We start from the raw sequence: 176,893 nt of genomic DNA on the forward strand, positions 1-176,893 counted from the left end.
AGCATACCGCCAGCGTTCAATCTGAGCCAGGATCAAACTCTTCAGTTTAAATCCATATATTTTAAATCTCTTTAAGATTCGAAACTCACTCAATTACTGTATATATAAAATATACGCTGGAATTGATTTGGTTCGAAACTTGTATTTCTGTAATCACTTCAATACAAGCTCCCACACAAACCACTTAAGATTAATCTGTTAAAGAACTCGAGGGAGTCAAGTGACTCAACCTCGTGAAGAGCAGGCTATTTTACATGATCTAAATCACTTGTCAATACCTAATTTGAAAAAGTTTTTTTCAGCGAGGGAAACTAAACCACCATCTCAACCTATCAAAACTCTTCAAACTCACCGCTTTTCAGCAGCGCCTCGTTCAGAAGAGGTGCTCATTATAGATAAATTCAGAGAGGTGTCAACACCCTTTTTCAATTAATTTTAAAGTATTTCACAAATAACATATTTAACAACAAGATAGAGCATAAAAATAATTGAAATTAATTGTATCAAAGCCCTCAGATTCAGCAGCACACCTAATATTTCATGCAATTTTCATCATCAACCACACTATATCATCCGCTGTCTGGCCATCATTTATAATGATTCTTAACACTTTTTATCCATTAATGACAATCATACTTACTTTATTAAACAAATAACCTGATATGATTCTTCGCCATTGATTATAAGAATCAATGATCTACACATGTAGTCAATCGATTACAACTGTAGACAGATGGTTACACTTGTAGTCACACACAGCATTCATCATTATTTTTTTGGATATGGTTCAATATGAAACAAACACTATTATATACAGCGGTGGCCACACTTCTTTTACAAGGCGCCTACGCACAAGAGACACAACAAACAGAGGCCGTGCAAACACTCGATGACATTCAAGTGATCGCAAAAATCTCTGATCAGCCAAATGTGCAAGTGATCAACCCAAAAGAAGCGATTCAGCCAGTGCCTGCACAAGATGGTGCTGAATTATTAAAACTCATTCCAAACATGAGCATCGCCCGCAAAGGTGGCGGTGGTGGTGAGCCTGTATTTCGTGGCTTAGGTGGCTCACGTCTTCGCATTTTAAGCAATGACCACATGATCCTTGGCGGCTGCGGTGGTCGTATGGATCCGCCCACAGCTTATATTTATCCAGAATCCTATGATGAAGTGATCTTCATTAAAGGCCCACAAACGGTTTTATATGGCCCAGGCAACATTGCCGGCGTGGCACGCTTTGTGCGCAATGATCGTAAATTTGATGAATTCACCACACAATTTAGTGGCTCACTCTTAGGTGGATCATTTGACCGCCTTGAGTCTTATGCCGATGCCATCATTGGCACCACTTGGGGCTGGGCACATGCAAACGCCACTTATAATAAATCAAACAACTATAAAGATGGCGCAGGCAATAAAGTTCACTCTAAATATAAAAGAGAGAGCCAAACGCTAGAATTGGGCTTAACACCCACGGAAAATACATTGATTGAATTGGGCTATGATCGCAGTCGCGGTCACACTTATTATGCAGATCGCATGATGGATGGTGTCAAATTTGACCGTGACAGCTGGCGCGTTAAGGTTAAACAAGAGAATCTCACCGAATGGCTCACAAAAGTGCAGTTTGAATACAGCCACAATAAGATTGACCATGTGATGGACAACTATTCCTTCCGTGAAGTGATTGGCAAAGGCAAAAAAAACATGAAAATGTATGCCGTCAGCAATCCTGCTCGCACCACACAAACGGCTAAACTCTTTGCAGAATTGGCATTCGGTGATACGCACACCGTTGTGGGCATGGATTGGTTTGCAGATCGCCATAAATTACGCATGACAGGCATGAAACCTTCCTTGGGTATGGCGCAAAATTACGTGAACATGCCCTATCAATTGAATCAAAAGTTCAAAAATATTGGCGTATTTGCTGAAACCACTTGGTACATCAATGATGACAATAAATTGGTGGCCGGTTACCGCCATGATCGCAATGATGCGAAATACAATCCTAATTTTGATATGAATGCAAAACTCCCTGCAAATCTACACAATCAGCGTTACAACTTAGATTCGGCATTCATTCGCTATGAACACGCCATCAATGATTGGACATTGCACGCAGGTTACGGCATGGCACAGCGCGCCCCTGATTTCTGGGAACGCAGCCGCGGCAATGGTGCACTGTTATCTAAAGAAACAAACCATGAATTGGATTTTGGCGTGTTGTATCAAACCGATGAATTAGCGTTCACAACCACCGCATTCATCAGCCACATCAGCGATTATATTTTGATTGATCAAGGCAATGCACGCAACATCAGCGCCGATCGCTACGGCGCAGAAGCCCAAGTTCAATGGAACTTTGCACCAAATTGGACATTAAGCAGCAGCCTTGCCTATACTCACGGTAAAAACAAAACCGATGGTAAAGCCCTCGCACAAATTGCCCCATTAGAATGGACCACCGGTTTAAACTGGAGCAATGAGCAATTCAGCGCAGGTGCTGTATGGCGCGTAGTGGACTCACAAAATCGCTTCGCAACAGGTCAAGGCAATATCTTTGGTACAGACTCAGGGCCAAGCGCTGGCTTTGGCGTGGTCTCTTTAAACGCAGGTTGGAAAATCCGCAAAGAAGTGACTTTATTGGCAGGCGTTGATAACGTCTTTAATAAAAACTACTCAGAGTTTGTGAGCCGCAGCGCACAAGATACATTAACGTATCAAACACAAAACTTCCGCGTCAATGAACCGGGTCGTCGCGCTTGGTTGCGTTTGAATGTGAATTTCTAATTTGCAATGAAACTTGCAGAGGTTGCAGTGCTTGCCATCGTGGCGGGGGGACATTATTTTGTGATCCAGCATTGGTTCAATGCGAAGGATCATATCTCCTCATCTTCGCCACTTGCGGGCACTGCACTTGAAGTTGCTTGGTTTACGCTGCCAGAAGCCTCCGCGCCTGATTTATCTGTTGTAAATACAGCCCTCCCCCAGGTCAACAGTCAGGCTCCGGAACTTCTGGCAGTGCAAAGCTCGTTAGATGATACCTTTACTGTCGAACAAAAGCCACAAAAGTTAAAAGAAATTCAACAAATTGACTCACCCGAACCCGTGATGCCGACCGCAAAATCACAAGAGGTGCCCACAGAAAATGCGCGTTCCACAAAAAATAAAACCGCGAAACAACCACAGGCAAAACCCACAGGTCGAACATCCGGCACTGGCACACGCGCCACAAAAACCGTCAATGGCGGTGGCAATAGTGCACAGTTTTCCCCGCCCTCTCATCAAGGCGCTGCCCTTGGCAATCGCCGCCCGAAATATCCTGAGCAATCTCTGCGTAAAAAAGAGCAAGGCCGCGTGACTTTGATTGCCCATGTGCTGCCTTCTGGCAAAGCGAGCCATGTTTCCATCAAACAAAGTAGCGGATTTACGCGCTTAGACAATGCAGCACAAAAAGCCGCTGAAAAATATCATTATCGCCCGGCAATGCAACATGGCAAACCGATTGCCTATGATTACATCTTTACCATCACATTTTCCATTCAACAAAAATGATTCGGTAAAAATGCAGGGCATAAAAAAACCTCATCACTGATGAGGTTTTACATTTATTTCTCGTCTTTTTGTGCCCGCTGGGCTTTTTGCTCTTCCACCGTCAGCGCAATGTTGTTGCGCAGATAACTTGGCGAGATTTGATCTGCATGTAATCCCATGCCATTTTCCAAATCTTCAATGGCAAGCAATGCCACTTCACCAGCGCGTGGATAAACATTTTTCTCAATCAACTCAGGGGATAACGCTTCCACCCAATTTGGTGCCACATCCCAGCCATTCCCTGCGCCAATGATGTTGCATAAGCCCACAATGCCACTGAAATTTGGAATGTCTGCAATTGGCGTCACCGCCTCTGGCAATACCGTCACCACTTGTTTATTCTCCAAGCGATAAACGCCCCAATAGACTTCTTTCATTTTGGCATCGAGCATCACAAGCACGGTGCGATCTGGATGGGTATCGAGCACTTGCTGCGCCATCGCCATCAATGATGACACCGGCACAATCGGTAAATCCATCGCCGCGCCAATGCCTTGCATAAAGGCACACGCAACGCGCAATCCCGCAAAACTGCCCGGGCCTGCCCCAAAGGCAAGACCGGTCAATTCGTTGATGTCAACTTCTGCTTCTTTCATCACCTCGTCCACCATGGGTTTTAACAACTCAATGTGTTTACGCGGTGCCACTAAGTAGCGCTCAATCAATTCACCTTCAACGTAGAGCGCGGCAGAACAAGCTTCTGTGGAGGTATCAATGGCTAAAACTTTCACTGTTCATCATCCATCGTATAGACGTCGCCACAATATGGGCAACTGACAGAACCATCCGCATTCAGCGCTAAATACACGCGTGGATGTAAATTCCACACATCTACATTCTCTGGCGGACAACAGACAATCACTTCTCTATTCTCTACATGATGAGTCTCAGGATGAGCTTTCATTCGATATCTCCCTTAGATTAGCTGGATTAATTAACGAGAAATTGGTTTATATTTCAAACGATGAGGTTGATCCGCATCCATGCCTAAGCGACGTTTACGATCCACTTCATAATCTGCATAGTTCCCTTGGAACCATTCAACGTGTGAGTTACCTTCAAACGCTAAGATGTGTGATGCCACGCGATCTAAGAACCAACGGTCATGCGAGATCACCACAACACAGCCTGCAAAGGCTAAGATGGCATCTTCAAGCGCACGTAAGGTTTCAACGTCTAAGTCATTCGTCGGTTCATCGAGGAGGATGACGTTACCGCCAGAGCGCAATACTTTGGCTAAATGCACACGGTTGCGTTCACCACCGGATAAATCTTTGATGAATTTTTGTTGATCTGAACCTTTGAAGTTAAAGCGACCACAATACGCACGTGATGGGATTTCATACGTACCCACACGAATGATGTCTTGCCCTTCTGAGATCTCTTCCCAAACGGTCTTGCTACCATCTAACGTATCACGGCTTTGATCCACGTACGCCAATTTAACAGTGTCACCCACACGGAATGTCCCTTCATCTGGCTGCAATTGACCCGTCATCAATTTAAAGAGTGTGGATTTACCCGCACCATTTGGACCAATCACGCCCACGATGCCACCGCGTGGCAAGTTAAAGCTTAAGTTTTCATACAACAATTTGTCGCCAAATGCTTTGGCCACATCCGTTGCTTCAATCACCAATTCACCTAAACGAGGACCGGCTGGAATATAGATTTCCATGGTTTCATTACGTTTTTGGAATTCTTGGCTTTCAAGCTCTTCAAAGCGCTGAATACGTGCTTTAGATTTCGCTTGACGACCTTTGGCATTTTGACGAACCCATTCAAGCTCTTGCTTCAATGTTTTTGCAAAGGCTTCTTCTTGTTTTTGTTCAGTTTCTAAACGCTTGTTCTTTTGCTCTAACCAGTTAGAGTAGTTGCCTTCCCATGGAATGCCATGTCCGCGGTCGAGCTCTAAAATCCAGCCTGCAACATTGTCTAAGAAATAACGGTCATGCGTCACCGCAACAACAGTGCCTGGATAATCATGCAAGAAGCGCTCTAACCATGCCACAGATTCAGCATCTAAGTGGTTCGTTGGTTCATCGAGCAACAACATGTCAGGTTTAGACAATAATAATTTACACAAAGCCACACGGCGTTTTTCACCACCGGATAATACCGTCACATCTGCATCCATTGGTGGTAAGCGAAGGGCATCGGCAGCGATTTCTAATTGGCGGTCTAAAGCATGGCCATCAACTGTGCTTAAGAAAGATTCCAACTCAGCTTGTTTAGAGGCTAACGCATCAAAGTCCGCATCCGGTTCAGCATATGCTGCATACACTTGATCTAACGCTGCTAACGCTTCTTTAATTGGGCCAAGGGCTTGTTCTAAGTTGCCACGAACGTCTGTGGTTTCATCTAATTGTGGTTCTTGGGCTAAATAACCAATTTTAATGCCTGTTTGTGGACGCGCCTCACCTTGGAACTCTTTATCCACACCTGCCATGATCTTCAATAATGTGGATTTACCCGCACCATTGAGACCTAAAATACCGATTTTTGCACCCGGGAAGAAAGATAAAGAAATATTTTTTAAAATTTCTTTCTTCGGCGGGACAATCTTGCTTACACGATTCATCGTATAGATAAACTGCGCCATATGATTTGCTTTCCTTACTTAAAATAAAACAGTCCACATTTTACCCTATTCATTCTAAAAACGCTTGTTTTCCATCCGATCGTGTCAATTGCAGCGCTCACACATAGATTTTAATGGTCAATCATGGCTATTTTGCGCAAAAAATGATACGTTTATAGTGTTAAAGATTCAAAAATTATCATATAAAAATCAATACACACGGAGGCGTTTTATGCGTTCATCTTTTAGTCCTAAAGCCATCTTTGGCATCATTGTTGCAATCGTGATTCTCGCGGCAACCTATTGGTATTTTTCTCGCGATGATCTCGAAGGCATTGTGGTCAGCAATGGTCGCATTGAAGTGACGCCGCTCGACATCTCCACAAAATTACCGGGGCGCATCGACACCATTTTAGCCGATGAAGGCGATTATGTAGAAAAGGGCGAAGTGGTTGCCATCATGCAGCTTGACTCATTAGAAGCCCAGCTCAATGAAGCAAAAGCCCATCATCAACAAGCGATTCATCAATCAAATAGTGCAAAAGCCATCATTGCGGCAAGAGAGAGCGATAAAGCAGCGGCACAAGCGGCCGTTTCTGCCAAGCAAAGCCAATTGTATGCAGCAGAGCGCAAGTTAAAGCGCATCAAAACATTGACGGCAAAAGGCGCAACCACTGAGCAAGATTTAGATGATCAAGAGGCTTATACCAAAGTTTTGCAGTCAGAAATTGATACAGCCGATGCCAAAGTACAAGCGGCACAATCTGCCATTGAAGCGGCTAAAGCGCAATATGTGGCCACTGAATCCCAAATCAAAGCCGCGCAAGCCACCATTGATCGCATTGAGGCAGACATTAAAGATGCCAAATTAACAGCCCCAGTCTTTGGGCGCATTCAATATCGCATTGCAGAACCGGGCGAAGTCTTACCTGCGGGCGGTAAAGTCTTAAACTTGTTAGATCTCTCTAAAGTGAACATGACGTTCTTCTTACCAACCAAAGCCATCATGCCACTTGTGGCGGGTGAAAAAGATGGCACAGAGGTGCGCATTGTTCTAGATTCCGTGCCTGAATATGTCTTACCTGCACACATCACATTCATTTCTGCTGAAGCACAATTCACCCCGAAAACTGTCCAAACCGATGATGAGCGCGAAAAACTCATGTACCGCGTTAAAGCCACTTTTGATCCTGAGTTATTGCAAAAGTATCAAAAATACATCAAAACCGGTGTGACGGGTAAAGCGTACATCAAGTTAAATGATGATCAACCTTGGCCTGAAGCCTTGAACATCCATTTATTCTAAACTTGATAAGGAGATAACATGGCTCATCCATCTGTGGTTTCGGTGAGTGATCTCACACTCAAATATGGAAAAATTGTCGCCCTTGACCATTTATCCATAGAGATTCCAAGCAACATCATCATTGGGCTCATTGGCCCAGATGGCGTCGGCAAATCGAGCTTGTTGTCTCTGATTTCTGGTGCGCGTGCCATTCAAACGGGTGAAGTGATGGTCTTAGGCGGCAACATGCGCGATAAAAAAGTGCGCGATGACATCGGCCCACGCATTGCTTACATGCCCCAAGGCTTAGGGAAGAATCTATATCCCACGCTCTCTGTTGAAGAGAATCTGCAATTCTTCGGCCGCCTCTTTGGGCACGATGCGAAAGAGCGCCGCGAACGGATTGATGATTTAACCAAAAGCACGGGCTTATATCCATTTTTAGCGCGCCCTGCCGGTAAACTCTCCGGCGGTATGAAACAAAAGCTTGGTTTATGCTGCGCGTTGATTCATGATCCTGATCTACTCATTTTAGATGAACCCACCACGGGCGTGGATCCTTTAGCCCGTGCGCAATTTTGGGATTTGATTGATCGCATTCGTTTAGAGCGCCCACAAATGAGCGTCATTGTCGCCACCGCTTACATGGATGAAGCCCAGCGCTTTGACTGGCTGATTGCCATGGACGATGGCAAAATTTTGGATACGGGCTCACCGACCGAGTTGCTCACAAAAACGAACAGTGATGATCTTGAAAGCGCCTTCATTAAACTGTTGCCTGAAGCAAAACGCGAAAACTATGAAGCGGTTGTGGTGCCGCCATTAAACATTGATGAAAGCGCGCCGATTGCCATCAAAGCCAAAGACCTCACCATGCGCTTTGGGGATTTTACGGCGGTGGATCATGTGAATTTCGAGATCCACAAAGGGGAAATCTTCGGCTTTTTGGGCTCAAATGGTTGCGGTAAATCCACAACAATGAAGATGCTGACAGGTTTATTGCCCGCAACCGAAGGCAAAGCGTGGCTCTTTGGGAAAGAAGTGGATCCTGAAGATTTAGACACACGCCGACGCGTCGGCTATATGTCCCAAGCCTTCTCTTTGTACAGTGAATTAACCGTGCTGCAAAACTTAGAATTGCATGCGCGCCTCTTTCATGTGCCAGAGGCAGAAATTCCAGCACGCGTGGATGAAATGGTCAAGCGCTTTGATCTTGAATCCGTGCTCCATGCGCTCCCCGATGACATTCCCCTTGGCATGCGTCAGCGTTTATCGCTAGCCGTTGCAATGGTGCATAAACCTGAACTCCTCATTTTAGATGAACCGACCTCCGGTGTTGATCCTGTGGCGCGCGATAATTTCTGGCGTTTACTCATTGATTTATCACGCAATGATGGCGTCACCATTTTTATCTCCACACACTTCATGAATGAAGCATTGCGCTGTGATCGCATGTCCATGATGCATGCAGGTAAAGTGCTCGACAGCGATACGCCAAAAAATCTCATCAAAAAACAAGGCACGCACACACTTGAGGAAGCCTTCATTAAATATCTGATTGATGCAGGCGCGGGGACAGAGACCAATGAAGAAAGTAAACCCCTTGTGCAAGAAGAGAGCTTGCCCACAGAGCCCCAAAAGCGCTTTAGCATTCAGCGCATGCTCAGTTACACATGGCGCGAAGCCTTAGAACTCAAGCGCGACCCCATCCGTGCGACACTTGCCCTACTTGGTTCAATGATTTTAATGATCGCCATTGGCTTTGGCATCACGCTCGATGTGGAAAATCTGCCATATGCCGTATTTGATCGTGATCAAACCACATTGAGCAATCATTACATCAGCAATATTGAGGGCTCGCGATACTTTACGGAGAAAGCGCCCATTCATAGCTATGAAGAGCTCGACGCACGGATGCAAAGCGGCGACATTGCCTTAGCCATCGAAATTCCCGGTAACTTTGCCCGCGATGTGGCCAAAGGCTTACCCGTATCCATTGGTGTTTGGGTGGATGGCGCAATGCCAAAGCGTGCGGAAACCATCCGCGGTTATGTGCAAGGCTTGCATCAAGGCTGGCTCATCAATACTGCGAAATATGAATATGGTGTGGACATTAACCCTGATTTTAATGTGGAAATGCGTTATCGCTATAATCCAGACATCAAGAGCATTCAAGCGATTGTCCCTGCGGTGATTCCCATTTTGCTCCTGCTCATTCCCTCAATGCTCACTGCCCTTTCTGTGGTGCGTGAAAAAGAGATGGGTTCAATCATCAATCTATATGTGACGCCTGTTACGAAGCTCGAATTTTTATTGGGCAAACAGCTGCCGTATATGGCCATTTCCATGCTCAATTATTTTCTGATGGTGATTTTAGCCATTTACTTCTTTGGCGTGCCGCTTAAAGGCAGTTTGCTTGCCCTCACGTTTGTGACGTTTTTATTCTGCATTTTCTCCACAGGTTTTGGGCTGTTTGCCTCAACCCTCACGAAAAGTCAGATTGGCGCCATTTTCTTTACGGTGATTGGTACATTGATTCCAGCCATTCAATTTTCAGGGCTCATTAATCCTGTGTCATCGTTGAGCACCTTTGGCAACATCATGGGCAACATCTATCCGACGGCACACATGCTCACGGCAACGCGCGGCGTCTTCAGTAAAGCACTGCACATCAACTCCCTTGGCCATGAGTTTATGGTGCTCATCATTGCTGCCCCCGTCATCATTCTCGCGAGCGTGTTGCTGCTCAAAAAACAGGAGCGTTGATATGATTGCACGAAAAATTTCCAACATTTATCGTTTAGGTGTTAAAGAGCTCTGGAGCCTCATTCGTGATCCCATCTTATTGATATTGATTGCGTTTACCTTTACTGTCTCCGTTTATACTGCGGCAACTGCAATGCCAGATGGCCTTAAAAATGCCACCATTGTGTTTGTGGATGAAGATCGCTCCACTTTATCAAACCGCATCAAAACGGCATTTTATCCACCGCAGTTCATCACGCCCTATAACATCTCTTTAAGCGAGATGGATCGCGGGCTAGATAAAGGCGATTACACCTTTGTGGTGAATATTCCGCCCTATTTTCAGCGCGATGTGCTCGCAGGCAAGCAGCCTTCTATTCAACTCAATATTGATGCCACACGCATGTCCCAAGCCTTTACGGGCAATATGATAGTCAATCAAATCATCAATGGTGAAGTGACAGAGTATTTAGACCGCGTGCGTCAGCCCGCAGAATATCCTGTGATGATTGAAGAGCGCATGCGCTTTAACCCAAATTTGACTGCATCATGGTTTGGGGCGCTGATTGAGATCATTAACCTTATTACCCTCCTTGCCATCATTTTAACGGGTGCTGCCCTCATTCGTGAGCGCGAAAAAGGCACGGTTGAACATCTCTTAGTCATGCCACTCACGCCTTTTGAAATCATGCTCTCGAAAATCTGGTCAATGGGCATGGTGGTGCTTGTTTCTGCCACATTGTCCCTCATTTTCATTGTGCAAGGGGTGCTTGATGTGCCCATCATTGGCTCGATTCCACTCTTTTTATTGGGTTCAGTGCTGCATCTATTTGCCATGAGTTCCATTGGCATTTATTTAGCCACTGTGGCGCGCAACATGCCACAATTTGGTATGCTCATGCTCCTTGTGCTCGTGCCCCTGCAAATGCTTTCTGGTGGTATGACACCGCGCGAAAGTATGCCAGAGGCCATTCAGGACATTATGGTGATTGCACCGACCACACATTTTATTGAATTGGGCAAAGCCATCTTGTTTAAAGATGCTTCAATGGCAATTGTCTGGCCACAATTTTTAATGCTATTGCTGATTGGCAGTGTGTTCTTTTATTTCGCCCACCAACGATTCAGAGCCACCATCAGTCGCATGGCCTAACCATAACATCAAGGAAAAAACCATGATTCAGATCGATAACCTACCTTATATTATTGGTTCGCCTTTAGATTTAGTGCGCATCATTCAGCAAATTGTCAAAGATGAGGATCACGCCCTCTATTATTTGGGGTTAAGCAGCCCGAGTGATGTGGAAAATTGTATCGATCAAGCGGCCCTTGACATTGCGCGCAATCCACTCATTGCGCTCTACTTTGCGTGCATTGATTATGGTCCCAATGATGGTGAAATTTTGGTGTACCATGTGCCCAATCATGCAGTTGTCAAAGGCAACATCACTCAAGATGCCGCGTTACAATTGACTGAGCGTGGCACGTTTGTCTTTGTCAATGATCAACAAAACAATGCAGCGCGCCTAGCGCATGACAGTTTAACGAATGAACCGATTGAAATCATCGTCGATCAAGCAGCAAAACCGCACATCATCCGCGAATTAGATAAGCTTGGCATCTCAACACACACGCTATTTCCTGAGATGATCTAAATGAAAAAGAATAAAAAAGGGCATCAAAGCCCTTTTTTATTGTGCTGCTGTTTGAGTGCCCAATCAATGTGTTCGCGCACAAATGCTTCATCTGACTCAAGGGCTTCAAGCGCCGCCACAATCCTTGGATCATAGTTGGCATTGCCTAAAGCCACCGTGATGTTACGAATGAACCGTGCATGCCCAATGCGGCGAATCGGCATCCCTTCTGTTTTCTTCAAAAATGTGGTTTCACTCCAGCGCAATAGATCTAAAAGCGCAATGTCATTGAGAGAATGGCGCGGCTTAAAATCATCGACAATCTCATGATTGGCAAAGCGATTCCACGGACAAAAGAGCTGACAATCATCACAACCAAAGATGCGATTGCCCATCATTGGGCGAAGTTCCTCATCAATCGCTCCAAAGTGCTCAATGGTTAAATAAGAAATACAGCGGCGCGCATCCACTTCATATGGGGAAACAATGGCGCCCGTTGGGCACTTTTGAATGCATTTAGTGCAGCGCCCACAATGCTTATCCACAACGGTGCTTGGAATCACGATCGGCAACGAGATAAACAGTTCCCCCAAGAAAAAGTATGAACCTTTCTCGCGATCAATGATCAATGTATTTTTGCCACTAAAACCGAGCCCAGATCGCTCTGCCAATTCGCGCTCTAAAATTGGGGCGCTGTCCGTAAAGGCACGAAAGGTGACCGCTTCATCGGGAAATTGCTCTGCGATCCATTGCCCAAGTTGCGTTAAACGCTTACGGATCACATTGTGATAGTCGCGCCCTAATGCATAGCGAGCAATATAAGCGCGCTGATCCTCTTTGAGCGTTGCCATCGCTTCATCATTGTTATGATAATACGGCAAACGTATCGTTAAAATGCTTTTCGTGTGTTCCATTAGCGCCATCGGGTTAAAGCGCAAATCCCCATGTTTCGATAAATAATCCATGCCGCCGTGATAACCTTTGGCCAGCCATGCTTCATAATACGCTTTGACTTCCGTTAAGGGCTTAGGCGTTTGACTGCTGATGTGGGTAAACCCAAGGGCTTCTGCTTTCTCTTTGAGGGCTTGAATGAAAGCGGGATCATCACACGTCATTCGGACCCACGCAATTTACGATGCAATTCTGCTTCCACCAATGGATGGATAAAGTCACTCACTTCACCTTTTAAGCGATAAGCCTCTTTAATCATCGTTGAAGAGATGAAAGAGTATTTCTCGGATGGTGTTAAAAATAGGGTTTCCACTTCAGGGCGCAAGCAGCGATTTAAACTCGCCATTTGAAATTCATATTCAAAATCTGAAACCGCGCGTAAACCACGAATGATCACATCCGCTTTTACTGCCTGCATATAATGGACAAGCAATGAATGAAAGCCTTGCACCTCAATGTTTGGGCAATCTTCAAAGATTTGGCGCGCCATCTCAATGCGCTCGTCCACTGAAAAAAGTGGGCGTTTAGAAGGTGAAACCTCGCTGGCAACCGCCACAATCACTTTGTCAAAAATGCGCGCCGCACGTTTAGCAATGTCAATGTGCCCATTGGTGATGGGATCAAAGGTTCCCGGATAAACCGCGATTGTTTGTGTCATAATAAGCCTTTTATTTCCACAGATATAGGGTGTTATTATATCGTATGTCCGTTTCAATTCCTCGTGCATTATTGCACAAAAATCCTGACTGCTTAGCTGAGCACCTCTTTTTGCACCATGAAATTGCAGAGCGCATGCTCTCGTATTTGGCAGAAAATCCAAATTTTAAGCCCACGCAAATTCTCGAAATGGGGCGCATCGATGATGCCCTTAAAGCTTGCTGTCAGGCAACGTATCCCGATGCGGCGTTTGATGTGCTCAATTATGAGGCGCAATTGCCACTGCGCGCGGATCTTGTCATCAGCAATCTATTTTTACAAGATGCCCCAAACATTGAAACCGCCATTGCCACGATGAAGGATCATTTAAATCCGAATGGTAAAATCTTCATGAGCACCGCAGGGCTTGAGAGCTTTGCAAACTGCATCATGCCCGATGGCCCTGAGTTTAATGATTATCCTGACATCAAGCGCCTTGGGGATTATCTGCATTCACAAGGATTCATTGATGTGATTGTGCATGTGGAAAAAATCACACTGCAATACAATCAATTAGATGCGATGCTCAAAGATCTTCGCGTTGCTGGCGGCCGCGTTGCTCGTCCTCTGATGAAAGGTTTACGCACCCGCGCATGGTACGAAGCTTGGGCAAAGCATATGGACAAAGCAAAAACCGATGGCATTTATGACATTGAGATCGAAATTCTCTATGCGCATGCACAAATGCCGCCGTTACGTGCCGCAAGCTTAAACCAAGACAATGAAGCCCACTTTGACATAAAGCATTTAAAACATCGTAAGCGCTTTGAGTAACATCTCATTTGCACTCCCCTTTAAAAGTACTAAAATGATACGGATTAGCGAGTGCTATACTTCAATCAGTCATTATCAGGAGTTCTCTATGTTTTCGGTCACAGATTCAGCATTTAAACAATTAGACGCGCAATTAGCTGCCACAGCGGAAAAGTACATCAACATTGCCATCCGTAAATCTGGCTGTTCGGGCTATCGCTATTTCATTGAATTGTGTGATGATATTGAAGGTAAACTCATCATTACAGAAACCCCGGTCACCATCGTGACGGATCAAGCGAATGAACCCTACATTCAAAATGTCACGCTTGATTATGTGCAAGAAGGGCTCAATCGCAGCTTTAAATTCAGCAACCCCGATGCGAAAAGCGAATGTGGTTGTGGCGAAAGCTTCATGTTTTAAGGAGAATACTCTATGTGCGGAATTGCAGGCATTTTAAGCTTCACCCATCAGCGACCTGAAGCGGCGCTTCTTGAAAAAATGAGCGAGCCGTTGCGCCGCCGTGGCCCCGATGGCGGACACATTGTATGTGAAGGTCCATTAGGCTTTGCCCATCGTCGCCTTGGCATCATCGATGTGAAAGCTCGCGCGGATCAACCTTTAAAAGATGCAGCAACCGGCTGCATCATCGTCTTTAACGGCACCATTTATAACTATCGTGAATTGCGCAGTGTTTTAAAAGACAAAGGCCACACATTCACAACAGAAAGCGACACCGAAGTTTTATTAAAAGCCTACATTGAATGGGGCGACAAATGTTTGACTCATTTAATCGGCATGTTTGCCTTTGCGGTGTGGGATCCACGCATTCAAAAACTCTTTGTGGCACGCGATCGCATCGGCATTAAGCCTTTGTACTTTTCCCATGATCAACAAAATTTCCTCTTTGCATCCAATACTCAGAGCTTATTGGCCTCTCAATTAGTGGATACAAACATCAACCCGATTGCTTTGCAATACATGTACACATTGCATGCAGTGGTGCCAGCGCCTTACACCATTTTCAAAGGCATTCATAAATTAAAACCTGCCCACTATTTATGGGTGGATTTAACGGGCAAAATTGAAGAGTTTCAATATTGGTCACTCAATGCAGAAAATCAGCACAAAGATTGGGATGATCGTGATTGGAAAGATGCCATTGAAGAAAAACTTCGCACCGCCGTGCGCCGCCGTTTATTGGCCGCGGATGTGGATGTGGGCGTTTTATTGTCAGGCGGTTTAGATTCCTCGTTAATCGTAGCCCTTGCCCATGAAGAAGGCGTAAAAAATTTACCCACCTTCTCCATCGGTTTTGAGGATCAGCCAGAAGAGAAAGGTTCTGAATTTGAATTCTCTGATCAAGTGGTGGAACGCTATCAAACAGATCACTACAAATATTTGATCGAAAATGGTCAAGCCTTAACACGCTTACCGGAAGCTGTGGCACAGATGTCCGAACCACTCTTTGGGCAAGATGCCATCGGCTTTTATTTGTTGTCTGAAAAAGTCTCGCAACATGTGCGCGTGGTGCAAAGTGGTCAAGGCGCGGATGAAGTCTTTGGCGGTTATTTCTGGTATCCACAAATGGCACACAGCGAAGAGCGTGATCCATTATTGCGTTTTAGCCAATTCTATTTTGACCGCGATTATCCTGAGCTTTGCAACACTTTTGCCCCGAAATTCCAAATGGATGACATCGTTGGCGAATATGTGCGTGATCAATTAACCAAGCCTTTTGCCTCAAGTTATTTAGATCAAGTGTTTCGCTTTGACACCACCACGCTCATTGTGGATGATCCTGTCAAACGTGTGGATAACATGACAATGGCGCATGGTTTAGAAGCGCGCGTGCCATTTTTAGATCATGAGTTGGTGGAATTGGCGGCAAGCATGCCAGATCACTATAAATTGATGCAAGGCGGCAAAGGCATTTTAAAAGAGATTGCCCGCGGTAAAGTGCCAGACAGCATCATTGATCGCCCGAAAGCCTATTTCCCGATGCCTGCCCTTAAATATGTACGCGGCGAATTTTATGACATGATGCGCGATGCATTGACCAGTTCAGCGGCGATTGAGCGTGGCATTTTCAATCCTGAATATGTTACACGCTTGTTAGATCATCCAGAAGCAAAAGAGAACTTTACGCGCATTCAAGGCTCTAAATTGTGGCATTGTGCTTTGCTTGAAATTTGGTTACAAAAAGTTTTACCGTAAATCATGTTTGATTCGGCGGCGTTTTTAAAAACTGTTCCCACAAAACCTGGCATCTACATCATGCGAGATGCCAGCGATGTGATCATCTATGTGGGCAAGGCCAAAAACTTAAAAAACCGCTTATCGAGTTACTTTCGAGCGTCTGGATTGTCCACAAAAACTATGGCGCTCGTCAGTCACATTGCCAGCATTGAAGTCACCATCACCAACAGTGAAAATGATGCACTGCGTTTAGAAAGTAACTTCATCAAAAAGCATCGCCCACGGTATAACGTGAGCCTCATTGATGATAAAAGTTACCCTTATATTTATCTCTCCCTTGGGCAATATCCGCGCTTAGCCTATTACCGTGGCAGCAAAAAACATAAAGGGCGCTATTTTGGTCCTTATCCTTCCTCTTCTGTGGTGCGCGACACATTAGATTTAATGAAAAAACTCTTTTTAATTCGCCAATGTGAAGATTCTGTCTTTAAACACAGAACGCGCCCGTGCCTGCAATATCAAATCAAACGATGCAGCGCGCCATGCGTCAATAAAATCACACCCGAGCAATATCAAAAAGATGTGCACAATGCCGTGCTTTTTTTAGAGGGCAACTCCCAAACATTAATCAGCGAATTGGTCAGCCGCATGCAGCAATGCGTGGCGGATTTAAAGTTTGAAGCCGCTGCCGTCATTCGTGATCAAATCAAAGCACTGCAAGCGGTGCAATCCACCAATGACATTGAGCAAGGCAGCGCATCCCTCGATTTGATTGCCCATGCAGAAAAAGGCGGGCTTCATGCGGTGGAAGTGCTCACCATTCGTGATGGGCGCGTGTTGGGCGCACGGGCTTATTTCCCCAAAGTACCAAGCAATACAGATGCACCAGAGATTCTACAAAGCTTTATTGAACAATATTATGATGCAGCACGCTTGCCGCCCAGCCACATCATTCTCAATCATGCATTGAGTATTGAAAACGGCGCGTGGCTTGAAAGCCATTTAAGTGAATTGAGCCACCGAAAAATTTCGATCGCCCATCATGTCAAAGGGCAACGCGCTCGTTGGCTAGATTTGGCGCACAAAAATGCTGAGCAAGCCATCGAGATTAAATTAGCAGGTGCAAGTAACATCCAGCATCGTTTACAAGAATTGGCGGATTTACTCCATTTACCTGAGATCGAGCGCATTGAGTGCTTTGACATTTCCCACAGTTTTGGTGAAAAAACGGTGGCTTCCGATGTGGTGTACACCAAAGAGGGATTGACGAAAAAATTCTATCGACGCTTTAACATTGAAGGCATCACAGGGGGCGATGATTACGCTGCGATGCGCCAAGCCATCACACGCCGCTTTAGTCACACTGAGGACAATCCATTGCCAGACATTTTACTCATCGATGGCGGTAAAAACCAACTGCAAGTGGGCATTGATGTGATGCGTGAGCTTGGCATTGATTCGGTTGTCTTAATTGGCGTTGCCAAAGGCGAAGGCAGAAAGGTTGGCTTAGAAACACTGTGGAAAGCTGGTGATGACACGCCCATTGACATTGAAAGCACCAGTGCTGCCTTTCATCTTATTACTCAAATTCGTGATGAAGCGCACCGTTTTGCCATTGAAGGGCATAGATCGCAGCGTGATAAATTGCGCCGTCGATCAGTATTAGAAGACATTAAAGGCATTGGCCCACAGCGAAGAGCCACATTACTCAGCCATTTTGGCGGGCTCTCTGCCCTAAAAAATGCCACCATTGAGGACATTGCCAAAGTGCCAGGCATCAGTGACAGCTTAGCGAAAGTGATTCATAAGGCATTGCATGAGGAGTGATTCACGCTTATCATCTAGCACATAAACGCCGGCGCAAAAAGTTCGCCAACATCAAGTGACCATAATCCGTCAAAATCGATTCAGGGTGAAATTGCACGCCCTCAACATCATAACGTTTGTGGCGAATGCCCATGATTTCACGTTTGCCTTGTGCCATTGTGTAAGATGCACTCACCTCTAAACAATCGGGCAATGTGGCATCATCCACAATCAACGAATGATAACGCGCCACTTTAATGGGGTTTGGTACGCCACTGAAAACACCCATCCCATCATGATCAATCAATGATGTTTTACCATGCATCACGCGCTCAGCATGCACAATGTTTGCGCCATACACCTCTGCAATGCACTCATGCCCAAGACAAATGCCCAAAATCGGAATGCGCCCAGCAAACTGGCGAATCAATTCAAGCGTAATGCCTGAATCCTGCGGCGTGCCGGGTCCTGGCGATAAAATAAACGCATCAATCGGCAATTGCTCTAATGCCTCGATGGTGATCTGATCATTCTTATAAACAACGGGCGGATGCCCCAATTGATGCAAATACGCCACAATGTTGTAAGTGAAAGAATCATAATTATCGATTAAACAGATCATGCTCACACCTTTAATCTCGCATCCACACAGCCGCGCACAGAGTTTGTCAGCACAATGCGATCTGCCGTTTGAATGTCTTGGGGATACAGCGGTTTTTCCGTACATGCATTGCCCAATGCCTGAAGCCAGGCTTGACGCATCACGCCATTGACGATGCCACTTGTCAGAGGCGGCGTATACCAATGTCCATTTTTTTCAATGAAGACATTATGAAACGAGCCTTCGGTGATTTCCCCGCGCTCATTGATCAACAGCGCATCATAGCAATCATGCTGCTTCGCGGCTTCATATGCTTTGCAATATAAAGTACGTTCTGTGGTTTTATGTGGGAAAAGTGGGTGTTTTGAATCCACTGTGACATCACTGATGATGATTTCTAGCGGCGCTTGATGTTCAATGATCGGTGAATGTGTCAGCTCAAACTTACCTTTTTGATCCACCACTAAACGAATTTTCTGATCTTCTGTCAATGGCTGCGCCATCACATCTACCAATGCTGCTTGAATCTCAGAAAGCTGCGCCGTAAAGCCTAAATCTGCCATAGAATTTGCTAAACGCGTTAAATGCATCTCTAAACGGGCAATGCTCGCAGTTTGATGCATCAAGCGCATGGACTCAATGAGCTGAACATTAGGCGTCATGCCCGTTAAAAAGCGCGCCTTTAATAAACACTCTTGATACTCTTCCCTGCACACTGAATCAGCAATGATACCACCGCCGACACCTAAGCGGGCTTGCCCAGCTTCATCAATCACGCACGTGCGAATCGGCACATTAAAACACATGTCATTGTCTGGCGTGATGTAGCCAATTGCACCCGTGTATATGCCGCGCGGTGCATCTTCGATCTGTTCGATGATTTCCATCGTGCGGATTTTAGGGGCGCCTGTAATGGAGCCACAGGGAAATAAATTGGTGAAAATGTCTGTGATGCTAATATCCGTAGCCACTTGCCCTGTTACGGTGGAAATCATTTGATGCACGGTTTCATAACTTTGAATCTCAAACAAACGATTGACTGAAACGGTGCCCGGCACTGTAATGCGGCTCATGTCATTGCGAATCAAATCCACAATCATCACATTTTCTGACAAGGTTTTTTCATCCGCTCGCATGTGCTGCAAAATGGCTTGATCTTCCGCTGCACTTTTCCCACGGGCAAAAGTACCTTTCATGGGTTTAGACTCAATCCATTGCCCTTTTTTACGGAAAAAAAGCTCAGGAGAAATCGATAAAATTGTGGCTTCAGGCAACTTCAGCAGTGCGCCATACTCAACCTTTTGGCGCTGACGCAATTGTTTATACAAGGCAAAAGGATGCCCTTTGACCGTAAAATCATAATGCGTTGTGAAATTGATTTGATAGGTATTGCCATCAGTGATGTTTTGCTGAATCACATCAAATTTTTTGGCATATTCATCTTCACTCAATGCAAAGGTGAGCCCTTCAATGCGTGCTCGATCACAGTCTAGCGCGTCAAAATAGCGCTGTACTTGATCTTGTGGGATGCGCTCTGCCGTTTTAAAAGCATACATGTGCAGCAAAATGTCATCTTGCGTGCGCGTGCTATGATCAAACCATTGACGATCCACCGTGTAATAACCTGCTTCATAACTCACATAGCCCGCCACATAATGACCACTTTTGCGAAGGTTATCGAGGGTTTTGAATGCCTCAGACAGTTCTCGTCCATCACGGCAAATGACTTCTGCCACCGGTGAATGGAACAACCAAGCCGCTTCATCGGCAGTTTTGGTGTTTTCTAATAAAATAAAGCAATCGTGATCAAGCAAATTCATGGCAGCTAAAATGTTTCGGTAATATCAAAATCCGTGATTTCATAAATGAGTTCGTAGAGCATCTCTTCGCCCACATCTTCATACGATTCATCCACAAATGGAAAACCTAGACGCTGCTCTTCAGGTAAATAATTGCCCATATTGCCAGCGACTTGTTGCTCCGCCTCGATCCATTGGCGCGTGAGTTCACCATTGTCATAATGCTCAAACCACAAGCCTTCGGCGTCATCATTCACCGCAAAAAAGTAAAGATTGTGCCCTGTGGATAATTTTTTTAATGTGCGGGCAAAATTCTCTTCAAAGCAATGATCGACCGGCATACAGACAAACGTCCACTCACCATGGCTGACGCTCACCGCTTGATTTTGCAACACAGTATCGTATAGATCATGCTGCTGCTCCACCGCAGAGAAATGGTTGGCTAACTCCGAAAACTTCGGCGCGAAAACGATGGCGATGTCCATATACAATCCTATCCACAGAAAATGAAGCAAGGGCGATATTGTAGTACAACCTGCCATGAATTGCTCAGAGGAAACGCGAATTTATTTCGCCCATAAAAAATGCTTCCCGAAGGAAGCATTCATTGGTGCGATGAATCGCCTATTTTTTCTTTGGTCGAAATGCCTGACAATGCGCAGGATCCGTCTCCATGAAAGGCGCGCCAATCAAATCTAAACAGTAAGGAATCGCTGAGAAAATCCCATGAACGATCACTTCATTGTTTTCACCACGCACGCCGCCTAATGTTTCAGCAATCGCTTTAGGGCGACCAGGCAGATTCACAATCAAGCTTTGTCCACGAATCACTGCCACTTGGCGCGATAAAATCGCCGTTGGCACATAATAAAGACTGATTTGACGCATCTGTTCGCCAAAGCCTGGCATCTCTTTATCGGCAACCGCTAAAGTTGCCTCTGGCGTCACATCACGAATGGCAGGACCGGTGCCGCCTGTGGTCAACACAAGCGAGCACCCTTCATCATCCACTAAACGCTTTAATGTGGCTTCGATCTCTGCTTGTGTATCGGCGATCAATGCCTCCACAAACGTCATTGGCGTCGTCACAGCTTGCTCTAACCACGCTTTTAAGGCTGGCAATCCTTCATCTTGATAGATGCCGGCACTTGCGCGATCACTGATAGAAACTAAACCAATTTTCATCATACTTTTTCCTTAAATCAATAATGTTGGAACAAATCCTAACAATACTAACAAGAAAACGTTGGCAGAGAAAATCACTTGTGAGCCATAACATGGCGTAATGGTGATGTTTGCATTGTCATCAGCTTGATCAAAGAACATCACTTTAATGACGCGTAAGTAGTAGAACAAGCCCACTACAGATGCCAATAAACCAATGATCACTAAGAAACCATAACCGGATTGATAGGCATTTTCTAACACAAAGAATTTCGCCACAAAGCCCACAAATGGCGGAATGCCACCCATTGACAACATGATCAATGCCATGAGTACGCCTAAGTAACCATGCTGACGACCAAAGCCTTTTAAATCAGAGATTTCAGAGATGGATTGACCATTTTTATTGACCAACAAAATGAAACCAAACGCTGCAATCGTGGTGAATGCATAAGTGATCGCGTAGAAATAACCTGTCGCAGGAATGTTCAAATCATTGCCCGCATACAAGCCTAACAACATAAAGCCTGCGTGTGATACGGCTGAATAACCCAACATGCGGCGAAGGTTCGTTTGACGAAGTGCCACAAAGTTACCGATCACAAAGGATAGGATGATCACAATCGCAAGCATCTGTTGCCATTGTTCCGTCACTTGATAACCTGCCACCATTAACATGGAGTAACCCATTGCCATCGCAGCAATTTTAGGCGCAGCACCGATGAACATTGCAACAGGCGCAGGTGCACCTTCGTACACATCGGGCACCCATGCATGAAATGGTGCCACACCAAGTTTAAAGGCAATGCCCACAACGATGAAGACCAACGAGAAAGTCAATAACATGATGCTTTGATCAAAGTTTTGGCTCGCAATGGAAGAGATCGCTTGACCAATCACTTGAAGATTCAAGGATTGACCGACGCCATACAACAATGCCATACCAAAGAGTAAAATGGCAGAAGCCATCGCACCCATCACAAAGTATTTCATCGCAGCTTCAGTCGCTTTACCATCTTTACGGTTAAATGCCACCAATGCGTACATTGGTAAAGACATCAACTCTAATCCTAAATACACCATCAATAAAGTATTGGCAGACACCAACACCAACATGCCAATGGTGGATAAAAGAATCAAGACATAATATTCAGCATGATCTAAATTGGTTTCAGACAATTTAGGGAAGCTGTAAATTAAGCCAAGCAACACCACAAGCAACATCGCGCTTTTGAGCTGACCATTGATGCCTGTGAGGACAATTTCACTGTTCCAAAAATACAAAGGCTCTGTACCCGCTGGCACCACTGTCAACAACACAACGAATGCCGCTAAAATCGCAACCATACTCACAAGATGGATCGTCATGATGCGACTTTGCTTGCTGATGCACTCAAGTAAGAGAATGCCCACCACTGCAACTGTCAGAATGATCTCTGGCAAGATTGCAATAAAGTCCATTGAAGTTAATACGCTCATAATGATTTAATCCTTTCTATGGCTGTCCATTGATCATTGGAAGACTGGTTAACAGGTGATCGATGGATGCCTGCATCACATTTGCAAGTGGCGCTGGCCACACACCTAAGACAATAATGAAGATTGCCAACATCGCGAGTAAGAAGTATTCACGACCATTGAGATCCTTCAACTCTTTAACATGTTGATGCACCGCTTCCCCTAAAATCACACGTTTAGTGAGCCATAAGTTATAGCCCGCACTTAAGATCAATGAGGTTGCCACAGCAATCGTGATGTAAATGCCATAATGGAAGCTTGCCAATAACACCCAGAACTCACCAATGAAGCCCGATGTACCTGGTAAACCTGAGTTGGCCATGGCAAAGAAGATGAAGAATGCACCAAAGATTGGCATAGAGTTGATCACGCCGCCGTAATCAGCAATTTCACGTGAATGAACGCGGTCATACAACACGCCGATGGATAAGAACATCGCCGCGGATACAAAACCGTGAGAGATCATCTGCATCATACCGCCTTGGATCGCCATTTGATTGGCCGCCATTGGCGCATCTAAGAAAGCAACCGGCAATACAAATCCTAAAGTCACAAAGCCCATGTGCGCAATCGATGAATAAGCGATCAATTTTTTCATGTCTTTTTGGGCAAGTGCCACAAATGAGATGTAAATGATCGCGATGATGCTCATGGCAATGATCATCGGTGCAAAGAAGGCAATCCCTTCAGGCACGATTGGCAACATGAAACGTAAGAAACCATAACCACCGATTTTAAGTGTAATGGCTGCTAAGATCACAGAACCACCGGTAGGCGCTTCAACGTGCGCAGAGGGCAACCATGTGTGCACAGGCCACATGGGTACTTTAACTGCAAAGCCCGCTAAGAATGCCAATAACAACCATTTTTGTTGGCTCAACGAGAGATCTAAATCTGCAAAGTTGGCAATGGAAAAGGTCGTATTATTCGACTGCATGTATAAGTAGATGATGCCCACTAACAAGAAGATCGAACCTAAGAAGGTGTATAAGAAGAATTTCAATGCCGCTTGAACACGATTAGGTCCGCCCCAAATCCCGATGATTAAGAACATCGGAATCAACATCGCTTCAAAGAAGACATAGAACAAGATGGAATCCATCGCCGCGAACACACCATTCATTAAGCCTGCCATGATGAGGAAGGCACCTAAATATTGGTGACGCTTATAGGTGATCACATCCCAACCGGCAATCACAACCACAACGGTCATGAAGCTCGTTAACAGGATAAATGGCATGGATAAACCATCCACCCCTAAATGGTAATTGATCCCCAATGTTGGAATCCATTGTTTTAATTCTACAAACTGCATGGCTGCGGTCTCTGAATTAAAGAGACCGTAAAGCGGCAATGAAAGCACTAATGTGACAAGACTCGCGAGGAGTGCGAACATTCGCACTCGACACGCATTTTTATCACCGATTAATAGTGTCACGATGCCCGTGATAATGGGCACCCAAATCACTAAACTTAACCAAGGCATATTTTCGATACTCATCATTATGTCCTTATTTAAAAATGATTACCCAAGTCATCAATACCACCAAACCAAATGCCATTAAGTAGGCGGAATGGAAGAGATAACCGGTTTGAAGTTTTCTAAATACGCCACCTAATTTAGACATTAACGTAGCAGAACCATATACAGCTGTTTGATCGATCAAGCGATCGTCCACATTCTTCCAGAAGAAGCGGCCTAAGCCCACTGCCCCATCGGCAATGTATTTCTGGTTGAAATCATCAAAGTAGTATTTATTGGTGAACACTTTGAGGATGCCAGTGCGATCTAACGCTGATAAGTATGCTGTTTCCACCGTTGGTTTTTTCAAGTAAGCATACCAAGCAAAGAAACCGCCGATGATGGCTAACCATACAGGGACAGAAACAAAGCCATGTAAACCCATGTGCCAAACGCTGCCAAACTCTTCAGCCACTTTTGCCATTGCAGGATGTGCACTGCTGACTGTGATCGCATCTTGTAAGAATGTGCCCATGATGAAGTCTTTGGCCACAAAGACACCCACCAACAATGATGGAATGGCCAATAGAATCAATGGGACCGTCACAACGGCTGGTGACTCATGCGGTTCATGTGCCACAAAACCTTCTTTATGATCATGCTCACCCATCGTTGGGTCGACTTGATAACGAGGTTTACCGTGGAACACTAAGAAGTATAAACGCAATGAATACACCGCTGTGATGAACACACTCGCCACCACGGAGAAGTAAGCAAAGCCGCTGCCAAAGATCGTGCTGTTTTCAACCGCAAGGATGATGGCATCTTTTGAGAAGTAACCAGAGAAGAATGGTGTACCGATCAATGCCAATGTCCCGATCAAGCAAGTGAACCATGTGATTGGCATCTTCTTACGAAGGCCGCCCATAAAGCGCATGTCTTGTTGATGGTGCATGCCAATGATGACAGAACCTGCCGCTAAGAAGAGCAATGCTTTAAAGAATGCATGTGTCATTAAATGGAACACCGCCGCTGAGTAAGCGGATGCACCTAAAGCAACGGTCATATAGCCTAATTGCGATAACGTTGAATAAGCCACCACGCGTTTGATGTCATTTTGGAAGATGCCCAAAATACCCATGAACAATGCAGTGATCGCACCGATGATCATGATGAAGGATAAAGCTGCGTCGGACAATTCAAAGATTGGAGATAAACGAGACACCATGAAGATACCCGCTGTAACCATCGTTGCCGCATGGATCAATGCTGAAATTGGCGTCGGGCCTTCCATTGAATCAGGCAACCAAACATGTAATGGCACCTGTGCGGATTTACCCATTGCACCGATGAATAAGAAGATCGCTGCAAAGGTGATCACGCTCCATTCTGTGCCTAAGAACGCAAATTTTTGTGTGAGGAAACTGCCTTCTTTCACGCTCTCAAAGATGTCTGCATAATGCAAGTGACCGGTTAAATAAACCATACAAGCAATCCCGACGATGAAGCCAAAGTCACCGACACGGTTGACGATGAAGGCTTTCATATTTGCATAGGTTGCCGTTGGGCGCTTGAACCAGAAACCAATCAATAAGTAAGACACTAAACCCACTGCTTCCCAACCAAAGAAGAGTTGCATGAGGTTGTTTGACATCACAAGCATCAACATTGAGAAGGTAAAGAGCGAAATATAACTGAAGAAACGGTTATAACCCGGATCACCTTTCATGTAGCCGATGGAATAGATGTGCACCATTAATGAGACAAACGTCACCACAACGAGCATCATCGCCGTTAAGTTATCCACAAGGAAACCCACCGCGACGGCTAAATTACCCACGCTCATCCATTCGTAAACGTTGCCATTAAAGGTTGGCACTTCGCCCGTGCCATGCAAATACAATACATAACCAGACAATGCCGCAGAGACCGCCACTAAAGCGATGGTCACAGTGTGCGCCATTCTGTTTGAGATCACACGGCATAAAAGCCCTGCGAACGCCGCGCCAATGAGCGGTAAAAATGCGATTAATAGATAGATCGTTTTCATTGCATTATCCTTTTAACTCATCCATTTCATCGACATTGATGGTTTGACGTTTTCTATACACCAAAACAAGGATGGCTAAACCAATGGCAATTTCTGCCGCGGCCACCGCAAGGGTGAATAGAACGAACACCTGACCTGCAGGATCTTCCGTCGTTGGCATCATAAAGTTGCCAGAGAATTTAGAAAACGCGACGAATAAAATATTCGAGGCCAATAACATCAACTCAATGGACATCAATAACACAACGATATTTTTACGATTGATGAATATACCTGCCATCCCAAGACAGAACACTGTACTGGCAAGCATAATATAATCGGTTACCAACAATTGCATGTTTAGCCCTCCCCTTTTTCAGTCGCGGGTGCTTCTACAGGAAGTGCTTCCCACTTGGAAGGTTCCATTTTCACCACTTGTAATCGATCTTCTGGATGCGCTTTGAGTTGCTCACTCACTGGCGTAAATCTTGTGTACGCACGACGTGGACGAAGCGTTAAGCTAATGGCAGCAATCATACCCACCAATAAAATGAGGGCAACGATTTCAAAGGCATAAATATAATGGGTGTATAAGAATAAGCCCAATTGCTTTGTATTGCTGTAGCTTGCAGCCATCGCGCCATCAATCACTTGTGCAGCATATGGATGCGTTTCTTGGAACAAAGATTGTTTACCCACCAATACCATCGCCATTTCAACGATCATAATGAGCGTCAGCACAATGCCAAGGGGTAAATACTTCACAAAACCTTGTTTGACAAGCTCTGTGGAAATATCAATCATCATCACCACAAAGAGGAAGAGCACCATCACAGCGCCCACATAAATCACAATTAAGGCGAGCCCTAAAAACTCAGCTTGAATGAGCATCCATGTGGCACTTGTGGTCACAAAGCACAAAATCAAATGCATCACCGCAGTGACGGGATTGCGTGCTGTGATCACTCTCACCGCTGAATAGATCAAGATGAGTGCAAAAACATAAAATAGAATCTTTAATAACATCTGCAGCCTCCCTTAGCGAAATTTCGCGTCTGCTGCGCGATCCTTAGCGATTTGAGGTTCTAAACGATCCCCTAATGCTAAGAGTTTTTCTTTACACATAATGTTGTCGCCCTTCTCTTCCATGTGATAGTCAAAGGTGCGTGTCAATACGATGGAATCGACTGGACACGCTTCTTCACACAAACCACAGAAGATGCATTTAAAGAGATCAATGTCATAACGCGTGGTGCGGCGAGTGCCATCTTCACGCTCAGTAGACTCAATGTTGATCGCTTGTGCTGGGCACGCAGATTCACACAATTTACAGGCGATGCAGCGCTCTTCCCCGTTCGGGTAACGGCGCAATGCATGCAATCCTCTAAAACGTGGTGATTGTGGTGTCTTCTCTTCGGGATAACTGATGGTGATTTTCGGGCGAAACATATAACGAAATGTAATCGCCAACCCTTTTCTCAACTCTAATAAAGAGAAGGTTGCATAGATTGATTTTAATTTCTTAAACATTGCTAATTCCTACTCTATTGAAACCAATAGTGAATACCGAGCGCATACAACACGATCACGAAGAAAATCCAACCAATGGTCAATGGGATGAACACCTTCCAACCTAGACGCATGATTTGGTCATAACGGTATCTTGGGAATGTCGCTCTTAACCAGATGTAAGTGAAGAGGAAAAACGACATTTTAATCACCATCCAGAACAGACCATTTTCACCGATCACCGGAATGCTTTCGATGCCAGGAATGCCTGCAAATGGCGACAACCAACCGCCAAAGAATAAGAGTGAGGCCAATGCTGCCACTAAAATCATGTTCGCGTATTCTGCTAAGAAGAAGCAGGCAAAGCCTGTGCCTGAATATTCCACGTGGAAACCGGCCACGATTTCAGATTCACCTTCCACTAAGTCAAACGGTGCACGGTTTGTTTCGGCAACGCCTGCGATGAAGTATAAAACTGCCATGGGCAATAATGGAATGAAATACCATCTTAAAATGCTCATGCCTGCTTGGCCTTCAACGATCTTCGTAAAGTTCATTGAGCCTGCCAACATGATCACGCTGATTAAGGCAAAGCCCATCGCCAATTCATAAGAGATCACCTGTGCACCACTTCGGATGGCACTGATCATGGCGTATTTAGAGTTCGATGCCCAACCGGCTAAAATGATGGCATACACACCTAAAGAGGTCATTGCCAAGACATAAAGTACGCCCGCATCAATGTTTGATGCCACCAATCCATCTGAAAATGGAATCACTGCCCACGCAGCAAATGCCGTGGTCACAATGATGATGGGCGAGAGCACGAAAAAGACTTTATTGGCAGATGAGGGAATGATCCACTCTTTAAAGACCATTTTAATCAAGTCTGCAAACGGCTGAAGTAAACCAAAAGGTCCCACACGGTTTGGCCCTAAACGCACATGCATGAAACCAAGCACGCGGCGCTCTGCATATGTCATATATGCCACCGCGATCACCACTGGCAAAATCACTGCCAAGGTTTTCAAAAAGGCCCAAACGAGCGGGTAATCAATAATCGCTTTAATCATATCCATGGCTTACCCCTCGATCGCTTCGTAATAATCAATCATCAAACCATACTCCCTTGGGATGCGTAGGCAATTGGCGGCCATTTTTGCCGTCGAGCGCACGCCAAACTCTTGCCCTTCAATCACCCATTGTGTTTGCGTGATGAACAAATCACCCGTCACACGTTTACGTGGGGCAAGTGGCGTGGCTTGTAAGGCTTCACTGCGTCGTGCATAAGCATCCATTGAATAGATGGATTCCATTGGCACAGCCACTAACGCATCATTACGCCAATCTTTCACACGTAAATTATTGGCATAAGGCATTTGATTGCCCTGCCCTGCTGTGGACAATGCCGCTTGATGATCGGCCAATACATCAGCACACGTCACATAATCAAAGCCTGATAATTCAAACTCATTGCCAAGCACGCGTAAAATTTTCCAAAGCGGTTTTGCATCAAACAACGGCTCAGCAGCCGCTTTGACCGTTTGCAATGTGCCTTGAACGTTCATTAAACTGCCATCGGTTTCACCCCATGCAGCTGCAGGTAAAATGATGGTGGCCAGATCTAACAATGCTTCAGAGGCAAACGGCGTCAATGCCACCACAAGCTCCGCTTGCTTAAGGGCAGTGAGTGCTGCTTTGCGCTCAATGAAATCATGTTCAGGATCAATCGCGCCCACTAAAATATAAGCTTTTAAGCCATCTGTGAGCATTTGATGCGTATTGCCTTTTGCAACGCCTGCTAAATAAGCGCCGGTTAAGTTTGCGCCTTCTGATAAATAACCGAATGCACCGTGTGATGCTGTGGCAATGTTTTGTGCCAACGCTCTGATCACAGAGAAATCAGGATGTGAAACGGCATCTTTACCGAGCACAATCCAGTGTTTACCTTCTTGCATAAAGAGCTGAGCGGCATGTGCAACATCCACATCTGTGGTGGCGTTGTTCACAATTGCACTCAATTCTGGTGCAATCGCAGTGCCCGTATGACCGGCAACTGTTTTTAAAATCACAGACAACACATTCACCCAATCTTTCGGTGCAGTGATGAGTGCTTCAGTGGGGTGCAATTGATCCGTATCATATGCATTGAGCATGGCAACTTTTGCGCCATTTTTCACAGCTGTACGAATGTCAATCGCTAAAACTGGCATCTCTAAACGTGGATCTGCACCCACTAAGAAGATGGCATCTAACGCTTTAACCTCTGCGATCGGTAAACCTAAACTTCTAAAGGCAGGTTCAACCGCATCACTCGTGAAATCCATTTGACGTAAACGCGAATCGATTTTGTTGATGCCCAACCCTTTGGCCAATTTTGCAGTCAATAACTGCTCTTCCACTGTTGCACTTGGGGAGACAAAAATGCCCACTTGATCAGCGCCAAAGTTTTTCACCGCACCTTCAATGGCCATACGCGTGGCTTTTAAACCACTGAGCCAATCGGTTTTGACCAATTGTTGTTTTTCATTTTGAATCATTGGTGCTTGTGTGCGATCAACACTGAAGTTTGCTTCATAGCTAAAGCGATCACGGTCGGCAATCCACACTTGGTTAATGGCTTCATTTTCACGTGACACCACACGCGCAATTTTGCCGCGCAATGTATGAATGGCAGTGTTTGTGCCTAAGCCATCGTGAATGCTGACGGAATGATGGTCTTTATATTCCCAAGGTCTGCCTTGGAATTTAGAAGGCTTCGCCGTCAATGCGCCCACCGGACACAAATCAATGATATTGCCAGAGACTTCTGAAGTCATCGAATGCTTCACATAAGTGGTGATCTCTAAGCGATCCCCACGATCGACACCGCCTAATTCACGAAGTCCTGCGATCTCTTCCCCAAAACGCACACAACGCGTACATTGAATGCAGCGGTTCATGTAGGTTTCAACGAGTGGACCGATGTTAATTTTCTCGTAATGGCGCTTCTCTTCGATGTATGTGGAGTGCTTTTGACCAAATTCCACAGAATTGTCTTGTAACTCACACTCACCACCTTGATCACACACCGGGCAATCTAACGGGTGATTGATGAGCAAAAACTCCATCACAGATTTTTGTGCCGCGCGCGCTTTTTCATTACGTGTACGAATGATCATGCCATCGGCAATTTGTGTGGCACACGCTGGCATGGGTTTTGGCATTCTTTCGATGTCCACTAAACACATGCGGCAGCTTGCGGCGATGGATAATTTATCATGATAACAAAAGCGCGGAATCGGAATACCAACTTCATCTGCCACATCAATGACAGAACGCCCCGCCTCTGCTTCAAACTTTTTGCCATCTATTTCGATGGAGAGCATTTTTTTCTCAGTCATTATTCCGCTCCTTCAACCATAGATCGGCCATGCTCAATGTAATATGCAAATTCATGGCCAAAATGTTTGATGAAACTCAATACAGGCATTGCTGCTGCATCCCCTAATGCACAAATGGTGCGTCCGCCAATGTTGTTGGCAATGTGCTCTAAGCGCTCTAAATCTTCCGGCACACCTTTGCCTTGCAAAATGCGATCAACAACGCGATACAACCAACCGGTGCCTTCACGGCACGGCGTACATTGTCCGCAAGATTCACTAAAGTAAAAGCGTGACAAACAGCGAAGCGCTTTAACCATATCTGTGGTTTCATCCATCACGATCACAGCGCCTGAACCGAGCATTGAACCCGTAACTTTTGCAATCGAATCATAATCCATGTTCGCTTGCATCATTAAATCACCCGGCACAACTGGCACAGAAGATCCACCCGGAATCACCGCTTTTAATTGACGACCTTTCCAAACGCCGCCACATAAATCCAATAATTCAGAAAATGGCGTGCCCAATGCAATTTCATAGTTGCCAGGTTTTTCAATGTGACCAGAGACGGCAAATAATTTTTGTCCGCCTGCGCCCGGAATCCCAAGGTTGGCAAACCATTCAGGACCGTTACGAATAATGCGCCCCACCGATGATAATGATTCAGTATTATTAATGGTGGTGGGTTTACCGTATAAGCCCACAGCCGCAGGAAATGGCGGCTTAAAGCGTGGCTGACCTTTTTTCCCTTCTAAAGATTCTAAAAGCGCAGTCTCTTCACCACAGATATAAGCACCTGCGCCTATTGCTGGGTGAATGTCCACAGAGATGCCTGTGCCTTTGATGTTTTCACCAAGTAAACCTGCCGCATACGCTTCATCTAATGCACCTTGGAAACGAATCGCTGGCTCATCTAAAAACTCACCACGCATGTAGTTATATGCGTGGCGTGCGCCCATGGCGTAACTTGCGATCGCCATGCCTTCCACCAATGCATGTGGATTGAAGCGCAAAATATCGCGATCCTTACAAGTACCGGGCTCTGACTCATCCGAGTTACACACCACATAACGCGTGATGCCTTCACCTTTTGGCATGAAGCTCCACTTCACACCTGTTGGGAAGCCTGCACCCCCACGACCACGCAGCCCGGAGGCTTTGACCATCTCAATCACTTCTTCACGCGTCAATTCACCGTTTAAAATACGGCGCCAGGCATCATAACCCCCTAAGCTTTCATAGGTTTTGATGGACCATGGGTTCTCGTGACCAAGTGTAAAATAACAAACTTGATTCATCATCAGTGTTCACCCTTTTCTGCACTTGCTGCAATTGCATCTAATATTTCATCGATCTTATCAATCGTGATGTTTTCATAATAAACATGATTGATCTGCATCGCCGGTGCGTAGCTACAAGCGGCTAAGCACTCTTCTTCTTTCTTCAAGTAGAAAACGCCATCAGCCGTTGATTCGCCGGCCTTAATGCCAAGCTTGTTTTCAACGTGGGCTAAGATTTTCTCACCGCCGCGCAACATACAAGAGATGTTTGTGCACACTGAAATGGAGTTTTTACCACATGGTTTTGTTTCATACATGGAGTAAAAAGTTGCCACTTCATACACAGCGATCGGTGGCAAACCTAAATAATCGGCCACGGCATCCATCAATTCAGTGGTTAAATAACCATTGTTATCATGCTGAACTTCTCTTAAAGCAGCTAACAGCGCAGACTGTTTACGATCTTCTGGGAAATGCTTCAACCATTTGTCGATCTCTTGTCGTGAACGCTCCGTTAAAATTTCTTTTGCACTCATAATCTATGCCTTAATTCAGTTATCAATATTTAACGATCGATGTCGCCGAACACTAAGTCTAATGTCCCGATGACGGCGATCAAATCCCCAAGCATATGACCTTTCGTCAAAGTCTCTAACGCTGCTAAATGTGGGAAGCCCGCAGGTCGCACCTTCATTCGATACGGTTTATTCGCGCCATCTGAAATCAAATAAACGCCCATTTCACCTTTCGGATGTTCAATGGCGGCGTACACTTCACCTTCTGGCACACAATAACCTTCTGAATACAATTTAAACTGCTGGATCAAGTCTTCCATGGACTCTTTCATCTCAGCGCGTTTTGGTGGCGAGACCACACTCTCTTCGAGCATGACCGGCCCTGGGTTTTCTGCAAGCCACTGTGCACACTGTCTGATGATGCGGTTTGATTGATACATCTCTTCTACACGCACTAAGAAGCGGTCATAACAGTCGCCGTTTTTACCCACAGGAATGTCAAAATCTAAATATTCATACGCAGCATAAGGCTGAGTTTTACGTAAGTCCCAAGCTACGCCAGAACCACGGAGCATTGGGCCAGTTAAACCTAAGTTCATCGCCTCTTCAGCCGTCACTGTGCCAATGCCCACCACACGTTGTTTCCAAATGCGGTTTTCAAATAGGAGGGTTTTATACTCTTCGATGTGTTTTTCAAAGCGGTGGGTAAAATCGATCACAAAGTCTGTAAACGATTCACGTGGCTTATTTAAGCGATCCACTTTTTTCTGATTTCTAAATTTATTGACTTCATATTTTGGCATCACATCCGGAATGTCTTTTGCCACACCGCCCGGACGATAGAAGAACTGATGCAAACGCGCGCCAGTTGTGGCTTCACACATATCCATCAAGTCTTCACGATCACGGAAGCAGTACAACAACATACCCATCGCGCCTAAGTCAATCCCGTGCGCACCTAACCACATCAAATGGTTTTGCAAACGGTAAATCTCATCAAAGAGCGAACGAATGTATTTTGCGCGAATCGGTGGCTCAATGCCGAGCGCCTTTTCAATCGCCAATACATACGTGTGTTCATTACACATGCACGATGAATAGTCCATGCGATCCATATAACCAATCGATTGATTATAAGGTTTGGCTTCTGCCAATTTTTCTGTCCCACGATGCAACAAGCCGATGTGAGGATCGGCGCGCATAATGGTTTCACCATTGAGTTCTAGAATCAGGCGCAATACACCATGCGCCGCCGGATGCTGAGGACCAAAGTTTAAAGTATAGTTTTCAATGTTTGCCATTAGTTCAGCTCCTCTTTGCGAATCACACGCGGAATGACAACGCGCGACTCAATGGTCACCGGTTGATACACCACACGCTCTAACTCTGGGTCATACCAAATCTCAACGCGCCCTGTTAATGGGAAGTCTTTACGAAGTGGGTGACCGATGAAACCATAGTCTGTCAAGATACGGCGCAAATCAGGATGGCCGTTAAAAATAATGCCAAACAAGTCAAACGCTTCACGCTCAAACCAGTTGGCACTTTTAAAGATGTCCACAACAGAATCCACCAATGGGAAGTTGTCATCTTTTGCATACGTTTTCACACGCACGCGCGCATTACTGTGCATGGATAATAGGTGATAAACCACGGCAAAACGGTTGGGCATCTCGCGGTTAGCACGCACTTGCTCTAATGCCGCTTCATTTCTGCCCACAGCGCCTTCTTCAACTGCGCGGCTAAAGCCGTGATTGCTGGCCTCCACATCCCATTCAGCGATGCCGTAAGCGGCGTAATCGACACCACAAACATCCATCAACTGCCAAAATGGCATTTGGTCATTCTCTTTGAGTAGCGACAATGTTTCGTGCAATTGGTCACTGTCCACCACGATGGTCAGTTCATCCCTGGCAATTTTGCTCGAGACAATGCGATCGCCTAATACTGACGATAATGTCGTTAAAATAGTTTCTGGTCTTAAAATAACCGACATCGTTTCCCCCTAGCTCAAACGCGCAATGGTGCTGGTGCGTTTAATTTTTTTGTGCAATTGTAAAATGCCGTAGATGAGTGCTTCAGGTGTTGGTGGACAACCTGGCACATACACATCAACGGGCACCACGCGATCAACGCCGCGCACAACTGCATAAGAATAGTGATAGTAACCGCCGCCATTGGCACACGATCCCATGGATAATACCCATTTTGGCTCAGGCATTTGATCGTAAACCTTACGAAGTGCCACGGCCATTTTATTGGTGAGGGTTCCGGCCACAATCATTAAGTCTGATTGACGCGGTGAGGGTCTAAATACGGAGTTACCAAATCGATCTAAGTCATAACGCGCGGCTGCTGTATGCATCATCTCAACGGCACAACATGCCAGCCCAAACGTCATTGGCCATAAGGATCCTGTTCTTGCCCAGTTCATCGCGCTGTCTAGCGTCGTGGTCATGAATCCTTTATCTAAAGCACCTTCTATTCCCATTCTAATGCCCCTCTCTTCCACTCATATGCAAATCCCACAACGAGCAAAAATAGGAAAACTGAAACGGCGCTGATGCCCACCATTCCAACTTCTCGCCATACCACTGCCCATGGGATTAAAAATGCTAACTCTAAATCGAAAACAATAAATAAAATCGCCACTAGATAAAATCTAATGTCGAATTTCATGCGTGCATCTTCAAATGCTTCAAAGCCACATTCATAGGGAGATAATTTTTCAACAGTGTCTTTCTTGGGCGATAAGAAGTAACCCAAAGCAACTAAGATTATTCCAAAGATGAGGCTAAACCCAATAAAAACGAGTATCGGCAAATAATCCATCATAGCGATTATCCTCTTCTGATCAATTACAATTTGTTGGTGGCAAGCGTTACCTTGACTAGCGCCCTGCTGCAAATATGCTAGTAATGGCGTATTGCTTATTTTATTCTCACCGAAAAACCCTTCAACGATTTCCGGTTTTGACGGTACCATATAGTAACAGAAAATAACTCTTTTGGGAGATCACCAGATATGACCTTAAACTTTCTAGACGAAAATCAAGAAACAATCCAATGGTTCAAAAATCATACAAACGAATTTGTTGAACTGCGCCGCCATTTTCATGCACACCCTGAATTATCAAAAAAAGAGTTCTCAACTACCGAAAAAATCAACGAGTTACTTGAATCTTGGGGGATCTCAACGGATCGTTCATTTTTAGAGACTGGCGTTGTTGCCCTTTTGAAAAAAGGCACAAGCACCAAAAGGGTTGCACTGCGCGCGGATATAGATGCACTTCCAATTGACGAAAGCACCAATCTTAATTATAAGTCAAAAAGTGATGGAATCATGCACGCGTGCGGTCACGATGGGCATTTGACCATGTTATTGTTCGCCGCAAAGTACTTACAAGAAGAAGCTAATTTTGACGGGGAAATTTTGCTCATTTTTCAACCGAATGAAGAAGACAGCGCCGGCGCCCGCGATATGATCAATGCAGGGCTCTTTAAAAAATACCCTGTTGATGCGGTTTATGCAATGCATAATTTTCCGGGCGCACCTGTTGGGCAATTGCTCATCAAAGATGGCCCACAAATGGCAGGCACAGTTGCCATTGACATTGACCTTCATGGCGTCGGTTGTCATGCGGCGCATCCTTATAAAGGCGTCGATACCATTGTGATGGCAGCGCACCTGATTGTGGCTCTGCAAACCATTCCTGCCCGTAACTTATCGGCGATTGACAGCGCGATCATCACCATTGGCACCATTCATGGCGGCACGGCGCACAATGTGATTCCTGAAACTGTTAAACTCACCGGTACATTGCGTTACTTTGATCCTGTGGTGCGTGATACGGTCAAGCGCCGCATTCAGGAAGTCACCGATGGCATCTGCCAAACCTTTGGCGGACGCGCGGATGTGCGTTTAACTGAGGGTTACATTGCCACCATCAACCATACAAAAGAGACGGACATTGCCCTAAAAGCAGCACAAACGCTGTTTGATGCAAAAGACATCGTGACCGATAAAGTGCCCTCAATGGGTGCCGAAGATTTTGGTTTTATGCTCGCGGATCAAAAAGGTGCGTATGTGTATATTGGCAATGGTCATGATTCTTGTACGAATAAACTGCACAACGCAGGATTTGATTTTCATGATGATAACTTATTGTATGGTGGGGTTTATTGGGTGACCCTTGCCCAATACTTTTTGGATAACGCACAGTAAGAATTATATGCTAATATGATCACTATTGAATCAATACACTAAAAGACAGCGAACAACTATGAAAAAATCGTTTTATATTTGTCTATTCATCCTCTGCTCCATGAGTGCACACGCACAGCAAATGTATCGTTGGACAGACAGTGAAGGCGTGGTGCATTACACAGAATATGCCCCTGAAGAGACCCGTGAACAGATTCTCAACTTCAAAGATAATGAAGAAAAATCTGCCCCTGCTTCTGTGAAAAAAGTGGACATCATGCGCACCAGTGCTGCCGTCTTAGTAGAAATGCCAAATGGCCGCAAAGCCGTCAGCAATGACAATGATGCGCCGGTTGCCACCAACTTAAGCGCCGCTCAAAAAATGAGTGAAATGACCTTCTGCCAAACGGTACAAGCGAACATTGCCACTTTTGAAGCATTGAAAAAAGGTGAGGTGGCATCCCTAATGTGGGTGTCGCGCCAAGGTGAAACCATCCCCATGAATGACACGCAAATCGATGCGCACTACAAAGCAAACATAGATAATTTAGAGCAATATTGTTTACAATAGACGCCATCGAGTTCTATAGTGATTCAGCATTTTACAAATGGAGCTTTGCGGCTCCATTTTTTCGTTAATATTTTCTGTTGAGAAAGCAACTTATGAAAACCTCACATTTTCCATTGAGCACCACTAAAGAGTTTCCGAAAGATGCGGAAATTGTCTCCCATCAATTGATGATCAAATCCGGCATGATCCGCCGTTTGACTTCAGGTTTATACACTTGGGCACCGCTTGGTTTACGCGTATTGTCTAAAGTGGAAAACGTGGTGCGTGAAGAGATGAATAAAGCCGGCGCACTTGAATTGCTGATGCCATTTGTTCAACCTGCTGAATTGTGGCAAGAATCTGGCCGCTGGGACAAATTTGGTAAGCAATTGTTGACCTTCAAAGATCGCCATGACAAAGATTATTGCTTAGGCCCAACTCATGAAGAAGTGGTGACAGACTATGCGCGCCAAGAGCTCAAAAGCTATCGTCAATTGCCAGTGAACTTCTATCAAATTCAATGGAAATTCCGTGATGAAATCCGCCCGCGTTTTGGCGTGATGCGCTCCCGTGAATTCTTAATGAAAGATGCGTACTCATTCCACATTGACAGCGCCTCTTTAGAAAAAGAGTATCAAAACATGTACAACGCCTACTGTGCGATTTTTGATCGCTTGCAATTAGAGTACCGCGCGGTATTGGCAGACTCAGGCGCCATCGGTGGTGATCGCTCACAAGAATTCCATGTCTTGGCCGATTCCGGTGAAGATGCGATTGTGATTTCTAACGGCTCAACCTATGCGGCGAACATTGAGCGCGCAGAAACGCATCGCGGTGAGAAATATGCAGCGCCCACACAAGCCCTTGAAAAAGTGGCAACGCCGAATGCACGCTCCGTGGAAGATGTGGCAAAACAGTTAAATGTCCCCACAAGTCAAATCACTAAGACATTGATTGTACATGGTGTGGATGGCAATCTTTTGGCAATTTGTTTGCGCGGCGACCATTCTTTGAATGAAGTCAAAGCAGAAAACTTTAAAGACATCGCAAGCCCACTTCGCTTTGCAACCGATGCGGAAATTATTGAAAAATTAGGCGTGTCCCCAGGTTCAATTGGCCCTGTGAATTTACCGATTCCTGTATTGTTTGATCATGCCCTTTATTCATCTAGCGACTTCATTTGTGGCGCAAATGACAATGGTTTCCATTATGTGGGCGTGAACTTTGAACGCGATCTACCTTTGGCAGAAACTTTTGACTTACGCAACATTGAAGAAGGCGATGCATCGCCAGATGGTCAAGGCACTGTCCGCTTCATCCGCGGAATTGAAGTGGGTCACATTTTCCAGTTGGGCAATAAATACAGCAAAGCGATGAATGCTTCTGTTGTGAATGAAAATGGCGAGCAAACCTTTATGGAAATGGGTTGTTATGGCATTGGCGTTTCACGCATTGTGGCATCTGCGATTGAGCAATCACATGATGACAAAGGCATCATTTGGCCGGATGCCATGGCACCGTTCCAATTGTCATTGATTCCAATGAACTATCATAAATCTGACATGGTTAAAGAGCTCACTGACAAATTGTATGCTGAGTTTATGGCGCGCGGCGTTGAAGTGTTATTGGAAGATCGCGACATTCGCCCAGGCAATGCTTTTAATGATCATGAACTCGTGGGCATTCCACATCGTTTGGTGATTGGTGAACGTGGTCTTAAAAACAATGAGCTTGAATACAAAGGCCGCAAAGATGCTGAAAGCACCTTTATCTCTGTCGATTCTGCGGTTGAATTTGTGATGGATCAATTGAAATAATTCATGCCATCCATCAAAAGCCGTGCAATTGATATTGTGCGGCTTTTTTAAATCGCACCCATAAAAAAACGCCTGATGATTCAGGCGTTTTTTTGCATCAAGGATGTTTAAATTATTTATTTAAACCTGCTTGAGCCATGACTTCTGTTGCAAAATCGATTGTTTCGATTTCAACGCCTTCGCCTAATTCAAAGCGAACGAATGCAGTCACTTTCGCAGATTTAGATTTCAACAATTTGCCAACGCTCATGTCTGGATCTTTGATGAATGCTTGACCTTCTAAAGTCACTTCTTCTAAGTACTTACGAATGCGGCCTTCAACCATTTTTTCTACGATGTCAGCTGGCTTACCAGATTCAGCCGCTTGTGCTGAATAGATTTCGCGTTCTTTTTCTAACAATTCAGCAGGCACTTCTGATGCATCGATGCATACAGGGTTTGCAGCTGCGATGTGCATGGCAACATCTTTTGCTAAATCTTCATCGCCGCCTTGTACTTCAACGATTGCCGCGATGCGACCACCGTGAACGTAGCCACCGATTGTACCGGTTGCATTCAATACAGTTAAACGACGTACGTTCATGTTTTCGCCGATTTTAGCGATCAAACCTTTACGCACTTCATCAACTGTTGAACCATTTAATGGTTGTGCTGCCAATTCTTCGACTGTGTTGACATCATTGTTCAATGCAATGTCAGCTGCGTCGTTTGCAAATTTCAAGAAGTCTTCGTTTTTAGTCACGAAGTCTGTTTCACAGTTCACTTCTAAAATTAATGCTTTCGTACCGTTTTGACGAACCAACAATAAGCCTTCAGCTGCAGCACGATCAGATTTTTTATCTGCTTTTGCTAAACCGTTTTTACGCATCAAATCGATCGCCGCCTCCATGTCGCCGTTCGTTTCAGTCAATGCTTTTTTACAATCCATCATTGCTGAACCAGTACGTTCACGGAGTTCTTTAACCATTGCAGCAGTAATATTTGCCATTTTAAAACCTCATTAAATTAATGAATATCACTAAAACAAAAGCGCCCAATCAACCATCTGTTTGCTCGGGCGACTTTCATTTAACGCTTTGAAACAATCTATGTTTGATTATGCTTCTGTCGCAACTTCAGTCGCTTCTACATAACCGTCTTTTTCAACGATTTCAGAAACTAATTTTGCGTTAGAACCACGACCTTCGATCACTGCATCAGCTGCTGCTTGTGCATACAATTGAATGGCACGGATCGCATCATCGTTACCTGGGATTACATAGTCAACACCTTCAGGTGAGTTGTTTGTATCCACAACAGCGATTACAGGAATACCCATTTTACGAGCTTCTGCAACGGCATTTTTTTCGTAGCCAACATCGATTACGAACAATGCATCAGGAATAGATGGCATGTCTTTGATACCGCCAAGGCTGCGCTCTAATTTTTCTAATTCGCGAGTCAATAAGATGCCTTCTTTCTTCGTTAAACGCTCGATTGAACCGTCTGCTTTCATCGCTTCAATTTCACGTAAACGCTTGATAGAGTTCTTAACAGTTTTGAAGTTTGTCAACATACCGCCTAACCAACGGTGATCAACGTATGGTTGACCTGCGCGAGTTGCTTCAGCTGCAACGATTTCTTGCGCTGCACGCTTAGTACCAACAAATAAAACGCGACCATTTTTTGCAGCAATGCTAGAAATGACATTCATCGCATCTTCAAATAAAGGCATTGTTTTTTCTAAGTTGATGATATGAATTTTTTGACGTTCACCAAAGATGTAAGTTTTCATCTGTGGATTCCAGTAACGAGTTTGGTGACCGAAGTGAACGCCAGCTTCAAGCATATCGCGCATTGTAACGTTTGACATATTGATTTCCTTTGAAATTTAGGGTTGAGCCTCCAAGCATATTTAAGCGGACTTTACAGCACCCAGCACTTAAACAGTTCAGCTTGTGAGTCGTTGAATAAAAAATACTTCTAGTTTTTGCCAAAATGAGCAAAAGATAGAAGCACGGCTTTATACCATGTGAGGCAAAAAAAATCAATTTCTTTCAAACAATAAGGGGTAATTAAACACCTTTTGTCTGACTACAAGATTGACACTTTTCATGCTAGACTACACGCATCAATATTTAAGGAATGTGAGTATGAATTATAAAAATGATTGCTTCATTAAAGCACTTTTGCGTGAGCCAACCCATCGTACACCTTGCTGGATGATGCGCCAAGCGGGTCGTTATCTACCTGAATATCGCGCAACACGTGCGAAAGCTGGCAACTTTATGAATTTGTGCATGTCGCCTGAATTGGCCACAGAAGTCACATTGCAGCCCATTGACCGTTTTGGTTTTGATGCGGCCATTTTATTTTCTGACATTTTAACCATTCCTGATGCGATGGGCATGGACTTAACCTTTGTGGAAGGCAAAGGCCCGATCTTCCAAAAACCCTTAACCACAGAGGCACAAATCAAACAGTTGCCAAAAGTGGGCATGGAAGAAGAGTTAGGTTACGTGATGGATGCGGTGCGCATGATCACGAAAGAACTTGACGGGCGCGTGCCTTTAATTGGCTTCTCAGGCAGCCCGTGGACACTTGCCACCTACATGCTTGAAGGCTCAAGCAGCAAAGAGTACACCAAAATCCGTGGCTTAATGTATTCAAACCCTGCCCTTTTGCACACATTGCTTGATCAATTGAGCGATGTGATCATCGATTATTTAAATGCACAAATCGTCAATGGTTGTGCTGCTGTACAGATCTTTGACACTTGGGGCGGCTTACTCAGCAAAGAGTGCTACAACGAATTCTCTCTGCGTTACATGAAGAAAATTTTAGCAGGCCTCATCAAAAACTATAAAGAGCAAGAAATTCCATCGATCATCTTTACTAAAAATGGTGGCGCGTGGATCTCTGAACAAGCGAACAGCGGCGCAAATGCCATCGGTTTAGACTGGATGACAGATTTATCCCACGCACGCGCATTGGTGGGCGATAAAGTGGTGCTTCAAGGCAATATGGATCCTGCGGTATTGCTCAGCAATCCTGACGTTGTGCGCGCTGAAGTGAAAAAAGTTCTCGATAAATTTGGTGTGGGCGGCGGTCACATCTTTAACTTAGGTCACGGTATTTTCCCTGGCATTGACCCTGAAAACGTCAAAGCAATGGTGGATGCAGTGCGCGAATTCAGTCCTGCCTATCACTAAAGAGAGTCACGATGCAACATGACAAACATTGGAGCGATGATGTAGAAATCTTCTCTTCAGGTGCCATCGTGGTTCGCATAGAACATAAAAGCTTTCGGTATTTACTGCTGAAAGCTTATAACTTTTGGGATTTCCCAAAAGGTCAGGTGGAATCTGGTGAAAGTGCCATAGAAGCAACCATTCGTGAAGTGGAAGAAGAGACCACCATTACGGACCTCAACTTTCGCTGGGGACAAGAGTTTTATCAAACCCCCGCTTATTTTAAAGGTAAAAAAATTGCGCGCTATTATTTAGCCGAAACCCATCGTCATGAGATCTCGCTCCCCGTTAATCCGGAGCTCGGTCATCCTGAGCACAATGATTGGATCTGGGCAACCCGATCACAAGCCCTAAAATTGGTCACCCCGCGTGTGCGTGAAGCCATTTATTGGTCTGATCTTTTTTTAGCCCATGATCCTAGAATTGTATAAATGCGATAATTATCATGCTGTACACAAATTTATTTTACATTTATCCTAGTGTATAGTATGAAAACAGTAGCTCTATTACGAATGAACGGAGAATTACGAGATGGCAGCACCACTCACAAAAATCGTATGTATAGATGATGATCAGGACATCCTGAGCATCATCGAATTTTCTTTGTCTGAGGTTGGTGGTTTTGAGGTCTTAGCTTGCAATTCTGGCGCTGAAGCATTGGCTAAAGTGGATGCATTTAGGCCCCAACTCTTCTTAATTGATGTGATGATGCCCAATATGAGCGGCCCTGAATTGTTAGTGGAATTGCATAAGCAACCACAATACGCTTCAACCCCCGCCATATTTCTCACCGCAAATGCCAACTTTGCCGCCTATTCAGAGGCTAAACCGCCAAAACTTTTAGGCGTGTTAACCAAGCCTTTTGATCCGATGCAGTTGCCTGAGCGCATCCAAAAACTTTGGGATGAATTCATGTAATGAGGAATCAGACAATACTCTCAGTATTGCGTGATGCAGGACAATATTTCCACACCTATTCAGGCAGCACATTTGTTGTCTTGCTAGATCGCGTCGAGCATTCCGATGCCGCCTCCATCGCAGAAGACTTAGCGTTTTTATGCGCCCTTAACATCAAAATCATTCTCCTTGTCCCACCGATGCCCATTGGCAAAGCGGTGGTGATTGAGTCTGAAGAAGCCCTTGAAAAGTTAGTGATCGAAAGCCAAATTGCCCAGCGCAAAATGGAAACATTACTCACACAAGCGTTTCATCAATACCGCATCACCACCAGCATTGTCTCTTGCAATGCGGTGACAGCGCGCCCATATGGCATTCATAACGGCGTGGATTTTGGCTATTTTGGTAAACCTCGCAGCATCAAAGGTGATGCCCTGAACAATCTCCTTGGCCATGCTCAATGCATGATGGTGCCGACTTTTGGTTATGCATCCACTGGGGATACCTTCATCATGGATGGCTTAGAGATGGCAGAACGCATCGCAAGCCATTTGCAATGTGAAAAATTGCTGGTATTGACAGAAAAAGCGCCGATTCTCCCACGAGAAATGAATGCAAATCTTGCCAAAGTCTTGATGCATGATGAGGCCTTATCCGACAAGCACAAAGCCATTTTGCGGTTAAGCATTCCTGCCATTGAAAGTGGCGTGGAGCGCGTGCACATTTTAAATGCCGCCACAGAAGGCGTGCTCATCTATGAGTTATTGACCCGTGATGGCGTCGGCGCAATGATCACCAATGAACCGTATGATGAGATCAAACCTGCGGAAATGGGGGACATTCAAGCCCTCAAGCATTTAATGCAACCGTGGGAAGACAATGGTACATTGAAAAAGCGCAGCATCAGTGAACTTGAAAAAGACATTGAACACTTTTTCCTGATGTTCCGCGATCATTCATTGATAGGTGCGGTGGCTTATTATCCCCATGCGGAATCAAAAACGGCTGAACTTGCCTCGCTTTTAGTGCATCCTGATTATCGCAAAGCAAAAAAAGCCAATGCCCTGCTCCATTTTATTGAGCAAAAAGCCTTGGCCGATGGTTTAGATTCACTCTTTTTATTGACCACACAAACTGCGTTGTGGTTCATGGAAAATGGCTTTCAGGTGGCAAACATTGATCATTTGCCCCCGAAAAAGCTTGCCGAGTATGACTATACTCGCAATTCAAAAGTGCTGATCAAGCCGTTACGCTCGCACCCATAACGATACATTCGACTCTTTGGTGTTCATTTCACGATGAACACTGAAGCCTTCGATTGCCTCGATTTTCATGGCAAGGCTGCGTTCAATCACCAAATATCGCACTGATGCAAAGTGTGGGGAGGCTTGCAATGCCGCCAAGGCATTGGTTAACAGCTCTGGCAGGCCAAAGGGCGGATCTAAAAAGATCACACCATATGCTTGCGTCAAAGCTGCCACTTGCACCGCATCTTTATTGAGGAGCTGATAACGCTCACGCTCTTTACAAATGCTCATCACATTTTGTTTGAGTGCGGCAAAAACTTCGCGATCTTTTTCCACAAACGTGACAAACTTTGCACCGCGTGAGAGTGCTTCCATGCCAAGGGCGCCGCTGCCTGCAAAAAGATCTAAACACGTTTGCCCAATGATGATCGGTTGTAACCAATTAAAGAGCGTTTCACGCATACGATTGCCCGTTGGGCGTAAACCCTCTTTGTCCATCACGGTTAATAAACGGGAGCGATAATCACCGCCGATGATGCGAATGGTGTGAGATTGTGTCTTTTTCATTACGGTGCCAATGTCTGTTTTTTGTGAGATTCAATCCATTCAAACGTCGCATCATTGAGCTCTTGTACGCTCTTGCCTTCGCTTTCAATCAATGGGCCAATGGTGACTTCAATGGTGCCAGGTTTCTTTAAAAGCTTACCGCGCGGCCATGCACAACCTGAGTTATGACTCACCGGCAACACCGGCGCTTTTAACTTCGATGCCACTAAAAATGCACCATTTTTATAAGGAATCGATTGATCGGGTGCAACGCGCGTCCCTTCTGGAAAAATGATGAGGGGAATGTGATCGGCTAAGCGTGCTTTGGCGCTGTCAATCATCATTTTTAGCGCTTTTTTGCCTTCAGAGCGATCGATTGCCACTGGGTTTAAACGCTTCAAACCTTGCCCAAAAATCGGAATGCGCAGCAACTCTTTTTTCAACACAAAGCAATACACCGGAAAAATCACCGGATACAAAAAAGTCTCAAAGGTGGATTGATGATTAGAGATAATGATCGCAGGGCGATCTTTGAGTAATGCAATGTTCTCAAGCCCATTGACCTTATATTTGACCCCAGCGATGATGCGTAACAGCGTTAAAGCTAAGCCGCACCAAGCGCGAATCAATGGATAATATTGGCGCTCAGGCATGAAGTATGACACTAAAATCATAAATGGGATGAAGATTACAGCGATCAAAATCAATGTAATGAAATAGAGTAACGATCGAATCCATTGGATCATATCAATTTTCCTAATAACGCTTGAACAAAAGCAGCCAAATCGGGATACACCGAGACATTTTGATGTTGTGCCAACACTTTTGCTTGCTCACTTTGCCCGTAACCTGTGGTGACTAAAATCGGCGTCACATCGGCATTGAGCGCCGCTTGAACATCACTGAGTTTATCGCCCACAAAATAGGTGCGCTCACCTGCTTGAACACCAAACTCAGCTTTCAATGCATTGAGCATGCCCGGGTTCGGCTTATGGTCAGGATGCGTGCGCTCTAGTGCTGGGCAATAATAAAAAGCATCGATGTGTGCACCCACTTTCGCGCACTCTCGATGCATTTTTTCCGTGATGCGCATAAGCATTGCCTCATCATACAATCCGCGGCCAATGCCACGCTGATTGCTCGCAACACCCACTTTAATGCCGGCTTGATTCAACGCTGCAATTGCACGCAACGATGAAGGAATGGGCAACCATTCCTCTGGGCACTTGATGTAATCGGGGCTATCATTATTGATCACCCCGTCACGATCGAGCATCACTAATCGTGGCAACATTTTAGATGTCTTGCAACAAAGATAAATCCGCCATGTTTTTAAAGTATTGGCGAATTAAGTTGAGCAAATGTAAGCGATTTTCACGCACGGCTAAATCATCACACATCACCATAGTTTCTGTAAAGAACTGATCTAATGGCGCTGCTAATGTGGATAAATGCGACAACGTTGCCACATAATCATGCGCTTGCATTGCATCTTTCAACGCAGGCTCAATGGATGAAATTGCTGCAAACAATGCTTTTTCAGCGTCTTCTTGCAACAAAGCAGCATCGACAGTCATCGCCGCTTGATCTTTTAAGTTTTTCGTTAAAATGTTCGAGATGCGTTTATTTGACTGAATTAAGCTGTGGGCAGCATCCGTTGTTCTAAATGCGGTGATCGCACGAAGGCGGCGCAAAATATCAAGCGGATTGTTTAAATCAAGCGCAGAAATCGACTCAAATGTATCGTGTGCAATGCCAAGCTCTGCCGTATAGGCCTTCATGCGCTCTAAAATATAGTTGAGCACTTTCTCTTCCACGTCATCTTTTTGCAATGCTTGTGGCAAGTTCATGAATGCAACATTGATGAGATCTTTTAAGTCTAAATCAATCTCTTTTTCAATGGAGATGCGCAAAATACCTAAAGCCGCACGGCGTAAGCTGTACGGATCGCGTGAACCGGTTGGAATTTGACCGATGGCAAAAATGCCCACAATCGTATCTAAACGTTCTGCAATCGCTAAGGCTTGGGCTTCTTTTGATTCAGGCAAACGGTCACCGGCAAATTTTGGCCAATACACTTGCTCTAAGGCATGAGCCGTGCGCGCATCTAAACCTTGTTCAAGGGCATAATAACGACCCATCGTGCCTTGTAATTCTGGGAATTCTTGCACCATGTTGCTCAATAAATCAGATTTATATAAGCTTGCCGCTTGTGCTGTAATCTCAACATCTGCACCAATGGATCGAGCAATCACAGCGCTTAATGCCCCAACGCGATCCGTTTTATCTTTCTGTGAGCCCAATTGCGTTTGGAAAATCGTGGTGGCTAAACGAGGTAAATAATCTGCCAATGGGATTTTTTTATCTGAATTCCAGAAGAAATCCGCATCACTAAAACGAGGACGAATCACGCGTTCATTCCCGCTGATCACCTCTTGTGGATTTTCGCTTTCAATGTTGCTCACAAAGCAGAAATAGCGCGTCAACTTGCCATCTTTATCCACAATTGGGAAATATTTTTGATTGTCCTGCATCGTGGAGATCAATGCTTCTTGTGGCACATCTAAAAAGTGTGCTTCAAATTGTCCCACCAACACAACTGGCCATTCCACAAGCGCCGTCACTTCATCTAACAACGCTGGCAACATAATCGCTTGACCATATTGCGCGGTGGCTTTTTCCACTTGTGCCACAATCGCCGCTTTACGGTCATTAAAGTTCGCCATCACTTTGCCATCGTTTAACAACAAAGCTTCATAATCACTCGGCGCATTAATGGTTAACGTACCTTCTGAATGGAAACGATGACCGCGCGTGGTGCGACCAGAAGTGACGCCCATGATTTCTGTTTCGATCACATCATTGCCATACAGCAACACAATCCAACGCACAGGACGCACAAATTCAAATTCATTGGATTCCCAACGCATTCTTTTTGCGATTGGTAATTTATTGAGGGCATGGAGCAACATTTGTGGCACTAACCCCACTGTTTTTTGCCCTGAAATGGTTTCAGTGTATGCAAACCATTCGCCTTTATCGGTGGCAACAGTTTGCAATTCACTCACATCCACGCCACAACCACGAGCAAAGCCTAACAATGCTTTGGTCGGTTCACCATCTTTCATGCCTGCTGAGACCGCAGGACCGCGCTTTTCATTCACATAATCGGCTTGCTGATCCATCAAGCCTTTAATCAATAAGCCAAAACGGCGCGGGGCAGCGAACACTTCACAAGCATCAAATGATAATTTCGCTTGTTGTAATTCTGCTTCGATCAATCCTTTGAAATCATTGGACAATGTGTTTAAAAACTTTGGTGGGAGCTCTTCGGTCCCAATTTCAATCAATAAGTCTGCTGTGCTCATGCGATCTCATCCATAAAAAGAAAAAACTATAATCCCTTAAGATTATAGTTTTTTAGTTGATTCGGTCAAAATTTTAACCAATTTTTGCAATTGCGGTCTCTAAACGCGCAAGCGTTCGCTCTTTACCCACGAGCATTAAGGTCTCATCTAAGTTCGGAGACTGCGCGCGGCCAACGATCGCTGTACGAAGTGGCATGCCGATTTGTCCCATTTTAATGTTCATGGTTTTCGTTAAGGCTTTCATTGCACCTTTTAATTCTGCAGATTCCCAAACATCAAGCGCCGCTAAATCATCTTTGAGCGCCATCAATACAGGTTTACTCTCTGCGGTTAAATGGTGGGCAACGGATTCTTCATCATATGTTAATTCAGTCACATATAAATACTGAATCATTTCAGCCAATTCCACCATTGTTTGACAACGGGCAACATGGGCTTTCACCGCTTCGGCTAAATATGCCATGTCTGTGGGTTCAATGCCTAAAGCATTTAAATAAGGCACCAACAATGCAGCTAAATCTGCAGGATCTTTTTCAATCATGTAATGCTGATTGAGCCACAATAATTTACTGGTGTTAAAGGCGCTCGCGGCTTTGTTCACATCTTTTAGATCGAACAATTCAACCATTTCATCCCATGAGAAAATCTCTTGATCCCCGTGTGACCAACCTAAACGGATTAAGTAGTTCAATACCGCTTCTGGCAAATAACCTTCATCACGATATTGTGTCACGCTCACTGCGCCATGGCGTTTAGACAATTTTTGACCATCATCCCCTAAAATCATCGCAACGTGTGCATATTGTGGCACAGGCGCATTTAAGGCTTTGAGGATATTGATTTGTCTTGGCGTGTTGTTGATGTGATCATCCCCACGCACAACATGTGTGATGCCCATGTCCATATCATCGATCACGACACAGAAATTATACGTCGGCGTACCGTCTGGGCGCGCAATGATCAAATCATCTAATTCGCTGTTTTGAAATGTAATGGTGCCATGTACTAAATCATCAAAGCTTGTGGCGCCATCAACCGGGTTACGAAAACGCACCACAGGTTTAATGCCTTCAGGAATGGGGGGCAACACTTTACCGGCCTCAGGGCGCCATTTACCGTTATAACGTGGTTTTTCTTTGTTCGCCTCTGCTCGGTCACGCATCTCTTGTAATTCTTCTTGCGTACAGTAGCAATAGTAAGCGGTGCCCGCTTCTAACATTTCAGCGATCACTTCTTTATAACGATCAAAACGTTTGGTTTGATAAAAAGGACCTTCATCAAAATTTAAGCCCAACCAGTTTAAACCATCAATGATGGCAGCGACTGCTTCAGGGGTTGAACGCTCTAAATCCGTATCTTCAATGCGAAGCACTGTTTCGCCCTTGTTATGGTGCGCATATAAACAGGAATAAAGGGCAGTTCTCGCACCACCGATGTGTAAATAGCCCGTTGGAGAGGGTGCAAATCGCGTTCTAACTTTCATACTCATTTACTTTCTCGATTAAAATTGAACCTGTACAGCTGCCATTCATGAATGGGCGCACAGGTGTACATTAAAAAACAAACATCCTTCATTATACGCTTGTGAGACAATATTTCATTATTCCGAGCGTTTTAAGCGGCTTGCGATCCATAAACCTAATTCAAACAATAAGATGGTCACACCGGCAAACGCCACTTGAGATAAAACATCGGGCGGTGTCACCACAGCAGCCACCACAAAGGCGCCAATGATGATGTAAGGGCGTTTTGCTTTGATGTCCTTTGCGCTGATGACATCCATCAACACCAATAAAATGATGGCCACAGGCACTTCAAAGGCCACACCAAAAATGAAAAATAGACGCAGCACCACGGATAAATATTGTCCGATGTCGGTGGCCATCTCAACGCCATCGGGCGTTGTGCCCACTAAAAACTTCACCATCAAGGGCATTACAGCATAATAAGAAAAGAGCATGCCCGTATAAAAGAGCAAAATGCTTGAGGCCAATAATGGAAACACCAAGCGTTTCTCTTTTTGATACAGCCCTGGGGCAATGAAGCGCCAAATTTGATACACCACCCACGGCACTGCTAAGAAAAACGAGAGCCATAAGGTCAATTTAATCGGCACAATGAAGGGGGAGATGAGTTCTGTTGCGATCAATTTACTGCCCGCAGGCAATGCATTGATGAGCGGCTGGGCAATGAAGGTATAGATGTCATTTCTAAACCAAATCAAGCAAAAGAAGATGATGAAAACGCCCAGTAATGCACGCAAAATGCAGGTTCTCAACTCCATCAAATGTTGAATGAGGGATTGTTGATTGAGGTTGTTGTCTGTTGTGTTCTGATCTGTCATAACGCTAGGTTCTATTTAAAAGCAGTTCTTGAACCATTCTTGAGCCGGACACACCGACTAAAAGAACGATGAAGGCAATAAGTGCACACTTCGCCGCAGGTTTACCGCGCAATCCTCTAAAATGATGCAGCGCTAACAGTGTCACAAAGAGCACTAAAGAGACGATGGATAAAATCGAGCGATGGATGAACTGGCGATCAAACCAGAGATCGGAAAATGGCAAGGCCGTCAATAAACTCAATGACAACAATACCGCACCAATGGCCATCAATTGAAACAACCATTTTTCCATGCTCATCAACGGTGGCAAATGGCTAAAAAAGTAGCCCGTGGGATTTTTCAAATAACTGTGACGCAGCACAATGATCGCAGCTTGAATGCCCACCACCATCAACACCGCGTAAGCAATGATGGATAAAATGATGTGCAAACTTAAAATCGGGCGCGCGCCGCTCAAGGTGAGCTGCGAGTGATAACTTTCTGACACCACCAAAGAGATGATGGCCAAAACCATCGCCACAATGGTCAAATCCGGATGCTTACGAGCATTCGGGAGCATGATCATCAACATTGCTAAAATCGTCAGGGAAAATGCATTGGCCGCCCCGATGTTGATGGCGCCACTGCCGATGGTTAATGCATGACTGAGCATCCAAGCATGAGAGATCACGCCAATCCAAGCAAAGGCGAACGTGACATTGATGCTCTTTTTAGGCAATTTGCCCTTCACCCAGCACACCATACCCAATATTGCGATGAGGTAGCAGGCAATATTCACGATGAAAAGTAGCGTATTCATAACTTTATCTGTATCAACATTGTTGAAGAATGACTTTCAAGGAATGCCTAATTAAAGTAAACTAGGCGGCTAATAGACTATAATACACTAATTTATTTCATTTCTGAGGCATTATGTTTGAAAATTTAAGTGATCGTTTGCGCCAAACGATGAAATCGCTTCGCGGACAAGCAAGATTAACGGAAGACAACATTAAAGATGCTTTGCGTGAAGTGCGCATGGCGCTTTTAGAGGCGGACGTTGCCTTGCCGGTGGTGAAATCTTTCATCACTCGCGTCAAAGAGCGCGCCGTAGGCCGTGAAGTTCAAGGCAGTTTGAATCCAGGGCAAGTGCTCGTTAAAGTGGTGCATGAAGAACTCATCGAAGTGATGGGCGCTGAAAATGCAGAGCTTGATCTACGCACCCAGCCGCCAGCTGTCATTTTAATGGCAGGCTTACAAGGTGCGGGTAAAACCACAACCACAGGTAAATTGGCCGCATTTTTAAAAGAGAAGAAAAACAAAAAAGTGATGGTGGTCAGTGCGGACGTTTATCGCCCTGCCGCGATCGAGCAGCTGAAAACCGTTGCGGGTAAAGTTGGCGCAGAATGGATTCCATCCGATGCTTCTGAAAAACCTGTCGACATCGTACTGCGTGCAAAAGATTGGGCGAAAAAAAGCGGTGCGGACATCCTCATTGTGGATACCGCAGGCCGTTTACACATTGATGAAGTGTTGATGGATGAGATCAAAAGCATTCATGCAGCCGTTGAGCCGATTGAAACGCTCTTTGTGGTCGATGCGATGACGGGTCAAGATGCCGTCAATACCGCTAAAGCCTTTGATCAAGCCTTACCTCTAACGGGTGTAATTTTGACGAAAGTTGATGGTGATGCGCGCGGTGGTGCGGCATTATCTGTACGCCAAATCACAGGTAAACCGATTAAATTCATTGGTATGGGCGAAAAATTAGATGCCCTCGATCCTTTCCATCCTGACCGCATGGCCTCGCGCATTTTAGACATGGGCGATGTGTTGAGCTTAGTCGAAGAGATTCAATCAAAAGTTGACCAAAACAAAGCGGCACAATTAACTGAGAAATTCAAAAAGAATCAACAATTTGATTTAGATGATTTCAAAACCCAAATGGAGCAAATGCTCAACATGGGCGGCATCAATACCTTCTTAGACAAATTGCCGGGCATGGGCGACATTTCACAAAAAGTGAAAGACAAAGCCGATGACTCAGTATTCCAAAAGAAAATTGCCATCATCAATTCCATGACACCAAAAGAGCGCAAAGATTACAAATTGCTCAAAGGCCCTCGCCGCATGCGCATTGCCAACGGTTCTGGTTGTGATATTCAAGATGTGCACCGTTTGGTCAAAGAGTTCGAACAAATGCAACGCATGATGAAAGAGCTCAAAAAAGGTGGCATTGGTAAAGTGATGCGCACATTCCAAGGCTTAAAACAATTCATGCCAAAATAAGGAGATGTGGCAAACATGAGTGAAATGAAGGATTCTGCCCTCAATCAACAGTTGTATTCCGTGCTTGAAAAGACATTACAAGCAGGCGTCATTGAGCAACGCAGAAAACGCCGTTGGGGCATTTTCTTTAAAATCTTGTTTGCCATCTACTTTCTTTTTGTGATTGCGCTGATCACCGCCGGCCCAATGCTGGCCGATCAGCAAAAATATTTAGATGACAACGGTGAGCCTTTAACGGCTTACACCGCTGTGATTCGCATTGAAGGCGAGATTGCCGCATCCACAGATGCCAGCGCAGATAAGATCATCTCTGCCCTGAAAAAAGCCTTCAATGATCCGAAAGCCACAGCGATTGTACTGCGCATCAATTCAGGTGGCGGATCGCCTGTGCAAAGTGGCTATGTGTATGATGAAATCAATCGTTTAAAAGCCTTGCACGCTAAAAAAGTGTACGCGGTGATCATGGACATTGGCGCGTCGGGTGCGTATTACATTGCCTCTGCGGCCGATGAAATCTATGCGGATCGCGCAAGTTTAGTGGGTTCCATTGGCGTCACGGCGGCATCCTTCGGTTTTGTGGATGCCATGCACAAACTTGGTGTTGAGCGCCGTTTATACACATCCGGCGAGCATAAAGCCTTTTTAGATCCTTTCTCTCCACAAAATGCGTCGGAAACTGATTTTTGGAAAAATGTACTCAACACTGTGCACCTTCAATTCATCGATGCTGTGAAAAAAGGTCGCGGGGATCGCTTACAAAACAACCCTGAACTCTTCAGCGGGTTAATTTGGAGTGGTGAACAAGCGCTGCCTTTAGGTTTAATCGATGGCTTAGGCTCCACAAGTAGCTTAGCGCGCGATGTGATTAAAGCCCCTGCTTTGGTGGATTTCACTGTGGAAGAAACAGGACTCAGCCGTTTTATGAAAAAAATTGGCACACAAGCTTTGACAGGATTCTTTACCTCTGCAAATACCGTGCAATTGCGATAATCTCCCTAAAAATGCGACTAATGGCTGATGTGTACTACACTAACTGCATTCCGCTCATTTAGGTCAAATAAAAACTATGGAAAAATTTTTCATGCGCTGCATCCATCAAACCGATGGTGAAGCCCTTGCTAAAAAACTCGCAAAAGTCTATGTCATGGTGCATTTAAAACTCAACCATACCCATTATGTCCGTGAGGAAAATGACGCCACATTAACAGAATTGGCCCATCATCTTGTGAGCAAGGTGGAAAGCAAAGCCGCCCAAACCAATGGGCGACATGCTGCAATTTTATCGGCGCTCTATTTAACAGATGATCCGATGATCTAGCGCGGCTGATAATCCGCACGCGTGCGCGTCATGGATAAGCCCACATAATCCGTAAAATCAATGGCATTGGGCTTTTTGAGCTCTAAATACAGCGATTGTGTGTGATATGTCATGAGAACGTGCTCTGCAATCGTTTCGGCCAATGTTTCCACCAATTGAAACGATGATGACTCAATCAACGCTTTGACGCTTTTTGAAACTTTCTCATAATCAAGCGCATCTGCAATGTCCTCAGTCGAGGCGGGCTTTTTATTGTCCCATGCCATTTCAAGAGAAATAATCACAGGCTGCTTAGCCACGCGCTCAAAATCATAAATGCCAATGATGGCCTCCGCCTTCAGATTGCGGATGATGACTTTATCCATGTTCTAACCTTTTTTAAATGAATCAATAACGGGCTTTAGGATATGATCCCAAAATTTTCAGCAATGATGCCCGATTTTCAATTTCATTCAAGGCTTTTTGTACTTTAATGTCCGCTTGGTGCCCTAAAATATCAATATAAAAGAGGTAACCCCACATGGTGTGTTTCGCTGGGCGCGATTCGATGCGCGTCATTGTCACACTGTGAGCGGACAAAGGCTCGATCAATTGATTGAGCAAACCTGGGCGATCATTGGCCGACACAATGAAGGTGGTTTTATCATCGCCACTTTCAGGCACTTGCTTGTTGCCAATGACCAAAAAGCGCGTGGTGTTTGAGGTATCATCTTCAATGTAGCGCGCTAAAATCGGAATCTCATAAAATTTGGCCGCTTCTTCACTCGCGAGCGCAGCCGATGTTTGTGGCTCTGCTTGCGATTGCTTTAAGGCTTCCACATTTGAATGACATGCGATGCGCTCTGCATTTGGCAAATGTTTATCTAACCAACCGCGGCATTGGGCTAAAGATTGCGGATGGGCAAAGACTTTTTTCACATCTTGCACCGTTTTGGCACTTGAAATCAAGTTTTGATGGATGCGAAGTGTCGTTTCTCCGCAGATGGACAATGGCGTTTGCGCAAAGCAATCGAGCGTTAAATTCACCGCGCCTTCCGTTGAGTTTTCCACAGGCACCACCCCAAAATCCACTTGCCCTGTTTCAACGGCTCTGAACACATCCGGAATGGTGGCTTGTGGCACTAAATCAGCCGATCCGCCAAATTGCTTTTTCGCGGCCAATTCAGAAAATGTCTTCTCTGGGCCTAAGAACGCAATTTGTAAGGGTTTTTCTAAAGATAAACAAGTGGACATGATCTCGCGAAACAGTCGCGCAATTTCAGCATTTGGAATGGGTCCTTGGTTTTTCTCCATATAATTGGACAAAACTTGTGCCTCGCGCTCAGGGCGATACATCTCTGTATCACCGCTTGCAATCTTAATGGCGCCGATGGCCATCGCGTGCGTTGCGCGTTCATTCAATAATTTCAAAAGCTGTTGATCAATACGATCAATCTCTGTGCGATGTGTTGCGATGGTGGACATGTGATTCTCTAATAATTGTAATGGGTGAATTCTCAACTTTACAAATTCCACAGATAAAGTCAATCACTCCGAAGATAAGCTATAAAAACTCTTTTTTTCTTGTATAATGTTTAATGGTGGCAGGTAACTTAAAAAGGGTGTATTCGTGGCTAAAATACTAATTGCGGATGATTCAAAATTACAAAAATTAGAAATTGCAAGATTCTTAAAAAAGTTAGGGCATATCGTGCTTGAAGCTCAAGACGGTTTTGAGGCCATTGATTTGGCCAATGTTCACCTTCCTGACTTAATTTTACTGGATGTTGTCATGCCATCTTGCAATGGTTTTAGTGCGTTGCGCAAAATTAAAAGCAATGAAAAAACACAACATATCCCCATCATGATGGTGAGCACCAAGAGCGAGGACATCGATAAAATCTGGGCGAGCAAACAAGGTGCGGTCGGATATATCACCAAACCGATTGATTTTGTGCTCTTAGAAGCTGAAATCAACAAGAACTTGTAATCATTGGAAAATTTTTATTATGGAATTAATCGTACAAAGAGAGCAGCTGTTACAACCGTTGCAAGCGTTAATTGGCGTGACCGAAAAGGGTCAAACGCTGCCTGTTTTAGCAAATGTTAAACTTCAGGTGAAAGAAGAGGAGATCATTCTCACCACGACTAACCTTGAGATTGAGCTGTCCTGTGCGCTGCCTTATCATTCAACTGCAACCGGTGGCACGACGATTCCTGCGAAAAAACTGCTCGACATCTTAAAAGCATTGCCCCATGGCATCGACATCCACATGATCCTTGAGCCCACAAAAGTGGAGATCAAGGCGGGTCGTTCTAAATTCTCTTTAGCATGCTTACCGCTTGAAGAGTTCCCCGTGTTAGATCACATCGACTTTAACAATACCTTAACCTTGCCAAAAGATCGCTTTCGATCCCTATTACAGAATGTTGCCTATGCCATGGCCACAGCAGATGTGCGTTATTTCTTAAATGGCATGCTCCTTGATGTGCAAGACTCATTGATCACAGCCGTGGCAACCGATGGTCACCGTTTAGCGTGTAGCCGTTATCCATTTGAAGATGCCACACATTTAACCAATCAATTCATCGTGCCACGCAAAGCGGTCGAAGAGTTGTTAAAACTCATCGAAAATGAAGCCGCACCTTTGCATTTGCAATTGAGCGACAACCATTTGCGCGTTGAGCTTGGCAGCATGATGTTCACCACAAAATTGATCGAAGGGAAATTCCCCGATTATAAACGTGTGATTCCACCGATTGGCGAAAAGATCATTATGGCCGATCGCTCTGAGATGATCGACTCTTTGATGCGCACCTCGATTTTATCCCAAGATAAATTCCGTGGCATTCGCATGAACATCTCCCACTGCCTCATCAAATTGGTTGCCCATAACCCTGAGCAAGAAGTGGCGGAAGAGGAAGTGGAAGTCAATTATCAAGGCGCTGATTTCATGATCGCCTTTAATGCGGCTTACATCACTGACATCTTCAAAAACATTGAAGGGGATATGGTGCAAATGAGCTTTACAGAAAATAACTCAAGCTGCCTCATTAAAAACCCTGAAGATGACAATGTTGATCACGTTGTGATGCCAATGCGCCTATAACGTGATCATTCAATCCTTAGCCGTTACAGGATTTAGAAATCTCACCGCGCAAACCCTCAACTTTCATCCGCGGTGCAATGTGTTTTATGGCGACAATGCCTCTGGTAAAACCAGTTTATTAGAGGCGTTGTATTACTTATCTCATTTGCGCTCGTTTCGCCAACGAGAATTTAGCAAGATCATCCAAGAAGATCACACCTTTTTTCGCCTAGTGGCCAAATGCGATGATCACGCCCTGCCTCATATTATTGGGATTGAAACTCACCCAAATCAACACATCGTACGCATTGACGCCGAGCCGATCAAACAGCGCTCAACCCTTGCAAAAATGTTGCCTTGCCTGCAACTTGATCCAGAAACCGGCAAACTCCTCACAGACAGCCCAAAGCTGCGCCGCCAATTTATGGATTGGGGATTGTTTCACACGCAAGCGGATTATAATCAGTTGTGGCAATATTATGAGCGCGTCCTTAAGCAGCGCAACACTTTGATTAAACAGCGCGGCAATCCAAAGCTCCTTGACACTTATGATGAACTGTTAGCGAACTCAGGTGAAGCCATGACCAAGGCACGCACTGAATGGATCGAGGCACTGTTTAAAACAGCAGAACCTTTATTCTCGCGCCTTGTCGCCCAACCCTTTGAGTGGTCAATGGAGTATAAAAAAGGCTTTTCCGGTGCCTCTTTACTCACCGACTTACAAACGCAGCGTGAAAAAGACCTCATCATGGGGCACACGCGATCGGGTCCTCATCGCGGTGATTTTATCCTCAAAGCCAATGGCCACAATGTGGGGGAATATCTCTCACGCGGGCAAATTAAATTAGCAAGCATTGCGCTGACTTTAGCGCAAGCTGAACTCTTTCAAACCCATCATGAAACGCAAAACATCATTCTGTTGATGGATGATTTAAGTGCTGAATTAGACAAGCAGCATCGTGAGATTTTGCTCGAGGCATTTTTGAGCCTCAATGTGCAATTATTCATCACCTGTTTAGAGCCATCAGAGTTTCCTGAGCTTAGAGAAAATCAGAAACTCACGGATTTTGCTAAGTTCAAGATATCTACAGGTTTTGTTCAAAAAATGGTATAATCTCCCGATTGTTTAATGCAACTAATTGCATGTTTCATCTAGAATTAAAAAAGGATATTTGCATGACCTCAACACAAGATAGTCCAAGCATTAAAGTACTGAAAGGATTAGATGCCGTTCGTAAACGCCCAGGCATGTACATTGGTGATACGGATGACGGTACAGGCTTACATCACATGGTGTTTGAGGTTGTTGACAACGCAATCGATGAAGCTTTAGCCGGCTATTGTGATGACATCACTGTCACCATTCATAAAGATGATTCCATCACCGTGACCGATAACGGCCGCGGGATTCCAACAAAAATGCACCCTGAAGAAGGCATCTCTTCTGCTGAAGTTGTGATGACGGTTTTGCATGCCGGTGGTAAGTTTGATGACAACGCCATCTCAGGCGGTCTTCATGGTGTGGGTGTATCGGTTGTCAACGCCTTATCATCACATTTACATTTAACCATCAAGCAAGATGGTAAATTATTCGAACAAGAATACACTTTAGGCACGCCTCAATATCCATTGCGTGAAATTGGCACGGTTGATCCCGAAGAAACCGGCACAACGGTTTACTTTAAACCCAGTAGCGAAATCTTNACCATTACCGTGTTTGATTATCAGATTCTTAAAAAGCGTTTGCGTGAACTCTCCTTCTTAAACTCTGGCATTCGCATCCATTTAAAAGATGAGCGCTATGATTTAGAAGATATTTTTGAGTTCGAAGGCGGCATTCGTGCATTCGTTGAACACATCAACCGCAAAAAAACACCCATCAATCCATCTGTTTTCTACTGCGACAACAAACAAGACAATGTGATTGTCGAAGTGGCCTTGCAATGGACAACTGATTACCAAGAAAACGTGTACTGCTTCACCAATAACATCCCACAAAAAGATGGTGGTACGCATTTATTGGGCTTTAGAGCCGCCATTACACGCACATTGAACCAATACATGGAACAAAATGATCTTTTGAAAAAATCAAAAGTGAATACGTCCGGTGAAGATGCGCGCGAAGGCTTAACGGCTGTGGTTTCTGTGAAGTTGCCAGGACCTAAATTCTCCTCACAAACCAAAGATAAATTGGTGTCCAGTGAAGTGCGCAGCGCCGTTGAAAGCGTTGTGAGCGCAAAAATTGCCGATTTTTTACAAGAAAATCCATCGGATGCCAAACTCATCACCGGTAAAATCATTGAAGCGGCGCGCGCCCGTGAAGCGGCTCGTAACGCCCGTGAATTGACGCGCCGTAAAAGTGCATTAGACATCGCAGGTCTACCCGGTAAACTCACAGACTGCCAAGAGAAAGACCCAGCTTTGTCTGAACTTTTCATCGTAGAAGGGGATTCTGCGGGTGGCTCAGCAAAACAAGGCCGCAACCGTAAATTCCAAGCGATTTTGCCGTTAAAAGGTAAAATCCTCAATGTTGAGCGCGTGCGCTTTGACCGTATTTTACAATCTGCGGAAATTGGCACCCTCATCACAGCCCTTGGCTGCGGCATTGGTCGAGATGAATTTGATCTTGAGAAATTGCGTTATCATCGCATCATCATCATGACGGATGCGGACGTCGATGGCGCGCACATTCGCACATTATTGCTCACGTTCTTCTATCGTCAAATGCGCGAATTGGTGGAAAATGGCCACATCTACATTGCCCAGCCACCACTTTATAAAGTGCAAAAAGGCAAGCAAGAGATCTACATCAAAAATGAAGTGGAACTGGTGCGCTTCTTCTTAAGCAATGCCTTAGATAATAGCCAAGTATTTGCCAGCAAAGATGCACCCGCGATGGCAACCTCACAAGTGGAAGAGTTAGCACGCGCTGTTACAAATGTTGAGCAGCTCATTGAGCGCATGAAATATGCGTACCCTGAGAAATTATTGACGGCCTTAACAGAAATCGCACCGCTTTCCATTGAAGCCTTAAGCTCAAGTGACATTCAATCATGGATTGATGCACTCAATGCACAGCTTGAGAAAGAGCCTGAAGTGGGCATCTCTTATCAAGCGCACTTGATGCATGATACAGAAGACAATGCACCCTATGTTGCTGTGAAAATGAAGCATTATGATCACGTGATCACCTATGATTTAGATGCACGCTTTATCCGTACTGTTGAGTATCAACGCATTGCAGAAGTGGCGAAAAAATTGCATGGTTTGATTGAAGCGGGCGCATATGTCACTTATAAAGAGAAAGCATACGCGATTAAGAGCTTCAAAGAGGGCATCGATTGGTTATTGAATGAAGCGAAAAAAGGCCAAGCAATCTCCCGTTATAAAGGTCTTGGTGAAATGAACGCCGAGCAGCTTTGGGAAACCACGATGGATCCTGATGTGCGCAGCTTATTACAAGTGCGCGTGGAAGATGCTCAAAAAGCGGATGAAACCTTCACCATGTTAATGGGCGATGAGGTGGAACCTCGCCGCGAATTCATCGAAGCGAATGCACAGTTGGTGGGAAATTTGGATATTTAATCCAATCCCTCTGAATCAAAAGCCCCAAATGCATCACAGCATTTGGGGCTTTTTTATGTGCTATGTTTCACGTGAAACATTTATGATGTTCTGCGCCACCTCAACAATAGCAAAATCAAAACACACACGGCAATGATGCCGCCAGCCATCACCCACCAGCCGCTCGCTACAAAGGGTTCTGCTTTAAGGGTTTTAATATCACGCTCTGCCAATGGCACGCCATCATTGTTCCACGCTTCATTGTCCACAATCACATTGGTGATTTGTGCAATCTCTTCATCTGTTAAACGATTGGCATAAGCGGGCATTTCATAGGGTAAGCGATCCGCTCGGTGCGCCGTTTGTGCCCCTTCAATCATCACCAATGCCACATTCATGGCATCGCCTTTTGTACCATAGCCACGATCACGCAATGCAGGCACGACATTCTTTTCCCCCTGCCCTTGATCACCATGACACGTTGAGCATAAATCCTGATAAAGGCGCATGCCTTCATCACTGGGTTTCACGTGATCCGCACCACGAAGGCGCGTTGGCATGGGCAATTGAATCTCTTTGAGATAAATGATCATGCTCATCAAATCATCATCCGTCAGATGGCGTAAGCTAAAAGAGGTCACTTCACTCATCGGACCTGCAAAGGCATGTTGCTCATTGCGTCCATCTTTTAATAATTTGAGCAATTCATTCTCATCAATCTCACCTAAATGGCGCAAACTTGGCGCATACCAATGCCCCACTTGTCCGCCGGCTAAAAATTTTGGGGAAGCTTCTGTCAAACCCTCTTCCACCAAAGCAATGGAGCGTGGCGTATGACATGTGCCGCAATGCCCCAAACCTTGTACCAAATAAGCCCCGCGATTGTACTCAGCACTTTTCATTTCATCATATTGATACAACTCTGGCGATGTGAACAACTGATTCCAAATGGTCATTGGAAAGCGTAGATTCAACGGCCATTCAATCTCATTGGTGCGATTGGGCACAGCCACTGGCGTCACTTCATGCATGAAATAATCATACAGTGCATGCATATCTTCATCATTGATTTTCGCATACGACACAAACGGCATGGCCGGATACAGCGCCTCACCATTTGGGCGCACGCCATCACGCATCGCTTTGGCAAAGTCCTCATACGTATAGTGGCCGATGCCATATGTGGTGTCTGGTGAAATATTGGTCGCATAAATGGTGCCAATCGGGGAAGCTAAACCATGACCGCCCCCATAAGGTTGATCAGGATTTTGTGTGTGGCATGCCATGCAGTCACCGGCATGCGCTAGATATTCACCGCGGCTCATCGGATTGGCACTGGCGATTGTCAAAGTGCTCCATAGCAACGTGGCGCTAAAAAGGGTCAATAAATTTTTCATCTTATGCGCGTCCTTGTTTAATTTCATCCACTGTACGATATGCCGCATCAATCGCGGCATGAGCATATGCGCCCCATTCAGAATCTGAATTGGCGATGAAGATATTGCCAAACGGTGCTTTTGAAACGGCCATCAATGCCTCAAACTCTGCCTCATCATCAAACAATGAATTTGGATAATAAGCATAACCGTGCGACCAACGATTGACTGTAATGCCCACAATATCCGATTGCTGAAAACCATACGGCGTGAACATGTTACCGAGTTGCTCACGGATGATGGCTTCATGATCTTCAAACGTCATGCCCAATAAATGCGCGCGTCCCATTGCCGCTTGGCGCGTGGCAGGCAAACCACTGCTTGGCATGGTGGGCACATAAATCATATGCAGCACCACAGGATCGCTTGGCGATTGTGCATGCGTATATCCGCCCATAGAAACAGGATAATCCAATTTCACAGTGCTGTATGGCGAGCTTGGGCAATAGAGGTTGCTTACGCCAGCTTTGACAAAGCAAGACCAATCACGCAGCGCCACTTTGGTGTAGACCAAAGGCGCCTTCACATTGCGGCGCATTGCAGCTTTTTGTGCTTCTGGTAATGAGGGCACAATGAAAGGAATCATCATGTTATAACACGCCATGATGGTGGCATTCGCTTTGACTTTATGGGCTTTGCCATCGCGATAATAGACCACTTCTGTGGCTTGTTCACCATTATGTTCCACGTGGATCACTGTGGAATTTAAACGAATGCGCACATTGTGTTCAGCTCGATCAAGGGCATCATAATCAAAGCGTGCATTGACCACATCATGCATGGTTTTGCCTTTAGCCACCGCAGGAATCAAACGGCGCACGGTCAAACGAGCCAGCGATGCATTGCCATCTGGAAAATGATGAATGTATAAATCATCAATCGCCGCTTGCGCCTCTTCATCTAACGGCTCTAAATTCATGCCGCCAAAGCCTGGTAAAGTACAGGCGCGCGCATCACTGCAACTGATGGCATCAATGCCCACCGCCATAAAATCATGCGGCACTTGCTGAAACACTAAAATGGCTTGATCAGAGAGTTTGACGCGGTCACGCAAAAAGTCACGATAACTTGTGTGATCTAAATAGGCCGTTTTCTCTTCGGGCGTCATCTCAGCTAGATAATCTGTTTGATCCTCATACAATGCTAATAATGCAGCTTTATCACTGCTGCTCACTGGAAAATCCGCCACAAATTCAGCATACGGACGACCATTTTCTCGCCCACGAGGCACATCATCGGCCACATTGTGGCTAGGATCACCCGTCACAATGGTATGACGACCAAAATGTTTTTGATCAAAATAGATGCCGCGACTTAAACCTAAATCTGGATAAAAATTCACATCAAATTGCGCTTCAAGCTCCGTCAGATCCACGCCAATCTTTTGGATAAAGTCTGTGGCCTCAGCACTGTAAACAGAACGCGGCGATTGTAATGACTCACTGCCGCCATAGGTCAATAATGTGCCCTTCTCGGTCACAAATTCATTGCGCTTAGCATGGCCGCCAAAGTCATCATGATTGTCTAGGATGAGAATTTTTTGGTCTGCGCCAAACACTTCTAAATAGCGATGCGCCGCCGCTAATCCACTGATGCCTGCCCCTACGATGATGAGATCATAGGTCTCTTCCACATCACCTGATAGATCAAAAGTATCGGCTGCGCGCCCTAAACGGTGCGCCACTTCAAATGATCCGTTGTGACTGCCACGCAGTCCTGTGAGTTTTGGGGGATAGTAATCTTCCCCATTTGCCATTGCAGCAATGTATTCAGAGGCATTCGCTAACTGTTGTAAGGGCGTCAAACCGGTTGCAATGGTGAGTGCAACGCCGTTTAAAAAGTCTCGACGAGTGATGGGCATAAAATTTCATCCTATTGATATAACAACAATCTTTTTAGGGCTTGGCCGAAAAAAGGAGGGCTACTTTATGGCTTTATGCCCATAACATCAAGTTTTTTAGCCAAAAAAAATCCCAAGTCGTGCTTGGGATATGGATAATCAATGAGTTATCTAAAATTAAATCGCTCTTGATGAAAAGTTGCTTTTGGTAAATGCTTCGGCAAATCTTTGCGTAGGCTTTCGGCAAAAGGCTGTGGACCACAAAACCACACAGCTTTTGCTTCAGGTGCTTTTGCCGCAATCTTATCCATTGTTAAGAATCCTGCCTCATCACTGATGTGTAGATGAAAACGAACATTCGGTAACTGATGGATCAATGCTTCAATATGCGCAACATCAATGGCTTCACGTGGCGTTTTAACACAATAATAAAAATCCACTTCGGGACGAATCTTAGGATTGTTCACCATCGCTTCTAACCATGCCATGAACGGCGTGATGCCAATCCCACCTGCCACCCAAACCTGGGGCGACTGATCATTGTATTGAAAGCAGCCATAAGGCCCTTCCAGCGTGACCGTATCGCCAACATGTAAATTTGTCATCAATGAATGGGTATAATCGCCTAAATCCTTAATGGTCAAACGCACCTGTCCATTGCCTTGATCGGCACAAGACAATGTAAAAGGATGGGCGCCTTCAAGGGCACTCGTGCGCAAAAAGGCAAATTGCCCGGCTTGATGATGAAAGCTTTTGGGCAATTGGCACGTCACGTCAATGATTCTATGATGATGTTTGATGGCAATGATGGTGCCTTGATGTCTCACCCCTGCCCCAATTTTTCCCAGCATTGCCCACACAGCCGCCATCGAACCCACAACGGAAACCAGTACAATCAGCATGCCAACAGGCTCAGTCCAATAAGAAAACGGCATCAATACCAATGAATGAAATGCCAAAACAATGAAAACTGGCGCCATCAAACGATGCAAATGGCGCCAAATTTTATAAGAGAACTTTTGCCACAAGGTGATCACCAACATCACCATTAAAAAGTAGACCAAATATTCCCCAAGATCTTTCGCAATGCCAGAGAAACTTTTGAGCCACGCTTCAAAGCCAAACAATTCTGGTTTTGGCCCTTTGCCAGCCCCTGCCCCAAACAAATAAGCAAAAACAGGTTTACCCAACTTAATGAGATAATGAAACACCGCAAAGCCAATGGCAAAAATGCCCGCCCATTTATGCAGGGCATACATTTGATCTAAACCGCCAAACCAACGCTCTAAACAGCGCGGGCGAATCGAGAGCACTAAAATCAGTCCCATGAATAAAAAAGCCATGAGCCCTGATAAATAAATCAATTGCTTACGTAAAACCATCCCCGACCAAGTGATGGGATGTTGATACAAATCAATGCCCCAAACCAGCAGAGCGAGAGTAATGATCCCGAGGATCATCAAGCGTTGTCTATTCATAACGAACCTTTATTGTATTAAAGTAGAAATCATCATTATTCGATGCGAAAAAAAACCGCGAAATCTCGCGGTTTTTAGCATCTAAAGAGTCAATTACTCTTCGTGCATGATTTGTAATACTAAAGTTTCGATGTCTTCAGCAGGTACGTGTGCGTTAGGTGTCATTGGTACTTCACCCCAAACGCCTGAACCACCTTGAGTCACTTTAGTGATCAAGTATTCAACTGCGCCATCGTCATCTTTATACTTCTCATAAACTTCATCATAAGAAGGACCGATCACTTTTTCGCTTTGTTTGTGGCAAGCTAAACAACCGCTTTGCATTGCTAAATCGTGGTCGATTTGTGCAAATGCTTGAGAAGAAACAACACCAAAACCTAATAATGCTAATGTTAAAACATGTTTTTTCATTATGACAACCTCTTGATCAATATCAAAAACAAAAAAAATTTACTACTCGTAACGAAACATTTTACCATCGTTCCGTCAATTATTCCTCATAAATTTACTTCTTCGTGGGTCTGCGCCAATTTTGCACTTGGCGAAGCGTTGCACGCGTTAAGGCCAATGCCCCTTCAGTAATGGTTGAGGAAATAATGCTGCCTGCACCAATGGTTGCCCCTTTTTTGATCTCAACCGGTGCCACAAGTGAGCTGTTTGAGCCCACAAAAACGTTGTCTTCAATGATGGTTTGATGCTTATTCGCCCCATCATAATTACAGGTGATGGTGCCCGCTCCAATGTTGACATCGCGGCCAATCGTTGCATCACCTAAATAGGTCAAGTGACTCGCTTTTGAGCCTTCCCCTAACGTAACATTTTTAGTTTCCACAAAGTTACCGACTTTGCTGTCTGCTTTTAAAATGCTGTTTGTGCGCAATCTTGCAAATGGACCGATGGTGACATTGTCATAGAGCAATGAGTGCTCGATCATGGAGTATGGCAATATTGTCACATTGTCACACAATTTTGCCCCTTGAATCACAGAGCCCTGCCCAATGCGCACATTGTTCCCAAGAGACACCACGCCTTCTAGCGTCACATTTGGCTCAATAATGATGTCTGTGCCTTTAAGTTTAATCTCCCCACGAATGGTCACCGTTTCTGGGTTGATCAATGTTACACCTGATAGCATCAATGCTTGACGACGTTCATTTTGATAAATGGCTTCCAGCTCAGAGAGCTGCACGCGATCATTCACACCACGAATCAAGGTAAAATCCCCAGAAACAGTGCGAATGCCGATGCCATCTTCACGAGCAAGCGTCACCACATCCGTTAAATAGTATTCTTTTTGCTGATTATTATTCTGCAAACGTGGCAATGTCGCATGCAATACCTTACTTGAAGCGGCAAACAATCCACTGTTGATCTCTGTGATTGCTTTTTGATCCGTGGACGCATCTTTTTCTTCCACAATTGCCATCATATTGCCTGCATCATCGCGCACAATGCGACCATAACCATACGGTTGATCGGCTTTTACCGTCAGCCAGCACACATTTTGATCATCCACATTTGTGAGCATTTTTTCTAAGGTCGCTTGATCAATGAGCGGTGTATCTGCATACAAGACCAAAACATTACTGTCTTCAAGAATGCTCGGCAACGCATATTTCATGGCATCGCCTGTGCCTAAAAAGGTTTTTTGCTCAACCCATGTGATGTCTTGATCCGCGTGATAATGGGCTTTGAGCTTTTCCCCTTCGTGACCATAAATCACAATGAGTTGGGTAGGATTAAGCGCACGCGCAGTATTGAGCACATGCGTCAGCATTGGCTGCCCGCCAATTTCGTGCAACGGTTTAGGTAAGTTTGATTTCATTCTCGTGCCTTTGCCGGCAGCGAGAATCACAACGGATAGAGCTTTCATAATGTCCCTCTTATTGTTTATGCATTGCGGCTGATTTTACACTATTTTAAGGGGGTAAATTAAAATGTGGCTAAAAAGGCTTGAAAATCTGAATTTGAGCAAGATATTATGAAAGAATTACCCATCATTATTTTAAGGAAACATTATGTCCACCCCACTTCATCAACGCCATTTGCTCACCCTCTTGAATCATACGCCAGAAGAGATCCGCTATTTACTCGATTTAGCCCGTGATTTAAAAGCAGCAAAGCGCCGCGGTGAAGAGACGCAGCAGCTCAAAGGTAAAAACATTGCCTTAATCTTTGAAAAAACATCAACACGCACGCGCTGTGCGTTTGAAGTTGCGGCCTATGATCAAGGGGCAAATGTGACCTATTTAGATCCTGTGAGCTCACAAGTGGGACACAAAGAGAGCATTGCAGATACCGCACGCGTGCTTGGGCGTTTTTATGATGCCATTGAATTTCGTGGTGCCGCCCACTCTATTGTGGAAGATTTAGCAAAATATGCTGGCGTGCCAATTTTCAATGGTTTAACGGATGAATTTCACCCCACGCAATCCTTAGCGGATGTATTAACGATTGAAGAGCACATCAACAAACCATTGAGCGACGTTAAAATTGCTTATGTGGGTGATTCTGATAATAACGTTGCCATCTCATTGATGATCATCGCCGCTAAATTGGGCATGACCATTCACTTTGGTGCGCCAAAGAGCTTGATGCCAAACGATGAGATCATGCAAACGTGTCAAGCGATTGCCAAAGAAACAGGTGCCACCATCGAATGCTTTACAGATGCCAAAGCCGCCGTGGATGGCGTTGATTTCATCTATACGGATGTGTGGTTATCCATGGGAGAATCTAAAGATAAATGGGCAGAGCGCATTACAGAACTCTTCCCGTATCAAGTCAATCAAGCCTTAATTGATGCCAGCCACAATCCGAATGTGAAATTCCTTCACTGCTTGCCCGCCTTCCATGATGATCAAACCGCAGAAGGTAAAAAACTCATGAAGGATTTTCCTGAATTATCTCAAGGGGTTGAAGTGACGCACGAGGTATTTGAAGGCGCCCACTCCATCGTATTTGACCAAGCCGAAAACCGTTTGCACACCATTAAAGCAGTAATGGTCGCATCCTTAGCGTAAAATTGCGATAATCAACACCATTATAGATTCATCCATTGAGAGGATATGTTGTGTTAAAACGTTTATTGACCTTAGCTGGCGCATCTGTGCTCGCTTTCCAAGTGGCTGCGGCCGATGATGCTCAGCCCATTTTTGTGGAAATGATCACCAATAAAGGCAACATCACATTGGCGCTTGAACCCGAAAAAGCACCGAACACTGTCGGCAACTTCATTCAATATGTGGTCGATGGCCATTATGATGATTTAATTTTCCATCGTGTGATTCCTGGCTTCATGATTCAAGGCGGCGGTTGGGACAGCAATTTAGTGCCCAAAGAGACGCGTGCACCGGTGAACATTGAATCAAACAATGGCTTATCGAATGATAAAGGCACCATTGCGATGGCCAGAACCAGTGATCCAAATTCTGCCACCAGCCAATTTTTCATCAATACGGTGGACAATGCTTATTTAAACTATCAAAGTGATAACAATCCAGGTTACACGGTTTTTGGACACGTTGTCGATGGCATGGATGTGGTGGATGCCATTGAACAAGTGCCCACAAGCAACCGCGGCTTTGGGCGCAGTGATGTTCCCGTTGAGCCTGTGATCATTGAAAAAATGACTTTAATCGAAGCGCCAAAGACAGAAGCTTCGCCTGAAACAATCACCCCAGCGCCTGAGTCTGCACCTGCAGCTTAAGCCTCATCGAATCATTAGGAGACAACATGATCAAATTTCATACCAATCAAGGTTCTTTCACTGTTGAATTAGACCATGAAAATGCGCCAGTGACGGCAGAAAACTTTTTACAATATGCCAAAGATGGCTTTTTTGAAGGCACATTGTTTCACCGTGTGATCCCAGGTTTCATGGTGCAAGGCGGCGGTTTAGAGCCTGGCATGATCGACAAGCGCGATGGCCAACGTGCGCCGATTCAAAACGAAGCGAACAATGGTCTTAAAAATGTGCGCGGTTCTTTAGCCATGGCCAGAACCATGGATCCTCATTCTGCCACCAACCAATTTTTCATCAACACTGTGGACAATGGCTTTTTGAACTTCAAAAGCGAAACGCCACAAGGTTGGGGTTATGCTGTGTTTGGTAAAGTGGTCGATGGCATGGATGTAATTGATGCCATTGAGAAAGTGGAAACCACTTCTCGCCGCGGTCACGGTGATGTGCCTGTTGAAGACATCATCATTGAGCGTGTTGAAATCATTGACTAATCTATTAAAACCGAACGATGATCGCGTGGTGTACTTCATCAGCGATCTTCATTTAAGTGAGCGCCGCACAGATCTATGTGCGGCCTTCTTTGATTTCATCTCGAAAATTGAGGAAGATGCCACAGATCTCTTCATCTTGGGCGACTTTTTCAATTTTTGGGTGGGCGATGACATTGCAACGGCTCTGACCGATGAGATTGCCCGCACGTTTAAAGCCTTATCAGACAAACGCATTGCCATTCATTTTCAGCATGGCAATCGTGATTTTGCCGTAGGTGAGCAGTATGCCAATGCTTGTGGCATGTCCATCATCCCTGAGATTTATGCCCTGCCCTTTGCCCCTGACATTGTGGTGCTGCACGGTGATCAATTGTGCCTAGCCGACACGCAATATCAACGCTATCGCAACATCATTCGTCATCCTTGGATGATGAAACTTTTAAGGGCTTTGCCGCGCCGTTGTCGCCTTAAAATCGGCAATAAACTGCGCGAAACCAGCCAAGAATATCAACAACATGTGTGCTGTGAAGAGGGGCCTTGCCGCTGCGATGTGGATGAAGCGGCGATTGAATCCATTTTAGTGCAATATGGTGCATCGATCATGATTCATGGTCACACTCATAAACCGGCTGTACACACACAAATCCATGGCACACGTTGGGTGCTGAGCGATTGGGACACCCGCGGCGATTATCTGCGCTTAGATCAGTCGGGGCTCACGCGCCATACTTTTTCCATTGATCCACTGCATAAATAGGAGTTTTGTATGAATATTTTGGATGTTGTTCAATCCCGTAAAACTTGTAAAGCCTTTGATGCCACAAAACCATTATCAAAAGCGCAAATTGAAGGCATTAAAACATTATTGCGCTATGCACCCTCTTCCGTTAATTCTCAGCCTTGGCACTTCTTTTTGATCGAAAGCGACGATGCTAAAGCGCGCATTAAACCTGCAATGATGGAAGCAAACCAAGCAAAAGTCATGGATGCACCTTTAACGGTTGTGTTTGCCGTTTCGAACCATTTAGATGATGCCGCTTTGTTGCACATTGCCGATCAAGAGGATCAAGATCAGCGCTATCCGACACCAGAAAACCGTGCGGCGAATGAACAAGGGCGCAAATTCTTTGTGGATTTAAACTCAAAAACCCGTGAAATGCAAAATCATTGGTGTGAGCGCCAAGCGTATATTGCCCTTGGCACATTACTATTAGGCGCTGAAGCCCTTGGCATCAATGCAACGCCCATCGAAGGCTATTTCCCTGAAAAAATGGATGAAGTCTTAAACCTTCAAGAAAAAAATCTGCACAGCATTGTGGTGGTGACGCTTGGTTTTTCAAGCAAAGAAGATTACAACGCCACATTACCAAAATCACGCTTGCCTGAAGATGAGATTTTTACTGCGCTCTAAGTCATATTTCACCCATAAAAATCCCTGCCGTGGCAGGGATTTTTATTAATGATTCAATAGCAGTCGATGAATGTCCGCTTTGCGATCGTTTGACTGCGTAATGGCAGAGATCACCGCAATGCCCTCCACTTTTGTGGATAACACAGAAGGTGCATTGTCCACCGTGATGCCGCCAATGGCGACTTTAGGCAGAGCCGGATAAGCCTTAATGCGCGCACTTAAGCCTTGCGTACCAATGGCAGGTTCTGCATCTAATTTAGAAGTCGTGGGAAAAATGGGCCCAACGCCCACATAATCTAAGCCCGCAACTTCAGTCGCGGCCGCCAATTGCTCAAGCGTATTGACCGATAAACCCACATCAATGCCATGGGGTTTGACCATTGCGATGGTTTCTGCAATGGCTCGATCCGATTGCCCCACATGCACAGCATCGGCTTTAACTTCAATGGCCAGCGCCACATCATCATTGACGATGAAAGGAATGTCCGCACTTTTACACAATGCTTGCAGCGCTTTTGCCAATTGCACGCGCTCACTGTGTTCCGTCAATGAGCCTGTGCCCTTTTCCCGAAATTGATAACAAGTAATGCCGCTGATGATGGCAGTTTGCAAAACAGAAGCCAATGTTTCATCCGCTGCAATGTCTTGTGTGCCCGCCACAAAATAGAGGCGCAGCGCTTTGTGCCAATTGATCATTCCACAGCTCCTAATTGACGATAAGCAGCATGATTGGTCGGTCCATGACCATGCCCAACCTCAATGCCATGGACAATGGCAGATGTGATGAAGGCTTTAGCAATGCCAATGGCATCTTCTAAAGATTGCCCTTTGCCCACTTCTGCGGCAATGCAAGCAGAGAAAGTGCAGCCTGTGCCGTGCGTATCTTTTGTGGCATGGCGGCGACTTTCAAACCAAGTGCCTTCGCCCTTTTCTGTCCAAAGAAAATCACGTGCGGATTCTACATTCAAAGAATGACCACCTTTGATGAGCACATTTTTTGCGCCAAGGGCTTGAATGTCTTTCGCTGCCTGCGCCATCTCTTCTTCTGTCGTGATGGTGCGATTTAAAATGGTTTCCGCTTCCGGAATGTTTGGCGTAATCAAGGTTGCGATCGGTAACATGTGTTCGATCATCGCTTGCGTTGCTTCCGTTGCCATCAAAGATGCGCCGCCTTTGGCAATCATCACAGGATCGACAATCAAAGGCGCCGTGGAATGTGCTTTTAAATAATCACTGATGGCGATGATGTATTCGCTATTTAATAACATGCCCGTTTTAATGGCACTTAAAGAAAAATCGCTGAACAATGCATCAAGCTGCGCAATGACGCCCTCAATCGGCACAGGATAAACGCCATGCACGCCAAGGGTATTTTGCGCCGTAATGGCAATGATCACCGAGGTGCCAAACACATCACGCTCTTGAAAAGTTTTTAAATCGGCTTGAATGCCCGCGCCACCGCCACAATCAGAACCTGCAATCGTACACACCTGAGGAATCATATTGTTCTCCTATTGAATCATTTTGATGCGTGCTTGATCAATGCCTGATAAAGCATACAACTGATCTAAAAAATGCATTTGAAACGAGCCTAGCAATGGACTTTGCTCAAAGGCTTTATCGCCAGCAATGCCATACAATGCGTGCGCCATCGCAACGCTCTCTAATGAATTGTCCACACTTAAAAAGGCAGCACACACGGCGGTCAATAAGCAACCCATGCCGGTCACTTTTGTCATGAGTGGCTGACCATTTTCTACGCCGATCACCCGTTGACCATCACTGATCCAATCCGTTTGCCCGCTGATGGCAATCAAACAGTTAAAACGCTGTGCTGCTTCCATCGCCAACTGTTTTAAATCATACTGACCATCACCGCTGTCCACGCCTTTTGCTGACCATTGAATGCCGCACAATGTGGCAATTTCGCCCGCATTGCCACGGATTAAAGTCATTTCGGTGGTGGATAATAGGCGCTCAATGCTTTTTTGACGATAATCACTCGCCCCAACGCCCACAGGATCTAACACCAAAGGATGGTCGTGCTCATTCGCAGAGCGACCTGCCAATAACATCGAATGGAAAACGGGAGATGTGAGTGTGCCAATGTTTAAAGCAGTGGCATGACAAATGGCGGTGATCTCAGCGGATTCTTCTTCCGCATACGCCATAATGGGCGAAGCGCCAAGGGCTAATAACCCATTGGCCACAAAATTTGCCACCACTTGATTGGTCATATTGTGCACCAAAGGTGCGGCGGCTCTTAATGAACGTAAATACGCATCAGCATCCATAATGGACTCCTCATAGCGCCAACGTCGGGATGCGATCCCACATTCCCTACGCTGGCATTAACCAGATCAGGTAAAAGGGTTAGGCTCAGCCTTCTCAGCAAATGCACCCCCAGTGGACAATAAAGATGGCGGGCTATTTGACCATAGCGCGCAGTTTTTCCATCTCCAATAATTTGATTTCGCGATGATTCACTTGAATCAAGCCTTGCTCTTGTAAACGTTTTAACAAACGGCTCACCGTTTCCACTGCTAAGCCTAAAAAGCTACCAATGTCCGAGCGGGACATGCTGAGTACAAACTCAGTTGCAGAATAACCACGGCGCGCAAAACGAGAAGAGAGGCTCAAGAAAAGTGCCACTAAACGCGCTTCTGCGGATTGTGAACCGACCATCATCAACAATTGTTCTTCAGAATGAAGCTCTTGACTCATGATGCGTAGCAATTGCTTAGACACACCCGGAATCACTGCCGATAAATCTTCTAAGCGATCATACGGCAATTCACACAAACTCGTGGTTTCAAGCGTACGAGCGCCACAAGGATGCACACCCGTTGCCACCGCATCTAATCCGATGATTTCACCCGGTAGATAAAAACCTGTGACATATTCTGTGCCATCTGAGGCCACATTATATGTTTTCACAGAACCGGAACGAATGGCATACAACGATGTGAATCGATCCTCGGGAAGATATATATGCTTGCCACGTGGTAATGGTCGGCTATGACCTACAATTGACTCCAACTTAGTGAAATCATCCCCTTCTAACCCAACGGGAATACACAGCTGTTGCAAGCTACAATTGTTACATGCAATTTTTAGATTTCTCAATACAGACATATATTAACTTCACTTATTTATTAAATATTCAGACCCATAACCATTATTCTGATATTACCACAGAAATCATTCATTCCATGTATACCATCAGACTTAACTCAAATAACTGAGTCCACTCACGCCTAAAATGATCAAAAAGAGCCCAAAAGCCTTCTTGCCGGTGAGTGGTTCTCTAAAAATCAAAACGCCAGAGAGTGACACCATCAAAGTTGATAAGCCTGACCAAACGGCATACCCGATGCTCACATCTAAACGTTTAAATATTATATTAATTAATACAAAAAAAATACTGTACCCAATGACAACGCCAAGGATGGGCTTTTTCTTCTCAAAGCCATCGGACAACTTCAAGCAGATGGTACCGACAGTGCTGAATAAAATAGCGATTACTAGCATCAACCAAGGATTAAAACTTTCGATGAATTGAATAAAACCAGTAACGTATTCTGCCATATTTATTTAGAACCCAATATTAAGACGCCAAGGATGATCAGCGCTAAACAAATTGCAATCGGGATGGTGATCACCTCTTTATAGAAAAAGAGCCCGATCAAGAAGATTAACACGGCCCCCGACGCTGACCAAATCGCATACGTGACCGCAACCTCCATTTTACGCAAGCAAAATGTAAAGCATAAAAATGAGACACCAAAAAACACCAACATCAAAACCACCGCCCACCATACGGTCAAGCCATGGGCTTCTTTCATCATGACGATCCCAAGCGCTTCAAAAATAATGGCACCAGCTAAGAGTAGTTTTGCAGGCATGTTCTTCTTTATATGTATTCAAAAGATTGTCATTCTAGCATTAAATCCTTCAATGTGTGACTTAATCGCATTTTCAAAAATAGATAAATTTTATGCGTTGCTCACTCAATTTTGAGCCTAAAGAATCTACAATTGTAGCCAAAAACCATCTACACTTGTAGCCCAAACCCCTCATTTTTACTTGCGTCAAGCCTTGTTGCTTTATTAAGACAAAAGCAAAAATTATGCTTATAATCACCCCACTTATGAACGATGAAAATAATGGGAGCAATCTATGGAATTAATCATCACGGCCTTTTTATTGGGTCTTTATGGCTCCGGCCACTGTATTTCGATGTGTGGCCCTGTGGTGGGGATCATTGGCATCAATACACAAAAAAATCATGTATCTTCCGCCTTTTTAACGAATCTTGGGCGCATCACAACCTATTCAATTTTAGGCATCATTGCTGCCATTTTAAGCATTGCCATCAATGACTTAAAGCCACTGCAAATGGTGATGCGTTATTTGGCAGCTATATTGATGATCTTTGTGGCACTGCAATTTTTTGGCTTTCCCAAATTTTTAGGCTTCATTGAAAAACCCCTCAAAAGTTTAGCTGCCCCCATTACAAAGTTATCCCAAAAGTTCTTCCCGATCACAACGCCATTGCGCGCTTATCTCTCTGGCATGGTGTGGGGATTATTCCCATGCGGCATGGTGTATGCTGCATTTGCCATCAGTTTAAATGCATCCACTTTCATTGAAGCACCGCTCATTATGTTCAGCTTTGGCATCGGCACCTTTGCGGTCATGGTGTCCCTCTCCATTTTTGGGAACTATGCGGGCAAATGGCTCACTTCCCCAAAATTGCGCGTAGCTGCGGGCATTTTGATTTTAGTGATGACACTCTTTTATATCGTGCCGATGTTAATGGCAGATTTAGGCTTAAAAGAAGATGCTCACGCCCATCACGGTGGTCATGGTGACCACGGCATGATGATGGATCATGGTCAGATGAATCACGGCGCAATGGATCACAGCAACATGAATCATAGTCAAATGAACCATGACACAATGGATCACAGCAACATGAACCATAGCCAAATGAACCATGACACAATGGATCACAGCAACATGAATCATAGTCAAATGAACCATGACACGATGGATCACAGCAATATGGATCATAGCCAAATGAACCATGACACCATGGATCACAGCAATATGGATCATAGCCAGATGCATCATTAACACTGAAACTTAGTCATCACCCATCAAATGGTGCAATAATGGAATTCATCTGTTATTGCACTTTTTTTTGAAACTTTAATAAGGAAAATACGATGTCTTATCGCATTGATACAGAACTATTTGGCCCTTACGAAAACTTTAGCCACATCATCATTGATGATGCCACACAAAAAGCGGTGGTGATTGATCCTGCGTGGGATGCTGACTACATCATCGAACGCCTTGAGCGCTTAGGTGTCACTTTAGAGGCCATTTGGCTCACCCATGGGCATCATGATCACACCAATGCCGTCGATGCCCTGCGCGCAAAATTACCCGTACCCATTTATGCCTCACAAATTGAGATCGATTTCATTAAAAATGAACCCTCAGCCCTCTTGAGCAAAGTATTTTTACCTTTGCCCGAAGATGTGCAGGGCTTTCATGATGGAGATCAATTATCCGTTGGCAACACCCATGTTAAAATCATCCACACACCCGGCCACAGCAGTGGTTCGGTCTGCTTTGAATTGACAGATGACTTGATCACGGGCGATACTATTTTCATCAACGGATGCGGGCGCGCAGACTTGCCCGGCTCGAATCCTAGTGACTTATATGAGTCCTTAAGAAAGATTGTTAAAACCGTGCCCCATCATGTGACACTTCATACGGGACACGCCTATGGACCGAGCGATACCGCAACACTTGCTTCACAGATTGAAAACAACCCATATTTAAAACGAGCGAATCGTCAAGAGTTTTTGGCCTATCGTATGAATCATTAGGTGGATCAATATTAAGGAGCCTATTATGAACAGTGTATTCATCACCCTCAGCAATCTGGCCGTCTTTGCGGCACTGTTGTATCTACTCTTTTGGATGCAAAAGAAATATTATTCATTCGCTAAACGCGTCTTTACCGCCCTTGGGCTCGGCGTGCTCTATGGCCTTGCCATGCACTTCTTATACACGAAAGGCGCGCCAAGCTTAGTCAATACCGTTGCCTACATTGACATTGTGGGCACCGGCTACGTCAAACTCTTACAAATGATCATCATGCCGCTCATCATGGTGTCATTGATCTCTGCCATCATTCGTTTAAAAGAGGGTTCTTCCCTTGGCAAAATCAGTGCGCTTTCCATTGGCATGCTCGTCATCACCACCATGATTGCAGCCTTTGTGGGCATTGTGGTGGCGCATCTCTTTGGCTTAACGGCCGAAGGCATGGTGGCAGGTTCTGCCGAAGCGGCGCGCGGTTCTTATTTAGAAGCCACACAAAGCAATTTAGGCAATCTCTCATTTGCCCAAATGATCATTGACTTCATTCCTGCCAACCCATTTTTAGACATGACGGGCGCACGCAAAACTTCAACCATCGCGGTTGTGATCTTCTCTGTGTTCATCGGCATTTCTGCGATGGGCGTTGCGAAGAAAAAGCCTGACCTTTTCAAATCATTTGAGCACTTCATGCAAGTGGCACACGCGATTGTGATGCGTTTAGTCACCATCATCTTGCGCTTAACCCCATATGGTGTGTTAGCGTTGATGGCAAAAATGGTGACCATCTCTGAATTTGCAGAAATTGTTAAACTCATCAGTTTTGTGGCAGCTTCCTACGTTGCCTTGATCGCAATGTTCATCATTCATTTGATCATCATCACCGCCACCGGTTTAAACCCAATTCAATATGTGAAAAAAATCATCCCTGTATTGATTTTTGCTTTCACATCACGCAGCAGCGCCGCTTCCATTCCTTTTAACATTCGTACGCAAACGCAAGGTTTGGGGATTTCTGAAGGGGTGGCGAACTTCTCAGCATCCTTTGGGGCAACAATTGGTCAAAATGGTTGTGGCGGTATCTATCCTGCCATGCTTGCCTTTATGATTGCGCCAACGATGGGTGTTGATCCTTGGACGCTCAGCTTCATTTTACCGTTACTTGTGATCATTGCCATCAGCTCCTTTGGTGTGGCTGGCGTGGGCGGCGGTGCAACGTTTGCGGCCCTCATCGTGCTTTCTGCCATTGATTTCCCTGTGGCACTTGCCGGTTTATTGATCTCCATTGAACCTTTAATTGATATGGGTCGAACTGCGTTAAACGTTTCAGGCTCCATCACCGCCGGTACTGTCACTGCACGCGTTTTAGGTGAAATTGACACTGAAACTTTCAACAGCAATGAACAAGTGCAATTAGACTCAGACTCAAGCACAAATGAGTTGAACTAAGGAGGTCAGCATGAGAATCATCATCATTGGGGCACAAGCTGCAGGCATGAGCGTTGCGGCAAAAGCTAAACGCATGGATAAAACGGCGGACATTGTGGTGTATGAAGCGAGCGACATCACTTCCTTTGGCGCTTGTGGGTTGCCTTATTATGTGGGCGGTGAGTTTGATGACCCAACTTATATGTCTGAATTAACACCTGAGGATTTTGCCAAAAAAGGCATTACAGTCAAGACATTGCACACCGTTGAATCGATTGATCCTGCGGCAAAAACCCTTAAAGTCAGCCATGATGGCAAAACCTTTGAGGATCATTATGATCGCTTGATGATCGCAACCGGCGGCAGCGCCATCATTCCGCCAATTGAAAATGTGAGCCTCAACAATGTCTTCACCCTCAAAACCATGCACGATGGTTTAGCATTGCGTGAAATTGTACGCACAGATGCCATCCAAACAGTGACAGTAATCGGTGCCGGTTTCATTGGACTTGAATTGGTGGAAGCCTTGGTTCACCTTGGCAAAACCGTTCATCTATTTGAGCGTGAAGATCGCATCATGCCTGAAGCTTTTGAGCCTGAATTGTCAGCATTATTGCTCAAAACTTTAGAGGATCATGAGTCTGTGCATGTGCATCTCAATGAGTCAGTCACGAAAATCGAAGGTGAGCATACAGTGACGGGTGTCACAACATCGCGCGGTCACTATCCTTCTGATTTAGTGGTGGTGTGTACCGGTGTGCGCCCAAACACAGCTTTCTTGAAAGAGAGTGGTTTAGCAATGCTCCAAAATGGCGCGATTCGCACCAATGAATATGGGCAAACAAATGTTGAGCACATCTATGCAGCCGGTGATTGCGCCACCGTTTGGCATGCTCAGCTACAGACAGATGTTTACTCACCTTTGGCAACGGGCGCAAATAAGCTTGGGCGCATCATTGGGGAAAACATTGTGGGCGGACAAAAAGCTTTTAAAGGTCTACTCAATGCCGCCGCTGTACAACTATTATCCGTGGAAGCTGGGCGCGTTGGGTTATCAAGTAAAGAGCTCGCTGCCCATAACATTCCCCATCAAAAAGTCATTTTGACGGATAAAAACCACGCCAACTACTGCAAAGGGCAAGCAATGCTCACCATTTTGCTCTTTTATCATCCTGACACTAAAGTGATTTTGGGTGCGCAAGTGTTTGGTGAAAATGGTGGCGCTGTCCATCGTATGCACGCTTTAAGCGTGGCAATTATGACAAAGCTCACCACCGATGATCTTGCCTTTTTAGACTTTGCTTATGCCCCGCCGTTTGCTCGCGTGTGGGATGCCTTAAACATTGCCGGCAGCATTGCAAAATAGTCGATTGACTGAATAAAAAAACCGCAGCTTGCTGCGGTTTTTTTATGATCTATGGTTTTGCCTCGATGCGATAACGCCCTTTGGTCACCATAATGTTTCGAAGCTCAGGAATGTACATATCCTCAAGCAACGTAATCGGCACTTGATAATGCCCTGGCACTTGCGCCTCTAACACATATGCAAAGCGGTACGTTTCCCCAGCTTTCAGGTCAAACGCCGCCACATAGCGATCAAAGCGATACTCTTCATGCGTGAGCACATTACGCGTTAAATTCGTGGCGTTGTACTGCTCATAAAATTCATCAACGTTGTCCGTCACTAAATTTGGATTAACGAGCACAAAGCCTGTGGGCACAAAATCAGCGAGCAATGCATTCGGTAGATTCTTTTCAGATTTGAGCATGACATACACCACAAAGTGCTCACCGACTGACAATGCTTGGGCATCGCCTGTCACATAATCTTTTGCAAAATCCACATTAAAGGTACGCGCATCTAAAGCCTTTGAAGGATAACCTGAGATTTCATACTCTAAAAAGAGCGGCTCTTCTGCCGTTAATTTGGCAATGTGATTGGCATTGATGGGCTCATCAGGCGTCACTTCATCGGCTTGACCATTGATCAAAACAGATAACGGCACTGTATCCTCAATCGTATCGATGCCCACTTTAATGAGCGCATAGCGCTCTTGCGTACTGAAATATTGCTTTTGATTCAATGCATTATTGAGATCAACATTCAGCTGCTGAGTTTTGGCTACATCTGTAAACAAACCTTTCACCGTCAATTCATTGAGCACATTGATCGCATTTGCTAAAGCCGAAACACGCGTTTGATAAGCCCCAAAATCACGCTGCCAACCCATAAAATCTAAATGATTGAGATAATTGCGTGCAGCCGTCGGATGACTCAACATTAAGTTTGCTCCCGCTAAATAAACACGGCTCAAAGGACTCAATGCGGCGGTATAAGGCTCTAAAAATGCAATGTCCGCACTGAAGATTTTACCTTCACGTGCCAATAACCATACGCCATAACTTAAATTATTCAGTTCAGACTCACCTAATAGATAAGCACCTGCATTGTTCGAGGCTTGATACGTTTCAGTTAAGCGCTGCTTCACATAACGCAATCCTTGATCCACCACCGTTGGGGAGACTAAACTTGGATCCTGCTTCGCCAATTGCGTTAAAAAGTCTAACGCATACACAGAGGTTGGGAAATAACTCTCCCCAGCTGTCCAAAATGAGAAACCACCATCCTCACGCTGACGATCAACCAACTGTTTGACCACATCGCGCAGCATCTCTTTTTCCCATGCGGCATACTCTAAGCGCGGACCATTGGCAGTTTGATGGCTCGCTTCATAATTGCGATACACTTGCTCTTTTTGCCCATCTAACAAAGGATTGCTTTTAAACAACCATGGGAACGCTGCACTGGTCGTTTGCTCAGTACAACCATATGGATAACTGAATAAACCATCAGTATAAGAGAGCACATTCACTTGCGGATGACGCGATAATGTCAAACGCTCCTGATAGTTGCGATCAAATGGATCTGTGAGCGCCGCATTTCTCACCCATGTTTGACCTTTAGGCAACAATTCACGTTGATATTGTGTGGTGCGCTCTGTGATGGGATCCGTTCCTAAGCGATAATTGCGCTCTGCTTGATAACTTTTTGCATCAATTGACAATGCAATGTCCGCACCTTGTGTGTATTCAGGCAATGAAATCGGAATCAAATGCTGACGACTTTCGCCATCTTTTAACGTGACCCTTTCAGCAAAATCCAAGGCCAATTCAGGGCTTGTGACATGAATTTTCACGTCATCTTTTTCACCGCTCAAATTGTGCAAAGACAGCGATACATTGCTCTCATCACCCACGCGAATGAAGCGCGGCGTTACGATGTCTGCCACAATGGGCGCGCGAATGATCATTTTTTCTTGTTGCTCACCCATACGATTGTTTGAAAAGACTTTCACCTCAACTTGCGCTTCGCCATTAAAATCAGGCAACAATAATGTCACTTCACCTTGTCCATTGTCATCTAAGGCAATGAGCTCACTCATCAGAGAAACGGTTTTCATCTCGGTCATATTATCAATGCTTAAACCATCTTCAGCGGATGCTTGACCATCTCCCCCGAATTTTGGCACCAATAATGCATAAGCACCGCGTTTAAAGAGGCGATTGTAATAGTCGATGATGTCCACGCCATATTTTTGATGGGCAAAAAAGGCATCAAAAATGCTCATGGCGCGTTCAGGAATCATGTTTAAAATGCCTTGATCTGTAATGCTTACAGTGGCATACAGTGACTCTTGATCTGCATTTGGGACAGAAATCTTAATGGTGGTTGGGCGATCCGGCAATGCCACTGTGGTTGCACTGACTTTTGGCGACAATAAACGATCCGCGCGATTCAAATGAATGGGAATCAAACCGAGTGAACGCACCACTTCTTTCTGCTTTGTGGTGGAGAGCAAGAAACCCGATAGATAAAGATCATGACGATTCCAATCCGCATTTAATGGTACTTTAACTATGGTTTGCCCCTTTTTCACATTGAGATTTTGGGTGTACAGCAATTGCCCGCCCTCTAACATCAACGTGAGATTACCATCTAAAGGTGCATCAATCGTCAGGGCAATGGTTTCGCCCGTTTGATACGCCGCTTTATCGGTGGAAAGCGCCAAAGCATTGGGCTTCACCGCTGGCAATTGCCCAGATGAGGTGCTTGACCATTCAGCACTGAACGGATATTGCGTCACCATGCGGGAAGATAAATCTTCCACCTCTAAAATATAATTGCCCCAACTGTTGGGATTGACTTGATAAGTGATCGGTTTGCCGGCTGCTTTCACCACTTTTTGTTCACGAATTTGATAATTATAATTCTCATGGCAATCCCAGCCGCTGTTTGGGTTATAAACCCATGTGCAGGCGCTGTCCTTATATTTTAAGGTGAGTTTTAAATCACCTGTGCCATATTGCTGATTTTGCTTGGCAGTGAAAATCTCAAATGTGGCTTCTGATCCATAGCCGAGCTCATTTTTTCCAAAGAGCGGGCGAATCACGGGCACCACATTGGTGGGCCAAAAGTCTGTTTTAAAACTGCGCGTGATGCCACTGGTTTGACCATCTAACACCGTCACATTTGCCGCTAAACCCAAAACAGCAGAAACCGCAGGCAAACCTGATTCCACACCTAAAGATAGGCGCTGTTCGCCTTTACCTTCAGCATTTAATGTACTGTCATAAGCGATTTGATCCGTCACAGCATTGAATGGAAAATCGATTGTACCCACATACCAATCGGAATGACCTTTAAACGGTGTACGATTGACGCGTAAATCCCCTTGAATCTTCACGCCATTGTGACTGGCAGGCGCGCCAAAAAGATAGTGACTATCCATGCCAAGCATCACATCATCATGCAGATCATATTGATCTTTCACACCAGACAATGTCAGTGCCATGCGCTCTGGCATGAATTCTTCAATGAATAAATTTAACGCACCATTGGGTTTTTCACTGGCGGCATCTGTGCGCACTTCCACGCGATAACGCCCTGTTTTATCCGCAGCACTTGTGGATAAATGGGTTTGATAAAAACCCGCTTCAATGGATTCAACCGTATTGTCATACACCACTTTATGTTCAGGATTGATCAAACGGATGTTGATGGGCTGCTTTGGCAACATTTGCCCATCTTGATTGCGCAGTAAAATGTTCATGGGCATGGTTTCACCGGGGCGATAGAGCTCGCGGTTACTGTAAACATACGCCATTTGATCATTGTATGACGCGCCATCGACCGCATAATCATTGAGATCAAGGGCAATTTCTTTCAATGGCAAAATGGAAACATCCGAGCCCTTTTTAGCCACGACAATGTCATCACGCGTTAATTTTTGTGGAATGCGACAAACGCCATCCTTAAACCAACACAGATCTTCAGTGATGGCAACTTTGCCTTGATCATTGCGCCACACTTCAACCGTTGCCCCATCAATCGGCGTTCCTGTGGAAAATTGATTGCCCACAATCACGGTTTCATTCGGATACAAACGAGCATGCAAACCCATGTCCGTAATGAATAAAATGCGCGTATCTAAATTGCGGCTGATTTCACCAGCAGCATTGACCGTAACAATGTATGCACCGGATGTAATGTTTTGATCCACCGGAATGTTGTGCAGTGTTTTTTTCGTGGTATCAATGTGACTTGGGGCACGATAGCGGAAAATGCCCGCAGGTGTCATGTCTTTTACATAGCGGCTCAAATCCCATTGACTGATATTCGAGCCAATGTAAAAGCGCTCTAAAAATTGCGGCAAATGATCCAGTTTAAAAAACTCAATGTCCACCTCTTCCGTGCCCATCATCTCAATGCTGAGTGCACCTTGGGCAATTGGCATCACAGGACCTCTGCCCATGATTTTGACGGAGGAAGACGCTTCACCCACATATAAATACTCACGATATTCATTACCGCCGTGATCCTTAAATGATCCCGATTTCACTAAGTAATCGCCCGCGCCAATTGGATAATATGACAAACGATAACCATCTTTACTCAAATGCCATTGACCCTTGGTGTCGGGTTTTCGCGTCCAATCTTCATAATCATATTTTTCAACCACAAAGAGCTTTTGCAATTGATCTTGTTTAAAAACTTGTGGATCATCAAAAAAAACCGTGACGGTTTCTTGATCATCGAATTTAGCTAAATTAATGGAAGCCACTTGTGCGTGCGCAAACACTGGTAATGCGGCCAAAGCTGCCATCAGCAGCGAGCGTTTCAGGGGGATCATAGTGCCATCCTTTATGGTTGATTGCTCAAAATTATCGCAAATATTGTGAGCAATTACTATGTTATCCACAGGGAATATTTACTGGATGATATAACGGAAAAATCTTGTTTATCAGCATCATAAAGATTATTAATATAGAGATATCTGCCCTAGATCACACTTTTTACACAAAAAGTTACCCACATTTCCATATCACATAAATATTTGATATGGTTATTAATATATAAAAATTGCTGTATTTATGCACAAAGTTATCCACAGGCTGTGCAGACTCATAAATTTCCCTTATGAGTCTGCAAGATTCTCTTAATTAGCCTTTATGCTGTGTGATCGTTAGGATGGCTCTATAGATCAATCATCTGAATAACCAATAGAGGAGCTTCATATGTCAGAAAAATATTTAACCAGTGCCAACGGCGCCCCGATTGCCGATAACCAAAACTCCATCACCGCTGGCCGCCGCGGACCTGTGAGTTTAGAAGATTACCATTTAGTAGAAAAATTGGCGCACTTTAACCGTGAAAACATTCCTGAGCGTCGCGTACATGCCAAAGGTGGCGGTGCACATGGTTTATTTACTGTAACCCATGACATCACGCAATACAGCCATGCAGATTTATTCTCACAAGTGGGGAAAGAAACGCCTGTATTCATGCGCTTTTCAACCGTGGGCGGCGAACGCGGTTCAGCCGATACAGCGCGCGATCCACGTGGCTTTGCCGTGAAATTTTACACACAAGAAGGCAACCTTGACGTTGTGGGCAATAATACGCCTGTTTTCTTCATCCGTGATGCCATCAAATTCCCAGATTTCATCCACACACAAAAACGTGATCCACGCACCAACTTAAAATCACCGCGCGCCATGTGGGATTTCTGGTCTTTATCACCTGAATCTTTGCACCAAGTGACCATTTTATTCTCTGATCGCGGGATTCCAGACGGTTTCCGCCACATGCACGGTTATGGTAGCCATACTTATAGCTTAGTCAATAAAGATGGCGTGCGCACATGGATCAAATGGCACTTTAGAACCAAACAAGGCATCAAAAATATTCATCCAAAAGATGCAGAAGTTTTAGGGGGCACCAACCCTGATTATGCGCAAGAAGATTTATATCATGCCATCGACAGCGGCAATTACCCTAAATGGGGCGTGTACATCCAAGTGATGAGCGAAGAGGAAGCCGCCAATCGTGAAGAGAATCCTTTTGACGTGACAAAAGTGTGGTCACACAAAGAGCATCCTTTGATTGAAGTGGGTGAAATTGTGTTAAATCGCAATCCTGACAACTACTTTGCAGAAGTTGAACAAGTGGCCATGGCGCCAAGCAACGTGGTTCCGGGCACAGGTTTATCACCCGATAGAATGCTACAAGGTCGTATTTTTGCATATGCAGATGCACAACGTTATCGCATTGGCACCAACTATCAACAATTGCCAGTGAACGCACCAAAATGCCCATACCACAATTATCAACGTGATGGCGCCATGCGTTTTGATGGCAACCAAGGCAGTGCACCTAACTATGAACCCAATAGCTTCAGCGATGCGCCAAAGCAAACGGATCATAAAAATCCTGCCTACAATGTTGGGCAAGATGGTGCCGTTTATCAATACGATCATCGTGAAGATACGGATTATTACAGCCAAGCGGGTAACTTATTCCGTTTAATGAACGATGAGCAAAAACAATTGTTGATCGATAACTTAGTGGATTCTATGCGCACCGTTGATGAATACATTCAACGCCGTCAGATCGCCCATTTCCTTAAAGCGGATCAAGCTTACGGTGAAGGCGTCGCTAAAGGCCTTAACATCAAATTGTAATTGTCAGTACTCCCCCACTGACATCGAGTTTTGCCACATGCTTGCATGTGGCTTTTTTGATGGAAAATCCGCTACAATTAGTTTCCTCTTCTCATTGATGCCTTATATGCGTGCATTTATCCTTCGGCTCATCACACTGCTTTGTGCCACATTTACGGGCTTAGTGCTGCTCTTGATTGCGGCATTCTTGATCTTTAACCATCGTTATCCTTTGTCGATTCCAAAAATTGAACCTTCGGTTGTGGTGGTGGATCAAAAAGGTGAAGTGCTCAGACAATTTGCCGACTCAGAAGGCATTTTCCGCCATTGGGTGACACTGGATGATGTCAATCCGAACTATCTCAATGCCTTGATTCATTATGAAGATCGCTATTTTTATCACCATTTTGGCATCAATCCCTTAGCCACATTGCGTGCCTTTGGGCAATGGGTGGCGCACCGTAAAATCATCTCAGGCAGCTCAACCTTAACCATGCAAGTGGCACGTTTACTCTATCCGCATGAACGCACTTTCACGGGTAAAATCGAGCAGATGTTTCGAGCCATTCAGCTTGAACAACAGCTGACGAAAGCAGAAATTTTAACCCTGTACATCAACATTGCACCGATGGGGGGCAACATTGAAGGTGTACAAACTGCAAGCTGGCGTTACTTTGGTAAAGATGCGGCGAGCCTTAACATCGCAGAAAGCGCATTATTGGTGGCATTACCGCAGCGCCCAAGCGTGTATCGCCCGGATCATTCATTAACAAAAGCCATGCAAGCACGCAATAAAGTCTTGGCACGCTTGGCAGATTTTGGCGAAATTTCGCCCACAGATGCCCTTCGCTATCAACAAGAACCCATTAATTACGCGCCCTCAAGCACGCAATTTTCCGCACCTTTATTGGCGGAAAATTTAAAGCAACAATCCGATCAACATGTGATCCACACAACGCTTGATGGTCAATTACAACGCAAAATTGAATCTCTCCTTCGCTCACAGAGTAAAACATGGCCTGCAAAAGCCTCAGGTGCTGTGTTGGTGGTGAATAATCACACGCACGCCATTGCCGCTTATGTGGGCTCGGCTGACCTTTTTAATGCAGAACGTTTTGGTTATGTGGACATGGTGACGGCCATTCGCTCGCCAGGTTCAACATTAAAGCCCTTTGCTTATGGCATGGCGATGGATTATGGCATCATCCATGAAGCGAGCCTCCTCACGGATGTGCGCCGCGGCTTTGATGGCTATTATCCCAAAAACTTTGACAATGAAGTTAGGGGCGCTGTGCCAATGTTTCGTGCGCTACAGCTCTCTTTAAATGTGCCGGTTGTGCAAGTGTTTCAACATTTAACGCCCCATTATTTCACCCAAAAATTGCGCCAAAGTGGCATTGAGCTCTCCATTGATTACCCAACCCTCAGCATGATTTTGGGCGGCGTTGGCATTTCGCTGTGGGAACAAGTGCGCTTGTTTTCAAGTTTATCCACACAGGGTCAAATTTATCCGATGACAGTGACGCCGAAAACCGTCACAAGTACCGGGCAAATTTTATCCCCAGAAGCCGCTTGGATCACCCATAAAATCCTCAGCCAAACACGCCCCGCCAATCGTTTTAATCCCCGTAAAATTGCATGGAAAACAGGCACAAGTTATGGCTATCGTGATGGCTGGGCACTCGGGACAACTGCCGATTGGACAGTAGGCGTGTGGGTCGGTCGTCCTGATGGTGTACCGAATGTGGGCGCGCTCGCCAATCGCTATGCAACGCCGCTTCTGTTTGATGTCTTTAATCTATTACCTAAAGATCAAACAACCCTCACAAAGCCGCGCGGCATTACGACAGAAACCATTTGTTGGCCAAGTGGCCGCAACATGACAGATGTACCCATTGAAGCCTGTGAACAACAATACACCATCGATGCCATCAAAGGACAAACGCCGCCCACGCTCTATGATTCCCCGGGAGAAATGCCACATTTTGGCTGGCCGCAACTGCTCACGAAAGCACCATTACTGCTGCAATCGGCAGAGATTTTAACGCTACAAAATCAGAGCATCATTTACAAAAGCCCCCATTCGATTGCCCTAACGGCACGTGGTAATCCGCCGTTTCGTTGGTATTTAAATGGTCAATTGCTTGAGGACAACAAGCTGGATATTCCAAACTTAACGCTTGGGCAACACACTTTAAGTGTGCAGGATCATGCGCAAAAAGTGCACCGCATTGTGTTTGAAGTGCGCGAGTGAGAAATGCCGTATAATGGTTCTTTAATGACGCATGAGGGCCACTATGAAAGATAAACTCTCGGCGATGATTCGCGAAGCCATCGCCGTCAACGAACGTTCATTTCCATGGGAACGCGCCATCGGTGCAGGCATTGCCATGACATTGCCCATATTCATCGGCTTATGGCTCAATCTTTTACCATATGGATTGATGGCAGGGCTTGGCGGCTTCACCTATCTCTATGCCTTTCGCCTGCCGTATGCGCACCTCTCTAAACGCTTATTGTTTGTAGGCATCGCGATGGTGATCGCCTCGCTCTTAGGCTCAATCACAGCGCCTTATCCGATTGCTGTGGCGGTTGTAATGGGCGCAATTGCTGCCGTGACCCTATTCATTTTCAATGCACTGAAATTCATTGGGCCTTCTGCCATTTTCTTTGTGCTGATTTTTGCCCTCACGGCAGATATGCCACATGTGGACTTCGCTGGCGCATTGATGCGTGCAGGTTTAGTGAGTTTCGGCGCAATGCTCTCTTGGCTCATTGCCATGAGTGGCTTTTTGATTCATCCCCATCGCCCAGAGATTCAATCCCTACAAAAAGCGTATCAGCAACTCATTCAATTGACAGACAAAGCAGGCACGGATGCCTTTCATGGTGAAAAATATAAAGCCATGGCTGCCTTTAAGGAAGCCCATGAAACGTTAATGGCAGGGCGCTTGCCGTGGTCACCCTCTGAAACTTATCGCCGCTTATTGCATTTAGCAGTTGCGGGCAATGAATATTTGATTGAGCTCTCCATTCGGGAAGAGCAATCTTCAAGCCCGATGCCAAAAGAGGCCCACGATTATTTAACAGAGATTTTACGCAATCTCAAATCCTTCAAACAGACATCTACATTGCCCAAACCACCGGCTGATTTACCGCTTGTGGATAACTTTATCGCCATGCATGATGCTCTAACTGCACCCGTTGCCACGCTCCCTGCCCTCACGGCGGATGATCAAGTGAGCATTCGCATGATTTTAGCCCAAGCCCTTGATCGCAATTCCTTAGTCTTTTTAACCGCTGTGCGCTTTGGCATCATCACCACAATTGCCTCGCTCATTGCCCATGGCTTTGATTTTACGCGCTCTTATTGGATTCCGTTATCGTGTGTGGCGGTGATGTCTGGCGCATCGATGGTGGCAACGCTCCACAGAGCCCTTCAGCGTTCCCTTGGCACGATGATCGGGATCATCATCGCAAGTTTAATCCTCTATTTTGAGCCCACAGGCTACCCGATTGCCCTCTTTATTTTGCTCTTTACCATTATGACAGAGCTGTGCATCGTTAAAAATTATGGTTTAGCGGTGATCTTCATTACGCCCAATGCGCTATTGTTGGCAGAAACCATCTCCGCGGGAGATTTCTCCTTTGTGCACTTTGCCGGCGCGCGCATTTTAGATGTGGCCATCGGTAGCATCATCGGGATCATTGGCGTGATGATCATGGGTAAACGCTCAGCATCTGTGCGCATGCCACGCATTTTGATGCGCACCCTTCGCAGTCAATCCCAAATGTTACTGTTGCTCTTTGGTCCACACAACGAAGATGCTGACGCGCAACTTAAAATCCGCAGCCTAAAAATGCAAACCAACCTTGCCAACCTCACCGCGCTTTACACTGCAGCCATTGGCGAGATTCCAAAAAACAAAGCGTTAATTGAATACTATTGGCCGATCATCTATTCACTTGATAAGCTATCGGTACTCCTTGAGCGTGCTGCCCACATGCAACATCGCCCCACATTGAGCCCGCAAGCGTTGGCAAATTTACTCTATTTATTTGAGACATTGGCCAATCATGCTCAATCGGATATGCAGTACGATGCGCTGCCCATTCCTACGATTCCGGGCTTTTCAAGCATCGCAAAGGAAATTGATGTGTTACAATCCGCCTTTAAGTCAGAGACAACCGCAATATGATCGAACAACCGCATTTTGAAATACGATTAACCCGCAATGATGATTGCGAACATTTGCCTGAAGTGGAGCGCTCAGCTGCTGCGCGTTTTGCGAGCATCCCTGAATTGGCATGGATTGCAACGGCTGATGTCCATTCAGTGGAAGATCATCAGCGCTTTGTCACACAGAAAAATAGTTGGGTGGCCATTCATGATGATCAACCCATTGGTTTTATCAGTGGCGTTCAAATGCAAGATGCGTTTCATATTTGTGAATTTTCTGTGCGCGAAGAGTGGCAAAGCCAAGGTGTTGGCAAAGCACTCATGCAAGCTTTAGAGGCAGACATGCATGAGAAAAACATCACCAATATCACGCTCACCACCTTTAGAAAAGTGGAGTGGAATGGCCCGATGTATGAGCATTTAGGCTTTGTGGAAATCCCTGACACCGAGCTTTCCCTCTTTTTATTAGATGTGCTTGGCGAAGAGACTGAGGCGGGTTTTTTACCAGATCAACGCTGTGCGATGCGTAAAACCCTCACTTAAGGTTGTGTCTCTTTTAAGCCATGTTTGCCATGTGATGAGATGATGTATTCACCATTTGAGGCTTCATAACGATACAATCGCCCCCAAGGATCCACAATCAAACGTTCGGCAATATAAGGTCCATGCCAATTGACCACTTGAGGATTTGTGATCAAGCTTTGTAAACCCTGCTCTGTCGTAGGATAATGCCCCACATCTTTATAATAAAGATTGAGCGCCCCTTCAATGGAACGAATGTTCTGTTTGACTGACACCCATTTACTGTCATCATCAAAGCCCAAAAACTTTTGCCCTAAGATGGTGACCACAATGGCGATGATCACCGAAATGATCATCAATTCCACTAAAGACAATGAGCGCTTATAAAACGCCCCAAGTGCATGATTGACCATGAATCAGCGCACCAATGCTTTAAATTCATTAAAGTATGTGGGGAAAGTTTTATTGACGCATGCTGGATCTTCAATGATCACGGGCACTAAAAAGCTGCACAACGAAAAACACATCGCCATGCGGTGATCATCATATGTGCCAATCGAGACATTTTCATTGAGCCGATCAACAGGCGTAATGACCAAATAATCTTCACCTTCTTCCACAATCGCGCCAAGTTTAGTGAGCTCTGTAGCCATGGCATGGATGCGATCGGTCTCTTTCACGCGCCAACTGCCAATGTTGCGAAGAGTGGTTGTGCCTTTTGCAAACAAAGCAAGCACAGCCAATGTCATGGCTGCATCGGGAATGTGATTGCAATCTAAATCAATGGCGCGCAATCCTGATGCAGGCTTTGTCACCACGACGTGATGGTCATGCCACTCAACTTCTGCGCCCATCATTTCAAGGGCGCGCAAAAACTCCACATCGCCTTGAATGGTTTGTGTGCCGATGCCTTGCAACGTAATCTCACCGCCAATGGCGCCAAGGGCTGCAAAATAAGAAGCACTTGATGCATCACCCTCAACATCATAATGCGCCACCGCTTGATAAGTTTGCCCTGCCGGAATGTAAAACGATTGCCAATTGCGATTTTCCACCACAATGCCAAAGTCTTTGAGCATCGCTAAAGTGATGGTGATGTAAGGTTTTGAGATCAATTCGCCATCAATGTGAATGGTCATCGCCTTTTTTGTCATCGGGAGGGTTAAAAGCAGCGCCGTTAAAAACTGGCTAGACACCGAGCCTTTGACTGAAACTTCAGAATGCATCACTTCTGCATTAAAAATCTCAAGCGGCGGATAACCGTCATTGTCTAAATAGTGGATCATTAACCCCATCGATTGCAAGGCTTCCACCAAATCTTTGATCGGACGTTCATGCATACGAGGAATGCCGCGCAACACATAATGCCCTTGATTGAGGGCAAGCGCCGCCGTTAAAGAGCGAAATGCCGTGCCTGCATTGCCTAAAAAGAGTTCTGCCTCTTTATTTGGTAGATGACCTTGATTGCCTTCAATGATGCATTCTGTTGGGCTGATGCGTTCAATTTGAATGCCAAGCGCAAGTAAAGCTTCAGTCATATAGCGCACATCATCACTGTCTAATAAACCCTTCAAATGGGTTTTACCATCGGCCAATGCGGCTAATAATAGCGCACGATTTGAAATACTTTTTGAGCCGGGTACAGTCATTGTCCCTGCTGCGTGTGTCACTTTAGAAAGCGCTAATGTTTCCATACATCACCCATCCGATCATCATTGAATTAGAAATATACAACATATCATACAAAAAGTGCCCTAAAGTTTAACACTGAAGGGCACTTGTGACTATTGTCTGATGCGTGGATCAACACGCATCGATCATTGGACTCTCTGCAGGCGTTAAGTTCAAACGCTCAAAGAGTGCATTGTCCACATCTTCAGCCGCATTGGGGCTGGTTAATAATTTAGCGCCATAGAAAATGGAGTTAGCACCTGCCATAAAGCATAACGCTTGCAATTCAGAGCTCATGGTTTCACGGCCAGCCGATAAACGCACCATGGATTTTGGCATCATGATGCGCGCCACAGCAATCGTGCGTACAAAGTCAAAATCATCCACAGGATCATTGCCACCTAATGGCGTGCCTTGAATCGGGATCAAACGGTTAATTGGCACGCTTTCTGGCGGCGTGAGCATGTTCGCTAATTGCACCAAAAGGGATGCGCGATCCTTTTGTGATTCACCTAAACCGATGATGCCGCCTGAACAAATCTTCATGCCAGAGTTACGCACATGATCTAATGTATCTAAGCGGTTTTGATAATTATGCGTGGTGACAATTTCACCATAGAATTCAGGGGAAGTGTCTAAGTTATGGTTGTAGTAATCTAAACCCGTATTTGCCAACTCATTTGCTTGCTCTGCTGTGAGTTGGCCAAGCGTCATACAAGTTTCCATGCCAAGGCCTTTGACCTCTTCAATCATTTTTTTGATGTAAGGCATGTCACGCGGTTTCGGGTTACGCCAAGCCGCGCCCATACAAAAACGGCTCGCGCCATCTTCTTTCGCTTTTTTCGCAGCCTCAATGACTTTTTGCACTTCCATCAATTTTTCTGCTTCTAAACCTGTGTCATGATGCACGCTTTGCGAGCAATATTTACAGTCTTCAGAGCAGCGACCTGTTTTAATGGATAACAAACGGCTCACTTGAATTTTGGTTGGGTCAAAATGCTGACGATGCACCTGCTGGGCTTCGAACAATAATTCAAACAGTGGTTTTTTAAAGAGCGCATCGGCTTCTTCAATGGTCCAAACTTTTTTACTCATACGATTCTCAGATTAATAATAATGGTAACGCCCCATATCATAGAGGAAAGTTGGGCTGAATGTAAACCAGAATTAAATTCATATGATTTACATAACTCAGCCTCATCAAAATACCAATTGTGTTAAATTGTGACCATCAAGACCAATCAACAATAACGACAATGAGGATGCGATGAGTTATTTAAAAACCTTAGAAAAACAATTTAAAGAAAAAAGTGACAGCTTGCCGGCAGAAGTTCAACACCGCATTTATCGCACATTAAGTTGGCTCAACAGCGCCGAGCGTTTACGCACGCCCGTGCCACATCCAAGCAAACCGAATAAACATAAATTACCCGACACATTAGACATGCAATTTATGAATCTATGGGTGGCATTTAATGCCATTTATGCCTGCCAAGGGTTTCAGGATGATAAAGAGCGCTTTAAAGACTTCATCCACATCATGGTACAAAAAGAGGGGGATAAATTAGAGAAGATTTTATGGGATCTATTCTCTTCTCAAATTCACATGTTTTTGAAAAATCACTATGCATTTCGCCCGTTTTGGGATTATCACAATCAAGAAACCGATCAACCTGAAAGTTATTGGCGTGCTCGCTTTGAAGATGAAAACATTAAAGCAAATCAATCTCTTAAAAATCATGACACCAAAACTTTGCTCCTCATTTTGTTTGAGCGCATTTATACCCTTCGCAATCAAATCTTTCATGGGGGCTCTAGCTTTGGCAGCCGTTTAAACCGCAAACAATTACAACAAGCCTGCGGTTTACTCAGCCATTTAGTGCCAGTGTTTGCCATTGTGGTGCTCAATAATCCTGAAGATCCCATTTGGGGTCGCCCATTTTATCCAGTGATTCATGATTAATTAATGGTAAAAACAGGCATAAAAAAACCTCGGCAGTGCCGAGGTTTTTTGTGTCACTTATTCGTGATGTTTCACGTGGAACGATAAATCATCGCCAATGAGCACATGATCTTTTGGCTTAAATTCACCATTTAAGAAGGATTTCGCCAATGGATTTTCTAGATGAATCTGAATCGCACGTTTCAATGGACGCGCACCAAAGACAGGATCATAACCCACTTCGCCCAACTCATCTAATGCACCATCTGTGATGGCCAACTCGATCTCTTGATCCGCTAAACGTTTGATCACGCGATCCACTTGTAATTTTGCGATCGAACGAATGTTCTCTTTATTAAGCGGATGGAAGACCACAATGTCATCAATACGGTTGATGAATTCAGGTCTAAAATGTTGCCCAACCACATCCATCACAGAGGCTTTAATCGCTTCGTACTGATCTTTCTCATCCATGTTCGAAAGCGCATGGGTTTGCTCTTGAATGATGCCGGAACCTAAGTTGGATGTCATCACAATCACCGTATTTTTAAAGTCCACGGTGCGGCCTTGGCCATCGGTTAAGCGACCATCATCAAGCACTTGTAAAAGAATGTTAAACACATCCGGATGCGCTTTTTCCACTTCATCCAACAAAATCACAGAATATGGACGGCGACGCACTGCTTCAGTTAAATAACCACCTTCCTCATAACCCACATAGCCTGGAGGCGCACCAATTAAACGTGCCACGGAATGTTTCTCCATGAACTCGGACATATCAATGCGGATCATTGCGGCTTCTGAGTCAAACAAGAAATTTGCCAATGCTTTGGTCAATTCTGTTTTACCGACACCCGTTGGCCCTAAAAATAGGAAGGAGCCAATCGGACGATTAGGATCAGATAAGCCCGCACGAGAACGGCGCACGGCATCAGACACCGCAGAGATCGCCTCTTTTTGCCCAATCACTTGGTTCGCTAAAAAGCTTTCCATATGCAACAATTTTTCGCGTTCACCTTCTAGCATGCGCGTGACCGGAATGCCTGTCCATTTAGAGACAATTTCTGCAATCTCTTCGGACGTCACATTCGTGCGCACGAGCTGATTTTTACGTTCAACATCCCCTTCATTTGCCTGCGCTTCTTTAAGCTGCGCCTCTAATTCAGGAATGCGGCCATATTGCAACTCACTCATTTTCGCTAAATCCCCAGAGCGACGAGCCGCCTCCATTTCATTGCGCGCTTTTTCTAAGTCTTCCTTAATGGAAGTTGCGCCCTGCATCACGCTTTTCTCTTTTTTCCAAACCTCTTCAAGGTCTGAATACTCTTTTGATAAGTCTTCAATCTCTTGCTCTAAGATTTCTAAGCGTTTTTTAGAGGCATCATCTTTCTCTTTTTTGATGGCTTCACGCTCGATTTTCAATTGAATCAAACGGCGATCTAATTTATCCATCTCTTCAGGTTTAGAGTCGATTTCCATGCGCACCAAGCTTGCCGCTTCATCGATAAGATCAATCGCTTTATCAGGCAATTGTCGATCCGTGATGTAACGGTTTGATAAAGTTGCCGCAGCAACAATCGCAGGATCCGTAATTTCCACACCATGGTGAATCTCATAGCGCTCTTTTAAACCACGCAAAATGGCAATGGTGTCTTCAACGGTCGGTTCATCCACCAATACACGTTGGAAGCGGCGTTCAAGCGCTGGATCTTTCTCAATGTATTGACGATATTCATCAAGCGTTGTCGCACCAATACAGTGCAATTCACCGCGTGACAATGCAGGTTTTAACATGTTACCCGCATCCATTGCACCATCGCCTTTACCTGCGCCCACCATTGTATGGATTTCATCAATGAATAAAATGATGCGGCCATCTTGTTTGCCAAGCTCATTGAGCACAGCTTTTAAACGCTCTTCAAACTCACCGCGGAATTTTGCCCCTGCGATCAATGCGCCCATGTCTAAGGATAAAACGGATTTGTTTTTTAAGCCTTCTGGCACTTCGCCATTGACAATGCGCTGCGCTAAACCTTCAATGATGGCGGTTTTACCCACGCCCGGTTCACCAATCAACACAGGGTTATTTTTTGTGCGGCGTGACAAGACCTGAATGCAGCGACGAATCTCATCATCACGGCCAATCACAGGATCAAGTTTTCCCTCTTCAGCACGCTTTGTTAAATCCACCGTATATTTAGAGAGCGCCTGACGGTTCTCTTCAGAATTTGCATCATTCACGGCTTCACCTCCGCGTAAATTGTCAATCACGGTTGATAATGTCTCTTTTTTCAAACCGGCATCTTTTAAAAGGTCGGTAAGCGCCCCTTTTTCTTCTAATATGCCAAGCAAAAAGATCTCTGAGGAGATGTATTGATCCCCACGTGCATTCGCTGCCTTTTCAGCGGCAATCAATGTGCGTTGAAACTCTTTGCTCACTTGAAAATCATTGGTGCCTTCAACTTGCGGCATTTTCTTGATCAATGCTTCAACATCATCGGTCAAACGGTTCACATTGACGCGACACTGACGCAAAATTGGCAACACAGAGCCATCTTTTTGCTTAAGCATGGCAAGCAAAACATGGGCGGGTTCTAAAAACTGGTTGTGATGCTCAATGGCAATGCTTTGAGCCTCGGATAATGCTGATGTTAAGGTTGTTGTAAATTTTTCTGAACTCATCGTTGGTTCTCCTTATCAGTAATTTTTTATTAATCTTTGCTGACTAACATAATGGGACTGAAATTAAAAAAAACAAGAGCGATTCACAAAGTTATCCACAGCTTTTTTGAGGTGCAAAAAAACCCCGATCAGAACCGGGGTTTAATTCAATAGAAAGATACGTTTTAATACTTATATTCACTCTCAGTTTGAGAACAATATCTTAAAACACATTTTCTTATTATATATCAGTGTAATAGAGTCTATTAAAGACCACGACAAACAGTAGTTTGTAAACCTTTGTCGCCTTCTTTAGCTTCAAATTCTACCTTCTGACCTTCCGCTAAAGTACGGAAGCCATCACCTTGAATCGTTGAAAAGTGAACGAATACATCTGGTGAACCATCTTCAGGAGTGATGAAACCAAAACCTTTAGACTCATTGAACCATTTTACAGTTCCGATACGCATATTTAACCTCAAACAAAGAGTGACTATATTCATAGTCGTTTTCAAACCACTTACCCAAATGGATAAGCCTCACCACAAATTTAATAGTGATGCTCATTACATTACGTGTTATTTGTATGCTTTGCAACAAAAATGATCAAATAAATGAAATATTAATCAAAATACCGCAAATGTGTCTTTGCTACGCTGTATCATAAAATACATAACCCATTGATATTAAAAGCGAGAGTTGCATGCAATAAAAAAGCGTATATGATGAGCTTTTGATCACCAAATTTAATCCATTATTATGCATTCATTATCAACCACCTACATTGCACTGGGCGCAAATCTTGAAAATCCAGTAGCACAGCTCACAACAGCGCTTGAAGAGATCGCACAATTGCCCAACACGTCGATCATTGAACGCTCAAAATTCTATCGCACCAAACCCATAGGCCCCGCACAGCCTGACATCATCAATGCTGTGATTGCCTTGCAAACCGCTTTATCACCTTATGAGCTTTTGCATGCCCTACAAGCCATTGAGCTCAAGCATGGGCGCACACGTACAGTTCGTTTTGGCGCGCGCACTTTGGATTTGGATGTATTGCTTTATGAGGATTGGGTCAATGATGATTCCGCGCTCATTGTGCCTCATCCAAGAATGCACGAGCGCAATTTTGTGTTGATTCCCCTTTATGAAATTGCGCCCGATTTAATCTTGCCACAAGGGGCCATTGTCGATCTCATTGCCCGCAATGACCCTGAAGATTATGTGATTCCGTTAGATCTTTAAAGGCGAAAGCGCTTGGCCACAAAGCCTAAGGCAACGCCAAGCACACAAAGGAAAATCAGATAATGGGTGACAAAGTTCTCATTCAATTGCTCGGCGATCACGGGCACTAAAAATGTGGTGAGCCCACCAAAGAGTGCATTCCCAATGTTATAAGAAAAGCCCATGCCCGATAAACGCACATGCGGCTCATATAAACGTACAATGAAGATCGGCACACACGCCACTAAGCCTAAAAAGAGCGAACTTGCCATATATAGTGATGCAATCAAGGTGTGATCGCCGCCCTGCCCAAGAGCATTGAAGAAAATCGTGCTGCTGATGCCTAAAATCGTCGCAAACACAATCATCGTGCGTGGCAAGCCAATGCGATCCACCAATAAGCCAGCAATCACGCTGCCAATGATGTTCATTGCCGTGGCCAACAATGCAATTTTATTGACAAAATCTGCAGGCAATCCATAAAGTTCTGATTTCATTAAATTTGGAATGAGCAGCACCATAATGACGCCTGTCATTAATAGCCACGTGCTCATGACGCCCCAAAAGCTCTCTTTTAAATATTTTTGCAACACTGTTTTCATGGGGAATTCGCTGCTTTTTTTGCGCTCTTCTTTAAATTGTAAAAAGACCGGCGTTTCTTGCAATGAGCGACGTAAATAGAGCGCCAATAACCCTAAGCCACCCCCAATGATGAAAGGAAAACGCCATGCATATGCGTGGATTTCTGCTTCCGTAAAAATGAAGTTCAATGAGGTGGAAATGGCATAACCAATGAACACCCCAAAGGTGAGCCCTGCAGCAATTAAACTATTGGCAAGCCCCATATGATGCGATTTGACATGCTCTGTGACAAAAACATGCGCGCTTGGCACTTCGCCCCCTAACGCGATCCCCTGCAATAAACGCATGCACAGCAATAAAAGCGGCGCCCAAACGCCAATGTCATCAAATGTGGGCAATAAACCGATGGCTAAGGTTGGCACAGCCATTAAAAAGAGCGAGATCATAAACATGCGTTTACGTCCCACAATGTCGCCAAAGGGCGCTAAAATCATGCCACTTAATGGGCGCACAAAATAGGCCACCGCATAGATGCCATAAATCATCATCAAAGAATCAAGTCCCGATTGCTCCGGGAAAAAGTGCTGTTTTAAAATGGGAATAAAGGTCAAAAAGACAATGAAATCATAAAACTCCAACGCGCCGCCTAATGAGGAGAGCGAGAGCGTTTTAATGTCTGACCGAGTCAATGCTTGTTTCATATCCATCCTAGAGTTGATCAACAAAATTCGCATCTTACTCCAAATGAATGGATTTTGCCCTGTGTTGCGGACATAAAAAAACCTCGTGATTACACGAGGCTTATGTTTGGATCAATGAATAAAATAAAGCAAAATATCCGTTTCATCAGTGCGCCAACATCTCTTCGACCACCTCTGCATTTGATAATGCATCAGGATAATAGGTCGGCCAATTGCTCAATTCATCAAACAACGCTTCTTGGGACTCATTGCCCATGTACAAATGGAAATGATCCGCCGCGCGAGGCTCAATGATGTGATCGCTGAACTGAATGAATAAAGGCGCACCTGAATCCTTTTGCTGACACTCAAAAAGATAGCGCACGCCACGGTTGCCCTTTCGATACGTTAAAATTTTATGCCCTGCAGGTGCATATTCACAAAATGTGGATTTTTCTTTCGCATGAAAGGCAATCACATTGCCATCAATCACAATGTTTTCCACATCGGTGGCATAACCTTTTGTGTAATATGCTTTGTACTCTTGTGCCGTTTGATCGCCTTTATCCGCCGCTTTTTTCTCCATCACAGCATCAAGCTCACCGCTTAAAATGAGTGGATAAACAGAACGCCATGCACCTTGCCAATCGCTCAATGAACGATCTTTGACATCTTGATCCTCAAAATAGCCTTTGCTCGCTTGAATCTGTTTTTCCGTCATCGGTGCATGATGATGCCCATGATGGTGATGGCTATGATCGTGGTCATGATCATGATCATGCGAGCCGTGGGCAAATGCGCCAGAAAGTGATAAACCCATCGCCATCGATAGGGCCAATAACAACTGCTTTTGTTGCATGTTACTCTCCTAAAAGTTAAAGGGATCAATGTTATAGCACAGGTTTTTCTGTATTGACTGAACACTTTTTATGCAAACAAGAATCATTCTCATAATTGCTTCGATCCTGCAGGAATTTGCATCATTTTGCAGAATTTTTCTGTATAATTTACGCCATTCAAAACGTTTCACGTGAAACATTAACAACAATAATGAGGATCATATGCACACATCACGTTGGCTCATTGCATCAGCTGCACTTTTAACCTTAACGGCATGTAAAGGTTTATCCTTAGAAGATACGCTGTCTCTTGGCATGCAAAGCGCGCAAATTATGTCGTTATCTGACAATGACATCAAACAATTGACGCAAAAATCCTGCCAAGAAATGGACTCAAAAAATAAAGTGGCGCCAGCGAATAGCGCATATACTCAGCGCCTCAATCGCATTGCCAATGCGCTTGGCCACAATGTCAATGGCACGCCCGTCAATTATAAAGTCTACCTAACCAATGATGTGAATGCATGGGCGATGGCCAATGGCTGCGTGCGCGTTTACAGCGGTTTGATGGATAAGATGACGGACAATGAAATCCAAGGTGTGCTCGGTCATGAACTCGGTCATGTGGCGCTTGGACACAGCAAAAAAAGTGTACAAGTGGCTTATGCAACAGAACTCGCGCGCAACACCATCGTCAAAACCGCCAACAGCTCCATTGCGGATTTAACCAGTTCACAATTGGGCGATTTGGCGCAAAAATTGGTGAATTCTCAATTCTCTCAATCCCAAGAATTGGCGGCGGACAACTTTTCGTATGATTATTTGAAAAAACGTAACCTTAACCCAGCCGGCATTGCCTCAGCATTTGATAAATTAGGTGGCGGCAGCTCATTACTTAGCACGCACCCAGCTTCATCAAAACGCTCGAACAACATTCGTCAGCGCATGTTGGCAGATCAAAAGTAGTCCATAAAAAAAGCCATCCATACTCATTTATGGATGGCTTTTTAAAACTCAATGCTTAAGGCATTAAAATCATCGCATCACCATAACTGAAGAAACGATATTGATCATCCACCGCATGTTGATAAATCTTCTGAATGCGCTCATAGCCCATAAAAGTGGACACAAGCACCATCAATGTGGATTTTGGCAAATGAAAATTGGTGATCAAGGCATCAATCACATGAAATTCAAAGCCTGGCTTGATGAAGATGTTTGTATCCCCCTCAAAGGCTTTGAGCGTGCCATCAAGTGCGGCGGTTTCTAATGAGCGGCACACCGTTGTGCCCACAGCAATCACGCGTTTACCTGCCGCTTTCGTGGCTAAAATGCGATCAATGGCGGATTGTGGCACAGAGATCCACTCTTTATGCATCACATGTTGATCAAGCGCCTCTTCACGCACAGGTTTAAATGTACCGGCGCCGACATGAAGCGTCACTTCCACAAAGGATGCGCCTTTCTCTTCAATCGCGTGCATCAACTCTTTCGTAAAATGCAAACCGGCCGTTGGCGCGGCAACGGCACCTTTCTCTTTACTGAAAACCGTTTGATAACGCTCTTTATCAAAATCACTGTCATCACGCACAATGTAAGGCGGCAATGGCATGTGCCCCATTTTTTCTAAAATGGGAAACACCGCACTACCATCGACCGTTTCAAAAATAAAGAAGCTGTCATCCCTTGCCACCATTTTAAAGACAGGCTGATCTTCTACATAAATGATCTGTCCCTCTTTTGGCGATTTGCTTGCACGGGTTTGCGCTAAAAATGAGGTTTCACTCAATAAGCGCTCAACCAAAATCTCAACCGCCCCGCCTGTTTCTTTATGGGCAAACACGCGCGCTGGCAATACGCGCGTATTGTTAATCACCAATAAATCACCCGGTTCAATATAATCGATGATGTCTTTGAAGATTTTATCTTCAATCTCATCACCTTTTGCCACCAATAAACGCGAGGATTCACGATCCTCTTTTGGAAACTGCGCGATCAACGATTCAGGTAAATGGTAATCGTAATCGGAAATTTTATCTTTCATCAAAACTCACTACTTTTTCATTGGCAAATAGATCTTCTAAGCGCTCGCGCTCACGAATCAAGTAAGCCTGATCTTGATCAATGAGGATTTCGGCGGCGCGTCCACGTGTATTATAGTTCGAACTCATCACAAAACCATATGCGCCCGCTTGTTTGACCACTAAAATGTCACCGGCTGACAATGCCAAATCACGATTTTTACCCAAAAAGTCGCCAGTTTCACACACAGGTCCCACAATGTCATAGTTATGCACAGGCGCATCACTCGCTTTAGTTGTTTCAATGCGCATCCATGATTCATAAAGCGCTGGGCGAATCAAATCATTCATGGCAGCATCGACCACGGCAAAGTGTTTGCCTTCATTCTCTTTTGTTAAAATCACTTCTGTTAATAAGTAACCAGAATCACCCACAATCGAGCGCCCTGGCTCCATCGTCATCACTAAATCGCGATCACCGAGTTTTTCATAAATCATGTCCACTAAGGTTTGTGGCGTGATCAATGTTTCCCCTTGATAATCAATGCCAAGACCACCGCCCATGTCAAAATGCTCAAGCTCAATGCCCTTCTCTTTTAAGGCATCAATCAGTGTCAACATGCGATCAACCGCATCACAATACGGGGATAATTCCGTCAATTGTGAACCAATGTGGCAATCAATCCCTTTAATGGCAATGTGTGGCAATTGATGCGCCGCTTCATATAAACGCACGGCTTGATCATACGGAATGCCAAACTTATTTTCACGAAGGCCGGTAGAAATATAAGGATGGGTTTTTGCATCCACATCAGGATTCACGCGAAATGAAATTGGCGCCATTAAACCTAACTGCCCAGCCTCTTCATTGAGCCTATAAAGCTCAGCCTCTGACTCCACATTAAAACAATGAATGCCCGTTTCTAACGCAAAACGTAAATCTTCACGCGTTTTACCCACGCCTGAAAAAATTACCTTGGTCGGATCACCGCCCGCTTTTAACACACGCAATAATTCACCACGCGAGACAATGTCAAAACCTGCCCCTAAATCTGCCAATAAACGAATGACAGATAAATTGCTGTTCGCTTTCACGGCATAACAGATCAAATGCTTTCGTGCGCCAAAGGCATCTTGATAACGTTTGAACGCTTCTGTGATGCTTGCTTTTGAATACACATAAAGTGGGGTGCCGTAAGTTTTGACCAAATCTTCAATGGCCACTTGTTCAATGTGAGATGTCAATTGGGACATTTATCGCTCCGATGATGATTGTTGTTCTGTTGAATGTTGATCTGGTAAGTACAACGGCCCTTTTTGACCACAAGCGTGTAAAAAGAAGCTCAAACCCACCACACATAAAATCTTTTTCATAACTCTAATCTCTTGATTCCAATCAGGGAAAAATTATAACGAATTGTTGCAGCGAGCGCCATGCGCTAATAACCGCAAAACCAACCAAATGCGTGCTTTCGCAGGATGGCTATAAGGCGCGTGTAATAAACCATATTGATCATTCACCACTTTCCCTGCTCGCACGCGTGTTGTCAATACAACTGGGCAAGATGCGTGCATTAATACTGGCAATAAATTTTCATGCACTGTGCCATTGCCTGTGCCCACAACGATTAAGCCCTCAACATTGGCTTCTAAAAGCGCTGTGAGCATGCGTGGATTGGCGGAGACATCACTGTAGACAATTTCCACCCAAGGATAGTCATCATCTTGCACTGGCAATGCCTCAATGCTAAGTTTCATTTTATCATCCACTTTAACATTCTTATAAAACTCCACTTTGCTGTTCAAAATGTGACCAATTGCACCAAAATCATCTGCGCAAAAACCATCCACTTTTAAGGTGTGCGACTTCACCACTTCATGCCCCACATAAATGGTGTTATTGATCACAGCCCATAAACCTGCAACGCCATGCGCTGCAACCTGTAAACTGTCCAATAAATTCAACGGACCATCCGCACTGATTGCAGTGGAAGGGCGCATTGCTGCGGTTAATACAACGGGTTTAGTCAAATTGAGCGTCCACTCTAAAAACACAGCACTCTCTTCTAATGTATCTGTGCCATGAGTGATGACAATGCCATCAACATCATTACGCGCTAATTGCTCATTCACGCATTCGGCCAATGCCTTGAGAATGGAAAAACGCATGTCTTTACTGTCAATTTGGCAAAGCTCAATGGTTTCAATCGTCATCTCTTCAGGCACAGGCAATCCGTACAATAATTCAGCGGCTTTTTTTTCACCGGCTGCATAATTGACCAATTCTTGATCACTTGCGGCATTGCCTGCAATCGTGCCACCAGTACCAATGATGACTATTTTTTTAGCATTCATGATCTTTTTTCCTTTTTTTCATCATAAAATTGCGTCTTAGTATGCCGGAATTTTCATCAAATGCATACAATATATCTTATTGATATTTCAATGATTTTAAAATTTATACGATTTTTTTAATTTTTTTTGTAAAAAAAGTTTGACGTTTATAATTATTTGCCTATAATAGCAAACCTCTGACGGGTCATTAGCTCAGTTGGTAGAGCAGTTGGCTTTTAACCAATTGGTCGAAGGTTCGAATCCTTCATGACCCACCAAATTCCAAAGCATCTAAATTATAGATGCTTTTCTTTTTCCGTTAGAGACAAATAACGGGTCATTAGCTCAGTTGGTAGAGCAGTTGGCTTTTAACCAATTGGTCGAAGGTTCGAATCCTTCATGACCCACCAAATTCCAAAAGCTTCTAGTCATTGATTAGAGGCTTTTTTGCTATGTGGGGAACGGTATGCGTGCATTGTGGGTGATCCATTCACATCAAATTGATGACTTGTCTGCCGATATCATATCTTCGCGCTTGCGGTGCGATGATCTTGTGGTGCTCTCTGATGCGGCTGATTTACCGCATGCACGCCCTTTAAAACATGCCAAAGCCCTGCTTGGACAAACATTGCCCGCACTCATTTTTGATGCCAGAGATGGCTTTGCACTCGATTATTTTCTCTGTGCTGCGCACACCATCGAAGATAACGGCGCATTGATCATCATCGCCCCTAATTTTAAGGGCAATGATCCACAAAGTCTGCGCTTTCACCACACAAGCATCCCCACACCTCATTTTCAGCAACATTTAAATGCTTGCTTAACTCGCTATGCTCAACCCTTTGATTTAGATCACATTCAGCACAATGCAATAACAGCAACAGACGTCATGCTCACAAATGAGCAACAGCACGTCATTACCCAGCTCCAAAACTTTTCCACAGGCATCCTGACATTATTTGCACCGCGTGGCACAGGGAAATCGACGGTCATTGCTCATTTCTTACAAGCTGTGGATAACTTTGTGCTCACGGCTCCAAATCAACCTTCCCTCAAACGTTATGCACAGCATGTGGATAACTTTAAGGCACCGGATGATCTTTTTTTGAACCATGCCCCTAAAAGTTTTGAGTGGCTCATCATCGAAGAGGCTGCACAAATGCCCATCGCACACTTGGAAAAATTGAGTGCTTTGGCGCATAAAGTTATCCTCATCTCCTCTGTGGATAACTATGAAGGCACAGGGCAAGGCCTTGCGCAAAAGTTGCACGCAATCCTCCCGATTGAGCAAGCCCTCACTTTGACAAAAAGCCAACGCTTTGATGATCAAGATCCTGTCGCCCGCTTTTGCCAAGCCATCGCGCTACAAGAATCCTGTACAGAAAGTTTGCCAGAAGGTTTAAATCTCTATGATCATGAGGGATTAACCGCGCTGCAAAGCCAGAGCGAGTGCATTCAAGCACTCTATCAATTTCTCAACGTACACCATTATCAAACCAATGCCCAAGATGTGCGCCGCCTATTTGATGGGCACAATCAAATTTTTATCACAGATGTGCAGAACTCAACACTTCGCGGTGCCATTTGGGCGCTGAAAGAAGGCGAGTTATCCACAGATTTGGCTGTGGATATCTTTAATGGTTATCGTCGCCCGAAAGGTAATTTAGTGGTGCAAACTTTAGGGGCGCACAGCTATTATCCTGAACTCATGACCCAAAAGAGCCTGCGTGTGTCCCGCATTGCGGTGGATCATGCCCATCGCCATCAAGGGATTGCGAGCAATATGCTCATGCACCTCATCGAATATGCGAAAGTTCATCAATATGATTTCATCTCCACAAGCTTTGGGCTCACAGAAGATTTACTGAGCTTTTGGCAACAAGCAGGCTTTACATGGGTGCACATGGGCACGCATCGCGATAAAACCACAGGCTTACATGCCGCCATTTTGCTGTATCCTTTAACCGATGCAATGCAAACATTGATCGAACGGATGGCACAAAAATGGCGCGCTGATGCATATCATTTATTAGAGGCTCCTTTTGTACATGCATCTGTGCATCCTTGCCTACAAACCATTGCTAAACCGGCTCCTTTTGATGCGTTAGATGCCAGAATTTTAGTGGCCCATCAGCAACATAAAAAACCTAAAGAAGCCGTATTTTCTGCATTACAGCGTCAAATCCTGCGAGTTGATCAATAATTGATCATAATTTTCATCTAAAGAGGTTTGACAAACTAAAACCTTCTCCCTATAATGCAAACCTCTTCAAGAGACAACGCCGGTATAGCTCAGCTGGTAGAGCAACTGACTTGTAATCAGTAGGTCCTCAGTTCGATTCCGAGTGCCGGCACCATATTTAAAAACCCTGCTTAACGCAGGGTTTTTTTATGCCTGTGTGCTAAGATAAAATCATTATAATTATTTTCTGTGACGCCATGTTTAAATCCATACTCAATAAAATTCGCCACAAATACAGCCATTTTAAGGTTAATCACGTCAATATCTATGGCATTAAGAGCCCATATCATTTTGATCGACAGCGTGAGCAATACTGTATTAATGAGCCTGATGCCCACAGCCTTGATCACACAGAGATTGTGCTTTATTCATGGAACATTTATAAACAAAAATTAAATGCAGCCATCGATGAGCTCTCCTACATGCTCAATAAAGCGGACATTGTCATGCTGCAAGAGGCTCGAGAGAGTGAAACATTGATGTCGCTGATCAGTAGCCACACTTTTAAAGCCATTCATGTGGTTGCCTTTAAAGACGGCCATTATGCCAATGGCGTGATGACCATCAGTAAAACCGCACCCATTTGTTACAGTGCACAAAAATATTCAGAGCCATGGATTCGCTTTCCAAAATCCGGGCTCATCGCCACTTATCCTTTATCAAATGGGCAACATCTGATGGTGGCTAATTTCCATGCGGTGAATTTTTCGTTGGGTTTAAAGGATTTTATGCAGCAACTTCGCACCATTTTTGACATTTTACAGCAACATGCGGGTCCTATTGTCCTAGGGGGTGATTTTAATACCTGGCGAAAATCCCGCTATTTATATGTCAAAAGACTCATTCGCGAGCTCAATTTAAAAGAGATTCAATATCCCATCGATCAACGCACAAAAGTGATGGGTAAAGTTTTAGATCATATTTTTGTGCGCGGCTTACATGTTAAAGAGGCCAAAACGTATAACATTTCGGCCTCTGATCACAATCCTATTCGATTGAAGTTGTCGTGCGAAGAATGAATTTAAGCTGCTCTTTCATGTGCGCGAGTGCTTTTGCACGATGAGAGATTTGATTTTTCTCAGCCAATTCAAGCTCTGCCATACTTTTACCTAATCCTTCAATGAAGAATAAAGGATCATAGCCAAAGCCGCCCGTGCCCATAGGTTCATGCAAAATGCGTCCATAAATGCGCCCTTCTGCAATGAGCGGCGTCGGATCTTCTGCGTAACGCACAAAAGCAAGCACCGAGATAAAAAATGCGGCGCGATCTTTATCCTCAACACCTGTTAGGTTCTTTAATAATAAGCGATTATTCGCATCGTCTTCTTTCACAGGACTATAACGGGCTGAATGAATGCCAGGTGCACCTTTTAAGTACGGCACCACAATGCCAGAGTCATCGGCAATCGCAGGTAGGCCACTCTCTTTTGCAGCATGACGCGCCTTAATAATTGCATTTTCAATGAAACTTAGGCCACATTCATCGGCATCTTCGATGTTAAAATCACTTTGTGGTCGAACAACAATGTCCAATGACGAGAACAATTCATTGAACTCCCGAATCTTGCCTACATTATTACTCGCTAAAATGATTTCCATTATTCTGCACCATAAACGTCAATTGAGAAGTATTGATCTGCCACTTTTTGATAGCTGCCATCTTTACGAGATTCAAGGATCGCTTCGTTGAATTTTTCCATCAATGCATCATCGCCTTTACGCAAACCAATGCCGATGCCATCGCCAAATACCTCAGGATCATTATAATCAGGGCCCACAAATTCTAAAGATTTATCGTAACCTTTACGCAAATATCCATCATCTAATGGCACGCTGTCGGCAAAGACTAAATCAATGCGACCAGAATCTAAATCGAAGATGGCTTCATCTAAATTTCGGTAGCTACGAACGTCTGCTAACTTGGCAAATTTCTCATTGGCGTAAGTTTCATGAATAGTTCCACTTTGAACACCAATGGATTTTCCTTTTAATACATCGTCTGTAATTTCTTTGTATTCACCAATGGGTGCTACAAATTTTGCAGGTGTTTGGTAGTACTTATTAGTGAAGTTAATGGCTTGTTTTCGTTGGTCTGTGATGGACATGGAAGCTAAAATTGCATCAATTTTTTTCGTATTGAGAGAAGGAATGAGTGCATCAAACTCCACTTGCACGATTTCACATTTCAAATTTGCCTTTTCACAGAATAAGTTAGCTAAATCTGGTTCAAAGCCACCAAGACTACGATCAGGGTTCATATAACTAAATGGAGGATAAGATCCTTCAATCCCAATTTTAACTGGCTCATTTGCTAAAGCTAGAGAACTTGTTAGGGCTAAGCCAAGCAATAGTTTTTTAATCATTGTGTATAACTCCTTTTATATTGATTAACCCTTTATATATATAGGATGATGATGAGTTTGACAAGTTATCCACAGCTTTTCATATTATTTCAATAAATTCAAATGGATAAATAAGATTTTGATTGTTAATAACTTATGTATAACTCTATGGATAAATTGTTTATAAATTTCCTTTGATTTTATCCACAAATTATTCATAGGCTTATTCACAGAGTTATCCACATCTTTATGCACAGATATTGCGAAACCTGTGGATAACTTTTTAGCCTTATGGATCAATCTTAAAAGTTATGCACAAGTGATTCACCAGTTGTGAATGATTGAGATCATTGTCTGTAATTTTTTCATCCGTTAGATAATTCATTGAAATGATTTTATGAATGTCTGTTTAAAATTTAAACAATTGTCCATTTGTGTGTGCATTCAATTCTCTTTGGTTCTTCTATTTTTTATTAAGCTATATATATATTATAAATGATGATAAGGATTGCGAGTTATCCACAGGCTTATTCATAACTTAATGAAATTAAAAGTAAAAAAACCAAAAAAGTATGTGGATAACTATGTGTAAAACCCTATGGATTACTTTGGGATAACTATTGGCAAAACTTACCCACATTTCATTCACAGGCTTATCCGCAGAGTTATTCACAAAGTTATCCACAGGCTCAATATTGTGATGATTAAGAAATGTAAAGCGTAAAGATAGGTAAGGGTTGAAGGGGTTTGATAAATCAAACACGACAATTGGTTAATTGATTGATCTTTCGAGTGGATTCTTTTTGTCTTTCTCACAAAAACTGAGGTAAAATACCCGCTTTAAGTCAATTGAAAATTGAATTATGAGCTCAAAAATTCCGACCGAATTGCTTGAAAAGTATCGTCAATCCTTTAGTGAAAAGGCCGAACAGTTAACATCATTGCTCGAGACGCTCAGCCATCAAGCGGCTAATGAGGGTGAACAAAGGGGTGAAAGCATCAAAGAACTTCACCATTTTGTTTACCAGCTAAGCAGTTCAGCCACAACGTATGAGTGCAAAGCGCTTGCGGATAAAACTCGCGAGTTTTTGAAAGTGGTGGAACAAGGCGATCTGAATGTACAGGCCACATTGACCTGTGGACAAGCGCTTGTTCATCTTCTTCAACATCCTTAATGATGAGGTAAATCATGGATCAACTCCAAATTTTGCAACCATTTTCCGACTGGGTTTCTGATGTTCTTGTGGACATTCCGGATGAAACTGTCGCCTATGTCTTTAACATTTATGAGGAAAATGACGCCTATTTGGTGGATATTACAGGCACCTCAACATTTGATGCGAGCTGTGAAGACTGGACCGATGACATCAATTGGGATTCAGGAAATGAGATGTTCATCATTCCCAAAGAGAATTTTGAGGGTGATTGGGAAGAGATTCATGATGCCATTGCTGAAGCCTTAGAAGCATTGATGGATGCCGAAGGCGAATTGGCCGATGCATTGTGTGATTCTGACGCTGTGGCAGTGGGCTTTATTGACGGTGAATTAGAAATCATATGGCAGGAAGAATGATCAAACCGCGCACGTTATCTAAAACCATTGGTGCATGCTTTGCGCTGATGGCTGTGATGCCTGTCACTCATGCCTTGAGCATCAGTTATGATCAAGTCAATCATGCTGCAATGCCGCAAGCGGTTTTGTATCCTTTTGCCTATCAAGGCTTGGTCTCGATCCGAGAAAATCACTTTGCGGATCGATTGAGTCGTTTGCCTGAAGAGATTCCTGAATATTGGGATGTGGTGGCGGTTGGGCGCGATATTTTAGAGCAAGAGTGTCGTGACAAAGGGCGTTTGGCTGAGTTTGATTACAGCTATTTGCCGCACAAAGAGTTATTGACGCCTAGCGCTGTGCAAAAATGTGGCGTCGGTTTTAGTGTGCAGGGCATGACCCTCAACTATGCATTGATCCACAAATATGGCGTGCCGCCCACTTATTGGTCCGATTTATTTGATTTCAATCGTTACCCAGGTAAACGAGCATTGCCAAAACAAGCGCGCTATTTGTTTGAAATCGTGCTGTTAGCCGATGGCGTCAAGCCGAGTTATTTGTATCCACTGTTGGCCACAAAAGCGGGGCAGGATCGTGCATTGGCGAAGTTAGATCAAATTTACGATGAAGTGATTTGGTGGAATGATGTCAATCGTCTCAAAGAGTGGCTAGATCAAGGTTTGGTGGTGATGTCTGTTGCACCAGATGGTGCGATGCTGAGCAATGATGTGGATAACATTGGGGTGTCTCGCCATCAAGTGCTCTATGAGATGCGCTATTATGCATTGTTAAAATCTTCAAAAGCACCTGAAGTGAGTTATGCTTTCATTTCGTATGCGACGCAGCCTGATCAACAACTGAAATTGGCAGCCACCCAGTATTATGGCCCAACGATTCAGCAAGCCTGGCGATTATTGCCCAGTGAATCGGTTGAGTATGTGACGAATCACCCGCACAATTTGCAAGGTGGTATTTTGCTCAACTATGAATTTTATGCTGAGCATGGACAAGCGCTAGAGGATCGTTTCAATGCATGGTTGGCCACAAAAGAAGCCCCGGTGAAACGAGTTTCATTGGCCTCTGAGATGGAAAAACCTGTAGAAAATGCTGAAAATTTAGCGCAAGAAACAGAAGTGGATGCCATTATGTTAAATCCAGAGATGGAATTTATTGGTCCAGAAGTGATTGATTTTGTTGGGCCTAATCAAGTGTTGCAACAAAATTTGTAATAAATATTTGCATTTTTAAGAAATTGCTGTATAGTTATGAACTTCACAGACGCGGGATGGAGCAGTCTGGTAGCTCGTCGGGCTCATAACCCGAAGGTCGTTGGTTCAAATCCGGCTCCCGCAACCAATTATAACGAAGCCCACTTGAAAAAAGTGGGCTTTTTCGTTGCTGAATCATTTTGGAGGTGTTGTTATGCGCAAGGATCCATTCGGACTCACAGAGTTACTCGAACCATCCATTACAGCGATGGGTTTCATTTTATGGGGCGTAGAATTTCATGCGAACTCCAAAAATGCACTATTACGCGTATACATTGATAAAGAAAATGGCGTGAATGTGGATGACTGCGCGCAAGTGAGTCATCAAATTGAAGGCCTATTAGACGTGAATGACCCAATCAGCACGCCCTATACGTTAGAAGTCTCTTCTCCTGGTTTAGATCGTGCATTTTTCTCATTAGAGCAAATGGCTGACTATTTAGGCTCAGAAGTGGAAGTGCAACTGATCAGCGTTGTGGATAATCGTCGTCGTTTTAAAGGCATCATTGAAAGCATTGATGGCGACAACATCACCTTTGCCATTCCAAAAACCACAGGTAAAAAGGGTAAAGCAAAGCGTGCAGAAAACATTGAGAGTGATACTTTGACGGTCAATTATAGCTTGCTAGACAAAGTAAACCTTTCACCAACTTTTATCAAAAATTGATTGATTTAAAGAGAACAGAGCTATGAATAATAAAGAAGTGATGACAGTTGCAGAAACAGTATCCAATGAAAAAGGCGTTTCTCGCACAATTATTTTTGAAGCATTGGAATTGGCATTAGCAGCTGCGGCAAAGCGTTCTTACCCTGTTGAAGTAGACTTACGAATTGAAATTGACCAACGCACCGGTCATTATAAAACTTTCCGTCAATGGAAAGTGGTGCCAGATGATTTGCCAGCTGAAGAGCAAATGGCGACAAAACAAATTTCATTAGCGGCAGCACAGTTAGATGATCCTGATGTGCAAGTCGGTGACATCGTTGAGGAGGAAGTGGATAACATTCCATTTGCTCGCATCGGTGCTCAGACGGCTAAACAGATCATTTATCAAAAAGTGCGTGAAGCAGAGCGTCGCCAAATGGCTGAATTGTATAGCCAAAAATTGGGCCAATTGGTGCGTGGTACGGTTAAAAAAGTTGAACGCGGCAGTGTGTATGTGGATTTAGGCGACAACGTAGAAGCCTATTTACCAAAAGAAAACATGATTCCACGCGAAATGCTCAAAATGGGTGATCAAGTGCGTGCGATTTTAGAAGACATCGTACAAGATGTACGCGGTCCACAAATCGTATTGTCTCGCACCACACCAAAATTGATCAAAGCATTGTTTGAAATTGAAGTGCCAGAAATCAGCCAAGGCAGCATTGAAATCTTAAATGCAAGCCGTGATCCTGGTAGCCGTGCGAAAATCGCGGTGAAATCTTTTGACCAACGCATTGATCCTGTTGGGGCATGTGTGGGGATGCGCGGCTCTCGCGTGCAAAACATCACAAAAGAGTTAAATGGTGAACGTGTGGACATCATTTTATGGGATGATAATCCAATTCAGTTTGTGATCAATGCCATGAGCCCTGCTGAAGTGGTTTCCATTGTGGTGGATGAAGATCGTCACATGATGGACATCGCAGTCGATCAAGACAAATTGTCCCAAGCAATTGGTCGCAATGGTCAAAACGTGCGTTTAGCTTCTGAATTGACGGGCTGGGAACTCAATGTGATGAGCGCCGAAGAAGCAGAAAATAAACAGCAAAAAGAGACTTCACGCATCAGTCAATTGTTTGTTGATGAGCTTGAAGTGGATGAAGAAGTGGCAGAAATCTTAGTTCGTGAAGGTTTCTCGTCCTTAGAAGAAGTGGCGTATGTGCCAATTGCAGAAATGCTTGAAATTGAAGAGTTTGACGAAGAGATCGTCGAAGCCCTTCGAGATGCAGCAAAAAATGCATTGGAATCTTACGCATCGTTGAAAAAAGAGTTAGGCGATAAAGCACCAAGTGCTGATTTGATTCAATTGTTGGAAGGTGATCATATTCTCGCCTATAAACTTGCTAAGAAAGGTGTCAGCACACCTGATGATCTAGCAGAATTAGCTTCAGATGAGTTGGCAGAAATGGCAGCGATTGATGAAGAAACTGCCAGTCAATATATCATGACAGCAAGACAGAGTTGGTTTGTATAGGGAGTGACATATGACAGAAAAAACAGAAGAAAAAGCACCAAGCAAAATCACATTGAAACGCAAAACTCATACTGAATTGAAAGTTGCCAGTGCGCCGGGTCAAGCGCGCACGGTGGCCGTTGAAGTTCGTAAGAAAAAAACGTATGTAAAACGTGATGCAGCAGCGCCTGTGGACTCAGAGATTGAGAACACAGCCGTAGAAGCGGTTGCAGAACAGGCAGAAACAGCGGTGCAAGCGCCAAAAGCTGCTCAAAAAGAGACACCAGTAACATCAGCGGCACCAGCCGCTGTTGCTCCATCTGCTGAACAAGTGGCCAAAGCGGCTGCAAAAGCAGAAGGTGAAGCAAAACAACAAGAGCGTTTACGTATTGCAAAGGAACGTGCAGAAGCCGAAGAGCGTGCAGCTAAAGAAGCGGTTGAGCGTCGTAAACTGCAAGAAGAACGTAAGCAAAACGAAGAAATTCAGAAAATTGCGGATGCAGCTCGTATGGCAAGTGAAAGTACAGTTTCTAAGGTACAAATTAGTTTTAACAATACCGATAAAACTGAAGATAAAAGTAAAAAGAAAGCATCAAACACTCCGAAAGGACAAGGTCAACATAAACCTAAGTCTGATGCACGTCCACACAAAAGAGATGACAAGAAAGTCTCTAATGTTGTGGTAGAGAAAAAAGCGAAACCTTCTGCACCAACAGGTGCAGCGGCGCCTGCAGCAGATGCTGTGGCTGATCGCGCAAAAGAAGCGGCGAAAGTGCATCGTAAGAGCCCTCGTGACTTAGATGATTTGCGTGAAGATGGCAAAAAAGCCTCAGGCAAGCGTGGTAAAGAGAAAGGTCGCACACATTTTGATTATGATGATGAAGATGGTGGTAATCGTCGTGGCGGTGGTAAAAAACGCAAAATGGCACAACCGACAAAACATGGTTTTACGAAGCCTGTTGCCCCTCAAAAGGCTGAAGTTGTCTTAGGCGAAACCATCACTGTGGCTGATTTGGCACACAAAATGGCAGTGAAAGCCGCTGAAGTGATCAAAACTTTAATGAAAATGGGTTCAATGGTCACCATCAACCAAGTGTTAGATCAAGAAACTGCTGCGATTGTGGTGGAAGAAATGGGTCACGCTTACAAACTTGTGAGCGAAAACGTGCTTGAAGAAGAATTGATGCAAGGCTTTAACGAAAGTGATTTAGTGCCAGTCACGCGTCCACCTGTTGTGACGATCATGGGTCACGTTGATCATGGTAAAACATCCTTGCTTGACTACTTACGTAAAGCACACGTGGTGAAAGGCGAAGCAGGCGGGATCACTCAGCACATCGGTGCTTATCATGTGACGACACCTAAAGGCGTGATCACCTTCTTAGATACCCCAGGACACAGTGCGTTTACCGCAATGCGTGCCCGTGGTGCGAAAGTGACAGACATTGTTGTCTTGGTGGTTGCTTCCGATGATGGCGTGATGCCACAAACCATTGAAGCGATTCAACATGCGCGCGCTGCGAATGTGCCTATTATTGTAGCTGTGACAAAAATCGATAAGCCAACGGCGGATCGTGATCGCATCTTGTCTGAATTGTCTCAACAAGGCATCATTTCTGAAGATTGGGGCGGTGAAAACTTATTTGCTTTCGTATCGTCAAAATCTGGTGAAGGGATTGATAACTTATTAGATCAAATCTTAGTGCAAGCTGAAATTTTAGAATTAACAGCGGTTGCAGAAGGTCCTGCACGTGGTGCGGTGGTTGAATCTCGTTTAGATCGTGGTCGCGGTACAGTGGCAACGGTATTGGTTCAATCAGGTCTCTTGAAAAAAGGCGACATCGTTTTAGCCGGTTTAGAATACGGTAAAGTGCGTGCCTTGATCAATGAGAAAGGTCAGCAAGTGCCAGAAGCCGGTCCATCCATTCCTGTGGAAATCCTTGGTTTATCAGGGGTGCCAAATGCAGGTGATGAAGTGACTGTGGTGGCCGATGAACGTAAAGCGCGTGAAATTGCATTGTTCCGTCAAGGCAAATTCCGTGAAGTGAAATTGGCAAGACAACAAAAATCTAAATTAGAGAACTTGTTTGCAAACATCAGCGAAGGCGCAATGAACGTTGTGAACGTTGTGTTAAAAGCAGACGTTCAAGGTTCTGTTGAAGCGTTGATCAATGCATTAGAAGAGTTATCCACAGATGAAGTCTCTGTGAAAGTGGTTTCAAGTGGCGTAGGCGGTATCAACGAGTCAGATGCGAACTTAGCAGTGGCATCAGATGCGATTGTAATCGGCTTTAACGTTCGTGCGGACAACTCAGCGAAGAAAATCATCGAAGATGAGGGTTTAGCACTTCATTACTACAGCATCATTTATGATGTGATCGATGAGATCAAAACTGCCTTGATCGGTAAATTAGCACCTGAATTTAAAGAAAGCATCATTGGTGTTGCCGAAGTGCGTGATGTGTTCAGATCACCGAAAATTGGTGCGATTGCAGGCTGTATGGTGACAGAAGGCTTGATCAAACGTAATAACCCAATTCGTGTATTGCGTGATAACATCGTAATCTATGAAGGTGCGTTAGAATCCCTCCGTCGCTTTAAAGATGACGTGAGCGAAGTGCGCATGGGCATGGAATGTGGTATTGGCGTTAAGAACTACAATGATGTTAAAGTGGGCGATCAAATCGAAGTTTATGAGCGCGTTCAAGTGGAGCGTACTCTCTAATTAGGAGGGAAACATGGCGAATATCTCAAGAACTCGTCGCATTGATGAGCAGCTAAAGCAAGAACTCTCTTTGTTGATTCGTAGAGAGATTGGTGATTCACGTGTCATGATGATCTCCATCACTTTAGTGAAAGTGGTGAGAGATCTATCCCAAGCTAAAGTTTTGGTGACCTATTTAGGACCGGTTGAAGAGCGCGCAGAAATGGTTGCGCTTCTCAATGAATATGCCCCGCTTTTCCAAAGAATGCTCGGCAAGGTCTTAAAACTACGTAAGATCCCAAAATTTGAATTTGTATACGATGAGCAGTTAGAGAAGGGCAATGAGTTATCAGCCTTGATCACAGAAGCTGTTCAAGAAGATGAAGCACGACACAAAGATCACGATGAGTAAAACAGCTAAAATCAAGCGCCGTCCATTGGATGGCGTTTTACTTTTAGATAAGCCAAAAGGCGTATCGAGTAATAACATTCTGCAGAAGGTCAAATATTTATATCGCGCTATCAAAGCTGGGCATGCGGGCACATTAGATCCAATGGCCACAGGCTTATTGCCCATTTGTTTTGGGGAAGCGAGTAAATTTAACCATCAGCTTTTAAATAACCGCAAAACGTATCGTTTCACATGTCGTTTAGGTGAGGCAACCAATACTGGCGATGCCGAGGGAGAAGTGATTGCGACAGCGATGATTCCTGAGTTATCCACAGCCTTATTAGAAACGGTAATGGTGAACTTTACGGGCGATATTCAGCAAATTCCACCGATGGTTTCCGCATTGCATCATGAAGGTAAACGCCTGTATGAACTTGCGCGTGAAGGCATTGAGGTGGCGCGTCCTGCTCGCGACATCACCATTTATGCATTGACGCTGATTGAGTTTGATGATCACAGCTTTACGGCTGAAGTGACCTGCTCAAAAGGGACATATGTGCGTGTGTTAGCAGAGGACATTGCCAAATCCATCGGTACGCTTGGGCATTTAACCATGCTGCGCCGAACGGAAGTTGCGCCTTATTTTGCCCCAACGTTGATCACGATGGAAGATTTAGAGGCTGCGCTTTTAGAGAATCGTGCCGATGAACTCTTATTGCCCGTTGATAGCGCGATTGCAGACTATCCCATTTTGATTTTCAATGAGGAAGAGACCGCGCGCTTGAAAAATGGGCAAAAGATTGCGTTTCCCCATGCATTAGATGAGCAATTTTATCGTTTATATGCGTATGATCAGACCTTCTTAGGCTTAGGAGAACGTCATTTACCCCATGTGATTAAGCCTTCGCGCTTGATTCAAATACAATGACGGATCAGAATAATTTGTTATAATCGACGCCTATTGATTAATCATCACCGTTGCACGAGCGATGGAAACGAAGGAATAGATATGTATAAAAAATTATTCACCGTCGGCGCATTTTGTTTAGGTTTGACGACACTGGCATCAGCAGAAGATGCTGTGATTAATAAATGTGTGGCAAAAGATCACAAAACCATCGTATATACAGAGTTTGATTGCCCAGATCATTATGAAAGCGCAACGGAAGGCTGGCTCAGTGAAACGAATGTCACGGATGCCAATCGCTTTGGGGATGAATCCCTAGATTATGATTCAACAGGCACTGCCGCTCAGCGCTTAGAACAAGAGCCTGAGCCACCTCAATTACCGAAACCACAATAGGTAGTGTATGGGTCGCATTTTATGGGTGACTCAGCGCGAGCGTTTACTGGACATTTAAAGCCAATAAAAAAACCTCTGAATTTTCAGAGGTTTTTTGTTTTTAAGTGAAATTAGAATTTCACGCTTTTGAATGCATCTTTACCTGCATACACAGCATTGTCGCCCAATTCATCTTCAATACAGATCAAACGGTTGTATTTTGCAACGCGGTCAGAGCGGCACAATGAACCTGTTTTCAATTGTGTGCTAAGGGCAGCGGCAGCAAGATCTGCAATCGTTGTATCTGCGGTTTCACCTGAGCGGTGAGACACAACAGAGGTGTAGTTTGCATCATCTGCCATTTTGATGGCATCTAATGTTTCTGTTAATGTACCGATTTGGTTGAACTTAATCAAAATAGAGTTGGCAATGTTTTTATCGATGCCTTCTTTTAAGATTTTAGTGTTTGTGACAAATAAATCATCGCCCACCAATTGGATTTTATCGCCCAATTTTTGTGTGAGGATTGCCCAACCTTCCCAGTCAGCTTCATCCATACCATCTTCGATGGTGATGATTGGATAACGTGCCACCCAATCGGCTAAGAAGTCAGCAAATTCAGCCGATGTGAAGGCTTTGCCTTCAGATTCTAAAACGTATTTACCATCTTTGTAGAACTCAGAAGATGCCACGTCTAAACCTAAAAAGACATCTTTACCAGGTGTATAGCCTGCTTTTTCAATGGCAGCCATGATCACTTCTAAAGCTTCTTCGTTAGAAGATAAGTTTGGTGCAAAGCCACCTTCATCACCGACAGTGGTCGCTAAACCACGGGCATTTAATACATCTTTAAGGGCATGGAAAATTTCAGCGCCACAACGCACTGCTTCTTTAAAAGAAGGCGCGCCCACTGGTAAAATCATGAATTCTTGGACATCCACAGAGTTATCCGCATGTGCGCCACCGTTTAGGATGTTCATCATTGGCACAGGCAATACGTATTTTGTGGTGTCATTTAAATGACGATATAAAGGCACGCCTTTTTCGTTGGCAGCAGCATGCGCAACGGCTAAAGATACACCTAATAAAGCATTGGCACCTAAGCGACCTTTGTTGTCTGTGCCATCTAATTCGATCAATACTTCGTCGATCGCTTTTTGATCATTGGCATCTAAACCTTTTAAAGCCGCTAAAATTTCGCCATTGATGTTTGCACAAGCTTTTAATACGCCTTTACCACCGTAACGAGATTGATCACCATCACGCAATTCGATGGCTTCACGAGCACCGGTTGATGCACCACTTGGCACAGCGGCTGTGCCTTTAACACCTGATTCTAAGGTTGCTTCAACCCAAACAGTTGGATTACCACGAGAATCAATGATTTCGCGCGCCACTAAATTTTTAATCGCTGACATACCTTTTCTCCTAAGAAGTTTTCACTGATGAACGAATGAATAAACGGCACAATTATAACCGATTCAACCACAAAACGTTATTAATGTAACGAATCGGGCGTGAACCAAGCCGTTGGCGTGATGGTTTTCTCGATCTCTTGATCCACCCCAAGCACCATGGCAAACAATGCCATGCGCGCAGGGACACCGGCATCCGATTGACGGAAGATGGCAAGACGTGGATCACCATCTAAATCATTGCTCAGATCATTGGCATTTTCGCGGCTGTCGCGGGGCAATGGATGCATGATGATGGCATCTTTTAACGCATATTCATCGATCAATGCTTGATTGATGCGAAAGCTTAATTCAGGCTGGCGTGTCTCTTCACCTTGAGTGAAACGCTCTTTTTGAATGCGCGTGGCGTAAATGACATCATTGTTGTGAATGCCATCTTTGAGCTGATCGGTTTCGATCACCGTATGACCACGCTTGCGGGCAAATTCAACAATGTACTCAGGCATGCTTAAGAAATCAGGCGAGGCAAAAGTAAACGTGATGTTTTGATAAAGAGACATGAGTTTAACCAATGAGTGCACCGTGCGACCATAGCGCAAATCACCAATCATGGCGATGCGGCAATTGTCCATTGTTTTACCATTTTGTTTAAACTCATTGTGAATGGTGTAGGCATCTAACAATGCTTGGGTCGGATGTTCACCTGCGCCATTGCCTGCGTTGATGATGGGTGTATTGGTCGCGCCGGCCATTTTATGAATGGCTTCTTCTTCAGGATGACGCACCACAACCACATCAAAGTAACCAGAGATGACGTGCGCGGTGTCCTCAATGGATTCACCTTTAACGATCGACGAGAAGGAAACCCCAGTTGTGTTAGAAACTTTACCGCCAAGGCGCATGAATGCTGCATCAAAGCTCAAACGCGTGCGCGTACTGGCCTCAAAGAATAGACTGCCCATAATGGCGCCTTCTAAAACATTTGTGCGTGCTTTGCCTTGTGCCACAGGTTGTAAAATATCTGCAAGTTCAAACAAACGGTTTAAAGTTTGAAGATCAAATTGTTCGCAAGATAATACAGCCTGCCCGTATAGTGTGTTCATAGTTGTCCTTCTAAATATCACGTTTTCCAAAAAAAACCGCCATATCTGGCGGTTATTCAAATCAATTAAATGTGTCGGAGTGTGTGTCCGATGTAGCGTTGTCTTGGACGAGAGATTTTCATCTTCGGATCGGAGATCATTTCGTTCCAATGGGTGATCCAACCAACCGTACGCGCCAATGCAAAGAGTGGTGTGAACATGTGTGTTGGGAAACCTAACGCTTTGTAGATGATGCCAGAGTAGAAGTCGACGTTTGGATATAAGCGGCGTTCGATGAAGTATTCATCTTTCAATGCCATCTCTTCTAAACGTTTGGCCACTTCCATCAATGGATCATTACCATATTTTGCGAGCACTTCATCAGCAATGCCTTTGATTAAGCGTGCGCGTGGGTCAAAGTTTTTATAAACGCGGTGACCAAAGCCCATCAAACGGAATGGATCTTCTTTATCTTTTGCTTTTGCCACGTATTTATTAACATTTTCAACTGTGCCGATTTCATTGAGCATCGTCAATACCGCTTCATTCGCACCACCGTGAGATGCACCCCACAAGCAAGAAATACCTGCTGAGATGGCCGCATATGGGTTCGCGCCAGAAGAGCCTGCCATACGTACTGTAGAGGTTGAAGCATTTTGCTCATGATCCGCATGTAAAATGAATAAAACGTCCATCGCTTTTTCAGCAATTGGATCGATTTCATAAGGCGCACATGGGGAGCTGAACATCATGTTTAAGAAGTTACCGGCATACGACAATGAGTTCGTTGGGTAAACAAGCGGCATACCAATGGAATGTTTGTAGGCAGCCGCCACAATCGTTGGCATTTTTGAGATCAAGCGGTGCGCTGTGATCATGCGGTGCTCAGGATTATGGATGTCTAATTTATCATGGTAGAAGCCCGCCATTGATGCAACCGTACCCGCTAAAATCGCCATTGGATGGGAGTCATAACGGAAGCCTTGCAGGAAGACTTTTAGGTTTTCATGCATCATGCTGTGTGTCATGATGATGTTATGGAAGTCTGTGGACTCTTTTGCATCAGGCAATTGGCCATTGAAGATCAAGTAGCAAACGTCTAAGAAGTTTGATTTTTCAGCCAACTCTTCGATGGGATAACCACGATAGAGTAATTCGCCTTTGTCACCATCTAAGTATGTGATGGCACTTTCACAGCTTGCTGTCGATACGAAACCAGGATCGTAGCTGAATAAATTCAAGGTGCGATTCATAGCTGCAATATCAACAACATCATCACCATATACTGACTCGAGGATTGGAAATTCCCCTTGTTGTTGTGTACGGTTGTCAATATAGGTAACGCTATTTCTATTAGTTGTCATTTTTTTCCTCCTTGTGATCTTAATTTTTTTAAGATCTAATCTATTTTAAACGTGTACTTGTGGTAACACATCCGACTAATATAAACGAGCTTGATCAACTTAGCAAAATTCTGATGCGCAAAAAAAAAGCATCGACTCGATGCTTTTCTTTTTGAACTGATTAACGACCGTATTTTTTACGGAAGCGATCAACACGACCTTCTGTATCCACAATGTTTTGTTTACCAGTGAAGAAAGGGTGTGATTGAGAAGAAACTTCAATTTTGTAAAGAGGGTATTCGTTACCATCTGTCCAAGTGATTGTTTCTTTAGTCGCGATTGTAGAACGCGTTAAAACTGCAAAGTCGCTAGAGCTGTCTTGGAAAACAACTGGGCGATAATTTGGATGACCTTCTGCTTTCATAATAAAAATCCAGTATAAGTAAAATAAAACGGCTGATCAAAAGCCTACTTAGTTTAAAATAGCACAATATTCTAACAAAAAGATATTTTTTGCGCAATACTTAGCGTTTCATTGCATCAAAAAATGCTTGATTTGTCTTCGTTTCTTTGAGTCGCTCTAACACGAATTCCATGGACTGAATTTCATCCATCGGATACAAGATTTTACGAAGAATCCACATTTTTGTTAAGTCGTCAGGATCGGTTAAGAGTTCTTCTTTACGCGTCCCTGAACGGTTGATGTCAATGGCAGGGAAAATGCGTTTTTCTGCCACTGAACGGTCTAAGTGCAATTCAGAGTTACCTGTGCCTTTGAACTCTTCATAAATCACTTCGTCCATTTTTGAACCGGTGTCCACAAGGGCTGTGGCGATGATGGTTAAGCTGCCGCCATTTTCAATGTTACGGGCTGCACCAAAGAAGCGCTTAGGACGATGTAAGGCATTTGCATCCACACCCCCAGATAACACTTTACCTGAAGAGGGCACCACAGCATTATAAGCGCGGGCTAAACGCGTGATGGAGTCTAATAAGATCACCACATCACGATTATGTTCCACCATGCGGCGCGCTTTTTCGATGACCATTTCTGCCACTTGTACATGGCGCACAGCAGGTTCATCGAAGGTTGAGGCAATCACATCACCGCGCACTAAACGGCGCATTTCTGTCACCTCTTCAGGGCGTTCATCAATCAAGAGAACAATCAAATAACATTCAGGATGATTGCTTTCGATGGACTGGGCAATGTTTTGCAACATCACCGTTTTACCTGTTTTCGGTGGTGCCACGATTAAGCTACGCTGACCTTTACCGATGGGGGCAACCATGTCAATGAGGCGCGCTGTGATGTCTTCACTTGAACCATTGCCGCGCTCCATTTTAAGGAGTTCATTAGGGTGAATGGGCGTTAAGTTTTCAAAAGCCACTTTGCGCGTGGAGTTTTCCACAGGCTCATAGTTGATGGTGTCGACTTTCGCTAAAGAGAAATATTTTTCATTGTCTTTAGGGGGACGAATTTTGCCTGAAACCGTATCGCCTGTGCGCAAGTTAAACTTACGAATTTGCGATGGGCTGATGTAAACATCATCAGGACCGGCCATGTAGGAGCTGTCTGCGCCGCGTAAAAAGCCGTAACCGTCGTTGAGAATCTCTAACACGCCGTCACCGGTGATCTCTTCGCCATTTTTTGCATGGGCTTTTAAAATGGAGAAGATCAAGTCATGCTTTTTAGCACGGGCTATACCTTCTAGCTGCATTTCTTGAGCGATGCGAATCAGCTCAGCAGCAGGCATTTGTTTCAATTCAGTTAAGTTCATAGAGTATTTTTTGAGGTAAACAATAAAAGATAAGGAATACAGTCGCTTAGCGAAGAATGAGGGCTAAGGACATCAATCTTGGGGATTATTCAGTTCAGAAAGGAAAACTGTTATTTTTTAGTGCTGCGAATTTTATAAGTTTTACAGCAACTTTGCAAATAATCTCATCAACTTTTCTGTTTTTCATCCGCCTGTCCATTGCGATGTTCTATGTAGGCTTTGCCGATTTCATAGAGCATCGGTAAAATCGAAATGAAGATAATGCCAAGGACAATGATGGAGAAATTTTGTTTGATCCATGGAATGGTACCAAATAAATAGCCCGCACCGAGCATTAAGAACATCCATAATAGCGCACCTAAAATATTAAAGGTGGCAAAAGTTTTATAAGTCATTTTGCTCGCCCCTGCAACAAAAGGTGCAAATGTGCGCACGATTGGCACAAATCTTGCGATCACAATGGTCTTGCTGCCATATTTTTCATAAAAATGGTGGGTTTTTTCTAGGTACTGTAATTTAAAAATTTTAGCGTCTTTCTTAAAGACTTTTAAGCCAAAGTAGTGGCCGATCTGATAATTGAGGGCATCGCCTAAAATGGCGGCCACCAATAATGTGCCAAAAAGAATATAAATATTTAATAATCCCATCGCTGCTAATGCGCCTGCTGCGAACAATAAAGAGTCCCCTGGTAAAATCGGCGTCACCACCAAGCCTGTTTCACAAAAGATGATGGCGATTAAAATTAAATAGATCCAAAAGCCATATTGCTGCACCGCCACTTCGAGGTATTGATCTAAATGCAAAAAGAGATCCACAAACTGCATGAAAAAATCGTACATGATGAGTCCTGTTATTTATTGTTCTTGAATGAGTTGATGATTCGCTAAACGAAAACGATGATCCATTTTATGGGCAAGGGTTAAATCATGTGTCACCACCACAAGGGCGGTGCCGATCTCCTGATTGATCTCGCACATTAAATCAAACACCGCGTGCGCATTGTCACTGTCAAGATTGCCAGTGGGTTCATCGGCTAAGACCGCTAGAGGTTCTGTGACCAATGCGCGTGCAATCGCCACACGTTGGCGTTCACCGCCCGATAGGGCAGAGGGCTTATGTGACAAGCGGTGAGACAATCCCACGCGATTGAGCATCGCTTGCGCGCGTTCTGTGGCTTCTTTGACACTCATGCCGCCAATGATGCAGGGGATGGCAACATTATCCACCGCTGTAAATTCAGGCAATAGATGATGAAATTGATAAATGAAGCCTAAATAACGGTTGCGCCAAACGCCGCGGGCTTTTTCTGAGCCTTGACTTAAGCAATGACCATTGAGCCACACTTCACCGGATGTTGGTTGATCGAGCCCAGATAACACATGCAGCAAGGTACTTTTCCCAGAACCTGATGCCCCAACAATTGCCACGCGATCTTTGGGTGCTAAGGTAAAATTCAGGGCATCAAAAATTTTGACCTCATTTTTATGGTCAATGTAGGATTTGGCCAAGTTTTTGGCCTCTAAAATCGGATCACTCATAACGTAATGCCTCAGCAGGTTGAGTTTTAGCGGCGCTCCATGCAGGATAGAGGGTGGCTAAACTGGCCAATAAAAATGCGATCAATGCGATCAATGCAATGTCGCCCACATTGATCACAGTGGGAATGTGGGAAAGTGGATAAACGCTCGGCTCAAATACGGTGTAACCTAAGAAGGATTCCAGCCAACCGATCAAACGATTGACATTGTATGTGATGAGTAAACCTAAACTGGTGCCAAGTAAAACGCCCCAAAAACCAATCACAATCCCTTGCACCATAAAAATGGCAAGGATCGAGCGTGGCGCAAGTCCTAAGGTTCTTAAAATGGCAATTTCTGAGCGCTTATCATTGACCACCATCACTAATGTTGACACCACATTAAACACTGCCACCGCAATGATCAAACTCATGATGACAAAAATGGTGCGTTTTTCTGTGTCGATCATTTTGGCCAGGGTGGCAAATTGATCCACCCAGCTGTAGATGAGGATGTCATTGTCTGCAAATTGATCCACAAGGTTCAATGCCGTTGGCCGCGCGATGCTTGGGTCTTTCAGTTTTAAACGGATGCCTTGGACTTCATCGCTGGGGATTTTAAAGATCTGATTGGCATCATCAATGTGAATGATCGCCATATTGGCATCATATTCATACATGCCCACGCTGAAAATATCCACCACCGTAAAGGCTTTGGTGCGCGGGATCACGGTTTCTGAATGGGGAGAGACTTCAGGCGTGATCAACATCACTTGCTCGCCAATGTGCGCATCTAACAGTTCCGCCAAATCTTTGCCTAGGATCACATTGGCGCTGTCACCATTTAAGGCATCAAAGTTTGGCAAGATGTCAGAAACCTCAGATTGATATGTGGGATTCACGCCTTCAATGCGCACAGGTCGCATCAAACCATTGGCATTCATGAGCCCTTCACCATTGGTAAACGGCGCGCCTGCCAGCACATTTTCATCAAGGGCGGCGGTTTGATACAGTGTTTCCCAATCATCAAAATAACCGCTTTCTGCCCGTTTGACGATTTTAAGATCATACGCCATCGACGCGCTCACCTCTTGAATGCCTTGTTGAAAGCCATTCATGACGGAGAGCACCACAATAATGGCCGTGAGCCCAAGAGCAATGCCGCCAATAGAGACAAGGGAGATGAAAGAGATGAAGTTATTTTTGCGTTTTGCGCCGGTGTAGCGCAACCCAATGGCAAGGCTTAACGGTTTAAAAAGCTTAATCATAACGCAGAGCCTCCGCCGGTTGAGTTTGGGCAGCTTTCCATGCCGGATAAAGGGTTGCTAAACTTGCGAGCCCAAAGGCAATGCCTGCCACAATGTAAATGTCACTCCACACCACCTCAGATGGAATCTCAAGCACATAAAATGCTTCGCCCACATTGCTGCCAAAAAAGGATTCCACAGCGCTGACGATGTGATTCACATTGAACGCAATCAATAAGCCAAGCCCCATGCCAATCAATGCACCAAAAAAGCCAATGAACGTGCCTTGCACCATAAAGATCACCATGATTTGCATCGGTGACATGCCAAGGGTGCGTAAAATGGCAATTTCAGGGCGTTTTTCTGTCACCACCATGACAAGTGTGGAGACCACATTAAAAACAGCCACCGCCACAATGAGGCTCATGATGGTGAACATGGTGAGTTTTTCAATTTCGATCATTTTAAATAGGGTTTTGAACTCATCAATCCACGTGCTGACGCGATAATCATCGCCCAGTTTTTGCTGTAAGCGCTCTGCGGTTTCTCGCGCAATCATCGGATCAGTGAGTTTAAGGCGCACGCCTGAGACGCTGTTTTTCGGGATTTGATAAATGCGTCCGCTGTCTGATGCATGCATGATGCCCATCGTGGCATCATATTCATATTGCCCTAAGCGAAAAATGCCCACCACTTTTAAGCGTTTCATACGTGGAATGGCACCTGCTGCGGTCACTTGGATTTTTGGTGTGATCAACGTCACGTGATCGCCAACACTGGCGCCAAGAGAGAGCGCTAAATCTGTGCCTAAAATGATGCCAAATTCACCGGGCTGTAAAATGGAGAAGTCACTGGCTGTGATGAAATCTGCGGTGATTTTATCGCTGATGGTGGAGACTTCCTCTTCATAAAGCGGATCAACCCCTTGGATTTTGATGGGGGCAAATTGACCGTTCGCAGCTAACAATCCTTCACCATTATTAAAGGGCGCACCGGCAATCACATTTGGTTCATGGCGCACGGCGTCATACACATTTTCCCAATCTTTCACAAAGCCTTGTGGATTGTGATCCGTGATGGCAATGTCATAAGCCATGGCTAAATTGCGCGCTTTGACCTCATTTTGAAAACCATTCATCACCGAGAGCACCACAATCATGGTCATCATGCCTAAGGCAATGCCACCTATTGAGATGAACGAGATGAATGAGATGAAATTTTTTTTGCGTTGAGCCCGCGTGTAGCGCAGGCCAATGTAGAGCGACAAGGGGCGAAACATCATGCCTCCTCTGTATCGAGTGATAACGCCATGTGTTCAACGGTGGATTCTAATTTCTCAAGCTCAATGAGGGGCGGAAGTTCACTCAGTTGCTTGAGGTTAAAATCATCCAAAAATTGTTTGGTGGTGCCGTATAGATTTGGGCGCCCGGGCACTTCACGCTGACCAAGCACTTTAATCCATTCACGCTCAAGCAATGTTTTGATGATGTTGCTGCTGACGGCAACACCGCGAATCTCTTCAATGTCCCCTCGGCTAATCGGTTGGCGGTAGGCAATTAAGGCTAAGGTTTCAAGGAGCGCGCGGCTATAGCGCTGTGGCTTTTCATCAAACAAGCGCGAAACCCACGGGGAGAATTGTTGCGGCACTTGAATGCGATAGCCTGAGGCCACCTCCACAAGTTCAACGCCACGCCCTTCTAATTGGTATTTCAACGCCGTGAGGGCTTCTTTAATGGCTTCTGTGCTTGGCTGTTCATGCAGCTCAAACAGGGCTTGCATGTCGGTGATTTTTAACGGGGTGCGAGCGGCGCTTAAAATGGCCTCAAGCAGTACATTTAATGGCGGTAATGCATTCATAGATTGATCTCTGCACTTAACGGAAGAAGACGTTTGCCAGCGAAGGCAAAGGCGGTGCGCATGATGGCATTCCAAGGATTTTCGTTCAATTGACCTTTTGTGGCCAAATCAATTTGAACCACCATGCGGGTTAAATGGCGGATGCGCTGTGGACTTAAACGATTGAGGGCTTGGCGATACATAGCTTTTTGGCTGCCCCAAACGTCATTGAGCGCCATCTCCATTGTGGCGCCTTGTGCCATTTTGCTTTGCATGCGATGGATGAGGTTGATCTCTTTATGCAGCACCCAATTGACTAAAATGGGCGCATCACCCTCTGAGCGTAAACCTTGCAAAATTCGGTAAATGCGGGCAATGTCCGCCGTCAGTAGGGCAGAGCTTAGATCAAATGCCACAAAGTTTGAGTTCTCGCTACTAAGCTCAATGATCATCTCATGGGAAATCGGCGCATTGCCATATAAAAATTGCAACTGCGTTAGCAATTGTTCAATGGCTAAAAAGTTGCCTTCATTGTGCGCACTGATGAACGCCACCGATTCAGGCAGTAAATTCACTTGCAATTGGCGGGCGCGCTCTTTGATCCATTGCGGCAATTTTGTGTGATCAGGTGGAAAGACGGTGATCAAGCAACCGTTGCGCTCCACCATTTGCACCGTTTTATTTTTTTGGGCATTGCGATCAAGCTTTGGCATGGTGATGAGGTAAAAAAGATCCGAATGGGTTTGATCTAAACACTCATAAAGCTGCTTGAAAGTTTTGGCATCGGGCTTTTGGGTAAAGCGCAATTGGATGAGTTTTTCTGTCGAAAAAAGGGATAAACTTTGGCCGGTGGTTAAAATGTGCGACCAATCAAATTTATTGTCCACATCAAACACTTCACGCTCATAGCGCCCTAAATTCATGATGGCATTTTTGATGGTCTGCTCTGTGTTGAGCATCAACGCTGGTTCATCGCCTGTGATGAGACAATAGGGCAGGCGAATGATTTTGGGTAATTCTTTGGTAACGAAGTCCTGAGCAATCCGCATAATTTTTCATTCTCAAATAAAGAAAAACCCTCAAAAAGAGGGTTTTTGTGAATGCATGATGGATTATGCATTCCCTTCAGCTTGCATCTGTTCTAAACGTTGTGCGTAGAGCAAATCAAAGTTCACAGGGGCTAACGTTAATGGCGGGAAGCCTGCTTTTAACACCATAGAATCTAATGTTTCACGCGCGTATGGGAACAAAATGTTCGGGCAAAATGCGCCTTCCATGTGGCTGCGTTGTTCATCGCTAAAGCCTTCAATGGTGAATACGCCTGCTTGCTCGATTTCCACTAAGTACAATACATCATCGCCGACTTTAGCAGTCATGGTTAAACGTAAGGCAACTTCTGTCAAACCATCATCGATTTGTGTGGCTAAGTTTGCTAACTGCACAGAGATCTCTGGTGCGGTTTCATTTTTAAAACACGCAGGTGCATTTGGCACTTCAACAGAGATGTTTTTATTGTATAACTTATGAACGTTAAAGATCGGACCTTCGTTCGCTGCTGCGTTTGCTGCATTCTCAGACATACGTTTTCCTTTATAAAGTGGTTAATTATTTTGCTAAGAGTGGATCTAAGCCGCCTTTGGCATTTAAGGCAACAAGGTCATCACAACCGCCAATGTGTTGATCATTGATGAAGATTTGTGGCACAGTGTCACGGCCTGAGCGAGATTTGCTCTCTTCCCACAATTTAGCGTCTTGATTCACATTATAGATGGTCACGTCCGCGCCTTTGCTTTTTAATAAATCTAATGCGCGTTTGCAATATGGGCAAGAAGGCATGTAATACATTTCAACTGACATTGTTCAACTCCTATTTTTTAGATGATTCAACAGGTAAATTTGCTTGTGTCCAAGCATTGATACCGCCTTGAAGTGAAAAGAGGCTCACATCAGGATGCTCTTTACGTAATTTTTCCACAGCCGCCGTTGAGGCAGATGCAGAGTCACAATATAAAACGATCACTTTATTTTTCAATGCGCTGCTGGTGGTGACTTTTGTGGATAATTGGTCCACTGGCATGTGTACTGCGCTTGGAATGTGGGCTCTTTTATAGGCATCAGCATCACGGATGTCTACAAATACCGCTTGATCGTCATTAGACAATTGTAACGCTTTCACAGAAGAGATCAAAAATGCTTTGGTTTTGATTGATTTTAATTCATTTAAAATGATCAGGACAAATACGATGGTTAAGCCTGCAAACCATATCAATTCAGCACGAAAGAATTCCAAAAAAGTCATAATGGTGAGATATCCTTAAGATCATACAAAAGTTATAAACGCCTTATTCTATCAGTAAACTTTATAAAAGAGTGAGAATAAATCGCAAAGCGCGCGATTTCAATTTGCGCAAAATGTGCCACAATGGCAGCTATTTTTTATGAAACTTTAAGGCTTTGATTTATGATCCGTTCGATGACGCAGTATGCCGCATTGTGTTCGCTTTTGAGCGTCCCTTATATGACGCTTAATCTAGCAGTGGCCGATCACGGTTCGGTGCCCACGCTTTTACATGCATCAAGCCTTGCCATTTCTGCGTTAATTTTAGAGGATGCATCCATGGAAAAAACATTGCGCCGTGCGGACAATGGCCATTTAAAGTCTATGTTAAAGGCTGCGCGCATTTATCATTTTGGTGATTTTGATCAGGACATTGAGTCCGACCTAATGATGGCACAATATTGGTATGAGCGCGCGATCACAGAACATCCTAAAGATTATCGTGCATATTATGAACTCGCTGAATTGCTGCGCATCTCATCACCGAATGATCCTAATTTACTGTCCTATTATCAAAAAGCCACACAATTGACGGATACGGACATCGATGTCTTGTTATTTGCTGCGCGCTTTTTTGCAGAGCGCGGCTTAGATCAGCAAGCTTTGACGCAATATGAACGGGTCATTGCCCTCAATACCAGTGAATCGAGCACCTATTATGCTAAGCTCAGCAGCGCGCATCTTCTTAAATATGGCGGGCAGGGCGTTCAAAAAAATCCTAGAAAAGCCCATCAATATTATCTAGAGATCGTTGCCAACAATTTTAATGATGCCGAAAGCTTTTATGAACTGGGGGATGATTATCAGCATGGCATTGGCACGGCTGTGGATCTGACGCAAGCAAAAGATTATTATCAGCGCTCATTTGATGGGCGAGCACGCTTGCCACTCGGTCAATTATTACTGCAATCCACGGATAAAGCGCAGCGAATAGAAGGCATTCAGCAGGTGATTGCTGCAATGGCCTTGCCAGAAAATCGCCAAGCAGTGACGGAGATTTTATTGCCATTACGCACTGAATATCCGGAAATTGCGGCATGGCTGTATGATCAAGCCGTTTATTCAGATCATCGCAATAGTTTTGATGCGCGAGCAGTGTTAAAAGAGGGCTGCGAAGCAAATGATCCCGATCATTGCTTTTATGAAGCGCTGTGGCAACTTGGCAACCGTGTGTATGAAAAAGAGGGCTTTGCCCGCATGCTTGCGTTTGCAAAAGCGAATGATGAGCGCGCAATGGCAAAGTTGATTGAGCATTATCATGATCAAAATGATGCAGACAATGAACTCAAATGGCTGAAAGCACGCGCAGAGCTTTTACAGACAGAAGCCGCTTATGAAGCGGTGGCCTATTTTTATGTCAATGAAATGAATTATGATGAAGCTGTGGTTTGGTATGGCAAAATTGATGCGCCATCTGAGGACACTGCCAGGAACTTTCAGCATGCCAAAAATGAAGCCGCATATTTTAAGCATCGCGCCATTGCCGCGAAAGCTGATTGGGAAGATGCAGAATTTATGGCAAGCATTTATCAGCGCCAAGGGCGATTTGATCAAGCCATTGCCATGCTTGAGCCTTGGGCACAGACGAAAGAGACCGCAGGGTACTTATTGGTAGATGCGCTTGATCGCTCGCAAATTCCCGAAAACTTACAGCGCGCCACGCAACATCATTTAAAGCGTGCCAAAGCAGGGCAAGAGGCTGCGTATTATGAGTTGTATCAGCGATATGTACAAAACATTGATCCTACCATTACGCGGGAAGATGTGGTGGCATGGATGCAAGATTGGCAAGCGCTCGATGCGGATCAAAGCCGCTATTATATTGAGGAGCTTGAAGCCTATGATGAAGCCCTCAAGCAGCAAGATTTAGAAACATTGGCAAAAGCGTATCAATTTGGCTCTGGCATCCGAAAAGATGAGGCAAAATATTGGGCGCTCCTTGAAGAACTCAGTGCCCAAAACAATCAATGGGCACTGCAAACATTGGCCTATGCTTACTATTATGGCGAGATTGAACCCCATGATTGGTCTAAAGCGGTGGCGCTGTATCAAAAGCTCAATGAACCTGATGAAGAAGCACAAGCGATCATGGCCGATTATAAGCGTTATTTTGTGCCTGCCGAACAAGGTGATGATGCAGCAAAGGCAGCGTTAGGGCAATACTATGTCACCACTGAACCCTTTAAGAGTCGCCCAGATGATGTCAAAAAAGGGTTGGCATTACTCAATCAAGCGGCAGCGGCTGGTAATGGTGATGCGATGCTGAGTTTGGCGGATTATTATGGTTATGAGGATTATGCGCCTTATTTACAATTAAAATGGTTAGAAGCTGCGGTGGATGCTGGCAATCACGAGGCGGCGTTAAAGTTGGCACAGCTTAAAATCATGCGCACAATGTATCCATTGGTCAATGAGGCTGAGCAAACGGGCATTGAAGATTTATTGACCTTTGCTGCACAAAAGCTTGAGGCGGCCAATGAAGCTTTGGTGGATTTTTATCTGTTGATGCATCAAGATGAGCGAGCAGAAGCACTGCTCGACACATTGCCATTAGCGACACAGCAATCATTGTATCCGAAGCTTGGAGAGTTTCATGCCACCGATACCGATGAGCATGCCAGTCACTTTAACAAGGCTGCACGCTATTATGACAAAGCATATCAAGGCGGCGATTTAATCTATGGCATTAAGTTGGCTGAACTTTATTGGCAAGGGGATCAAACCTTAGCGCGTGATGAGCAGCAGGCAACCGCATTGATGAATGCAGTGTTTAGTGCCATCATTGATTCACAGGCATTGTATTTATCGGACAATATTGTAGAGTCATTGTTACGCCTTCATCGAGAAGATGCCTTTGCGCGCGCATGGTTAAAGCGTTTATCCATTGAGGGCAATAGCTACGCTGCGGCACAATTGGCGCAAATGTATGCCAAAGAGGAAGATTATGCGAGTGCTTATCTGTATGCGAAAGTGGCAGGACATTGGTTTGCAGATGATTTAGCGAGTCATTTAACGCCAGCGGTGATTGAGGTATTAGATGCACGCGCACAACAGTTGGCCAAAGCAAAAGCGCCATCAGAATTCTAAGGAGCATTATGTTTGACTTGAGTTTACACATGCAAAGTTCCATGGTCATTAAATTGGTGGTGGGCATGCTGTGCGTTTTGATCTTTTTGCGGATTTCGGGTAAATCCCAAATGTCCCAAATGACGCCCACAGATGTGGTGAACTCTTTTGTCATTGGCGCCATTGTGGGGGGTACGATTTATGCGCCTGCATTGTCTGTGTGGCACATGGTGTTTGGCATTGTGGTGTGGACAATCATCAACCTTGGGATTCATCAACTTACGAAAATCCGCTTTTTCAGTGATCTGTTTTATGGTCGCGTGGTGTTTTTGGTGAAAGATGGCAAGCTTGATGTCAAAGCGATGAAGCAAAATAAAATCAATGCCGAGCAATTGACGGCTAAGCTTCGAGAGCAGCGGATTTTTAGCCTATTAGATGTGGATGATGTGCGCTTAGAAACCGATGGGCAGTTTACTGTATTTTTGAAAACAGAAGCATGTTTAGGTTTTTTACTCATCAATCAAGGCAGCATTTTAGAAGATAATTTGAAAGATGCGCAGCGCTCAAGCACCTGGCTTAAACAGGAAATGTTGAAATTAGGCTATGCCAATATTGAGGATTTATACTGCGTGGAATGGACACCTAACCGCGGATTTTTTGTGGTGGACAATGAAGGCAATTCTTCTGGCATTACTGCAAAGTCTGTGGATTTGAAATAAAAAAAGCACCCAATGGGTGCTTTTTTATGGTGATTCAATTAGAAGTTGTAAGTGATGCCAAGCATGATGTCATGAGATTTTGCACGTGTTTTAAAGGTTGTGGTGCTGTTGTCTTCACGGAAGGAAACTTTAGATTTCCCTGCATCCACATAACGGTAGCTTAAATCTAATGCTAAATCAGCATTCAATGCGTATTGAACACCAGCACCAACGCTCCATGCAAAGTTGTTAGAGCGGTGAGATTGAGAGGCATTGAAAACATCACCCGCGTCATTAAGATTTAATTTAACGGTTTGCTTCACATTTGCATAACCAATACCAGCAGACACATAAGGCGTGAATGCAGATTCATTCGTAAAATCATAGTAAACATTGGCCATCACAGTGTTGATGTTCAATTGATTAGAGCTGTTGACGGTTGCAGGTTCACCAGGAATATTGAATGTTTCATTCGCTTTTGCTTTGCCGCGTGCGGTGAAATCTAATTCAGCACGAATCGGTAAGCCAAAGGCTTGAGAGAAGTTGTAACCAAAGGCAACGCCACCTGCAAAAACGCTTTTGTTTTTGCTGCCTTTGCTGAATGATTCATTGTCTGCAGCATCTTCACCATCAATATGATTGGCATTGTGTTTTTTAAGGCCAGAAAAAATGGCTGCTCAAGTTGAATGAGCAGCCACTGAAATATTTAGAATTTTTTAGATCTCATAAAAAATATTTATGGAAAAAGGGTAAATTTACCTCATGTCATCAATGATATCGCGATGAAAAGATGATCATTTTCGCTTAAAGACCAATAACAAACCACCACTAATAATCAAAACAGCACCCATCCAACCCCAAATGCCCAATCGTTCATGCCAAAAGAAGTGGGAGAGCATCGCGCCAAAGACCGCATTGAGATAATAAAATGGCGCTAAAAGGGATGCATCCGTCATTTGATTGGCCTTTGTCACCCACACTTGCCCAAGCGAGCCAAAAAATCCCATCAGCACAATGATGCCCCAAATGCGTAAATCCGTGGGTAAATTAAATTCTGTGAATGCTGCAAAAATCATGGCAGAGATGCAGCCGGTGAAAGAGAAATAAAAGACAATCTCTGAGCTGCCTGCCACTTTGCTCACACGCTTGATGGCCACCATGGCAAGGGCCACAAAAATGCCCGCAATGATGGGGATAAAAGAGAGGAGGGAAAATTGTGGTTTATCAGTGCTTGCAAGCATCCATGAGCCGATCATTGCCAAAATAAAGCTTGGAATTAAGACCCATGTGAGTTTTTCTTTGAGCCAAATCGCTGCCAATAATGGTACAAAAAGCGGCGTCAATGAGCGCAATACTGTGGCATCTGAGAGTGGCAAAACCGCTAAAGAGGTGAAAATTAAAATCATGCCAATTTGCCCAGAAAGGGAGCGAATGGCATGAAGCGTCAATCGCTTGAATGAGTTTTTCACTTCACCGGTGAGCCAAAAAGCGGGCGCCACCCAAAGAAGTGTGACAAGGTTACGGAAAAAGACGATGGTGGCGGTGGATAACTCGCTGCCCAGCCACTTGATGGAACTGTCCATCAGTGCAAAGGCCAATTGTGAGAGCACCACAAACAGGATGCCAACGAGCACTTTTTGATTCATGATTGATCCTAACGGTGGAAAAGTTTTTCAGTATAGACCCAAAATCAAACGCGCTTGAGCACTTTAAGCATCGACTCGCCAATGACCATAAACATCGCCCCAAAAACCACCACGAAAACGCCAATGTAACCCAAGAGATTTAAATTGGGGTGCGCAAAAATATGGGGCCATAAAGTGGCAAAAAGCTCAGAAAAACATAGCGTGAAGAGCGGTGTTAAGGTGATGATGGTGCTCACTTTTGACACATCCCAATAGCGCATCGCTTCAGCTAAAGCGCCATAACCGAGCACTGTATTGAGTCCGCAATAGAGCAGCAAACAAAGTTGCAATGTGGAGAGATTAAAAATGGCGGAAAAATCGGCAAAGGGCATTAAGAACAGGATGCCAAGCGCATTGAGGATGAAGAGGATTTGTAGGGAGTTAAACTGTTTGAGGGCAACTTTTTGTGCCATGGCAAATAACACCCATGAAAATGCGGACAAAGCCGCCAATATCACGCCAAAAGCATAAGCATTGAAAGATGAGATCATTTCGAGCAAATTGCGGTTAAAAAAGAGCAATAATCCTGAAATAAGGATGCTCACGCCAATCATTTGCACAATGGAGAGGCGCTCTTTAAAGAAAATCACGCCCGCAAAAAGTAGTCCAACGCTCGATAATTGCATCACGATTTGTGACACCGTTGGCGTGGTATAACTGAGGGATGCGCTGAATAAAACAAAGTTACCGATGATGCCAAGGGTCAGCACAGATAATAACAAGAGAGATTTTGGGTTTTTCGCGATCGTTTGAATGGGCAGCGATTTTTTGATGGCAAGGATTGGCCATAAAATGGCCAGCGAGATCACAAAACGATACCAAACCAAAGTCGGTGCATCGAGTGATTGCATGATCTCTTTGATGGCGATCGGCACATTGCCCCAAATGAACGCGGTGAATAAGGATAGGAAAAAACCAAGCTTAGCGCTTTTGATGGGAGTGCTCATGACGGGTGCTCGAAAAATAGGGTGCTTCATTATACGAGCGAAACTTAAGGCGGTCAGTAGGAATCTTTTGAATGAGGTTCTGAGAAATGTTCTATGCAGATTTCGTCACAAGGTTTGATAAAACAAAACCCCAATCAATGATTGGGGTTTTTATATCTCTCAGGAAAATTGAATTTAGCTGAACATCTCAATGATTTTCTTTAAGCCATCGATCAATTGATCCACTTCTTCTTTGGTGTTGTACATGCCAAAGGACATGCGCGCCGTTGCAGGCACACCAAAGCGGCGCATGATGGGTTGAGCGCAGTGATGACCCACGCGAACCGCAACGCCAAAGTGATCAAGCATCGTGCCAATGTCATGAGGATGCACGCCTTTGACCACAAAAGAGATCACGCCGACTTTATTCGGCGCAGTACCGATGATGCGCACTTCAGGAATTTTTGACAATTCTGCAGTGGCATAATCAAGCAGCTCTTTTTCATGGGCAGCGATGTAATCAAACCCAATCTCTTGGACAAATTTAATCGCCGCTTCAAAGGCAATCACACCTGCAATGTTTGGCGTACCGGCTTCAAACTTATTGGGCAATGGCGCAAATGTGGTTTTTTCAAATGTCACTTCATCAATCATGTCGCCACCTGTTTGATAAGGCGGCATGGCATTGAGGAGATCTTTTTTACCATACACCACGCCAACGCCCGTTGGGCCATAGAGTTTGTGGGCAGAAAAGACGTAAAAATCCACATCTAATTGCGACACATTCAAGGGCTCATGCACGATGCCTTGGGCACCATCCACCAAAATTTTTGCACCCACAGCATGGGCTTTTTGTGTGATGGTGGCAATGTCATTGATGGTGCCAAGCACGTTGGAAATTTGTGTGACGGCCACAATCTTAACGCGTTCGGTTAAGTTTGCATCCAAAAATGCCATGTCTAAACTGCCATCATCGAGCACAGGCACCACCAACAAATGGGCACCTTTAAGCTGACAAATCATCTGCCAAGGCACGATATTCGCATGGTGCTCCATTTCAGTGATCATCACCTGATCACCTTCTTTAAGCAACAAACCACCTAAACTGTGCGCCACTAAGTTGATGCTTTCAGTGGTGCCTTTGGTGAAGATGATTTCACGCGGATCATGGCTGCCGATTAAGTTGCACACCACTTTACGCACATTTTCATAACGCTCGGTGGATTCCTGACTGAAGAAGTACACGCCACGATGAATGTTGGCGTAATACTTCTCATAGACATTTTTTTCTGCTTCGATGACACACGTCGGCTTTTGCGCGGACGCGCCCGTATCTAAAAATACCACAGGTTTATCGTGAACTTTTTCCGATAAAATCGGAAAGGCTTGGCGAATTGTGTCGATCTTTGACATAAAAAATCCTCGATTATGCAGGGCGAACTGATGTTAAATCATTTTCCAATTGTTTGTGCATCCACTCTTTGACGGTTTCATGCTCGATCATGCCTAGGAATTCTGCGGCATAAGAGAGCAATAACATCGCTTGCGCTTCTTGTAACTCAATCCCGCGTGAGCGAAGATAAAAGAGTGACTCAGGCTCTAAGAAACCAACCGTTGCACCATGTGTACAGCGTACGTCATCGGCATAGATTTCTAAGCGTGGAATGGTCATTGCACGGGCTTTATCGCTCAATAAAATGGAGCGTGTGAGCTGATTGGCATCGGTTTTTTGCGCATCTTGATGCACATTGATCATGCCATCAAAAAGGGCATTGGCATTGTCCGCCAATAGGTTTTTGATGCTTTGCTCACTTGTACAATGTGGCACTTCATGGTGAAGTGTCATCACGTTTTCAAGCGATTGCTTGCCACTGCCTAAGTTGAGGGCAATGAAATTTGAGTGAGACATTTCACCTTTTAAATGCACCGTGATGTCAGAGCGAACCACATCGCCGCCTGCTTGATAATGCAGAATGCTTGTGGCGCTTTCTGCCGCTTGATCGCATTCAAACGCATAAAAACTTGAGACCATCTCAGGGTTTAAGCTCATTTTCAACCAGTTAAGCGTTGCGGCTTGCCCAACTTTAGCCGCCACTTTCGGGCTGGATAAATATTGACCTTTACCCGCTTCGACAAATAAAACCGTGAGTTTAGATTCATCGCCAACTTCTACAGAAATGTCTAGATCAGCGGTGCGTGCACCTTCTTCAGAGACCGTGTAGTTGTAGATGACAAAAGGTGTCGCAATGTCCGTATTTGGAATCACTTTTAATTGAATCTTACCCTTTTCAAGGGTGATCAATACGCCTTCTGGCACTAAGTTTTCGTTGAACCATTGTGGGTTCACTTCACCATTGACGACGGTAAGCACAAAGCATTTTTCAGGCATTGTGTGATCCGCTGGCATCAATTGTGGGTAAGCTGCCACCGCGCCTTGCCATTCGGTCGATAAAACTCGTTTTAAAGGCGTCTCTCTCCAGCGTTCTAAGCGGAGATTATCCGTTAATGTTTGAAGCATGTTCAATTCCTTTATTCTTTACGAGAACCGCCTGCATTATCACCGCGGTAAGAGATGTAACCATTTTTTTCTAACTCAAGGGCTAAGGATTTATCACCTGTGGCCACAATTTCACCATCGACTAACACGTGAACAACATCCGGTGAAACATAGTTCAATAAACGTTGATAGTGTGTGATGAGCAAGAATGAACGTTGATCATCGCGAAGTGTGTTGATGCCATCAGAAATCACTTTAAGGGCATCGATGTCTAAGCCTGAATCCGTTTCATCTAACACGATCATGCTCGGTTCAAGCACGAGCATTTGTAGGATTTCGTTGCGTTTTTTCTCACCGCCAGAGAAGCCTTCATTCACAAAGCGCTTTAAGAACGCAGGGTCCATTTTGACCTTTTTCATGCGATCTTGTAAGAATTCATAGAATTCTAATGCGTCCATTTCTTCTTGGCCACGTGCTTTACGAATGCTGTTTACAGCACTTTTCAAAAAGTACATGTTGTTCACGCCAGGCAATTCAGCCGGGTGCTGGAAGCCTAAAAATAGACCTTTGTGCGCGCGCTCTTCAGGATCTAATTCTAAGATGTTTTCGCCATTTAACCAGATTTCGCCTTCTAAGATGTCATAGCCATCTTTCCCTGCGATGATGTTCGATAATGTACTTTTACCAGAACCATTTGGCCCCATGATGGCGTGGATTTCGCCCGTTTTAACAGTTAAGCTCACGCCTTTTAAAATGATGTGATCTTCAACAGCTACTTTTAAATTTTTAATTTCTAACATTGCTTTGTTTCCCAATAACGATTTAACCAACGCTGCCTTCGAGTTTAAGCTCGATGAGTTTTTGTGCTTCTACGGCAAACTCCATCGGCAACTCTTGGAAAATTTCTTTACAGAAGCCATTCACAATCAAGCTGATGGCATCTTCCTGCGACAAACCTCTTTGCTGACAGTAAAACAACTGCTCTTCAGAGATTTTCGAGGTGGAGGCTTCATGCTCAACTTTAGATTGTGAGTTACGCACATCAATATAAGGGAAGGTGTGCGCGCCACAACGATCACCCATTAACATGGAGTCACATTGTGAATAGTTATGCGAACCGGTTGCACCCGGATTGATGCGCACTTGGCCACGGTAGATATTTTGTGCAGTGCCGGCAGAGATCCCTTTAGAAATGATGGTAGAACGTGTGTTTTTACCAATGTGGATCATCTTTGTGCCCGTATCGGCTTGTTGGCAATCACGGGCAACGGCCACAGAATAGAACTCACCGACAGACTCATCACCTTTTAAGATACAGCTTGGGTATTTCCATGTGATGGAAGAACCCGTTTCCACTTGTGTCCAAGAGATTTTTGATTTTCTGCCTTGGCATAAACCGCGCTTGGTCACAAAGTTGTAGATGCCGCCTAAACCATTTTTATCGCCAGGGTACCAGTTTTGGACCGTGGAATATTTGATGTTGGCTTCTTCAAGGGCAATGAGCTCAACAACCGCCGCATGCAATTGGTTTTCATCGCGCTGAGGTGCTGTACAGCCTTCTAAATAAGAGACATAGCTTTGATCATCTGCAATAATTAATGTGCGTTCAAATTGTCCGGTGTTTGCCGCATTGATGCGAAAATATGTGGACAATTCCATCGGGCAGCGCACGCCTTTAGGAATGTAAACAAATGAACCATCTGTGAACACCGCAGCATTTAACGCAGCAAAGAAGTTATCTTTATAAGAAACCACAGTGCCTAAATATTGTTTCACAAGTTCAGGGTATTCTTGTACCGCTTCACTGAATGAACAGAAGATGATGCCTTGCTCAAGCAATTTGCCTTTATAGCTTGTGGCCACAGATACAGAGTCAAATACTGCATCGACGGCAACACCTGCTAACACTTCTTGCTCTTCTAATGGAATGCCTAGGCGTTCATAAGTGCGTAATAATTCAGGATCGACTTCATCTAAACTTTTCGGTGCTTCTTCTTTTAACTCAGATAAAGATTTTGGTGCAGAATAGTAAGAGATCGCTTGGTAATCAATTGGAGCAATGTTTAGATGCGCCCAATCTGGCATTTCCATCTCAAGCCATGCTGCATACGCTTTTAAGCGATAATCTAACAACCATTGTGGTTCTTTTTTCATTGCTGAAATTTTACGAATCACATCTTCATCTAAACCCGGTGGCAAGGTTTCCTGAGGGATTTCTGTGACGAATCCGTACGCGTACTCTTCCTCAGTTAATTTGTGAATTTGTTCCATAAATAACTCTCTAAACAGTAACTTTTGTGATGGGAATGACAACTTCTCTTTGACGCTCTCTATGAGGCAGTGCTGCCAAAGAAGCCAAGGATATGTTTGAAAATTCACGCAATAGAATTTGATTGATGAGCGCCCAATGGGAGGTGAGTTCACAATGCTGTGATCGCTCACAGGCAGAATGATCCCCAACGCAATCATTGATGGACATCGGTCCCTCAATGGCCACTAAAATCTCAAGGAGTGAAATGTCTTCTGGTTTTTTATTCAAAAGATAACCGCCTTGTGATCCTCTGATGGACGCAAGCAATGATTCTTTGGTGAGAATTTTCAAAATCTTACTGGTGAACGCAGGGCTCAAATGACACTCACTTGAAATCTGTGAGGCACTTTTTGCATCATCATGTTTAGCTAGGTGGGTCATGATGAGCAGAGCATAATCTGTTTCCCGTGTGATTTTTAACATTGAAATTTATAAATTCCCGCTTAAAGATTAAGATGCCAATAATATAGCACTGTTTCCGTTCTATTTGTACTCTAATAATGACAATCGGGATCATTAATAAACGCAATGAGGGCGTGTACTATGTCAACTGCATCGCTTAGAGCATTATATACAAATTCTCTGCGCATAGAAAAAATTGATTGGAGCGGCTAAAAAAGAGGCGCAATAATAATGAGGCAACATCATTAACGATGAATAATCAGGAGAATCCTATGAAAAATTGTGATGTGTTACGCAACAAAACCAATCAAAAAGTGATCATCTGGACAACATTGGTGGGTGGCTTTATGAGCTCTTTGGTGAAATGGGGCTCGGAAGTGAACATGCCGCCGCGCATGCCTGGAGAAATCTCANCGCCTGGTGCGCACCTGGATGCTTGGTTCAGCTGGATGGGTTTTAATTCTCATTCGTTAGATTATGTCTATCAAGGTGTGCAAGTGCCAGGCGCTGTAACGCTTTATCACTGGCTCTTTAGTTTTGCCTTTGCCTTCTTGTACGTTTTAATGTCTGCTTACTGGCCACGCGTTCGCATGTGGTATGGGGCAATGTACGGTTTGGTGATCACCATTGTGATGCATGGTTTTTTCATTCCGTTATTGGGCTTTAGGAATCCTGCCTATGCTGAAGGGCAAGTGGGTTGGCTGTGGAACTTAAATGGCTATGAATTATGGAGCGAGATTTTAGGCCATGTGTATTGGTCAGTCTCCATTGAAATTTGTTTGATTGCTGTATTAGCCGTCTTAGCGCGCCCAATTAAAGGCATGTGGATCGATCGAGCTTAACCCTCCATGGATGATCAGCCGCTGTTCAAGCGGCTTTTTTCATGAAAGGTTAATCAGATTAATTAAATATACAGGCATATAAATAATGATAACCGATTTTAATATAAGAAAATTATTGGAAAAGATTTTAGTTTTATTATAAATATAATACCCTTGTTAATATACGTTTAAATAATAATAAAACTATGCTTTGTAATTTAATTAATTAACATGGGTATTAAACATGAATAAAATATTTAAGGTTATCTGGAGTGTAAAATTACAACGTAAAGTTGTGGCGAGTGAATATGCAAAAAGTGCGGGGGCAACGAGCAGTGTAACCGTGAGTGATGTATTGCCATCAAATGGCTTTAAATTGAATGCCTTGTGGAAAATTTTAGCCTTATCTGGGGCAATGATTTTTTCAAGTGGCATTGGTACTGCAGAAGTTGTATATAACAAAAAACATCAAGTATCATTTACAACAGATGCTAATAATATTAATCAAGGCGTGACCATATTAGGTAATAAGGCTTTAACTAATGATGTGTTGGATGACCCTTCTAAGCTGTTAATACCTGGGGCAACTTCAAAAGATAAATATCAATATGACTATGTCACATTTTTATTTCGTCCAGAGTTTATTTCCACTTCAGAGAAAGATGTGGCTGCACAGTATGCATTTTTAGTGACTCAAGCGAATACAGATGTCAATATGATTTTGTATCATGGTAAATATAACCCGGATGATCCACAATATGGGGCGATTGTAGGGAATGATGATCATAAATCAACGTTATGGGAAGATTTGGGCTTCAACATCGGGAAAGACGAGGACTATGATTCAAGTCTATTTTGTGGTGGTGAGACAGATCTATGTCCTGGCTTAAAAACGACCGTTAATAACGGGGATGTTTATACAGTGGTTATTTCTACGTATAGTCCAGGTTCATTGTTAACAGATCATAACACTTTATTTGTTGGTACCTTACAAGATGGTGCCGGTCCGAATGGTGTGATTGGTGAGTTCTCGAGCTATAAGCAGATGGTTGACATCTTAAAAAACGCATCATGGGACAGTTATGATTTAGATTTTAAGGTCAATCCGAATTTTAGAGGCGGTACGTTGGTGCTCAATAAGCCAGCGGGATTAGGGAAAGCGGCCAATGTCTTTAATTATGCACAAAAGTTTACCTTATCACATGATGCAACAAACACCTTAGATACCAATGGTAAAAATGGCACATTAACTGGCGTTTGGAGTGATGTGAGTGGTCAAAAGGGCGTGATCAATCTTGTCAATAAAGGCACCGCTGCTTCTGAACTCACTTTTACCGCTCAAAATACATTTTCTGGTGGCGTGACGATCGGTCCTAACCTGAATGTTATTTTGAAAAATGGCGCAATGGTTGAAGATCCTTCAAAGAAAACGAATGCACAACTCGGTACGGGTTATATTGATGTGCAAAAAGGCGGTCAATACACGATTGCTAAAGATACTGCGACCACTTTTAATAATGTCTTAAAAGGCAGCGGTAATGTGGTGATCAATTTAACGGATCCTGCATTAAAATTCTCTGTGGCTAAAGCGACAGGGCATGATTTTACTGGCCAGGTGCAATTGAATTCAGGCACCATGGATGCTTCAAAAAACAATTTATCTTTGGTCAATAAAGCTGGCGCGCAATTGGTGGTGCAAAACAAAGGTGTGTTGAACATCAATCAAGGTCCACAAAGCATGGCTGGCAACCTTAAATTAGATGGCGGTACAATCAGTGCGGCTTTAGGTTCACAATTGTCAGTCAATACATTAAGTGTCAGCAATCAACCTAAATTGACAGTGGCGATTGATGATCAGAGCTTTAACCAAACGGGCAACTTAGTGGCGCAAAGCAATAATGCGCAGCCCATGGACATCATTAAAGCCACCAATGTTGAAAAAAGCAGCATTGGACAAGCCCTTGAAGTGGCGCTTTATGGTCAAGATGGCAAACCTGTGGCGGATAACCGCATTTCTGTCGTGTTAGACAATGGCTATGGCACGAAGGATCTCACTGCAAACTATGGCACGGGAGATGTGAAAGTCACCGACCACGGCATTAATTTAGCATTGGGTTTAACATCCCTCAACAGTGGCTCAAAAGCCAAAATCAGCGCGCAAGATTTGACCGGTGCGCAAACCATGAACGCGTTATTAACGGGTAAGAATTTTGATTTCTATGGCAACGCAGCGGGATTGACAATTGGAAAAGCAAATACTTATACAGGCGCAACGAATATTGCCGCAGGCAAAGTGATCAGTGGTGTGAATGAAAGTTTTGGTAAAACCACACAGTTGAACGTTGCTACAGGTGCAACCCTTGATTTAGCCGGGCATACACAAACCATTAGCAATGGTGGTCAGATCTCGGGTCAATTATTGGGGCAAAAGGGTACATTGACCGTATCTAATGGCACGTTGACTGTCACGAATCAAGCTAAAGTGAGTGATGTCACCATTGGCAGTAAAAACAGCAAAGCTTCTGTGAATTTTACAGGGGGTGATGCCACCTTTAAAGGCAATATTGTCAATGCCATTGGCGTGACACGCGATGGTACAAAAGGCACCACAACAACACTGGTGGGCAATGTCACAACATCCGGCACTTTGAACATTAAAAATGGTCATTTACGCCTTGGGGATGGTCAATCGGGTACGGTGTTAAGCAGTAACGTGGCCATCAATAACTCTGCAAGCCAATTGATTCTCGATTTAGGCAAAGATCACACCACAATATTGAAAAATGTGACAGGTCAGGGGCAGTTGATCAATCAATCGGGTAATTTAGAAGTTCTCAACCAACAAAGTTACACCGGCGGCACAGTGATCAATAATGGCAATGTGCTGGTGAAAAACTCTGGGGTGTTAGGCACAGGTGCGGTGCATGTGGGAAAAGATGCCACATTGACGCTGGAAGAATTGTCAAATAAAAGCTTCAATCAAGCATTGACCGGTGCTGGTGTGGTGGCCATTGACAGTAAAAATCAAACGTTCAGTTTAGGACAAAATGTTGGCACGGGCTTTAAAGGTGAGTTTGACATCACAAGTTCAGAGATGACAATTGATCAAAGCAACAGTGCGGTGTTTGGTCAAGCATCTTTGACGTTGAATGATCAGGCAAACTTAACGGTCTCTTCAGATGTGACGGCAAAAACCGTCACGTTAAACGATGGGGCAAACTTAAATTTAAGCGTCGATCCGACTGCCTTTAAGGCCAATGGCCAAGTATCTGTGGATGCATTGAAGTTAAATGCGGGGCAAATCAACATTACGCTGGGCGATAATTCTGCCTCTGGCACACAAATCACTGATGGACAAGAAGTGGATGCCGAAACACTGTTTGATCAAGGCACGGGTCGTATTGACAGCATCAGTCTGATCACATCGAATCAAGCTGTGACGTTCGATAAAACTGCGGTCGTGGTTGATGGTCAAACTGTGGATGTGACGAAAGGTGATGAAATTGACATCACTAAAATGCTGAAACAAAATGGCCAAACGGTGGCTAAGGTGCATTATGGTGATGGCATCAGCACACAGCAGGGCGCACAGCACGGTTTATTTGTGACGCAAGGTTTACACTCTGTGGAAGCATTGAAGGATCAAAATCTTGCCATTGCCACAACGGAAAAATCGAAAGATAAAATCTTTAACACTTTAGTCACCGGTGAAGGTGGTGTGTCGTTAGATGCCTCAAAAGGCACCATGAATTTTGGTCATGAAGGCAACAGCTATCAAGGTGGCACAACCGTGACAGCTGGCACAGTGAAGCTCGCTGAAAAAGAGGGCTTTGGTGTGGGTGCCATGACAGTGGCTAAAGATGCTGCGGTGGATTTAAATGGTCAGCAGCAAACCATCACCACATTGAACAACGAAGGCAGCCTGAATTTAAATCAGGGTGCATTGACAATCACGGGCAATACTGACATTGCAGGTGTGACGGGTGCGGGTCAATTGGCCATTCAAGGTGTCAGCACAGTGAAGGCGGTGAATGAAGGACTCACGGCAAACATCGCCATTGATCAAACCGGTACGTTAAATCTAGATGTTGACAATGGTTTGGGGCAAGGACAAATGGCACTTACCGGTACACTCAATGCGAACAGTGATTTAACGCTTGCTAACCAGCTCAGTGGTGCAGGGCAGTTAAACATCAATAAAGCGGTGACTTTAACCTCTAATAATGCGGCATTCACAGGTAACATCAACATTGATAAAGCGGGCACATTGACGGTGTCGGATTTGCCACAATTGGGCAATGGCCAGAAGATTGAGATTGCCACAGATGGCGATTTGGTATTGAACAAAATCAGTGGTGCATTAAAGCAAGCCCTCAGTGGTGGCGGTGATGTGGTGATTGCTGATGGCAGTCAGGTGACACTCACAGGTAATAACGCTGATTTCAGCGGTATTTATAAAGTGCAAGGTGTGCATCAAGTGCCAAGCACATTGACGGTCACTGATGCTAAACAATTGGGCAAAGGACAGATTGAGGTCAATGACAATGGCGTGGTGGATGCGCAATACACAGGTAATTGGCAGACAAATGTGACCGGTACGGGCATTGTGAATGTTGCCGATCAGCATCAAATCACCCTCACAGATCCTAGCAAATTAGCAGACACTTTGACGGTGAATGTCAGTGAAAAAGGTCAATTGAACCTCAATGATGATGCCTTTAATTCAGCGTTGACTGGCAGCGGGATTGTGAAAGTCGATGCAGATAAAAAGGACTTCACCTTTGGTGATCAAGTGGGCACGAAATTTGCCGGGACTTTTGACATTAACAATGCGAATTTCACGCTTTACCCAACGAATCATGCCATGGTACAAAATGCGAACATCATTGCGAATGCAGGCTCAGTGATCAGCGTGGAAAGCCAAGGCGTGACTAAAACGAAAAACTTTACCTTAAATGATGGAGGTGTGCTCCATTTCACCGGTAAAATCAATGATCACTCCACAGAAAGCGGCACTTTAAAAGTGGCGGATTTGGTGTTGAACCAAGGTGGTTTGGTGAAGGTGGAAGCAGAGGGTTATCAGCCTGGGCAACCGAACATTCCATATGATGGCGGCAATTTAAGCGAAGAAGATCTCTTTAGCCGCAGCATTAAAGATCGCACATTGCAGTTGGTGTTTGCAGATCAGGTGACGAAGGCAGAAGGTTTGGCCATTGAAATCAATGGTGAAAAAGTCTTGCTAGACGATGATCAAAACAGTGCAAATACTCGTGTCAATGTTAAGCAAAATGATGAAGTGGTGGGTGTTGTGGATTACACCAGCAATGCTGCAACGCAAAATGGTGATCAAAAAGGTTTATTCATCACCTCCGGTTTGCATCAAGTGGACGTTTATGCTGGTAAAAATCTCGCAATGGCATCAACGGCTGGCTCAGAAAAAGAGAAAGTTGAACTCTTAGTCACGGGTGCAGGTGGCTTGGTGTTAAATGCTGCGAAGGCGGACATGCAGTTTGGTAACATTGGTAATACTTATAAAGGTGATACCAAAGTGACGGCCGGCACGGTCACCTTAATTGCAGATAATGCTTTTGGTGAAGCTGCACATTTAGATGTTGCTCAAGGTGCGGTGGTGAATCTTGGCGGTAAAACACAAGAGATCAATCAGCTGAACAATAATGGCACGGTTGCCCTCGAAAAAGGGACATTAGACATTACAGATAGCAGCGTGTTGCAAGGTCTAACTGGCGAAGGTCAATTGATCATTTCAGGCGGGGAAGCCACTGTGAATGCTGTCAATCAGGGCTTAGCTGCAAATGTGACTGTGAAAGATACGGGCGCATTGAATTTGAATGTTCAAGATGGCTTAGGTCAAGGTGATTTTGTCATCGATGGCACTTTGAGTGTTGGTAATGTTGAAACATTGCGCAATAACCTCAGTGGCAAGGGGGATATTAACATTCATGACTCTGTGGCATTGTCTGGGACAAATACCGAATTTACCGGCACAATGGATGTTCAAGCACAAAAAGCTGTGAGCATTAATGGCGCGACAAATTTAGGCAAAGCACAGTTGAAATTAGGGGATCAAAGTGCATTGAACATCACCGGTACGGTGGGTGAGTTGCAAGGCTCAGTGACGGGCAATGGACAGATTAACATCAAAGACAATGGTCAATTGATGATTAAAAAGCAAGATCAGTTCAGTGAGACGGTGGGCATGAATGTGGATAAAAATGCCACATTGAACCTTGAAACGACAGGGTTTGACTCAGCGTTAACCGGTGAGGGTTTAGTAAGCATCAATGCGCAACAGGGTGATTTTGCTTTAGGTAAAAATGTGGGCAATGCCTTTGCCGGTACCGTAGCGATTGCCAATGGTAAGGTGGCATTGAATCAAGAGAATGCACAAACCTTATCAAATGCGAATGTTGCATTAGATGCTGAGGGTCAACTGACCGTGGCAGCAGATGCTTCTGCAAAAACCATTGCTGTGAAAAAAGGCACGGTGAAATTAAGCGGGGATGCAGCGACGGGTCAAGCAGAAGGTTTACTCACCACGGATGCGCTCACCATTGATGGTGGCACAATTGATTTGACGGTCAAAGGTTTTGACGATGGTACAGGGGCGATTGATGCAGAGACTGAATCGCTCTTTGAGTTGGCCTCTGAAGGTAAACAGTTACAGTTCATTGCCACAAAAGATGCGCTCGACATCAGTCAAGCAAACATTGCATTAAATGGTCAAAATATGGCGGTAGGGACAGAGACTGACACCCGTACAGCCATCAATGCAGCTGGTGAGCAGGTTGCCAATGCGGTTTATAGCAATCGCGTCAGCACGGCACAGAAAAATCAAAATGGTCTTTTCTTAGATTCACATTTATCGAGCATTGATATTTTAGATCAGAAAAACCTTACCATTCGTGGTGAACAAGGGAAAACGCAAGATTTTTCCACCACCATGACGGGACAAGGGGCAGCCACTTTTGATGCAACACAGCAAGCATTGACCATCAGTGGGCAAAACAGTTACACCGGTGGCACCACTTTAGTGGGGGGTGTTGTGACGGCGAAAAATGGTCAAGCCTTTGGTGAGCAAGGTTCATTGAACATCAAAGAAGGTGCAACTTTGGCGCTTGGTGCTGATCTAACCGTGGGTCAAACAACGGCAGCCGGGGATGTATCATTGCAGGATCATGCATTGAGCTTTACAAAGGGCGACTCAACGTTAAGCGGTAAAGTCAGTGGCAATGGGCAATTGAATGTGATGCAAAACAGCACATTGAATGTCTCGGATGCGGCAGATTTAGGCACTGCAAAATTACAAATTGCCAAAGATGGTCGCACGAACATTGATAAAACAAGTGATTATACCTTTAACCAAGCATTATCTGGTGAGGGTGAATTAAAACTCAGTGCAGCCGGCAATCAATTGTCGATCGGCGATCAAGTGGGCAATGACTTTAAAGGCACTTTGTTGGTTGAGTCTGGCAAATTATCCGTTGATGGCACAAAACTGCAAGGCAGTAGCTTGAGTGTAGAGAAAAGTTCTGAAGTGACGATTCTCAAAGACACCACGCACAAAAATGTGACGGTCAATGGTGGTAAATTGATTTTTGAAGAAGGCAATTCACNTGAACGCGCTGATGGCATCATCACTGCGGAGAATCTTAACTTAAACAACGGCACGGTTTCCATTAAAGTGAAAAAGGATTGGACAACCACAACGCCCACAGATGGCATCACGTTAGAACAGTTGTTAGAGCCTACGCATTTGTATCAATTAGCTGCTGTAACAGGTGATGTGAATATCAGTCAAAAAGATATGACATTGGATTTGATCATCAATGGTCAACACATCGATGACATGACAAAACCTGTGCAACATACGGTGACATTAAAGGATGACCGTAAGGTATTGGTGGATCAAAACTATTTCCTAGGACATGATCAATTGATCACACAAAATGGCCAAGGGGGTAAAGGTTTATACGCCAAATACGGCAATCAAAAATTGACGTTTGTTGATGGTTTAGGCAATGATAAAGACATTGATACAGGCGGCAGCACCATTTCAGGAGGAGATGGCGGTGTTGATAACAGTGGCACCATCAATACGGGTGGCGGCAACACTGAAACCGACAAAGGTGACATTGACAATAATAAGCCAGGCGGTACCATCAATACTGGCGGCGGTGATGTTACAAATAATGGTGATGGCAACATCAATAATGGCGGCGACATCAACACAGGTGGCGGCGATGTCACAAATAAAGGCGATGGCGACATTAATAACAATCCTGGTGGTACCATCATCACCGATGGTGGTAACGTTGGCACGGATAATGGCAACATCAACAATCAAGGTGAGATCGATACCTCTAAGCCAGATGAAAAAGGCGGCGATGTTACAGCGGGTAAAGACATCAATAATACCAAACCAGGCACAAGTGATCCTAATGATGGCACCATCACCACAGGCGGTGGCAACGTTGTATCGGGCGGTGACTTGAACAACAAAGGTGACATTGATACCTCATCACCGAAGGATGATCAAGGCCATACGATTGTCGATAACAATGGCAATACCATCCCAGGTGGTAATGTGGATGTGGGCGGCGTTTTGGTCAATGGCGATAAAGATGGTCAGCCAAATACAGGTACGATTCATACCGGTGGCGGCGATGTGACGGTTGCAGGTAAAAAAGATGGTACAGATTTGAAACCTGGTGACAATGCCTTAACGAACAATAAAGGCAGTGACATCAACACGGGCGGCATGACCGATCCACAAGGTAAGCCATTGCCCGGTGGAGATGTTGTGGTGAAAAATGGTGACATTGACAACCACGGCACCATCAATACAGATGGTGGCAATGTGGGCACTGACAATGGCAACATCAAAAACCACGACACAGGCACCATTACCACAGGGGGCGGTGAAGTCACATCCAGCGGTAATTTAGAGAATACAGGTCAAGTGGACACTGCTGCACCGAAAGATGATCAAGGCCACACCATTGTGGATAACAATGGCCAACCAGTGAAAGGCGGCGATGTGAATGTGGGTGGCATCTTAATCAATGGTGATAAAGATGGCCAGCCAAGCACGGGCACGATTCATACCGGTGGCGGTAATGTGACGGTGACGGGTACAAAACCAGATGGTACACCTGTACAACCCGGTGACAATGCCTTAACGAACAATAAAGGCAGCGACATTAACACGGGCGGCATGACCGATCCACAAGGCAAACCATTGCCAGGCGGCAATGTGGTGGTGAACAATGGCGATTTAGATAATGCTGGCACCATTACAACTGAAGGCGGTGACATCTCTGTGGGCAATGGCAGCATCATTAACCATGATACTGGTACCATCACCACAGGTGGCGGCAACATTACCGTCAATAAAGATGTGAACAATGATGGTCTGATTGATTTAGGGGGTGGGGAGATGACGGTTGAAGGCAACTTCAACAACAATGCACCTAAAGGCACCCTCATCATTGGTCAAAAAGAGGATGGTTCAACAGGTAAAGTTGAGGTGGATAAAAACTTCAATAATACCGGTAAAGTGGACTTTGGCGGTGGTGAGTTGGTGATTAAAGACACCGGTTCAACCTCTTCAGACGGCGGCCTAACAGGCGATGGTACATTGACCATTAATCGAGATGCTGACTTTACCGTGAAGGGTAAAAATGACGATTTAGGCAAAGGCACGAACGTCAACATTGCGGATCAAGGTACTGTAACCATCGAGCAAGGCGGTAGCTTAGGCGGCGCGACGATTGATAACAGCGGCGAATTAACGTTGCAAGGTGATAAAGTTGATGACAATGCTGTGAAAAATAGCATCACCGGTAAAGGTCACATCACGATTGAAACTGCGCCAAACACCACACAAGGTAAAGTGGAATTGGCTGGAGACAATCAAGGCTTTGGCGGTGAAATCAGTGTGACTGAACATGGTGATCTCATCATCCGTAATGACATGAACCGCTTAGGTGGCAAAGATACGGTGGTGGATTTATCCGGTCAGCCTTCTAATTTAACCATCATTGATGTGCCCACAGGTGACAATGCCAGCCATGAGATGAATCAAACCATCAAAGGCTCTGGCAATATCAACTTTGACAACAGCAAAGTGAACATCACCTCAGAAAACACCGACTTTAAAGGTCAAATCAACCTGAACCAAGGCAGTGAAGTGAGCATTACAGACAATGCACGCTTAGGATCACCCACAGATGTGATGATCGATGGCACCAGTGGTTTGGTGTTAGATGGCTTTAAAGATGATCAATTGACGGCAAAAGTTGGGGGCAGTGGTGATTTAATCTTCACAAATGGCACCAAACTTGACAGTAATAAAGTAAACATCGGTGATGATATTGGCTTTAATTTGCGTGATCAAGACACTGTCTTAAATGGTCAGGATGGCGAATTTAACCATCGCTTGAAAGGTAAAGGTTCATTCAATGTGACGGGTAATGGCGGTGACTTCACGCTAGGTGAGCACGTGGGCAATGAATTTGCAGGCACTGTGAATTTAGAGAACACGAAGTTCACCCTCACAGATGGCAGCGCCGATGCATTAGGACATGCCACTTTGAACATCAACAAAGATGCACAAATGAACTTTGGGGATCACAAAGGGGATGTACATTTAGATCAACTGCATTTACAAGAAGGTTCATTGGTGTTCAATAATGGTGTACACCAAGATTGGGCAGTGATTGAATCAAACAACGTGGTGCATGTCGATACCTTAGATTTGAGTCAGCAAAAAGGTGGCATCACGGTTGAGAAATTCTTGCATGAGTTAGATCCATCCGTGAAAGGCAATCGCCTCATTGAATTGAATGTGGGCGAGCCTGCTTTCCAATTGTTGGCCACAAAAAATGGGGTCAAAGGTGCATTGACCAGCGATTTGGCCTTGACGCTTAAAGATGATCAAGGCGTTGAGATCAGCACGCCAAGTGTCTTGAATTTGACAAACAAAGGCACCGTGGCCACTGGTGCAGACACAGTGGTGGCAGAAGGTTCATTTGATTATGGTTTAAGTACAGGTGCGAAGGAAGATGGCTTATATGTGAGCTATCAAATGAAAGACCTCACCATTTTAGATGGCAACACTGTGGCAATCGAAGGCGTACAAGGTCGTAACAATACATTGACGGCCAATATTGGTGAGCGCGGCGGCAAAGGTGGCATTGAAATCCATAATGATGCTGCCAATAATGCTGTGACTTTATCTGGCAAAAACACCTTCAGTGGTGATGCGACAGTTATTTCAGGCGGCTTGAAAGTGGTGGGCAATGAGGCGTTAGGCAATGCCGATCGCTTAGTTTTAGAGCAAGGTACATTCTTTGATCTCAATGGCACCACGCAAAAAGCCAACTCAGTCAGCATCGCAGAGGGCGCAAGCTTCTACGGTACAGGCACCATGCAGGGTGACTTTATGAACCAAGGTTTGGTGCAAGTGGGTCGCCCTGCTTCAAGCAATGGTCAAATGCGCATGCAAGCTGTGGCAGCACCTTCACCGGTGACATTAGAGATCAAAGGCAACTTCACGAATGCCAACACCATTGATTTGCGTGGTCAAGCGGTGGGTAATGCCTTGGTGATCCATGGTAACTATGTGGGTCAAAATGGCTTACTCAACATGAATGTGGCACGTAATGGTCAAACGGTGAATGCGGATCAATTGGTGATCACAGGACATGCCAGCGGCCAAACGAAAGTGACGGTGTATGACATCTCAGGTTTACTTGGCACAGTCGATGATGCCGGTGTCAAACTCATCAGCACAGGCGGTTCAGATGCCAATGCCTTCACGTTAGGTAACTTAGTGACGCAAGGTGCTTATCAGTATCAATTGACGCAAGCGGATAAAGATTGGTTCTTAAAATCTTTAACCACGCGCCCAGATACCGGTAACAACTTGTCCAATACTGGCTCGACAACACAATCGCAAGTGCCTGGTTTAGGTGGCCCTGGCTTTGGTGGCGGTTTGATCAATGGGGCAGGCGGTTTACGTTCATTGTCACGTTTACAAGCAGGTGGTTCATCGAGTGAAGATGCTGTGTTCTTAGACAGCAGTTTATGGAACACAACCGCAGGCGGTAAACACAAAGGCCGCACATCGGGTGGCACTGTGCACTATGATTATGATTACTACAACACAACCTTCGGTGGTGATCAGCTCATGCGTGCGGGCAATAGTTTAGTGCAGCTCGGTGTGTTCATCGGTACGATGGAAGCGAAGTCTGATTCTCATAGCATCATCTCAGGCAGCCATGGTAAAGGTAAAGTAACCGGTCAAACCTATGGTATTTACGGTTCATGGTATGCAGATGGTAACAATCCATTGACGCCATATGTGGATGGCATTCTCTCTTATGGTAGCTATAAGAATAAGATCACCACAGAAGGCAATCCGCAGGATTCGTATCGCTCACATGTGTGGAGCTTTACATTGCAAGGGGGTTACCCGATTGACTTAGGCAACAACCTTGTGATCGAGCCACAAGCACAAATCACGTACTTAGATTTCAGTGCGAAAGATTATGTGGATGTCGGTGGTACGCGTGTTTCACAATCCTTGAAAGGGGATGTGGTCGGTCGAGTCGGTGCCTTCATTTATCCAAAAGATGGCGACATCAGACCGTATGCAGGTATGAACCTTTGGTATGATGACACTCGAGCAGTTGTGTATCACAACAATGATCGCAATGAAGGCTACAAAGGTGGCTTGATGTATGAAGCAAAAGCGGGTGTGGGTGCACGTTTAGATAAAAACTTCTCCCTCTCTGTGGATGCAAACTATCGTCAAGGCAAGCATAAAGCGAAAGATTACGGTGCAAGCCTCACCTTGAAATACACCTTCTAATCGGTGAATAAAAAGCCCCTCATTTGAGGGGCTTTTTTATGGTTGTGATGCATGCATCATCCATGCCATCTGATGATGTGACGGGCTTATGCGTTTTTATGGCGAATCAAATAACACTGTCTGATTTTTGGATCACGCGCAAAATCCATTGGCAATGTTTCACGTGAAACATCTTGAATGTCATACTTTTCAAACAGCGTAGGCTCCATTTTGAAGTTACGTAAATTCGTTGAGAAGATGAGTAAACCCTCTTTAGTCAGCAATGTCATCGCGTCATTGATGAGGCGAATGTGATCACGCTGAATGTCTAACACATCGCTCATGCGTTTTGAGTTAGAGAACGAAGGCGGATCCATAAAGATCAAATCATAACGCGCATCACGCTTTTTCATCAAAGGTAAGGCTTCGATGTGGGCGGCGGTTTGTGTGAGCCAGTCTAAAACATCTTTTTGAATGAATTGATACGCTTTGCCATTAAAACCATTGAGGGTAAAGTTATTTTCTGCCCATTTTAAATAGGTTTTAGACATATCCACGGTGGTGACTGCTTTTGCGCCGCCTGCAGCTGCAAAGATGCTTGCGCTGCCAGTGTAAGCAAACAGATTGAGAAAATTCGTATTTTTGGCTTTCTCTTGGATCATTTTGCGCACATTGCGGTGATCTAAGAATAAACCTGTGTCTAAATAATTGACCAAATTAACCCAGAATTTAGAACCATTTTCTTCCACCGCAAAAAAGTCGCCTTGGGCATTCTCTTTTTCATATTGCTCGGTGCCTTTTTTACGTTCACGCAATTTAAAGTGAATGTTTTCAGGTTTTAAATCACTAAAGACGATCGGCACAATCGCTTTGATTTTCTCTAAGCGCTTGGCAGCTTTTTCAGGATCAATGCTTTTTGGGGCTTTGTATTCATAAATCACCAGAGATTGATCATAACGATCGATCGCGACATTGAATTCAGGCAAGTCAGAATCATAAGTGCGATAACACATGACATGATTTTGCTTGGCCCATTTTTCCCATTTTTTACGATTCTTGGTGAGGCGGTTAAAGAAGTCAATGCCACCTTCACTCATGATCTCTTCATGATCACGTTTCTCTTGGCGCTCTTCAGCTGCTTTACGATCCACGAAATATTGTGGCTCGATGGCAAATTGCAAATACACGCACTCTAACGCACCGTTGTAAAATTTATTGACTTTACGAGCGCGCAATCCCATTTGTTTACCAAGATCCACATCAGAAGTGATGATGCCTGCTTCATAGCCTTCATAAGCACGCAGCCAATCGCCAAGGGCAATGTATGTGGGTTTAAGCTCTTCTTTTTCGCCTAAGCGTTCACCGTATGGTGGGTTGGTAACAATCAAACCTTTTTCAGACATGTCCGCAGGTTTTTTAAAGTGTTCAAACATTTGATGGGCAAAGGACATGTTTTTTAAAACGCCAGCGCGATCGGCATTGGCTTTGGTAATACCAATCATGCGCGCATTGCGCTCAACGCCATAGAGTTTACCTTGATAGGTATTTGCACCCACTTCAGCGCGGTGTTTGGCAATTTTAACGCATTCGCCCCAAGTGTGTTCATTGTGACCGCGCCAGTTTTCAAAGCCAAAGCTACGGCGGAAAAGTCCGGGCGCAATGTCACGCGCCATCAATGCCGCTTCAATCAAAATGGTACCTGCGCCGCACAATGGATCAATAAAGTCTTGATGTTCTTTGGCTTTCTCTGGCCATTTTGAGCGATACAAAAGGGCGGCGGCTAAATTTTCTTTAATCGGCGCAACGCCTTGCTCTGTACGAAAGCCGCGTTTATGTAAAGGTTCGCCGCTTAAATCTAAATAGAGCGTGTAGGCTGTGTCTTGAATGTGCACATAAAAACGCAAGTCAGGATCTGTTTTTTCAACCGATGGGCGGCCGCCTGTCGTCATGTCAAAATAATCCACAATGGCATCTTTCACGCGCTGCGCGGCATATTGTGTGTGGATGTGTTGGGCGCGCTTTGTGGTCACTTGGATCACAAACGTGCTTTGATCTGACATGTGGGTGGACCACGGAAAACCTGAGAGCTGACGATGCAGATCGTCTAAATCCTTCATCGAGCCTGCTTTGAGCTGCAATAACACACGAGAGCCGCAGCGCGTCCAGAGCAGTGCTTGATAAGCCTCTTTGAGTCCACCTTCAAAGCGCACGCCAGTTGCATCGCTTGTCGATTCGATGCCTAAAGCTGCGAGTTCATCGATAACATAGGGCGCTAAGCCTTGTGCGCAAGTAATAAAAAAAGAGGACATGTATCAATCACCATAAATTTTTGTATTCAACAAATTATTATAACGAAAGATTGGGCAACTTGTCTGATTTAACGTGCAGAATCATGAGTTTTTCACTTGTATTCATGGGGCAATTCGCTGACAATGATGCTTTCATCACACTTCAAAAAAGATTATGGCTAAACAAAAAGCATTTGTGGTTGATTCAGCATCGGTACCTTCAACGATCAAAACGGTGGATTGGTCCGTGGCCAATGGCGCCGCGTTTGCCCATCAGTTGCAAAACGCCGCAAAAAATAGCACGCAAACCTTGGTGGTCATTGTGGAGAATATGCAGCAGGCAGAAAGCTTGGTGCAGGATTTGGCGTTTTTTGATCATCAAGCCGTGCTTTTTCCAGATACAGAAACGCTGCCGTATGATGTGTTTTCACCGCAACTGAATATCATTTCTGAGCGATTGGCAACATTAGCACGCTTGCGTCGAAGATCGATTGATACGCTTGTGGTGACAATGCCAACCTTGATGCAGCGCATTGCGCCGCCACGCTTTTTAGATGGTCACAGCCTATTGTTAAAGCCCAATGATCACGTGGATCGTGAAGCATGGCGCCTAGGGCTAGAAGCCAGTGGTTATCAACATGTTAAACAAGTGATGGAGCCTGGTGAATTTACCATTCGTGGCGGCATCATTGATCTTTTTCCAATGGGCATTGCATCGCCCATTCGCATTGAATTGTTTGATGATGAAGTGGAAACCATTCGCACGTTTGACCCAGAAACACAGCGCACGCTTGAAACATTGACTGAACTCTCGATTTTGCCAGCCCGTGAATTTGAAATGAGCAAAAGCGCCCTTGAACGTTTTGAGAAGAAATTTAAAGAGACATTTGAGGTCGATACGACAAAATGCGCACTGTATCAAGAGATCATGCAGGGCAATTTGCCTGCAGGCATTGAAAATTATCTGCCCCTCTTTTTTGATAAAACAGCGACATTGTTTGATTATTTGACGGAGCACACAACATTTGTGCTCTATCCTGAATTGTTTAAAAGTGGCGAGCAATTTCAAAAACTCATCGATAGCCGCTATGAGCGTTATCGTCATGATGTGGAAAAACCGCTGTTATCGCCGATGCGTTTATATTTGAATGTATTAGGGCTTGAAGAGTTATTGAGTCAGCGCCCTAAAATTCAAGTGACTTTTACACATGAAGCGCCGGCAATCACGCAGATCAATCAAGTGCCAGAATGGTTAGCGCAACACAAAGACAATGCGTTGATCATCACTACAGAAACGCATGGCCGCCGTGAAATGCTGTTAGAGCGCTTAAAAAGTTTGGCGCTCTCGCCGAAAATTGCTGATGATTTTGTGACGTTTGCAAAAAATCCCGCGCCGTTTGCTGTGATGGTGGGCGCGCTGAGTGAAGGCTTTCGTTATGATCATCAATTTGCCATTGTGACGGAAAATGGGCTCCTTGGCGTGCCGATGCAAACGAGGCGCAAGAAACAGCAAAAAACGGTGGATGTGAAATCGATGCTCACGAGCATTGATCACCTTAAAGAGGGCGATCCCATCGTGCATTTAAAGCATGGCGTCGGTCGCTATGTGGGGCTTGATAACATTGATGACAATGAGCTCCTTGTGATCGAATATAAAGGCAATGGGCGCTTATACATTCCGATCACGGATTTAAATGATCTCTCTTTATATACAGGTGGCTCAAAAGAGAGCGCACCGTGGCACAAATTAGGCTCTGATCAATGGGAGAAAATTTGTAAAAAAGCTTCTGAAAAGATTCATGACACGGCTGCAGAATTGCTAGACATTTATTCCCGTAGAGAATTACAAAAAGCCCACGGCATGGCGATTGTGCCGGAATATGATGATTTTGCCAAAAGCTTCCCATTTCAAACGACGCCCGATCAGCAGCGCGCCATTGATGATGTCTTAAGTGACTTAACAGTGGGTAAAATGGATCGCATCATTTGTGGGGATGTGGGCTTTGGGAAAACAGAAGTGGCGATGCGTGCGGCATTCATGGCAGTGATGAATGGTTATCAAGTGGCGGTTTTGGCACCAACGACGTTATTAGCTGAGCAACATGTCCAAGATTTTATGGATCGCTTTGCCGATTGGCCTGTCAAAATTGCCGGTTTATCGCGCTTTAGAAGCACGAAAGAAACCAAACAAACCCTTGCGCTCCTCGCTGAGGGGCAAGTTGATATTGTGATCGGTACGCACAAAATTCTCTCTAAAGATGTGCACTTTAAAAATCTTGGGCTCATTGTGATCGATGAAGAACATCGCTTTGGGGTGAAACATAAAGAGAAACTCAAATCCCTGCGTACAGAGGTGAATTTGCTGACGATGACCGCAACGCCCATTCCACGCACGTTGAATATGGGGCTGTCTGGGTTGAGGGAACTGTCCATCATCGCAACGCCACCGGTGGAGCGCATTGCAGTCAAAACCTTTGTCAATCAATGGAATGATGAATTAATGGTGGAAGCCATGAACCGTGAATTAAAACGCGGTGGGCAATTGTACATTTTGCACAATGAAGTGGACACCATTGAGTTGATGCAAGCCACGATTGAGCGCTTAATGCCCGGCATCACCATTGGCATTGCCCATGGTCAGATGAAAGAGGCGGAGCTTGAACAAGTGATGCTCGATTTTTATCATCATCGCATTCAAGTGTTATTGTGCACCACGATTGTCGAATCAGGGATTGATGTGCCCAATGCCAATACGATGATCATTAATCGCGCCGATAAACTTGGGCTTGCACAGTTGCATCAGTTGCGCGGTCGCGTTGGGCGCTCTCATCAGCGTGCGTACTGTTATTTAATTGTACCGCCAGCGCGTGAGATGACTAAAGATGCCATTAAACGCATTGAAGCTTTAACAGAAACCGAAACATTGGGCGCAGGCTTTATGATTGCTAACCATGATTTAGAAATTCGTGGTGCAGGCGAGTTGCTCGGGGAATCCCAAAGCGGACAGATTACGGAGATGGGTTTCTCGTTGTATATGGAGCTTTTGACCCGCGCGGTGGAAGCGATTAAACGTGGCGAAACTCTGGATGTCAATCAACCCTTTAAACAAGGCATGGAAGTGGCGCTTGGTTTACCTGCGCTCATTCCTGAAGATTATATTATGGACATTCCGACGCGATTGTCCCTTTATAAACGCATCGCGAGCGCTGAAGATATGAGTGCGTTAAATGACATTCATATTGAGATGATTGATCGCTTTGGGCTATTGCCAGAGCAGGCGAAACGCCTCTTTAAAATTGCAGAGATTAAATTAAAAGCTGCGCCTTTGAATCTTGAAAAAATTGAGGCAAACAATGAAGGCATTCGCATTGTCTTTGGCGCGAAACCGAACATCAATTTACGCACATTGGTGGATTTGATTCAGAAAAAGCCTGATTTTTACCAACTGCAAGGGCAAGAGGTGCTGCGTTATCGTTTTCCATTAGAAGAGGAGGCACTGCGCATTGAGACAGTGCTGCATTTGATTGGAAAGCTTGCACCATAATTGTGGCTCAGTACACTTCAGGATTAATAAAATCAATCTCATAAACCGTGAAAAACCTCGGCTGAATCACAGTTTCATTGTTTTCGGTGATGGCTTGATAGCCCAAACATTTGCGGGCATCGCACGCTTCTAAATACAGTGAGGTGCCGTTAACTTTGATGTGCTCAGGCAGGTGCTCAAAAGATTTTGAGCGCATGATGCTCTCTACCTCTTTAGCATGATAAGTGCCAAGGCGCCCGGCCACCGATTCCATCAATAAAATGAACATGATGAAGATCACAAACAAATAGGTGATACCAAGGATGATGAAAGCAATGTCATGGAGCACAGCTTTTTCCTTCTTTTGCATGTGAAATTTTTCGGGCAATAGATGGCTTAAATGGTGCAAGGTTATGTGAAAATGCTTGGTGAATAAAAAAGGAATCAGGAGAGCATAGAGCACAATCATCAGCACTTGGGTGCTCAAAGAGAGCCCATGCAAGCTAAAGATAAAGGGGCTGAGTAGCACAAAGGTTGCAATGAATAATGACCATGAAAATTCTTGATTGGCGATTTTCTCTAAACTGTGGCGAAATAGAAAAACGCCCGCTGTGATGATGCCAATGGCAAAAAAGAGCAGGGTGAGCAGTAAAATGACTAAGGTTTTGTTCTCCACCACATCGAGCCACAAGGATGATTCAATCGGAATGAAGGGCAGATGAAAGGTGGAAAAATATGCCATTTTGTACGCATAAATGGCAATGTTGAACAAAAACAGCGCCGCCGCAGGAATCACAAGCACAGAAATGGCTTTGAGTGCATTGATGATGTCAGAGTGGATTTTCTTTGGATTATCTAAATAGTCATTCATGGCATGTCCAATGGTTTTTTTATCGGATTATTATGTGGATTAAGTTTAGATTATCATGACGAAAAAATCTTCTGTTGTGCTAGAATGTGGCGAGAAATGATTAGTAATTTTAGGAGATCGATCAAATGGCTAAAATTTTAGATGCAGTAAAACCAGGTGTATTGTTTGGTGATGATGTACAAAAAGTATTTGAAATCGCAAAAGCAGAAGGTTTTGCATTGCCAGCTGTGAACGTGGTGAACACAGAATCCATCAACGGTGTGTTAGAAGCGGCTGCTAAAGCCAAATCACCAGTGATCATTCAGTTCTCTAACGGCGGCGCTCAATTCTTTATTGGTAAAGGATTGAAATTAGAAGGCCATGAAGCGGCGATTCGCGGTGCAGTTGCAGGTGCTAAGTATGTACATGCAGTGGCTGAAGCGTATGGTGTCCCTGTGATTTTACACACAGACCATGCAGCAAGAAAATTGTTGCCATGGATCGATGGCTTATTAGATGCCGGCGAAGTTTTCTTTAAAGAAACAGGTAAACCATTATTCTCCTCTCACATGATCGATTTATCTGAAGAATCATTAGAAGAGAACATTGCAACGTCTGCTCAATATTTAGAGCGCATGGCAAAATTAGGCATGACGCTTGAAATCGAATTAGGTTGCACAGGCGGTGAAGAAGATGGTGTGGACAACACAGACATCGATAACTCATTGCTTTACACACAACCTGCTGATGTTGCGTATGCCTATGAACAATTGATCAAAATCAGCCCACGCTTTACGATTGCAGCATCATTCGGTAACGTTCATGGCGTTTATAAGCCAGGCAACGTGCGTTTGACGCCAGCGATTTTAGACAACTCACAAAAATATGTGTCTGAAAAATTCAATTTACCAGCAAAAAGCTTAGACTTCGTATTCCACGGCGGTTCAGGTTCTGATTTACAAGACATCCGCGATGCAATCTCTTTTGGTGTGATCAAAATGAACATCGATACAGATACACAGTGGGCAACTTGGAAAGGCGTGTTAGGTTATTACAACGAGTATAAAGACTATTTACAAGGTCAGTTGGGCAATCCTGAAGGTGCGGATAAACCTAATAAAAAATACTATGATCCACGTGCATGGTTGCGTGCCGGTCAAGTGACTTTGGTTGAGCGCGTACTTGAAGCTTATGAAGCATTAAATGCGATGAACCGCAATTAATTGACAATAATGCCAATGAAAAACCGCACTGTGTGCGGTTTTTTTGCTGATGATAATGGAATAAGGTGAAAAGATGAGCAATGCAACAATGTGGATTCATGGCTTTCATGCAGTGGAGGCGGCGTTTGATGAGGGCTCTGTCGTACAGGTTTGGCTCAATGATCAACGCTTAGATAAACGTGCCCAAGCGTTTTTAAATCGCATTCAAGATAAAAAAATCCCTGTGAACATGGTGAACCAAAAGATGTTGGAAACCAAAGTTGGGGAAGCGCGTCATCAAGGGATTGCGGCAGAAGTACGCGTGCAATCGGCTAAAAATGAAAATCATTTGCATGATTTATTAGAAGCAAATTCAGCGCCCTTTTTATTGATTTTAGATGGCGTGACCGATCCACACAACGTGGGTGCATGTTTACGAAGTGCAGAAGCCTTTGGGGTGGATGCAGTGATTGTGCCAAAAGATCGTGCCTGTGGATTGACGCCGATTGTGCGTAAAATCTCTAGCGGTAGCTCTGAGCGTGTGCCATTCATTGAAGTGACAAACTTAGCGCGTACTATTGATGATTTAAAAGAGCGCGGCGTTTGGTTGGCAGGTTTAGCCGGCGAAGCCACTGAAACCATTTATCAAGCGAATTTAACCGGTGCTCTTGCCATCATCATGGGTTCAGAAGGGGAAGGCATGCGCCGCTTAACGCGTGAAGCGTGTGATTTTCTTTTGAAAATTCCGATGGAAGGACGCATTGAGAGCTTGAACGTTTCTGTGGCAACGGGGGTTGTCTTGTCTGAAAGCCATCGTCAGCGCATCACAAAACGCAAATAACAAAAAAACCGCCGATGGGCGGTTTTTGATTAATCTGGCACCGTTCGTTGGTATTTTTCTGCTTTTTGACGAGATTCTACATCGGATTTGATGCGTTCTTCATGCGGACGCAATGCAACTGCGCCAATGAAGCCCGTGAAAAAGAGTAAAAAGCCAAGGGGCGCAATCATGGTGGTCAAATACATGCCCACATCTTGATAGCCAATGATGATGAGCGGCAAGCCCACCACAAGCCCTAAGCCTGTTAAAAAGATGCCAAGATAAAAGATGAACGTGTTAAATTTAAGCATGAATGACCTCGCAATGGTTTAACCCGTTCATCATATCATAAGTTAATATCCGCGGTTTAAATCCACTAAGTTATTCGGCAGCTTTCCTTCACGCACTAAACGGAAGTTCTCTGCCACTTGTTCACTCGCTGTGATCGGATTGGTCATTGCGGCAACATGTGGCGTAATTTCAATGGCCGCTTCATCCCAAAATGGATGATCTTTTGGTAAAGGCTCGGTGTCAAACACATCAAGGAGCGCGCCGCTGATGTGCCCACTTTGAATGGCTTCCAATAAATCAGCTTCTTTAACATGTCCGCCGCGGGCAGGATTGATGAGATAAGCACCTTTTGGCAACATCGCAAAAGTGTCACGATTTAAAATGTGTTGCGTCTCTGGCGTTAATGGCAATAGGCAAACAAGAATGTTGCATTGGCTTAAAAACTCAGGCAATTGATCTTGACCATGATAAATGCTGGCATCTTTCTCTTGAGGTGGCGTATTTTTCCAACCAATCACATGAAAACCGTATTCTTTTAATGTATTGGCGACATAACTGCCAAGTTCACCCAATCCAAGAACGCCTACAGTTAAATCTTTTGGCAAAATTCGGCTGCGCATGTGCCATTCTTTATTGACCTGATCACGATTGTAATATTGCATATTACGGCAGGCTTTAAGCGCACCATAGAGTGCATATTCCGCCATTTGCTCTTTCATATCATGATCCACAATGCGTGCAATGATGGTGCCTTCCGGGATGCTTTTGCACTCTAAAATGTGATCAATGCCCATGCCTGTTGATTGCACGAACTTTAAATTTGGCAGTTGTTTGAAATCTTCATCATTTGCTTTCCATGCCAATACGGATGTGATTTCGGATAAATCACCTGGATTGTCTTTCGTGCGAAGGTCTAATGTAGGGTCAATGGCATGTAAATTTTTAATCCATTGGTTAAAATTTGGCAATACTGTGCTGAGACATAAAATGGCCATCAGGTTCTCCTCCTCTTGTTGTGGTTATATTTTTGTGATTGTCCGTACACTATAGTAGTGTATGGAAATGATACCGACATTAAATTGATCTTAGTTAGTTATAATATGGCATTTTTTACAACAGATTTTCAAAATTTTCGTTAGAATGGCGGTTATTTAAAATTTTAAAACTCGCTCTAATGTGTTAGAGACGAATCATATTGAGTACTCGGAACAAACTATGATAAGAAAAAATATTTTGGCCATCGCATTGTTAGGTGTCTTTGGGCTATCGCATGCGGCAGATGTTGAGAACTTAAGAACCATCTCCTATTTAAATGAGCCTTTGCGCTTACAGGCAGATGTGATCGGGGAAGGGGATGTGATACTTGCGGAGCGCACGGAGTATTTAAGATTAAATCATCCGATTCCCACTTATGATTTATCCGTCAATGTGGTGGAAGAAGAGGGTAAAAAGCAATTGGTGGTCACCACGACAGAAGAGGTGGAAACCCCAGCGTTAACATTGCTGCTTGAAAGCCGCGATGAAAATAACCGCCGCCAATTGTTTGAATTGCCCATTTTATTAGACATTCGCCCGGAACCTGCTGCGGAGGTTGCAGAAATTGAGATCGATGGCGTGAACATCGAATCTGATCAAGCAACTGAATCCACAAATCAAGTGACATTATCGGATGTACCTGTGGTGGCGCCTGTTGCCCCAAAAGTTGCCGATGCGAAAGATGCAGACACGCAACCAAAAGTGGCAGAAGTGAAAAAGCCTGTTGAAAAAGCTGTGGTTAAAGCAGAACAGGCTCAAAAAAAGGTTGAAAAAGCATCAACAGATAAAAAAGCGGACAAACCTGCAAAAGTTGAAGCAAAAGCACCAAAAGCACAGAGCCACTTAAAGAATGCCGTTGATCCTGCGCTTGTGAAGCGTTATGGACCCGTTGAAGCGGGTGAAACCATGTGGAGCATTGCCAATAAAGTGCGTCCTGCTCACATCCCTCCCCAAAAGATGATTGAAATCATCAAAAAACACAATCCCTCAGCCTTTACACCTGCGGGCGTATTGCGTGCAGATGTCACGTTGATCATTCCTGTGGACACACCTAAGAAACAGCACAATTTTGTGAAGGCAGAGGCCACCACAGAAGCGGTGGGCTTTATTTATGAATTGCCTGCACCACCAGCATCTGCCAGTGGATCTTTAGCGCCAACGGCTGCCAATGTTGCACCAGCTGCCGTTGCTGCTGAAGTTGTTGACAATGATGGTACCGTCACTGAAACTGTGGTCACCGATGAAGTGCCTGTGAAAGTGGTGCATCCGGTCAATAGCCCAGCCAATGACATGACCGTGATTTCACCGAGTGAACCATCCATTGCAGCTGTGAATGATGTTCCTGCCGATGCTGCACCCGCCGCTGAGCCACAAGTAGAGGCACAAGGCGATGAGATGAGTGCATCGGTTGCCGCTGAAACAGTGGATGCGACAACACCTGCACAAAGTGAAAACGTGATGGCAAGCGTGGCTGAGGTGACAGAATCTGTGGCCAATGTTGCACCTGCAAAACCAAAAGTCTTTATGGTGGAAGAGCCGGAAGAAGAGCCTGGCATCATTGAGATCATTTTTGACAACATTATGTATGTGGGCGGTGGTGCATTAATTTTATTGTTGGCCATTTTAGCGATTGTGGCGATGCGTCGTCGTCAAGCGGGGGAAGGTTCAACCGATAAAGCGCCAAAAGCACCGAAAGAGAAAAAAGCGAAAAAAGGCAAAAAATCTGAAGCACCAGCTGAGGAATCGGTGATCGTTGAAGAAATCATCGAAGAGACACCTAAAAAAGGTGCGCCAGAAGTGAAATCAGCATCTGCAAAAGCTGCGGCAGCCGCTGCCATTGCTGCGCCAGTTGCAGCGGTGCTCAGTTCAGAAGGGGCAAGTCCAGCGAAAGATGGCACTGAAATCCAAAGTTTAGACTTTGATTTCTCCTTCACAGAAGAGAAGCCACAAGCTGCGGCTGCGACTCAAGATGCTGAAGATGACATGGCGGCACTGGATTTTGATCTCTCATTTGCAGCGCCAGCGGCAGCTGTGACTGCAGCCGCGGTGGCAACTGCGCCTAAAGCAGAGGCAAAACCACAAGAAGCGGAGTTTGACACGCTTGATTTTGATTTCTCATTTGATGCGCCCAGTGAAATACCATCCGCAGCAGTGGAAACGGCGGCAGCAGCTGAACCTGAAATGGGCGGCTTAGAGTTTGATTTATCTGGCTTTGAAGCGCCTAAAGCTGAGGCTGAGGCAGAAAGCGTTGAAGAGATGCCAACATTTGACACGTTAGAATTTGATGGCGTGTTAGATTTCACGGGTCGCAATACAGAAGAGGCACCGGCAGAATCTGAGCCTGTGGTAGAAGCAGTTGAAGCAGAAGTGGCAACGGTTGAGCCAGCGATGGATTTTGAGCCGATTGCATTTGATCCCATTGCTGTTGAAGAAGTCACGCCATCAGATGAACCTGAGGCTGTGAGTTTTGGTGAAAACAATCCATTGTTTGTTTCACAAGATTCAGACAGCGGTGCAATTGAAGCGATTGCCAGTGAAGAGAACAATGATCCCACCGCTGAGATTACAGAATATGTGAGCTTTGGGGATTTGATCGACACAGCACAAACCACATTGGCCAATGATGAACAAGTGGCAGACATTTCAGCGATTGATTTGGCAAAATTTGAAGAAGATGACGCCATTGAGTTTGCCGATTTAATGGAAGTTTCCACCGAAGAAGTGGACCATAATTTAGATTTAAGCTTTGTGGCGGATGTCGATGACAATGAAGCCGGTCATGAATTCTTAGAATCCTTAGATTTCAGTGCGCCTGCAGACATTGATCCAATTGGCGACTCTGTGAAAGACAATGTTGCGAAAGCCGAAGAGTCTTTAGAGCACATTCGTGCAGTGGAATCTGTGGCTGTGCCAGAAGTTGCGGACATGCCTGAGATCATCACAGAAGAGATTGTGACCAATACAGAAACTGCCGAAGCCCCACAAATGATGGATGCTGTGGATGAGATGGATTTCCCAGGCTTTGATTTATCTGAGTTTGAAGCGCCGATTGCTGAAACGATTGAAACGGTCGATGCATTTGAAGGCATGGAGCCTTTAGAAGAGATTGAGTTGATTGACATTCCAGCATTCACTGAGTCAACGCCTGAACCTGTGATCATCACAGAACCTGTGGCAACAGCGCCTGCTGCGCCTATAGTGGAAACAGTCGTAGAGGCAGCGCCAGTTGTTGCACCGATTGCGCCCACTGTGATTGAAAAAGAGGTGATTGTTGAAAAGCCTGTGGTTCAAGTGGTGGAAGTGCCTGTGGCTGAAGCATCAGAAGATGATGAATCGGAGCAAATTAAGTTAGAATTGGCAGAGGCTTATATTGATTTTGATCCAAGTTTGGCCAAGCCGCTTTTAGAAGAGGTGGTGCGTGATGGTAATCCATCGCAAGTGGCGAGAGCCGAAGCGCTTCTGAGTAAGATCAATTAATACATTTACAACACATAAAGCCTAGAAGATTCTAGGCTTTTTTATTGAGGTCATTATGCAAGAGAAGGTGATGCGCCGCGCGAAGATGCTGCGCGCCATTCGTGAATATTTTCATCAAGATGCAGTGCTTGAAGTGGATACGCCCATCATGAGCCAATTTGGCAACAGTGATCCGGCACTGTTAAATTTTATGAGCACATTCAATGGTCCGGGGAAGCTCTATCAGCACACCACATATTTGATCACTTCGCCTGAATATCACATGAAGCGTTTGCTCGCCCATCAATCCGGCTCGATCTATTATTTAGGCAAAGTGTTTCGTGATGGAGAATTAAGCCCACGGCACACGCCAGAATTTACGATGCTCGAATGGTATCGCGTGAATTATGATCTTTTTGAATTGACCCAAGAGGTGATTCATTTGATCCGCATGCTTTCGAAACAGCACATCGAAGTGGTGGAATACAGTTATTTTACGCTCTTTATGGAAAAACTTGCCCTCAATCCTTTCATGGCAACAGAAGCAGAGCTGGATGCTGTATTAAAAACGCAGGGTGTTTCCCTTGCGTTTACACCGCAAACGAAAGATGAATATTTAGATTTAATCATGAGCCACCTCATTGAGCCAACGTTTGATCCTGATGTGATCACGGTGCTCCATAGTTATCCGGCGTCCCAAGCATCTTTAGCAAAAATCACCCAAGATTGCGCCGGCAATGCCATTGGCAAACGCTTTGAAGTGTATTGGCGTGGGTTAGAATTGGCCAATGGTTATGAGGAATTAACAGATCCCATCGAGCAGCGCGCCCGTTTTGAAGCAGAAAATCAAGTGCGCACGCAATATGGTTTAGCACCTGTTGCGATCGATGAACTCTTTTTACAAGAGATGGCCAGCATGCCAGCGTTGGTCAGCGGTGTTGCCATGGGGATTGATCGCCTCTTGATGGCGGCGACAAATACACATAACATCAATGATGTGATCTTATTCCCCTTTGAAGAGAGTTAAGCATCATTCACCATAAATTACTTAGGAGGTTGCAAATGAATGTCGTGATTACAGGTGTATCGGCAGGTTTTGGGCAAGAGATGGCGCGCGTGTTTGCAGCGCATGGTCATCATGTGATTGGCATTGCAAGGCGCACGGATCGTTTAGCGGCGCTGAAAGCGGAGTTAAACACGCAATTTACAGGCTTCACATTAGATGTTGCCGATCGCGTAGCCGCCACACAAGTGGTGGATGAGATCATCGAAACCTTTGGACAAGTGGATATCCTCATCAATAATGCAGGTTTAGCCCTTGGCATGGAAACGGCGGATCAAGCCAATTTTGAGGATTGGGCAACGATGGTGAACACCAATGTGATGGGGCTCATCTCTTTAACGCAACTCTTTTTACCGCATATGGTGGCAAAAAATGACGGGTACATCATTAATATGGGTTCAACTGCGGGCAGTTGGCCGTATGCTGGCGGCAATGTGTATGGTGCCACAAAAGCTTTTGTGAAACAGTTCAGTTTAAATTTGCGTGCTGATTTATTTGGCAAACGCATTCGTGTGACGAATGTGGAGCCCGGTTTATGCGGAGAAACAGAGTTTTCCAATGTGCGCTTTAAAGGGGATGATGATAAAGCGGCAGCACTTTATGATAAAGCTGAGCCTTTAACCGGTAAAGACATTGCGGAGATTGTGTTTTGGCTCGCAAACCAGCCAAAACACATCAACATTAACCGCATTGAAGTGATGCCAACGAGCCAAAGCTTCGCTGGCCTTAAAGTTCATTACGATGATTAATCGATCACATTAAAGTGAATGCGTGCCGCTAAATGGGTGAAGATGGTGTAGGGAATGGTGCCTGCCCATTGAGCGACATATTCAATCGGTAAGGCTTCGCCAAATAAAATGACTTCGCGATCCCATTTTGACTCTGGCACAGCGCTTAAATCCACCATGAACATATCCATGGCAACGCGCCCAATGAGAGGCGCTTTATAACCATCGATGAGCACATAAGCCTCTTTGCTCACCTCACGCGGATAACCATCCGCATAGCCACATGCCACAACGCCCACAGGTAAATCATGGGGCGCTGTGAATGTTGCGCCATAACCCACATGTTCACCTGCTTTGATGTGATTGACATGAATGATTTTAGAGCGCAATTCTAAAATGGGTTTTAAACCGATGCTTTCAGCGGTTTGATCATCAAATGGGGATGCACCATATAATGCCAATCCTGCTCGGACAATGGATTGAGCAGGTTTTTGATCATCAAAAATATTGGCAGAGTTTGAAATACTTGCACTGAGATGCTGCGGTAAATTTGCCATCAATGCCAATTGTGTCCGTGTTTTGGTGTCATCAGCTTCATCGGCGCACGCTAAATGGGTCATCAATTGAATGCTTTTCACATTCTCTGAATCATTGAGGGCTTGATAATAATGTGCCAACTCTTCAGGGCGGATGCCAAGGCGATTCATGCCGCTGTTGATTTTGATGAATACATCAATCGGATTCATGAGTTTTGCGTCTAATAACCCATTGAGCTGATGCGCATTGCCAATGGCAGGGATAAAGTTGAACTCATCACATAAATGATATTCATGATGCTCAAAGACGCCTTCGAGTAAAATAATGGGGGTGTTTGATAAGGTGCGAATGGTTTCGGCCTCTTCAATCGCGGCGACCGCAAAGAAGTTGACCACATGTTCTAAAATGGGCACCATCAATGCCACGCGATGCCCATAAGCATTGGCTTTGAGTACGGTGCACAATTGACTGTTTGGGGCTTTCTGCTGTAAAAACGCCACATTATGCAGTAAAGCGCTTTTTGAGAGATAAGCTTTTAGCGGACGCATATTAACCTCGGTTTGGTAGTTAGTATAATCATGAAGCGCAAAGATTATGATACGAAAAGGAAATGGGTGCAAATCTATCCGATCAAAAGGTAGAATGCCGCTATACTGATACTCAATCGATGAACACAAATGAGGTGAAAAGATGATGGAATTTGCAAAATTGGTGGTCAAAGGCATTGATGCCCGTAATTTCCTCCATGGTCAATTGACGGCAGACATGGATCATTTAGACTATTTATATGCTCATGAAGGCAATTCTGGTTTAGCGGGCTTATGTAATATTAAAGGGCGATTAGAAGCGGTGTTTTGGATCAATCGCGTGGACTCTGAAACCTTTGATCTTTACTTGCCAAAAGAGATCAGCGAAGCGATCGCTACACTGTTAAAGCGCTATCTGTTTAGATCAAAAGTGACCATTGATGTGGCTGATGTCGATGAGACTGAAGCAATGCAAATGATCCCAAGTGAACCCATTCCATGGATTGTGGCAGCAACACAAGGCAAATATGTGCCACAAATGGTGAGTTTAGATGTATTAAAAGGTGTGCATCCGCGTAAAGGTTGTTACATTGGTCAAGAGATTGTGACGCGCCTACGTGATTTGGGTAAAAATAAAAAACGCCTCGGGCAAGTGGCTTTAAATGGGCAACACGTTAATATTGGTGACACAATTTATGCCCATAATGAAGTGGCGGGTGAAGTGGTGTGTGTGAAAGATGATGAGGCATTGGCAGTATTGGTGCTTGCTGAATTGGTGCAGCCGTTAAAAATTGAAACAGACATCACAGTTCGCCATGTTTGGAAAAATGAAGACGAATAAAAAGGAAGGGTTCATGAGTAAACATATTGGTGTGTTAACTGCAGGCGGTGATTGTCAGGGGTTAAATGCTGCATTAAGAGCAGTGGCACTGACAGCTTTCCAAGAAGGATGGAAAGTGACCGGTATTCATGATGGCTTTTTAGGCTTAGCCGAAGGCTGCATTAAACCTCTAGAAAAAGCGGATGTGAGCCCAATCATCGGCCTAGGTGGGACGATTTTGGGCACCGGTCGAGGGGGCGGTCGTGCAAAAGGGACAGAAGAGGCCGTTGAAAACTGTGTCAAAAGCTTTAATGAGTTAGGATTAGATGCATTGGTGTGTTTAGGTGGCGATGGTACACAACGCTTCTCTTATGAGTTGGCGAAAAAAGGCGTGCCGATTGTGACGTTGCCAAAAACCATTGATAACGACATTGCACAAACGGACATCACTTTTGGCTATGATACGGCAGTGCAAGTGTCTGTGATGGCGCTTGATCGTTTACGCACCACGGCAGATTCCCATCATCGTTTAATGATTTTAGAAGTGATGGGGCGCGATGCAGGTTGGTTGGCAGCCGGTGCAGCTTTAGCGGGCGGCGCGGACATTTGTTTGGTGCCAGAGATTCCTTATTCAACAACAGCGATTGTTAAATCCTTAAAAGCCCAAATTTATGAGCACAAAGCAGCGCTATTAGTTGTGGCAGAAGGTGCAATCTCACAAGAGGATGCATTGCTTGGCTTAAAACCTAAAAAGCATGTGGCAGCGATGCGTTTAGTGGATCAGATTCCTGAATTGACTGGCATTGAAGCGCGCTTGACCACATTAGGTTATGTGAGCCGTGGCGGTACGCCAACAGCAGGCGATCGTATTTTTGCAACACAATGTGGCAGTAAAGCCATTGAATACTTAAAAGCAGGCATCACCGGTGTGATGGTGGCCAGTCAAGGAGGCGCTTTAGTTCCTGTACCTTTAGAAAAGGTGGCCGGGCGTCCAAGATTATTGCCAAGAGATCATTCTATGGTGAAAACTTTGCAGTCCATTGGCGTATGTATGGGCATTTAGTGCGCAATGCATGAAAAATCACCCCGGTATTGAAGAAATATCGGGGTTTTTTGCATCAAGTGATGCAGAAAATTGCATGAAATATTAGGTGTGCTGCTGAGTCTTAGGGCTTGGATACAATTAATTTCAATTATTTTTATGCTCTATCTTATTGTTAAATATGTTATTTGTGAAATACTTTAAAATTAATTGAAAAAGGGTGTTGACACCTCTCTGAATTTATCTATAATGAGCACCTCTTCTGAACGAGGCGCTGCTGAAAAGCGGTGAGTTTGAAGGGTTTTGAGAGGTTGAGATGGTTGTTTAGTTTCCCTCGCTGAAAAAAACTTTTCAAATTAGGTGTTGACAAATGATTTAGATCATGTAAAATAGCCTGCTCTTCACGAGGTTGAGTCACTTGACTCCCTCGAGTTCTTTAACAGATTAATCTTAAGTGGTTTGTGTGGGAGCTTGTATTGAAGTGATTACAGAAATACAAGTTTCGAACCAAATCAATTCCAGCGTATATTTTATATATACAGTAATTGAGTGAGTTTCGAATCTTAAAGAGATTTAAAATATATGGATTTAAACTGAAGAGTTTGATCCTGGCTCAGATTGAACGCTGGCGGTATG

At 44.6% G+C, this 176,893-nt stretch carries 149 protein-coding genes, 4 tRNA genes, 1 pseudogene and 1 riboswitch; of the genes and pseudogenes, 68 read left to right on the forward strand and 86 right to left on the reverse strand.

Annotation, left to right across the window (positions count from 1 at the left end; translation table 11 throughout):
* Positions 1-220 precede the first annotated feature (220 nt).
* The 3 genes from B143_RS09940 to B143_RS0108065 all read left to right on the forward strand — a co-directional run bounded on the left by B143_RS09940 (position 221) and on the right by B143_RS0108065 (position 3,561).
* Positions 221-433, forward strand: coding sequence for a hypothetical protein (locus B143_RS09940; protein WP_155964878.1), 213 nt, complete (start codon positions 221-223; stop codon positions 431-433).
* A 359-nt stretch (positions 434-792) separates the two neighbouring features.
* Positions 793-2,796, forward strand: a complete 2,004-nt coding sequence (locus B143_RS0108060) for a TonB-dependent copper receptor (RefSeq protein ID WP_018122879.1) — start codon at positions 793-795, stop codon at positions 2,794-2,796.
* A 6-nt stretch (positions 2,797-2,802) separates the two neighbouring features.
* Entirely contained in the window at positions 2,803-3,561 is a 759-nt protein-coding gene (locus B143_RS0108065) for an energy transducer TonB (RefSeq protein WP_018122880.1), read from the forward strand.
* 53 nt (positions 3,562-3,614) lie between these two features.
* Here the strand turns inward: B143_RS0108065 and tsaB are convergent, their stop codons facing one another.
* Genes tsaB through ettA form a run of 3 tightly spaced genes read right to left on the reverse strand, consistent with a single transcriptional unit; the run spans position 3,615 to position 6,202 of the window.
* Positions 3,615-4,331, reverse strand: a complete 717-nt coding sequence (tsaB, locus tag B143_RS0108070; protein ID WP_018122881.1) for a tRNA (adenosine(37)-N6)-threonylcarbamoyltransferase complex dimerization subunit type 1 TsaB — start codon at positions 4,329-4,331, stop codon at positions 3,615-3,617.
* Complete coding sequence (locus B143_RS09890) at positions 4,328-4,504, reverse strand: zinc-finger domain-containing protein (RefSeq protein ID WP_008316128.1); 177 nt, start codon at positions 4,502-4,504, stop codon at positions 4,328-4,330. The genes tsaB and B143_RS09890 overlap by 4 nt, the downstream gene beginning before the upstream one ends.
* 30 nt (positions 4,505-4,534) lie before the next feature.
* Positions 4,535-6,202 (reverse strand): energy-dependent translational throttle protein EttA, encoded by a 1,668-nt coding sequence (ettA, locus tag B143_RS0108080; protein ID WP_018122882.1) that lies wholly within the window; start codon positions 6,200-6,202, stop codon positions 4,535-4,537.
* Between the two features lie 211 nt (positions 6,203-6,413).
* On the opposite strand from ettA, the gene B143_RS0108085 reads away from it, so the two are divergent.
* The 4 genes from B143_RS0108085 to B143_RS0108100 are packed head-to-tail and all read left to right on the forward strand — an operon-like array spanning position 6,414 to position 11,866.
* Entirely contained in the window at positions 6,414-7,487 is a 1,074-nt protein-coding gene (locus tag B143_RS0108085) for an HlyD family secretion protein (RefSeq protein WP_018122883.1), read from the forward strand.
* A gap of 18 nt (positions 7,488-7,505) precedes the next feature.
* Complete coding sequence (gene rbbA / locus B143_RS0108090) at positions 7,506-10,232, forward strand: ribosome-associated ATPase/putative transporter RbbA (protein WP_018122884.1); 2,727 nt, start codon at positions 7,506-7,508, stop codon at positions 10,230-10,232.
* 1 nt (position 10,233) lies between these two features.
* On the forward strand, positions 10,234-11,364 hold the full coding sequence (locus tag B143_RS0108095; protein ID WP_008316124.1) for an ABC transporter permease: 1,131 nt from the start codon (positions 10,234-10,236) through the stop codon (positions 11,362-11,364).
* Positions 11,365-11,386: 22 nt separating this feature from the next.
* Complete coding sequence (locus B143_RS0108100; protein WP_018122885.1) at positions 11,387-11,866, forward strand: hypothetical protein; 480 nt, start codon at positions 11,387-11,389, stop codon at positions 11,864-11,866.
* A gap of 23 nt (positions 11,867-11,889) precedes the next feature.
* Here B143_RS0108100 and queG read toward each other — a convergent pair whose 3' ends face one another.
* Together queG and coaD are read right to left on the reverse strand one after the other, a co-directional pair.
* Complete coding sequence (gene queG, locus B143_RS09765) at positions 11,890-12,960, reverse strand: tRNA epoxyqueuosine(34) reductase QueG (RefSeq protein WP_008316122.1); 1,071 nt, start codon at positions 12,958-12,960, stop codon at positions 11,890-11,892.
* Positions 12,957-13,454: a pantetheine-phosphate adenylyltransferase gene (coaD, locus tag B143_RS0108110; protein ID WP_008316121.1), complete on the reverse strand. Its 498-nt coding sequence runs from the start codon at positions 13,452-13,454 to the stop codon at positions 12,957-12,959. Before coaD ends, queG begins: the two co-directional genes overlap by 4 nt.
* A gap of 44 nt (positions 13,455-13,498) precedes the next feature.
* Between coaD and B143_RS0108115 the strand changes: the two genes are divergently transcribed.
* The 4 genes from B143_RS0108115 (at position 13,499) to uvrC (ending at position 18,272) form a co-directional block, all read left to right on the forward strand.
* On the forward strand, positions 13,499-14,266 hold the full coding sequence (locus B143_RS0108115; protein ID WP_018122886.1) for a methyltransferase domain-containing protein: 768 nt from the start codon (positions 13,499-13,501) through the stop codon (positions 14,264-14,266).
* Positions 14,267-14,354: 88 nt separating this feature from the next.
* The gene (locus tag B143_RS0108120) at positions 14,355-14,669 is read left to right on the forward strand and encodes a HesB/IscA family protein (RefSeq protein ID WP_018122887.1); all 315 of its coding nucleotides are present in this window, start codon (positions 14,355-14,357) and stop codon (positions 14,667-14,669) included.
* Positions 14,670-14,681: 12 nt separating this feature from the next.
* On the forward strand, positions 14,682-16,463 hold the full coding sequence (locus B143_RS0108125; protein WP_018122888.1) for an N-acetylglutaminylglutamine amidotransferase: 1,782 nt from the start codon (positions 14,682-14,684) through the stop codon (positions 16,461-16,463).
* Between the two features lie 3 nt (positions 16,464-16,466).
* Positions 16,467-18,272 carry an excinuclease ABC subunit UvrC gene (uvrC, locus tag B143_RS0108130; RefSeq protein ID WP_018122889.1) on the forward strand — a complete coding sequence of 602 codons (1,806 nt, stop codon included), beginning with the start codon at positions 16,467-16,469 and terminating at the stop codon, positions 18,270-18,272.
* A gap of 10 nt (positions 18,273-18,282) precedes the next feature.
* Here the strand turns inward: uvrC and B143_RS0108135 are convergent, their stop codons facing one another.
* The 18 genes from B143_RS0108135 to ndhC form a co-directional block, all read right to left on the reverse strand.
* Complete coding sequence (locus B143_RS0108135; RefSeq protein WP_018122890.1) at positions 18,283-18,873, reverse strand: anthranilate synthase component II; 591 nt, start codon at positions 18,871-18,873, stop codon at positions 18,283-18,285.
* Between the two features lie 2 nt (positions 18,874-18,875).
* A complete protein-coding gene (gene pabB, locus B143_RS0108140) occupies positions 18,876-20,672 on the reverse strand; it encodes an aminodeoxychorismate synthase component I (protein WP_018122891.1) in 1,797 nt (598 codons plus the stop codon).
* Between the two features lie 5 nt (positions 20,673-20,677).
* Positions 20,678-21,136, reverse strand: coding sequence for a hypothetical protein (locus B143_RS0108145; protein ID WP_018122892.1), 459 nt, complete (start codon positions 21,134-21,136; stop codon positions 20,678-20,680).
* 139 nt (positions 21,137-21,275) lie between these two features.
* On the reverse strand, positions 21,276-21,839 hold the full coding sequence (mog, locus tag B143_RS0108150; RefSeq protein WP_018122893.1) for a molybdopterin adenylyltransferase: 564 nt from the start codon (positions 21,837-21,839) through the stop codon (positions 21,276-21,278).
* A gap of 9 nt (positions 21,840-21,848) precedes the next feature.
* Positions 21,849-23,294 carry an NADH-quinone oxidoreductase subunit N gene (locus B143_RS0108155; RefSeq protein WP_008316104.1) on the reverse strand — a complete coding sequence of 482 codons (1,446 nt, stop codon included), beginning with the start codon at positions 23,292-23,294 and terminating at the stop codon, positions 21,849-21,851.
* 16 nt (positions 23,295-23,310) lie between these two features.
* Entirely contained in the window at positions 23,311-24,834 is a 1,524-nt protein-coding gene (locus tag B143_RS0108160) for an NADH-quinone oxidoreductase subunit M (RefSeq protein ID WP_008316103.1), read from the reverse strand.
* Positions 24,835-24,844: 10 nt separating this feature from the next.
* Positions 24,845-26,845: an NADH-quinone oxidoreductase subunit L gene (nuoL, locus tag B143_RS0108165; RefSeq protein WP_018122896.1), complete on the reverse strand. Its 2,001-nt coding sequence runs from the start codon at positions 26,843-26,845 to the stop codon at positions 24,845-24,847.
* 4 nt (positions 26,846-26,849) lie between these two features.
* Positions 26,850-27,182 (reverse strand): NADH-quinone oxidoreductase subunit NuoK, encoded by a 333-nt coding sequence (nuoK, locus tag B143_RS0108170; RefSeq protein WP_008316101.1) that lies wholly within the window; start codon positions 27,180-27,182, stop codon positions 26,850-26,852.
* A 2-nt stretch (positions 27,183-27,184) separates the two neighbouring features.
* Complete coding sequence (locus B143_RS0108175) at positions 27,185-27,850, reverse strand: NADH-quinone oxidoreductase subunit J (protein WP_008316100.1); 666 nt, start codon at positions 27,848-27,850, stop codon at positions 27,185-27,187.
* A 12-nt stretch (positions 27,851-27,862) separates the two neighbouring features.
* Positions 27,863-28,354 (reverse strand): NADH-quinone oxidoreductase subunit NuoI, encoded by a 492-nt coding sequence (nuoI, locus tag B143_RS0108180; protein ID WP_008316099.1) that lies wholly within the window; start codon positions 28,352-28,354, stop codon positions 27,863-27,865.
* Positions 28,355-28,368: 14 nt separating this feature from the next.
* Complete coding sequence (gene nuoH, locus B143_RS0108185) at positions 28,369-29,412, reverse strand: NADH-quinone oxidoreductase subunit NuoH (protein WP_008316098.1); 1,044 nt, start codon at positions 29,410-29,412, stop codon at positions 28,369-28,371.
* A gap of 3 nt (positions 29,413-29,415) precedes the next feature.
* Positions 29,416-31,716: an NADH-quinone oxidoreductase subunit NuoG gene (nuoG, locus tag B143_RS0108190; RefSeq protein ID WP_018122897.1), complete on the reverse strand. Its 2,301-nt coding sequence runs from the start codon at positions 31,714-31,716 to the stop codon at positions 29,416-29,418.
* Positions 31,716-32,999 carry an NADH-quinone oxidoreductase subunit NuoF gene (nuoF, locus tag B143_RS0108195; RefSeq protein WP_018122898.1) on the reverse strand — a complete coding sequence of 428 codons (1,284 nt, stop codon included), beginning with the start codon at positions 32,997-32,999 and terminating at the stop codon, positions 31,716-31,718. The genes nuoG and nuoF overlap by 1 nt, the downstream gene beginning before the upstream one ends.
* Complete coding sequence (locus tag B143_RS0108200) at positions 32,999-33,514, reverse strand: NADH-quinone oxidoreductase subunit NuoE family protein (RefSeq protein ID WP_008316093.1); 516 nt, start codon at positions 33,512-33,514, stop codon at positions 32,999-33,001. Before B143_RS0108200 ends, nuoF begins: the two co-directional genes overlap by 1 nt.
* 29 nt (positions 33,515-33,543) lie before the next feature.
* The gene (locus tag B143_RS0108205; RefSeq protein WP_008316092.1) at positions 33,544-34,794 is read right to left on the reverse strand and encodes an NADH-quinone oxidoreductase subunit D; all 1,251 of its coding nucleotides are present in this window, start codon (positions 34,792-34,794) and stop codon (positions 33,544-33,546) included.
* Positions 34,794-35,489, reverse strand: coding sequence for an NADH-quinone oxidoreductase subunit C (locus tag B143_RS0108210; protein WP_018122899.1), 696 nt, complete (start codon positions 35,487-35,489; stop codon positions 34,794-34,796). The genes B143_RS0108205 and B143_RS0108210 overlap by 1 nt, the downstream gene beginning before the upstream one ends.
* 9 nt (positions 35,490-35,498) lie before the next feature.
* Positions 35,499-35,984 carry a NuoB/complex I 20 kDa subunit family protein gene (locus tag B143_RS0108215; RefSeq protein ID WP_008316088.1) on the reverse strand — a complete coding sequence of 162 codons (486 nt, stop codon included), beginning with the start codon at positions 35,982-35,984 and terminating at the stop codon, positions 35,499-35,501.
* Positions 35,975-36,337 carry an NADH-quinone oxidoreductase subunit A gene (ndhC, locus tag B143_RS0108220; protein ID WP_026165777.1) on the reverse strand — a complete coding sequence of 121 codons (363 nt, stop codon included), beginning with the start codon at positions 36,335-36,337 and terminating at the stop codon, positions 35,975-35,977. The genes B143_RS0108215 and ndhC overlap by 10 nt, the downstream gene beginning before the upstream one ends.
* 180 nt (positions 36,338-36,517) lie before the next feature.
* Here ndhC and B143_RS0108225 point away from each other — a divergent pair, with 180 nt between their 5' ends.
* From B143_RS0108225 to B143_RS0108235, 3 genes are all read left to right on the forward strand, one after another.
* Positions 36,518-37,717, forward strand: coding sequence for an amidohydrolase (locus B143_RS0108225; protein ID WP_018122900.1), 1,200 nt, complete (start codon positions 36,518-36,520; stop codon positions 37,715-37,717).
* A gap of 58 nt (positions 37,718-37,775) precedes the next feature.
* Positions 37,776-38,267: a DUF4124 domain-containing protein gene (locus B143_RS0108230; protein WP_246782113.1), complete on the forward strand. Its 492-nt coding sequence runs from the start codon at positions 37,776-37,778 to the stop codon at positions 38,265-38,267.
* Between the two features lie 92 nt (positions 38,268-38,359).
* A complete protein-coding gene (locus B143_RS0108235) occupies positions 38,360-40,063 on the forward strand; it encodes a proline--tRNA ligase (RefSeq protein ID WP_018122901.1) in 1,704 nt (567 codons plus the stop codon).
* Positions 40,064-40,175: 112 nt separating this feature from the next.
* Here the strand turns inward: B143_RS0108235 and tsf are convergent, their stop codons facing one another.
* Positions 40,176-41,051, reverse strand: coding sequence for a translation elongation factor Ts (gene tsf / locus B143_RS0108240; RefSeq protein ID WP_018122902.1), 876 nt, complete (start codon positions 41,049-41,051; stop codon positions 40,176-40,178).
* Positions 41,052-41,159: 108 nt separating this feature from the next.
* Positions 41,160-41,915 carry a 30S ribosomal protein S2 gene (gene rpsB / locus B143_RS0108245; RefSeq protein ID WP_008316079.1) on the reverse strand — a complete coding sequence of 252 codons (756 nt, stop codon included), beginning with the start codon at positions 41,913-41,915 and terminating at the stop codon, positions 41,160-41,162.
* 280 nt (positions 41,916-42,195) lie between these two features.
* Here rpsB and hemE point away from each other — a divergent pair, with 280 nt between their 5' ends.
* The 4 genes from hemE to argA all read left to right on the forward strand — a co-directional run bounded on the left by hemE (position 42,196) and on the right by argA (position 45,455).
* Positions 42,196-43,254, forward strand: coding sequence for a uroporphyrinogen decarboxylase (hemE, locus tag B143_RS0108250; protein ID WP_008316078.1), 1,059 nt, complete (start codon positions 42,196-42,198; stop codon positions 43,252-43,254).
* An 11-nt stretch (positions 43,255-43,265) separates the two neighbouring features.
* Positions 43,266-43,724, forward strand: a complete 459-nt coding sequence (locus B143_RS0108255) for an NUDIX domain-containing protein (protein ID WP_008316077.1) — start codon at positions 43,266-43,268, stop codon at positions 43,722-43,724.
* Between the two features lie 100 nt (positions 43,725-43,824).
* The gene (locus tag B143_RS0108260) at positions 43,825-44,211 is read left to right on the forward strand and encodes a response regulator (RefSeq protein WP_018122903.1); all 387 of its coding nucleotides are present in this window, start codon (positions 43,825-43,827) and stop codon (positions 44,209-44,211) included.
* Complete coding sequence (gene argA / locus B143_RS0108265) at positions 44,211-45,455, forward strand: amino-acid N-acetyltransferase (RefSeq protein WP_248647521.1); 1,245 nt, start codon at positions 44,211-44,213, stop codon at positions 45,453-45,455. Before B143_RS0108260 ends, argA begins: the two co-directional genes overlap by 1 nt.
* Here the strand turns inward: argA and rsmD are convergent.
* The 7 genes from rsmD to B143_RS0108300 all read right to left on the reverse strand — a co-directional run bounded on the left by rsmD (position 45,438) and on the right by B143_RS0108300 (position 52,494).
* Positions 45,438-46,004 (reverse strand): 16S rRNA (guanine(966)-N(2))-methyltransferase RsmD, encoded by a 567-nt coding sequence (rsmD, locus tag B143_RS0108270; RefSeq protein ID WP_018122905.1) that lies wholly within the window; start codon positions 46,002-46,004, stop codon positions 45,438-45,440. The genes argA and rsmD overlap by 18 nt on opposite strands.
* A complete protein-coding gene (locus B143_RS0108275; protein WP_008316073.1) occupies positions 46,004-46,729 on the reverse strand; it encodes a lysophospholipid acyltransferase family protein in 726 nt (241 codons plus the stop codon). Before B143_RS0108275 ends, rsmD begins: the two co-directional genes overlap by 1 nt.
* Positions 46,726-47,277 (reverse strand): D-glycero-beta-D-manno-heptose 1,7-bisphosphate 7-phosphatase, encoded by a 552-nt coding sequence (gene gmhB, locus B143_RS0108280; protein WP_018122906.1) that lies wholly within the window; start codon positions 47,275-47,277, stop codon positions 46,726-46,728. The genes B143_RS0108275 and gmhB overlap by 4 nt, the downstream gene beginning before the upstream one ends.
* 1 nt (position 47,278) lies before the next feature.
* The gene (gene glyS, locus B143_RS0108285; RefSeq protein WP_018122907.1) at positions 47,279-49,351 is read right to left on the reverse strand and encodes a glycine--tRNA ligase subunit beta; all 2,073 of its coding nucleotides are present in this window, start codon (positions 49,349-49,351) and stop codon (positions 47,279-47,281) included.
* 73 nt (positions 49,352-49,424) lie between these two features.
* Positions 49,425-50,834: a glutamate--tRNA ligase gene (gene gltX, locus B143_RS0108290; RefSeq protein WP_018122908.1), complete on the reverse strand. Its 1,410-nt coding sequence runs from the start codon at positions 50,832-50,834 to the stop codon at positions 49,425-49,427.
* 117 nt (positions 50,835-50,951) lie between these two features.
* Positions 50,952-51,695, reverse strand: coding sequence for a twin-arginine translocase subunit TatC (tatC, locus tag B143_RS0108295; RefSeq protein WP_018122909.1), 744 nt, complete (start codon positions 51,693-51,695; stop codon positions 50,952-50,954).
* A 4-nt stretch (positions 51,696-51,699) separates the two neighbouring features.
* Positions 51,700-52,494, reverse strand: a complete 795-nt coding sequence (locus tag B143_RS0108300; RefSeq protein WP_248647522.1) for a cytochrome C assembly family protein — start codon at positions 52,492-52,494, stop codon at positions 51,700-51,702.
* A gap of 113 nt (positions 52,495-52,607) precedes the next feature.
* Here B143_RS0108300 and ffh point away from each other — a divergent pair, with 113 nt between their 5' ends.
* The 3 genes from ffh (at position 52,608) to B143_RS0108315 (ending at position 55,281) form a co-directional block, all read left to right on the forward strand.
* Positions 52,608-53,963 carry a signal recognition particle protein gene (ffh, locus tag B143_RS0108305; RefSeq protein WP_008316063.1) on the forward strand — a complete coding sequence of 452 codons (1,356 nt, stop codon included), beginning with the start codon at positions 52,608-52,610 and terminating at the stop codon, positions 53,961-53,963.
* A 15-nt stretch (positions 53,964-53,978) separates the two neighbouring features.
* Positions 53,979-54,953 (forward strand): S49 family peptidase, encoded by a 975-nt coding sequence (locus B143_RS0108310; protein WP_018122911.1) that lies wholly within the window; start codon positions 53,979-53,981, stop codon positions 54,951-54,953.
* 76 nt (positions 54,954-55,029) lie between these two features.
* Positions 55,030-55,281 carry a hypothetical protein gene (locus B143_RS0108315; RefSeq protein ID WP_008316059.1) on the forward strand — a complete coding sequence of 84 codons (252 nt, stop codon included), beginning with the start codon at positions 55,030-55,032 and terminating at the stop codon, positions 55,279-55,281.
* Here B143_RS0108315 and folB read toward each other — a convergent pair.
* Both folB and pheA read right to left on the reverse strand, forming a co-directional pair.
* On the reverse strand, positions 55,278-55,646 hold the full coding sequence (folB, locus tag B143_RS0108320) for a dihydroneopterin aldolase (RefSeq protein ID WP_018122913.1): 369 nt from the start codon (positions 55,644-55,646) through the stop codon (positions 55,278-55,280). The genes B143_RS0108315 and folB overlap by 4 nt on opposite strands.
* Positions 55,647-55,668: 22 nt before the next feature.
* Complete coding sequence (gene pheA, locus B143_RS0108325; protein WP_018122914.1) at positions 55,669-56,745, reverse strand: prephenate dehydratase; 1,077 nt, start codon at positions 56,743-56,745, stop codon at positions 55,669-55,671.
* Between the two features lie 145 nt (positions 56,746-56,890).
* Between pheA and B143_RS0108330 the strand changes: the two genes are divergently transcribed.
* The 4 genes from B143_RS0108330 to gyrB all read left to right on the forward strand — a co-directional run bounded on the left by B143_RS0108330 (position 56,891) and on the right by gyrB (position 61,934).
* Positions 56,891-57,250, forward strand: a complete 360-nt coding sequence (locus B143_RS0108330) for a response regulator (protein WP_008316056.1) — start codon at positions 56,891-56,893, stop codon at positions 57,248-57,250.
* Positions 57,251-57,269: 19 nt separating this feature from the next.
* Positions 57,270-58,370: a DNA polymerase III subunit beta gene (gene dnaN / locus B143_RS0108335; RefSeq protein ID WP_008316055.1), complete on the forward strand. Its 1,101-nt coding sequence runs from the start codon at positions 57,270-57,272 to the stop codon at positions 58,368-58,370.
* A gap of 1 nt (position 58,371) precedes the next feature.
* Entirely contained in the window at positions 58,372-59,463 is a 1,092-nt protein-coding gene (recF, locus tag B143_RS0108340) for a DNA replication/repair protein RecF (RefSeq protein ID WP_018122915.1), read from the forward strand.
* A 62-nt stretch (positions 59,464-59,525) separates the two neighbouring features.
* Entirely contained in the window at positions 59,526-61,934 is a 2,409-nt protein-coding gene (gyrB, locus tag B143_RS0108345) for a DNA topoisomerase (ATP-hydrolyzing) subunit B (protein WP_018122916.1), read from the forward strand.
* An 80-nt stretch (positions 61,935-62,014) separates the two neighbouring features.
* Here gyrB and B143_RS0108350 read toward each other — a convergent pair whose 3' ends face one another.
* The 5 genes from B143_RS0108350 to glmU all read right to left on the reverse strand — a co-directional run bounded on the left by B143_RS0108350 (position 62,015) and on the right by glmU (position 68,540).
* Positions 62,015-63,310 (reverse strand): cytochrome c, encoded by a 1,296-nt coding sequence (locus B143_RS0108350; RefSeq protein WP_018122917.1) that lies wholly within the window; start codon positions 63,308-63,310, stop codon positions 62,015-62,017.
* Between the two features lies 1 nt (position 63,311).
* The gene (locus B143_RS0108355) at positions 63,312-65,210 is read right to left on the reverse strand and encodes an NAD(P)-binding protein (RefSeq protein ID WP_018122918.1); all 1,899 of its coding nucleotides are present in this window, start codon (positions 65,208-65,210) and stop codon (positions 63,312-63,314) included.
* Between the two features lie 146 nt (positions 65,211-65,356).
* The gene (locus tag B143_RS0108360) at positions 65,357-66,667 is read right to left on the reverse strand and encodes a ferredoxin reductase family protein (RefSeq protein WP_018122919.1); all 1,311 of its coding nucleotides are present in this window, start codon (positions 66,665-66,667) and stop codon (positions 65,357-65,359) included.
* Positions 66,668-66,760: 93 nt separating this feature from the next.
* Positions 66,761-67,078, reverse strand: a complete 318-nt coding sequence (locus tag B143_RS0108365) for a c-type cytochrome (RefSeq protein WP_008316046.1) — start codon at positions 67,076-67,078, stop codon at positions 66,761-66,763.
* A gap of 94 nt (positions 67,079-67,172) precedes the next feature.
* Positions 67,173-68,540 (reverse strand): bifunctional UDP-N-acetylglucosamine diphosphorylase/glucosamine-1-phosphate N-acetyltransferase GlmU, encoded by a 1,368-nt coding sequence (glmU, locus tag B143_RS0108370; protein ID WP_018122920.1) that lies wholly within the window; start codon positions 68,538-68,540, stop codon positions 67,173-67,175.
* Between the two features lie 145 nt (positions 68,541-68,685).
* On the opposite strand from glmU, the gene argF reads away from it, so the two are divergent.
* Genes argF through nfsB form a run of 5 tightly spaced genes read left to right on the forward strand, consistent with a single transcriptional unit; the run spans position 68,686 to position 72,314 of the window.
* Positions 68,686-69,690, forward strand: a complete 1,005-nt coding sequence (gene argF, locus B143_RS0108375) for an ornithine carbamoyltransferase (RefSeq protein ID WP_018122921.1) — start codon at positions 68,686-68,688, stop codon at positions 69,688-69,690.
* Between the two features lie 50 nt (positions 69,691-69,740).
* Positions 69,741-70,376, forward strand: a complete 636-nt coding sequence (locus tag B143_RS0108380) for a peptidylprolyl isomerase (RefSeq protein WP_018122922.1) — start codon at positions 69,741-69,743, stop codon at positions 70,374-70,376.
* A gap of 26 nt (positions 70,377-70,402) precedes the next feature.
* The gene (locus tag B143_RS0108385; RefSeq protein WP_008316042.1) at positions 70,403-70,903 is read left to right on the forward strand and encodes a peptidylprolyl isomerase; all 501 of its coding nucleotides are present in this window, start codon (positions 70,403-70,405) and stop codon (positions 70,901-70,903) included.
* Positions 70,884-71,660 carry a UDP-2,3-diacylglucosamine diphosphatase gene (locus tag B143_RS0108390; RefSeq protein WP_248647524.1) on the forward strand — a complete coding sequence of 259 codons (777 nt, stop codon included), beginning with the start codon at positions 70,884-70,886 and terminating at the stop codon, positions 71,658-71,660. The genes B143_RS0108385 and B143_RS0108390 overlap by 20 nt, the downstream gene beginning before the upstream one ends.
* 9 nt (positions 71,661-71,669) lie before the next feature.
* Positions 71,670-72,314: an oxygen-insensitive NAD(P)H nitroreductase gene (gene nfsB, locus B143_RS0108395; protein WP_018122924.1), complete on the forward strand. Its 645-nt coding sequence runs from the start codon at positions 71,670-71,672 to the stop codon at positions 72,312-72,314.
* Positions 72,315-72,359: 45 nt separating this feature from the next.
* Here nfsB and thiE read toward each other — a convergent pair whose 3' ends face one another.
* The 6 genes from thiE to B143_RS0108425 all read right to left on the reverse strand — a co-directional run bounded on the left by thiE (position 72,360) and on the right by B143_RS0108425 (position 76,219).
* Positions 72,360-73,010 (reverse strand): thiamine phosphate synthase, encoded by a 651-nt coding sequence (gene thiE, locus B143_RS0108400; protein ID WP_018122925.1) that lies wholly within the window; start codon positions 73,008-73,010, stop codon positions 72,360-72,362.
* Positions 73,007-73,816, reverse strand: a complete 810-nt coding sequence (thiD, locus tag B143_RS0108405) for a bifunctional hydroxymethylpyrimidine kinase/phosphomethylpyrimidine kinase (protein WP_018122926.1) — start codon at positions 73,814-73,816, stop codon at positions 73,007-73,009. The genes thiE and thiD overlap by 4 nt, the downstream gene beginning before the upstream one ends.
* 9 nt (positions 73,817-73,825) lie before the next feature.
* On the reverse strand, positions 73,826-74,608 hold the full coding sequence (thiM, locus tag B143_RS0108410; protein ID WP_018122927.1) for a hydroxyethylthiazole kinase: 783 nt from the start codon (positions 74,606-74,608) through the stop codon (positions 73,826-73,828).
* 25 nt (positions 74,609-74,633) lie between these two features.
* Positions 74,634-74,729: riboswitch (TPP riboswitch) on the reverse strand.
* Positions 74,730-74,741: 12 nt separating this feature from the next.
* Positions 74,742-75,449 (reverse strand): fumarate/nitrate reduction transcriptional regulator Fnr, encoded by a 708-nt coding sequence (gene fnr / locus B143_RS09770; protein ID WP_051028017.1) that lies wholly within the window; start codon positions 75,447-75,449, stop codon positions 74,742-74,744.
* A 93-nt stretch (positions 75,450-75,542) separates the two neighbouring features.
* Positions 75,543-75,902 carry a DMT family transporter gene (locus tag B143_RS0108420; protein WP_018122928.1) on the reverse strand — a complete coding sequence of 120 codons (360 nt, stop codon included), beginning with the start codon at positions 75,900-75,902 and terminating at the stop codon, positions 75,543-75,545.
* A gap of 2 nt (positions 75,903-75,904) precedes the next feature.
* Positions 75,905-76,219: a DMT family transporter gene (locus B143_RS0108425; protein ID WP_018122929.1), complete on the reverse strand. Its 315-nt coding sequence runs from the start codon at positions 76,217-76,219 to the stop codon at positions 75,905-75,907.
* 274 nt (positions 76,220-76,493) lie between these two features.
* Between B143_RS0108425 and B143_RS10090 the strand changes: the two genes are divergently transcribed.
* From B143_RS10090 to B143_RS0108445, 4 genes are all read left to right on the forward strand, one after another.
* Positions 76,494-77,453, forward strand: a complete 960-nt coding sequence (locus tag B143_RS10090; RefSeq protein WP_018122930.1) for an urease accessory protein UreH domain-containing protein — start codon at positions 76,494-76,496, stop codon at positions 77,451-77,453.
* Positions 77,454-77,545: 92 nt separating this feature from the next.
* Positions 77,546-78,220 carry an MBL fold metallo-hydrolase gene (locus B143_RS0108435; protein ID WP_018122931.1) on the forward strand — a complete coding sequence of 225 codons (675 nt, stop codon included), beginning with the start codon at positions 77,546-77,548 and terminating at the stop codon, positions 78,218-78,220.
* 25 nt (positions 78,221-78,245) lie between these two features.
* Complete coding sequence (locus B143_RS0108440) at positions 78,246-79,661, forward strand: L-cystine transporter (protein ID WP_018122932.1); 1,416 nt, start codon at positions 78,246-78,248, stop codon at positions 79,659-79,661.
* A gap of 10 nt (positions 79,662-79,671) precedes the next feature.
* Positions 79,672-81,006 carry a CoA-disulfide reductase gene (locus B143_RS0108445; RefSeq protein ID WP_018122933.1) on the forward strand — a complete coding sequence of 445 codons (1,335 nt, stop codon included), beginning with the start codon at positions 79,672-79,674 and terminating at the stop codon, positions 81,004-81,006.
* A 49-nt stretch (positions 81,007-81,055) separates the two neighbouring features.
* Here the strand turns inward: B143_RS0108445 and B143_RS0108450 are convergent, their stop codons facing one another.
* Positions 81,056-85,831: an alpha-2-macroglobulin family protein gene (locus B143_RS0108450; RefSeq protein ID WP_018122934.1), complete on the reverse strand. Its 4,776-nt coding sequence runs from the start codon at positions 85,829-85,831 to the stop codon at positions 81,056-81,058.
* A gap of 385 nt (positions 85,832-86,216) precedes the next feature.
* Between B143_RS0108450 and B143_RS0108455 the strand changes: the two genes are divergently transcribed.
* From B143_RS0108455 to B143_RS0108470, 4 genes are all read left to right on the forward strand, one after another.
* Entirely contained in the window at positions 86,217-87,662 is a 1,446-nt protein-coding gene (locus B143_RS0108455; RefSeq protein WP_018122935.1) for a catalase, read from the forward strand.
* Between the two features lie 106 nt (positions 87,663-87,768).
* Complete coding sequence (pbpC, locus tag B143_RS0108460; RefSeq protein ID WP_018122936.1) at positions 87,769-89,895, forward strand: penicillin-binding protein 1C; 2,127 nt, start codon at positions 87,769-87,771, stop codon at positions 89,893-89,895.
* Between the two features lie 43 nt (positions 89,896-89,938).
* A complete protein-coding gene (locus B143_RS0108465) occupies positions 89,939-91,840 on the forward strand; it encodes an FUSC family protein (protein ID WP_018122937.1) in 1,902 nt (633 codons plus the stop codon).
* Positions 91,837-92,364 carry a GNAT family N-acetyltransferase gene (locus B143_RS0108470; protein ID WP_018122938.1) on the forward strand — a complete coding sequence of 176 codons (528 nt, stop codon included), beginning with the start codon at positions 91,837-91,839 and terminating at the stop codon, positions 92,362-92,364. The genes B143_RS0108465 and B143_RS0108470 overlap by 4 nt, the downstream gene beginning before the upstream one ends.
* On the opposite strand, the gene B143_RS0108475 is transcribed toward B143_RS0108470, so the two are convergent.
* From B143_RS0108475 to bioB, 3 genes and pseudogenes are all read right to left on the reverse strand, one after another.
* Positions 92,361-92,756, reverse strand: coding sequence for a type II secretion system protein GspG (locus B143_RS0108475; RefSeq protein ID WP_018122939.1), 396 nt, complete (start codon positions 92,754-92,756; stop codon positions 92,361-92,363). The two genes, B143_RS0108470 and B143_RS0108475, sit on opposite strands and share 4 nt — an antisense overlap.
* A 3-nt stretch (positions 92,757-92,759) precedes the next feature.
* Positions 92,760-94,037 (reverse strand): 3-phosphoshikimate 1-carboxyvinyltransferase, encoded by a 1,278-nt coding sequence (gene aroA, locus B143_RS0108480; protein WP_018122940.1) that lies wholly within the window; start codon positions 94,035-94,037, stop codon positions 92,760-92,762.
* A gap of 139 nt (positions 94,038-94,176) precedes the next feature.
* Positions 94,177-95,109, reverse strand: a pseudogene (bioB, locus tag B143_RS0108485) (biotin synthase BioB); the annotation flags it as partial.
* Between the two features lie 172 nt (positions 95,110-95,281).
* On the opposite strand from bioB, the gene B143_RS0108490 reads away from it, so the two are divergent.
* A complete protein-coding gene (locus B143_RS0108490; protein WP_018122942.1) occupies positions 95,282-95,977 on the forward strand; it encodes a HEPN domain-containing protein in 696 nt (231 codons plus the stop codon).
* A 57-nt stretch (positions 95,978-96,034) separates the two neighbouring features.
* On the opposite strand, the gene clpB is transcribed toward B143_RS0108490, so the two are convergent.
* Both clpB and B143_RS0108500 read right to left on the reverse strand, forming a co-directional pair.
* Positions 96,035-98,638, reverse strand: a complete 2,604-nt coding sequence (gene clpB, locus B143_RS0108495; protein WP_018122943.1) for an ATP-dependent chaperone ClpB — start codon at positions 98,636-98,638, stop codon at positions 96,035-96,037.
* A gap of 245 nt (positions 98,639-98,883) precedes the next feature.
* Positions 98,884-99,087 (reverse strand): cold-shock protein, encoded by a 204-nt coding sequence (locus B143_RS0108500; RefSeq protein WP_008316013.1) that lies wholly within the window; start codon positions 99,085-99,087, stop codon positions 98,884-98,886.
* 289 nt (positions 99,088-99,376) lie between these two features.
* Between B143_RS0108500 and folK the strand changes: the two genes are divergently transcribed.
* Positions 99,377-99,865 (forward strand): 2-amino-4-hydroxy-6-hydroxymethyldihydropteridine diphosphokinase, encoded by a 489-nt coding sequence (gene folK / locus B143_RS0108505; RefSeq protein ID WP_018122944.1) that lies wholly within the window; start codon positions 99,377-99,379, stop codon positions 99,863-99,865.
* Here the strand turns inward: folK and B143_RS0108510 are convergent.
* Positions 99,862-101,127 carry an MFS transporter gene (locus tag B143_RS0108510; protein WP_018122945.1) on the reverse strand — a complete coding sequence of 422 codons (1,266 nt, stop codon included), beginning with the start codon at positions 101,125-101,127 and terminating at the stop codon, positions 99,862-99,864. The genes folK and B143_RS0108510 overlap by 4 nt on opposite strands.
* Before the next feature lie 145 nt (positions 101,128-101,272).
* The gene (locus B143_RS0108515; RefSeq protein ID WP_018122946.1) at positions 101,273-101,965 is read right to left on the reverse strand and encodes a metal-binding protein ZinT; all 693 of its coding nucleotides are present in this window, start codon (positions 101,963-101,965) and stop codon (positions 101,273-101,275) included.
* 202 nt (positions 101,966-102,167) lie between these two features.
* Between B143_RS0108515 and B143_RS0108520 the strand changes: the two genes are divergently transcribed.
* On the forward strand, positions 102,168-102,911 hold the full coding sequence (locus B143_RS0108520; RefSeq protein ID WP_018122947.1) for a M48 family metallopeptidase: 744 nt from the start codon (positions 102,168-102,170) through the stop codon (positions 102,909-102,911).
* A 55-nt stretch (positions 102,912-102,966) separates the two neighbouring features.
* Here B143_RS0108520 and queA read toward each other — a convergent pair whose 3' ends face one another.
* From queA to B143_RS0108540, 4 genes are read right to left on the reverse strand one after another with little or no spacing between them, the layout of a single operon-like run.
* Positions 102,967-103,989 carry a tRNA preQ1(34) S-adenosylmethionine ribosyltransferase-isomerase QueA gene (gene queA / locus B143_RS0108525; RefSeq protein ID WP_008316007.1) on the reverse strand — a complete coding sequence of 341 codons (1,023 nt, stop codon included), beginning with the start codon at positions 103,987-103,989 and terminating at the stop codon, positions 102,967-102,969.
* Positions 103,979-105,220, reverse strand: coding sequence for a diaminopimelate decarboxylase (gene lysA, locus B143_RS0108530; protein WP_018122948.1), 1,242 nt, complete (start codon positions 105,218-105,220; stop codon positions 103,979-103,981). Before lysA ends, queA begins: the two co-directional genes overlap by 11 nt.
* Complete coding sequence (gene lptM, locus B143_RS10115; protein WP_018122949.1) at positions 105,221-105,340, reverse strand: LPS translocon maturation chaperone LptM; 120 nt, start codon at positions 105,338-105,340, stop codon at positions 105,221-105,223.
* Positions 105,341-105,373: 33 nt separating this feature from the next.
* Positions 105,374-106,321, reverse strand: coding sequence for an asparaginase (locus tag B143_RS0108540; protein WP_018122950.1), 948 nt, complete (start codon positions 106,319-106,321; stop codon positions 105,374-105,376).
* 181 nt (positions 106,322-106,502) lie between these two features.
* Between B143_RS0108540 and B143_RS0108545 the strand changes: the two genes are divergently transcribed.
* The 5 genes from B143_RS0108545 to B143_RS0108565 all read left to right on the forward strand — a co-directional run bounded on the left by B143_RS0108545 (position 106,503) and on the right by B143_RS0108565 (position 109,561).
* A tRNA-Lys gene (locus B143_RS0108545) sits at positions 106,503-106,578 on the forward strand.
* 56 nt (positions 106,579-106,634) lie between these two features.
* Positions 106,635-106,710 (forward strand) — tRNA-Lys (locus B143_RS0108550).
* A gap of 56 nt (positions 106,711-106,766) precedes the next feature.
* Positions 106,767-108,503 carry a GNAT family N-acetyltransferase gene (locus tag B143_RS0108555; protein WP_018122951.1) on the forward strand — a complete coding sequence of 579 codons (1,737 nt, stop codon included), beginning with the start codon at positions 106,767-106,769 and terminating at the stop codon, positions 108,501-108,503.
* Positions 108,504-108,581: 78 nt separating this feature from the next.
* Positions 108,582-108,657 (forward strand) — tRNA-Thr (locus tag B143_RS0108560).
* A gap of 82 nt (positions 108,658-108,739) precedes the next feature.
* A complete protein-coding gene (locus B143_RS0108565; RefSeq protein WP_018122952.1) occupies positions 108,740-109,561 on the forward strand; it encodes an endonuclease/exonuclease/phosphatase family protein in 822 nt (273 codons plus the stop codon).
* Here B143_RS0108565 and rdgB read toward each other — a convergent pair.
* Both rdgB and B143_RS0108575 read right to left on the reverse strand, forming a co-directional pair.
* Positions 109,530-110,141, reverse strand: coding sequence for an RdgB/HAM1 family non-canonical purine NTP pyrophosphatase (gene rdgB, locus B143_RS0108570; RefSeq protein ID WP_018122953.1), 612 nt, complete (start codon positions 110,139-110,141; stop codon positions 109,530-109,532). The two genes, B143_RS0108565 and rdgB, sit on opposite strands and share 32 nt — an antisense overlap.
* Complete coding sequence (locus tag B143_RS0108575) at positions 110,141-110,905, reverse strand: transporter substrate-binding domain-containing protein (RefSeq protein ID WP_018122954.1); 765 nt, start codon at positions 110,903-110,905, stop codon at positions 110,141-110,143. Before B143_RS0108575 ends, rdgB begins: the two co-directional genes overlap by 1 nt.
* 842 nt (positions 110,906-111,747) lie before the next feature.
* Between B143_RS0108575 and B143_RS0108580 the strand changes: the two genes are divergently transcribed.
* The 10 genes from B143_RS0108580 (at position 111,748) to B143_RS0108625 (ending at position 120,258) form a co-directional block, all read left to right on the forward strand.
* Positions 111,748-112,059, forward strand: coding sequence for a hypothetical protein (locus B143_RS0108580; protein ID WP_008315996.1), 312 nt, complete (start codon positions 111,748-111,750; stop codon positions 112,057-112,059).
* A 14-nt stretch (positions 112,060-112,073) separates the two neighbouring features.
* On the forward strand, positions 112,074-112,457 hold the full coding sequence (locus B143_RS0108585; RefSeq protein WP_008315995.1) for a hypothetical protein: 384 nt from the start codon (positions 112,074-112,076) through the stop codon (positions 112,455-112,457).
* Positions 112,442-113,662 carry an extracellular solute-binding protein gene (locus B143_RS0108590; protein WP_246782190.1) on the forward strand — a complete coding sequence of 407 codons (1,221 nt, stop codon included), beginning with the start codon at positions 112,442-112,444 and terminating at the stop codon, positions 113,660-113,662. The genes B143_RS0108585 and B143_RS0108590 overlap by 16 nt, the downstream gene beginning before the upstream one ends.
* A 50-nt stretch (positions 113,663-113,712) precedes the next feature.
* Positions 113,713-113,789, forward strand: a tRNA-Met gene (locus B143_RS0108595).
* A gap of 66 nt (positions 113,790-113,855) precedes the next feature.
* Positions 113,856-114,368, forward strand: coding sequence for a ribosome maturation factor RimP (gene rimP, locus B143_RS0108600; protein WP_008315993.1), 513 nt, complete (start codon positions 113,856-113,858; stop codon positions 114,366-114,368).
* A gap of 22 nt (positions 114,369-114,390) precedes the next feature.
* A complete protein-coding gene (nusA, locus tag B143_RS0108605) occupies positions 114,391-115,881 on the forward strand; it encodes a transcription termination factor NusA (protein ID WP_008315992.1) in 1,491 nt (496 codons plus the stop codon).
* A 10-nt stretch (positions 115,882-115,891) separates the two neighbouring features.
* Positions 115,892-118,585, forward strand: coding sequence for a translation initiation factor IF-2 (gene infB, locus B143_RS0108610; RefSeq protein WP_018122956.1), 2,694 nt, complete (start codon positions 115,892-115,894; stop codon positions 118,583-118,585).
* Positions 118,586-118,598: 13 nt separating this feature from the next.
* A complete protein-coding gene (rbfA, locus tag B143_RS0108615; protein WP_018122957.1) occupies positions 118,599-118,976 on the forward strand; it encodes a 30S ribosome-binding factor RbfA in 378 nt (125 codons plus the stop codon).
* Positions 118,969-119,883 carry a tRNA pseudouridine(55) synthase TruB gene (gene truB / locus B143_RS0108620; RefSeq protein ID WP_018122958.1) on the forward strand — a complete coding sequence of 305 codons (915 nt, stop codon included), beginning with the start codon at positions 118,969-118,971 and terminating at the stop codon, positions 119,881-119,883. The genes rbfA and truB overlap by 8 nt, the downstream gene beginning before the upstream one ends.
* Before the next feature lie 81 nt (positions 119,884-119,964).
* The gene (locus B143_RS0108625; protein WP_008315987.1) at positions 119,965-120,258 is read left to right on the forward strand and encodes a hypothetical protein; all 294 of its coding nucleotides are present in this window, start codon (positions 119,965-119,967) and stop codon (positions 120,256-120,258) included.
* Between the two features lie 110 nt (positions 120,259-120,368).
* Here the strand turns inward: B143_RS0108625 and eno are convergent, their stop codons facing one another.
* From eno to B143_RS0108695, 14 genes are all read right to left on the reverse strand, one after another.
* Entirely contained in the window at positions 120,369-121,655 is a 1,287-nt protein-coding gene (gene eno / locus B143_RS0108630) for a phosphopyruvate hydratase (RefSeq protein ID WP_008315985.1), read from the reverse strand.
* Between the two features lie 80 nt (positions 121,656-121,735).
* Complete coding sequence (pyrB, locus tag B143_RS0108635) at positions 121,736-122,755, reverse strand: aspartate carbamoyltransferase (protein ID WP_018122959.1); 1,020 nt, start codon at positions 122,753-122,755, stop codon at positions 121,736-121,738.
* Positions 122,756-122,820: 65 nt separating this feature from the next.
* On the reverse strand, positions 122,821-124,098 hold the full coding sequence (locus tag B143_RS0108640) for a citrate synthase (RefSeq protein WP_008315983.1): 1,278 nt from the start codon (positions 124,096-124,098) through the stop codon (positions 122,821-122,823).
* A 160-nt stretch (positions 124,099-124,258) separates the two neighbouring features.
* Positions 124,259-124,501 (reverse strand): type B 50S ribosomal protein L31, encoded by a 243-nt coding sequence (locus tag B143_RS0108645; protein WP_008315982.1) that lies wholly within the window; start codon positions 124,499-124,501, stop codon positions 124,259-124,261.
* 100 nt (positions 124,502-124,601) lie between these two features.
* Positions 124,602-125,858, reverse strand: coding sequence for a transcription termination factor Rho (rho, locus tag B143_RS0108650; protein ID WP_008315981.1), 1,257 nt, complete (start codon positions 125,856-125,858; stop codon positions 124,602-124,604).
* 167 nt (positions 125,859-126,025) lie between these two features.
* A complete protein-coding gene (locus tag B143_RS0108655; protein ID WP_018122961.1) occupies positions 126,026-126,697 on the reverse strand; it encodes a DedA family protein in 672 nt (223 codons plus the stop codon).
* A gap of 15 nt (positions 126,698-126,712) precedes the next feature.
* Positions 126,713-127,396 carry a lipoprotein-releasing ABC transporter ATP-binding protein LolD gene (gene lolD, locus B143_RS0108660; RefSeq protein ID WP_018122962.1) on the reverse strand — a complete coding sequence of 228 codons (684 nt, stop codon included), beginning with the start codon at positions 127,394-127,396 and terminating at the stop codon, positions 126,713-126,715.
* A complete protein-coding gene (locus B143_RS0108665; protein WP_018122963.1) occupies positions 127,389-128,642 on the reverse strand; it encodes a lipoprotein-releasing ABC transporter permease subunit in 1,254 nt (417 codons plus the stop codon). Before B143_RS0108665 ends, lolD begins: the two co-directional genes overlap by 8 nt.
* Positions 128,635-129,903 (reverse strand): lipoprotein-releasing ABC transporter permease subunit, encoded by a 1,269-nt coding sequence (locus B143_RS0108670; protein WP_248647523.1) that lies wholly within the window; start codon positions 129,901-129,903, stop codon positions 128,635-128,637. The genes B143_RS0108665 and B143_RS0108670 overlap by 8 nt, the downstream gene beginning before the upstream one ends.
* On the reverse strand, positions 129,900-130,478 hold the full coding sequence (gene scpB / locus B143_RS0108675; protein WP_008315976.1) for an SMC-Scp complex subunit ScpB: 579 nt from the start codon (positions 130,476-130,478) through the stop codon (positions 129,900-129,902). Before scpB ends, B143_RS0108670 begins: the two co-directional genes overlap by 4 nt.
* On the reverse strand, positions 130,475-131,506 hold the full coding sequence (gene holA / locus B143_RS0108680) for a DNA polymerase III subunit delta (protein ID WP_008315975.1): 1,032 nt from the start codon (positions 131,504-131,506) through the stop codon (positions 130,475-130,477). Before holA ends, scpB begins: the two co-directional genes overlap by 4 nt.
* Before the next feature lie 63 nt (positions 131,507-131,569).
* On the reverse strand, positions 131,570-132,037 hold the full coding sequence (secB, locus tag B143_RS0108685; protein ID WP_018122965.1) for a protein-export chaperone SecB: 468 nt from the start codon (positions 132,035-132,037) through the stop codon (positions 131,570-131,572).
* A 25-nt stretch (positions 132,038-132,062) separates the two neighbouring features.
* Positions 132,063-132,314 carry a glutaredoxin 3 gene (gene grxC / locus B143_RS0108690; protein ID WP_018122966.1) on the reverse strand — a complete coding sequence of 84 codons (252 nt, stop codon included), beginning with the start codon at positions 132,312-132,314 and terminating at the stop codon, positions 132,063-132,065.
* A gap of 10 nt (positions 132,315-132,324) precedes the next feature.
* Positions 132,325-132,756, reverse strand: coding sequence for a rhodanese-like domain-containing protein (locus B143_RS0108695; protein ID WP_008315972.1), 432 nt, complete (start codon positions 132,754-132,756; stop codon positions 132,325-132,327).
* A 162-nt stretch (positions 132,757-132,918) separates the two neighbouring features.
* Here B143_RS0108695 and B143_RS0108700 point away from each other — a divergent pair, with 162 nt between their 5' ends.
* Both B143_RS0108700 and B143_RS0108705 read left to right on the forward strand, forming a co-directional pair.
* Positions 132,919-135,882, forward strand: a complete 2,964-nt coding sequence (locus B143_RS0108700) for an SEL1-like repeat protein (protein WP_038196353.1) — start codon at positions 132,919-132,921, stop codon at positions 135,880-135,882.
* Positions 135,883-135,890: 8 nt separating this feature from the next.
* Complete coding sequence (locus tag B143_RS0108705; protein WP_018122968.1) at positions 135,891-136,580, forward strand: DUF421 domain-containing protein; 690 nt, start codon at positions 135,891-135,893, stop codon at positions 136,578-136,580.
* 38 nt (positions 136,581-136,618) lie between these two features.
* Here B143_RS0108705 and B143_RS09900 read toward each other — a convergent pair whose 3' ends face one another.
* The 8 genes from B143_RS09900 to B143_RS0108745 all read right to left on the reverse strand — a co-directional run bounded on the left by B143_RS09900 (position 136,619) and on the right by B143_RS0108745 (position 144,401).
* Entirely contained in the window at positions 136,619-137,230 is a 612-nt protein-coding gene (locus B143_RS09900) for an outer membrane protein (RefSeq protein ID WP_081601023.1), read from the reverse strand.
* Between the two features lie 123 nt (positions 137,231-137,353).
* On the reverse strand, positions 137,354-138,205 hold the full coding sequence (locus B143_RS0108715; RefSeq protein WP_018122970.1) for a DMT family transporter: 852 nt from the start codon (positions 138,203-138,205) through the stop codon (positions 137,354-137,356).
* A gap of 44 nt (positions 138,206-138,249) precedes the next feature.
* Positions 138,250-139,191, reverse strand: a complete 942-nt coding sequence (locus tag B143_RS0108720; RefSeq protein WP_018122971.1) for a DMT family transporter — start codon at positions 139,189-139,191, stop codon at positions 138,250-138,252.
* Positions 139,192-139,365: 174 nt separating this feature from the next.
* A complete protein-coding gene (locus tag B143_RS0108725) occupies positions 139,366-140,583 on the reverse strand; it encodes an aminotransferase class V-fold PLP-dependent enzyme (RefSeq protein WP_008315963.1) in 1,218 nt (405 codons plus the stop codon).
* Positions 140,584-140,596: 13 nt separating this feature from the next.
* Positions 140,597-141,688, reverse strand: a complete 1,092-nt coding sequence (locus B143_RS0108730; RefSeq protein WP_018122972.1) for a SufB/SufD family protein — start codon at positions 141,686-141,688, stop codon at positions 140,597-140,599.
* Between the two features lie 11 nt (positions 141,689-141,699).
* Positions 141,700-142,467 (reverse strand): Fe-S cluster assembly ATPase SufC, encoded by a 768-nt coding sequence (gene sufC / locus B143_RS0108735; RefSeq protein WP_008315961.1) that lies wholly within the window; start codon positions 142,465-142,467, stop codon positions 141,700-141,702.
* A 22-nt stretch (positions 142,468-142,489) separates the two neighbouring features.
* Complete coding sequence (gene sufB, locus B143_RS0108740) at positions 142,490-143,938, reverse strand: Fe-S cluster assembly protein SufB (RefSeq protein WP_018122973.1); 1,449 nt, start codon at positions 143,936-143,938, stop codon at positions 142,490-142,492.
* A 10-nt stretch (positions 143,939-143,948) separates the two neighbouring features.
* Complete coding sequence (locus B143_RS0108745; RefSeq protein WP_008315959.1) at positions 143,949-144,401, reverse strand: SUF system Fe-S cluster assembly regulator; 453 nt, start codon at positions 144,399-144,401, stop codon at positions 143,949-143,951.
* 251 nt (positions 144,402-144,652) lie between these two features.
* On the opposite strand from B143_RS0108745, the gene B143_RS0108750 reads away from it, so the two are divergent.
* On the forward strand, positions 144,653-145,222 hold the full coding sequence (locus B143_RS0108750; RefSeq protein ID WP_018122974.1) for a YagU family protein: 570 nt from the start codon (positions 144,653-144,655) through the stop codon (positions 145,220-145,222).
* A gap of 223 nt (positions 145,223-145,445) precedes the next feature.
* Positions 145,446-158,096 carry an ESPR-type extended signal peptide-containing protein gene (locus tag B143_RS0108755; protein ID WP_018122975.1) on the forward strand — a complete coding sequence of 4,217 codons (12,651 nt, stop codon included), beginning with the start codon at positions 145,446-145,448 and terminating at the stop codon, positions 158,094-158,096.
* An 86-nt stretch (positions 158,097-158,182) separates the two neighbouring features.
* Here B143_RS0108755 and rlmKL read toward each other — a convergent pair whose 3' ends face one another.
* Positions 158,183-160,384 carry a bifunctional 23S rRNA (guanine(2069)-N(7))-methyltransferase RlmK/23S rRNA (guanine(2445)-N(2))-methyltransferase RlmL gene (gene rlmKL / locus B143_RS0108760; protein ID WP_018122976.1) on the reverse strand — a complete coding sequence of 734 codons (2,202 nt, stop codon included), beginning with the start codon at positions 160,382-160,384 and terminating at the stop codon, positions 158,183-158,185.
* A 154-nt stretch (positions 160,385-160,538) separates the two neighbouring features.
* On the opposite strand from rlmKL, the gene mfd reads away from it, so the two are divergent.
* On the forward strand, positions 160,539-163,907 hold the full coding sequence (gene mfd, locus B143_RS0108765) for a transcription-repair coupling factor (protein WP_018122977.1): 3,369 nt from the start codon (positions 160,539-160,541) through the stop codon (positions 163,905-163,907).
* Positions 163,908-163,914: 7 nt separating this feature from the next.
* Here the strand turns inward: mfd and B143_RS0108770 are convergent, their stop codons facing one another.
* On the reverse strand, positions 163,915-164,757 hold the full coding sequence (locus B143_RS0108770) for a hypothetical protein (protein WP_008315952.1): 843 nt from the start codon (positions 164,755-164,757) through the stop codon (positions 163,915-163,917).
* A gap of 125 nt (positions 164,758-164,882) precedes the next feature.
* Here B143_RS0108770 and fbaA point away from each other — a divergent pair, with 125 nt between their 5' ends.
* Positions 164,883-165,959, forward strand: coding sequence for a class II fructose-bisphosphate aldolase (gene fbaA, locus B143_RS0108775; protein WP_008315951.1), 1,077 nt, complete (start codon positions 164,883-164,885; stop codon positions 165,957-165,959).
* Positions 165,960-166,032: 73 nt separating this feature from the next.
* Positions 166,033-166,779: a 23S rRNA (guanosine(2251)-2'-O)-methyltransferase RlmB gene (rlmB, locus tag B143_RS0108780; RefSeq protein WP_018122978.1), complete on the forward strand. Its 747-nt coding sequence runs from the start codon at positions 166,033-166,035 to the stop codon at positions 166,777-166,779.
* Between the two features lie 29 nt (positions 166,780-166,808).
* Here rlmB and B143_RS0108785 read toward each other — a convergent pair whose 3' ends face one another.
* The gene (locus B143_RS0108785; protein ID WP_008315949.1) at positions 166,809-167,069 is read right to left on the reverse strand and encodes a hypothetical protein; all 261 of its coding nucleotides are present in this window, start codon (positions 167,067-167,069) and stop codon (positions 166,809-166,811) included.
* A 42-nt stretch (positions 167,070-167,111) separates the two neighbouring features.
* Positions 167,112-168,044, reverse strand: coding sequence for a 2-hydroxyacid dehydrogenase (locus B143_RS0108790; protein ID WP_018122979.1), 933 nt, complete (start codon positions 168,042-168,044; stop codon positions 167,112-167,114).
* Between the two features lie 220 nt (positions 168,045-168,264).
* Here B143_RS0108790 and B143_RS0108795 point away from each other — a divergent pair, with 220 nt between their 5' ends.
* Genes B143_RS0108795 through B143_RS0108805 form a run of 3 tightly spaced genes read left to right on the forward strand, consistent with a single transcriptional unit; the run spans position 168,265 to position 173,352 of the window.
* The gene (locus B143_RS0108795) at positions 168,265-171,561 is read left to right on the forward strand and encodes a FimV/HubP family polar landmark protein (RefSeq protein ID WP_018122980.1); all 3,297 of its coding nucleotides are present in this window, start codon (positions 168,265-168,267) and stop codon (positions 171,559-171,561) included.
* 55 nt (positions 171,562-171,616) lie between these two features.
* Positions 171,617-172,567, forward strand: a complete 951-nt coding sequence (gene epmA, locus B143_RS0108800; protein WP_018122981.1) for an EF-P lysine aminoacylase EpmA — start codon at positions 171,617-171,619, stop codon at positions 172,565-172,567.
* Positions 172,568-172,602: 35 nt separating this feature from the next.
* Positions 172,603-173,352, forward strand: a complete 750-nt coding sequence (locus B143_RS0108805) for an SDR family NAD(P)-dependent oxidoreductase (RefSeq protein WP_018122982.1) — start codon at positions 172,603-172,605, stop codon at positions 173,350-173,352.
* Here the strand turns inward: B143_RS0108805 and alr are convergent.
* On the reverse strand, positions 173,349-174,416 hold the full coding sequence (gene alr, locus B143_RS0108810; protein ID WP_018122983.1) for an alanine racemase: 1,068 nt from the start codon (positions 174,414-174,416) through the stop codon (positions 173,349-173,351). The genes B143_RS0108805 and alr overlap by 4 nt on opposite strands.
* A gap of 142 nt (positions 174,417-174,558) precedes the next feature.
* On the opposite strand from alr, the gene ygfZ reads away from it, so the two are divergent.
* Complete coding sequence (gene ygfZ / locus B143_RS0108815; protein ID WP_008315938.1) at positions 174,559-175,236, forward strand: CAF17-like 4Fe-4S cluster assembly/insertion protein YgfZ; 678 nt, start codon at positions 174,559-174,561, stop codon at positions 175,234-175,236.
* A 13-nt stretch (positions 175,237-175,249) separates the two neighbouring features.
* A complete protein-coding gene (locus B143_RS0108820; RefSeq protein WP_008315936.1) occupies positions 175,250-176,278 on the forward strand; it encodes a 6-phosphofructokinase in 1,029 nt (342 codons plus the stop codon).
* The last annotated feature ends 615 nt before the right edge of the window (positions 176,279-176,893 follow it).

Source organism: Wohlfahrtiimonas chitiniclastica DSM 18708 (assembly GCF_000375345.1).
Classification (GTDB): domain Bacteria; phylum Pseudomonadota; class Gammaproteobacteria; order Cardiobacteriales; family Wohlfahrtiimonadaceae; genus Wohlfahrtiimonas; species Wohlfahrtiimonas chitiniclastica.

Coding starts and splice junctions, on each gene's coding strand:
- B143_RS0108060 (WP_018122879.1), top strand. CDS start 793: ATGAAACAAACACTATTATATACAGCGGTGGCCACACTTCTTTTACAA.
- B143_RS0108065 (WP_018122880.1), top strand. CDS start 2,803: ATGAAACTTGCAGAGGTTGCAGTGCTTGCCATCGTGGCGGGGGGACAT.
- B143_RS09890 (WP_008316128.1), bottom strand. CDS start 4,504: ATGAAAGCTCATCCTGAGACTCATCATGTAGAGAATAGAGAAGTGATT.
- ettA (WP_018122882.1), bottom strand. CDS start 6,202: ATGGCGCAGTTTATCTATACGATGAATCGTGTAAGCAAGATTGTCCCG.
- B143_RS0108085 (WP_018122883.1), top strand. CDS start 6,414: ATGCGTTCATCTTTTAGTCCTAAAGCCATCTTTGGCATCATTGTTGCA.
- rbbA (WP_018122884.1), top strand. CDS start 7,506: ATGGCTCATCCATCTGTGGTTTCGGTGAGTGATCTCACACTCAAATAT.
- B143_RS0108095 (WP_008316124.1), top strand. CDS start 10,234: ATGATTGCACGAAAAATTTCCAACATTTATCGTTTAGGTGTTAAAGAG.
- B143_RS0108100 (WP_018122885.1), top strand. CDS start 11,387: ATGATTCAGATCGATAACCTACCTTATATTATTGGTTCGCCTTTAGAT.
- queG (WP_008316122.1), bottom strand. CDS start 12,960: ATGACGTGTGATGATCCCGCTTTCATTCAAGCCCTCAAAGAGAAAGCA.
- coaD (WP_008316121.1), bottom strand. CDS start 13,454: ATGACACAAACAATCGCGGTTTATCCGGGAACCTTTGATCCCATCACC.
- B143_RS0108115 (WP_018122886.1), top strand. CDS start 13,499: ATGTCCGTTTCAATTCCTCGTGCATTATTGCACAAAAATCCTGACTGC.
- B143_RS0108120 (WP_018122887.1), top strand. CDS start 14,355: ATGTTTTCGGTCACAGATTCAGCATTTAAACAATTAGACGCGCAATTA.
- B143_RS0108125 (WP_018122888.1), top strand. CDS start 14,682: ATGTGCGGAATTGCAGGCATTTTAAGCTTCACCCATCAGCGACCTGAA.
- uvrC (WP_018122889.1), top strand. CDS start 16,467: ATGTTTGATTCGGCGGCGTTTTTAAAAACTGTTCCCACAAAACCTGGC.
- B143_RS0108135 (WP_018122890.1), bottom strand. CDS start 18,873: ATGATCTGTTTAATCGATAATTATGATTCTTTCACTTACAACATTGTG.
- pabB (WP_018122891.1), bottom strand. CDS start 20,672: ATGAATTTGCTTGATCACGATTGCTTTATTTTATTAGAAAACACCAAA.
- B143_RS0108145 (WP_018122892.1), bottom strand. CDS start 21,136: ATGGACATCGCCATCGTTTTCGCGCCGAAGTTTTCGGAGTTAGCCAAC.
- mog (WP_018122893.1), bottom strand. CDS start 21,839: ATGATGAAAATTGGTTTAGTTTCTATCAGTGATCGCGCAAGTGCCGGC.
- B143_RS0108155 (WP_008316104.1), bottom strand. CDS start 23,294: ATGAGCGTATTAACTTCAATGGACTTTATTGCAATCTTGCCAGAGATC.
- B143_RS0108160 (WP_008316103.1), bottom strand. CDS start 24,834: ATGAGTATCGAAAATATGCCTTGGTTAAGTTTAGTGATTTGGGTGCCC.
- nuoL (WP_018122896.1), bottom strand. CDS start 26,845: ATGAAAACGATCTATCTATTAATCGCATTTTTACCGCTCATTGGCGCG.
- nuoK (WP_008316101.1), bottom strand. CDS start 27,182: ATGCAATTGTTGGTAACCGATTATATTATGCTTGCCAGTACAGTGTTC.
- B143_RS0108175 (WP_008316100.1), bottom strand. CDS start 27,850: ATGTTATTAAAGATTCTATTTTATGTTTTTGCACTCATCTTGATCTAT.
- nuoI (WP_008316099.1), bottom strand. CDS start 28,354: ATGTTTAAGAAATTAAAATCAATCTATGCAACCTTCTCTTTATTAGAG.
- nuoH (WP_008316098.1), bottom strand. CDS start 29,412: ATGGATATGATTAAAGCGATTATTGATTACCCGCTCGTTTGGGCCTTT.
- nuoG (WP_018122897.1), bottom strand. CDS start 31,716: ATGACTGAGAAAAAAATGCTCTCCATCGAAATAGATGGCAAAAAGTTT.
- nuoF (WP_018122898.1), bottom strand. CDS start 32,999: ATGATGAATCAAGTTTGTTATTTTACACTTGGTCACGAGAACCCATGG.
- B143_RS0108200 (WP_008316093.1), bottom strand. CDS start 33,514: ATGAGTGCAAAAGAAATTTTAACGGAGCGTTCACGACAAGAGATCGAC.
- B143_RS0108205 (WP_008316092.1), bottom strand. CDS start 34,794: ATGGCAAACATTGAAAACTATACTTTAAACTTTGGTCCTCAGCATCCG.
- B143_RS0108210 (WP_018122899.1), bottom strand. CDS start 35,489: ATGTCGGTTATTTTAAGACCAGAAACTATTTTAACGACATTATCGTCA.
- B143_RS0108215 (WP_008316088.1), bottom strand. CDS start 35,984: ATGGGAATAGAAGGTGCTTTAGATAAAGGATTCATGACCACGACGCTA.
- B143_RS0108225 (WP_018122900.1), top strand. CDS start 36,518: ATGACCTTAAACTTTCTAGACGAAAATCAAGAAACAATCCAATGGTTC.
- B143_RS0108230 (WP_246782113.1), top strand. CDS start 37,776: ATGAAAAAATCGTTTTATATTTGTCTATTCATCCTCTGCTCCATGAGT.
- B143_RS0108235 (WP_018122901.1), top strand. CDS start 38,360: ATGAAAACCTCACATTTTCCATTGAGCACCACTAAAGAGTTTCCGAAA.
- tsf (WP_018122902.1), bottom strand. CDS start 41,051: ATGGCAAATATTACTGCTGCAATGGTTAAAGAACTCCGTGAACGTACT.
- rpsB (WP_008316079.1), bottom strand. CDS start 41,915: ATGTCAAACGTTACAATGCGCGATATGCTTGAAGCTGGCGTTCACTTC.
- hemE (WP_008316078.1), top strand. CDS start 42,196: ATGAATTATAAAAATGATTGCTTCATTAAAGCACTTTTGCGTGAGCCA.
- B143_RS0108255 (WP_008316077.1), top strand. CDS start 43,266: ATGCAACATGACAAACATTGGAGCGATGATGTAGAAATCTTCTCTTCA.
- B143_RS0108260 (WP_018122903.1), top strand. CDS start 43,825: ATGGCAGCACCACTCACAAAAATCGTATGTATAGATGATGATCAGGAC.
- argA (WP_248647521.1), top strand. CDS start 44,211: ATGAGGAATCAGACAATACTCTCAGTATTGCGTGATGCAGGACAATAT.
- rsmD (WP_018122905.1), bottom strand. CDS start 46,004: ATGAAAAAGACACAATCTCACACCATTCGCATCATCGGCGGTGATTAT.
- B143_RS0108275 (WP_008316073.1), bottom strand. CDS start 46,729: ATGATCCAATGGATTCGATCGTTACTCTATTTCATTACATTGATTTTG.
- gmhB (WP_018122906.1), bottom strand. CDS start 47,277: ATGTTGCCACGATTAGTGATGCTCGATCGTGACGGGGTGATCAATAAT.
- glyS (WP_018122907.1), bottom strand. CDS start 49,351: ATGAGCACAGCAGACTTATTGATTGAAATTGGGACCGAAGAGCTCCCA.
- gltX (WP_018122908.1), bottom strand. CDS start 50,834: ATGAAAGTTAGAACGCGATTTGCACCCTCTCCAACGGGCTATTTACAC.
- tatC (WP_018122909.1), bottom strand. CDS start 51,695: ATGACAGATCAGAACACAACAGACAACAACCTCAATCAACAATCCCTC.
- B143_RS0108300 (WP_248647522.1), bottom strand. CDS start 52,494: ATGAATACGCTACTTTTCATCGTGAATATTGCCTGCTACCTCATCGCA.
- ffh (WP_008316063.1), top strand. CDS start 52,608: ATGTTTGAAAATTTAAGTGATCGTTTGCGCCAAACGATGAAATCGCTT.
- B143_RS0108310 (WP_018122911.1), top strand. CDS start 53,979: ATGAGTGAAATGAAGGATTCTGCCCTCAATCAACAGTTGTATTCCGTG.
- B143_RS0108315 (WP_008316059.1), top strand. CDS start 55,030: ATGGAAAAATTTTTCATGCGCTGCATCCATCAAACCGATGGTGAAGCC.
- folB (WP_018122913.1), bottom strand. CDS start 55,646: ATGGATAAAGTCATCATCCGCAATCTGAAGGCGGAGGCCATCATTGGC.
- pheA (WP_018122914.1), bottom strand. CDS start 56,745: ATGTCCACCATCGCAACACATCGCACAGAGATTGATCGTATTGATCAA.
- dnaN (WP_008316055.1), top strand. CDS start 57,270: ATGGAATTAATCGTACAAAGAGAGCAGCTGTTACAACCGTTGCAAGCG.
- B143_RS0108350 (WP_018122917.1), bottom strand. CDS start 63,310: ATGAAAAATTTATTGACCCTTTTTAGCGCCACGTTGCTATGGAGCACT.
- B143_RS0108355 (WP_018122918.1), bottom strand. CDS start 65,210: ATGCCCATCACTCGTCGAGACTTTTTAAACGGCGTTGCACTCACCATT.
- B143_RS0108360 (WP_018122919.1), bottom strand. CDS start 66,667: ATGAATAGACAACGCTTGATGATCCTCGGGATCATTACTCTCGCTCTG.
- B143_RS0108365 (WP_008316046.1), bottom strand. CDS start 67,078: ATGAAAAAACATGTTTTAACATTAGCATTATTAGGTTTTGGTGTTGTT.
- glmU (WP_018122920.1), bottom strand. CDS start 68,540: ATGAAAGCTCTATCCGTTGTGATTCTCGCTGCCGGCAAAGGCACGAGA.
- argF (WP_018122921.1), top strand. CDS start 68,686: ATGTCCACCCCACTTCATCAACGCCATTTGCTCACCCTCTTGAATCAT.
- B143_RS0108385 (WP_008316042.1), top strand. CDS start 70,403: ATGATCAAATTTCATACCAATCAAGGTTCTTTCACTGTTGAATTAGAC.
- nfsB (WP_018122924.1), top strand. CDS start 71,670: ATGAATATTTTGGATGTTGTTCAATCCCGTAAAACTTGTAAAGCCTTT.
- thiE (WP_018122925.1), bottom strand. CDS start 73,010: ATGATCAATTGGCACAAAGCGCTGCGCCTCTATTTTGTGGCGGGCACA.
- thiD (WP_018122926.1), bottom strand. CDS start 73,816: ATGATTCCTCAGGTGTGTACGATTGCAGGTTCTGATTGTGGCGGTGGC.
- thiM (WP_018122927.1), bottom strand. CDS start 74,608: ATGGATGCTGATGCGTATTTACGTTCATTAAGAGCCGCCGCACCTTTG.
- fnr (WP_051028017.1), bottom strand. CDS start 75,449: ATGTCTGTATTGAGAAATCTAAAAATTGCATGTAACAATTGTAGCTTG.
- B143_RS0108420 (WP_018122928.1), bottom strand. CDS start 75,902: ATGGCAGAATACGTTACTGGTTTTATTCAATTCATCGAAAGTTTTAAT.
- B143_RS0108425 (WP_018122929.1), bottom strand. CDS start 76,219: ATGCCTGCAAAACTACTCTTAGCTGGTGCCATTATTTTTGAAGCGCTT.
- B143_RS10090 (WP_018122930.1), top strand. CDS start 76,494: ATGGAATTAATCATCACGGCCTTTTTATTGGGTCTTTATGGCTCCGGC.
- B143_RS0108435 (WP_018122931.1), top strand. CDS start 77,546: ATGTCTTATCGCATTGATACAGAACTATTTGGCCCTTACGAAAACTTT.
- B143_RS0108440 (WP_018122932.1), top strand. CDS start 78,246: ATGAACAGTGTATTCATCACCCTCAGCAATCTGGCCGTCTTTGCGGCA.
- B143_RS0108445 (WP_018122933.1), top strand. CDS start 79,672: ATGAGAATCATCATCATTGGGGCACAAGCTGCAGGCATGAGCGTTGCG.
- B143_RS0108450 (WP_018122934.1), bottom strand. CDS start 85,831: ATGATCCCCCTGAAACGCTCGCTGCTGATGGCAGCTTTGGCCGCATTA.
- B143_RS0108455 (WP_018122935.1), top strand. CDS start 86,217: ATGTCAGAAAAATATTTAACCAGTGCCAACGGCGCCCCGATTGCCGAT.
- pbpC (WP_018122936.1), top strand. CDS start 87,769: ATGCGTGCATTTATCCTTCGGCTCATCACACTGCTTTGTGCCACATTT.
- B143_RS0108465 (WP_018122937.1), top strand. CDS start 89,939: ATGAAAGATAAACTCTCGGCGATGATTCGCGAAGCCATCGCCGTCAAC.
- B143_RS0108470 (WP_018122938.1), top strand. CDS start 91,837: ATGATCGAACAACCGCATTTTGAAATACGATTAACCCGCAATGATGAT.
- B143_RS0108475 (WP_018122939.1), bottom strand. CDS start 92,756: ATGGTCAATCATGCACTTGGGGCGTTTTATAAGCGCTCATTGTCTTTA.
- aroA (WP_018122940.1), bottom strand. CDS start 94,037: ATGGAAACATTAGCGCTTTCTAAAGTGACACACGCAGCAGGGACAATG.
- B143_RS0108490 (WP_018122942.1), top strand. CDS start 95,282: ATGAGTTATTTAAAAACCTTAGAAAAACAATTTAAAGAAAAAAGTGAC.
- clpB (WP_018122943.1), bottom strand. CDS start 98,638: ATGAGTTCAGAAAAATTTACAACAACCTTAACATCAGCATTATCCGAG.
- B143_RS0108500 (WP_008316013.1), bottom strand. CDS start 99,087: ATGCGTATCGGAACTGTAAAATGGTTCAATGAGTCTAAAGGTTTTGGT.
- folK (WP_018122944.1), top strand. CDS start 99,377: ATGCATTCATTATCAACCACCTACATTGCACTGGGCGCAAATCTTGAA.
- B143_RS0108510 (WP_018122945.1), bottom strand. CDS start 101,127: ATGAAACAAGCATTGACTCGGTCAGACATTAAAACGCTCTCGCTCTCC.
- B143_RS0108515 (WP_018122946.1), bottom strand. CDS start 101,965: ATGCAACAAAAGCAGTTGTTATTGGCCCTATCGATGGCGATGGGTTTA.
- B143_RS0108520 (WP_018122947.1), top strand. CDS start 102,168: ATGCACACATCACGTTGGCTCATTGCATCAGCTGCACTTTTAACCTTA.
- queA (WP_008316007.1), bottom strand. CDS start 103,989: ATGAAAGATAAAATTTCCGATTACGATTACCATTTACCTGAATCGTTG.
- lysA (WP_018122948.1), bottom strand. CDS start 105,220: ATGTCCCAATTGACATCTCACATTGAACAAGTGGCCATTGAAGATTTG.
- lptM (WP_018122949.1), bottom strand. CDS start 105,340: ATGAAAAAGATTTTATGTGTGGTGGGTTTGAGCTTCTTTTTACACGCT.
- B143_RS0108540 (WP_018122950.1), bottom strand. CDS start 106,321: ATGAATGCTAAAAAAATAGTCATCATTGGTACTGGTGGCACGATTGCA.
- B143_RS0108555 (WP_018122951.1), top strand. CDS start 106,767: ATGCGTGCATTGTGGGTGATCCATTCACATCAAATTGATGACTTGTCT.
- B143_RS0108565 (WP_018122952.1), top strand. CDS start 108,740: ATGTTTAAATCCATACTCAATAAAATTCGCCACAAATACAGCCATTTT.
- rdgB (WP_018122953.1), bottom strand. CDS start 110,141: ATGGAAATCATTTTAGCGAGTAATAATGTAGGCAAGATTCGGGAGTTC.
- B143_RS0108575 (WP_018122954.1), bottom strand. CDS start 110,905: ATGATTAAAAAACTATTGCTTGGCTTAGCCCTAACAAGTTCTCTAGCT.
- B143_RS0108580 (WP_008315996.1), top strand. CDS start 111,748: ATGAGCTCAAAAATTCCGACCGAATTGCTTGAAAAGTATCGTCAATCC.
- B143_RS0108585 (WP_008315995.1), top strand. CDS start 112,074: ATGGATCAACTCCAAATTTTGCAACCATTTTCCGACTGGGTTTCTGAT.
- B143_RS0108590 (WP_246782190.1), top strand. CDS start 112,442: ATGGCAGGAAGAATGATCAAACCGCGCACGTTATCTAAAACCATTGGT.
- rimP (WP_008315993.1), top strand. CDS start 113,856: ATGCGCAAGGATCCATTCGGACTCACAGAGTTACTCGAACCATCCATT.
- nusA (WP_008315992.1), top strand. CDS start 114,391: ATGAATAATAAAGAAGTGATGACAGTTGCAGAAACAGTATCCAATGAA.
- infB (WP_018122956.1), top strand. CDS start 115,892: ATGACAGAAAAAACAGAAGAAAAAGCACCAAGCAAAATCACATTGAAA.
- rbfA (WP_018122957.1), top strand. CDS start 118,599: ATGGCGAATATCTCAAGAACTCGTCGCATTGATGAGCAGCTAAAGCAA.
- truB (WP_018122958.1), top strand. CDS start 118,969: ATGAGTAAAACAGCTAAAATCAAGCGCCGTCCATTGGATGGCGTTTTA.
- B143_RS0108625 (WP_008315987.1), top strand. CDS start 119,965: ATGTATAAAAAATTATTCACCGTCGGCGCATTTTGTTTAGGTTTGACG.
- eno (WP_008315985.1), bottom strand. CDS start 121,655: ATGTCAGCGATTAAAAATTTAGTGGCGCGCGAAATCATTGATTCTCGT.
- pyrB (WP_018122959.1), bottom strand. CDS start 122,755: ATGAACACACTATACGGGCAGGCTGTATTATCTTGCGAACAATTTGAT.
- B143_RS0108640 (WP_008315983.1), bottom strand. CDS start 124,098: ATGACAACTAATAGAAATAGCGTTACCTATATTGACAACCGTACACAA.
- B143_RS0108645 (WP_008315982.1), bottom strand. CDS start 124,501: ATGAAAGCAGAAGGTCATCCAAATTATCGCCCAGTTGTTTTCCAAGAC.
- rho (WP_008315981.1), bottom strand. CDS start 125,858: ATGAACTTAACTGAATTGAAACAAATGCCTGCTGCTGAGCTGATTCGC.
- B143_RS0108655 (WP_018122961.1), bottom strand. CDS start 126,697: ATGTACGATTTTTTCATGCAGTTTGTGGATCTCTTTTTGCATTTAGAT.
- lolD (WP_018122962.1), bottom strand. CDS start 127,396: ATGAGTGATCCGATTTTAGAGGCCAAAAACTTGGCCAAATCCTACATT.
- B143_RS0108665 (WP_018122963.1), bottom strand. CDS start 128,642: ATGATTAAGCTTTTTAAACCGTTAAGCCTTGCCATTGGGTTGCGCTAC.
- B143_RS0108670 (WP_248647523.1), bottom strand. CDS start 129,903: ATGATGTTTCGCCCCTTGTCGCTCTACATTGGCCTGCGCTACACGCGG.
- scpB (WP_008315976.1), bottom strand. CDS start 130,478: ATGAATGCATTACCGCCATTAAATGTACTGCTTGAGGCCATTTTAAGC.
- holA (WP_008315975.1), bottom strand. CDS start 131,506: ATGCGGATTGCTCAGGACTTCGTTACCAAAGAATTACCCAAAATCATT.
- secB (WP_018122965.1), bottom strand. CDS start 132,037: ATGTCTGAGAATGCAGCAAACGCAGCAGCGAACGAAGGTCCGATCTTT.
- grxC (WP_018122966.1), bottom strand. CDS start 132,314: ATGTCAGTTGAAATGTATTACATGCCTTCTTGCCCATATTGCAAACGC.
- B143_RS0108695 (WP_008315972.1), bottom strand. CDS start 132,756: ATGACTTTTTTGGAATTCTTTCGTGCTGAATTGATATGGTTTGCAGGC.
- B143_RS0108700 (WP_038196353.1), top strand. CDS start 132,919: ATGATCCGTTCGATGACGCAGTATGCCGCATTGTGTTCGCTTTTGAGC.
- B143_RS0108705 (WP_018122968.1), top strand. CDS start 135,891: ATGTTTGACTTGAGTTTACACATGCAAAGTTCCATGGTCATTAAATTG.
- B143_RS0108715 (WP_018122970.1), bottom strand. CDS start 138,205: ATGAATCAAAAAGTGCTCGTTGGCATCCTGTTTGTGGTGCTCTCACAA.
- B143_RS0108720 (WP_018122971.1), bottom strand. CDS start 139,191: ATGAGCACTCCCATCAAAAGCGCTAAGCTTGGTTTTTTCCTATCCTTA.
- B143_RS0108725 (WP_008315963.1), bottom strand. CDS start 140,583: ATGTCAAAGATCGACACAATTCGCCAAGCCTTTCCGATTTTATCGGAA.
- B143_RS0108730 (WP_018122972.1), bottom strand. CDS start 141,688: ATGCTTCAAACATTAACGGATAATCTCCGCTTAGAACGCTGGAGAGAG.
- sufC (WP_008315961.1), bottom strand. CDS start 142,467: ATGTTAGAAATTAAAAATTTAAAAGTAGCTGTTGAAGATCACATCATT.
- sufB (WP_018122973.1), bottom strand. CDS start 143,938: ATGGAACAAATTCACAAATTAACTGAGGAAGAGTACGCGTACGGATTC.
- B143_RS0108745 (WP_008315959.1), bottom strand. CDS start 144,401: ATGTTAAAAATCACACGGGAAACAGATTATGCTCTGCTCATCATGACC.
- rlmKL (WP_018122976.1), bottom strand. CDS start 160,384: ATGTCCTCTTTTTTTATTACTTGCGCACAAGGCTTAGCGCCCTATGTT.
- mfd (WP_018122977.1), top strand. CDS start 160,539: ATGGCTAAACAAAAAGCATTTGTGGTTGATTCAGCATCGGTACCTTCA.
- B143_RS0108770 (WP_008315952.1), bottom strand. CDS start 164,757: ATGAATGACTATTTAGATAATCCAAAGAAAATCCACTCTGACATCATC.
- fbaA (WP_008315951.1), top strand. CDS start 164,883: ATGGCTAAAATTTTAGATGCAGTAAAACCAGGTGTATTGTTTGGTGAT.
- rlmB (WP_018122978.1), top strand. CDS start 166,033: ATGAGCAATGCAACAATGTGGATTCATGGCTTTCATGCAGTGGAGGCG.
- B143_RS0108785 (WP_008315949.1), bottom strand. CDS start 167,069: ATGCTTAAATTTAACACGTTCATCTTTTATCTTGGCATCTTTTTAACA.
- B143_RS0108790 (WP_018122979.1), bottom strand. CDS start 168,044: ATGGCCATTTTATGTCTCAGCACAGTATTGCCAAATTTTAACCAATGG.
- B143_RS0108795 (WP_018122980.1), top strand. CDS start 168,265: ATGATAAGAAAAAATATTTTGGCCATCGCATTGTTAGGTGTCTTTGGG.
- epmA (WP_018122981.1), top strand. CDS start 171,617: ATGCAAGAGAAGGTGATGCGCCGCGCGAAGATGCTGCGCGCCATTCGT.
- B143_RS0108805 (WP_018122982.1), top strand. CDS start 172,603: ATGAATGTCGTGATTACAGGTGTATCGGCAGGTTTTGGGCAAGAGATG.
- alr (WP_018122983.1), bottom strand. CDS start 174,416: ATGCGTCCGCTAAAAGCTTATCTCTCAAAAAGCGCTTTACTGCATAAT.
- ygfZ (WP_008315938.1), top strand. CDS start 174,559: ATGATGGAATTTGCAAAATTGGTGGTCAAAGGCATTGATGCCCGTAAT.
- B143_RS0108820 (WP_008315936.1), top strand. CDS start 175,250: ATGAGTAAACATATTGGTGTGTTAACTGCAGGCGGTGATTGTCAGGGG.